At 58.9% G+C, this 230,686-nt stretch carries 193 protein-coding genes and 2 pseudogenes; 116 read left to right on the forward strand and 79 right to left on the reverse strand.

Features of this window, described 5'->3' with window-relative positions:
• The 4 genes and pseudogenes from ACR0IP_RS12300 to pedF form a co-directional block, all read right to left on the reverse strand.
• Nucleotides 1-97: pseudogene (locus ACR0IP_RS12300) on the reverse strand ((2Fe-2S)-binding protein); the annotation flags it as partial.
• Nucleotides 98-124: 27 nt separating this feature from the next.
• On the reverse strand, nucleotides 125-664 hold the full coding sequence (locus tag ACR0IP_RS12305; RefSeq protein WP_480525817.1) for an SRPBCC family protein: 540 nt from the start codon (nucleotides 662-664) through the stop codon (nucleotides 125-127).
• 69 nt (nucleotides 665-733) lie between these two features.
• Nucleotides 734-1,630: a substrate-binding periplasmic protein gene (locus tag ACR0IP_RS12310; protein ID WP_480525819.1), complete on the reverse strand. Its 897-nt coding sequence runs from the start codon at nucleotides 1,628-1,630 to the stop codon at nucleotides 734-736.
• Nucleotides 1,631-1,648: 18 nt separating this feature from the next.
• Nucleotides 1,649-2,329 carry a cytochrome c-550 PedF gene (gene pedF, locus ACR0IP_RS12315; protein WP_170675949.1) on the reverse strand — a complete coding sequence of 227 codons (681 nt, stop codon included), beginning with the start codon at nucleotides 2,327-2,329 and terminating at the stop codon, nucleotides 1,649-1,651.
• A 156-nt stretch (nucleotides 2,330-2,485) separates the two neighbouring features.
• On the opposite strand from pedF, the gene ACR0IP_RS12320 reads away from it, so the two are divergent.
• The 6 genes from ACR0IP_RS12320 (at nucleotide 2,486) to ACR0IP_RS12345 (ending at nucleotide 7,211) form a co-directional block, all read left to right on the forward strand.
• Nucleotides 2,486-3,652, forward strand: a complete 1,167-nt coding sequence (locus ACR0IP_RS12320) for an ABC transporter substrate-binding protein (RefSeq protein ID WP_480525821.1) — start codon at nucleotides 2,486-2,488, stop codon at nucleotides 3,650-3,652.
• A 5-nt stretch (nucleotides 3,653-3,657) separates the two neighbouring features.
• A complete protein-coding gene (locus ACR0IP_RS12325; RefSeq protein WP_480525823.1) occupies nucleotides 3,658-4,620 on the forward strand; it encodes a YVTN family beta-propeller repeat protein in 963 nt (320 codons plus the stop codon).
• A gap of 22 nt (nucleotides 4,621-4,642) precedes the next feature.
• A complete protein-coding gene (locus ACR0IP_RS12330; protein ID WP_480525825.1) occupies nucleotides 4,643-5,092 on the forward strand; it encodes a hypothetical protein in 450 nt (149 codons plus the stop codon).
• On the forward strand, nucleotides 5,089-5,808 hold the full coding sequence (locus tag ACR0IP_RS12335) for an ABC transporter ATP-binding protein (RefSeq protein WP_170378665.1): 720 nt from the start codon (nucleotides 5,089-5,091) through the stop codon (nucleotides 5,806-5,808). The genes ACR0IP_RS12330 and ACR0IP_RS12335 overlap by 4 nt, the downstream gene beginning before the upstream one ends.
• Nucleotides 5,805-6,596, forward strand: a complete 792-nt coding sequence (locus tag ACR0IP_RS12340) for an ABC transporter permease (RefSeq protein ID WP_170378663.1) — start codon at nucleotides 5,805-5,807, stop codon at nucleotides 6,594-6,596. The genes ACR0IP_RS12335 and ACR0IP_RS12340 overlap by 4 nt, the downstream gene beginning before the upstream one ends.
• 75 nt (nucleotides 6,597-6,671) lie before the next feature.
• On the forward strand, nucleotides 6,672-7,211 hold the full coding sequence (locus tag ACR0IP_RS12345) for a sel1 repeat family protein (protein WP_170378662.1): 540 nt from the start codon (nucleotides 6,672-6,674) through the stop codon (nucleotides 7,209-7,211).
• 85 nt (nucleotides 7,212-7,296) lie between these two features.
• Here ACR0IP_RS12345 and ACR0IP_RS12350 read toward each other — a convergent pair whose 3' ends face one another.
• Nucleotides 7,297-7,851 (reverse strand): hypothetical protein, encoded by a 555-nt coding sequence (locus ACR0IP_RS12350; RefSeq protein WP_480525828.1) that lies wholly within the window; start codon nucleotides 7,849-7,851, stop codon nucleotides 7,297-7,299.
• 176 nt (nucleotides 7,852-8,027) lie between these two features.
• Here ACR0IP_RS12350 and ACR0IP_RS12355 point away from each other — a divergent pair, with 176 nt between their 5' ends.
• The 6 genes from ACR0IP_RS12355 to ACR0IP_RS12380 all read left to right on the forward strand — a co-directional run bounded on the left by ACR0IP_RS12355 (nucleotide 8,028) and on the right by ACR0IP_RS12380 (nucleotide 16,867).
• A complete protein-coding gene (locus ACR0IP_RS12355) occupies nucleotides 8,028-9,794 on the forward strand; it encodes a PQQ-dependent methanol/ethanol family dehydrogenase (RefSeq protein WP_170378658.1) in 1,767 nt (588 codons plus the stop codon).
• Between the two features lie 140 nt (nucleotides 9,795-9,934).
• A complete protein-coding gene (locus ACR0IP_RS12360) occupies nucleotides 9,935-10,612 on the forward strand; it encodes a response regulator (RefSeq protein WP_170378656.1) in 678 nt (225 codons plus the stop codon).
• A 52-nt stretch (nucleotides 10,613-10,664) separates the two neighbouring features.
• The gene (locus tag ACR0IP_RS12365) at nucleotides 10,665-11,834 is read left to right on the forward strand and encodes an FIST N-terminal domain-containing protein (protein WP_480525830.1); all 1,170 of its coding nucleotides are present in this window, start codon (nucleotides 10,665-10,667) and stop codon (nucleotides 11,832-11,834) included.
• A gap of 3 nt (nucleotides 11,835-11,837) precedes the next feature.
• Complete coding sequence (locus ACR0IP_RS12370; protein ID WP_480525832.1) at nucleotides 11,838-14,045, forward strand: hybrid sensor histidine kinase/response regulator; 2,208 nt, start codon at nucleotides 11,838-11,840, stop codon at nucleotides 14,043-14,045.
• A gap of 266 nt (nucleotides 14,046-14,311) precedes the next feature.
• A complete protein-coding gene (locus ACR0IP_RS12375; RefSeq protein WP_480525834.1) occupies nucleotides 14,312-15,907 on the forward strand; it encodes a FumA C-terminus/TtdB family hydratase beta subunit in 1,596 nt (531 codons plus the stop codon).
• 15 nt (nucleotides 15,908-15,922) lie between these two features.
• Nucleotides 15,923-16,867: a LysR family transcriptional regulator gene (locus ACR0IP_RS12380; protein WP_170689012.1), complete on the forward strand. Its 945-nt coding sequence runs from the start codon at nucleotides 15,923-15,925 to the stop codon at nucleotides 16,865-16,867.
• Here ACR0IP_RS12380 and ACR0IP_RS12385 read toward each other — a convergent pair.
• The 5 genes from ACR0IP_RS12385 to glmS are packed head-to-tail and all read right to left on the reverse strand — an operon-like array spanning nucleotide 16,842 to nucleotide 22,082.
• Nucleotides 16,842-17,693: an HpcH/HpaI aldolase/citrate lyase family protein gene (locus ACR0IP_RS12385; RefSeq protein WP_480525837.1), complete on the reverse strand. Its 852-nt coding sequence runs from the start codon at nucleotides 17,691-17,693 to the stop codon at nucleotides 16,842-16,844. The genes ACR0IP_RS12380 and ACR0IP_RS12385 overlap by 26 nt on opposite strands.
• Nucleotides 17,690-18,847, reverse strand: a complete 1,158-nt coding sequence (locus tag ACR0IP_RS12390) for a CaiB/BaiF CoA transferase family protein (protein WP_480525838.1) — start codon at nucleotides 18,845-18,847, stop codon at nucleotides 17,690-17,692. Before ACR0IP_RS12390 ends, ACR0IP_RS12385 begins: the two co-directional genes overlap by 4 nt.
• The gene (locus ACR0IP_RS12395) at nucleotides 18,844-20,091 is read right to left on the reverse strand and encodes a methylaspartate ammonia-lyase (RefSeq protein WP_480525840.1); all 1,248 of its coding nucleotides are present in this window, start codon (nucleotides 20,089-20,091) and stop codon (nucleotides 18,844-18,846) included. The genes ACR0IP_RS12390 and ACR0IP_RS12395 overlap by 4 nt, the downstream gene beginning before the upstream one ends.
• Nucleotides 20,092-20,106: 15 nt before the next feature.
• Nucleotides 20,107-21,573 carry a methylaspartate mutase subunit E gene (locus ACR0IP_RS12400; protein WP_170378703.1) on the reverse strand — a complete coding sequence of 489 codons (1,467 nt, stop codon included), beginning with the start codon at nucleotides 21,571-21,573 and terminating at the stop codon, nucleotides 20,107-20,109.
• Between the two features lie 17 nt (nucleotides 21,574-21,590).
• The gene (glmS, locus tag ACR0IP_RS12405; RefSeq protein ID WP_170378640.1) at nucleotides 21,591-22,082 is read right to left on the reverse strand and encodes a methylaspartate mutase subunit S; all 492 of its coding nucleotides are present in this window, start codon (nucleotides 22,080-22,082) and stop codon (nucleotides 21,591-21,593) included.
• Between the two features lie 255 nt (nucleotides 22,083-22,337).
• Here glmS and ACR0IP_RS12410 point away from each other — a divergent pair, with 255 nt between their 5' ends.
• From ACR0IP_RS12410 to ACR0IP_RS12430, 5 genes are read left to right on the forward strand one after another with little or no spacing between them, the layout of a single operon-like run.
• Nucleotides 22,338-23,588: a sarcosine oxidase subunit beta family protein gene (locus tag ACR0IP_RS12410; protein ID WP_170378638.1), complete on the forward strand. Its 1,251-nt coding sequence runs from the start codon at nucleotides 22,338-22,340 to the stop codon at nucleotides 23,586-23,588.
• Nucleotides 23,589-23,599: 11 nt separating this feature from the next.
• A complete protein-coding gene (locus ACR0IP_RS12415; protein WP_170378636.1) occupies nucleotides 23,600-24,085 on the forward strand; it encodes a pyridoxamine 5'-phosphate oxidase family protein in 486 nt (161 codons plus the stop codon).
• On the forward strand, nucleotides 24,079-24,369 hold the full coding sequence (locus tag ACR0IP_RS12420) for a sarcosine oxidase subunit delta (protein WP_170378634.1): 291 nt from the start codon (nucleotides 24,079-24,081) through the stop codon (nucleotides 24,367-24,369). Before ACR0IP_RS12415 ends, ACR0IP_RS12420 begins: the two co-directional genes overlap by 7 nt.
• Nucleotides 24,366-27,320 (forward strand): sarcosine oxidase subunit alpha family protein, encoded by a 2,955-nt coding sequence (locus ACR0IP_RS12425; protein ID WP_480525843.1) that lies wholly within the window; start codon nucleotides 24,366-24,368, stop codon nucleotides 27,318-27,320. Before ACR0IP_RS12420 ends, ACR0IP_RS12425 begins: the two co-directional genes overlap by 4 nt.
• Nucleotides 27,313-27,876, forward strand: coding sequence for a sarcosine oxidase subunit gamma (locus ACR0IP_RS12430; RefSeq protein WP_480525845.1), 564 nt, complete (start codon nucleotides 27,313-27,315; stop codon nucleotides 27,874-27,876). The genes ACR0IP_RS12425 and ACR0IP_RS12430 overlap by 8 nt, the downstream gene beginning before the upstream one ends.
• 3 nt (nucleotides 27,877-27,879) lie before the next feature.
• Here the strand turns inward: ACR0IP_RS12430 and ACR0IP_RS12435 are convergent, their stop codons facing one another.
• Both ACR0IP_RS12435 and ACR0IP_RS12440 read right to left on the reverse strand, forming a co-directional pair.
• Nucleotides 27,880-28,887, reverse strand: a complete 1,008-nt coding sequence (locus tag ACR0IP_RS12435; RefSeq protein ID WP_480525847.1) for a GlxA family transcriptional regulator — start codon at nucleotides 28,885-28,887, stop codon at nucleotides 27,880-27,882.
• Nucleotides 28,884-29,780, reverse strand: coding sequence for a LysR family transcriptional regulator (locus ACR0IP_RS12440; RefSeq protein ID WP_480525849.1), 897 nt, complete (start codon nucleotides 29,778-29,780; stop codon nucleotides 28,884-28,886). The genes ACR0IP_RS12435 and ACR0IP_RS12440 overlap by 4 nt, the downstream gene beginning before the upstream one ends.
• A gap of 107 nt (nucleotides 29,781-29,887) precedes the next feature.
• Between ACR0IP_RS12440 and ACR0IP_RS12445 the strand changes: the two genes are divergently transcribed.
• The 6 genes from ACR0IP_RS12445 to ACR0IP_RS12470 all read left to right on the forward strand — a co-directional run bounded on the left by ACR0IP_RS12445 (nucleotide 29,888) and on the right by ACR0IP_RS12470 (nucleotide 37,423).
• Nucleotides 29,888-31,336 carry an aldehyde dehydrogenase family protein gene (locus ACR0IP_RS12445; protein WP_480525851.1) on the forward strand — a complete coding sequence of 483 codons (1,449 nt, stop codon included), beginning with the start codon at nucleotides 29,888-29,890 and terminating at the stop codon, nucleotides 31,334-31,336.
• The gene (locus ACR0IP_RS12450; protein WP_480525853.1) at nucleotides 31,336-32,310 is read left to right on the forward strand and encodes a membrane dipeptidase; all 975 of its coding nucleotides are present in this window, start codon (nucleotides 31,336-31,338) and stop codon (nucleotides 32,308-32,310) included. Before ACR0IP_RS12445 ends, ACR0IP_RS12450 begins: the two co-directional genes overlap by 1 nt.
• A 75-nt stretch (nucleotides 32,311-32,385) precedes the next feature.
• A complete protein-coding gene (locus ACR0IP_RS12455) occupies nucleotides 32,386-33,933 on the forward strand; it encodes a BCCT family transporter (protein WP_480525855.1) in 1,548 nt (515 codons plus the stop codon).
• Nucleotides 33,934-34,026: 93 nt separating this feature from the next.
• Nucleotides 34,027-35,718 carry a hypothetical protein gene (locus tag ACR0IP_RS12460; protein ID WP_480525857.1) on the forward strand — a complete coding sequence of 564 codons (1,692 nt, stop codon included), beginning with the start codon at nucleotides 34,027-34,029 and terminating at the stop codon, nucleotides 35,716-35,718.
• Nucleotides 35,715-36,365, forward strand: coding sequence for a DUF3726 domain-containing protein (locus ACR0IP_RS12465; RefSeq protein WP_480525859.1), 651 nt, complete (start codon nucleotides 35,715-35,717; stop codon nucleotides 36,363-36,365). Before ACR0IP_RS12460 ends, ACR0IP_RS12465 begins: the two co-directional genes overlap by 4 nt.
• 50 nt (nucleotides 36,366-36,415) lie before the next feature.
• Complete coding sequence (locus tag ACR0IP_RS12470) at nucleotides 36,416-37,423, forward strand: Ldh family oxidoreductase (RefSeq protein ID WP_480525861.1); 1,008 nt, start codon at nucleotides 36,416-36,418, stop codon at nucleotides 37,421-37,423.
• A gap of 155 nt (nucleotides 37,424-37,578) precedes the next feature.
• Here the strand turns inward: ACR0IP_RS12470 and ACR0IP_RS12475 are convergent, their stop codons facing one another.
• From ACR0IP_RS12475 to ACR0IP_RS12510, 8 genes are all read right to left on the reverse strand, one after another.
• A complete protein-coding gene (locus ACR0IP_RS12475) occupies nucleotides 37,579-39,621 on the reverse strand; it encodes an oxidoreductase (RefSeq protein ID WP_480525862.1) in 2,043 nt (680 codons plus the stop codon).
• 91 nt (nucleotides 39,622-39,712) lie between these two features.
• Nucleotides 39,713-40,552: an NAD-dependent epimerase/dehydratase family protein gene (locus ACR0IP_RS12480; RefSeq protein ID WP_480525864.1), complete on the reverse strand. Its 840-nt coding sequence runs from the start codon at nucleotides 40,550-40,552 to the stop codon at nucleotides 39,713-39,715.
• Nucleotides 40,549-41,763: a pyridoxal phosphate-dependent aminotransferase gene (locus tag ACR0IP_RS12485; protein ID WP_480525866.1), complete on the reverse strand. Its 1,215-nt coding sequence runs from the start codon at nucleotides 41,761-41,763 to the stop codon at nucleotides 40,549-40,551. Before ACR0IP_RS12485 ends, ACR0IP_RS12480 begins: the two co-directional genes overlap by 4 nt.
• Nucleotides 41,760-42,533 carry an HpcH/HpaI aldolase family protein gene (locus ACR0IP_RS12490; RefSeq protein WP_480525868.1) on the reverse strand — a complete coding sequence of 258 codons (774 nt, stop codon included), beginning with the start codon at nucleotides 42,531-42,533 and terminating at the stop codon, nucleotides 41,760-41,762. Before ACR0IP_RS12490 ends, ACR0IP_RS12485 begins: the two co-directional genes overlap by 4 nt.
• The gene (locus tag ACR0IP_RS12495; RefSeq protein WP_480525870.1) at nucleotides 42,533-43,744 is read right to left on the reverse strand and encodes an NAD(P)/FAD-dependent oxidoreductase; all 1,212 of its coding nucleotides are present in this window, start codon (nucleotides 43,742-43,744) and stop codon (nucleotides 42,533-42,535) included. The genes ACR0IP_RS12490 and ACR0IP_RS12495 overlap by 1 nt, the downstream gene beginning before the upstream one ends.
• A complete protein-coding gene (locus ACR0IP_RS12500) occupies nucleotides 43,741-45,450 on the reverse strand; it encodes a hydantoinase B/oxoprolinase family protein (RefSeq protein ID WP_480525872.1) in 1,710 nt (569 codons plus the stop codon). The genes ACR0IP_RS12495 and ACR0IP_RS12500 overlap by 4 nt, the downstream gene beginning before the upstream one ends.
• The gene (locus ACR0IP_RS12505; protein WP_480525873.1) at nucleotides 45,450-47,534 is read right to left on the reverse strand and encodes a hydantoinase/oxoprolinase family protein; all 2,085 of its coding nucleotides are present in this window, start codon (nucleotides 47,532-47,534) and stop codon (nucleotides 45,450-45,452) included. The genes ACR0IP_RS12500 and ACR0IP_RS12505 overlap by 1 nt, the downstream gene beginning before the upstream one ends.
• Nucleotides 47,535-47,633: 99 nt before the next feature.
• On the reverse strand, nucleotides 47,634-48,536 hold the full coding sequence (locus ACR0IP_RS12510; protein WP_480525875.1) for a LysR family transcriptional regulator: 903 nt from the start codon (nucleotides 48,534-48,536) through the stop codon (nucleotides 47,634-47,636).
• Nucleotides 48,537-48,692: 156 nt separating this feature from the next.
• Here ACR0IP_RS12510 and ACR0IP_RS12515 point away from each other — a divergent pair, with 156 nt between their 5' ends.
• The 12 genes from ACR0IP_RS12515 (at nucleotide 48,693) to glnT (ending at nucleotide 61,361) form a co-directional block, all read left to right on the forward strand.
• Nucleotides 48,693-49,451 (forward strand): NAD(P)-binding domain-containing protein, encoded by a 759-nt coding sequence (locus ACR0IP_RS12515; RefSeq protein WP_480525877.1) that lies wholly within the window; start codon nucleotides 48,693-48,695, stop codon nucleotides 49,449-49,451.
• Between the two features lie 182 nt (nucleotides 49,452-49,633).
• Nucleotides 49,634-50,668, forward strand: coding sequence for a hydroxymethylglutaryl-CoA reductase (locus ACR0IP_RS12520; RefSeq protein ID WP_480525879.1), 1,035 nt, complete (start codon nucleotides 49,634-49,636; stop codon nucleotides 50,666-50,668).
• Nucleotides 50,665-51,735 carry a type 2 isopentenyl-diphosphate Delta-isomerase gene (gene fni, locus ACR0IP_RS12525; RefSeq protein WP_480525881.1) on the forward strand — a complete coding sequence of 357 codons (1,071 nt, stop codon included), beginning with the start codon at nucleotides 50,665-50,667 and terminating at the stop codon, nucleotides 51,733-51,735. Before ACR0IP_RS12520 ends, fni begins: the two co-directional genes overlap by 4 nt.
• A complete protein-coding gene (locus ACR0IP_RS12530) occupies nucleotides 51,729-52,895 on the forward strand; it encodes a hydroxymethylglutaryl-CoA synthase (RefSeq protein WP_480525883.1) in 1,167 nt (388 codons plus the stop codon). Before fni ends, ACR0IP_RS12530 begins: the two co-directional genes overlap by 7 nt.
• Complete coding sequence (locus tag ACR0IP_RS12535; RefSeq protein ID WP_480525885.1) at nucleotides 52,879-54,009, forward strand: mevalonate kinase family protein; 1,131 nt, start codon at nucleotides 52,879-52,881, stop codon at nucleotides 54,007-54,009. The genes ACR0IP_RS12530 and ACR0IP_RS12535 overlap by 17 nt, the downstream gene beginning before the upstream one ends.
• The gene (locus tag ACR0IP_RS12540) at nucleotides 54,006-54,908 is read left to right on the forward strand and encodes a mevalonate kinase family protein (protein ID WP_480525887.1); all 903 of its coding nucleotides are present in this window, start codon (nucleotides 54,006-54,008) and stop codon (nucleotides 54,906-54,908) included. The genes ACR0IP_RS12535 and ACR0IP_RS12540 overlap by 4 nt, the downstream gene beginning before the upstream one ends.
• The gene (mvaD, locus tag ACR0IP_RS12545; RefSeq protein ID WP_480525889.1) at nucleotides 54,901-55,905 is read left to right on the forward strand and encodes a diphosphomevalonate decarboxylase; all 1,005 of its coding nucleotides are present in this window, start codon (nucleotides 54,901-54,903) and stop codon (nucleotides 55,903-55,905) included. The genes ACR0IP_RS12540 and mvaD overlap by 8 nt, the downstream gene beginning before the upstream one ends.
• Nucleotides 55,906-56,164: 259 nt before the next feature.
• The gene (locus ACR0IP_RS12550) at nucleotides 56,165-56,788 is read left to right on the forward strand and encodes a helix-turn-helix domain-containing protein (protein WP_170658999.1); all 624 of its coding nucleotides are present in this window, start codon (nucleotides 56,165-56,167) and stop codon (nucleotides 56,786-56,788) included.
• A 205-nt stretch (nucleotides 56,789-56,993) separates the two neighbouring features.
• Complete coding sequence (locus ACR0IP_RS12555) at nucleotides 56,994-57,917, forward strand: class II glutamine amidotransferase (protein WP_480525891.1); 924 nt, start codon at nucleotides 56,994-56,996, stop codon at nucleotides 57,915-57,917.
• Nucleotide 57,918: 1 nt separating this feature from the next.
• Entirely contained in the window at nucleotides 57,919-58,602 is a 684-nt protein-coding gene (locus ACR0IP_RS12560; RefSeq protein WP_480525893.1) for a protein GlxC, read from the forward strand.
• A 20-nt stretch (nucleotides 58,603-58,622) separates the two neighbouring features.
• On the forward strand, nucleotides 58,623-59,951 hold the full coding sequence (locus ACR0IP_RS12565) for an FMN-binding glutamate synthase family protein (RefSeq protein WP_480526115.1): 1,329 nt from the start codon (nucleotides 58,623-58,625) through the stop codon (nucleotides 59,949-59,951).
• An 81-nt stretch (nucleotides 59,952-60,032) separates the two neighbouring features.
• On the forward strand, nucleotides 60,033-61,361 hold the full coding sequence (gene glnT, locus ACR0IP_RS12570) for a type III glutamate--ammonia ligase (protein WP_480525895.1): 1,329 nt from the start codon (nucleotides 60,033-60,035) through the stop codon (nucleotides 61,359-61,361).
• A 140-nt stretch (nucleotides 61,362-61,501) separates the two neighbouring features.
• Here glnT and ACR0IP_RS12575 read toward each other — a convergent pair whose 3' ends face one another.
• From ACR0IP_RS12575 to ACR0IP_RS12640, 14 genes are all read right to left on the reverse strand, one after another.
• Entirely contained in the window at nucleotides 61,502-64,141 is a 2,640-nt protein-coding gene (locus ACR0IP_RS12575) for a nitrate reductase (protein ID WP_170378580.1), read from the reverse strand.
• Entirely contained in the window at nucleotides 64,141-64,473 is a 333-nt protein-coding gene (gene nirD / locus ACR0IP_RS12580; RefSeq protein WP_170689045.1) for a nitrite reductase small subunit NirD, read from the reverse strand. The genes ACR0IP_RS12575 and nirD overlap by 1 nt, the downstream gene beginning before the upstream one ends.
• Complete coding sequence (nirB, locus tag ACR0IP_RS12585; RefSeq protein WP_480525897.1) at nucleotides 64,470-66,905, reverse strand: nitrite reductase large subunit NirB; 2,436 nt, start codon at nucleotides 66,903-66,905, stop codon at nucleotides 64,470-64,472. Before nirB ends, nirD begins: the two co-directional genes overlap by 4 nt.
• Nucleotides 66,906-66,909: 4 nt before the next feature.
• Nucleotides 66,910-68,589, reverse strand: coding sequence for an ABC transporter ATP-binding protein (locus ACR0IP_RS12590; protein WP_480525898.1), 1,680 nt, complete (start codon nucleotides 68,587-68,589; stop codon nucleotides 66,910-66,912).
• 5 nt (nucleotides 68,590-68,594) lie between these two features.
• Nucleotides 68,595-69,677: an ABC transporter permease gene (locus ACR0IP_RS12595; protein WP_170378572.1), complete on the reverse strand. Its 1,083-nt coding sequence runs from the start codon at nucleotides 69,675-69,677 to the stop codon at nucleotides 68,595-68,597.
• Nucleotides 69,678-69,748: 71 nt separating this feature from the next.
• Entirely contained in the window at nucleotides 69,749-71,113 is a 1,365-nt protein-coding gene (locus ACR0IP_RS12600; RefSeq protein WP_480525900.1) for a CmpA/NrtA family ABC transporter substrate-binding protein, read from the reverse strand.
• Between the two features lie 270 nt (nucleotides 71,114-71,383).
• Nucleotides 71,384-72,553 (reverse strand): ABC transporter substrate-binding protein, encoded by a 1,170-nt coding sequence (locus ACR0IP_RS12605; RefSeq protein WP_170378570.1) that lies wholly within the window; start codon nucleotides 72,551-72,553, stop codon nucleotides 71,384-71,386.
• Nucleotides 72,550-73,134, reverse strand: a complete 585-nt coding sequence (locus tag ACR0IP_RS12610) for an ANTAR domain-containing protein (protein ID WP_170378569.1) — start codon at nucleotides 73,132-73,134, stop codon at nucleotides 72,550-72,552. The genes ACR0IP_RS12605 and ACR0IP_RS12610 overlap by 4 nt, the downstream gene beginning before the upstream one ends.
• Before the next feature lie 148 nt (nucleotides 73,135-73,282).
• Nucleotides 73,283-74,215, reverse strand: coding sequence for a hypothetical protein (locus ACR0IP_RS12615; protein WP_480525902.1), 933 nt, complete (start codon nucleotides 74,213-74,215; stop codon nucleotides 73,283-73,285).
• Nucleotides 74,216-74,221: 6 nt separating this feature from the next.
• Nucleotides 74,222-75,535, reverse strand: coding sequence for a TRAP transporter large permease subunit (locus ACR0IP_RS12620; RefSeq protein ID WP_170549260.1), 1,314 nt, complete (start codon nucleotides 75,533-75,535; stop codon nucleotides 74,222-74,224).
• 4 nt (nucleotides 75,536-75,539) lie between these two features.
• On the reverse strand, nucleotides 75,540-76,064 hold the full coding sequence (locus ACR0IP_RS12625) for a TRAP transporter small permease (protein WP_419738744.1): 525 nt from the start codon (nucleotides 76,062-76,064) through the stop codon (nucleotides 75,540-75,542).
• Nucleotides 76,065-76,142: 78 nt separating this feature from the next.
• On the reverse strand, nucleotides 76,143-77,123 hold the full coding sequence (locus ACR0IP_RS12630; protein ID WP_170378565.1) for a TRAP transporter substrate-binding protein: 981 nt from the start codon (nucleotides 77,121-77,123) through the stop codon (nucleotides 76,143-76,145).
• A 50-nt stretch (nucleotides 77,124-77,173) separates the two neighbouring features.
• Entirely contained in the window at nucleotides 77,174-78,424 is a 1,251-nt protein-coding gene (locus ACR0IP_RS12635) for an NAD(P)/FAD-dependent oxidoreductase (RefSeq protein WP_480525904.1), read from the reverse strand.
• Nucleotides 78,421-79,554, reverse strand: coding sequence for an enolase C-terminal domain-like protein (locus ACR0IP_RS12640; RefSeq protein ID WP_480525906.1), 1,134 nt, complete (start codon nucleotides 79,552-79,554; stop codon nucleotides 78,421-78,423). The genes ACR0IP_RS12635 and ACR0IP_RS12640 overlap by 4 nt, the downstream gene beginning before the upstream one ends.
• A gap of 91 nt (nucleotides 79,555-79,645) precedes the next feature.
• Between ACR0IP_RS12640 and ACR0IP_RS12645 the strand changes: the two genes are divergently transcribed.
• The 10 genes from ACR0IP_RS12645 (at nucleotide 79,646) to ACR0IP_RS12690 (ending at nucleotide 89,092) form a co-directional block, all read left to right on the forward strand.
• Nucleotides 79,646-80,572, forward strand: a complete 927-nt coding sequence (locus ACR0IP_RS12645) for a LysR family transcriptional regulator (RefSeq protein ID WP_170378560.1) — start codon at nucleotides 79,646-79,648, stop codon at nucleotides 80,570-80,572.
• A 74-nt stretch (nucleotides 80,573-80,646) separates the two neighbouring features.
• Nucleotides 80,647-81,357, forward strand: a complete 711-nt coding sequence (locus tag ACR0IP_RS12650) for an aspartate/glutamate racemase family protein (protein ID WP_170689055.1) — start codon at nucleotides 80,647-80,649, stop codon at nucleotides 81,355-81,357.
• Between the two features lie 172 nt (nucleotides 81,358-81,529).
• Complete coding sequence (locus tag ACR0IP_RS12655; RefSeq protein ID WP_170378557.1) at nucleotides 81,530-83,269, forward strand: ABC transporter substrate-binding protein; 1,740 nt, start codon at nucleotides 81,530-81,532, stop codon at nucleotides 83,267-83,269.
• A gap of 86 nt (nucleotides 83,270-83,355) precedes the next feature.
• Entirely contained in the window at nucleotides 83,356-84,405 is a 1,050-nt protein-coding gene (locus ACR0IP_RS12660; RefSeq protein ID WP_170461603.1) for an ABC transporter ATP-binding protein, read from the forward strand.
• Between the two features lies 1 nt (nucleotide 84,406).
• Complete coding sequence (locus tag ACR0IP_RS12665) at nucleotides 84,407-85,480, forward strand: ABC transporter ATP-binding protein (RefSeq protein ID WP_480525909.1); 1,074 nt, start codon at nucleotides 84,407-84,409, stop codon at nucleotides 85,478-85,480.
• Nucleotides 85,480-86,343, forward strand: coding sequence for a carbohydrate ABC transporter permease (locus ACR0IP_RS12670; protein WP_085807799.1), 864 nt, complete (start codon nucleotides 85,480-85,482; stop codon nucleotides 86,341-86,343). The genes ACR0IP_RS12665 and ACR0IP_RS12670 overlap by 1 nt, the downstream gene beginning before the upstream one ends.
• A complete protein-coding gene (locus ACR0IP_RS12675; protein WP_170378551.1) occupies nucleotides 86,340-87,137 on the forward strand; it encodes a carbohydrate ABC transporter permease in 798 nt (265 codons plus the stop codon). The genes ACR0IP_RS12670 and ACR0IP_RS12675 overlap by 4 nt, the downstream gene beginning before the upstream one ends.
• Nucleotides 87,138-87,145: 8 nt before the next feature.
• Nucleotides 87,146-87,547 (forward strand): DUF2160 domain-containing protein, encoded by a 402-nt coding sequence (locus tag ACR0IP_RS12680; protein ID WP_170378549.1) that lies wholly within the window; start codon nucleotides 87,146-87,148, stop codon nucleotides 87,545-87,547.
• Between the two features lie 65 nt (nucleotides 87,548-87,612).
• Nucleotides 87,613-88,008, forward strand: a complete 396-nt coding sequence (locus tag ACR0IP_RS12685) for a BlaI/MecI/CopY family transcriptional regulator (RefSeq protein ID WP_170378547.1) — start codon at nucleotides 87,613-87,615, stop codon at nucleotides 88,006-88,008.
• Nucleotides 87,995-89,092 carry a M56 family metallopeptidase gene (locus ACR0IP_RS12690; protein ID WP_480525911.1) on the forward strand — a complete coding sequence of 366 codons (1,098 nt, stop codon included), beginning with the start codon at nucleotides 87,995-87,997 and terminating at the stop codon, nucleotides 89,090-89,092. Before ACR0IP_RS12685 ends, ACR0IP_RS12690 begins: the two co-directional genes overlap by 14 nt.
• Before the next feature lie 15 nt (nucleotides 89,093-89,107).
• Here the strand turns inward: ACR0IP_RS12690 and urtE are convergent, their stop codons facing one another.
• From urtE to urtA, 5 genes are all read right to left on the reverse strand, one after another.
• On the reverse strand, nucleotides 89,108-89,803 hold the full coding sequence (gene urtE, locus ACR0IP_RS12695; protein WP_170378543.1) for an urea ABC transporter ATP-binding subunit UrtE: 696 nt from the start codon (nucleotides 89,801-89,803) through the stop codon (nucleotides 89,108-89,110).
• Nucleotides 89,804-89,806: 3 nt separating this feature from the next.
• The gene (gene urtD, locus ACR0IP_RS12700) at nucleotides 89,807-90,547 is read right to left on the reverse strand and encodes an urea ABC transporter ATP-binding protein UrtD (RefSeq protein WP_170378541.1); all 741 of its coding nucleotides are present in this window, start codon (nucleotides 90,545-90,547) and stop codon (nucleotides 89,807-89,809) included.
• Nucleotides 90,544-91,773 (reverse strand): urea ABC transporter permease subunit UrtC, encoded by a 1,230-nt coding sequence (urtC, locus tag ACR0IP_RS12705; RefSeq protein WP_170378539.1) that lies wholly within the window; start codon nucleotides 91,771-91,773, stop codon nucleotides 90,544-90,546. The genes urtD and urtC overlap by 4 nt, the downstream gene beginning before the upstream one ends.
• Nucleotides 91,774-91,776: 3 nt before the next feature.
• The gene (urtB, locus tag ACR0IP_RS12710; RefSeq protein ID WP_170378537.1) at nucleotides 91,777-93,729 is read right to left on the reverse strand and encodes an urea ABC transporter permease subunit UrtB; all 1,953 of its coding nucleotides are present in this window, start codon (nucleotides 93,727-93,729) and stop codon (nucleotides 91,777-91,779) included.
• A gap of 61 nt (nucleotides 93,730-93,790) precedes the next feature.
• Nucleotides 93,791-95,071 carry an urea ABC transporter substrate-binding protein gene (gene urtA / locus ACR0IP_RS12715; RefSeq protein WP_480525914.1) on the reverse strand — a complete coding sequence of 427 codons (1,281 nt, stop codon included), beginning with the start codon at nucleotides 95,069-95,071 and terminating at the stop codon, nucleotides 93,791-93,793.
• Between the two features lie 443 nt (nucleotides 95,072-95,514).
• On the opposite strand from urtA, the gene ACR0IP_RS12720 reads away from it, so the two are divergent.
• From ACR0IP_RS12720 to ureG, 8 genes are read left to right on the forward strand one after another with little or no spacing between them, the layout of a single operon-like run.
• Nucleotides 95,515-96,288, forward strand: coding sequence for an urease accessory protein UreD (locus ACR0IP_RS12720; RefSeq protein WP_480525916.1), 774 nt, complete (start codon nucleotides 95,515-95,517; stop codon nucleotides 96,286-96,288).
• A gap of 1 nt (nucleotide 96,289) precedes the next feature.
• Nucleotides 96,290-96,592: an urease subunit gamma gene (locus tag ACR0IP_RS12725; protein ID WP_170378531.1), complete on the forward strand. Its 303-nt coding sequence runs from the start codon at nucleotides 96,290-96,292 to the stop codon at nucleotides 96,590-96,592.
• Between the two features lie 15 nt (nucleotides 96,593-96,607).
• Nucleotides 96,608-96,769, forward strand: a complete 162-nt coding sequence (locus ACR0IP_RS12730) for a hypothetical protein (protein ID WP_170666682.1) — start codon at nucleotides 96,608-96,610, stop codon at nucleotides 96,767-96,769.
• Nucleotides 96,766-97,071, forward strand: a complete 306-nt coding sequence (locus tag ACR0IP_RS12735; RefSeq protein ID WP_170643278.1) for an urease subunit beta — start codon at nucleotides 96,766-96,768, stop codon at nucleotides 97,069-97,071. The genes ACR0IP_RS12730 and ACR0IP_RS12735 overlap by 4 nt, the downstream gene beginning before the upstream one ends.
• Nucleotides 97,071-98,831, forward strand: a complete 1,761-nt coding sequence (ureC, locus tag ACR0IP_RS12740; protein ID WP_480525919.1) for an urease subunit alpha — start codon at nucleotides 97,071-97,073, stop codon at nucleotides 98,829-98,831. The genes ACR0IP_RS12735 and ureC overlap by 1 nt, the downstream gene beginning before the upstream one ends.
• Nucleotides 98,832-98,849: 18 nt before the next feature.
• Nucleotides 98,850-99,302, forward strand: a complete 453-nt coding sequence (ureE, locus tag ACR0IP_RS12745) for an urease accessory protein UreE (protein ID WP_170378524.1) — start codon at nucleotides 98,850-98,852, stop codon at nucleotides 99,300-99,302.
• The gene (locus ACR0IP_RS12750) at nucleotides 99,286-99,939 is read left to right on the forward strand and encodes an urease accessory UreF family protein (protein WP_170378522.1); all 654 of its coding nucleotides are present in this window, start codon (nucleotides 99,286-99,288) and stop codon (nucleotides 99,937-99,939) included. The genes ureE and ACR0IP_RS12750 overlap by 17 nt, the downstream gene beginning before the upstream one ends.
• Nucleotides 99,936-100,556, forward strand: coding sequence for an urease accessory protein UreG (ureG, locus tag ACR0IP_RS12755; protein WP_170378520.1), 621 nt, complete (start codon nucleotides 99,936-99,938; stop codon nucleotides 100,554-100,556). The genes ACR0IP_RS12750 and ureG overlap by 4 nt, the downstream gene beginning before the upstream one ends.
• Nucleotides 100,557-100,639: 83 nt before the next feature.
• Here the strand turns inward: ureG and ACR0IP_RS12760 are convergent, their stop codons facing one another.
• Nucleotides 100,640-101,674 carry an MDR family NADP-dependent oxidoreductase gene (locus ACR0IP_RS12760; protein WP_170378518.1) on the reverse strand — a complete coding sequence of 345 codons (1,035 nt, stop codon included), beginning with the start codon at nucleotides 101,672-101,674 and terminating at the stop codon, nucleotides 100,640-100,642.
• A 395-nt stretch (nucleotides 101,675-102,069) separates the two neighbouring features.
• On the opposite strand from ACR0IP_RS12760, the gene ACR0IP_RS12765 reads away from it, so the two are divergent.
• On the forward strand, nucleotides 102,070-103,197 hold the full coding sequence (locus tag ACR0IP_RS12765) for a TauD/TfdA family dioxygenase (RefSeq protein ID WP_480525921.1): 1,128 nt from the start codon (nucleotides 102,070-102,072) through the stop codon (nucleotides 103,195-103,197).
• Between the two features lie 45 nt (nucleotides 103,198-103,242).
• On the opposite strand, the gene ACR0IP_RS12770 is transcribed toward ACR0IP_RS12765, so the two are convergent.
• Nucleotides 103,243-104,160, reverse strand: a complete 918-nt coding sequence (locus tag ACR0IP_RS12770) for a GlxA family transcriptional regulator (RefSeq protein WP_480525923.1) — start codon at nucleotides 104,158-104,160, stop codon at nucleotides 103,243-103,245.
• 99 nt (nucleotides 104,161-104,259) lie between these two features.
• Here ACR0IP_RS12770 and ACR0IP_RS12775 point away from each other — a divergent pair, with 99 nt between their 5' ends.
• From ACR0IP_RS12775 to ACR0IP_RS12805, 7 genes are all read left to right on the forward strand, one after another.
• Entirely contained in the window at nucleotides 104,260-105,420 is a 1,161-nt protein-coding gene (locus ACR0IP_RS12775; RefSeq protein ID WP_170659030.1) for an acyl-CoA dehydrogenase family protein, read from the forward strand.
• A 2-nt stretch (nucleotides 105,421-105,422) separates the two neighbouring features.
• Entirely contained in the window at nucleotides 105,423-107,438 is a 2,016-nt protein-coding gene (locus ACR0IP_RS12780) for an acetate--CoA ligase family protein (RefSeq protein ID WP_170659031.1), read from the forward strand.
• A gap of 3 nt (nucleotides 107,439-107,441) precedes the next feature.
• Nucleotides 107,442-108,221, forward strand: a complete 780-nt coding sequence (locus ACR0IP_RS12785) for a carnitinyl-CoA dehydratase (RefSeq protein ID WP_170378506.1) — start codon at nucleotides 107,442-107,444, stop codon at nucleotides 108,219-108,221.
• Nucleotides 108,222-108,561: 340 nt separating this feature from the next.
• Nucleotides 108,562-109,488 (forward strand): choline ABC transporter substrate-binding protein, encoded by a 927-nt coding sequence (gene choX, locus ACR0IP_RS12790; protein WP_170675872.1) that lies wholly within the window; start codon nucleotides 108,562-108,564, stop codon nucleotides 109,486-109,488.
• An 86-nt stretch (nucleotides 109,489-109,574) separates the two neighbouring features.
• Nucleotides 109,575-110,405 carry a choline ABC transporter permease subunit gene (gene choW / locus ACR0IP_RS12795; protein WP_170378502.1) on the forward strand — a complete coding sequence of 277 codons (831 nt, stop codon included), beginning with the start codon at nucleotides 109,575-109,577 and terminating at the stop codon, nucleotides 110,403-110,405.
• A gap of 3 nt (nucleotides 110,406-110,408) precedes the next feature.
• Entirely contained in the window at nucleotides 110,409-111,434 is a 1,026-nt protein-coding gene (gene choV, locus ACR0IP_RS12800; RefSeq protein WP_170549346.1) for a choline ABC transporter ATP-binding protein, read from the forward strand.
• 127 nt (nucleotides 111,435-111,561) lie between these two features.
• Complete coding sequence (locus ACR0IP_RS12805; protein ID WP_480525927.1) at nucleotides 111,562-112,917, forward strand: MmgE/PrpD family protein; 1,356 nt, start codon at nucleotides 111,562-111,564, stop codon at nucleotides 112,915-112,917.
• Nucleotides 112,918-112,921: 4 nt separating this feature from the next.
• Here the strand turns inward: ACR0IP_RS12805 and ACR0IP_RS12810 are convergent, their stop codons facing one another.
• The 9 genes from ACR0IP_RS12810 to ACR0IP_RS12850 form a co-directional block, all read right to left on the reverse strand.
• Entirely contained in the window at nucleotides 112,922-113,659 is a 738-nt protein-coding gene (locus tag ACR0IP_RS12810) for an aspartate racemase/maleate isomerase family protein (RefSeq protein WP_170689071.1), read from the reverse strand.
• Nucleotides 113,656-114,723: a pyridoxal phosphate-dependent aminotransferase gene (locus tag ACR0IP_RS12815; RefSeq protein WP_480525929.1), complete on the reverse strand. Its 1,068-nt coding sequence runs from the start codon at nucleotides 114,721-114,723 to the stop codon at nucleotides 113,656-113,658. Before ACR0IP_RS12815 ends, ACR0IP_RS12810 begins: the two co-directional genes overlap by 4 nt.
• Nucleotides 114,720-116,360, reverse strand: a complete 1,641-nt coding sequence (locus ACR0IP_RS12820) for a hydantoinase B/oxoprolinase family protein (protein ID WP_480525930.1) — start codon at nucleotides 116,358-116,360, stop codon at nucleotides 114,720-114,722. The genes ACR0IP_RS12815 and ACR0IP_RS12820 overlap by 4 nt, the downstream gene beginning before the upstream one ends.
• Nucleotides 116,357-118,453: a hydantoinase/oxoprolinase family protein gene (locus ACR0IP_RS12825; protein ID WP_480525932.1), complete on the reverse strand. Its 2,097-nt coding sequence runs from the start codon at nucleotides 118,451-118,453 to the stop codon at nucleotides 116,357-116,359. The genes ACR0IP_RS12820 and ACR0IP_RS12825 overlap by 4 nt, the downstream gene beginning before the upstream one ends.
• A gap of 222 nt (nucleotides 118,454-118,675) precedes the next feature.
• Nucleotides 118,676-119,080, reverse strand: a complete 405-nt coding sequence (locus ACR0IP_RS12830) for a hypothetical protein (RefSeq protein ID WP_170643292.1) — start codon at nucleotides 119,078-119,080, stop codon at nucleotides 118,676-118,678.
• 11 nt (nucleotides 119,081-119,091) lie between these two features.
• Nucleotides 119,092-119,793 (reverse strand): hypothetical protein, encoded by a 702-nt coding sequence (locus ACR0IP_RS12835; RefSeq protein WP_480525934.1) that lies wholly within the window; start codon nucleotides 119,791-119,793, stop codon nucleotides 119,092-119,094.
• On the reverse strand, nucleotides 119,763-121,316 hold the full coding sequence (locus ACR0IP_RS12840; protein WP_170378484.1) for a caspase family protein: 1,554 nt from the start codon (nucleotides 121,314-121,316) through the stop codon (nucleotides 119,763-119,765). Before ACR0IP_RS12840 ends, ACR0IP_RS12835 begins: the two co-directional genes overlap by 31 nt.
• Before the next feature lie 49 nt (nucleotides 121,317-121,365).
• The gene (locus ACR0IP_RS12845; RefSeq protein WP_480525937.1) at nucleotides 121,366-121,878 is read right to left on the reverse strand and encodes an RES family NAD+ phosphorylase; all 513 of its coding nucleotides are present in this window, start codon (nucleotides 121,876-121,878) and stop codon (nucleotides 121,366-121,368) included.
• Nucleotides 121,878-122,228 (reverse strand): MbcA/ParS/Xre antitoxin family protein, encoded by a 351-nt coding sequence (locus ACR0IP_RS12850; protein ID WP_170378480.1) that lies wholly within the window; start codon nucleotides 122,226-122,228, stop codon nucleotides 121,878-121,880. The genes ACR0IP_RS12845 and ACR0IP_RS12850 overlap by 1 nt, the downstream gene beginning before the upstream one ends.
• Nucleotides 122,229-122,459: 231 nt before the next feature.
• On the opposite strand from ACR0IP_RS12850, the gene ACR0IP_RS12855 reads away from it, so the two are divergent.
• Genes ACR0IP_RS12855 through ACR0IP_RS12875 form a run of 5 tightly spaced genes read left to right on the forward strand, consistent with a single transcriptional unit; the run spans nucleotide 122,460 to nucleotide 125,405 of the window.
• Nucleotides 122,460-122,894: a hypothetical protein gene (locus ACR0IP_RS12855; protein WP_170689076.1), complete on the forward strand. Its 435-nt coding sequence runs from the start codon at nucleotides 122,460-122,462 to the stop codon at nucleotides 122,892-122,894.
• Complete coding sequence (locus tag ACR0IP_RS12860; protein ID WP_170689077.1) at nucleotides 122,891-123,556, forward strand: MotA/TolQ/ExbB proton channel family protein; 666 nt, start codon at nucleotides 122,891-122,893, stop codon at nucleotides 123,554-123,556. The genes ACR0IP_RS12855 and ACR0IP_RS12860 overlap by 4 nt, the downstream gene beginning before the upstream one ends.
• Nucleotides 123,557-123,587: 31 nt before the next feature.
• Entirely contained in the window at nucleotides 123,588-123,914 is a 327-nt protein-coding gene (locus ACR0IP_RS12865) for a biopolymer transporter ExbD (RefSeq protein WP_170689078.1), read from the forward strand.
• A gap of 4 nt (nucleotides 123,915-123,918) precedes the next feature.
• Nucleotides 123,919-124,296 carry an ExbD/TolR family protein gene (locus tag ACR0IP_RS12870; protein ID WP_170378474.1) on the forward strand — a complete coding sequence of 126 codons (378 nt, stop codon included), beginning with the start codon at nucleotides 123,919-123,921 and terminating at the stop codon, nucleotides 124,294-124,296.
• A complete protein-coding gene (locus ACR0IP_RS12875) occupies nucleotides 124,293-125,405 on the forward strand; it encodes an energy transducer TonB (RefSeq protein ID WP_480525940.1) in 1,113 nt (370 codons plus the stop codon). The genes ACR0IP_RS12870 and ACR0IP_RS12875 overlap by 4 nt, the downstream gene beginning before the upstream one ends.
• 2 nt (nucleotides 125,406-125,407) lie before the next feature.
• On the opposite strand, the gene ACR0IP_RS12880 is transcribed toward ACR0IP_RS12875, so the two are convergent.
• Both ACR0IP_RS12880 and ACR0IP_RS12885 read right to left on the reverse strand, forming a co-directional pair.
• Nucleotides 125,408-127,591, reverse strand: a complete 2,184-nt coding sequence (locus tag ACR0IP_RS12880; protein ID WP_480525942.1) for a Tex family protein — start codon at nucleotides 127,589-127,591, stop codon at nucleotides 125,408-125,410.
• A 155-nt stretch (nucleotides 127,592-127,746) separates the two neighbouring features.
• Nucleotides 127,747-128,883: a zinc ABC transporter substrate-binding protein gene (locus ACR0IP_RS12885; RefSeq protein ID WP_480525944.1), complete on the reverse strand. Its 1,137-nt coding sequence runs from the start codon at nucleotides 128,881-128,883 to the stop codon at nucleotides 127,747-127,749.
• A 57-nt stretch (nucleotides 128,884-128,940) separates the two neighbouring features.
• Here ACR0IP_RS12885 and ACR0IP_RS12890 point away from each other — a divergent pair, with 57 nt between their 5' ends.
• From ACR0IP_RS12890 to ACR0IP_RS12900, 3 genes are read left to right on the forward strand one after another with little or no spacing between them, the layout of a single operon-like run.
• A complete protein-coding gene (locus ACR0IP_RS12890; protein ID WP_480525946.1) occupies nucleotides 128,941-129,453 on the forward strand; it encodes a transcriptional repressor in 513 nt (170 codons plus the stop codon).
• Between the two features lie 2 nt (nucleotides 129,454-129,455).
• Nucleotides 129,456-130,196 carry a metal ABC transporter ATP-binding protein gene (locus tag ACR0IP_RS12895; protein WP_480525948.1) on the forward strand — a complete coding sequence of 247 codons (741 nt, stop codon included), beginning with the start codon at nucleotides 129,456-129,458 and terminating at the stop codon, nucleotides 130,194-130,196.
• Nucleotides 130,196-130,990 carry an iron chelate uptake ABC transporter family permease subunit gene (locus ACR0IP_RS12900; protein WP_170378462.1) on the forward strand — a complete coding sequence of 265 codons (795 nt, stop codon included), beginning with the start codon at nucleotides 130,196-130,198 and terminating at the stop codon, nucleotides 130,988-130,990. The genes ACR0IP_RS12895 and ACR0IP_RS12900 overlap by 1 nt, the downstream gene beginning before the upstream one ends.
• Before the next feature lie 6 nt (nucleotides 130,991-130,996).
• Here ACR0IP_RS12900 and ACR0IP_RS12905 read toward each other — a convergent pair whose 3' ends face one another.
• The 3 genes from ACR0IP_RS12905 to ACR0IP_RS12915 all read right to left on the reverse strand — a co-directional run bounded on the left by ACR0IP_RS12905 (nucleotide 130,997) and on the right by ACR0IP_RS12915 (nucleotide 136,121).
• Nucleotides 130,997-132,325 carry an HlyD family type I secretion periplasmic adaptor subunit gene (locus tag ACR0IP_RS12905; protein ID WP_480525950.1) on the reverse strand — a complete coding sequence of 443 codons (1,329 nt, stop codon included), beginning with the start codon at nucleotides 132,323-132,325 and terminating at the stop codon, nucleotides 130,997-130,999.
• A gap of 2 nt (nucleotides 132,326-132,327) precedes the next feature.
• A complete protein-coding gene (locus tag ACR0IP_RS12910; protein ID WP_480525952.1) occupies nucleotides 132,328-134,232 on the reverse strand; it encodes an ABC transporter transmembrane domain-containing protein in 1,905 nt (634 codons plus the stop codon).
• Between the two features lie 182 nt (nucleotides 134,233-134,414).
• A complete protein-coding gene (locus tag ACR0IP_RS12915) occupies nucleotides 134,415-136,121 on the reverse strand; it encodes an ABC transporter transmembrane domain-containing protein (RefSeq protein ID WP_480525954.1) in 1,707 nt (568 codons plus the stop codon).
• Nucleotides 136,122-136,364: 243 nt separating this feature from the next.
• Between ACR0IP_RS12915 and ACR0IP_RS12920 the strand changes: the two genes are divergently transcribed.
• Nucleotides 136,365-139,853, forward strand: a complete 3,489-nt coding sequence (locus ACR0IP_RS12920; protein WP_480525956.1) for a PA14 domain-containing protein — start codon at nucleotides 136,365-136,367, stop codon at nucleotides 139,851-139,853.
• 12 nt (nucleotides 139,854-139,865) lie between these two features.
• On the opposite strand, the gene ACR0IP_RS12925 is transcribed toward ACR0IP_RS12920, so the two are convergent.
• The 5 genes from ACR0IP_RS12925 to ACR0IP_RS12945 are packed head-to-tail and all read right to left on the reverse strand — an operon-like array spanning nucleotide 139,866 to nucleotide 143,101.
• Nucleotides 139,866-141,218 carry a DUF4384 domain-containing protein gene (locus ACR0IP_RS12925; protein ID WP_170689087.1) on the reverse strand — a complete coding sequence of 451 codons (1,353 nt, stop codon included), beginning with the start codon at nucleotides 141,216-141,218 and terminating at the stop codon, nucleotides 139,866-139,868.
• Complete coding sequence (locus tag ACR0IP_RS12930) at nucleotides 141,215-141,625, reverse strand: ExbD/TolR family protein (RefSeq protein WP_480525958.1); 411 nt, start codon at nucleotides 141,623-141,625, stop codon at nucleotides 141,215-141,217. The genes ACR0IP_RS12925 and ACR0IP_RS12930 overlap by 4 nt, the downstream gene beginning before the upstream one ends.
• Nucleotides 141,622-142,050, reverse strand: a complete 429-nt coding sequence (locus ACR0IP_RS12935; protein ID WP_480525959.1) for an ExbD/TolR family protein — start codon at nucleotides 142,048-142,050, stop codon at nucleotides 141,622-141,624. Before ACR0IP_RS12935 ends, ACR0IP_RS12930 begins: the two co-directional genes overlap by 4 nt.
• Nucleotides 142,051-142,060: 10 nt before the next feature.
• A complete protein-coding gene (locus tag ACR0IP_RS12940) occupies nucleotides 142,061-142,681 on the reverse strand; it encodes a MotA/TolQ/ExbB proton channel family protein (protein ID WP_480525961.1) in 621 nt (206 codons plus the stop codon).
• A 3-nt stretch (nucleotides 142,682-142,684) separates the two neighbouring features.
• Nucleotides 142,685-143,101, reverse strand: coding sequence for a hypothetical protein (locus ACR0IP_RS12945; RefSeq protein ID WP_480525963.1), 417 nt, complete (start codon nucleotides 143,099-143,101; stop codon nucleotides 142,685-142,687).
• A 367-nt stretch (nucleotides 143,102-143,468) separates the two neighbouring features.
• Between ACR0IP_RS12945 and tssA the strand changes: the two genes are divergently transcribed.
• The 23 genes and pseudogenes from tssA (at nucleotide 143,469) to ACR0IP_RS13060 (ending at nucleotide 174,834) form a co-directional block, all read left to right on the forward strand.
• Nucleotides 143,469-144,515, forward strand: coding sequence for a type VI secretion system protein TssA (gene tssA / locus ACR0IP_RS12950; protein ID WP_480525965.1), 1,047 nt, complete (start codon nucleotides 143,469-143,471; stop codon nucleotides 144,513-144,515).
• Between the two features lie 67 nt (nucleotides 144,516-144,582).
• Complete coding sequence (gene tssB, locus ACR0IP_RS12955; protein WP_170378441.1) at nucleotides 144,583-145,098, forward strand: type VI secretion system contractile sheath small subunit; 516 nt, start codon at nucleotides 144,583-144,585, stop codon at nucleotides 145,096-145,098.
• A gap of 3 nt (nucleotides 145,099-145,101) precedes the next feature.
• Nucleotides 145,102-146,598 (forward strand): type VI secretion system contractile sheath large subunit, encoded by a 1,497-nt coding sequence (gene tssC, locus ACR0IP_RS12960; RefSeq protein ID WP_170378432.1) that lies wholly within the window; start codon nucleotides 145,102-145,104, stop codon nucleotides 146,596-146,598.
• A gap of 96 nt (nucleotides 146,599-146,694) precedes the next feature.
• Complete coding sequence (locus tag ACR0IP_RS12965; protein ID WP_170378430.1) at nucleotides 146,695-147,189, forward strand: Hcp family type VI secretion system effector; 495 nt, start codon at nucleotides 146,695-146,697, stop codon at nucleotides 147,187-147,189.
• A gap of 81 nt (nucleotides 147,190-147,270) precedes the next feature.
• On the forward strand, nucleotides 147,271-148,092 hold the full coding sequence (locus tag ACR0IP_RS12970) for a type VI secretion system accessory protein TagJ (RefSeq protein WP_170378429.1): 822 nt from the start codon (nucleotides 147,271-147,273) through the stop codon (nucleotides 148,090-148,092).
• Nucleotides 148,085-148,579 (forward strand): type VI secretion system baseplate subunit TssE, encoded by a 495-nt coding sequence (gene tssE / locus ACR0IP_RS12975; RefSeq protein ID WP_170378426.1) that lies wholly within the window; start codon nucleotides 148,085-148,087, stop codon nucleotides 148,577-148,579. The genes ACR0IP_RS12970 and tssE overlap by 8 nt, the downstream gene beginning before the upstream one ends.
• Before the next feature lie 5 nt (nucleotides 148,580-148,584).
• Nucleotides 148,585-150,462: a type VI secretion system baseplate subunit TssF gene (gene tssF / locus ACR0IP_RS12980; protein ID WP_170461487.1), complete on the forward strand. Its 1,878-nt coding sequence runs from the start codon at nucleotides 148,585-148,587 to the stop codon at nucleotides 150,460-150,462.
• Complete coding sequence (gene tssG / locus ACR0IP_RS12985) at nucleotides 150,426-151,496, forward strand: type VI secretion system baseplate subunit TssG (RefSeq protein WP_480525968.1); 1,071 nt, start codon at nucleotides 150,426-150,428, stop codon at nucleotides 151,494-151,496. Before tssF ends, tssG begins: the two co-directional genes overlap by 37 nt.
• A gap of 2 nt (nucleotides 151,497-151,498) precedes the next feature.
• Entirely contained in the window at nucleotides 151,499-154,216 is a 2,718-nt protein-coding gene (tssH, locus tag ACR0IP_RS12990) for a type VI secretion system ATPase TssH (RefSeq protein ID WP_480525970.1), read from the forward strand.
• A 41-nt stretch (nucleotides 154,217-154,257) separates the two neighbouring features.
• Nucleotides 154,258-155,814 (forward strand): hypothetical protein, encoded by a 1,557-nt coding sequence (locus ACR0IP_RS12995; protein ID WP_480525971.1) that lies wholly within the window; start codon nucleotides 154,258-154,260, stop codon nucleotides 155,812-155,814.
• Nucleotides 155,815-155,897: 83 nt separating this feature from the next.
• Nucleotides 155,898-157,115 carry a hypothetical protein gene (locus ACR0IP_RS13000; protein WP_170549437.1) on the forward strand — a complete coding sequence of 406 codons (1,218 nt, stop codon included), beginning with the start codon at nucleotides 155,898-155,900 and terminating at the stop codon, nucleotides 157,113-157,115.
• A gap of 57 nt (nucleotides 157,116-157,172) precedes the next feature.
• Entirely contained in the window at nucleotides 157,173-158,030 is an 858-nt protein-coding gene (locus tag ACR0IP_RS13005; protein WP_480526118.1) for an ion transporter, read from the forward strand.
• Nucleotides 158,023-158,523: pseudogene (gene tssB, locus ACR0IP_RS13010) on the forward strand (type VI secretion system contractile sheath small subunit); the annotation flags it as partial. The gene ACR0IP_RS13005 and the pseudogene tssB (ACR0IP_RS13010), both read left to right, overlap by 8 nt.
• Before the next feature lie 642 nt (nucleotides 158,524-159,165).
• On the forward strand, nucleotides 159,166-162,438 hold the full coding sequence (locus tag ACR0IP_RS13015; protein ID WP_480526120.1) for a type VI secretion system contractile sheath domain-containing protein: 3,273 nt from the start codon (nucleotides 159,166-159,168) through the stop codon (nucleotides 162,436-162,438).
• A 34-nt stretch (nucleotides 162,439-162,472) separates the two neighbouring features.
• A complete protein-coding gene (locus ACR0IP_RS13020; protein WP_480525974.1) occupies nucleotides 162,473-164,575 on the forward strand; it encodes a type VI secretion system Vgr family protein in 2,103 nt (700 codons plus the stop codon).
• Between the two features lie 12 nt (nucleotides 164,576-164,587).
• On the forward strand, nucleotides 164,588-165,199 hold the full coding sequence (locus ACR0IP_RS13025) for a DUF6931 family protein (protein WP_170378403.1): 612 nt from the start codon (nucleotides 164,588-164,590) through the stop codon (nucleotides 165,197-165,199).
• A gap of 2 nt (nucleotides 165,200-165,201) precedes the next feature.
• Nucleotides 165,202-165,507 (forward strand): PAAR domain-containing protein, encoded by a 306-nt coding sequence (locus ACR0IP_RS13030; protein WP_170467447.1) that lies wholly within the window; start codon nucleotides 165,202-165,204, stop codon nucleotides 165,505-165,507.
• Between the two features lie 10 nt (nucleotides 165,508-165,517).
• Nucleotides 165,518-166,945 carry a type VI secretion system-associated FHA domain protein TagH gene (gene tagH, locus ACR0IP_RS13035; RefSeq protein WP_170643324.1) on the forward strand — a complete coding sequence of 476 codons (1,428 nt, stop codon included), beginning with the start codon at nucleotides 165,518-165,520 and terminating at the stop codon, nucleotides 166,943-166,945.
• A 39-nt stretch (nucleotides 166,946-166,984) separates the two neighbouring features.
• Complete coding sequence (tssK, locus tag ACR0IP_RS13040; protein ID WP_480525976.1) at nucleotides 166,985-168,325, forward strand: type VI secretion system baseplate subunit TssK; 1,341 nt, start codon at nucleotides 166,985-166,987, stop codon at nucleotides 168,323-168,325.
• A gap of 98 nt (nucleotides 168,326-168,423) precedes the next feature.
• Nucleotides 168,424-169,860: a type IVB secretion system protein IcmH/DotU gene (gene icmH / locus ACR0IP_RS13045; RefSeq protein WP_170767548.1), complete on the forward strand. Its 1,437-nt coding sequence runs from the start codon at nucleotides 168,424-168,426 to the stop codon at nucleotides 169,858-169,860.
• Nucleotides 169,860-173,429: a type VI secretion system membrane subunit TssM gene (gene tssM / locus ACR0IP_RS13050; RefSeq protein WP_170467453.1), complete on the forward strand. Its 3,570-nt coding sequence runs from the start codon at nucleotides 169,860-169,862 to the stop codon at nucleotides 173,427-173,429. The genes icmH and tssM overlap by 1 nt, the downstream gene beginning before the upstream one ends.
• Nucleotides 173,429-174,115, forward strand: coding sequence for a type VI secretion system-associated protein TagF (tagF, locus tag ACR0IP_RS13055; protein WP_480525978.1), 687 nt, complete (start codon nucleotides 173,429-173,431; stop codon nucleotides 174,113-174,115). The genes tssM and tagF overlap by 1 nt, the downstream gene beginning before the upstream one ends.
• Nucleotides 174,112-174,834, forward strand: coding sequence for a protein phosphatase 2C domain-containing protein (locus tag ACR0IP_RS13060; RefSeq protein ID WP_170639703.1), 723 nt, complete (start codon nucleotides 174,112-174,114; stop codon nucleotides 174,832-174,834). Before tagF ends, ACR0IP_RS13060 begins: the two co-directional genes overlap by 4 nt.
• 33 nt (nucleotides 174,835-174,867) lie before the next feature.
• Here ACR0IP_RS13060 and ACR0IP_RS13065 read toward each other — a convergent pair whose 3' ends face one another.
• Both ACR0IP_RS13065 and ACR0IP_RS13070 read right to left on the reverse strand, forming a co-directional pair.
• Complete coding sequence (locus ACR0IP_RS13065; RefSeq protein WP_170689102.1) at nucleotides 174,868-177,060, reverse strand: serine/threonine protein kinase; 2,193 nt, start codon at nucleotides 177,058-177,060, stop codon at nucleotides 174,868-174,870.
• A gap of 33 nt (nucleotides 177,061-177,093) precedes the next feature.
• Complete coding sequence (locus ACR0IP_RS13070; RefSeq protein ID WP_170549474.1) at nucleotides 177,094-177,666, reverse strand: OmpA family protein; 573 nt, start codon at nucleotides 177,664-177,666, stop codon at nucleotides 177,094-177,096.
• Nucleotides 177,667-177,834: 168 nt separating this feature from the next.
• Here ACR0IP_RS13070 and ACR0IP_RS13075 point away from each other — a divergent pair, with 168 nt between their 5' ends.
• The 4 genes from ACR0IP_RS13075 to ACR0IP_RS13090 all read left to right on the forward strand — a co-directional run bounded on the left by ACR0IP_RS13075 (nucleotide 177,835) and on the right by ACR0IP_RS13090 (nucleotide 186,121).
• A complete protein-coding gene (locus tag ACR0IP_RS13075) occupies nucleotides 177,835-178,674 on the forward strand; it encodes a M15 family metallopeptidase (RefSeq protein ID WP_170675837.1) in 840 nt (279 codons plus the stop codon).
• Between the two features lie 192 nt (nucleotides 178,675-178,866).
• The gene (locus ACR0IP_RS13080) at nucleotides 178,867-180,582 is read left to right on the forward strand and encodes a ShlB/FhaC/HecB family hemolysin secretion/activation protein (RefSeq protein WP_480525980.1); all 1,716 of its coding nucleotides are present in this window, start codon (nucleotides 178,867-178,869) and stop codon (nucleotides 180,580-180,582) included.
• A complete protein-coding gene (locus ACR0IP_RS13085; protein WP_480525981.1) occupies nucleotides 180,527-184,168 on the forward strand; it encodes a two-partner secretion domain-containing protein in 3,642 nt (1,213 codons plus the stop codon). The genes ACR0IP_RS13080 and ACR0IP_RS13085 overlap by 56 nt, the downstream gene beginning before the upstream one ends.
• A 21-nt stretch (nucleotides 184,169-184,189) precedes the next feature.
• Nucleotides 184,190-186,121, forward strand: coding sequence for a caspase family protein (locus tag ACR0IP_RS13090; protein WP_480525983.1), 1,932 nt, complete (start codon nucleotides 184,190-184,192; stop codon nucleotides 186,119-186,121).
• 2 nt (nucleotides 186,122-186,123) lie between these two features.
• Here ACR0IP_RS13090 and ACR0IP_RS13095 read toward each other — a convergent pair whose 3' ends face one another.
• Nucleotides 186,124-187,179: an OmpA family protein gene (locus ACR0IP_RS13095; RefSeq protein WP_170378365.1), complete on the reverse strand. Its 1,056-nt coding sequence runs from the start codon at nucleotides 187,177-187,179 to the stop codon at nucleotides 186,124-186,126.
• A 151-nt stretch (nucleotides 187,180-187,330) separates the two neighbouring features.
• On the opposite strand from ACR0IP_RS13095, the gene ACR0IP_RS13100 reads away from it, so the two are divergent.
• Together ACR0IP_RS13100 and ACR0IP_RS13105 are read left to right on the forward strand one after the other, a co-directional pair.
• Nucleotides 187,331-188,806 carry a caspase family protein gene (locus ACR0IP_RS13100; RefSeq protein WP_480525985.1) on the forward strand — a complete coding sequence of 492 codons (1,476 nt, stop codon included), beginning with the start codon at nucleotides 187,331-187,333 and terminating at the stop codon, nucleotides 188,804-188,806.
• A gap of 139 nt (nucleotides 188,807-188,945) precedes the next feature.
• Entirely contained in the window at nucleotides 188,946-190,025 is a 1,080-nt protein-coding gene (locus ACR0IP_RS13105; RefSeq protein ID WP_480525987.1) for a helix-turn-helix domain-containing protein, read from the forward strand.
• Here the strand turns inward: ACR0IP_RS13105 and ACR0IP_RS13110 are convergent.
• Nucleotides 189,998-190,888 (reverse strand): LysR family transcriptional regulator, encoded by an 891-nt coding sequence (locus tag ACR0IP_RS13110; protein ID WP_480525988.1) that lies wholly within the window; start codon nucleotides 190,886-190,888, stop codon nucleotides 189,998-190,000. The two genes, ACR0IP_RS13105 and ACR0IP_RS13110, sit on opposite strands and share 28 nt — an antisense overlap.
• 103 nt (nucleotides 190,889-190,991) lie before the next feature.
• Between ACR0IP_RS13110 and ACR0IP_RS13115 the strand changes: the two genes are divergently transcribed.
• Nucleotides 190,992-191,852: a phytanoyl-CoA dioxygenase family protein gene (locus tag ACR0IP_RS13115; protein WP_480525990.1), complete on the forward strand. Its 861-nt coding sequence runs from the start codon at nucleotides 190,992-190,994 to the stop codon at nucleotides 191,850-191,852.
• A 9-nt stretch (nucleotides 191,853-191,861) separates the two neighbouring features.
• Here ACR0IP_RS13115 and ACR0IP_RS13120 read toward each other — a convergent pair whose 3' ends face one another.
• On the reverse strand, nucleotides 191,862-193,166 hold the full coding sequence (locus tag ACR0IP_RS13120; protein WP_170378353.1) for a UDP-glucose dehydrogenase family protein: 1,305 nt from the start codon (nucleotides 193,164-193,166) through the stop codon (nucleotides 191,862-191,864).
• Nucleotides 193,167-193,323: 157 nt separating this feature from the next.
• On the opposite strand from ACR0IP_RS13120, the gene gmd reads away from it, so the two are divergent.
• Complete coding sequence (gene gmd, locus ACR0IP_RS13125) at nucleotides 193,324-194,448, forward strand: GDP-mannose 4,6-dehydratase (RefSeq protein ID WP_480525992.1); 1,125 nt, start codon at nucleotides 193,324-193,326, stop codon at nucleotides 194,446-194,448.
• Between the two features lie 10 nt (nucleotides 194,449-194,458).
• The gene (gene fcl / locus ACR0IP_RS13130; protein WP_480525994.1) at nucleotides 194,459-195,436 is read left to right on the forward strand and encodes a GDP-L-fucose synthase; all 978 of its coding nucleotides are present in this window, start codon (nucleotides 194,459-194,461) and stop codon (nucleotides 195,434-195,436) included.
• Between the two features lie 32 nt (nucleotides 195,437-195,468).
• Here the strand turns inward: fcl and ACR0IP_RS13135 are convergent, their stop codons facing one another.
• The 4 genes from ACR0IP_RS13135 to ACR0IP_RS13150 form a co-directional block, all read right to left on the reverse strand.
• Nucleotides 195,469-196,539 (reverse strand): DUF2793 domain-containing protein, encoded by a 1,071-nt coding sequence (locus ACR0IP_RS13135; protein WP_480525996.1) that lies wholly within the window; start codon nucleotides 196,537-196,539, stop codon nucleotides 195,469-195,471.
• A 151-nt stretch (nucleotides 196,540-196,690) separates the two neighbouring features.
• Nucleotides 196,691-198,121: a mannose-1-phosphate guanylyltransferase/mannose-6-phosphate isomerase gene (locus ACR0IP_RS13140; protein WP_480525998.1), complete on the reverse strand. Its 1,431-nt coding sequence runs from the start codon at nucleotides 198,119-198,121 to the stop codon at nucleotides 196,691-196,693.
• Between the two features lie 40 nt (nucleotides 198,122-198,161).
• Nucleotides 198,162-199,055: a UTP--glucose-1-phosphate uridylyltransferase GalU gene (galU, locus tag ACR0IP_RS13145; protein WP_170643338.1), complete on the reverse strand. Its 894-nt coding sequence runs from the start codon at nucleotides 199,053-199,055 to the stop codon at nucleotides 198,162-198,164.
• 404 nt (nucleotides 199,056-199,459) lie between these two features.
• The gene (locus ACR0IP_RS13150) at nucleotides 199,460-200,695 is read right to left on the reverse strand and encodes a lytic murein transglycosylase (protein ID WP_170643339.1); all 1,236 of its coding nucleotides are present in this window, start codon (nucleotides 200,693-200,695) and stop codon (nucleotides 199,460-199,462) included.
• A gap of 152 nt (nucleotides 200,696-200,847) precedes the next feature.
• Between ACR0IP_RS13150 and ACR0IP_RS13155 the strand changes: the two genes are divergently transcribed.
• The 4 genes from ACR0IP_RS13155 to ACR0IP_RS13170 are packed head-to-tail and all read left to right on the forward strand — an operon-like array spanning nucleotide 200,848 to nucleotide 204,842.
• A complete protein-coding gene (locus ACR0IP_RS13155; protein ID WP_480526001.1) occupies nucleotides 200,848-201,810 on the forward strand; it encodes a cytochrome ubiquinol oxidase subunit II family protein in 963 nt (320 codons plus the stop codon).
• Nucleotides 201,807-203,894, forward strand: a complete 2,088-nt coding sequence (locus ACR0IP_RS13160) for a cbb3-type cytochrome c oxidase subunit I (RefSeq protein ID WP_480526003.1) — start codon at nucleotides 201,807-201,809, stop codon at nucleotides 203,892-203,894. The genes ACR0IP_RS13155 and ACR0IP_RS13160 overlap by 4 nt, the downstream gene beginning before the upstream one ends.
• Nucleotides 203,891-204,523, forward strand: coding sequence for a cytochrome c oxidase subunit 3 (locus ACR0IP_RS13165; protein WP_170378336.1), 633 nt, complete (start codon nucleotides 203,891-203,893; stop codon nucleotides 204,521-204,523). The genes ACR0IP_RS13160 and ACR0IP_RS13165 overlap by 4 nt, the downstream gene beginning before the upstream one ends.
• The gene (locus ACR0IP_RS13170) at nucleotides 204,516-204,842 is read left to right on the forward strand and encodes a cytochrome o ubiquinol oxidase subunit IV (RefSeq protein ID WP_480526005.1); all 327 of its coding nucleotides are present in this window, start codon (nucleotides 204,516-204,518) and stop codon (nucleotides 204,840-204,842) included. The genes ACR0IP_RS13165 and ACR0IP_RS13170 overlap by 8 nt, the downstream gene beginning before the upstream one ends.
• A gap of 8 nt (nucleotides 204,843-204,850) precedes the next feature.
• On the opposite strand, the gene crcB is transcribed toward ACR0IP_RS13170, so the two are convergent.
• Both crcB and ACR0IP_RS13180 read right to left on the reverse strand, forming a co-directional pair.
• Nucleotides 204,851-205,213, reverse strand: coding sequence for a fluoride efflux transporter CrcB (crcB, locus tag ACR0IP_RS13175; RefSeq protein WP_170378334.1), 363 nt, complete (start codon nucleotides 205,211-205,213; stop codon nucleotides 204,851-204,853).
• Nucleotides 205,210-205,578 carry a FluC/FEX family fluoride channel gene (locus ACR0IP_RS13180; RefSeq protein WP_170378332.1) on the reverse strand — a complete coding sequence of 123 codons (369 nt, stop codon included), beginning with the start codon at nucleotides 205,576-205,578 and terminating at the stop codon, nucleotides 205,210-205,212. Before ACR0IP_RS13180 ends, crcB begins: the two co-directional genes overlap by 4 nt.
• A gap of 266 nt (nucleotides 205,579-205,844) precedes the next feature.
• Here ACR0IP_RS13180 and ACR0IP_RS13185 point away from each other — a divergent pair, with 266 nt between their 5' ends.
• Nucleotides 205,845-207,425, forward strand: coding sequence for an FMN-binding glutamate synthase family protein (locus ACR0IP_RS13185; protein ID WP_480526007.1), 1,581 nt, complete (start codon nucleotides 205,845-205,847; stop codon nucleotides 207,423-207,425).
• Nucleotides 207,426-207,428: 3 nt separating this feature from the next.
• Here the strand turns inward: ACR0IP_RS13185 and ACR0IP_RS13190 are convergent, their stop codons facing one another.
• Genes ACR0IP_RS13190 through ACR0IP_RS13205 form a run of 4 tightly spaced genes read right to left on the reverse strand, consistent with a single transcriptional unit; the run spans nucleotide 207,429 to nucleotide 211,344 of the window.
• The gene (locus ACR0IP_RS13190) at nucleotides 207,429-208,085 is read right to left on the reverse strand and encodes an ABC-type transport auxiliary lipoprotein family protein (protein ID WP_170378328.1); all 657 of its coding nucleotides are present in this window, start codon (nucleotides 208,083-208,085) and stop codon (nucleotides 207,429-207,431) included.
• The gene (locus ACR0IP_RS13195) at nucleotides 208,082-209,398 is read right to left on the reverse strand and encodes an MlaD family protein (protein ID WP_170378326.1); all 1,317 of its coding nucleotides are present in this window, start codon (nucleotides 209,396-209,398) and stop codon (nucleotides 208,082-208,084) included. Before ACR0IP_RS13195 ends, ACR0IP_RS13190 begins: the two co-directional genes overlap by 4 nt.
• 13 nt (nucleotides 209,399-209,411) lie before the next feature.
• On the reverse strand, nucleotides 209,412-210,218 hold the full coding sequence (locus ACR0IP_RS13200) for an ABC transporter ATP-binding protein (protein ID WP_170639677.1): 807 nt from the start codon (nucleotides 210,216-210,218) through the stop codon (nucleotides 209,412-209,414).
• 1 nt (nucleotide 210,219) lies between these two features.
• Nucleotides 210,220-211,344, reverse strand: a complete 1,125-nt coding sequence (locus ACR0IP_RS13205) for an MlaE family lipid ABC transporter permease subunit (protein WP_480526010.1) — start codon at nucleotides 211,342-211,344, stop codon at nucleotides 210,220-210,222.
• A gap of 252 nt (nucleotides 211,345-211,596) precedes the next feature.
• Here ACR0IP_RS13205 and ACR0IP_RS13210 point away from each other — a divergent pair, with 252 nt between their 5' ends.
• The 3 genes from ACR0IP_RS13210 to ACR0IP_RS13220 all read left to right on the forward strand — a co-directional run bounded on the left by ACR0IP_RS13210 (nucleotide 211,597) and on the right by ACR0IP_RS13220 (nucleotide 216,114).
• Nucleotides 211,597-213,462, forward strand: a complete 1,866-nt coding sequence (locus tag ACR0IP_RS13210) for a PAS-domain containing protein (RefSeq protein ID WP_480526122.1) — start codon at nucleotides 211,597-211,599, stop codon at nucleotides 213,460-213,462.
• Entirely contained in the window at nucleotides 213,462-214,163 is a 702-nt protein-coding gene (locus ACR0IP_RS13215; RefSeq protein WP_170378320.1) for a response regulator transcription factor, read from the forward strand. The genes ACR0IP_RS13210 and ACR0IP_RS13215 overlap by 1 nt, the downstream gene beginning before the upstream one ends.
• 133 nt (nucleotides 214,164-214,296) lie before the next feature.
• Nucleotides 214,297-216,114 carry an ABC transporter ATP-binding protein gene (locus tag ACR0IP_RS13220; protein ID WP_480526012.1) on the forward strand — a complete coding sequence of 606 codons (1,818 nt, stop codon included), beginning with the start codon at nucleotides 214,297-214,299 and terminating at the stop codon, nucleotides 216,112-216,114.
• Nucleotides 216,115-216,171: 57 nt separating this feature from the next.
• On the opposite strand, the gene ACR0IP_RS13225 is transcribed toward ACR0IP_RS13220, so the two are convergent.
• The 4 genes from ACR0IP_RS13225 to ACR0IP_RS13240 form a co-directional block, all read right to left on the reverse strand.
• On the reverse strand, nucleotides 216,172-217,482 hold the full coding sequence (locus ACR0IP_RS13225; RefSeq protein ID WP_170378318.1) for an HlyD family type I secretion periplasmic adaptor subunit: 1,311 nt from the start codon (nucleotides 217,480-217,482) through the stop codon (nucleotides 216,172-216,174).
• Complete coding sequence (locus ACR0IP_RS13230) at nucleotides 217,466-219,613, reverse strand: type I secretion system permease/ATPase (protein ID WP_480526014.1); 2,148 nt, start codon at nucleotides 219,611-219,613, stop codon at nucleotides 217,466-217,468. Before ACR0IP_RS13230 ends, ACR0IP_RS13225 begins: the two co-directional genes overlap by 17 nt.
• A gap of 100 nt (nucleotides 219,614-219,713) precedes the next feature.
• The gene (locus ACR0IP_RS13235; RefSeq protein WP_170689119.1) at nucleotides 219,714-220,553 is read right to left on the reverse strand and encodes a SapC family protein; all 840 of its coding nucleotides are present in this window, start codon (nucleotides 220,551-220,553) and stop codon (nucleotides 219,714-219,716) included.
• Between the two features lie 38 nt (nucleotides 220,554-220,591).
• A complete protein-coding gene (locus ACR0IP_RS13240) occupies nucleotides 220,592-224,401 on the reverse strand; it encodes an Ig-like domain-containing protein (protein ID WP_480526016.1) in 3,810 nt (1,269 codons plus the stop codon).
• Nucleotides 224,402-224,629: 228 nt separating this feature from the next.
• Here ACR0IP_RS13240 and ACR0IP_RS13245 point away from each other — a divergent pair, with 228 nt between their 5' ends.
• From ACR0IP_RS13245 to ACR0IP_RS13270, 6 genes are all read left to right on the forward strand, one after another.
• Nucleotides 224,630-226,678 (forward strand): dockerin type I domain-containing protein, encoded by a 2,049-nt coding sequence (locus ACR0IP_RS13245; protein WP_480526018.1) that lies wholly within the window; start codon nucleotides 224,630-224,632, stop codon nucleotides 226,676-226,678.
• A 240-nt stretch (nucleotides 226,679-226,918) separates the two neighbouring features.
• Complete coding sequence (locus ACR0IP_RS13250; protein ID WP_480526020.1) at nucleotides 226,919-227,509, forward strand: TetR/AcrR family transcriptional regulator; 591 nt, start codon at nucleotides 226,919-226,921, stop codon at nucleotides 227,507-227,509.
• Nucleotides 227,506-227,769 carry a hypothetical protein gene (locus tag ACR0IP_RS13255; protein ID WP_480526022.1) on the forward strand — a complete coding sequence of 88 codons (264 nt, stop codon included), beginning with the start codon at nucleotides 227,506-227,508 and terminating at the stop codon, nucleotides 227,767-227,769. Before ACR0IP_RS13250 ends, ACR0IP_RS13255 begins: the two co-directional genes overlap by 4 nt.
• 9 nt (nucleotides 227,770-227,778) lie before the next feature.
• Complete coding sequence (locus ACR0IP_RS13260) at nucleotides 227,779-228,930, forward strand: SRPBCC family protein (RefSeq protein ID WP_170689124.1); 1,152 nt, start codon at nucleotides 227,779-227,781, stop codon at nucleotides 228,928-228,930.
• 18 nt (nucleotides 228,931-228,948) lie between these two features.
• Nucleotides 228,949-229,422, forward strand: a complete 474-nt coding sequence (locus ACR0IP_RS13265) for a hypothetical protein (RefSeq protein ID WP_425084433.1) — start codon at nucleotides 228,949-228,951, stop codon at nucleotides 229,420-229,422.
• A gap of 11 nt (nucleotides 229,423-229,433) precedes the next feature.
• The gene (locus ACR0IP_RS13270) at nucleotides 229,434-230,492 is read left to right on the forward strand and encodes a 2Fe-2S iron-sulfur cluster-binding protein (RefSeq protein WP_480526024.1); all 1,059 of its coding nucleotides are present in this window, start codon (nucleotides 229,434-229,436) and stop codon (nucleotides 230,490-230,492) included.
• The last annotated feature ends 194 nt before the right edge of the window (nucleotides 230,493-230,686 follow it).

A 230,686-nucleotide genomic window follows, 5' to 3' on the forward strand; every position in this document is an offset into this window, starting at 1 on the left:
TCAAAGACAAATGATCCCGCAAAAAACCAGACAATAACGTCCGACCCTCAACTTCACCGCTCACAGACATGCCATTCACAGTCAGCGATATTTTCATCACATTTTCCTCCCTTAAATCTGTAGCTCAACCGCCCAAAACGCGCTTGAGCCAGCCTTTCTTTTCGGTTGCCTCTTCCGCTTGTTGTTCGGGTTCAGCTGCCGCTTCGTCGGCGGGGGCCTCAGGCTCGACCTCGACCGCACTTTGGAAATTCTGAAAGAACTGATCCGCCATTTTTTTGGCGAAACCGTCCACGACACGCCCGCCCAGTTGGGCCAGCTTGCCGCCCACGCGTGCATCAACATTGTAGGTCAGCAAGGTGCCTTCGGGGACGTCGGACAGCGTGACATCTGCTGCGCCCTTGGCAAAACCGGCGGCGCCGCCCTTGCCTTCGCCCGACAATTTCAGGCTTTCCCCGGACACCATGTCGGACAGTGTCACTTTCCCTTTGAACGTGGCTTTGACGGGGCCGACTTTCTGCACCACTGTGGCGTCGAACCCGTCCTCGGCGGTGCCGGTCATCTCCTGGCAGCCAGGGACGCATTCACGCAAAACATCTGCCGACAGCAGGGCATTCCAAACCTCGGACCGTGGCGCGGCTATTGTGCGGCTGTCATGTAACTCCATGTCACTCCTCCAGAGTTTTTTCCAACCTAGGGCGTCAGGGCCGCAATGCATATGCGACCTTGGGCGTAGTCAGCGCAGTTCGGGAGGGGTGTGCGTCAGCCCGTAATCCTCGAAGATTTTGGCGATGCGGCCATCCTGAAGTGCTGCATAGATCGCATCATCGACCGCATAGCTGAGGCCGCGATAGGCAAAATGAACGGCCACGCCGCTGGTCCAGGTGCTGACGGCAAAGCCGGGCAGCGGAGGGGTGTGGATATCCAGATCCGGGGTCAACCCGGCCTCTAGCTGGGCGCGGGGACCCATTGCGGCCATCGTTTCTCCTGCGGCCAGAGCCGCCATCGCTTGATCTGCGGTTGGGAACCGGCTGACATTCTGCGACAGTTGTCCGCCGGGAAAAGACGACAGGTAGAAATCGGCAATCGAATCGTTTTCGACCGCGACGGTGTCAAAACGGAAATAGGCCGGAACCGGGGGGTCTTCGGGATAAGCATCGCGGCGAAAGGCGATGGCGATTTCCTCGTCGTGATACTGACCGGTGAACACCACCTGTTCAACGCGGCAGGCAAATTCGCTGTCATAGGGAATGTGCAGCATGACATTGGCCACGCGCCCGTTGATCAGAGGACCTTTCCAGATCCAGTTGCGCAGATCGGCCTCTAGGTTTTCTCCTGCCGCGACCAGATTGAACCGGGGCTCGACCCCCAGATCCTGTGCGATCAGCTTGCCGATTTCGATGTCCACGCCCTGTATCTTGCCATCCTCCTCAAAGGACCAGGGCGCGAAGTCTTCGTAGGCAGCGAATTCGATATAGCCGCGCTCGACAATGGTATCGAGATCCGCGCCCACGATATCACGGCTGGCATTCTGGGGTTTGGGTTGGGGCACATGGTCTTCACACCTGGCCAGAGCCGACCCGGCGGACAGGGCGGCGACCAACAGGGAGAGAATGAAATGGCGTCCGATCATGTGCCCCAGTCTGCCGTTCTATTGCGCGGCAGACAATCCGATAGTCAGCTGTTCCGCCGCTTGTGCGAAATCCGGGGCCTCGCCCGAGATCAGCACCGCAGCGCGCAGGGCCACCGAGTCGGCCACAGGCGCGCCTGAGCCGGTTTCGATTGTACCCGCGATCTCGGTCAGTTCGGTTTGCAAGGCGGCTGTGTCCCCTTCCGCACCTTCTGCCATAGCAGCCAGCTCGTCGCGGATTTCCTTCAACCGGTCCGAATGATCGTCCAACGCGCCGTCATCGGGGCGGGTTTCGATATAGGTGCGGATGGCCCAGGCGGCTTTTTGGCCCAACAGATCACCAAAGGCGGGCATCTTGGTGATGCCGTTCTGGGTATAGCCTTCACGGAAGCGTTCGATGTACCATTCATCGCCGTATTCTTCGGCCTCGAGGTAGCGCAGGTCGGGGGCCAGGCCGCCCGATACGACGCCCAGACCGTGGCAGCGTGCGCAGTTCTGGTTGTAGCCGGAATCGCCGATTTCGATTGCAGCCTGCCAGACCTCTTCGCCCTGATCGCGATAGGGGTTCTCGATCAGCCATTCCTCGCTCACGTCGGGCAGGGCATCCGTATTTACCGGCTGGGGCGCGACATCTCCATGTGCCAGCGCCATTCCCGCTGTCACCGTAGCCGCAAGCGCCGCGCTGTAAAAACCAAGACGCATCTCATCCTCCTATTGAAGCTTTCCCCGGTCATAGCGCAGGCAAATTCATCGCGACATTCGACCTTGGTTGCAGATGGGCAAAATCTGCGACTAAGGTCGAATGGTTTTCCCATTTTCGACCGGCTTTTACTTTTAGGGCCGGGGAGGAGGCGCAGAATGTTCAGATTTTCTTTTGTTCTTGCAGCCTTGGCGCTGAAGGCTGGCGCTGCGCAGGCCGAGGTCGCGATTTCAGTGACCTATCTGCAGCAAGAGGTCGAGCGTCCTCCGGTGCTGTCCAACCTCGACCCGATTCCTGAAGACCTGGGCATGGCAGGGGCTGAGCTGGGTCTGGCCGACAATCTGACGACGGCGAAGTTCCTGGGTCACAAATATGATCTGACAGTGACCACGGTGCCCGAAGGTGGGGACTGGGTGCAAGCCGCGCGGCAGGCCTTGGCCAATGGTCCCTTTGTCATTCTGGACGCGCCTGCGCAAGCGCAGCTTGAGGTCGCCGATCTGCCCGAAGCGGCGGGTGCAGTGCTGTTTAACGCCTCGGCCCCCGATGTATCGCTGCGCGAGGCCGAGTGCCGCGCCAACCTGCTGCACACCTTGCCATCGGACGTGATGCGCACAGACGCTCTGGCGCAATTCCTCGTCAAACGCCGGTGGGACGAAATCGTGCTGATCGCGGGCGAGCATCCAGGGGATCAGGCCTTTGCCGAGGCGCTGAAACGGTCTCTGCAAAAGTTCCGTTTGGAGCTGCAAGCAGAAAAGACATGGGTGTTCGATGCCGATCTGCGGCGCAACGCAGCGCAGGAAGTGCCACTGTTTACGCAGGATTTCGGCGATTATGACGTGCTGCTTGTCGCCGATGAGTTGGACGATTTCGGCCGCTACATCCCTTACAACACATGGGAACCGCGCCCCGTTGCCGGGTCCGAAGGCTTGCAGCCCGTCACTTGGTCGCGCGTGGTTGAACAATGGGGCGCTGTGCAGATGCAAAACCGTTTTGCCGATCAGGCAGGGCGGGCTATGCGCCCCAAGGATTACGCCGCATGGGCGGCCTACCGGGCCTTGGGCGAGGCGGTGACGCGCACCCAATCCGACGATCCGGCGGTTCTGCGCGACTATATCCTGTCGGATGATTTCGAACTGGCCGGATTCAAAGGCCGCGCGATGAATTTCCGGGCTTGGAATGGCCAGTTGCGGCAGCCCATCCCTCTAGTCACGGATCGCGCCGTGGTGGCGATGGCCCCGCTCGAGGGTTTTCTGCATCAACGCACCGAACTGGACACGCTGGGTATTGATGAAGCCGAAAGCCAGTGTCAGGCATTTAAGGAGTAGTAGCGATGAGACTAGCAGCATTTCTGGCAGCAACCGCGCTCTGCGCTCCGGCCACTGCGGATGAGATCTGGATCAGCAATGAAAAGGACGACACGCTCAGCGTGATCGACATCGAAACGCTTGAGGTGATCCGCATGATTGAGACCGGCGAACGCCCGCGTGGGATAACGTTTTCCAAGGACTACTCGGTTTTGTATATCTGCGCGTCCGACAGTGACTCAGTTCAGGTGATGGACCCCGAGACCGGCGAGATTCTGCATGACCTACCTTCGGGCGAGGACCCCGAGCAGTTTGTGCTGCACCCCAATGACAAGCACCTTTATATCGCCAACGAGGATGACGCGATCACCACAGTGGTGGATACGGAATCGCGCACGGTGATTGCGCAGATCGACGTGGGGATCGAACCCGAAGGGATGGCCGTGTCGCCCGATGGCAAGATCGCCATTACCACGTCCGAGACCACCAACATGGCCCATTGGATCGACACCGAGACACAAGAGTTGTTCGCCAACACTCTCGTCGATTCCCGCCCGCGCCATGCCGAATTCCTGAAGGATGGGACCGAGCTGTGGGTCAGCTCGGAAATCGGCGGCACCATCACCGTGTTCGATGTGGAAACCCAGACCGAAAAGGCCAAGATCGAGTTCGAGGTCGAAGGCGTCCACCCTGACCGGGTGCAGCCCGTGGGGTTTGAGCTGTCCAACGGCGATGAGACAGCCTTTGTCGCGCTGGGACCGTCGAACCATGTGGCGGCCGTGAATGCCGAAACCTATGAGGTTGAAGACTACATCCTCGTGGGCCGCCGCGTCTGGCATATGGATTTCAACGCCGACAAGTCGCTGCTGTTCACTACCAACGGCGTGTCTGGCGATGTGACCGTGATCGATGTGGCCAAGCGCGAACCGATCAAGACGATCAAGGTTGGGCGTTTCCCCTGGGGCGCGGCCTTCCGTCCGACCAACTGACGAGATTGAGGAGACTATAGAGATGAAGCGACTGATATGCGTGGCCGCGATGTTGGCTATGGCTTTGCCTGCTGCGGCTTTGGCTGACGATGATGATGACGACGGCTTTGGTCTGGCCGGAATTCTGTCGGCCAAGAACAAGGAAGACCTGCCTCCGATTACTCTCTCCGCCGGTGTGCCCTTGGCCGAGGCCCCGTGGGTGCTGAAATCCGGCACCTATTATGAGTTCGAAATTCAGGGCGACGGCAGTCAGGAACTGGCTCTGGTCGGGCCAGAGTTCTTCCGCGCGATCTGGGTGGATGAGATCGTTGTCGAAGGGTTGGAAATCAGACCTCTGGGCGTCGATTCCGTTGAGTTTGACGAGGCGGGCGAGATGGAAATAGGCTTTGTCGCGATCAAGCCGGGCAGCTACTATCTGAAAGTGCCGGGCAGCACCGGCGAAACGCAGCGGCTGGAGATTACCATTAAGTGACAGGGCTTTCGGTCCGCAATGTCAGCTACGCCTATGGCGACAAACGCGCCCTTGATGACGTGAGCTTTCACGTCCCGCAGGGCGCGTTTTGCGCGTTGCTGGGGCCCAATGGAGCAGGGAAATCGACGCTGTTTTCCCTGCTGACTCGCCTGTTCACCACCGCGCAGGGGGTGATTGAGGTGGCGGGGTTCGATATCTCGAAACAGCCCCGTCAGGCTTTGGCGCAGATCGGGGTGGTGTTCCAGCAGCCGACGCTGGATCTGGACCTGACGGTTTATCGCAACCTCAGCTATTTCGCCGCTTTGCATGGCCTGTCAGGCCGCACAGCCGAGACCCGCATCGCCGCCGCTTTGGAACGTCTGGAAATGGCCGAACGCGCAAGCGAACGCACCCGCGATCTGAATGGCGGCCACCGCAGACGGCTGGAGATTGCGCGTTGCCTGATCCACGCGCCCTCGGTCCTGTTGCTGGACGAACCGACGGTGGGGCTGGATGCCGCCGCGCGAAGTGCCATCACCCAACATGTGCATGATCTGTCAGCACAGGATGGGCTGACCGTGTTATGGGCCACCCATCTGACCGATGAGATCACCCCCGACGATCAGCTTGCAATCCTGCATCGGGGGAAGATGCTGACACAAGGCACCTGCCGCGACATCACCGGCGACAAACCCCTGCAACAGGTGTTCCTGTCGATGACCGGGGCCTCCGCATGACCGGCGCGCTGATCGCCCTGCGCGCGATCTTGATCCGCGAGGCGCTGCGCTTTATCCGCCAGCGCAGCCGGTTCATCGCCGCGTTGGTACGCCCACTGGTCTGGCTGGTTGTCTTTGCCGCCGGGTTCCGCGCGGCATTGGGCCTGTCGATCACGCCGCCCTATCAGACCTACATAACCTATGAGATCTACATCGTGCCGGGCCTATGCGGCATGATCATGCTGTTCAACGGCATGCAAAGCTCCCTCAGCCTTGTTTATGACCGCGAGATGGGGTCGATGCGGTTGCTACTGACCAGCCCTCTGCCGCGATGGTGGCTGTTGTTCTGCCGCCTGCTGGCCAGCACCACGATCTCGATCCTGCAGGTCTATACGTTTCTGGCGGTGGCCGCGATCTACGGGATTGATATGCCGTGGTACGGATATCTGTGCGTCTTTCCTGCGCTGATCATTGCCGGGCTGATGCTCGGCGCTCTCGGTCTAGCGCTGTCCTCGGCCATCAAACAGCTTGAGAATTTTGCGGGGGTGATGAATTTTGTCATCTTCCCGATGTTCTTCTTGTCCTCGGCGCTCTATCCGCTGTGGAAGATGGCCGAAAGCTCGGCCCTGCTGCGTGATATCTGCGCGCTCAACCCTTTTACCCATGCGGTCGAACTGATCCGATTTGCGCTCTATGGTCAGTTCAACGGCCCGGCCCTTGGCTGGACCATCCTTGCCGGTCTGGCCTTCCTGGGCCTTGCGCTTTGGGGTTATGACCCGGCCCGCGGGATCAAACGCCGCGGTCGCTGAGCCGTCTACGACTATGGCAGAGGTGAAATGCGCCCCCCGATACGCTAGGATGCCTTTCAAACGGAGGGTTCTTTCATGATCCGTATCGCAATTGCATTACTGTTTCTGGGCACAGCCGCCTCGGCTCAGACGGTCGAGGATGAGTTCGGCACGCTTAACCCGCAGGACACGGGCTTTGGCCGCGTCATGAGCAATATTGACAATGGCGTCACCGATATGACGACCTGCGCAACCGGTTACTACATCACCAAGTCCGGCCGTCACGAGATGGCGCGCAAGCTGTTCGAAAGTTGCGCCAATGCCGGGTATACCGGCGCGATGACATGGATGGGGCAGCTAGACAATAACGGGTTGGGCGGAGACTACGATCCTGATGCCGCCGCCGCCTGGGACAAACGCGCCGCTGATCTGGGCGATCCGGTGGGCAAGTTCAACTACGGCCTCAACCTGCTACGCGGCCACGGGGTGGCGCAAGACCCCGAGCTAGGCCGCGCCTATGTGGATGAAGCCGCAAGCGACGGCCTGAAGATCGCCAAACGTCTGCAAGAGTCTGGCTATGATCCGAACGAGGTCACGCCGGACGCAGATGAGTGGAAATACGCGCCACTATTCTGAGCTGGGTGCGCTGGAGTAGCCGAACACTGGAAAAGGCACGGGCGCCCGATGGTGCAAGGTTGCCCAAATCGCAACCAACCTCTGATCAGTCTATCACGACCTTAGGCAGCCAGTGACTATCGGGATCGGCCTCGTGGATGTCTGCCTCGGATACGGGCCTCATATCTCCGTCTTCGGGTGGGGCCGATAGGATGCCCATATCCATTTCGTGCAACTGTCCGATCAGGCGGTCGCCATCGCGTTGCAGGCGGTAGTAGACCCCGTTCCACATATCAATGCCGTATTCGGTGGCGCCCTTGTGGATAAACAGCAGGTCGTATTCCAGATCGGTCAGATTGCCGTCCGAGACCTCGCGCCTTAGAGCATAAGGGTAGGGGACATGGCACCAGTGTTTGTCCGCCCCCTCAAGACAGCGAAACGGGCGCATGGACAGGAAATGGTCTGCGAAGGGGCCCGCGCTCAGGTCGATTTGATAGGCTTTGGCGTCGCCCTTGGGTTCGAAAGTCACGTTTCCGATCAACAGCTTGTTGCCTTCTCCATCGACCAGAGAAATGGCCTTCTGCCCCGACAGAGGATCGGCCAGCGCAGGCTGCGCGTAGATCAAAACCGCAGGGATAAACCAAGTGAAAAGCCGCCGCATCATCGCCTCGCGCATCAAAAAAGATGGCTCAACCTAGTTGAAATCGGGTGATAGCGCCCTACGACCAATGTGCAATTCCAACACCGGTGCCTGCCTGCGAATAATACTCTCGCCAACAATCCCGACGCGTCGGAGATTCGGCGTGGAGGAAAGACATAAGTCTAGGGAGGATACCGATGAACCGGTTTATCATGGCCGCAGCTGCGAGCATTGTCGCAACCGGCGCAGCCTATGCAGAAGTTACCGAAGACGATCTGGCCAATGACCAAACGATCACAACTCAGGTTGTGACCAATGGTATGGGGCGGCATTTGCAGCGCTACAGCCCGCTGGACATGCTGAACAAGGACAACGTCAAGAACCTGCTTCCGGCCTGGGCCTTCAGTCTTGGCGGAGAAAAGCAGCGCGGGCAGGAAACCCAGCCGCTGATCTATGACGGGATGATGTATATCACCGGGTCGTATTCACGCCTCTATGCAATTGATCTGGAGACCGGCAAAGAGGTCTGGCAATACGATGCCCGCCTGCCCGAAGGCATTCTGCCCTGCTGTGACGTGGTCAACCGAGGAGCCGCCATCTATGGCGACAAGGTCATTTTCGGCACGCTGGACGCACGGATCGTGGCGCTGAACAAGGACACGGGCGATGTGGTCTGGCGTGACAAGATTGCTGACTACAAGGCGGGATATTCCTATACGGCTGCCCCGCTGATCGTTGATGGCCTTGTCATTACCGGCAACTCGGGCGGTGAGTTTGGCATCGTTGGCGCGGTTCAGGCCCGGGACGTCAATACCGGCGATCTGGTCTGGGAACGCCCCGTGATCGAAGGGCACATGGGCACGCTGAATGGCGAAGAAAGCACCATGACCGGAGAGCTGAACGCAACCTGGCCCGGTGACATGTGGAAAACCGGCGGCGGCGCGACCTGGTTGGGCGGCTCTTACGACGCTGACACCGATACGCTGGTCTTCGGCGCAGGCAATCCGGCCCCGTGGAACAGCTGGCTGCGCAATGCGGGCACCCCCACCGAAGGCAACAAGGGCGACAACCTCTATGCCGCCAGCCGCATCGGGATCGATCCCAAAACCGGCGAGATCAAGTGGCATTTTCAAACCACCCCGCGTGAAGGCTGGGACTATGACGGTGTGAACGAAGTGGTTGCCTATACCGACCGCGAGGGCAACCAGCGCTACGCCACTGCCGACCGGAACGGGTACTTCTATGTTCTGAACCGTGAGGATGGTGGGTTCGTCTCGGCGACACCTTTCGTCAAGGACATCACATGGGCCGACGGAATTGATGAGACCGGACGTCCGATCTTTGTCGAAAATAATCGCCCCGGTGATCCAGCCGCTGCGGCTGATGGCAACAAGGGTGAGGTCATCTTTGCCTCGCCGTCGTTCCTAGGTGGCAAGAACTGGATGCCAATGTCGTTCTCGCAGAATACCGGTAATTTCTACGTGCCTTCGAACGAATGGGGCATGGATATCTGGAATGAGCCGATCACCTACAAAAAAGGTGCCGCCTATCTGGGCGCGGGCTTTACCATCAAGCCGAACTACGAAGATCACATCGGCTCGCTCAAGGCCATCGACCCCGATACCGGCGAGTGGAAGTGGGAATTTAAGAACGACGCTCCGCTGTGGTCGGGTGTGATGACCACGGCTGGTGGCCTGGTGTTCTTCGGCACCCCCGAGGGCGAATTCATCGCGCTCGATGACGAAACCGGTGAGAAACTGTGGTCGTTCCAGACCGGTTCCGGCATCGTCGGTCAACCTGTGACCTGGGAACAGGATGGCGAGCAATATGTCTCGATCATCTCCGGCTGGGGCGGTGCGGTTCCGCTGTGGGGCGGCGAAGTGGCCAAGAAGGTCAACTACCTGAACCAGGGCGGTACCTTGTGGACCTTCCGCCTGCCGAAAGAGCTGGCCTCGGCGAACTGAGGCGGGTTCTGAACCTAAAGAGCGCGCGCTCGGTATCCGGGCGCGCGTTTTCTTTGGTCTACGACCTTCCGCCAGTAGGCGTATGCTGACGGTGTTGCTAGACTCAGAGCAAAGAGAGTTTCAATGCAAAGGCGACCTTGATGCTTGCAGAACCCGCCAGACAGACCGACTTTGAGAATGTTCTGATTGTCGACGATCACCCGCTGTTCTGCGACGCCTTGTCGATGACCCTGCGCAGCGTGGCCGAGATCGGCGAAATTCACACCGCAGACCGTTTGGAAAACGCTATGGAGCTGGTGGCCAAAGGGCTGAAACCGGATGCGGTGATGCTGGACCTGAACCTGCCGGATGTGGATGGCCTGGATGGTCTGGTGCGCTTGAAATCCGCGGCGGATGCGCCGGTGATTGTTGTGTCCTCGTTGACCGACAACCGTGTGATCAGTCAAGTGATCAAGGCAGGAGCATCGGGATACGTGCCCAAGCATAGCCAGCGCGATGTGTTCCGCACCGCGTTCGAGACGGTGCATGCGGGGGGGATTTTTGTCCCCGATGGCTGCGTTCTGATCGAAGATGAGGAAGAGGATGAACATAGCGATGCGGTTAACCGGCTTGCCGCGCTGACCAATCAACAGGGCCGCATTCTGCAACTGATCTGCGAGGGCAAGTTGAACAAGCAGATCGCCTATGACCTGTCGATTGCCGAAACAACGGTTAAGGCGCATGTCACTGCAATCATGCGGAAACTTGGCGTTCAAAGCCGCACTCAGGCGGTTCTGATTGCCAAGAAAGCATCGTTTGCCAGCGTATTGCAAGAATAGGGTCAGATACTCTAACCTCTCAGCAATCGTCGGGCTTTAGGGAGGAGTCGCGATGAACCAAGCATTCGGATGGGCCAGCGCCCAGTCCGTCAGGCCAGGCATCGTAAAGACGGCATTTGCGGAATGCAGCGCCGATAACGCAGTCAGGGAACTGTCCAAGTCGTTGGGGGATGATCCCATGGCGCTGATCATTCTGTTTGTCAGCCCCAATGCCGATGCCGCGGCGGTGATCGCCGAGGCTGAACAGGAATTTGCGCCCACGATGGTGGTCGGATGCACCACCGCCGGAGAGCTTGCCGAAGGTGGCTATAACGAGGATCAGATCGTCGCACTTGCCTTGCCGCGCTCACATTTTGAAACGCGCACCATTCTGTTGCCGGACCTGAATGATTTCTGTGCGCAAGACATCATTGCCGAAATGATCCATAACCGAACCGCAATGACGCGCAGCTTTCCCGCTTGGGAAAACGAATTCACCTTCTTGATGATCGACGGCTTGTCCACCAAAGAAGACGAGCTGACATCCGAGCTGGCGATGGGGTTGGGGCCGGTGCCTCTGTTCGGTGGGTCTGCCGGCGACGGGACCGAGTTCGGCCATACCTATGTTCTGCATGGATCACAGGCGTTGGAGAACGCGGCCATTTTGGTGCAGGTGCGAACCTCGTGCCCGATCAAGGTGTTCAAGACAGATCATCTTGTTCCCGCCGCGCAGCGTATGGTCGTGACCAAAGCCGACCCCGCCAACCGCATCGTTCAGGAAATCAACGCAGAACCCGCAGCGCGGGAATATGCGCGCATCCTTGGCAAAGACCCCGAACAGCTGACCCCCTTTACCTTCGCGGCTCATCCGGTCGTCGTCCAGATCGGAGGTCAACATCATGTACGGGCCATTCAACAGGTTGCGGGTAATGGCGATCTGGTGTTCTTTTCGGCCATTGATGAGGGGCTGGTTCTGACCCTAGCCGAACCGCGCGACATGACGGTGCATCTGCAGGAAGAGATCGCGGCGCTGAACGAAAAGCAAAAGCCCGACACGATCCTGGCCTGCGACTGTATCCTGCGGAGGCTCGAGGCGCAGGAGAAACAGAAAACGCACGAAATCTCGCGCATTCTGTCGGACAATCATGTGGTCGGATTCTCGACCTATGGTGAGCAGTTCAACTCGATCCACGTCAATCAGACGATGACCGGGGTGGCGATCTACCCGCCCAGGGACGACTAGCGGATGATCGAGCATCTGACCGACCCGCTGGATCCGATCGAACGCCAGAATGAAAAACTGCTGAAGATCGTCGAGGCGCTGATGCGTCGGGTCGAGGAATCTACCGATGCCTCGGGTGCTGCTTATGCGCAATTCCAGCGCGCCGCCGTGTTGGAACAAGAGATCCGCACCCGCACGGATGATCTGGAGCGCGCTCTGGACCTTCTGAACGCGTCCAACGCGCAATTGGCCAAGGCCAATGAGGAAACCGAAGCTGCTCGGTCCGATTTGGCGAACGCGATCGAGGCGGTGCAGGATGGCTTTGCCTTGTTTGGGCGCGATGAAAAACTGGTGCTTTGCAACAGTCGCTTTGGGTTGCATATGCCCGATATCCAAGGTCGGCTGAAGCCAGGTCTGCGCTTTACAGAATATGTCGATCTCGTGAGCCGGTCGAGCTCTCTGCTGCTGCCGGAAGGGGTTGCACCTGTGGACTGGGCCGAGCTTCGATTGACGCGTCATGCGGATGACCATGTGGTGTTCAATGTGGGCCTGAGCGGCAATCGCTGGATGCAGGTCTCGGAGCATCGCACGAAGGACGCAGGCACAGTTATCCTGCAGACGGATGTGACCGATATCATGCGGGTCGAGCGGCTAGAACGCGACCGCATTCTGGATGACAAATCTCGCCTGATCCGCGCCACACTGGAACATATCGATCAGGGCGTTTGTATCTTCGACAACAAGCACCGTTTAATTGGTTGGAACAACCGGGCCAGTGAGCTGCTGGCGATCCCGGTTGGGCAATTCCAAATGGGCACGCAATTTGAAACGCTCTATGATCGGCTAGGTTGGAACATGAGTTTCCAACCGGGGATGAGCTGGGGTGATTTGTCCGACTGGACCAAGCGGGCCACCTCTCGGCGGCCCTTGCGGTTTCAGTTACATCGGGGGCGGTCGAAAATCCTGTCTGTCTTTGCGCAGGAAATGCCCGACAAGGGCTATGTGATTTCTTTTACCGATGTAACGGCGGAACGAAAATCGGCGCAAGCGCTTCAGGACGCCAAGGAATTGCTGGAAAAGCGGGTTGAAGCGCGCACCGTTGAACTGGCCGACGCGCTGGGCGAGGCGGAACGGGCCAATGCGTCAAAGTCCCGCTTTGTTGCCGCTGCAAGTCATGATCTGTTGCAACCTTTGTCCGCCGCCAAGCTTTATGTGGCTTCGCTGAAAAACGGGTTGGATCAGTCGGAAACGCATGATGTGGCCACAAAGGCGGAAAGTGCGCTAAACAGCGTGGAACATATCCTTGAAGCGCTACTGGATATTTCGAAGCTGGATTCCGGTAGCGCGACGGTCCACCTCTCGACCGTGTCGGTTGGTGATATGTTCAAGCAGATGGAGGACGCTTTCCGCCCGGTTGCACAGGCCAAAGGATTGGAATTACGGGTGGTGCCGACCAGCGCGCTTGTGGCCAGTGATGCCAGCTACTTGCGGCGCATCCTTCAGAACCTCTTGTCCAACGCAATCCGCTATACCGACACCGGCAAGGTTCTGGTTGGGGTGAAGCGTCGCAAAACCCGCGTGTCGATTGAGGTGCTGGATACCGGAATAGGCATCGCCGCCGATCAACGCGACATGGTTTTTCAGGAATTCAAGCGGGTGCAATCCGACGCGAGCGCCGCCGAAGGCATGGGCCTTGGTCTCGCCATCGTCGAGCGCGCCTGCGGGTTGCTCAACCACCCGATTCATCTGCGCTCCGAGTTGGGAAAAGGCACGGTGTTCTCCGTCGAAATCCCTGTGGTACTGGACCAAGGGCAGTTCAGCGAAGGCCGCCCCGCGGCTGCCGACAGGAAAACGGGTCAACTGGCCGACATGATCGTTTTGCTGATTGAAAATGACGTAAATCTCAGAAATGCACTGACTCTGACGCTCGAGTCCTGGGGCGTTCACGTGCTGGAATGTGGTAGTGAGGATCAGGCCGTGGACCTGCTGCGCGAGATCGGTATCACACCCGATGCGATAGTAGCGGACTACCAGCTGGATAACGGAAAAACCGGGACTGAGGCAGTGCGTCGGATCAGAGCGGAATTCAGCGATGTGCCCGCCTGCATCATCTCGGCCAACCGCTCTCCTGAAACGGCGGAAGAGTGCCAGTCGAACGGGCTAGAGTTAATCCACAAGCCAATTGACGCCAAGGAGCTTAGACATCAGTTGGTCAGTTTGATTTCGAGTTGATCTTTGTGCAGGTCCGCGCGAACCGTGGCTGCTGGATCTTGACTTTGATGTTGTTGAAGACTGACCCGCGCGGAACGAAGGACAAATGGGTCGACGAATGCTGAGCCGGTTTGATCATGGGGTGTGATGCCTTGCGTAGTGCGAATTGTCGTTCCCTAAGATCGGGTATTCTGGCGCGGTTTTCTTTTGGTAATTACCATTTAATAAAATATCGAGTAAGGTAAGATCTATTGATTGTTTCTACGTGTCTCACTAGGGTGCGCGCCATGACCCAGACAACGAAAACAATCGGCACGACCTGCTATCGCCATCTCAGCAATGAAGGGCTGGAAACCGCCCGGTTCGATGATGAAACCTTCCTGCGGGTGTCGTCCGAGGCTGTCAGCAATTTGACCTCAGCCGCCTTTACGGATGTCTCGCATCTGTTGCGCCCCAGCCATCTTGCCCAGCTACGCGAGATTCTCGATGACACGGATGCCTCGGCCAACGATCACTACGTGGCACTGGAGTTGCTGAAGAACGCTGTGATCTCGGCCGAGCGAGAATTCCCGAGCTGTCAGGACACCGGAACGGCGATCATTCACGGTAAGAAGGGCCAGAACGTTCTGGTCCAGGGCGATCTGCACGCGGCGGTCGAGCAGGGGGTCAAGGACACTTGGGAAACGCGCAACTTGCGCTTTTCGCAAATGGCCCCTCTCAGTATGTACCGCGAACAGAACACCGGCACCAACCTGCCTGCGCAGATCGACATCGAGGCGCTCAGCGGGGATGCTCTGGAGTTCCTGTTCATGGCCAAAGGGGGTGGCTCGGCCAACAAGACGTTTTTGTTCCAGGAAACAAGGCGATTGCTGGAACCCGAGCGGATACTTGCATTCTTTGATGAGAAGATACGGACCTTGGGTACAACGGCCTGCCCGCCATACCATCTAGCCATTGTCATTGGGGGGCTGTCGGCCGAACACTGTCTGAAAATGGTCAAAAAAGCCTCGGCCAAGGAATTGGATGACCTTCCTACGACTGGCAGCCCCGATGGGCGTGCCTTTCGCGATCTGGAGCTTGAGGCGCAGATATTGGAGTTGACCCGCAACATGTCGCTGGGCGCTCAGTTTGGCGGGAAATACTTCTGTCATGACGTGCGCGTCATTCGCCTGCCGCGTCACGGAGGAAGCCTGCCGGTTGGCATGGGTGTCAGCTGTTCGGCGGATCGCCAGATCAAGGGGCGGATCGACCGGGATGGGATCTGGGTCGAGCAGTTGGAACATGACCCGGCTCGGTTCCTGCCTGCGCAGGATGTCGCGGCGCAATCCGCAACCCGGATCAACCTGGACCAGCCGATGGATGATATCTGTGCTGAATTGTCCAAGCTGTCCGTCTCCAGCCCGGTTTTGCTGTCCGGCACCATGATTGTCGCGCGCGATCTGGTGCATGCCGAATTGGCCCGGATGATCCGAAAGGGTCAGGAGCTGCCGGACTACATCCGCGATCACCCGGTCTACTACGCGGGCCCGGCCAAGACGCCCGAAGGGTATACCTCAGGCTCGTTCGGGCCAACCACAGCCGCGCGGATGGACCCCTATGTGCCGGAACTGCAGGCGCTGGGCGCGTCCCGCGTGATGATCGCCAAGGGCAATCGTGCGCCCTCGGTCGTGCGAAGCTGCAAGGAGCATGGTGGGTTCTTCCTGGGCTCGGTCGGTGGGGCGGCGGCAGTTTTGGGCAAGGACGTCATCAAGAACATCGAAACGCTGGATTTTCCCAACTTCGGGATGGAGGCCGTCTTTCGCATAAAAGTCGTGGATTTCCCGGCGTTTGTGATTATTGACGACAAGGGAGGAGACTTCTTTACCCGCAAACCCGCCTTCTAGCGCACAGGAGCCGCAATGCCGCCGACCTCGGACAAGATTACCCTGCGCCAGTTGCAGATATTTCTGGTGGCGATCGAGACGCGCAGCTTTGTGCGCGCGGCTGAGCGCCTGTCGCTGTCCCCGCCTGCGGTGTCGATGCAGATGAGCCGGTTGAGCGAGGAATTCGGCGCGCCGCTGTTCGAGAAATCCGGCCGTTCGGTGATCCCGACTGAGGTTGCCACCGCTTTGGTGCCGTACGCTGAGCGCATGACCGAAACGCTGGCCGAGGCGGTAGATGTTGTGCAGATCATGCAGGGCAAGCTGGACCACCGGGTTCGGGTGGCCATGGTGACCACTGCGCGAAATTTCGGCCCACATCTGCTAGCGCAATTTCAGCAGGAACACCCGGAATGCGATCTGCATTTCAAAATCGCCAACCGGCGCAGTGTGATCGAGATGCTGGATACAGATCAAATCGACCTTGCGCTCATGGGACGCCCGCCGCGCCGGATAGAGACAACGGCACATCAATTCGCCAAACACCCCTATGTGTTGATCGGCCATCCGGATCATCCGCTGGTGCGCTCCAGCCGCATCCGACGTTCGGACTTACCGCACCATCAGTTCATCGTCCGCGAGCGGGGGTCGGGCACGCGAATGGTGCACGAGTTCTTTTTCTCGGACTCGGGCCTGCCGCAGCCCAAGGCGCAGGAAATGGACAGCAATGCCAACATCAAACAGGCGGTCATGGCGAATATGGGGCTGGCCTTCATCTCGGCGCACACGATCGCGCTGGAGGCGATGGCCGGAAAACTGAAGATCCTAAACGTCGAAGGCATGCCCGAATATCGTGATTGGTTCGTTCTGCATATGCGCAACAAACCGCTGCGTCCGGCGGCGCGGTCCTTTCGGGATTTCGTGGATCAGAAAGGCCCGGCCTTCATGGAGGATTTCTTCAAAGACGCCGGGATTGCAACATAGATTGCGCCCGCGCAACGATGGGCGGGTCGATCATTTTGCCATCCAGCATGACGGCGCCCAGCCCCTGCTGAGTGGCCCGATCAAACGCCTCGACCACGCGGGTTGCCTGTTCGATCTCGGAGGCGCTGGGCGTGAAAAAAGCGTTGACGATTTCGACCTGACGCGGATGGATGCACAGGACAGCGTCAAAACCAATTTTGCGCCCAAGGTCGACGCAGCTGCGGAAACTGTCCATATCGTGGATCTCGGCAATGCTGCCCGGTAGGCCGATGGCCTTCAGGCCACCCGCTTTGGCCGCATGGATCAAAGACTGCGCCGGGCCTTTCAACGCCTCGACTGAGGGCGCATGGCCGCAATCGGTCGAGAAGTCCTCAGTCCCGAATGCAAGTGCGGTCAGCCGGGGGGTCGCTTTCACGATACGCGCGGCGTTCATCAGCCCTTGGGCTGTTTCGATCAAGGCAATCAGTTTGATATGACCCTCGGGAAGTTTGGCCTGTCGCTCCAGCATCGACAGATAGTCAGCCACCAGACGCAGGTGATCCGCCCCGATGACCTTGGGCAGCATGATTGCGTCAACGCTAGGCAGGATGGCAGCCTCAAGATCGCGGACGCATTCGCCCAGATCGGCATTGACCCGTATCACAACCGACACATCACGGGCGGTCAGCACAGAGACCGCCTCTGCCAACCCATCCCGCGCGGCCTGTTTGCGGTCGCGCGGGACGCTGTCCTCAAGGTCCAGCAGGATCGCATCCGCGCCCCGTTCATGCGCGCGGGCAATCAGCTCCGGTCGATGTGCCGGAGTGAACAGGTAGGACCGGATCATGCGGCAGCGGTCTCGGCGAATTCGGACCGAATGGTATCGGTATGTTCGCCAAGCGCGGGCACACGGCCAAAGCGCGGTGTTTCCGGATCAAAGCTGTGGCGCACGGGGGCTGCAACCAGATGCGCCTCATCCCCGTTTTCCAGCGTGACCGGCGTGCGGCGCAGCTGCGGGTGTTCGACAAAGGTGCTGACCGAGTTCACAGCCCCATAAGCGATGGCTGCCGCGAACAACTTGCCTTCCAACTCGGCCCGGCTGTGGCGGGCAAAGAACCCGGCCACGATGGCATCCAGTTCGGCGCGGTTAGCAACCCGCTGGGCCGCATCGCAGAACCGTGGGTCGGTGGCCAATTCGGGCTGCCCGATGACATCGGCGCAGAGGCGTTTCCACTCGCGTTCGTTCTGGATCGAGATCGCCAGAACCTCATCATCTTTGGTGGCAAACCCACCATAAGGCGCGATGGACGGGTGATGCAGGCCAACTGGCTGCGGCGCTTTACCCGCATAAACCGTATGCATCAAAGGCACGGTCATCCAATCGGCGGCCGTGTCGAACAGGGACAGCTTCACCGCGCTGCCCTTGCCGCTGATGCTGCGCGCGATCAGTGCCTTCTGGATGCCTATGATCGCATTCATGCTGGCGCCGATATCGCAGACCGAAACGCCAATCCGACCGGGATGGCCGGGCGCTCCGTTGACCGAGACCAGCCCGCTTTCGCATTGCACCAGAAAGTCATAGGCCTTCATGTCGCTGTACCGTCCATCCTCGCCATATCCGCTGATATCGCAGGTGATCAGGCGCGGGGTCCGTTTGCGCAGGACATCCTCGCCAAACCCGGCGCGGGCAATGGCGCCGGGGGCGAGGTTCTGGATGAACACATCCGCCTCGTCCAGAATACGGTGCAGCAGAGCGGCATCCTCGGGGTGTTTTATATCTAGACACAGGCTTTCCTTGCCGTGATTAGCCCAGACGAAATAGGACGCCGAGCCTTTCACCGCACCGTCGTATTTGCGGGCGAAGTCTCCGGTGTCACGCTCGATCTTGATGACGCGAGCGCCGCCCTGGGCAAAGTGGCACGACGCGAGGGGGGCAGCGACGGCCTGTTCCAGAGATACGACCAGCAGGCCTTCATAGGGTTTGAGTTGGGTATCGGTCATGCGGCAGCTCGTGTGTTCAAAAGCGCAAGGGTGCGGTGCATTTCGTTGGCGACGATGGTCATGCCTTCGTCAAAGCCCATGCCGGGTTTGACCAGCACGCGGTCGGGGCGGGTGGCCATGGCGGCGTGCAGACAGGCGCGGGCCGAGATGTCGGTCTCGTTGCAGGTGCCGCCCTGATACGCCGCGACACCGTTGGCCTTACAATAAAGGACCGCGTCGACCGTATTGTGCAGCGATCCCAGATCGGGGGTCTTGATCTGGACCATGTCACAGCAATCGGCGTCGACGAAATCGACTACGTCCTGATAGGTGTTGCACCATTCGTCAGCCACGATTTTCACTTTGCTGCCAAGCGCCTGCAGAGACGCCCGGATGTCGCGCAGCAGGGTGATCTGCCCATCTTTTGAACCCGCATCGGCCGGCCCTTCGATATAAAGATCAAAAGGGGCGGCGCGCTGTTCCAGCGTTGCCAGATAGTTGGCAATCTTCACCGCGTCATTGTCAAAGATCATGCCCACCGTACCGTAGACGTCGATATGCAGAACCGGATGATAGCTCTCATCCGTGCGCAAAGCTTGAATGCGGCGCGACAGCCATGTGACGTATTCGGCCAGTTTCCCGCCTGTCTGGCCCAGTTTCTGCGGAATGTTGTTGATCAGGCCGTGGGGCAGGGCGTCGACTCGTTTCAGCACCATCTTGTCCACGGCCTCATAGCGGTTGTCGCCGCTCTGCCCGAACAGACGCAGAGGGGCCGCGATAGGTTCAAGCCCCCATTCGTCGCAGATGACCTCGAATTTCATCTTGCCCGAGGCGATCGACGCTGCCGACAGAAGCGCCTGCGACAGACCATAGCGCACGGCGGTGTGCAGAGGCTGGCCGTCAACGACAAGCTTGTCGAAGAACTCCGCGCTATCGTGAAAGCTGCGCACGTCATGCCCGATCAGCTGCGGCGTCAGATGTTCCTGTAGGAACGGAATGACGGAGGAGGCCAGAAACAGCGGATCGCGCCCGGCCGCACCGGAATATTGCACGGCCGCGCAGTCGCCCTCGGCGATCTGGCCGTTTTCCAGCTCCAGCAGGATCGAGACACTTTCCCCATATTGCCGGACGCGGGCGAAGCCGTCGGTCAGGGCCCGCCCGCAATAGACAAACCCGTCCTGCTTGGCCCCCTGTTTGATCGCTGCCTGATCGTCGAAATAGTACGAGGCCAGCCCCGGCGCGAAAACAACGTTCTTGATCTTCATGACACTCTCTGTGTGCTAAGCGGCAACCGAAGGCCGCCCGATGAGTTTGCTGGCCGAGATGGCGCGGACGTCGTCGACCACCATGTCAAAGGACACCTCGCGCCCCTCGGACCGGGCACGTTCCGCGATGCGGTCCTGGTGAAAGGCCATGACGTCCTTGGGCAGCGGTACATTTCCGGTCTCGAAGATCCGCAGCGCGCCATGGTTGTCTCGGACCGGTGTCAGCTTGCCCGCGTTCCCGATGGCGGGGGCGAAGGGGATATCCATGACGCCGGATTCAAAGGCCAGAACGGCACCGCGCGCGATGTCGCCTTTGCCCAGTTTCATGACGGCGCGCATGACGGCGTGAACCTCGGCCTCGATTACCTCGACCTCGGTCAGGATTTCGTTGCCGTCATTGCGGTTCTGATCCGCGATCATGTTGACCATCTGACGGGTCGCCTTGAGCCCGGCCTGGTTCGCCTCAAGCGAGGGGATGCCGCTGGCCTCATGCGGGGTCTTCACGATGATCTTGGTGGCCCGCGCCTGTTTCGCGGCCAGCGCACCCAGACAGATCACGGCCGTTGCCTTGGCCTCATCCTCGGGGAAGCCGCCCATCCACTGATGGAACACAGTGGTCAGTTGGTAATCGTCATAGCCCGCGTTCTGGAAATAGTGATGCCCCAGCCGCCGAAGCGAGCGCAGCGCGGCGACGTCCTGCACCAGATTGCCCGCCTGACCGTAGCCCAGCGTGATACAGCGCACGCCTTGTTCTAGTGCCAGAAGGCCTTCGATGATCGCAACCACATGCGACACGAATGGCGGCACCAGCGTCCCGGTCAAGGGGCCGAAGGGTTCTCGGTTTATACGGATGCCATGTTCTTCGAACCGGCCCACCAGACGGTCGCAATATTGCCAATGGCGGATCGACTGTTCCAGCGGAATGTTCTTTGCGTATGGGATGTTATAGGAAATCCCGCCGCCCTCGTAGGACGAAAAACCTGAACTGAGTGTCACTTCAGCCAGCAGGCGTGCATCCGGTGTGCCGTGCCGGACCTGAATGGGTTTTGAGACGGCCTCGACCAACCGCGTGCAGCCTTCAACACCATGGTTGACCGCCGGGAACCCGTTCAGCAGCGAGGTGCCCGCCGCGCGGGAGCGGTCGATGCCATCCTGCGCCTCGTCATATCGGTTGTGACGGGTATAGGCGTCGATGGTGGTGGGCAGCACATCGCAATAGGGGGCCAGCCCCTCCATCAGCGCGGTGTGTTCGCGCAACAGCGCAACGCCCGCACGGGGTTGCAGCAGAGTCTTGCCGGTTTCATCCGCATCCGCCAAGGCCGCCGAGAACCGCTTTTCCGAGGGCAGCGCGTGCTGACGAGCAAGGCCTGCGTCAAAATCCACCTCGGCACCGGTGTGCCAGGATTGCAGAACGCCCTCACGCTCGGCGTCAAAAACGGAGTCAGGCAGCTTGGAATTCGTGATTTCTGGCGCGCCGGTCATGTCACCATCTGCCTTTGCTAGATTGCGGCCCAATCGGCAAACCTAGGTGCGAAAGCGCCGGAGTTGTGGCCGATGTTCGGAAGACGGCTCATGTCGATGTCGTCTTTCAACAGAGCCACGACCTCGTCGATGTTAGCTGAGGCTGGGAAGACGCGGTCATAGCCCATGTCTTTGAAGCGGGTGACGACGGTCGCGAAATCCTGTTTGCCAATCACGAGGTTCCCGCCGACATAGAGCAAGATGTTCCCGATCCCTGCAGCCTCGCACCGGTCGCGCAGGCCCTGGCAATCGATCTCACCGTGCCCGTAGATGGATGAGACAAGGATCGCATCAGCTTTTTGAGCAACGGCTGCGGCGACGAATTCGCTCTGGCTGACCATGACGCCGAGGTTAACGACCTCGATCCCGGCCCGTGTCAGCAGGCTATCGAGGATCTTGTTGCCTACAGCGTGGCAATCTGCACCGATCACTCCCAAAACGACTTTATGCGTGGTGCTGGCGTCGAACATGTCTCGCTCCTCCTGTGTCGCGCTTTGGGGTGTCGTAGCCGTGATTCTCAAAACGGTAAAGAATGATGATGAAAAATAAAAAACAGATAAGGGTAAGTTACTAATGTGCATCCGGCCGCTATTGGAGCTTGAAACGTCAAAACGGCGACACTCTGATGGCATCTGTCGCATCTGAGATAGCTTCTGTCCGAAATCGACACTGAAAACGTGGGCGACCTGGGTGCATATAGTAAGCTGCAACGAATAGGAGCCTACATGCGATTCTCGGCGCTGCGACTTTTCAAAGAGGCCGTGACCGGCCACAAGGGCTGGGGCCCGCAATGGCGCGACCCAGAGCCTGCGGATGCTTATGACTATGTGATCGTGGGCGGTGGCGGCCACGGACTGGCCACAGCCTACTACCTTGCCAAGGAATTCGGTGCCGCGCGTATTGCAGTATTGGAAAAAGGCTGGATCGGCGGCGGTAATGTGGGTCGGAACACGACGATCATCCGCTCGAACTACCTACTGGACGGGAATGAGCCGTTCTACGAGTTCTCGCTGAAGCTGTGGGAAAACCTCGAACAAGACTTTAACTATAACGCCATGGTCAGCCAGCGCGGTATTTTGAACCTGGTCCACACGGATGCACAGCGGGATGCGGCGCGGCGGCGGGGCAATGCGATGATCCTGAACGGATCAGATGCCGAGTTGCTGGATACCGCAGGCGTCCGTGCCATGTACCCGTTCCTGAATTTCGATGACGCCCGGTTCCCGATCAAGGGTGGTCTGCTACACCGTCGCGGCGGCACGGTGCGCCACGACGCGGTGGCGTGGGGATACGCACGCGGCGCGGATATGCGCGGTGTGGATATCATTCAGAATTGTGAAGTGACGGGTTTCCGCATTGATAACGGTAAGGTTCTGGGGGTCGATACCACCCGCGGCTTCATTGGGGCGAAAAAGGTCGGTGTCTCTGTTGCGGGCAGTTCCAGCCGCGTGATGGAGAAGGCGGGGATGCGCCTGCCGATCGAAAGCCACGTGTTGCAGGCTTTCGTCTCCGAGGGACTGAAGCCATTCATCGACGGCGTCATCACCTATGGTGCGGGGCACTTCTACTGCAGCCAGTCCGACAAGGGTGGTCTGGTCTTTGGTGGTGACATCGACATGTACAACACTTACGCCCAACGCGGGAACCTGCCGGTGGTCGAGGACGTGATCGAAAGCGGCATGGCGCTGATCCCGGCACTTGGGCGTGCGCGCCTGCTACGCAGTTGGGGCGGGATCATGGATATGTCGATGGACGGCTCACCGTTTATCGACAAGACGCATATAGACGGGCTCTATTTCAATGGCGGATGGTGTTACGGGGGGTTCAAGGCAACGCCGGCCTCTGGCTATTGCTTTGCGCATCTTCTGAAAACCGACCGTCCGCATGAAACCGCTACGGCCTACCGGCTGGATCGGTTCATGACCGGTCACATGATCGACGAAAAAGGGCAGGGCGCCCAGCCGAACCTGCACTGAGGACCATCGCTATGATCAACAAGTTTGCACGCGATCTGATCGAAAACTGGCATCTTGGCTTTGTCGCCACAGCGGATGCCGAAGGGAACCCGAATGTCTCGCCCAAGGGTGCGTTTGTGACCCATGATGATACCAAGATCAGCTTTGCAGAAATGCGGTCTCCGGACACTCTGGCCAATATTGCGGTGCGTCCGCAGGTTGAGGTTAACTTCATCGACATCCTGACCCGTCGGGGCGTCCTGATCCAGGGTGAGGCCAGCTATGTACCGCGCGACGATACGCGCTACCCGTCGTTGCGCCCAGCCTATACCAACCGCTGGCCCGAGCTTGAGCCGATGTTTTCGGGTTTCGTGGTCATCAAGGTAACGGCGTGCAAGCCTCTGGCCACGCCCGCTTATGACATGGGCGTGACCAGCGAAGAGCTGCGCGCCAAGTGGATGCAGCGCGTTCGCGACATCAATATCATTCACAAAGGGTCGGAGGTCGAAGCATGCTGATCAATCACCCCCTGCTTGGACCGCGCGACGCGCAGGAGTTCACTTATCTGGGCGATGCCTCGCTGATCAATCGCCCTGATTGGCAGGCCGAGGACGCGGCGCAAGCGTTTCACGACTACCTCTACCTGCGTGACAACCCGGCGGGCGAGCATCGCGAGCTTTGGTATCACGAACAGGGCGACCGGTCGTGGCTGGTGGTCACGCGCAACACGCTGACCCATGAAATCCTGAAGGTCGAACTGGCCCGTGACGTGGCCAAAGCGGCAGGGAAGGCTTCACAATGACTCAGAGCAATCGACTGAATGGCGGGCTGATCAACCGGGACGCCAGCCTCAGCTTCACCTTCGACGGCAAATCCTATCAGGGGTATGAGGGCGACACGCTGGCCTCGGCCCTGTTGGCCAATGGCGTGCGCCTGATGGGCCGGTCGTTCAAATATCACCGCCCACGCGGCCCGCTAACTGCGGGCAGCGAAGAGCCGAACGCCCTGGTCGAGCTGCGTTCGGGCGGACGGCAGGAGCCGAACACCCGCGCCACCGTGGCCGAGCTGTACGACGGCCTGAGCGCCAATTCCCAGAACCGCTGGCCGTCGCTGGAACGCGATTTCATGGCGATCAATGACCGGTTCTCGAACTTCTTGACCGCAGGGTTTTACTACAAGACTTTCATGTGGCCCAAGGCGTTCTGGGAAAAGCTATATGAGCCGATCATCCGCAAGGCCGCCGGTCTGGGTAGCCTGACGGGTGAGGATGATCCCGATCTCTATGACAAGGGCTTCCTGCATTGCGATCTGCTGATCATCGGCGCAGGCCCGACCGGTCTGGCGGCGGCGCTGACCGCAGTACGTGCGGGTGCTCAGGTCATTCTGGCCGATGAAGACTTCCGCATGGGCGGGCGCCTGATTGCTGAGACTGGCGCTTTGGCCGATATCTCCGGCGCGGACTGGGTCGCGCAGGCTCTGGCCGAGCTGGCGTCGATGAATAACGTGCGGGTCATGCCGCGTACAAGCGTCTTCGGGGCCTATGACCATGGGATCTATGGCGCGGTCGAACGCAACGCGGATCACCTGATCGCGCCCGCGGCTGACAAACCCCGCCAAACCCTGTGGCGCATCTACTCCAAGCGCGCGCTGATCGCGACCGGGGCCATAGAACGCCCCATCGCGTTTGAAAACAACGACCGTCCCGGCATCCTGCTGGCTGGCGCGGTTCGGTCCTACGCCAACCGCTGGGCGGCGACGCCGGCGCAATCGGTTGTGGTTTTTGCCAACAATGACGACGCGCACCAGACAGCACGCGATCTGATGGCGCAGGGTATTAAGGTCCCGGCCATTGTGGACACGCGCCCGGATGCTGCGGATGTCGAGGGCACCGAGGTTCTGAAAGGGGCCGAGATCATCAACACCTCGGGCCGCCTGGGTCTGACTTCGGTGCAGGTGCGGACCGCGAAGGGCCACACGACGGATCTCTATTGTGAGGCGCTGGCGATGTCCGGCGGCTGGAACCCCAACCTGGGCCTGACCTGCCATCAGCGCGGTCGCCCGGTCTGGAACGCGGATATCCACGCCTTTGTTCCGGGCGACGGCCTGCCCGTCGGTCAGATCGTGGCAGGCGCGGCCAAGGGTGAGATGGCCACCGACGCGGCGCTGCAAGGTGGTGCGGCGGCGGCTGTGGCCGCTTTGGCTGATCTGGGGATCACGGCATCCCCCGCTGATCTGCCCGCTGCAGCCGATGCGCCGGTCTCGATCAGCCCCTTCTGGCACGTCAAAGGCGCAAAACGCGCATGGCTGGATTATCAGAACGACGTGACCGTCAAAGATGTCAAGCTGGCACACCAAGAGAACTTCACCTCGGTCGAGCATCTCAAGCGCTATACCACGCTGGGCATGGCAACCGATCAGGGCAAGACCTCGAACGTGGGTGCCTTGGCGGTGATGGCCGAGCTGACCGGCAAGTCCATTCAGGACACTGGCACAACCATCTTCCGCCCGCCTTATACTCCGGTGGCGATGGGGGCCTTTGGTGGCCGTGCAGTGGGTAAGGATTTCCACCCGACCCGCCTGACACCTAGCCACAAATGGGTCGAGGAGCAGGGCGCCGTGTTTGTCGAGGTCGGCAATTGGCTGCGTGCCCAATGGTTCCCGCGCAAGGGCGAAACCCATTGGCGCCAATCGGTGGATCGCGAGGTGCTGCAGACAAGAAACTCGGTCGGTGTGTGCGATGTGACGACACTGGGCAAGATCGACGTGCAGGGCGCGGATGCTGCGGCGTTCCTGAACATGGTCTATTCGAACGCCTTCGCCAAACTGCCCGTGGGCAAGGTGCGCTATGGCCTGATGCTGCGCGAGGATGGCATCGCCTATGACGACGGCACCGCCGCGCGCTTTGCCGAGGACCATTTCGTCGTGACCACCACCACCGCCAACGCGGTTCTGGTCTATCGCAACATGGAATTCGTCCGCCAATGCCTGTGCCCGGATATGGACGTGCAGCTGATCTCGACCACCGAGGCCTGGGCGCAATATGCCGTGGCCGGCCCCAACAGCCGTAAACTGCTGCAAAAGATCGTGGACCCCGAGTTTGACATCTCGAACGAGGCGTTTCCCTTCATGGGTTGTGGTGAGATCACCGTCTGCGGTGGCCTGCGGGCACGACTGTTCCGGATCTCGTTCTCGGGCGAGCTGGCCTATGAAATCGCAGTGCCTACGCGCTATGGCGACGGGCTGATGCGCGCGCTGATGGAGGCGGGTGAAGAGTTCGACGTGATGCCTTACGGCACCGAGGCCCTGGGCGTCATGCGGATCGAAAAGGGGCATGCGACAGGCAATGAGCTGAACGGGACGACTACGGCTCTGAACCTTGGCATGGCGCGTATGGTCAGCACCAAGAAGGACTGTATCGGCAACACGCTCAGCCGTCGGGAAGGGCTGAATGCCCCGGACGCGCTGGCTCTGGTCGGTCTCAAACCGGTGGACGCTAAGGACAGCGTACCTGCGGGCGGGCATCTGATGAACGCCACTGGCCCGGTCGATGCGGCCCATGATCAGGGCTATGTCACGTCGGCCGCCTATTCGCCGATCCTGGAAAGCTCGATCGGGCTCGGATTTGTCAAAGGTGGCTCTGACCGGATGGGTGAAAAACTGCGTCTGGTGAACCCGCTGGAAGGCCAGGAAGTCATGGTCGAGATTGTCAGCGCTCATTTCGTGGACCCGGAAGGGGAGAAGCTTCGTGCATAAACTGAAACCCATCACCCCGCTGGGCGGCGACACGCCGCGTGTCGATACGGTCGGTTCGATCACGATCACCGAGGTCGTGGATCAGGCGCTGGCGTCGGTCGCGGCCCGCAACGATCAGGCCGGTGCCGTGCAAAAGGCGCTGGCCGACAAGATCGGTCTGAGCGTGCCCGAGGTGGGCCAATCCGCTCAGGCCGCACCCTATGCTGCGCTCTGGATGGGGCCGGAGCAATGGATGGTCATGGCCCCGCATGACAGTCACGAATTGCTGGCCGCCGAGTTGAAGCAGATCGTCGGTGACACCGCATCGGTTTCCGAGCAAACGGATGGCTGGTGCCGGTTCGACGTGCAGGGCGCGGCTCTGTGCGATCTGTTCGAACGGCTCAGCAACGCGCCGGTCCGCATGATGGGGTCGGGCGCGGCGATCCGAACCACGGCGGAGCATCTGGGCGTCTTCCTATGGCGTCTGGCCGAGGACCACATGGCCGTTCTTGGCCCGCGCTCTTCGGCGGCGTCGCTGCATCACGGCCTGTTGGCCGCCGCAAAATCCATCGCCTGAAGCTTAGCCCGAGGGCAGCACATCGTCGCTGCCCACCCGCATCGAGTTCTTGGCACGCCGGTCGCTGATCGGCGTGACCCCAAACGTCTCACGATAGTGCCGCATGAAGGCGCTGGGTGTGGCGTAGCCGACCATATAGGCGACCTCGGCGATCGGGTCGTTCGTATACAGCACCAATTGCCGCGCCTGGTTCATCCGCATCCGCCGATAATATGTCAAAGGGCTGTGCCCTGTGGCCTTTTTGAAGCTTCGCTCCAGTGACCGTGCCGAAAGGCCCACCGCATCAGCGACTTCGCTGATCTGGATGGGATTTTCGATATGTTCGGCAAAATGCTGAATGGCCTTTGCAACCTGTTTGGGCAAAAGATCCTGACTTTGCGCGGTTGAGATTGCGGGCACCTTTTGCGTAACGGTCCCGCTGCGAATGAAGGGATGCTGGAACCAACAGGCGACCTCGGCCATGACATCACCGCCCAGGCGTTTTTCGATCAGGGCAAGCATGTGATCGAACACGGCAGAAGCGCCCGAGATCGTGCTAAAGGCGCCTTCTTCGCAGATCACCGTGCCGTGGATCGGGATTTCGGGAAATTCAGCCTGAAACGCGGCCTCGTAACACCAATGCACCGACAGAGGGTTGTCACCGGTCAGCCGGGTGCGGGCAAGGGGGAAGACGCCGCCGCTGATTGCGCCGATACGGGTTTTGTTGCGCATCAGGCGCTGGAGCGCCGCGTTCGCCTTGGAGGGGGTGTCGAACACACTGTTCGGGCTTGAGGCAAACAGCAGATGCGTCAGGGATTGGGCGTCGGCCAAGGTGCTGTCGGGATAAAATGTAACGCCTGCCGAGGATTGGATCGGTTGGTCTTGCTCGGCAATGACATGCCAGCTGAACGCCTCCTGCCCCGAGATCTCATTCGCGGCGCGCAGCGGCTCGATGCAGGAAGTCAGGCAGGCCATCGGGAACCCGGGAAAGATCAGGATGCCCAGCGAAATTTTCTCGACCTGATCTTTCATGAGCGTTGCTCTTTCATTAAGCCCTCGACGGTTCCGAGGATGTCATTTTCCAGTCTGCGGGCAGCGGGCGACAGCGCAGAATCAGCCTTGCGTATCAGGTGAATTTGCCGCTTGGCGGTCTTGTCCGCCAGTGGGCGGAACACCAGATCGGATTGCCCGGCCGAAATTGCCGCCATCTCGGGCAGGAGTGTGACCCCGATCCCGGCTCGGACCATGCCCAGAATAGAGGTGATGTTATGTGCCGAAAACCGAGAGCCTGCGTGCAGTTTTTCCGCCTCGGGCCCGGGGATGCTTTCGGACAGGCTGTTGGCGATCAGCTGCTCATTCTCAAGCGCGTGCCAATCGATGGGGCCGGTGTCACTGGCCAGCGGGTGGTCCGGTTTCAGCAGCACGCCGAACCAGTCGGTCAGCAAAAGCTGACTGTGCAGGCCCGACCCGTTCCCGCGCAGTGTCGCGATGCCGATATCAATGCGCCCCCGCGACAGCTCGTGCAGGACGGACTTGGAATCCATGTCGCGCAGTTCCACCCTCACTTTCTCGTAAGCCTTGGTATTTCTGGAAAAAACGCGTGGTATGATCGTGCCTGCCACCGATGGAACCGTCGCAATTCTGACATGTCCCATACTGGCATTGGCAAAGTTTTCGATGGCCCGAACCGTATTGTCGAAATGCTGTAATTCCAGTTGCGATTGCTCGAAAACGAACTCACCCAACGCGGTCAGTTTGTTTTTGCGGTCCGTCTCAAACAGCGGCTCGCCCAGATGCGTCTCAAACTGCTTGAGCATCATCGACACCGCCGAAGGGGTGCGTTTCAGGACAACGGCCGCGTCCGTCAGGTTGCCGGTACGGGCCACCGCGACAAAGCCGCGAAGCATTTCGATCTTGAGTGTCATATTGGAGGCTTCAATCTTGCTGAAGTAAATTTCAATAATTTTAGTTTGATTGATTGTTAAAAAAGAGTCCATACCCGCTCAGCAAATTCTCTATGGGGCAAACGGCTATGGCTGACATTCAAAAGAACCTGATTGCTGGTGAGTGGGTCACCGGTGAAGGTGAGATCGAAAATCGCAACCCATCGGACCTGAGCGATCTGGTCGGTATGTTTGCACAGGCCAGCGCGGATCAGCTTGAGGCAACATTGGATCAGGCGCGTGCTGCTCAGCGGGAATGGGCCGCCTATGGGCTGGAGCGCAAGCAGGCCGTTCTGAACGCGATCGGCAATGAGCTGATGGCCCGCGCCGAGGAACTGGGCACGCTGCTGAGCCGCGAAGAAGGCAAGCCGCTGGCCGAAGGCAAAGGCGAAGTGTTCCGCGCCGGTCAATTCTTTACCTACTACGCCGCCGAATGCCTGCGTCAAATCGGTGAGAACGCGGATTCCGTGCGCCCCGATATCGAGGTGGACGTTCGCCGCGAAGCCGTTGGCGTTGTTGCCATCATCAGCCCGTGGAACTTCCCCACCGCGACGGCCTCGTGGAAGATCGCTCCGGCGCTGTGCTATGGCAACGCGGTTGTCTGGAAGCCCGCCAACATCACCCCGGCCTCGGCAGTGGCACTGACGGAGATCATCAACCGCCAGGACATCCCCAAGGGTCTGTTCAGCTTGGTCATGGGTTCGGGCCGCTCCATCGGTCAACGTCTGGTGGAAAGCCCCAAGGTCAACGCGATTTCCTTCACCGGGTCGGTTCCGGTCGGTAAAGGTATCGCCGCTGCCGCCATCCAAAACCTGACCAAAGTTCAGATGGAAATGGGATCGAAGAACGCTCTGGCCGTTATGGACGATGCTGATCTGGATCTGGCGGTGACGCTGGCGTTGGGCGGTGCGTTCGGTGGCACCGGTCAGAAATGCACGGCGTCGTCGCGCCTCGTGGTCCACTCTGCCATTCATGACGCCTTTGTCGAAAAGCTCGTTGCGGGTGCGCAGGCGATGAAAGTGGGCCACGCGCTGGAAGAGGGCGTTCAGATGGGTCCCGTCGTCAGCCAGCAGCAATTGAGCGAAAACCTGGCCTATGTCGATCTGGGCAAATCCGAGGGCGCAGAACTGGCCTGTGGCGGCGCGCGTCTCGAGATGCCGCATGATGGGTACTACATGTCGCCCGGCGTGTTTCTGAACACCACCAACGACATGGCGGTAAACCGCGAGGAAATGTTTGCACCGCTTACCAGCGTCATCAAAGTGGGTAGCTATGACGAAGCGCTGAGCGTCGTCAACGACACCAGTTTTGGCCTGACCTCGGGCATCGTGACCAAGTCGCTGGCCCGCGCCACCCATTTCCGCCGCAATGCGCGCACCGGTGTTGTCACCGTGAACCTGCCCACCGCAGGCACCGACTATCACGTGCCCTTCGGTGGTCGTGGCGACAGCTCCTACGGTCCGCGTGAGCAGGGCAAAGCAGCGGCCGAATTCTACACCACGGTCAAAACCGCATATATCAGCGCAGGTCCCGTCTGATGCTGATCGATTGCCTGCAATATGTGAACTGGTCGGAAAAGGTCTTCCGCCAGTTGCGCGAGGGGGGCGTAGACGCGATCCACGTCACCATCGCCTATCATGAGAACTTTCGTGAAACGGTTCTGAACTTCGAACAGTGGAACCGCTGGTTCGAACAATACCCGGACCTGATCATGAAAGGGCAGTGGGCCAGCGACATCGATACGGCGCGGGAAACCGGCCGGACAGCGGTGTTCTTCGGGTTCCAGAACCCAAGCCCGATGGAAGACGATATCGGCCTGATCGAGATCCTGCACACTTTGGGTGCGCGGTTCATGCAGCTGACCTATAACAACCAGTCGCTGCTGGCGACTGGCTGCTATGAGGCCGAGGATTCAGGCATCACCCGCATGGGTAAACAGGTCATCAAAGAGATGAACCGTGTGGGCCTTGTTGTCGACATGAGCCACTCGGCCGACCGCTCGACCATCGAGGCAGCTGAGATCTCGGAACGTCCCATCGCCATCACCCACGCGAACCCCTATGACTGGTCGCCCGCCCTGCGCAACAAGCGCGATGCGGTGATCCGTGCGGTGACGGAAAACGGCGGCATGCTGGGTTTCTCGGTTTACCCGCACCATCTGAAAGACAAGTCCGACTGCACGCTGGAAAGCTTTTGCGAGATGATCGCACGCACGGCGGACAAATACGGTGCGCAGCATCTGGGGATCGGCACCGACCTGTGTCAGGACCAGCCCGACAGCATCGTGGAATGGATGCGAGTAGGTCGCTGGACTAAGGAAATCGACTATGGCGAGGGCTCTGCCTCGGCCCCCGGTTTCCCGCCCATGCCGGGTTGGTTCAATGACAACCGTGACTTCGGCAACATCCGGGCAGGCCTACGTGCCACCGGCATGAATGACGATGAGGTTGACGGGATCATGGGAGGCAACTGGTACCGTTTCTTTGACGAGAACTTCAAACCGCTCGCCTGACGCAGGCCAGCAAAACGACGAAGCTATGGCCGCATTCCAGATAGAAACGGCCTGACTAATATTAACGGAGGAGAGATGTCTGAGGCATCTTTGAACACTGCCCCTGTGCAGGAAAACCGCGTGAACAAGCCGCTGTTCCTGATCTCTGGCGGTTTTATCGCGCTGTTCTGCGTCGCGGCCCTTGTCGATCTGGAGGCCCTTTCGGGTGCTGTGGATTGGGGTTTCAATGTTGCGGCTACCTATTTTGGCCTCTACTGGCAGGTGCTGCTGCTGGCCACCTTCCTGATCGGCCTGCTGCTGTGCGTTTTGCCCGGCGGTCGTGCCATCATGGGCGGCTTAGCCGCGCCCGAGTTCACCACCTTCCAGTGGGGCTCGATGGTCATGTGTACACTGCTGGCCGGTGGCGGCGTGTTCTGGGCGGCGGGTGAGCCGATTGCCCATTTCCTGTACCCCGCGCCGCTTTACGGTGGTGAAGGGGTAACGGCCGAGGCCGTGAACCCGGCCATCGCCCAGAGCTTCATGCACTGGGGTTTCCTCGCATGGGCCATTCTCGGTTCGCTGACCACGGTTATGCTGATGCACTACCATTATGAAAAGGGTCTGCCGCTGGCGCCGCGCACGCTGCTCTACCCGGTGTTCGGCGACAAGGCGATCAACGGGCCGATTGGCCTGATTGCGGATGCGTCCTCGATCATCGCTGTGGTTGCGGGTACGGTTGGTCCGATCGGCTTCCTGGGTCTGCAGGTGAGCTATGGTCTGGCCGATCTGTTCGGCTTTTCGGATACGTTTGCCCTGCAGGCGACCGTGATTGCCGGGCTGGCTGCGATCTACACGATCTCGGCCATGACGGGTCTGTCGCGTGGTATTCAGGTTCTGTCCAAGGTCAACGTGATACTGGCGGCTTTCCTGTTGTTGTTCGTGCTGATCGCAGGACCAACCGGGTTCATCTTTGGCTCGTTCTTCTCGGGCTTTGGCACTTACGTGGGCAACTTCTTCCAGATGGCACTCTATCGGGGTGAGGCCGGTCTGTTCGGCGAACCCGGCTGGCTGGGCTGGTGGACCGTGTTCTTCTGGGGTTGGTTCATGGGCTATGGCCCGCTGATGGCAATGTTCATTGCGCGAGTGTCGCGCGGTCGTTCGATCCGCTCGATCATCATCATGCTGTCGATCATCGCGCCGATCGTGACCAACTTTTGGTTCACCATCATCGGTGGCACCGGCATCGCCATGGAGCTTGAGAACCCCGGCACGATCGCCACCGCATTCGAAGGCTTCAACCTGCCTGCCGCCCTGCTGGCGATCACCAACAACCTTCCGATGGGCTTCGTGATCTCGATCCTGTTCCTGATCCTGACGACCATTTTTGTTGCTACCACCGGCGACTCGATGAGCTATGTCATCTCTGCGACCATGAGCAACGAGAACAACCCACCCGCAGCGCTGCGCGTGTTCTGGGGCATCGCGATGGGCCTCATGGCCATCATCCTGATCTCGGTTGGATCAGGCGGTGTGTCCAAGCTGCAGAGCTTTATCGTGGTGACCGCTGTTCCGGTGTCTCTGATCTTGCTACCGTCGCTTTGGGATGCGCTGCGCATCACGCTGGCGAAGGGCAAAGAGAGCTAAGCGATCCAGGCTGGGCCGGACCCTCCGGCCCGCCAAAATGCCTGAAGGTTTCAGGAGAAGACCAGATATTAGCACTTGAGGAGGCACAACCGAATGACAGACGTTTCCCGTCGTGATCCGAATATGGTGATGCGCCTTGCCCGCCTTGGCTCCATGCACCAATCGCGCCTTTCGTTCATGCGTATCCTGACGCGACGACTGGCTCGGGAAAACTGGCGGTTTGAAAAAACTGCGTTCGAGATTGACAGCACCGGCGTTGGCCATGCCGTCTATACCGCGCATGGGCCCGAGCGGTCCTATTCACTGATCGCCTATGCCCATGATCTGCCGCCCGAAAAACGCTCGGACCGAGTGATCGCCGAGGCCTGGGATGCCACCTTCACCCTGTTTGACGGTGTGCCCACCGACGCCGATATCGAGCGTCTTTCGCGCAATATTCCCGTTCAGGAAGCTGGGCGCGTGACCGGGTCTGAACTGTCGGTGTCCCGCGCCAACCGCTCGGTGCGTTTGTGGGAGCATGTGGTGAGCGAATTGGCCGAAGGCCGTCAGCCCTCGACCGAGAAGATTGATGCGGTTGGTTACCTGATGCGGACCACTGCGGTTTACGGGTCCGGCAAGCTGGGCGCTGCGGATCGCGAAATGATCGCCGACCGTCCGGAATTTCGCGCGCCGTTCCAGGTTGAGATGCTGTCCGTCTACCTAACCCGCTGGTTCGTGACCGATCTCGTGCAATACATGGCTGATACCCGCGCTGCGGCTAACGGCGCGCAGGCCGCGAAGCTGGATGCTGGGATTGCCCGCTCGATGGGGATTGGGAACTCGACCGGTCTAGGAATGGCGCCGTTTTTGCTGAACCATCCGGTGCTGTTCAACAACTGGATGGCGGCACGGGAAGGCGCAATTCAGGTCGTGCGCGGGGTTGAGAAGGCCAGCGATGCGGAAATCGCGATGTTCCGTGATGTGCTGTTGCGCAATATGCAGATCGTTGAGACCTGGCAGTCCGAACACCCGATTCAAATCGAGAAACTCGCTGCCCTGCGGGCCGATATCGCCAAGTTGCAGGAGTATCTCTACAGTGCGGATCTTGGCGCGGATCATCCCTGGGACGCGCTTTATTCCTGGGCTGAGCAGTCACTGACGCTTGAGGGTCAAGAATGGATCGCCTCGCTGATGCTGGAACCCTACGGAGCATTGGTTGATGCCTTTGCAGAAGGCATGGCTGCAGATAACACCGCCACGTTCCGCATCGCCGGGGCCATGAAGATCGGTGATCTGCGGGCGCTGCTCAAGGATATCTACGGCTGGGCTATTGAGACCGATTGGGCCACCCCCGCCAGCAAGGCGCGCGCCTGGTACGTCTCGGAAGAAAAGCTAGAGCCGCGTCTGGGCGAACGCTTCGAAGAGCCGATCGAAGAATACGAGCAGCCGTTGGCTCCCGGTCGTGATGCCGCGCAGCTGTTTCAGGCGCTGGCCCATTGGTCGGATGATGCGCAAGTTGCTGATTTCCTGTTGCGCCACCCCGAACACCGCCACGTGCTGCGCCGCGTTCAGATCGTAGGGCGCGCGCCCTATGCCGAGATCCGCGATAACACGATCTCGGACCGGGTGCTGCCCATCGACATGTTACGCTGCAAGCTGTCCTTCTTCGGGGCGACCAAGTTCGACCCCCGCTCGGATCGGTGGGTGCGGATCTGTATGTATGGAAATGCGCCCCTGCCGCATGAACTGACATCTGAAAACGCCGATTTCTGGGTCTTCCCGGAACTTGAAGGGGCCGCTGCATGAGCCACTCTCTGAACGAAATCGAGGCTATGAGCAAACGCGCTGCGCGCGGTGCAGGCTTGTCCTGGGGCTTGGCGGAAGAGGCCGCCAAGGGAACGCGCTGGCTGTCGGCCTTCGGGTTTTCGGGCGCCGAATTGCTGGCCGACCTGTTGGAGATGAACGATCGTATCCCGTCGATCGACGTCTCACCTGTCTCGCTGAGCGCTGAGATCTGGCATGCGCCCACGCGCCGGATGAGCCCGCTGATCGCCGGGGCCTCGCTCAGCGACTGCGCTGTTCGTCTGATGAATCGCGGCTCGATCACCATGGAGAACGTCAGCCTGCCCTTGCTGGCCGTTCCTTTCATGGGAGGGGCTGCGCTGCGTTTGGGTGTACCGGTCGCGGCTGAATGGCAGGGCGCGCGTCTGGCAACGGATGGGCGGCAGATATGCGTACAGGCCACGCCTGAGGCGCTTGAGGCCCGCCACGCGGACAAGATGGTCTTTAGCGCACCGGCCGAGATGACAGGCCGCCGCGAGCCGGTCCTGCGCGCCGAGGTGTCCGACGCAGACTGGAACAGGCTTGGTGCCTTTGCCCACCGCACATTCGCTCCTGCGACCGAAGAAAGCCGCCTGCGCGGTGCTGGCGCGGGCCTCAGCGACAACGACTGAAACTTCGCCCCTTGCGACGAGGGGCACATACTTACGAACGGAAAAGAAGAATGACCGCCACCGAAACCCTGACTCTGGCCGAGATCGAAGATCTGGCCTTCCGCGCCCTTGTCAAAGCCGGAACATCCGAGGAAAACGCCCGCCCACTGGCCGCTGCGACCGCAATGACCGAAGCGGACGGCGTCGCCTCGCACGGGTTGGCCTATATCCCGATCTATGCGCAACATGTGGAATGCGGCAAGGTTGACGGGGCCGCCAAGCCTTTGGTTGCCCACCCGCGTCCGGCAGTTGTCACCGTGGATGCGGCCACCGGCTTCGCCCACAGCGCGATCGATTTGGGGTTCGAAAAGCTGATCCCGCTGGCACGCGAGCAGGGTGTTGCGGTACTGGCCATTAACAACTCGTATAACTGCGGCGTTCTGGGTGTGCATACCCAGCGTCTGGCGCAGGCAGGCCTGATGGGGATCGGGTTCACCAACGCGCCGGCCTCGATCGCGCCATCGGGTGGTTCAAAGCCGGTTGTCGGCACCAACCCTTTCTCGATCTCGGCCCCCGATACGGATGGAAACGCGGCGCTTCTGATCGACCAGTCTGCCAGCACTATCGCTAAAAGCGAAGTCATGAAACATGCCCGCGAAGGTAAGCCCGTGCCCGAAGGCTGGGTATTGGACGCTGACGGCCAGCCCACCACCGACCCCGAGGCTGGCCTCAAGGGCTCCATGGTCCCATCGGGCGGCTACAAAGGCGTGGGTATTGCCCTGACGGTCGAGCTTGTGGCCGCTGCGATGACCGGCGCAACGCTGGGTTCCGTCGCCAGCCCGTTCTCGGGCACTGCGGGTGGCCCACCGAAAACCGGTCAGTTCTTCATCGCAATTGACCCGCAGGCGACCTCGGGCGGGGCGTTCCAAGAGAAGCTGGGTGAGCTGATTGCCTCGTTCCGTGATCAGGATGGCGCACGACTGCCGGGCGATGGCCGCCGCACCTGCCGCGAACGGGCAGCAACCGAAGGTGTTGCGGTGAACGCTGCACTGCTGGAAAAAGTGCGCGCGCTTCTGTGAGGTGACATCGCATCAGAAGTAGGCTTAAGGTGCCAATCCTTGAGGGACTGGAAGACGTCATCGCTCACCGAGAAATGGAATTCGATCCGAGCGTGCTGTGAAAGAAGCATGCTCGAAGATCAACTGTTTACGTCATTGGTCCAGAAAGCCCCCTGTCAAAGGTCTTTCAACAGACGAAGGGCATCGTAAATCGCCGCGTGCGTGTTACGCGCGGCGACGGCGTCTCCGATACGGAACAGCTGGAAACGGCCCGCTGGGTTCGCAACAAGGTTTTGCGGCTGGCCGTTGATCAACGCGTCATGATCGACCTGTCCCAGATTTGAAGACAGGGGCTTGAGGTCGAAATACAGGTCGGCATTCGGCAATGTGCCATAGTTCAGAATGATCTGATCATAGGGCCTGTCTTGCAATTTTGCGCTGTAGTCTGATCCGATCTCGGCGATCAGTCGGTTCCCGTCCCGTCGGACGCCCTTGAGGCGGCGCGCCACGGTCAGAGTCACGTCCTTGTCTAGCAGGTTGGTCAGATACGGCGTGAGGTTCAGCCCCATCACATCGGGGGCAAAGCTGCGGTCAGGGGTCATGATTTCGACCTGCGCTGTGTCTGCGGCAATCTCGGCGGCTTGCAGCCCGGCGTGATCGCCAGCCTCATCAAAGATCAACACATCGCCACAGGCTTTTACGTCACCCGACAGAATGTCCCACGAGGTGATGACATGTGGCAGATCCTCCATCCGTTCATACAGCCGCATCTGAGGCAGCCCGCCAGTGGCCACGATGACCAGGTCCGGGTTCAGGGCGGTGACGTCCTCGGCCTCGGCCCAGGTGTTGAAATGAAAACGCACATCCCGTGCGGCGCATTGGGCCATGCGCCAGTCGATGATCCCGATCATCTCGCGCCGCCTTTGGGATTGCGCGGTCAGGCGTATCTGCCCACCGGGGTCCGAGGCGGCCTCGAACACCGCCACGTCATGACCGCGGACGGCAGCAACCCGCGCGGCTTCGAGCCCGCCGGGGCCAGTGCCAATGACCACAACCTTGCGCGGGGTCTCGGCCACCGGGATCAGATGCGGCATCGTCAGCTCGCGCCCGGTTGCGGCATTGTGGATACACAGTGCCTCGCCGCCTTCGTAAATACGGTCGAGGCAGTATGTAGCGCCGACGCAGGGCCGAATATCATCCTCGCGCCCCTCGACGATCTTCTGCACCAGATGCGGGTCGGCCATATGGGCGCGTGTCATGCCCACCATGTCCAGATGCCCTTCGGCCACGGCATGGCGGGCGGTGGCGACATCCGGAATACGGGCGGCGTGGAAGGTGGGCAGGCCGATCTCGGCCCGCATCCGGCCCGCGAAATCCAAATGCGGTGCAGCGGGAGACCCTTGCAACGGGATCACTTTTGACAGCGCGGCATCGCTATCGATCCGCCCGCGTGTCACGTTGAGGAAATCGACCAGCCCCTCATCCCTGAGAAGACGTGCGATGCGGAACCCTTCCTCCTCGCTCACACCGCCGGGGGTGGTTTCGTCCATCGAGAAGCGAACGCCCAGAAGGAACTCATCCCCCACCTTTTCGCGCATGCTGGCCAGAACCTCACGCGCAAAACGCGTGCGGCTTTCCAGCGTTTGCGGGCCGTATGGCCCCTCAAGTTCGTTCGTCAGTGGGGACCAGAACTGATCGGGCAGGTGGCCGTAGCACTCGATTTCCAGCCCGTCCATGCCACCCGCCTTCATGCGTTCGGCCGCATCGGCATAGTCCTGAATGACCCGCGCTATGTCCCAATCCTCCATGAGTTTGGGATTGTAGCGATGCGCGGTTTCGTGATGATGCGTCGGCGCGACCGAGGGCAGCCAGTCGCCCTTGCTCCACCCGGTACGGCGGCCCAGATGGGTCAGCTGGATCATCACCGCGCAGTCGTGATCATGCAGCTCATCCGTGAGGTTTTTGATCCAAGGCACCACCTCATCTCGATAGGCCAAGACGTTGTTGAACGCCGGAGGGCTGTCTTTGGACACACAGGCCGACCCGGCCGTCATCGCCAGCGCAACACCAGCCTTGGCGCGCTCCGCATGATAGGCGCGGTAGCGGTCCTTGGGCATGCCGTCTTCGGGATAGGCGGGTTCATGACTGGTGGTCATGATCCGATTGCGCAGGGTGAGGTGCTTCAACTGGTATGGCTGCAGAAGTGGATCGTTGCTCATTGCTTTGCTCTCACGGAAAAGCTGGTGTATGCAGAGAAATAGGCTCGGTATGATCCTGAACAGGTCGCGACTGCGAAGAAAGGGCTGTAGGCTACTCCTTCGCCGTATCGTCCGCGTTCAGGTTCAGATGCGCCATACCGCTGCTGCCCAGATCGACGGCTGCAAATGGGCCGCCGTGATGGATATTGGCGGGATCAAGGGGGTCAAGCGGGCCGTCCTTGGCAAAGATATCATCGGCGAATTGCTCGGCATTGTCCTTGGGCTGGAAACCCAGATGCCGCGCCTTAGCGTTGTCAACGGGCGCGCGGTCATTGTCGGACACGCCATAGACGATGCTGAATCCGGTGACCGGGGTCTTGATCGCCTGTTCCACCATATGGACCAGATCATCATAGCTGAGCCACGTCCCAACCGCGCGGCTGTTCGTGACCTGCGCGCAAGACAGGATGCGCAGGCAGACGGCCTCGAGCCCGCGTTTATCCCAGTACAGCGAAGCGAGGTCTTCGGCGAAGCACTTGGCAAGCCCATAGAACGTGTCTGGTCTGTGTGGAGCGTCGATGCCAATGAAATCGGTCTTTTTGTGCATGCCGACCGCGTGGATCGACGAGGCATAGATCACCCGCCGCAGATTGTTGCGATGGGCGGCCTCCCACACGGTATAGGCGCCGTAGAAGTTCGGGCCCCAAAGCACATCCATCGGGGCCTCATCCGCGATGGCGCCGAAATGAACCACCATATCCGCGCCTTCCAGCAGCTCTGTCATGGCTTCAAGATCGGCAAGGTCGGCCTTCACGTAGCTTTCGTTCGGCGCGAGGTTGGGCACGCCGTCGGCAATGTCCGAGGAGACCAGCTCGTCGCACAGTTTCGAAAGCGGCCCGCGCAAATATGATCCAAGCCGTCCCGCTGCGCCGGTGAGGACTAGTTTCTTCATGGGCGAACTCCTTTCAGATTGGCAACGGCATCTGCGATGCGGTTCAGGGCCGTGTTGAGAACGTCTTCGGACGCGGCGGTCGAAATGCGAAAAAAGGGCGATAGTTCATAGGCGCTGCCGGGAACTGCCGCCACGCCGGCTGCGCTGAGAAGATAGGCGGTCACATCTGCGTCCGAGTTCAGAGTTGCGCCATCGGGAGTCATAGCCCCGATCAGCCCCTCACAGCCGATCAGACCGTAGAACGCTCCGCCCGGCGGGTCGAGCGTCAGGCCGGGAATGTCGCGGATGCGCTCGACCACAAGGTCGCGGCGGGCCTCGAACGCGGTGCAAAACCGGCGCACCTCATCCTGCGGTCCGTTCAAAGCAGCCGCCGCAGCGGCCTGCGCGATCGAGCAAGCGCCCGAAGAAATCTGGCTTTGCACCTTGGTCATCGCGGCGATCAGCTCTTTCGGGCCTGCGCCATAGCCGATGCGCCACCCGGTCATCGCATAGGCCTTGGAGACCCCGTTTACTGTCAACGTCCTATCTTTCAGGGTCGGGCACAGGGCTGCGAAAGACCGGAAGACGCGATTGTCGAACAGGATGTGTTCGTAGATCTCATCGGACAGGATCAGGATGCGGTCGTGTTGTTCCAGAACCGCGCCGAGGGCCGCAATCTCAGCGTCCGAATAGACTGCGCCCGAGGGGTTCGAGGGTTGGTTCAGCAGCAGCCAGCGTGTTTTGGGTGTGATCGCGTCGGCCAGCCTGTCAGGTGTCAGGCGAAATCCGTCCTCAGCCGGGCATTCGATAGTCACTGGCGTACCGCCAAGGATGAGCACTATGTCCTTGTACTGCCCAAAGTAAGGCGCGCAGAGCAGAACTTCGTCGCCCGGCTCGAGCGTGGCCATGAAAGCGTTGAACAGCACCTGCTTGGCCCCGTTCGACACGATGACTTCATCGGGGGCGTAGGTCAGATCGTTCTCGCGCTGCAGTTTGTCGACAACAGCCTGCCGCATGGTCAGGGTGCCGTTGGTGGGTGGGTATTTGGTCTCGCCCGCCAGAGCCGCCTGATGCGCGGCTTCCTTGATGTGGTCGGGTGTGTCGAAATCGGGCTCTCCGAGACCCAGATCTATGACATCCTCACCCCGTGCGCTGGCCTCTTTGGCGGCCTGACTGACCCAAGCCGAGGCCGAGGGCTTCACGGATGCAAGGCGCGAGGCGGCAAAGCTCATTTAAGGTGATCTTTCGTCTGGGCCAGAGCCGTGTCAGCTGCGCGCGCCAGAAGGCCCGTATCAATGGCATTGGCAACGAAGGTGAACCCTTCGTTCAAAAGCTCGGCCGCAAAGGCCGGGTCGGTGACCAGGGTGCCAACGGGAACCCCGCGCGCGATCAGTTTCTGCGCGGCTTTTCTGATCTCGGACCAGACCTCGGGGTGCATGGTATTGCCGACATGACCCAGATCGGCTGCAATATCCGCCGGGCCGAAGAAGATGCCGCTGACACCATCGACAGTGCCGATGGCCTCGGCCTGCTCCAAGGCGGTGCGGGATTCCACTTGCAGCAGAACCGTCAGTTCGTCTTCGCAGCGCGTCACATAGTCCTTGATCCGCCCAAAACCCGTTGCGCGGCTTGCGCCTGCCATCCCGCGAACCCCGCGCGGGGGGTAGCGCGTGGCCGCGACCGCGCGTTCGGCTTCTTCCACCGATTGGATCATCGGAAACAGAAGCCCCGGCGCGCCGAGGTCAAGCAGACGCTTGACCACAACCGCATCATTCCACTCGACGCGAACAAGTGCTGTGGTCTGATACGCCTCGAAGGCTTGCAGCTGAGACAACACGCTGTGATAGTCGTTCGCGCTGTGCTCCATGTCGATCAGCGCCCAGTCGTAGCCTGCAGTGGCTATGACTTCGGCTGCATTGTTACTGCACAGGCTGACCCACACACCAACTTGTTTGTCGCCATTTGCGATCGCATGGGTGAAGCGGTTGGGTATTAGCTCCATTAGATCACTGCCTTTTCGATGATTGGTTGTCCGGCCGGGATACGTTCGTAGTTGAAGGGCGTCATGTCGAGCGCGCGGTATTCGCCATAGGTCAGCCACTCGGCCGTGCCACGCCCCATCGCAGGAGACTGCTGCAGACCGTGGCCCGAGAACCCGTTTAGGAAGATGAAGTTCGACAGCTCGGTATGCGGGCCCATGATTGCGTTGTGATCGAAGGTGTTCATCGCATAATGCCCGGCCCATTCGCTTTGCAGCTTGATCGCTTCGAATTGCGGGATACGGGTGGCGAGGACGGGCCAGACGTGGTTTTCCCAGAAGGCGTGATCCATGTTGAAATCATCGAAATCCACAGCCGGGTCGATGTCGGAATGTCCGCCGCATTGATACGTGCCGCCTCCGACCTCGCGCACATGAACGCCTGATGGATCAATGGTCAACGGCAAGTCGCGGTCCAGCGGCTGTTCGGCCTTGAAAATCCAGGAATAGCGTTTGCGCGGTTCGACCGGCACGTCAATCCCAGCCATCTGCGCGGTTCTGGCGGCCCGAGGGCCGGACGCATTGACCACCTGTCCGCACGCAATAACGTCGCCCGAGGCGAGCGTGACGCTTTCGACCTTGGTGCCTGCGGCGTTTCGGGTGATCTCGACGACTTCGTTCTGGATCCATTCGACGCCACGCTCGCGGCTTTGTCGCCGCCACCAGTGATCGAGGGCTGCGCCGTCGAAATAGCCTTCGTCAACCAGATTGATCGAGCCCAGAACGATGTCATCGACATTGTAGAACGGGTAGGCGGCCTTGATCTCATCTGCGCTCATCAGTTGCGTTGCCGCCCCTGCCGCCAACTGCACCTTCTGGTTCTCGCGCAGCACGTTGGCAAAGCCTTCGGTGTCGGCCAGATACATGTAGCCAAAGGAATGGATCGAAAGCTCGGGCACGCGGTCGTCTCCACCCATATAGCCGCGTAGGTTCTTGACGAAGTCGGCGGCAAACTGGCTGATCCGCACGTTCAGCTCGGCCGAGAATTGCTGCCGGATACAGGAATTCGTATGCCCGGTCGAACATGAGGCAAAGGTCATGTCGCGTTCGATCACCAGAACCGAGCCATTGAAATCGGCATTGTCCGACAGGAACCAAGCGGTCGAGGCCCCCATGATCGCACCGCCTATGATCACCACATCATAGCTTTGCCGGGCCGGGCTTTGGTTGCTCATTCGTATTCTCCTTTTGCGACGGCACGATGGATCTGAGAGATCTCGGATGCCGTCAAGCCATAGTCGCGTGATGCTGTTTCGTCTGAAATATAGCCGAGCGCCAGATCACGCTTCACCATCTGTTTTGACCGTTCCGACGGGTCACCGTAGCCAGCACCGCCGGGGAACGCCATCACGACTTTGCGCCCGTGTGGTACAAACTGTTTACCTTTGACCCGCATGTCGGACCCGTCGTCCTGGGCAATGGTGGTGGGCGCGCCATTTCCCCCGCCACGGCGACCGCGCGCGGGGTATTGGCTGCGGTCGAACATGGCCTGAATGTCGAACTCGTACCCCTCTTGCGCGCCGACCTCCATATACTGTCCCAGCCCGCCGCGCGTTTTCCCAGCACCGCCGCTGTCGGGCCGCAGTTCCTTGCGCCAGATGATGACCGGACCGGCGTGTTCGGTGGCCTCAATCGGCATGGTCATGACGCCCGAGGGGAAGGCGGTGGCGTTCATCCCGTCGTGTTCCGGCCTTGCGCCCGACCCGCCCGAGTTGAAGGTCAGCACCTCGGATCGGCGGGCCCCTTCAGGGGCCGGAGCATCGGTGCGGGGGCGAAGACTGACCTGAAAGTTGCACAAACATCCCGCGCCTTCGGCGGGGACAAGGCCGGGAACGATCTTGTCGAACGCGTCATAGACCGCATCGGGCACGAAATGGCCCACGATATGGCGCAGTGCGACCGGAGCCGGATGAAGCGCATTCACAATGGTGTTCTCGGGCGCGGTGACTTCAAACGGTGCCAATGATGCCGCGTTATTGGGGATCTCGGGCGCAATTGCGACCTTGAGCGCGTAACAGGCATAGGCTTTGGTATAGACCAGCGGGCAGTTGATCCCTTTCTTGTCCACCCCCGAGGTTCCGGAGAAATCGGTCACGATCCTGTCGCCTTCGACGCTAATCCTGACCTTTAACGTGATCGGAGTATCAAAACCGTCCATCGTCATTTCACCCTCAGCGGTTTTCTGAGGCAGGGCGGCGATACGCTCCAGTGTCGCTCGGCGGGAATTGTCGAGGATGAATGCGGCGATCCCATCGAGGGTTTCGAGGTCGAACTCCTCCATCATGTCGATCAGGCGGCGATGGCCGATTTCGTTGCAGGTGGTCAGAGCATAGATGTCTCCGATCAGCTGATCCGGCTCGCGCACATTGCCGCGAATGAGGCGCACCAGCGTTTCATCCACATTGCCGCGGTCAGCGAATTTCATGATAGGGATATACAGCCCTTCCTCATAGACGCTTTGCGCATCGGCCCCAAAGCCGCGCCCGCCGATATCCACGATATGCGCGGTACAGGCGAAGAAGCCGACCAGCGCGCCCTTGTGAAAGGACGGGGTGACCATGGTGATGTCATGTAGGTGGCCTGTGCCCTCCCACGGGTCATTGGTGATGTAGACGTCGCCGTCATGCATGTTCTGTCGGCCAATTCGGCGAATGAAATGCGCGACCGCATCTGCCATCGCGTTCACATGACCCGGCGTACCGGTCACGGCTTGTGCCAGCATGTTCCCATGTGTGTCGTAGACCCCCGCCGACAGATCCCCGGCCTCGCGGACCGAGGTTGAGAACGCCGTCCGAACCAACGCGTGCGCCTGTTCCTCGACAACCGAGATCAGACGGTTCCACATGACCTGATAGGTGACTTTGGACTGCTCTTTGCTCATCACGCGGCTCCTTTTGTCACAACGTCGATACAGCCATCGGGCTGGCGGATCGCGTCCCGGCTGGCGGGGATGACGATGGTCGTTTCATCCTCGGTCACGATTGCAGGTCCCTGCGCGCGCTGCCCGGTCTGCATGCTAGCGCGGTCGATGGTATCGGCGTCCAGGTAACGGCCGGATGCAGCGTCAAAGACCTGTCGTGCGCCTTCGGATATGGCCGGGCCAGTTGCGTCCGAGACGGCAATCGGCGCGACATCTTCGGGTGGGGTGCTGGCGTTGACGGACCAGACGGTGATTTCGATATCCATGCCCGCGACCGGGCGGCCAAAAAGCTTGGTATAGCCTTCCTCGAACCGGGTCTGATAGGTGGCGGCGTCGGGGTTCATCGCCTGTTCTTCGGTCAGCTCGATCGGGATTTCCCAGCCCTGACCGGAATAGCGCATATAGGCTTTGAAATCGGTCCGGATCGGGCTGGTCGCATCGCAGGTTCGCACAAAGCCCGTTGTTTCGTCCCTCAGATCGGACAAAAGCTGACTGATCCGGTTCGCGTCGAAATCGCTGAGCTTCATATAGACCGAGCGGTTGGCCTCGAAACTGAAGGGCGCGCGCAGGAACCCGATGGCCGAGCCGACTCCGGCCCCAGGCGGAACCAGCAGGCGTTCGACCCCAAGCTTTTCACACAGACGCCCGGCGTGCAGAGGGGCCGCGCCGCCAAAAGCAATCATGGTGTATTCGCTCAGGTCTTCACCATTCTCAACGGCGTGAACGCGTGCGGCGTTGGCCATGTTCTCGTCCACCACCTCGGCCACACCAAAGGCGGCCTCGACTGGGTCCATGTCCAGCGTACTGCCAATGTGGTCGGTCAGCGCGGATTTGGAGTCGTCAGGGTGCAAAACGATAGAGCCACCGGCGAAATTGTTCGGGTCCAGCTTGCCGAGAACCAGATCAGCGTCCGTTACACCGGGGCGCGTGCCACCGCGCCCGTAACAGGCCGGGCCGGGCTCGGACCCCGCGCTTTCCGGACCCACGCGGATCTGGCGCATCCCGTCCACATGGGCCAGGCTGCCGCCGCCCGCGCCGATTTCGACCATGTCGATCACCGGGATCGAAATCGGCATGCCCGAGCCTTTCTTGAACCGATAGGTCCGCGCGACCTCAAACACGCGGCTGGTTTTGGGGGTCTGGTTCTTGATCATGCAGATCTTGGCCGTGGTGCCGCCCATGTCAAAGCTCAGCACTTTGTCCAACCCGTAGCGCGCAGCGATATGGGCCGCGAAAACCGCGCCACCTGCGGGGCCGCTTTCGACCAGCCGCACCGGGAAATCGGCCGCATTCTGGATTGAGATGATGCCGCCACCCGAATGCATCAGGAAGATCCGGCATTTAACGCCTTGCGTGCGCAATTGATCCTCGAGCCGGCCTAGGTATGAGGCCATCAACGGCTTGATATAGGCATTTGCGACGACCGTGTTGAACCGCTCATACTCACGCATCTGAGGCGAAACCTCGGACGAGATTGAGACCGAAACGTCCGGCAGTTTCTCGGCCAGAACCTCGCGCACCAAATGCTCATGCGTTGGGTTGAGGTAGGAGTGGATTAACCCCACCGCCACCGATTCAAACCCGGCTTGCGCAATCCGATCCACAACGGCTTCGACATCGGCGCGGGTCAGATCAACCAGAACTTCGCCACGGGCATCGACGCGGCCGGGAACGGTAAAGCGCATGTGGCGTGGCAGCAGCGGGTCAGGCAGTTTGAGGTTCAGATCATACTGCTCGAACCGGCTTTCGGTGCGCATTTCGATCACGTCGCGGAACCCTTCCGTCGTAATCAGCGCCGTTTTCGCCCCACGGCGTTCGATCAGCGCGTTGGTCGCCAGCGTGGTGCCGTGGATGATCTGGTCAATCTGGCCCGGAGTGACCCCGGCCTTGGCACAGACCTGCTGCATCCCGTCGATGATCGCGTCTTCCGGCGCGGCATAGGTTGTCAGCACTTTTGTTGAAAATGTCTGTCCATCCTTTTCCAGAACGACATCGGTAAAGGTGCCGCCGATATCAACGCCCAGTCGGATAGAGTGTGAAGCCATGCCCGTGCCCGCTTGAAAGAGTACCTGTCAAACGCGACTAAAACGCAGCTCGGGACGAAAAATCAAATTGCTTAAATTTCTACTCCTGATCAGTTTTCTTTATCCTGCTTGGGGCCTGAGCTGTGCTGCGATTTCCGCCGCATGTTCCACAAAACGGGCGGCCCGTGTTGGATCGTAGCGGGCGAAAAACCGCAGCGGCTCGGCCGTCCAATCGGATTGAAGTTCCAACAGGGCGCCAGCGTCGATCTCGCGCTGGACCAGAGGGCGCGGCAGCAACGCGATCCCGAGACCCTCTGAGACCATCGGAACGCAGGCTGACAAAGCGTTCGAATGCACGATTTTCTGCGCGTCTAGCCCGCGTTCCTGCGCCATGGCGTGCAGGCTGTGCCCTGCAATTGTGTGGCGAGCATGGGTCAGAACGGAGAATGCGAAAAACCGGTCGACGCTGCGCCCGTCGGGTAAGCCTGAGGCGAGTGTCGTGTTGGCCACCCACACATAGTCTTCACCGGTCAGTTCCCTTGTCCCGTCCAGTTCCGTTTTGAATGGCCCGTTCTGCACCGCAAGATCAAGCTGCCCCTCCAGCAGCTTTTCATCAATCGTTCTGGACAGGTCTACCACAAGCTCAACGCTCAGATTGGGATAGTGTTGCTTGAGGCTCCGCAGAAAGTCCTGCAGCCATGTGCAGGCGACCAGTTCGGTGACGCCAAGACGCAACCGCTCCTGAATCAGATCCTGTCGGTCGGCTTCCTCCAACAGGGCTTCGGTCGCGCGGAGAACCGTTCTGGTTTTCTCCAATAGCGCCTCTCCTTTCGCTGTCAGACGCACAGAGCCTGCATCGCGATACAGCAGCTTTGTGCCCAACGCCTCTTCCAGCATGGCGATGCGTGACGAGATGTTGGGCTGCGTCGTCGCAAGCGCGATTGCCGCGGCGCGGAAGGTTCCCATGTCGACCACGAAGGTAAAGGCTTCGAGCTGTTTGAGCGTGACTTGGTTCTTTATCATTCCAACTTTTGAGCATCAGAGAAACTGATCGTCAATCGTTCAGGGCAAGAGCCCGTCCGTTTGATGTCTGGTCGGTAGAGAATTGGTTTGCGTGCGGCGGCGAATAGGGCGATCAACGGGGCGACTCGACCACGTGCCGGATAACAGGAGGCAAACATGAGGCTTGGCTATCTTGGGTTTGGAACCATTGCGCTGGCCTGCGCCGAAGGTCTGGTCAGCGATGGGCATGACATTGTTGTCAGCGAAAGAAGCCGGGCCAACTCATCCGAGCTATCGGCCCGCTTCGACAATGTGACCGTGGCTGACAATCAGGGTGTTTTGGATGCCAGCGACGTGGTCTTTGTCGGATCGACCGCCGAACAGGCCGAGACGATGCTGTCCGCGCTGCGGTTTCGCGAAGGCCAGCGGGTGATCTCGTTCATGGTTGGTATATCGCCGGAACAGGTTCAAGCCCTCGTTGCACCGGCCACGTTCGAAACGCTGATGATCCCGTTCCCGTCCATTGCCTCGGGCGGATCTCCGGTTCTTATCTATCCTGCGTCACCAACGGTTGTGGCTCTTTATGGCGGTTCAAACACCGTTATCACCATGAAGTCCGAGAGTGATTTCAACGAGTTTCTGGCCGCTCAGGCCCTATTGTCTGTGGTGGCGAAATCGCTGGCCGTCGGGATTGACTGGCTGGGCCGCAAAACCGGCAGCGCCCATGAGGCTGAGAAATTCCTGCGTCTTTTGATCGGAGGGTCGATCATGGCCGCGCCGATGGAGACCGAGAACGCGATGGCCGATCTGGTCGAATCCCTAAACACGCCGGGCGGGCTGAACCAGCAATTGCGAGAGTACATGGCCGATCGCAACACCTATGACGATTTGGTCCAAGGGATCGAGGTCTTGTCGGCCCGCCTATCCGAGGGCTGATTGACCGTACTGTAGGCGTGCACGACGACATCATGTCGCTGATGCGGGATGAGTTTACCCGTTGGGATCGCCGCAACAGTCGCTATGTTTGGCTTTCGCGGTTTGACATTGGCCCTTTGGTCTGGTGATACCCCTCATCGGATCAGACGCTTTTGTCGACCGAAGCTGAAAAGGGTAATCAGGTGCGCGCCAAATCTACGTTCGTGACCCCGCTTCCAACCCAATGGGTTGGGCCGATTCTGTTCAGGGGGGATCTGGTGTCCGGTGAGGTCAGCGTCCCACTGGCAACTTTCGAAACGCCCCTATGGCCCTCCACCGCGCGCGGTGCGGGCGTTTCACGGCATGCAGGCGGCATTCAGGTCACCCTGGTTGATGAGCGGATGACACGTTCCATCGCCGTGCGGGCGAAGGACGCGGCCTCGGCGTATCAAGCCTGGCAACGGATCGAGGCGCAGACCGACAAAGTGGCCGAGATCATCTCCTCGACCAGCCGCTTTGCCCGCCTGATCAAGCTGAATCGCCAGATCGCTGGGAACTTGCTGTTTATTCGAATTGAGTGTTCCACCGGGGATGCCTCGGGTCACAATATGGTGACCAAGGCGGCCGAGGCGGTGTTGAACTGGGTCTTGGATGACCAGCCGCAATTGGCCTACGCGTCGATCTCGGGCAACCTGTGTACTGACAAAAAGGCATCTGCTGCGAACGGGCTTTTGGGGCGGGGGAAATACGTCATTGCCGAAGTGGAAATCCCGGGTCGGCTTCTGCGGCGCATGCTGCGCACCACGCCCGAGCAGATGGTTGCGCTTAATCTCGAAAAGAACCTGATTGGCGGAAATCTTGCGGGATCTCTGCGCAGTGCCAATGCGCATTTCGCAAACATTCTGCTGGCCTTCTATCTGGCCACCGGTCAGGACGCCGCGAATATCATTGAGGGTAGCCAAGGCATCGTTCATTGCGAAGCGCGCGGTGAAGATCTGTATTTCTCATGCACCTTGCCGAACCTGATCGTTGGTTCGGTCGGGGCAGGAAAAGGCAATGATCAGGTCGAAGAAAGCCTGCGCCTTATGGGGTGCAAAGAGGAACGCGAGGCGGGTGAAAACGCCCGTCGCTTGGCTGGCATCTGTGCCGGGGCGGTGCTGTGCGGTGAGCTGTCTTTGATGGCTGCGCAAACCAATCCCGGAGAGCTGGTGCGCACCCATATGGAACTGGAACGATGACCAAGCCCAAACCCGCCGACCGCAGCGTGGCCGGGCGCAAGCTGGACCATCTGCGCGCCGTTTTGGAAGACCCCGATGTCGAACGCGGGCGCAGCGGGTTTGATGCGATCTCTCTGACCCATCGCGCCTTGCCTGAATTGGATCTGGATGCGGTCGACACAAGAACAAGTTTTCTGGGCAAGCCGCTCAGCTTTCCGCTGCTGATTTCGTCGATGACGGGCGGAACCGGGGACGAGATCGCCAGGATCAATCGCAACCTTGCTGAGGCGGCCGAGGCGACCAGGGTGGCGATGTCGGTCGGCTCACAACGCGTGTTATTCGCCGATCCTGCTTCGAAGGGTAGTTTTCAACTGCGCGATGCCGCGCCGAGCATACCGTTGATCGGCAATATCGGCGCAGTGCAGCTGAACGCGGGGCTAGATGCAGACCACTGCTTGCAGGCCGTTCAGGCGCTTGAGGCAGACGGGCTATACCTGCACCTCAACCCGCTGCAAGAGGCCGTGCAGGTCGAAGGGGACCGCGACTTTTCCAACCTGTCTGGCAAGATCTCTGATCTGGTGTCGAACATGCCGGTGCCTGTGCTGATCAAAGAGGTTGGTGCCGGGCTGTCCGGCCCTGATGTCGAGCTGGCCTATGACGCCGGTATACGCCATTTCGACGTGGCCGGTCGCGGGGGTACTTCCTGGAGCAGGATCGAATATCACCGCCGCGCCGACGATCACGACGATCTGGGGTTGGTTTTTCAGGATTGGGGCCTGACGACGGTCGAAAGTCTGCTTGAAACTCGGGACGTCTTGGTCAAAAAGACCGATCCAACAACACTCATCGCCAGCGGCGGTTTACGAGACGGTGTGGACATGGCCAAATCTATCATTCTGGGCGCAGATCTGTGCGGAATGGCTGCTCCGTTTTTGGCCGCAGCGCAGGAGTCAAGCGCGCAGGTCATCCGCCAAATTGAAAAGTTGCGTCGCGAATTTCAGACCGCGATGTTTCTTTTGGGCTGCGCAGATGTATCTCAGCTGAAGGCAAATGTCTCACTGATCCGATCAAGGTCAAAGTTTTGGTAATCTCTACTGGTATCAGCGCGATGAGCTTTTTCACGCCTCATCGCTTTGTTTCGCTGGACACTCTGGCCCAGCATCACGGCATTGACCCTGCCAAGTTCTCACGCGGGATCGGGCAGGAAAAGATCGCCATGCCGGGGCATGACGAAGACGTTGTGACCATGGCCGCCGAGGCCGCAAAGCCGATCATTGATCAACACGGAGCAGACGGGATCGACACCATCCTGTTCGCGACGGAAACTGGGATCGACCAATCCAAATCTGCAGGCATCTATGTGCAGCGGCTTCTGGGGCTGCCTTCGAACCTGCGCAATGTGGAACTGAAGCAGGCCTGCTATTCTGCCACCGCCGCATTGCAAATGGCCTGCGCTCATGTAGCGCGCAAACCGGATCGCAAAGTTCTTGTGATCGCCTCGGATATCGCGCGCTATGATCTGGACAGCTCGGGTGAAGCGACGCAAGGGGCGTCAGCCGTCGCGATGCTGGTCACGGCTGATCCGACACTGTTAGAGATCGGGCCTGTCTCGGGCCTGTTTACCGAAGACATCATGGATTTTTGGCGCCCCAACCACCGGCGCACACCCTTGGTTGACGGTAAGTACTCGGCGCTGCGTTATCTCGGGGCGCTGGTGGAGTCCTGGCGCGACTATCAGGCAAACGGCGGCTTGCCCTACGATGGGTTTGCGCAGTTCTGCTATCACCTGCCATTCTCGCGTATGGGCGAGAAGGCGCATCTGCGTCTGGCGAAAGAGGCAAAAGCCGATGCCGATATGCAGGCCGCTTTACCGGGGATGATCTACAATCGTCAGGTCGGGAACAGTTATACCGCGTCGATGTACCTTGCGATCCTGTCCACGCTGGAGAACAGTGAAAGTGATCTGACGGGCAAATCCCTAGGACTGTTTTCCTACGGCTCCGGCGCGACCGGTGAGTTCTTTGATGCCAAGGTGGTCGAAGGCTACCGCGATCATCTGTTTGCATCCCGCCACCGGGAAATCCTGGAGGACCGGACCGCCGTCTCATATGATGAATATGTTGCCCTATGGCACGCGAGGAATGGCGAGGACGGGACAGATACGCCCATGCCCGATGAGGCAAAAGGACGCTACAGATTGGCAAGCATTGACGATAACAAGCGCATCTACGTTGACCGGACCGCATGATAAAGTCTGGGCCCACGCGCCCGGTAAGCTGATCCTGTCCGGAGAGCATTCGGTTCTGTACGGCATGCCCGCGCTGGCAATGGCCGTGGCCCGCTATACCGAGGTGTCGTTTCAGCCGCTGGGCTTGGGCGAAGGCCTGAAGACCGCGTTCGAGAACCTGTCTTCGGGCGAATACTACCCTCTGAAATTGTTGTCTCAGTTCAAAGCGTCACTGGATCAGCGCTTTGATCAATTCACGCGCGGCGAGTTGGATGTCCACAAGATCCTCACGCGTCCCGATGATCTGGCGGTCTATACGCTTGCCTCGCTGTTGCATGAAAACCTCGCGACGCCCGGATCTGCGATTCCCGGCATTGGTGCGATGAACAGCAAACTGGCCCCCGGACAACTGTCAAGCCGTTCAGAGCTGCCGATCGGCGCGGGTATGGGGTCGTCTGCCGCAATCGTCGCGGCAACAACGGTGTTGTTTGAAAACCTGCTGGAGCGGCCCAAAACGCTTGAAGAAAGGTATGAGCGCGTCCGGTTTTGCGAGCGCCTCAAGCATGGGCGCGCGGGGCCGATAGATGCCGCCGCAGTTGTCCGAGGCGGCCTTGTGCGTGCAGGCGAAACGGGTATCGCGGCACCGGAGTTACCGCCGGATCATGGTTTGCTGACGGGTAAGGGGTGGTATTGGGTCCTGCACGGCCGGCCCGAAAGCACCACAGGCGAATGCGTCAGTGCGGTCACGGCCGAACACGCGCAGAACGACGCCCTTTGGCAACGTTTCGGCGACTGTACGACCGCGTTTTTGACCGCGATCGCCTCGGGGCATGACCCGGACGATGCGATTTCCGAAAACCAGCGATTTCTGGAAATGATCGGTGTCGTGCCGGACCTGTGCCAAACGTTTATCAGAGAGATCGAAGGCATTGGCGGCGCGGCCAAAATCTGCGGCGCGGGGTCTGTGCGCGGTGATTTTGGCGGGGTGGTTCTGGTACACATGGAGGACCACGAAAAAATGGCCCATTTCATGTCGGGCTATCCTGAGATGCAATGGTCCGCGTTGCGTCTGGCCTTGACAGGTGCAGCGATGATCAGGGCCCCTAAAAACAGCTCAGACGGGGCCTATTCATGATACGGGCCAGCGCACCAGGATCGGTCATGATTTCCGGAGAACATGCAGTCGTCTACGGCTCCAGATCCATCGTGGCCGCCATTGAACAAAGACTAACGGTGACGCTGCGACCACGCACCGATCAATTGGTGCGTATCTCCTCCGAGATTGCCGAAACAGAGACGGTCGATTTGGATCAGGTGCAAGCAGTGGGGCCTTACAAGTTTGTCCTCGCTGCTATCGCCATGCACAGGGATGCGATTGACGCCGGGATGGATATCTCGATCTCGTCGGAGATTGACCCGACGCTTGGGCTGGGGTCATCTGCGGCCGTGACCATTGCCGCTCTGGGGACCGTTCTGACTGCGACGGGTCAGCCGCTGAATGGTATTCACTCCAAGGCCTACCAGATCATTCAGGACACTCAGGGCCGCGGCAGTGGCGCCGATTTGGCCGCCAGCTTGCAGGGCGGTATGCTGGCCTATCGCGCCCCGCCAAATCCAGAGATGGTGGCACTGCCTCACCCTCCGACGATCAGCCTGCGATACTGTGGATACAAGACCCCCACCTCGGTTGTGTTGCAAAAGGTTGCGGAACGGATGATCGGAAGAGAGGCCGAGTTCAAAGCGTTTTATGCCGATATGGGTGACTTGGCCGATCATGCCATCAATGCAGCAAAGGACCGCGATTGGGTGGCCTTCGCGGACGCCCTGACAAACTATCAAACCCGGATGGAGGATTTGGGCGTGAGCGACGAAACCTTGAACCGGATCATCACATCGGCCCGACAGGCCGAAAATGTCATGGCGGCCAAGATCTCGGGCTCCGGCTTGGGCGATTGCGTTCTGGCCCTGGGAGCGCCGCCAAATGGGTTCACTCCGGTGACACTGGCCAGCGAAGGACTGATCATACATGACTGACGCCGTTCAAACCCTCATTGACCAAGCGATGCGAGGCGCGGGCGAGGCTCAAAACTTCAGCGCCTATGCCCCAAGCAACATCGCGTTGTCGAAATACTGGGGCAAGCGGGACAGAGCCTTGAATCTGCCGCTCAACAACTCCTTGTCGATCTCGTTGGCAGAGTGGGGGTCTCACACAACTGTCGAGCCATCCCAGAGCGGGTCGGATCAGGTCTTGCTGGACGGTCAGCCTCTGCCACCGACCTCGGGGTTCGCGCGCAAGGCGCTTGCGTTTGCGGATTTGTTTCGCGATGGCCGCGATGTGCCACTGCTGATCTCGACCAGAAACACGATCCCGACGGCGGCCGGTTTGGCATCGTCCGCCTCGGGGTTTGCGGCGCTGACCCGTGCGCTCTGCGGCAGCTTCGGCTTGGACCTGCAAGCACAGGACATGAGCCTGATCGCCCGATTGGGCAGCGGCAGCGCAACCCGATCCCTCTGGCACGGCTTTGTGCGCTGGGACAAGGGCGCGCGCGATGACGGTGGCGACAGCCACGGCGTGCCGCTTGAGCTAGTATGGCCGGAATTCCGCATTGCCATTGTCGAGGTGGACACAGGCCCGAAACTGCACTCGTCCCGCGATGGAATGAACCACACGGTCGATACCAGCCCTCTGTTTTCCAGCTGGCCCGAGATGGCTGAGCGGGATTGCAAAACCATCGAGCAAGCGATCAATGAGAGAGACTTTGAAACCCTAGGCCAAACGGCCGAGGCAAATGCGTTGGCCATGCATGCGACTATGCAAGCTGCACGCCCCGCGCTGACTTACCTTACAAATCAAAGCTGGGTGATCCTGCAGCGACTGTGGCAGGCCCGCACAGAAGGACTTGCAGCCTATGCCACGATGGATGCGGGGGCGAATATCAAGCTGGTTTTCCTGAAAGAAGCCGAGGCAGATGTCTTTCAAGCGTTTCCTGGTGCCCGCGTGATATGTCCGTTCGAATGGTCAAAGGCATAGAAGCCACAGCACAAGATTGAGCGGTCGCCGCTGCCTAGGTGTCGCGCTTTGGAAGGTGACCGCGCGCGATCTAATGCATAATCACCAAGCGTTTGAGTTTGGAAATGCCCTCAGCTCTTCCTGCCGTTTTGCGGGCGATAGACTTTAACCAAAGGCTTCGCTATCCAACTTGCAGGCTCATCGCCTTGCCGAACAGGCTCAAACACTTGTAGCAAGGGCAGTGGATATGACGGCCAACCCAAACGACAGAGCCTCTATTATGAAACTCACGCAGGATCCTCATTCGATCCGGTCCGGTGACCGGGAAAAGGTTCTGGAAGTGGCCATCGGTCGCGAGGTTCGGGCCTTTCGCAAGCAACAGAACACTACTGTTGCCGAGTTGGCGCAGATTACTGGCCTGTCGATCGGGATGCTGTCCAAGATCGAAAACGGCAACACGTCGCCTTCGCTAACCACGCTGCAACTGCTGGCCGATGCGTTGTCGGTTCCGCTGACCAGCTTTTTTCGCCGTTTTGAAGAACGTCGCGACGCTGTCCACACCAAGGCCGGTGAAGGCGTCGAGTTAGAGCGTGAAGGTACGCGGGCGCATCACCAATACAACCTTCTTGGCCATTTAGGCGCTAATGGTTCGGGTGTAATTGTTGAGCCTTATCTGATCACTCTGACAGCGGAATCGGATGTTTTCCCAACCTTCCAGCATGGCGGGATTGAAACGATCTACATGCTAGAGGGTGAGGTGGACTATCGCCATGGGGAGCAGGTTTATCCGTTGAAACCCGGTGATACTCTGTTCTTCGACGCGGATGCGCCGCATGGACCGGAGCGACTGGTCAGCCTGCCAGCGCGGTACCTGTCGGTGATCAGCTACCCTTTGACAAGCTGATCCGCTTTTTATCAGAGTGCTGAAAATCAATTCGCTAGGCCTACAGCTATGTTGGCCGGGCTATTTTGCCGTGCGTAAACGTGAGCGCCCAGAAATTGGGCAAAATTTGCCTGTTAGGAAAAAACATTTCCTCTAGTTATTGATGATCCCGAGTTTTGTTGCTAGCGTACACGCGCAACGAAACACGCAAGGAGAGCTGTCTGCCATGTGCGGAATTGTCGGACTATTCCTTAAGGATCAGTCACTGTCGCCCAAGCTGGGTGAGATGCTGACGGATATGCTGATCACTATGACCGATCGTGGCCCTGACAGCGCTGGTATCGCGATTTATGGCGATCCAACTCAGGGCACTACGAAAGTCACCGTTCAGTCTGCAAACCCCGAACAGGACTTTGCCAGTCTGGCGGATGAGCTGGGTCAACGGCTGAACACGTCCGTGACCCAGACGATCAACGACACCCATGCAGTACTGGATATCCCAGGCGATCAGTTCGAGGCCGCGCGTGCTGCGCTGGCCGAAATCCGCCCCTCCGTCCGGATCATGAGCCGCGGAGAAAGCCTTGAGATCTACAAGGAGGTCGGTCTGCCCAAAGATGTTGCCGCTCGTTTTGAGCTGAGCGGCATGACCGGAACGCATGGGATCGGCCACACGCGAATGGCCACTGAATCAGCGGTGACCACGATGGGTGCGCACCCGTTCAACACTGGGGATGACCAGTGTTTGGTGCATAACGGATCGCTGTCCAATCATAACTCGCTGCGGCGCAAGCTGCGCCGTGAAGGAGTACATATCCAGACTGAGAACGACACCGAGGTGGGCGCCGCTTACCTGACGTGGAAAATGATGAACGGCGCGTCTCTGGGTGAGGCGCTGGAAAGCAGTCTTGAGGATCTGGACGGGTTCTTCACCTTTGTCGTCGGCACCAAGGACGGGTTCGGCGTGGTCCGTGACCCGATTGCCTGCAAACCGGCGGTCATGGCGGAAACCGATCAATATGTGGCCTTCGGCAGCGAATACCGCGCCTTGGTGAACCTGCCCGGCATCGAAGATGCCCGCGTGTGGGAGCCGGAGCCGGCGACGGTCTACTTCTGGTCCCACACAGACTTTCCCAACAAAAAGGCCGCGTAAAATGCAGACCTACGATCTTGAGGCCGACGGCCTGCGCGGGTTGAACGCCGCCCTGCAAGACCAGAGCAAAGAGACCAACCAGACCAACTGGCAGGTGGTGAACCCCAAGGGCAGCCACGCCATCGCGGTCGGGTTGGACGCACTGATCGAGGTGACGGTGAAGGGCTCGACCGGGTACTACTGTGCGGGCATGAACCAGCAGGCCACTATTCGGGTCGAAGGCTCGGTCGGGCCGGGCGTGGCCGAGAACATGATGTCGGGTCAGGTCATCGTCGATGGCGATGCCAGCCAGTACGCTGGGGCCACGGGCCACGGTGGATTGCTGGTGATCAAGGGCAATGCCAGCTCGCGCTGCGGGATCTCGATGAAGGGGATCGACATCGTGGTGCATGGCAATATCGGCCATATGTCGGCCTTCATGGCGCAGGCGGGCAATCTGGTGGTCTGCGGCGATGCAGGCGACGCGCTGGGGGATTCCCTATACGAGGCGCGGCTGTTTGTGCGCGGCTCGGTCAAGAGCCTGGGCGCGGACTGTATCGAGAAAGAGATGCGCCCCGAACATCTTGAGATCCTGAAGGACCTGCTGGACCGCGCAGGCAGCGATGCCAGGCCGGAAGAGTTCAAACGCTATGGCTCGGCCCGTCAGCTGTATAACTTCGACGTCGACAACTCGGCCGCTTACTAAGGATGAAGGGTATGAAAGATATGGACGATCAGACCCCCCGCACCGTGCCGATCCAGTCGGCGACCTTTTCCAACCCGATCAACGCCGAAATCCGCCGCGCGGCGGCCACTGGTATCTATGATATCCGGGGCGGTGGGGCCAAACGCAAGGTGCCGCATTTCGACGACCTGCTGTTTCTGGGGGCCTCCGTCTCACGCTATCCGCTGGAGGGCTACCGCGAACGCTGTGATACCTCGGTGACGTTGGGCACGCGTTTTGCCAAGAACCCCATCCAGCTGGATATTCCGATCACCATCGCAGGTATGAGCTTCGGCGCGCTGTCCGGCCCCGCGAAAGAGGCCCTTGGACGCGGCGCTTCGGCGGCTGGCACTTCGACCACAACCGGCGATGGCGGCATGACGCCCGAGGAACGCGGCCACTCGAGCAAGCTGGTCTATCAGTATCTGCCCTCGCGCTATGGCATGAACCCCAACGACCTGCGCAAGGCTGACGCGATCGAGATCGTGGTGGGGCAGGGGGCCAAACCCGGCGGAGGCGGCATGCTTCTGGGTCAGAAGATCAGCGACCGCGTGGCCGAAATGCGGACCTTGCCCAAAGGGATCGACCAGCGCTCGGCCTGCCGACACCCGGACTGGACCGGGCCGGATGATCTTGAGATCAAGATTCTCGAACTGCGTGAGATCACCAACTGGCAGGTGCCAATCTACGTCAAGGTCGGCGCGACGCGGCCCTATTACGACACGGCTTTGGCGGTGAAGGCCGGGGCCGATGTGGTTGTCATGGACGGGATGCAGGGCGGTACGGCGGCCACGCAGGATGTGTTCATCGAACATGTGGGCATTCCGACGCTGGCCTGTATCCGACCCGCAGTGCAGGCGCTGCAGGATTTGGGGGTGCATCGCGAGGTTCAGCTTGTGATCTCGGGCGGTATCCGTACCGGGGCGGATGTGGCCAAAGCGATGGCGCTAGGCGCGGATGCGGTGGCGATTGGCACGGCGGCTCTGGTTGCCCTTGGCGATAACGACCCGAAATGGGAAGCCGAGTATGAAAAGCTGGGCACCACAACGGGGGCCTATGACGACTGGCATGAAGGGAAGGACCCCGCGGGCATCACCACTCAGGACCCCGAGCTTGCCGCGCGTCTTGACCCGGTTGATGCCGGGCGACGGCTGCGCAACTACCTGAAGGTCATGACGCTTGAGGCGCAGACCATCGCGCGGGCCTGCGGTCACAATCACTTGCACAATCTGGAACCCGAGGACTTGTGTGCCCTGACTATGGAGGCGGCTGCGATGGCAAAAGTGCCCCTTGCAGGCACCGACTGGTATCCGGGCAAGGCCGGGTTCTGATCTGACATTCGAAAGGCGCGGTCCCACGGGGCTGCGCCTTTCTTCTATTGGGATTGATAAACAGGGAAAGGAAGGCCGACCATGACGATAGATCTGGCAGCTTTCGCCAAGGAAAAAGGCGTTAAATACTTCATGATATCTTTCACCGATCTATTCGGTGGACAGCGGGCCAAACTGGTTCCCGCACAAGCCATTGCCGACATGCAGGAAGAGGGCGCCGGTTTTGCCGGGTTCGCCACGTGGCTGGATATGACCCCCGCGCATCCCGACATGCTGGCGGTGCCAGACCCGTCCTCGGTGATCCAACTGCCATGGAAGCCCGAGGTCGCTTGGGTCGCAGGCAATTGCGTGATGGAGGGGCAGGATGTGGCCCAGGCCCCACGCAACGTGCTACGCCGCCTGATCGACGAGGCCGCCGAGATGGGCCTGCATGTAAAAACCGGCATCGAAGCTGAGTTCTTCCTGCTGACCCCCGATGGCGAACAGATCAGCGACCCGTTCGATACTGCGGAAAAGCCCTGTTATGACCAGCAGGCTGTAATGCGCCGCTATGACGTGGTGCGCGAGATCTGCGACTACATGTTGGACCTTGGCTGGGGCCCGTATCAGAACGACCACGAGGACGCCAATGGCCAGTTCGAGATGAATTGGGAATTCGATGATGTTCTGAGAACCGCCGACAAGCATTCCTTCTTCAAGTTCATGACCAAATCCGTGGCCGAGAAGCATGGGCTGCGTGCCACCTTCATGCCCAAACCGGTCGAGGGGCTGACGGGCAATGGCTGCCACGCCCATATCTCGGTCTGGGACGCGCCGGGTGCGGATGCGAAGACCAACGTTTTTGCTGGCGAAGGCGACGGCCCGACCGGAGAGGTTGGGCTGGGCGAGCAGGGCAAGTACTTCCTCGGTGGCATCATGAAGCATGCCAGCGCGCTTGCGGCGATCACCAACCCGACGGTGAACAGCTACAAGCGCATCAACGCGCCGCGCACCATGTCGGGGGCCACATGGGCGCCCAACACGGTGACATGGACAGGAAACAACCGAACTCATATGGTGCGCGTCCCCGGCCCGGGCCGGTTCGAACTGCGCCTGCCCGATGGGGCGGCGAACCCGTATCTGCTGCAGGCAGTGATCATTGCCGCTGGTCTGTCGGGCATCCGCACCAAGGCTGATCCGGGACCGCGTTATGACATCGACATGTATGCCGAAGGCCACACTGTCACCGACGCGCCCAAATTGCCGCTGAACATGCTCGACGGCCTGCGCGAATTCGACAAGGACGCCGAATTGAAAGAGATGATGGGGCAGGAGTTCTCCAGCGCTTTCCTGAAGATGAAGCATCAGGAATGGAACTCGTTTGTGTCTCATTTCTCGAACTGGGAAAAACAGCACACGCTCGATATCTGAGAGCAAAAAAGAGGCCGCAGCGAGTGCTGCGGCCTCGGTCTTTTTGACCATGGCGTAAGCGCGCAGGACCATGCGCCAAACATGCCGATCTGCGTGCCCGGAATTTGGCGGTATCTGAGGACCCAGAATAGATCCCGCGCCTAAAGTTCGACGTCCTGCAAAACCGGGACCGAATGCTTGTCGAGCAATCCTGACAGTTCCGGGCGGCATGAGCCACAGTTTGTACCCGCCTGCAATAGCCTGCCGATTTCATCGACATCACCGATGTTCTGGGTGCCGATGGCCCGGACGATCGTATTGAGTCCGACCCCGAAACAGGAGCAGACGATCGGCCCGCCATCTTCGACACCATTGGCAGACCGCCCGGACAGGAGCTGATGAGGCTCGGCATCGGGCAGGGTTGCAAGATACTCCCTCATTAAGGTCACAGGTTCTCGAGATACATAGAGAACGGCAAGAACGCACGGACCGTCTGACAGTGCTATCCTGAACAACCCTCGTTTGGGATCTTCGACCGATGTGGACAGGGCGTCCGGTAGTTGGAACCAGTCTCGGGCCGTCTTCTCCCAGTCGGAGGGCATCTCATAGCCCGCCAGCTCTGTTCTGTAGCCGCTTTCGGTTTTCGCCGTTGCCCGATACTCTGCCGACGGTGACGGAGGTGTCGCGGAGACTGCAAAACCGTACCAACCCGCCTTCATGGGGTGCAGGGACACTGCGGCGGCTTTGCTTTCGGGTTGGCCTGATACCGGGTCAGTAACGCCGGGTATCAATGCATCGACACGGGCCGAGGGGGCTGTTTCACCCGTCCAGTGGATCGGCGCGAACACCTGCCCGGGCGCGACGGCATCGGATGTCTTTAACCGGAAGATACATGCCCCGACCGCGCTCTTGACCTCGACCAAGCTGTCGGGGTCTAGCCCGAGACGATCCGCATCATCCGGGTGAACCTCAATGAAAGGCTCAGCAAGGTGCGACGACAGGCGCGGTGACAGGCCAGTGCGGGTCATGGTGTGCCATTGGTCCCGTGTACGCCCGGTGTTCAGAAGGAACGGGTAGCGGTCCGAGGCCTTCGCCTCGGGCGGTCTGTGGCTGACCGGGATCAGGCGGGCTTTGCCGTCAGGGTGGAAGAACTGCCCGTCGCCAAAGAACCTCCCTCCAGTGCCGTCAGGCGTCACCGGCCAGCGGGTTGGTTGCAGCTCGGCATAGTCGTCGTCCGACAAGTCAGCATATCCAGAGATGTCGAAATCGCGCCCAAAGGGTTTGGCCACCAATGACAGGGCAGCGTATTCGCGGAAAACCTGCGCAGGCGAGGTATAATTGAACGCCTCTTGCCACCCCATACGGCGGCCCACCTCCGCGAGGATGTCCCAATCGGCCCGCGCATTGCCCGGAGGAGTCAGGACGGCGCGCTGGCGGCTGATCGTGCGGTCCGAGTTGGTAACGGTGCCGCTTTTCTCGGCCCATCCAGCTGCGGGCAACACCACATCTGCGACGCGGGCGGTGTCTGTGTATTCGGTCAGGTCGCTGACAACCGTGAAGGGGCAGGCTTTGATGGCGGCCTGCACCCGGTCGGCCTCGGGCATGGTGACGGCGGGGTTGGTATGGATCACCCAAAGGGCTTTGATCTGCCCCTTCTCAATCTCTCGAAACAGGTCGACGGCTTTCAGCCCCGGTTTCTTGGGCATATTTGGTGCGGCCCAGAACTTCTGAACCGCCGTGCGGTGGCTTTCGTTTTCGATGTCCAGATGACAGGCTAGCATATTGGCTAGGCCACCGACTTCTCTCCCACCCATGGCGTTCGGCTGCCCAGTGACGGAAAACGGCCCCATGCCGGGTCGACCGATTCGGCCCGCGGCCAGATGGCAATTCAGGATCGCGTTGACCTTATCCGTCCCGCTCGAGGATTGATTGACACCCTGGCTGAAGATCGTGACCACGCGCTCGGTCCCGATCCACATGTCACAGAAGGCGTCGAGGTCTTTTTGATCCAGACCTGTCGCCCTTGGGTCGTCCTTTTGCGCAGCGGCCAGTGCGTCCGTGAACCCTGTCGTATGGCTCAGAAAACCCGCGTCGACCTGTCCGGTTTCGTGAATGCGGCCAAGCAGATGGTTGAACACGGCCACGTCGCCGCCCGGTGCCAGCGGTAGATGCAGATCGGCCTGATCGCAACTTGCCGTTCTGCGCGGGTCGATCACAATGATCCGGGTCCCACGCGCTTGACGTGCCGCCATGAGCCGTTGATAGAGAACCGGATGGCACCAAGCGAGGTTCGATCCGACAAGAACAACCAGATCGGCCTGATCCAGATCCTCATAGGTTCCGGGCACGGTATCGGTGCCAAAAGCGCGTTTGTGCCCGGCGACGGTGGACGCCATGCAGAGCCGCGAATTGGTGTCGATATTCGCTGAACCGATGAATCCCTTCATCAGCTTGTTGGCGACATAGTAGTCCTCGGTCAGCAATTGCCCCGAGACGTAGAAGGCAACACTGTCCGGCCCGTGCGCCTTGATCGCCGCTGAGAACCGATCCGCGACCAGTTGAAGGGCGTAGTCCCAGCCGACATCCTGACCAAACGCGCGCGGGTTTCGCAGCCGGTGGTCCAAGCCAACGGTCTCACCCAAAGCCAAACCCTTGGAACAGAGCCGACCATGATTGGCCGGGTGGTCCGGGTCACCACGTACAGCCAGCCCTCCGGCCCCGTCGGGGCGCAGCAGGACGCCACAGCCGACCCCGCAATAAGCGCAGGTCGAGCGGACCTCGGGCAGGCCAGTGCCGTCCATCAGGCGGCGCTCCGGTGAGAGACTGTGCTGGCATCCAACAAGATACGCCCGCCTTCGAGACGCACTGGATAGGTGGCGATCTGCCCCTCGTCAGCGCCCTGTGCCTGGCCGGTGTTCAGGTCGAAAACCCAGTTGTGCAGGGGGCAGGTGACCGATTGCCCATGCACGATCCCTTCGGACAGCGGCCCGCCTTTGTGGGGGCAGCTGTTGGTGGCGGCGAAGACTTCGGCCTCGGCGGTGCGGAAGACCGCGATACAGCCGATATGCGTTTTCACCAAACGCGCGCCACGCAGGGGAATGTCGTCGATATGTCCGATGTCGATCCAGCTCATTCCGCGGCCTCCAGTGTGAAATCTGCGATCGGCGCATAGGTCTGCGCCTTGTCCTTTACGTGTTCCGCCCACGGGTCCTTGCGGTAGATGCTTTGGGACAGTTCGAACCGTTCGACCAGAGCGGCACGGTTCTCCCGGTCCTCCACGACCTGAGCCTTGACCCAGTCCATGCCGACCTTGTCCAACCATTTATACAAACGGTCCAAATACTTGCCGCCTTCGCGATAGGCCTGTGTGACGGCCATCACGACCTGGATCGCTTCGTCTTCGGTGGAGACCTGACAGAGTAATTCGGTCTCTTTGACGTCCATACCAGCGGCTCCGCCGATGCTGATCTGGTACCCTGAGTCCACGCAGACTACACCGATATCCTTGCAGGTCGCCTCGGCGCAGTTGCGCGGGCAACCCGACACCGCCAGTTTCAACTTGTGCGGTGTCCACGACCCCCAAAGGATTTTCTCAAGCTTGATGCCGAGACCTGTACTGTCTTGCGTGCCAAAGCGGCAATGATCGGTGCCGACACAGGTTTTGACGGTACGCAGGCCTTTGGAATAGGCGTGGCCTGAGACCAGTCCAGCCTGGTTCAGATCCGACCAGATGGCGGGCAGATCCTCGCCCTTCACGCCGAGAAGGTCGATGCGTTGACCGCCGGTAACCTTGACCGTCGGCACATCGTATTTGTCCGCTGCATCCGCGATGGCACGCAATTCTTCGGGGGTGGTGATGCCTCCCCACATACGCGGGACAACGCTAAAAGTGCCGTCCTTTTGGATGTTGGCGTGCTTGCGTTCGTTGACGAAGCGGCTTTGCGGGTCGTCTTGGTATTCCAGCGGCCAGTCGGCCAGAAGGTAATAGTTGATTGCAGGGCGGCAGACATGGCAGCCATTCGGCGTTGTCCAGCCCAGCTCCTGCCAGACAGCGGCCTGGCTTTTCAGCTCCTGCCCTTTGATCAGACGTCGTACATCCTCATGCGTCAGATCGGTGCAGCCGCAAATCGGTTGCGCCGTTGGCATTTGGAACTCATCACCCAGAGTGACCTGCAAAACTTGCTCAACCAGCCCCGTGCATGTCCCGCACGAGGCGCTGGCTTTGGTGCTTGCTCGCACGGCGCCCAGATCGCTGGCACCTGCGTTGATCGCCTCGACAATGTCACCTTTGCATACGCCGTTGCAGCCGCAAATTTCCGCCTCAGGCGGCAATGCTGCAACGGCTGAAAGAGGGTCCGCAGTGTCGCCCCCCTGGTAGGCAGGCCCGAAGATCAGCGTCTCGCGCATGTCTTCGATCCTGGTGCCGTCCTTGATCAGGCCGAAGAACCAACTGCCATCGGCAGTGTCGCCATACATGACCGCGCCGACCAGACAATTTTCTTCGATGACCAGCCGCTTGTAGACCCCGCGCGAGGGGTCGCGGAATACGATATCCTCGCGTCCAGGCCCATCCGCGAAATCGCCCGCGCTGAACAAATCGCAGCCGGTGACCTTCAACTTGGTCGAGAGGGTTTTTTGAACAAACGCAGCCTCTTCGCCCAACAGCGCCTGCGCCGCCACTTTCGCCTGATCATAGAGCGGCGCGACTAGGCCAAAGACCGCCCCGTCATGTTCGACGCATTCGCCCACCGCGTAGATATCCGGGTCCGAGGTCAGCATCTGGTCATCCACATGGATACCGCGCCCGATGGCCAGACCGGCCTCTTGCGCCAGCGCCGTGTTCGGGCGGATCCCCACGGCCATGACCAACAGGTCACAGGGCAATTCGGTCCCGTCGTCCAGAAGCAGCGCGCGGACTTTGCCATCTTGCCCGAGGATTTCTTTCGAGTTCGCCTGCAGGCAAATCTTGATGCCTTTGTCTTCCAGCGACTTCTTCAGCAGATAGCCTGCGGCTTCGTCCAGCTGACGCTCCATCAGGTGACCCATGATGTGCACGACGGTCACGTCGACTCCGTGCGCGGCCATGCCAGCAGCGGCCTCAAGCCCCAGTAGGCCGCCGCCGATGACGACGACCTTGTTGCCCGAACCCATACCCATCATCCGCTGGGTGTCTTCCAGATCGCGATAGGCAATCACACCCTCCAGATCATACCCCGGCAAAGGGATCATGAACGGGTTCGACCCGGTGGCAATCACCAGCTTGTCGTAAGGAACGTGGCCGTTCTGACCCTCGACCACCTTCATCTCACGGTCGATCTTGGCAACCTGCTCGCCAAAGCGGCAGGAGATGCCGCGTTGGGCATACCAAGCGTTGTCATGGGTGACGATCTCTTCATAGGTTTTCTCGCCCGAAAGAACCGGGCTGAGCATGATGCGGTTGTAGTTCCCGCGCGGCTCGGCGTTGAACAGGGTGATGTCGAACGCATCCGGCGCGGCGTCGGTCAGGTGCTCCAGCACCCGGCCCGAGGCCATCCCAGCGCCAATGACAACAAGTCTTTGCTTCATGATTTCACTCCGCTGCAATCGCCTTGGGGGCGGGTGTTTTAGGCTTGGCGCCGTGTTCGTATTCTTCGAGGAAATCGAGGACCTCCTGCCGGTAGGCGTAGTAATCCGGGTGCTCGAGCAGCGCTTTGCGCGTCCGCGGACGCGGCAGTTCGACCTTGGTGATCTTGCCGATTGTGGCCTGCGGGCCGTTGGTCATCATAACCACGCGGTCGGCCAGCAGGATCGCCTCATCCACGTCATGGGTCACACAGATTGCTGTGACCTTGGTGCGGGACCAGACCTCCATCAGGACTTCCTGCAATTCCCAGCGCGTAAGGCTGTCGAGCATGCCGAAGGGCTCGTCCAGCAGCAGAAGTTTGGGCGACAGTGCGAAGGCGCGGGCAATACCGACGCGTTGCTTCATACCGTTCGAGAGATCCGAGGCAGATTTGTCCATCGCGTCAGCCAGTCCGACGCGTTCCAGATAGTACTCCACCACGTCCTGCCGCTCGGCCATGCTGGCTTTGGGATAGACCTTGTCGACGCCAATCGCGACATTTTCCTTGGCGCTGAGCCAAGGGAACAGGTTGGGCGATTGGAACACCACCGCGCGTTCCGGGTCGGCCCCTTCGACGTGGCGGCCATCCAACTTGATCGCGCCTTTTGAGATGTCGTTTAGCCCTGCCGCCATGGTCAAAACCGTGGACTTGCCACAACCCGAATGGCCGATCAGAGAGATGAACTCACCCTTGTCGATCTTCAGGTCGAAATCCTCGACCACGGTCAGAGGGCCTTTGGGCGTCGGATACACCTTGTGCAATTGCGAGAAGTCGAGGAAACGGTTCTCGATCATCCCCTTTTGCGCCTCGGCCACTGCCGTTGGAACGCCGTGGATTGGGGTGACATCCGGCAGGATACGAGAGCCTTCGACCTTGGCCTCGATCCCAACATCCATCAGGTACTTGGTGACGTCGGCGCGGAGGCGTTTGAAGGTCTCATCGTTGTTCATCGCACCCCGATCGCGTGGGCGCGGGATCGACACGCGGAATTCCTGCCCCAGTGTGCCATCAGGGTTCAAAGCGATAATCCGGTCGGCCAGAATGATCGCCTCATCCACGTCATTGGTGATAAGGACACAGGTCTTCTTGTCGGTTTCCCAGATGTGTTCGATCTCATCCGCCAGATTGGCGCGGGTGAGCGCGTCAAGCGCCGACAAAGGCTCATCCAGCAGCAGAACTTCGGGGTTCATCGACAAAGCGCGCGCCACGTTGACCCGTTGGCGCATCCCGCCCGACAACTCCGCCGGGCGACGCGTCGCGGCATGGCTGAGACCCACCATCTTGACGTAATGCGCCACTTTCTCGGCTTTCTCGGCCCTGCTGAGGCCGGGAAAGACCGTATCCACGGCCAGCCCCACATTGCCGCTGACCGTCAGCCATGGCATCAGCGAGTAGTTCTGGAAGATCACGCCACGCTCAGGGCCCGGCCCCTTGATCGGAGTACCTTTGAACGTGACCTCGCCCTTGGTTGGCGTATCCAGACCGGCCATCAGGTTGATCAGGGTCGTCTTGCCAGTGCCCGAGAAGCCGAGGATCACCAGAAACTCACCCTCTTGCAAGTTAAGGTCGATGCCTTTCAGCACATCGGTGCGTGCGGTGCCTTCACCGAAGGATTTCGAGGCGTTCTTGAAGCTCAGAATGCTCATCTCGATCACCGGTTGTTTGTGAAGGTAAACAAGGATTGAAGCGCGTACATCACGCGATCCAGCAGGAAGCCGATGATGCCGATGGTGAATACTGCGACCATGATCTTGGCGAGCGAGCTGGACGAGCCATTCTGGAACTCATCCCAGACAAACTTGCCCAGACCGGGGTTCTGCGCCAGCATTTCCGCGGCGATCAGAACCATCCAGCCGACGCCCAGCGACAGGCGCAGGCCTGTGAAGATCAGCGGCAGGGCAGAGGGCAGCACCAGTTTGGTGATCTTGGTATAGGTGTTCATTTTCAACACCTTGGAGACATTCACTAGGTCCTTGTCGATGGAGGCTACACCCAGCGATGTATTGATCAGCGTGGGCCACAGCGAACACAGGGTGACGGTTATCGCAGAGATCAGGAAAGACTTGGCGAACCAGCCGTCATTTGTGACGTAAACGGCTGAGACGATCATGGTGACGATCGGCAACCAGGCCAGCGGAGACACCGGTTTGAAGATCTGGATCAGCGGGTTCAGCGCAGCATTGGCGGTCGGAGACAGACCGGCGGCAATGCCAAGCGGCACGGCGACCACTGTGGCGATGAGAAAGCCGAAAAACACCGTTTTGATCGAGGTCCAGATTTGCTGGTAGTAGGAGGGCGCCCCGGTAAAGGCGACTTCCTTCACCTTTTCGGGCTGACCGGCATCAATGAACTTTTGGTTGCGCTTTTCGACCATCGCTTCGAATTTGGCGCGCTTGGCGGCCTTGGCCTGTGCGTCTTCGTTCAGGCTGACCATTTCGCTCCAAACCTGCGCGGGTCCGGGGACCGCACCAAGCGAAGTCTGTACTTTCGGGGCCAGCGTGGCCCAGAGCAGCAGAAAGGCACAGATCGACAGCAGGGGAACGATCAACAATCGCCAAATCTCGGTCATCTGGGCGCGTGGGTTGTCTCCTGCGGCGGCCTTTAGGACGGGCGTAGCCCAGCTGAGGCCCAACACCTGGAACCACTTGTCGGCTGCGTTGATGCGGGTGAAAAGGCGGGCGCGACGTTCCTCGCGGGCGGCGTCTGCGTTGAATTCGGGATCGACCGTTGTCATCTGATGTGTCCTTGCGATGGCGGGGCACTTTGGGGTCCGCGCCCGACGAGGCCGGGCGCAGGTTTTCGGGATTAGCCTTGCACGTCCGAGCCGACGATCGTCTGACCGTCTTTCAAACCGATGGAGAGGCTTTCGAGATAGGCGTTGGGAGTGCGGCCGTCATAAGCGATGCCGTCGATGATATCTTCGGCCGGAGTCGGTGCTTTGTAGCCGTCGCTGTCCCACGGGAAATCAGCCTCGTTCGCCAGCCCTTCGTCGACCAGCAAGCGCGCGGCCTCAAGGTAGATCTCGGGCTTGTAGACCGACTTGGCGACTTCGTCATACCAGCTGTCGGGCTTGGCCTCGGCGATCTGACCCCAGCGGCGCATCTGGGTCAGGTACCAAACCGCGTCCGAGTAGAACGGGTAGGTCGCATTGTAGCGGAAGAACACGTTGAAATCGGGAACCTCGCGTTTGTCGCCTTTTTCATATTCGAACGTGCCGGTCATCGAGTTGGCGATGACGTCATAATCCGCGCCCACATATTCCGGGCGGCTGAGGATCTCGACCGCCTCGGGGCGGTTGGCGTTGTCGTTTTCATCCAGCCACTGTGCCGCGCGGATCAGCGCCTTGGTCACGGCCAGAGTGGTGTTTGGGTACTCTTCGGCGAACTCGGCTGTGATGCCGAAGACCTTTTCAGGGTTGTTCTTCCACAGCTCATAGTCGGTGATGACGGGAACACCGATGCCTTTGAAAACGGCCTGTTGGTTCCACGGCTCGCCCACGCAATAGCCATAGATCGTACCGGCCTCCAAAGTGGCGGGCATTTGCGGCGGAGGCGTCACAGATAGAAAGACGTCCGCGCCGATCTGACCGGTCACGTTTTCGGGGCTGTAATACCCCGGATGCAGACCACCAGCGGCTAGCCAGTAGCGCAGCTCGTAGTTATGGGTCGAAACTGGGAAGACCATGCCCATGTTGAACGGCTTGCCTTCGGACTTGTATTTCTCAACGACCGGTGCCAAGGCCTCAGCACTAATCGGGTGCTGCGGGCGACCGTCATCCATCTTTGGGATATTGGGCTTCATTTCTTCCCAAATCTCGTTCGAGACGGTGATGCCATTGCCGTTCAGGTCCATCGAGAAAGGCGTGATGATATGGGCTTCGGTCCCGTATCCGATGGTCGCCGCCAAAGGCTGACCCGCCAGCATATGCGCGCCGTCCAGCTGCCCGCCGATCACGCCGTCTAGCAGCACTTTCCAGTTGGCTTGCGCTTCCAACGTCACGAACAGACCCTCTTCGAGGAAGTAGCCCTGTTCGTAGGCGACGGCCAACGGGGCCATATCCGTCAGTTTGATAAAGCCAAAGGTCAGCTCGTCTTTTTCCAGTTCCAGCTCGGCCAATGCCGGAGAGGCAAGCGCGGTAGACGCAATAAGGCCCAGAAGTAGCTTTTTCATCTCGATCCCTTTCGGTTCAGCCCAATCGCGTTGGGCAAACAAAAAAGCCGCCGACACACACCGCCGGGAGGATTGGCGGGTGGTCGAGCGGCTCTGCTCTTTGTGGATGCCCATTTCGGCGGGCGAATTCTTACGGTGGGCGTCGTTGCCTGCCGTTGACCCGATTAAGCCTTGTCGGGTTTGGGTCGTCATCCTTTTTTGGCATTTCAGAGGTACTTTTTCTGCAATGCAGCGTTGTCGAATGCTGCACTGCAAAAAAATTAGGCAATCTTAGGCGGTCGGCTCGAAAATGCGCCGGTCGAAAAAGACATTCGGGGGTAGAATCAGGCTGCCATGGGTTGAGGCCACAGCGGTAGAAGTGGGTAGTGCGCCCTCCAGCTTTTCCGAGGCGCCTGGTGATTCCACGCCCAGCCCTTGCAGTTCACGACGATAAAGATCGCTGCGAAAGACCTTGGCGGCCTGACGCTCGGCGGTTGTGACATCCAGCCCGTTTCGCAGGGCCAATTGATGCGCAATCCATTTCGCCTGGCTGCGCCATGGGAAGGTGGCGGCCCCATCAAAGAACTCGACGAACCCCTCAAGATGGCGCTGTTCGCCGCGGGCAGAGATCGTGAACTCTCCCATCAGGGCGCGGTCGATCAGTTCGGGCGAGACGTTGAGATAGGATTTGCGGGACAGCATCTCGGACGCGGTTGTGCGGCTGTCTTCACTTGATAGCCAACGCCCGGCGCGCCAGACGGCCCGCATCAGACTGCCGAGCAGATGCGGCTCGGTCTCGGCCCAGTCGTTGCGCACGGCCAGCACCTTTTCCGGCGCGCAGGTCCAGATCGCCTGGCCCGGTAGAAGTAGGGTAGCGACATTGTCGTCGACCGCGAAGGATCCCCAGGGCTCACCCACGCAGAAGGCGTCGATTTCTCCTCCTGCGAGCGCCTGCGCCATCAATGGCGGCGGTACGGTTCGGATTTCCACCTTTTTCGAGGCCAGCGGGGTTCCCGCCACCCAGTAGCGCAGCAGTTCGACATGCATCGAGAAAGGGAAGGGCACACCAAAGACCAGAACGTCTCCGGCGGCTTTTGCCAATGCGGCGCCGGCTTTGGCGGCATCGGCGAAATCAAAACCATATCCCTGATGTGCTAGCCGCCCGGCCAATTGCGTGCCAATTCCAATCACGGTTCCATTCATCGAAAGCACCGACACGGCCGAAAGCGGCGTTGCGATGCCGCCCAGTCCCAAGGCCATGGCAACCGGCACCGGAGAAAGCAGATGCGCTGCATCGACATGTCCAAAGGCCAGCATGTCGCGCAGGGACGACCAGGATGGGGCAGGGCGCAGATCCAGCGAAACGCCCTCGGCATGGTCGAACCCCATTTCGCGCGCGACAATTAATGGGGCGGCATCGACCAGCGGCATGTAGGCCACGGGAAGGGTGACGGTCCTCATGACAACAACCCCGAGGCCGTAACCAGCGCCTCGGCAACCTCGGCCACCCTGCGGTTCTGGTTCATCGCGGTTTTGCGGAGCAGGGCATAGGCCTCATCCTCGGGCACGCCTTTGGCTTTCATCAACAAGCCTTTGGCGCGGTCGATCACCTTGCGTTCGTCCAATGCGCGGCGAGTTTCAGCCAGTTCCGTCCGCATCTGGCGCAGGACCTGAAACCGAGCGATGGCCGTGTCGATCACCGGCTTGATCCGCTCGGCCTGAAGGCCGTCGACCACATAGGCCGAGACACCCGCCTCAACAGCGGCTTTCGCCAACCCTCCGGCTGCTCCGGACACAAACATGGCGACGGGACGCTCCAGTGGGCCGGACGCGACCGTTAATTCCTCGAGCATGTCGCGCGACGGGTTGTCGATATCAATCAGGACGATATCGGGGCTGTGAGTGGCAATTTTACGTGCCAGTCCCGAGGCGTTTCCGATCACGAATACATCGACATCGCCGGACTCCTTCAGCGCATCCACGATGGCAAAGGCCCGGTCTTGGTTTTGTTCTACGACAACAACTGTCAGGTTCTGGCTCATACGGAGTCAGTTGGGCGCGCTGCATGGGGTTGGCAACAGATCGATTGCTACGCTTGCAAAGGGACCACAAGTGTAGATCAATTTTTGGGCGAACAACGTCTGAGTGCGTATTCTTCAGGCAATCACAGGGCGCAGCTATTGGGATTGCCTAGGGGTCAAACGCGTTCGTTCGATACAGTCGCCGCATCAGAGTCGGGGTCAGGTACATCGGAATCTGGTAGGCCCCTATAAAGACCATGATCGGCGCAATGACCTCGGGCGGCAAAGCGACAAAGAACAGGGCAATATTGCGATTGCCTGAGATCAAAGAAATAGCCGTCGCTTGTGCTGGTGGGCCGCGCCTGCGCAATAGGATGAACATCACGGCCTGAGCGCCAAAGTTGATTACGCAGGCAAATGCGACCCAGAACAGCGCCGTGCCGGGGGCCTCCAACGCCGTCGCGCTGAGTGATGGCATCAGGCCGATGACAAAGACCGCCAGGGTGATCGCGCCCAACCCTTCAAGACTGCTGAGCGTGGACGCGGACGGGTTTCTGAGGACAGTCAGGCGCAAGACGATCGCGGCGGAGGCCGCAACGGCGATGGTCAGGAACAAGCGGGCCGAGGCGCCGGTGACGGCGCGAACATCCTCCAGCTCTGGCATGAGCCAGAAGACGGGCAGCGCCGTCAGAGGCAAAAGCGCGGTTCCCACCACCACAAGGCGCACCGCGTGTTCTGCCGGGTGTCCCATCATCAGGCACATGTTCGGGCTGCCGGAAATCGAGGGCGCTGCGGCGACGATGAGCAGCGACAGGAAGATCGGCGAACTCATCCATCCAGCCGTGTATCCAATGGCCAGAAGCGTCAGCGGCACCGCAAGTTGCAGTGCTGCAATCGTGCGGATCACGCTGTGCAGGTCTGACAGCGAGCCTATGAGTGTTTTTGGCTCCATTCGCAGGACTGTCACGAACAGCAGTAACATCACCAGCGGCGGCAACAGCGGGCGCATCGGCTCGGCGAGGCTAGGCAAGAGCAGACCGGCAACCAGCCCCGCGACCAGTACAATGGGGCCATTGCGGGCCGCCAGATGCAGCGGGTTCAAGTGGCGCTACCCGCCGGGGCTCTGACGCAGGTTATCAGGCAACCAGGTGGCTAGCTCAGGGAACCAGATCAGAACAAAAACCATCAGCACCATGATCAGGAACATCGGAATTGCAGCGCGGGCGATATAGCTCATCTCGTGGTTGGTCATGCCCTGCATCACGAACAGGTTGAACCCGATGGGCGGTGTGATCTGGGCCATCTCGACGACGACAACTATGAAGATGCCGAACCAGATCAGATCAATCCCTGCATCTCGGATCATCGGCTCGACCACGGCCATGGTCAGCACGACCGACGAGATGCCGTCCAGAAAACACCCCAGAATGATGTAGAAAACCAGCAGCACCATAAGAAGCTCGAACCGCGTCAGCTCCCACCCGGCAATGAGGTCGGCGAGGCCTCGGGGCAGGCCAGTGAAGCCCATCGACAACGACAGGAAGGCCGCGCCTGCAAGGATCAGGGCAATCATCGCGCTGGTGCGCGTTGCGCCCATCAAGCTTTCGGTGAAGGTCTTCCAGTTGAGCGAGCCTTGACCGGCGGCCAGCAATAGCCCTCCGATCACGCCAAAGGCGGCGGCTTCGGTTGCAGTGGCATAGCCCAGATACATCGAGCCAATCACCACCGTGATCAACAGGATCACAGGCAACAGGAAGCGAGAGTTGTGGATTTTCTCGCGGAAGCTAAGCTTGGCTTCGACGTTGGGCTGCCAGTCCTTGCCAAGTTTCGAATAGATCGCAACATAGCCCATGAACATCGCGGCCAGAACGAGGCCGGGCAAGATGCCGGCAAAGAACAGTTTGGTGATGGATTCATTGATGGTGACGCCATAGACGATTAGTGTCAGTGAGGGCGGGATCATCAAGCCCAGCGTCGCCGCTCCGGTCAGGGTGCCGATGATCATACGTTCGGGGTAATTGCGCTTGCGCAATTCCGGGATCGACATTTTGCCCACGGTGGTCAGCGTGGCAGCGGATGAGCCGGACACTGCGGCAAACACCGTGCAGCCGACAATATTGGTGTGCACCAACCCGCCGGGCAGAGGGGCCATCCATGGCGAAAGCCCTTTGAACATATCCTCGGACAATCGCGTTCGATACAGGATTTCGCCCATCCAAATGAACATGGGCAGGGCGGTCAGGGTCCAGGACGAGGACGCGGACCAGATCGTTGTGATCATGACGTCGCCGACGGGGCGGGTCGTGAACAGCTCCATCCCGACCCAGGCGACGCCCATCAGGGCAAGACCGACCCAAACGCCGGTGCCGAGCAGGGTGAAGAGGACGAAGATGAACAGGATGATGATCGAAAGGTTTTCCATGCGCTCATTCCCCCTGGCTTTGGTCGGCCAGATCGGGGGTGATGCGGTGATCCCCCTTGAACAGCACGTGGAGCAGATGGTCGGTTAGTGCGATGGCGAGGATCACGGCGCCGATCAGCATGGCGGATTGAGGAATCCACAGGGCGGTTCTGTCCTGCCCCTGACTGACATCGTTGAACTTCCAGCTCCAATAGACAAAGCGGTAGGCGTACCAGCAGAAATACCACATCACCGCTGTGCCGATGGCGAAACACCAGATTTCCAGAACACGCCGAAAACCGTCCGGCACGGCGTTCAACAAAATGGACACGCGGATATGACTGCCTCGGTTCAGCGCATTGGCGAAAGCCAGAAAGGACGCGGCCGCCATGGCGTAACCGGCATAGTCGGGCGCGCCGGGAAAGACCTCTCCGGTCCAGCGGGCCAGCATCTGCACCACGATCAGCAGCAAAATGGCGATCAAGCTCAGTGCGGCCAGAACGCCTGCGGCTTGATAAATGAAATCCAGAACGGACCGAAGCCCACGCATAACCGCCATACTGTCCCCGCTTGGTTTGTTTTTTTGAGATGGTGCGGGCGGCAGAAGGACCTGCCGCCCGATTTGGCGTTATTGCTGCGCGGCGTTGAACGCATCGACGATGGCTTTGCCCTCGTCGCCTGCAGCCTCAAGCCATTCATTGGTCATTGTGACGCCGATTTCTTTCAGCTCACCCACCATCTGGTCAGAGGCCGGACCAACGGTCATGCCACCGTCGCGCAGACCCTGCAGTGTAAAGCCGGTATATTCTTTGGCGCGCCAGTTGCCGGCATATTCGGCCAGTTCCGCGCACGCTTTTATGACATTCTTGTTGGCGTCAGACACACCCGACCAGACGTCCGAGTTGACCATCACGTAGTTGCGCGGCAGCCAGGCGTCGACTTCGTAGAAGTAGTTCAGGCTTTCCCATACCTTGCGGTCATAGCCAGTCGACCCGGAAGACACCATCGAGTCCGCCACGCCCGTTGCGAAGGCCTGGCTGATCTCGGCGGCTTCAATCGTTACGGGCAGCATGCCCGTCAGCTCGGCCAGACGCGAGGTGGCGTTGTTGTAGGACCGGAACTTTATGCCCTTCATGTCGGCGACCGAGTTCACCTCATTTTTGAAGTACAGCCCCTGCGGCGGCCAAGGCACGGCATAAAGCAGCGTCAGGTTTTGCTCGGCCAGCAGGCTCTCGATCGAGGGCTTAGCCGCTTCCCACAGCTTGGCGCTGTCGTCAAAGGACGTGGCAAGGAAGGGGATCGAGTCGAAGCCGAACAGCGCATTTTCGTTCTGGTGTCCGGACAACAGGCGCTCGCCAATCGGGGCCTGCCCGGTCTGGATCGCGCGCTTGATATCGGCGCCTTTGAACAGAGAGCCCGAGGGGTGGGTCACGATCTCGATTTCGCCGCCGGTTCCGGTGGTTACACATTTGGCGAATTCAGCACCCGTAGCCGAATGGAAATTCGAGGCCGAATAGGCCATCGGCATGTCCCATTTCTCGGCCATGGCGGGGGCGGCCGCTGCGGCGGTCAATGCGGTTGCCGCGAGAAGGCTAGTGAGTTTCTTCATGATAGTCTCCCTATTGTTATACGTTGGACTGGCTTCTTGAGCCGAATTATTCATGTTGCGAACCGTGCTGGCGCATAGACGCTGGTATCTGTGTTTGGCGTGCGTCCTGCGATCATTTGGGCCAGCAAACGGCCGGTTTTGGGGCCGCCGGTCAGGCCGATATGGTGGTGGCCGAAGCCCATATAGGCCCCGGAAATACCGGGAACCTCACCGATGATCGGGATCGAGTCGGCAGGGGCCGGTCGGTGGCCCATCCATTCAATTTCCTCCTTCCATGTCACGCCGGGCAGGGCTGCGCGGGCGTTCTTGCGCAGCAATTCAAATGGCGCGCGTGAGGGCGGAGCGTCCAGCCCGCCAAATTCGACAATACCCGCCAACCGTATGCGCCCATCCATCGGTGTGGCAACAAATTTACCAGAGGCCACCATGACCGGGCTGCGGGGCATGGCCGATGGCGCGACCAGTTCCAGATGGTAGCCACGCTCGCTTTCCAGCGGGACCGAGATGCCCAGCCGTTTGGCCAGAGGTCCGGACCAGACGCCCGCGCTGACGATGGCCGTGTCGCAGGCGATGGTCTCGCCGCCCGCGCGCACGCCGGTTACCTTGCCCGCATCTCGGGTGACATCTTCGACCTCGGCGCGCAGAATGCGCCCACCATTGGCCTCGACATGGGCGGCAAGGTCTTTCACATAGCGGCCCGGATCGGTGATATGGCCGTGATCCGCCAACCTTGTGGCAAATGAGATGTCGCGGCTGAAGACCGGATCGTAGTCATGCAAGGCCTGCCCTTCGAGCTCATCCCAGTGAAACCCATGCTTGCGCCGGATGCCCCACCCAAAGGCGTCCCCTTCGAAATGGGCTCGATCGCGGTAAAGGAAAAGATAGTCCGAGGGGACCAGCCATTTCTCCGCCCCGGTCCCTTCAGCCACGGCCTTGTGGTCGTTCAAACTGTCGCCAATGATCGGAGTCAGGGCGGCGGCGATCCGGTCTACCTCGTGGGCTTTTGCATGGCTCAGGTAGCGGGTCAGCCAAGGCACAAGCTTAGGGAGGTAACCCCATTTCATGAACAGCGGCTCAGATGGGCTGAACAGCATGCGGGGGGCTTTGCGCAGCAGGCCCGGCACTGTCACCGGAACGATTGAGCAGGAGGCAAGTACCCCGCCATTGCCATGAGACGTCCCCTCGGCAGGTCCTGCCTTGTCAATCAGGACTACATTATGCCCATCCCGCTGCAGCCAGACCGCGGCCGAGACGCCGACAATTCCGGCACCGATGATGGCAATGGTTTTCTTGTCGCTCATGCTGCCCCCGATTTCGCAACCGCATAGTGGTTGAGCTTGGCCACGTCCGGCATTCCGCCCAGCCCGGGGGCGTCTGGTACGATGACTTGACCGTCCCGCACCTCGAAAGGGGTTTCGAGGATATCTTCGGTCAGAAAATAGCTGGCCTGATAGAATTCACAGCCCAATGTGATCTCGGGCGTTGCGGCGATCATGTGGGTTCCGGCGAGATGGGCCAAGCCTGCTTCAAACATGTCGCCGCCATAGGCGCTCAGCCCATGGGTGGCGGCGATGCGGGCGACCGTCTGGCCTCGTGTCAGACCACCGGATTTCATGATCTTGACCGAGACGCCGTCGCAAATCCCCTCACGTGCGGCGCGCTCCATGTCCTCGGGGCCAAAGACGCTTTCATCGGCCAGCAGAGGGACGTCGATCATCTGCTTCAGCTGGGCCATCATGCCAAAGTGCTGCGCCCGTACCGGTTGTTCGATGAAGTCGGGTTGAAACTGGGCCACGTCGCGCACCTGCGCCGGGGCGTCCTCGATGCTCAGCCCCTGATTATAGTCCACGCGGACGGCCATCTCGGGGTGGTTCTGGGCCAGATATTCAAGCCGCATGATGTCGAACGCATGATCCTTGAACCCTGTCTTGAGTTTCACGATCCGCACGCCATCATCGCGCAACCGCGCCAACAGGTCGATATCCTGCGCAAAGTCAGGATTGGCGATGGAGCAGCTTAGCGGGATCGCATCACGGCACTTGCCGCCCAACAAGGCCCAAACCGGTAGGGCGGAGATGCGGCCAGTCAGGTCCAGCAGCGCGGCCTCCAACGCGGCCTTGGCTTCGGTACAGTGGGCGACCGCGTGGGCGGCCTGGGCCATGATCGCGGCCCGGTCGGACAGGCGCGCGCCTAAAACCAGCGGGCGCAGATAGCGGTCCAGCGCGGCAAACGTGGCCTCGGGCGTGCCGGTAAACACCGACCAGGGCGAGGCCTCACCAAACCCTTGCGTGCCGTCCTCAGTGGTCAATCTGAGGATGACGACCTCGCACGCGCCTTCGACCGAGCCGATGCCGTGATCCCGACGCGATGTCACCGGCAGCGCAAGATGCCATACATCATAGCCCGTTATTTTCTGTTGTAGATCAGACATCCCACCTCCGGTCAGGACGCAGCCTGCCTTGACCGGAATATCATTTCAAATACTATATCTTGCTTATACTATCAGAAAAAGTGATGTGTGGATGTCCCTCAGATTTCGTCAGTTGCAGGCTTTTCATGCGATCATGGAGACAGGGACGGTCACCGGCGCCGCGTCAGTGCTTGGCATTTCACAGCCGGGCATCAGCAACCTTCTGTCTCAGCTAGAGCGCGAGGCGCGTTTGCCCTTGTTCGAACGCACCAAGGGACGCTTGCTGCCCACGCCCGAGGCCGAGCTTCTCTATCGTGAGGTCGACACCGTGGTGCGCGGGTTGGATCACGTGGCGCAGGCCGTAACGGATTTGCAGAACAAACACCCCGGCCAATTGCAAGTCGCCGCCCCGCATATGCTGTCCTTCGGCTTCATGCCGCGCGAGATTGCGCGGTTTTCGCAATCACGCCCCAATCTGTCTGTCAGCTTTCAATCGCAATATTCGTCGAAAATTCAGGAATGGGTGACGTCGGGCCTGTTCGAGATCGGCATCGTAGAGATGCCCATTCTGCACGACACCCTGAACGCCAAGGTTTTTCGGTTTGAAACGCTGGCGACGTTTCCCGAAAACAGCCCTCTGGCCGCGCATGAGGTCCTGACGCCGGAACTGCTTGAAAAGGAGCCCTTCATAGTGATGGGGCCGGAGCATCAAACCCACCGCCGGACGCGCGAGGTATTCCAGAAGGCCGGGTGCGATTGGCGGACCAAGATCCACACGCATTTGTCGGAAAACCTGCTCAGCTTCGTCAAGGAGGGCATGGGTGTAGCCCTAGTCGACCCGTTTACCGTGTCGTTCGATGGCGAGGACGGCTATCAAACCCGGCAGTTTCAGCCGCCCGTGATGCTGGATCTTGCGGTCATCACCGCCAAAGGCCGCCCGCTCTCCGCCATCGGGCAGGCGTTTCTAGCGCAGTTGACGACCTCGATTGAGACCTTTGCCGAGGGCGCGGTACCAGACGAACGGCAGACGAGTGGATAACGCGGTTGGCAAGTCGCATGAGGATGTGAAACTGTCGGGCGAATTCGACGCTCAGAACTCAGGAGGAGGGGCAGATGATCGCACAAGGGGGGAAATCCATCTACGGAGCGTCGGTGGGTATTTTGATGCTCGACGCGCGGTTTCCGCGCATTCCGGGCGACATGGGCAACGCGACGACCTGGCCGTTTCCGGTGCTGTATCGGATCGTGCGCGATGCCTCGCCTGACCTTGTTGTGAGGCGTGGGGCCGAGGGCATGTTGAGCGCGTTTGTCGATGCAGCCCGTGACCTTGTTCGCGATGGCGCGGACGGCATCACCACGAATTGCGGTTTTCTGTCCTTGTTCCAGCAAGAATTGTCCGAGGCCGTTCCGGTTCCAGTCGTGACCTCGTCGTTGATGCAGGTTGAGATGGTCAATCGCACCCTCCCAGCTGGAAAGCGTGCTGGGGTCCTGACCATCTCGGCCTCGACCCTGACCGAGGATCATTTGCGAAAAGCACAGGTGCCCGAAGGAACGCCGATCGGAACGACGGAAGGGGGGCAGGAATTCACGCGCGCAATTCTGGAGAATGAGGAGTCTCTGAATGTCGAAAAGGCGCGCGCTGACAATGTCGAGGCGGCTTTGCGGCTGCAAAAAAACCACCCTGAGCTTGGCGCAATCGTTCTGGAATGCACCAATATGTGCCCCTATGCGGCCGATATTCAAAGTGCGACGGGGTTGCCTGTTTTCTCGATTGTCAGCTTTGTGACGTGGTTCCATTCCGGTCTTTTGCCGCCAAGGTTCTGAAAACGCGGTACGGCACTCGGTTGGGAAAATTAAATAATAACAATGCATAAGACAGAAATTTTCTGCCCTCGCGTCAATTACTAAAAATTTAGTTTGACAGATGCGCGGTAAATCGCTGATGTTGGTTGCCATCCGGTTCGCGCCGGAATCCATAGTTTTTGGGAGGAAACAGATGCGGAGACATCTACTTTCCGCAGTGGCGGCGGCTGCCGTCATTGCGGGGCACGGTCCCGTTTGGGCCGACGAAGCCGCAGCACAACGTTGGATCGACGACGAATTCCAGCCATCGACTCTGTCGAAAGACGAACAGATGGGCGAGATGAAGTGGTTCATCGAAGCTGCACAGCCTTATGCGGGCATGGAAATCAACGTTCTGTCAGAAGGTATTCCAACGCACTCGTATGAATCCGAGGTGCTGACCAAGGCGTTCGAAGAGATCACCGGGATCAAGGTCAACCACCAGATCCTCGGCGAGGGCGAAGTGGTTCAGGCGGTTCAGACCCAGCTGCAGACGGGCCGGAACCTCTATGACGGTTACGTCAATGACAGTGACCTGATCGGGACGCACTCTCGCCTGCAACTGGCCTATCCGCTGACCGACATGATGGCAGGCGACTGGGCGGCGACAACCTCGCCGACGCTGGATCTGGATGACTTCATGGGCATTCAGTTCACCACCGGTCCGGATGGCAAGCTGTATCAGCTGCCCGACCAGCAGTTCGCGAACCTCTACTGGTTCCGCAAAGACTGGTTCGATGACGAGGCCAACAAGGCCGCCTTCAAAGAGAAGTATGGCTATGACCTTGGCGTTCCGGTCAATTGGTCCGCTTACGAAGACATTGCCGAATTTTTCACCAACGACGTGAAAGAGATCGACGGTGTGACAATCTACGGTCACATGGACTACGGCAAACGCGCGCCTGACCTTGGCTGGCGAATGACCGACGCGTGGCTGTCGATGGCCGGTGCCGGTGACGTGGGTGAGCCGAACGGTATCCCCGTTGACGAGTGGGGCATCCGCATGGAAGCGGGCACCTGTAACCCTGTCGGGGCCTCCGTCTCGCGCGGTGGTGCGGCCAACGGTCCGGCTGCGGTCTACGCGATCCGCAAGTGGGATGAGTGGCTGCGGGCATACGCTCCTCCGGGTGCGGCGTCTTATGACTTCTACCAGTCGCTGCCAGCGCTTAGCCAAGGCAACGTGGCCCAGCAGATCTTCTGGTACACCGCCTTTACCGCTGACATGGTGAAGCCGAAGTCCGAAGGCAACAACACCGTGGACGACGAAGGCACGCCGCTGTGGCGGATGGCGCCCAGCCCGCACGGCCCCTATTGGGAAGAAGGCCAGAAGGTCGGCTACCAAGACGTGGGCTCCTGGACGTTCCTTAAATCGACCCCCGAGGATCGTGCCCAGGCGGCTTGGCTCTATGCTCAGTTCGTGACGTCGAAGACTGTTGACGTGAAGAAGTCCCATGTGGGTCTGACCTTCATCCGCGACAGCTCGGTCAACCACGAGTCGTTCACCGAACGCGCACCCAAGCTGGGTGGTCTGGTCGAGTTCTACCGCTCACCTGACCGTGTGGCATGGTCGCCGACCGGCATCAACGTTCCGGATTATCCGAAGCTGGCCCAAATCTGGTGGCAGCAGATCGGTGACGTGAACTCGGGCGCCTTCACCCCGCAAGAGGCGATGGATCGTCTGGCTGAGGAAATGGACATCACCATGGCCCGTATGCAGGCCGCGGATGAAAGTGCCGGTGTCTACGGTGGCTGCGGCCCACGTCTGAACGAGCCGCAGGATCCTGCCTTCTGGCTGGAGAAAGAGGGCTCGCCCAAGGCCAAGCTTGAGAACGAAAAGCCGCAAGGCCAGACCGTCAACTATGACGAACTGGTTCAGCGCTGGCAGTCTCAGTAAGCGATTGAAACCGGGGGTGCCGATTGCGGCATCCCCATCCCAAGACCAAGACAGCGCATCGCGCTGCGGGATCGGAATTCACGGACATGATCGAACTTAAAGACGCGACCAAACGGGTCGGGAACGTCATTCACATCAAACCCACATCCCTGACGCTGCAGACCGGCCATTTCAATGTGCTGCTGGGGGCGACGGGATCGGGCAAGACCTCTCTGATCAAGATGATGGCCGGGCTGGACCCGATCGCTTCGGGCAAGGTCTTCATGGATGGGCAGGATGTGACGAAGCTGAACACGCAGAAGCGTCAGATCAGCCTGGTCCACCAGTTCTTCGTGAACTACCCGCATATGACCGTTTTCGACAACATTGCCTCACCCTTGCGCGTGGCTGGTATGGCGAAGTCCGAAATCGAGGGCCGCGTGGAAGAGGCTGCCGACCTGCTGCAACTGCGCCCGATGCTGCATCGCCGCCCGCACGAACTGTCTGGTGGCCAGCAACAACGCACCGCCTTGGCCCGTGCGATTGCGAAAGAAAGCCGCGCCGTATTCCTGGATGAGCCGCTGGCCAACCTCGACTACAAGCTGCGCGAAGAGCTGCGTGAGCAGTTGCCCGATCTGTTCGCCGGGCGTGGCGCCGTGGTGGTCTATGCGACCTCGGAACCCGAAGAGGCGCTCTTGCTGGGTGGACATACCGCATTGATGGAAGACGGGTATGTGACGCAGTTCGGCCCGACGGCTGATATCTACCGCAATCCCGAAAATCTGGCTGCGGCACGCGTATTCTCGGACCCGCCGATCAACGTGGCGCGTATCACGGTATCCGGCGCACAAGCGCAGCTTGCCGGAGGCGGCGGCTGGGCGGTTCAGAATATGGCCGATGGCGAATACATGGTAGCCGTGCGTCCGCATCGCGTCACTCCAATCCGGACATCTGAGGCTGACGTTGAACTGACAGGCCGCGTGATTGTGACCGAACTGTCGGGATCGGATTCCAGCGCGCATTTCCGGCATGGCTCGGACGACTGGGTGTCTTTGGCGGCAGGGGTTCACCCTTATCAAGTCGGTGAGGATCACAGTTTCTACATGAACCCGGCGCATTGCCGGTATTTCGGCCAAGACGGCCAAAGGGTGGCCTGACATGGCACAGATCAAGCTTTCCAATCTGCGACACAGCTATATGCCCGCGCCGAAAGGCCCCGAGGACTATGCGCTGAAAGAAATCGATGTCACATGGCGCGACGGCGGGGCCTATGCGCTGCTGGGGCCCTCGGGCTGCGGCAAGTCCACTCTGCTGAATATTATCTCAGGTCTGCTGACACCGTCTGAGGGGCAGATTCTGTTTGACGGTCAGGATGTTACGGCCCTTCCACCCGATCAGCGCAACATTGCGCAGGTCTTCCAGTTTCCGGTGATCTACGACACGATGACCGTGGGCGAAAACCTGGCCTTTCCCCTGAAAAACCGAGGCGTCGACCCCGCCAAAATCAAGCGGCGCGTCGATGAGATCGCCGAGATGCTGGACGTCACGGATATGCTGAACACCCGTGCCAGCGGCCTCAGCCCGGACAATAAGCAGAAAATCTCGATGGGGCGGGGACTGGTGCGCGACGATGTGAACGCGGTGATGTTTGATGAGCCGCTGACCGTGATTGACCCGCATCTGAAATGGAAGCTGCGCTCGAAGCTGAAGGAACTGCACCAGAAAGTGCAGGCAACCATGATCTATGTGACCCACGACCAGACCGAGGCGCTGACCTTCGCGGATGAGGTGGTCGTGATGCAAGACGGCGAGGTCGTTCAGATCGGCACCCCTGTTGAGCTGTTCGAGCGCCCGCAGCACACTTTTGTTGGCCACTTTATCGGCTCCCCCGGCATGAATGTTCTGCCCTGCGACGCCAAAGGCGACCGGGCTGTGTTTGAGGGCCATGAAGTGATGCTGGAGGGTCCCACCCATGGCGACGGAGGACGCACCGATCTGGGCATCCGCCCGGAATACGTGGGCTTTGGCGACACCGGCATTCCGGCGCATGTCACCAAAGTGTCCGATATCGGCCGCCACTATGTGGTCAGCGCGATGGTCGGCAATACGGCCCTCAAGGCTGTAACCGAACACTCCGTGCCTGAACCGGGCTCACAGGTCTTCCTGCAATTCAAACCAGAACAATCTCGCGTTTACCGCGACGGCTGGATCGCAACCGAGGAGCGCAGCTGATGAGAACAGAAAACCAAAAAGCCTGGTTCTTTGTCCTGCCGGTTCTCGCACTGGTCGCGTTCAACGCGCTGGTTCCGATGATGACGGTGGTCAACTACTCGGTGCAGGAAACCTTCGGCAATAACCAGTTCTTCTGGGAGGGGCTTGGCTGGTTCGAGCAAATCCTGCGTTCGGACCGCTTTCAGGCCGCGCTGGGACGGCAGTTCCTGTTCACCTTCCTGATCCTTCTGATCGAGGTGCCCTTGGGCATCATCGTCGCCCTGTCGATGCCGCGCAAAGGGTTCTGGGTGCCGGTCTGTCTGGTCCTGATGGCCCTGCCGATGCTGATCCCTTGGAACGTGGTTGGCTCGATGTGGAACATCTTCACGCTGCCCAAGATCGGCCTGCTGGGCTACTTCCTGAATGACGTCCTGGGCATCAACTATGATATGACGCAACAGCCTCTGTCGGCATGGATCACGGTTGTTGTTATGGATGTCTGGCACTGGACTTCGCTGGTCGTGCTGCTGTGCTATGCAGGCCTCGTGTCGATCCCAGACGCTTACTACCAAGCGGCCAAGATTGACGGGGCTAGCCCGTGGTCGGTGTTCCGCTATATCCAACTGCCCAAGATGAAAACCGTCCTGACCATCGCCGTTCTGCTGCGCTTTATGGACAGTTTCAACATCTATACCGAGCCCTTCGTTCTGACCGGCGGTGGCCCCGGCAACTCAACAACCTTGCTATCGATCGACCTTGTGAAGATCGCGTTGGGACAGTTCGACCTTGGCCCTGCAGCCGCGATGAGCCTGATCTACTTCGCCATCACGCTGCTGGTCAGCTGGGTCTTCTACACTCTGATGACAAAGGATGACGCGCAATGAAGAAGCGGTCTCTTATCCCGATCCTCTATATCGCGTTTCTTATGCTGCCGATCTATTGGCTGGTGGCGATGTCCTTCAAGACCACGAACGAGATTCTGTCGGGCTTTTCCCTGTTTCCCCAGACCTTCACGCTGGAGAACTACACCACCATCCTCACCGATCCGACGTGGTACTGGGGCTATATCAACTCGATCATCTATGTGACGATCAACACGGTGCTGTCGGTCTGTGTGGCCCTGCCTGCGGCCTATGCGTTTTCACGCTATCGGTTTCTGGGCGATAAGCAGCTGTTCTTCTGGCTGCTGACCAACCGGATGGCCCCTGCAGCGGTGTTCGCGCTGCCGTTCTTCCAGCTCTACTCCTCGATCGGTCTGTTTGACACTCACCTGGCCGTGGCTTTGGCGCATACGCTGTTCAATGTGCCGCTGGCGGTATGGATTTTGGAAGGGTTCATGCGGGGTATCCCGAAAGAGCTGGATGAAACCGCCTATGTCGACGGCTATTCCTTCCCGCGATTCTTTGTGACGATCTTCCTGCCCAACATCAAAGCGGGTGTGGGTGTAGCGGCGTTCTTCTGCTTCATGTTCTCGTGGGTCGAGATGCTTCTGGCCAAGACGCTTACAGCGGTTGAGGCCAAGCCCATCGCCGCCGTGATGACTCGTACTGCATCCAGCGCGGGGTATGAATTGGGCCTGCTGGCAGCCGCCGGAACACTGACCATCATTCCCGGCGCCATTGTCATCTGGTTTGTCCGCAACTACATCGCGCGTGGTTTCGCGATGGGACGTGTATGAGGTTCGATATGCGCAAACTCCTTATCATCCTTCCCTTCCTGCCCTCTGCGGCATTTGCCCAGCAGGCGGGTTGGGGCAGCGTCGGCCAGCAAGAGGAAAAAGGCTTTTCATGGACCGATCCGCTGTGGCCTGATTTCTGGATGGCTTGGACGCCAGCCACGCTGGCTTTGTTCGTCGGCATCTTCTCGGCCATTGCACTTATCGGCGTGCTGGAAGGGTTCAAATTCCGCGATGGCATTGAACGCAAAGGCGTGCTGGGTCTGACCACAACGCTGGGCGACCGCCTGTTCATCACGCTGCTTGGCTCGGCCTATATCTTTCTGGCCTGGCTCGGTTTCGTGGGTCAACCGGTCTGGACACCGCTGTTTCTGTCCATCGGTTGGGGTTTCTTCGTTTTCTGGAAAGTTTAGGCTTTGACAAAACACGAAAGGATGCTTGTCTGACAGGCACACCAATCATGACGACACCAAGAGCAATGCGAAAGAAAAAGACGACAAATCTGCTGACCGAGGTTGAACTGGAGTTCATGAACGAACTTTGGGCCCTAGGGGAAGGCTCGGTGCGTGATGTATTGGACCGCCTGCCACCGGAACGGAATCTGGCCTATACTTCAGGTGCAACGATCCTGCGTATTCTCGACGAAAAAGGTTTTGTCGAAAGCCGCAAGGACGGAAAGACCCTGATCTATAGCCCGCTTCTGGACAAGGATCGGTACCAGGCCCGCTCGCTTCAGAACCTCTCGCGGACGTTGTTTGACAACACACCAGCCTCGCTGGTGGCGCGCTTGGTCGATGATGCGGGTCTGAGCGAGGCGGATCTTGAGGATATTCGGGCATTGGTAGAAAGGAGACTGCAAAATGACAGCGGTTAAGCCGGTTCTCGATGCCTATCTCGAACTGAATTTTGTTCTGATCCTATCGGTCGTGTTGTGGTTCTCAGCCCGATTTGTCCTGTCTCGAACCTCGATGCGACTGTCCTTTTCCGATCAGTTTCGCCTGCTTAGGGTGCTGGTGCTTTGCCTTATGCTCAGCCCCGTGCTGGCCTTTGGGGTGGCGCATTTGTTCGAATTCATCTGGCCAGGTCAGCCGATGGCCATCGGCGACGTCGCCGTTGCGGCCTATCTGAGGGGTGAGATCGCGCTGCCTGCAACCCAGTTTGAGACGCTGCTGAACACGCGCCAGCGCTGGGTTGAAGCTGCTTTGGATGGTAGCTCCGTCTGGGCGATCGCCGCTCTTGCGGCTTTGGCATTGGTCTCGGCCATGCTGGTCATCCGCGTGATCTGGGCTGCGCTGCAAATTCGTCAGACGGTCCTGGACAGTTTCCTATGGAAACGCTCAGCCAAAGTGGATGTCCGTCTGTCGGATCACATCAAAGTTCCCTTTGCCGTGCGGGGTCTGCGCCGTCGTCACGTAATCCTGCCCAGCAACCTGCTGAATGATCGCCACGAATTGCGGTTCGCGATTGCCCATGAGTTCCAGCATGTTCGCGGCGGTGACGTCGAATGGGAGCTGGTGCTGGAGTTTCTGCGCCCGCTGTTTTTCTGGAATCCGGCCTATCACATCCTGCGCTATCAGTTTGAGCGGCTGCGCGAGCTTGGTTGCGATCAGGCCATTGTTGCCAGACGCAGACTGGATACGGTGGACTATGCCAAATGCCTGCTGGACTATTGCGCCCGCACTGTCACCCGCGAGCGTCCGCAGGTTCTGAATGTTGCGCTGGTCAATGGGAACAAGGCGAAGCGGGTGCTGAGACAACGCATAATCGCTTTGGCGGACGGACCCAAAGGAGGGCATCCGCTGCATGCGATGGTCCTGACTTTCAGCCTGATCTTTGCGATTGTCCTGGCCTGGGGCTCGGCCAGTTTGCGCGAGACCGACGGGTGGAGCCAAGACCGGCTTATGCTTTCGACCGTGGTCAACCTTGAGCGGCTGGAACGTCGCAACAGCGGTAACTGACAAGCGACGTCTCGGTCAGACCGAGACGCCTTGAAGGACTTGATCCCGAGACACATCCTGCTTGCGGCCTTCGAGCAGGATTTCACCCCGACGCAGGACGACAAACCGGTCGGCGAGGTCGTAGGCAAAGTCAAAATACTGCTCGACCAGAAGGATCGCCATCTGGCCCTGATCGCGCAGGTGGCGGATCACTTCGCCGATCTGCTGGATGATGTTGGGCTGAATGCCCTCGGTAGGTTCATCCAACAGCAAGAGCCGAGGCTTCGTGATCAGTGCCCGGGCAATCGCCAACTGTTGTTGCTGGCCACCAGACAGATCTCCGCCGCGCCGATGCTGCATCTGGGCCAGAACCGGGAACAGGTCAAAGATCTCATCCGGTACGAAGTGTTCAGCCGCGGGAAGGCAGGCGAACCCGGTTTCGAGGTTCTCACGCACCGTCAGAAGCGGAAAAATCTCACGCCCTTGCGGGACATAGGCGACACCTTTCCAGGCCATCTGATGCGCAGACAGCGGGCCAAGGGCTTCGCCGTCCAGTGTCAGCGACCCGCCAGAGCGGGGATGGGTGCCCGAGATCGCCTTGATCAGGCTGGTCTTGCCGACACCATTGGTGCCCATCACGCATGTCACCTCACCCCTCTCTGCCTCCATGGAGATACCGTTGAGGATTTGTGAATGGCCGTAGTGCAGGGTTAAATCGTTCAGTTTCAGCATCGGTCAGCGCCCTAGATAGACGTCGATGACGTCCTGATTTGATGTCACGTGGTCCAGGGACCCCTCGGCCAGAACCGATCCTTCATGCAGGACGGTGACCTTGCAGTTCAGGCGGCGGACGAATTCCATATCATGTTCTACGACCACAACGGCGCGGGTCTTGGCGGCTTGAACCAGCAGATCAGTTGTGTGCTCGCGCTCCTGCGGGGTCATCCCGGCGGCAGGCTCGTCAACCAGCAGAAGGCGCGGTTCCTGCGCCAGCAGCATCCCGATCTCGAGCCATTGTTTCTGCCCGTGGCTCAGCTCACCCGACTTGCGATCAAGTTCGTCCTTCAGGCCGATCTCATCGGCCAGTTCCTCGACCTCCTCCAGATCGTCCGCTGAGGGCCGATAGAATAGGACACCCAACCAACCGCGTTTGTTTTTGAGGGCCATCAGCAGGTTTTCTCTAACGCTTTGGTCCTCGAACACGGTGGGTTTCTGGAATTTCCGGCCAACCCCGGCCTGCGCAATTTTCGCTTCGCTCATCCGCAGCAGTGAGACGGATTTTTCCCCCCAGATCACACGGCCTTCGTCTGGCCGCGTCTTGCCGGTGACGATGTCCATGAAGGTCGTCTTTCCAGCCCCGTTCGGGCCGATCACGGCGCGCAGTTCGGCCTCGCCGATCTGGAAGGACAGGTTGTTGATTGCGCGGAACCCGTCGAAGGTAACCGAAACGCCGCTAACCTCTAGCAGAGTGCTCATTCCGTTGCCTCCTTTTCGCGTAGGGCGCTGTCGTCGGGGCCAAGCGGCGCACCGTGGCGCTGCGGCGCACGGCGGTTGGTCCAGAGGTCGAACAGGCCACCGATACCCTTTGGTGCGAACAGAGTTACCAGTACGAAGGAGATGCCCAGCAGCACCTGCCACCAGTCGACCCATTTGATCGTGTAGAACCCAAGTGGGATATCAGGGGCCTGTCCGCCGGTGAACCATGTGCTGAGCAGGCTGACGAAAGCCGCCCCGATCACCGCACCATACAGGCGACCACGCCCACCAATGGCGACCCAAACGGCCAGATAGATCGAAGCGATGGGGGCCATCTCTTCGGGGTTGATGATCCCAGCTTGAGGGTAGTAGAGCGCGCCCGCGATGGCGGCGATACAGGCGGTCAGGGTGAACACGGCCAGTTTGTAGACCTCGACAGAATAGCCAAGGAATCGCACCCGCGCCTCATTATCTCGGATGCCACGGATGACCGACCCGAACTTGCCCGACACAACCCACGCCGCGAGTATATAGCCCAAGCCAAGGGCCAGCGCCGAGGCCCAAAGGAACCAGATCGACACCACGTCCTGCGAGGCGGTCACACCCGGCAGGTTCTGCAAGCCAGACAGGCCGTTATTGCCGCGCAATCCGCTGTCGTTCTGGAACAGGTAGAGGGCCAACGCCAGCGTCATGGCTTGGGTCAGGATCGACAGGTACACGCCCGTCACCCGGCTGCGGAAGGCCAGCCAGCCGAAGATCAGCGCCAGAAGTCCGGGCACCAAAACGACCAGTATCAGTTGCAGGGTCAGACTATGGGAAAAGGCCCAGATCAGCGGAAAATCCGATGATCCGACCACGCCAAAAATCTGTGTACCGATGGCGTCCACAACCTCGGACGGGGTAGGGGGGATTTCGGCTTGTGACAGAGACTCGACCACGATCAGGCGCGTGCGTTCGTACATCAGCCACATGCCGATCATGTAGCCTCCTAGCCCGAAGAAGGCGAAATGGCCCAGCGAGAGGATGCCGGTAAAGCCCCAGACCAGATCCATCGCCACGGCAATCAGGCACAGGCACAGGGTCTTGCCCAACGTCTTGACGAAACTGGTTGAGATCACGCCGATCCCGAACCCTTCGGACAGGACGGTCACGCCCAATGTGAACAGGGACAGGATGGCCAGAAAGACAAGTACGGAGGGGTTCTTGGCGACAAAGCTGCGTTCCATGGCTCAATCCCCCGCCGCGCGGCCTTTGAGGGCGATGATGCCCCGTGGCCGGAACTGGATGAAAATGATGATGAAGATGATCATGTAGGTCTGCGCCGCGAGGGTGTTCGACGGGTTCATCCACTCGATGCCCTTTTGCAGGAAGCCAATCATGCCTGCGCCCGCCAGCGCGCCCCAGATGTTGCCGACCCCGCCGACAACCACGGTCATGAAGCTTTGCACGATATAGTCGCTGCCCAGATCAGACGTGACCTTGGCGAACAGACCAATCGCAACCCCGGCGATCCCTGCGATGCCGGAACCAAGCCCGAAGGTCAGCATATTCACCCGCCCCGGATTGATCCCCATCGACCCCGCCATGCGTGGGTTCTGAGTCACCGCGCGCATTTCTAGCCCCAGCCGGGTGCGCTTCATGATGTAAAGGAAAAGTCCCAGAAAGATCAGCGCCAGAACGAAGATCGCGATACGGATATAGCTGATCGAGACCACATCGTTCAGCACCCACGCCCCGTCCAGCCAGCCGGGCGCGGTCAGCGGTCGGGCCTGCGTACCAAAGATGTTCTTGGCCAGCTGTTGGAGGGCAATCGAGATGCCGAACGTCGCCAGCAGCGTCTCCAACGGGCGCGAATAGAGCCAGCGGATCACCAACCGCTCCATCGCGACGCCCATGGCGAAGGTGACCGCGAAGGCCATGGGGATGGCGACGATGATTGAGAGCGTATGGTCGGGGATGAACTGCTGCACGACGTAGCCGGTGTAGGCGCCCATCATGATGAACTCACCGTGGGCCATGTTGATCACACCCATCACGCCAAAGGTGATAGCCAGACCGATGGCAGCGAGGAAATAGATCGACGCCAATGAGATTGCGTCCAGTGTCAGGTCGAGGGTCTGGTTCAAACCGACCTTCAGCTCGATCTGTTCCAGCGCCTTTTCGGCTGCGGTTGTGATTTCGGGTGAGGGTTCGGCATAGGTCTCAAAGAAGACATGCGTTTCCAACGCAGAATCGATGTCGGCCTCGGTGATCAAAGCAGGCACGAGGCCGGCTTCGGCTAAAACAGCGTAAGCCTGAGCACGCGTGGTGTCAGAGTTCAGCTGCGCGACAGGAATGCCCCCCACGCGGCCTCCGTCGATATTGGCGGCCAGTGCGGCGCGTATGTCGTCGGGCGATGTGCGCGGTGCGGCAAGTTCATTGGCAACCAACAGATCATATGCCTCGCCCCTCGTCAGGGCTTCTGATCCGGGATCTAGAATGGCGGCGATATTCGCATCAGAGGGCAGATCTGTGCCCGTATGTCGATTCGTCACGACCAAAGGGTTCAGAGCCGCGCGGACGTCCACCCCCAGATCGTCGGACATGTCTTCAATCGCAGCCACACGTGCTGCGGTATCTTCGTCGTAGCCGATGGTCAGCAACCGCTCGAGACGTTGCTTCTGCGCTTTCAGATCGGCATCGGGCTCGTCCTCAATCGAGGCGCGCAGCGGCACCAGCAGAGCGCCTTCGGGATCGCGTTGAATAGAAGTCAAAGCTGCCAGACGTTTTGCCCGGTCCGGGTCGGTCAGTTGGAACTGGACCAAAGCTGTTCCAATCATCGCGCGGATGCCGCTATTGGGTTTCAACTGCTTCAGGTCGGATTTCTCGAACGTTCCAACGACCTCTCCGGTGTCGAAATCGGTCAGCTCATACGAGCGGCCCTCGGCCTTTTTACCTGCAAAGAACAGGCCGTCCGACTTGCGCATCCACACGTCTTTGGCGGCCCATGTCTCAAGCATCACCTGCGCTTGCGGTAGACCGCTGCTGGCAATCGCATCAATCGCCGGTTTGATCGTCTTGCGCGAGCTTTTGGTGATGATTTCCTGATGCTCTTGCAGGATCGGTTGCAAACCGCTCTCTTGCGCATTGGCCGTTAGGCAGGCGCATAGGATTGCGAGACCCGCAAGGAATAGTCGTAACATGTGGTGAAACCCGAGGTGTCTTTAGGGCAAGGCGGGCGATGATACCCGCCTTGCGAGAAGGTTAGTAGTTCGACAGGGTCTGAACGCAGGTTTTGGTCTCGGTGTTGTACATACCGCAACCCAGGTCTTTCCAATCCGAGATCAGAACCGCCGATTCTGGCAGGAAGTCGGTCCATGCATCACCTGGAACGACGTCTGTTTCGCTGATGATATCGAACTGGCCATCTTCCTGAATCTCACCGATCAGAACCGGCTTGGCCAGGTGGTGGTTCGGCAGCATTACGGCAGTGCCACCTGTCAGATTCGGGAATTCCTGCCCGTACATGGCCGAGCGGACAGCGTCGACCTCGGTCGAGCCCGCCTCGGTCGCGGCGTTCACCCACATGTTGAAGCCGATGTAATGCGCCTCCATCGGGTCGTTGGTCACGCGGTCTTCACCCATGGTGGCTTTCCACGTCTCAACGAATTCGGCGTTCACGTCGGTATCTGCCGACTGGAAGTAGTTCCACGCGGCCAGGTGGCCGACCAGGTTGGTGGTATCCAGACCCGAGAGTTCTTCCTCACCGACTGAGAAGGCTACGACCGGGATGTCATCCGCCGAAACGCCCGCGGCCGCCAGCTCCTTGTAGAAGCCAATGTTTGCATCGCCATTGATGGTCGAGATCACGCCGACCTTCTTACCATCCGCACCCAGCGCAACAACGTCCGCCACGATCTTGGACCAGTCAGAGTGACCAAAGGGGGTGTAGTTGACGAAGATATCCTCGTCCGCGATGCCTTTACCCTTCAGATAGCTTTCCAGAATATTGTTGGTGGTCCTGGGGTAGACATAGTCTGTGCCGAGCAGAGCGAATTTCTCGACCCCCAGTTCCTCCAGAAAATAGTCGGTCGCAGGGATTGCCTGCTGGTTTGGTGCGGCACCGGTGTAGAATACGTTTTTCGAGGATTCTTCGCCCTCATACTGAACCGGATAGAACAGCAGGCCGTTCAGTTCTTCGATCACGGGCAGAACCGATTTCCGGCTGACCGAGGTCCAGTTGCCAAAGATCACATCCACCTCATGTACGGTCAGCAGCTCGCGCGCTTTTTCAGCAAATAGCGGCCAGTCCGAGGCCGGGTCGACTACGACCGCTTCAAGCTGCTTGCCCAGCAGGCCGCCCTTGGCGTTTTGCTGGTCGATCAGCATCAGCATCGTGTCTTTCAGCGTGGTTTCCGAGATTGCCATCGTGCCGGACAGCGAATGCAGCACGCCAACCTTGATCGTGTCTTCAGCCGACAGTGCAGCGGTGGCCATGGCAGCAAATACCAGTGATCCGGCGAGCGTGGATTTGAGCGATTTCATGTAATCCTCCTGGGCGGGGCCGGGAGAGAGGGCTTGCACAAAGGCGCGTTTCTCTTCTACCTGATCCCCGCAACTGTTGTTGCGTTATCGTGTGGCGGTTGTTTTCGAGGTCCAATTCGCGCAGCCGTCACACACCCTTCGAGATGTTTCCCCCGACGAGCACCCATACGGTTTCTGCATCGCGGCAATCTTGGCAAGCTGTCGGTCAGGCAAATGCAAAAATCAGCCGCATCTGATTAATTTTTAATCCATTGTCTTGGTGTGTGCCAAAAATTTGGTCATCTGCATCGGTTTTGTGTTCGATTACGACACCCGAGAATGGTTTTCCGCCATCCGAGACCCGAAACACAGGGCATGAACTGACGCCTCGGGGGTGACCAATTACGCAACTTGCCCATATAACGCCCATCACGGACAAAACCCCTCCCCGTGCCAAGGGGGCCGTGTCGATCAGCACCAAGCCTTTGGGAAAGCGGTCTGTTCTGGACGTTTTCCGCCAATCTGGTTCCTTTAAGTGCCTGTTCCCACGTGCTGAATCGCGCGCGTTGGATGCGGTTCTGCTGAACACAGCCGGCGGCGTCACCGGTGGGGATGCGTTACGGTTCTCCGGAACAGCTGGTGAAGGTACTACGCTGACGATGACGACGCAGGCCTGTGAGCGCGCCTACAAGGCGCAGCCCGGCCCCTATGGTCAGGTCGTCAATCACCTGACCGTCGCGCCCGGTGCTCGCATGAACTGGATGCCGCAAGAGACAATCCTGTTCAACGGCAGTGCTCTGGATCGTCGACTATTGGTCGAAATGGAGCCGGACGCGACTCTGCTGATGGTCGAGCCTTTAGTCTTTGGGCGCGCGGCGATGGGCGAAACCCTGACGGATATCCGTTTGCGGGACCGGATCGAAATTCGGCGCGGTGGAGCCCCTCTGTTCTTGGATACAATGCGATTTTCCGGCGACCTGCACGCCCATCTCGCGAAGCCCCATATCGCAGACGGGGCGGGTGCAATGGCGCTGGTCGTCTTTGCCTGCAGTTCGGCCGAAGGCCAGTTGGACACGGTGCGCCAGATGTTGCCAGAAACGGCAGGTGCAACGCTGATACATGGTGATCTGCTGGTGATCCGGATGTTGGCCGAAAACAGCTTTGCCCTGCGCCGTGAGCTGATGCCGGTTCTGCGGCAACTCAACAACAACACTCTTCCCCGATGCTGGATGATCTGAGATGAACCTGACCCCCCGCGAAAAAGACAAACTGATGGTCGCCATGGCCGCCGAAGTTGCCCGCAAACGCCTTGCCCGAGGGGTCAGGCTGAACCATCCCGAGGCCATCGCCCTGATCACCGACGCTGTGGTCGAAGGTGCGCGCGACGGTCGTTCTGTGGCTGACATGATGCAGGCCGGAGCCGAAGTGATCACCCGGGATCAATGCATGGAGGGCGTGCCCGAGATGATCCACGAGGTTCAAGTCGAAGCCACCTTTCCCGACGGCACCAAGCTTGTGACCGTCCACAACCCCATTCGCTAACAAAGGAACCAAGATATGACCCGTATGCTTTTCCCCGCCCTGATCGTTGCAGGCCCTGCCGCCGCCCACACCGATACGCATATCCATGCGCACGGCATGGACTACGCGACCCTTGGCGTTGGCCTGGCGGTTGTCGCACTGGCCGCAATCGCGCTGATGATAAAGTTGAACAAATGATACCCGGAGAGCTGTTCCCGGCCGAGGGTGAGATCACCCTGAATGCAAGTGCAAAGGCAATCACCCTGATGGTCGCCAATACCGGCGACCGCCCGGTTCAGGTCGGCTCGCACTATCATTTCGCCGAAACCAACCCGGCGCTCGACTTTGACCGTGCAGCGGCACACGGGCTGCGCCTGGACATCGCGCCGGGCACCGCCGTTCGGTTCGAGCCCGGTCAGGCGCGCGAGGTCTCACTGATCCCAATCGGCGGCGCGCGCAAAGTCTATGGGTTCAATCAAAAGGTCATGGGGTCGCTCTGATGCCGGCAACAATCAAACGTTCTGACTATGCCGCCATGTTCGGCCCGACCACCGGCGACAAGCTGCGGCTGGCCGATACCGATCTGGTGATCGAGGTCGAACGCGACCTGACCGCTGAACGTGCGGGCGCTGCCGCTACCGGTGGGACGGGCGATAATGCGCGGCTCTACGGCGAAGAGGTCAAGTTCGGCGGCGGCAAGGTGATCCGCGATGGTATGGGGCAGTCTCAGGCCACGCGCGCCGAGGGGGCCGTGGATACGGTCATCACCAATGCTCTGATCGTCGACCACTCAGGTATCTACAAGGCGGATGTGGGTCTGAAAGACGGGCGCATCGCCAAAATCGGTAAGGCCGGGAACCCCGATACCCAGCCCGGCGTCGATATCATCATCGGCCCCGGCACCGAGGCCATTGCGGGCGAGGGGCGAATCCTGACTGCAGGGGGCTTCGACAGTCACATACACTTCATCTGCCCGCAACAGATTGAGGATGCGTTGCACTCCGGCCTGACCACTATGTTGGGAGGAGGGACGGGCCCTGCGCATGGCACTCTGGCCACCACCTGCACACCGGGCCCATGGCATATCGGGCGTATGTTGCAAGCCGCCGACGCGTTCCCGATGAACCTGGCCTTTGCGGGTAAAGGCAATGCCTCTCTGCCTGCGGCGCTGGAGGAGCAGGTCAACGCAGGCGCTTGCGCTCTGAAACTGCATGAGGATTGGGGCACGACCCCTGCCGCCATCGATTGCTGCCTTTCAGTGGCCGATGCGATGGACGTGCAGGTCATGATCCATACCGATACGCTGAACGAATCCGGCTTTGTCGAGAACACCGTGGGCGCCATGAAAGGCCGCACAATCCATGCCTTCCACACCGAAGGCGCTGGCGGCGGCCACGCCCCCGATATCATCAAGATCTGCGGCGAAAACCACGTTCTGCCATCCTCAACCAACCCCACGCGCCCCTTCACCGTGAACACGGTCGAAGAGCATCTTGATATGCTGATGGTGTGCCACCACCTCGACAAATCCATCCCCGAGGATGTGGCCTTTGCCGAAAGCCGCATCCGGCGTGAGACGATCGCGGCCGAGGACATTCTCCACGACATGGGCGCGTTCAGCATCATCGCTTCGGACAGTCAGGCTATGGGTCGAGTCGGAGAGGTCCTGATCCGTACATGGCAGACCGCTGACAAGATGAAGAAACAACGCGGCCGCCTGCCCGAGGAAACAGGTGACAACGACAACCTGCGGGTCCGTCGCTATATCGCGAAATACACCATCAACCCGGCGATTGCGCATGGCCTGAGTCATCAGATCGGCAGTATCGGGGAAGGCAAACGCGCCGATCTGGTCCTGTGGAACCCGGCTTTCTTCGGGGTGAAGCCCGAGATGGTCTTGTTGGGTGGCACCATTGCCTGTGCGCAGATGGGCGACCCGAATGCCTCGATCCCTACGCCGCAACCGGTCTATAGCCGCCCCATGTTCGGAGCATACGGCCGGTCGGTTGAAAACTCGGCGATCACATTTGTCTCGGAGGCCGCGCAAGCGGGCGGGATCGGTGATACACTGGGACTGGCGAAACAAACCGTCGCCGTGCGCAACACGCGCGATATCGGCAAGCAGGATTTGCTGCTGAATGATGCAACGCCCCAGATCGAGGTTGATCCGGAAACCTATGAGGTCCGAGCCGATGGGGAGTTGCTCACCTGTCAACCTGCCGAAGTGCTGCCGATGGCGCAGCGCTATTTCATGTTCTGATTTGAAAAGGAGGCCACGATGACCACTGCAATCAAAACCGCCCGAATCTATCACGATCACCACCACGATCCGGCGCATGCTCAGGTCTCGCTGGACTATGACGGGCGTTTCCTGCGCCGTAAAATGCTGGCCACAGATGATGGTGAGTCCTTTTTGGTCGATCTGGCGCACACGAAATCCCTCGACCATGGCGGCGTTCTGGTGCTGGAGGATGGGCGCGAGATTGAAATCATCGCTGCCCCGGAAGAGTTGCTGGAAATCAGCGGGGACAATCTGCTGCACCTTGCGTGGCATATTGGTAATCGCCACACCCCCTGTCAGATCGAAGCCGACCGGCTCCTGATACAACGCGATCATGTCATTCGAGATATGCTGCTGAAACTGGGGGCCGAAATCCAAGAGGTCGTTGAACCCTTCACCCCCGAAGGCGGCGCTTATGGTCATGGCAGGACACATGGCCACGCCCACTAACTCCGATATCCTGACCTTGGTGCAGTGGTTGTCCCCGGCCTATCCGGTCGGCGGCTTCGCCTATTCTCATGGGTTGGAGGCCGCGATTGAACTCGGTTCGGTTGCTGGCCCTGAGGACACGGGCGCCTGGGTGTCGGACGTGGTGGAACATGGCTCTGGCTGGAACGATGTGCTTTTTCTGGGGGCGGCTTACATGGCCGAAACCCCGGTCGACTTGACCGACATCGACGCCACAGCCCGCGCGTTCAGCGCCTCATCCGAGCGGTTGATGGAAACCAGTTTGCTCGGACAGGCGTTTGGAGCCGTGACCGGGGATGTCTGGGGCTTGGACTTGCAGCACCTGACCTATCCGGTGGCGGTAGGGCGTGCGGCACGATTGCAGAATTTGCCGTTGCCATTGGTTACTGAGATGTTCCTGCAGGCGTTCCTGAGCAATCTGGTCGCCTGCGCAACGCGCCTTGTGCCCTTGGGTCAAACCGATGCGCAGCGGCTGATACGGGATCTGACACCCCTCTGTGCAACGATTGCCGCAAAGGCGCAGGACGCGGGTCTGGAGGACCTCAGTTCGACGACCTTCCTCCCGGATATCGCGGCAATGAAGCATGAAACACAGTATTCAAGGATTTTCCGAACATGAGCAGTACGAACGGCCCCCTTCGTGTCGGCATCGGAGGCCCCGTCGGCGCGGGCAAAACCACCCTGACTGCCGCGCTTTCTGAGGCGCTACGCGATGTCTGTTCGGTGGGCGTGATCACTAACGACATCTACACGCAGGAGGACGCCGAGGCGCTGATGCGGATGCAGATCCTGCCTCAGGACAGGATCATCGGCGTTGAAACCGGCGGTTGCCCGCATACCGCGATCCGAGAGGACGCCTCGATCAACCTTGCGGCTGTGGCGGAAATGCAGTCGCGCCACCCGGAAATTGACATCGTGCTGATCGAAAGCGGCGGCGACAACCTGTCGGCGACGTTCAGCCCGGAATTGGCGGATGTGACGCTGTATGTGATTGATGTGGCTGCGGGCGAAGAAATCCCGCGCAAGGGTGGGCCCGCGATCACGAAATCGGATCTGTTGATCATCAATAAAACGGATCTCGCGCCACATGTAGGCGCGTCGCTAGAGGTGATGGAAGAAGACGCCACACGCATGCGCAAGGGTCGGCCGTTTTTGTTCGCCTCCTTGCGTCAACGGCAGGGCGTGCCCGAAATCGTCAGCGCACTGGCTGCGATTGGTGGGCTTGAAACGGCCTGAAGGAGAGCAGTCGCCGCAGATCGGTGTGGCGACTGTCATTTCTAATTCGGAGTGGGGCGCTAACTGGATGTTGGCCGGGGTAATCAGGCCCCGACATTTACCACCATCTTGCCGAAATTCTCACCGCGCAGCAGCTGGTTGAGTGCTTCGGGCGCGGCCTCTAGCCCCTCGACCATGTGCTCGCGATATTTGACCGATCCGTCCTGAATCCAACCGGTCATATCCCGGACGAACTCCTTGTAGAGCGACGCCGGGAAGCTGTCGAAGATGATGAAGCCCTGCGCCTTCACTTTCATCCGCAGCAGCGTACCCATGATCGCAGGCCCCATATCCGGACCGTCCGGCAAGCCAGGCAGGTTGTACCACGAGACCACGCCGCAGATCGGGATGCGCGCAAAAGCGTTCAGCAAAGGCAGGACACCGTAAAGCACCTTGCCGCCAACATTTTCGAAGTAGACGTTAATCCCATCCGGGCAGGCGGCCCGCAATTGATCAGCGAAATCGGCAGCTTTGTGGTCGATACAGGCGTCGAAGCCCAGATTTTCCACCACATGCGCACATTTTTCGGCTCCGCCCGCAACGCCCACGACCCTGCACCCTTTGATCTTAGCGATCTGCCCCACGGTTGCTCCGACCGGGCCGGATGCGGCGGCAACGACCACGGTTTCTCCGGGCTTGGGTTCGCCGATCTGTAGCAACCCGGCATAAGCGGTGTAGCCGGGCATACCCAGAATACCTAACGCCCAAGACGGGTTTTGCGGTGCTTTGCCCATGTTTATGACCTCGGTCCCGTCCGAGATCGCATAGTCCTGCCAACCGCTACCAGACAGCACATAGTCACCTGCTTCGAATCCGTCGAGGTTCGAGGTCACAACCTCTCCCACAACCTGTCCAGTCATGACCCCGCCAATCGCCACTGGCTCGGCGTAGGACTTCGCGTCATTCATCCGCCCGCGCATATACGGGTCCAGTGACAAGTAGCAGGTGCGGACCAGCATCTCTCCTGCACCCGCAGTAGGGATATCCCTTGTCTCAAGCCGCAGCGTATTGTCATCGGGTTCCCCTTTGGGGCGTTCGTTCAGAACGATGCGGCGGTTTGTGTCTGCGGTCTGGGGCATGGTCTTCTCTCTCTACTGAGGCTGGTTTGTCGCGCCGGCACGTCACAAGGATCGGGGCGTCGGATTTTGTGATACCGTTCTGTATTTCGGGCGGCGCGTCAATCTTTTCACACCTTTGTGCCGCAGGGTTTGCTCAGCAAAACAGCAGGGTTGAAGATTGCCGTAGGTTCTACATTTTCCGGCGCGTTTTCCGTTTGACTGCGACGCAAAACAATTTAAGCCTTCGCAAAGAGATAGCCCCCCAAAGCAGACCTTCGCATGCCATCCAGCTTAGAAATACCAGCGACGTTGGGCCGCCGACCCGGGCATCCCTACAGGAAGGCCTATGATTGGTGGCCGCCCCCATCCCCGCGCTGAGATTGAACCCGAATTTCAACTCAACGCGAAAGACTATCATGACAACTCAAACTCTCTCGAAACCGGTTCAGGTTGAACTGGCCGAAACACATGTGCGTATCACTTGGCCCGACCATATGACCGGGGATTTCCCATTCATCTGGCTACGCGAAAACGACCCCGCTGGGTTCCACCCACAGACGCAGGAGCGCCTGACCGACCTCACCGCCATTGCGCTCGATATCAAACCCGTGCAGGCCTTCCAGTCCGACAACAGCCTGCATGTTGTTTGGGCCAAAGATCAGGCGCCCACCGGTTTTGATCTGGACAGGCTGCGCGATCGCCGCCCGGGGCAACCTGCTTTCGATCCGGCCGATACCGGTTTTGTCACATGGCGGGCCGAACTTTCGCCCGCCGGTATTCCCCGCGCGAACGCCGATGGGGTGCTGACACAAGACAGTGCTTTGAAGGACTGGCTGATCGCCGCGCGTCAATACGGGCTGAGCATCGTGGACCATCTGGCCGACAGCACCGAGGCTGGCATGGATGTCGCGCGCCGGATCGGCTTTTTGCGCGAGACCAATTTTGGACTGACCTTCGAGGTCAAATCCAAACCCAACCCGAATAACCTAGCCTACACGCCAGTTGCGCTGCCGCTGCACACCGACCTGACCAATCAGGAACTGCCTCCGGGGTTCCAGTTCCTGCATTGTCTCGCCAATGAGGCTGAGGGCGGTGAGTCGCTGTTCTGTGATGGCTATGCGGTGGCAGAGGACCTGAAACTGGAAGATCCCGATGCCTTTGACGCCCTGTGCGACACCTCGATCCCGTTCCGGTTCCATGATGGAGAAACGGATATCCGCTCGCGCAAACGGGTCATCACCTGCGATGAAAACGGCGACGTGATAGAGATCTGCTTCAACGCGCATCTGGCGGATTTCCTTGATATCGAGCCCGCTCTGATGCCGCGCTACTACCGCGCCTATCAGAAGTTCATGGCGATGACGCGCGACCCCAAATACCTGCTTCAGCTCAAGCTGAAGGGGGGCGAAATGGTGGTCTTTGACAACCGTCGTGTACTGCATGGGCGGTCGTCCTTCGATCCCAATACAGGCCACCGTCACCTGCACGGCTGCTATGTGGACCGTGGTGAATTCGAAAGTCGCCTACGCGTTCTGTCGCGTTAAGCGACTGACATAAGAGCAGCGCCGTCTTGGGGCGGCGCTGTCCCTCTACACCCTGTTGCGGAAGGCCGTGGGGGTCTGCCCGAACTCGGCCTTGAAAGCACGGGTCATCGCGCTGGCGTTCTCGTAGCCCGACCGGCTGGCGATCTCGGCGATGGATTGCTCGGTCTCTTCAGTCAGCCTGCGCGCAAGGTTCAGACGCAACCGACGATAGAGCGATTGCGGTGTAGTTTTCAGGTCCGCCTGAACGCGCATTTCCAGCCGTTTCTGAGTGCAGCCCGCTTTGCGCGCGACCTGCGTGATCGACAGCGGTGTTTCAAGGTTTGCTTGCATGATGGCCAGGGCGCGATTCACCAGAGTGTCTTCGGTTTGCATCGGTAAGGCATAGTGGTCGCTCCGGCCACGGCTCATAAACAGATGGGCGACCTCCATCGACAACAGCGGGCCGTGATCCGTGCGGATAAGCGCCAGTGCAAGATCAAACGCCGCCATCGCCCCGGAACAGGTCAGACGAGCGCCATCAATGACATAACGCTCTTGTACGACGTCCACGGCTGGAAAGGCTTCTTCAAATCGGGAAAGCTCATCCCAGTGAATGGTCGCGCGCTGCCCATCCAACAACCCGGCCTGCGCCATCAACCAGCTGCCGGTATCCAGCCCGGCCACCTGTTCGTGCCTTTTTGCAGCCGCCAACAGGGCGCGTAGGGTACGGGGCGTGCCCAATTGCAAGAACCCGTAGGAGGGCATCACGACCAGAACATCCCCTTTGTGGTCGGTCAAGGCGACATCCGGCGTCACCGCAAGCCCGCTGGAGCTGTGGACGGGTTCTCCGTCAACGGAACAGAACCGCCACTCATACAAAGACTGCCGGGACAGAGTGTTGGCCGCCCGCAGAGGCTCGACCATGTTGGCGAGGCAGTGGTTCGAGAATCCATCGAACAGCAGAATGTTAAATCTGTGACTCAAAATTTTACCAACTTTGCATGATATATGGCGAAAACTGCATGCCGTGACCATGAGGAATCTCGTTTCCTGCGTCAATCACCTATCCAAGGATATCGCGCCATGCAGTTTGGTCTCACCGAAGAACAGGACATGATCGTCTCGACAGTCCGCAGCTTTGTCGAAAACGAAATCTACCCGCATGAAGCCGAGGTCGAACGCACCGGTCAGGTGCCCCATGAGCTGGGCCAAGAGATCAAACAGAAATGCATCGACCTAGGCTTTTATGCCTGCAACTTCCCCGAAGAGGTTGGCGGCGCAGGCCTTTCACATCTCGATTTTACGCTGGTCGAACGCGAGCTGGGTCGTGGATCGATGGCTCTGACTCATTTCTTTGGCCGCCCGCAAAACATCCTGATGGCTTGCAACGATGAACAGCGCGAACACTATCTACTGCCTGCAGTGCGCGGCGAAAGGATGGATGCGCTGGCGATGACCGAACCGGATGCGGGGTCGGACGTGCGCGGGATGAAGTGTCAGGCTGTGAAGGATGGGGGCGATTGGGTCATCAACGGCTCCAAACACTTCATTTCGGGCGCGGAACACGCGGATTTCTTCATCGTCTTCATTGCGACCGGCGTGGATGAAACACCAAAAGGGCCCAAAAAGCGGATCACAACCTTCCTGGTGGATCGCGGCACGCCCGGGTTTGAGGTGCGCGAGGGGTATAACTCGGTCAGTCACAAGGGCTACAAAAACTACATCCTCTACTTCGACAATTGTCGCCTGCCTGACGCGCAGGTTCTGGGCGAGGTCGATGGTGGTTTCGCTGTCATGAACGAGTGGCTCTACGCGACTCGTCTGACGGTTGCGGCCTTCTCGGTTGGTCGGGCGCGGCGCTGTTTCGACTATGCACTGAACTATGCTGCCGAGCGCAAGCAGTTCGGCCAGCCCATCGGTAAATTCCAGGGCATTGGGTTCCAGATCGCCGATATGATCACCGAGATTGATGCCGCAGACTGGCTGACGCTGTCGGCTGCCTGGCGCCTGGACAAAAACCTGCCTTCGAACCGCGAGATCGCCTCGGCCAAGCTTTATGCCTCGGAAATGCTGGCGCGTGTCACCGACGCGACGTTGCAAATCTATGGCGGTATGGGCCTGATGGACGACTTTCCGATCGAACGCTTCTGGCGTGACGCGCGGGTCGAGCGGATCTGGGATGGCACCAGCGAAATCCAGCGTCACATCATCAGCCGTGATCTTCTGCGTCCGTTGGGCGCCTGACGATGACCAAAGACCTCACCCGGCTTTTGCGCCCGAACTCCATCGCCGTGATCGGCGGTGGTGCTTGGTGTCAGCAGGTCATTCTGCAATCTGAACGAATGGGCTATGCGGGTCAGATCTGGCCTATTCATCCCAAAGCGACCGAGATCGCTGGCCATAGGGCCTATGCCAGTCTCGAAGACCTGCCAGCACCGCCAGATGCCGTTTTCATTGGCATCAACCGCCATGCCACGAATGAGGCGGTTCGCACCCTTTCTGCCACCGGCGCCGGCGGTGCTGTATGTTTTGCGTCAGGCTTTTCCGAGGCCGTGGCCGAGGATGACACAGGGGGCGATCTGCAAGCACAACTGGTCGCAGCTGCGGGCGACATGCCCATTCTGGGACCCAATTGCTATGGTTTCATCAACGCGTTGGATGCGGCTTTGCTGTGGCCCGACCAGCACGGGGCCAAGCCGGTCGAGTCCGGCGTTGCGATCCTAACGCAAAGCTCGAACATCTCGATCAACTTGACCATGCAGAAACGCGCGCTGCCCATCGCCTATATGGTGACCTGCGGGAACATGGCGCAGACCAGTCAGGCGCAGATTGCCTCGGCCTTGCTGGACGATCCGCGTGTGACTGCCGTTGGCCTGCACATCGAAGGCTTCAAGGATATCCGTGAATGGGAGGCGTTGGCAGCGAAGGCCTATTCTAAGAGTATCCCTCTGGTGGCGCTCAAGGTCGGTGCGTCCGAGCAGGCTCAGTCCGCAACCGTGTCGCATACCGCCTCTCTGGCCGGAAGCGACGCGGGTGCGCAGGCCCTTTTGGAGCGTCTCGGCATTCCACGCCTATCCGCCTTGCCCGATTTTCTGGAGACGCTGAAACTGCTGCATTGCTATGGCCCGCTTTCGGGCAGCAACATAGCCTCGATCAGCTGTTCCGGGGGGGAGGCGAGTCTGATCGCGGACATGGCTGTTGGAACCGGGCTATCCTTCCCGCGCCTAAGCGACGGTCAGAAAGCCCACCTGCGAGAGGCACTCGGACCGATGGTGGCGCTAAATAACCCACTGGACTACCACACTTATATTTGGCGGGATGAAGCGGCGATGGCGCGGGCCTGGACCGGGATGACGGGTGATGACATTGATCTGACGTTCTCGATCCTCGACTATCCAACCACGGATGCGAGCGACTGGGTCTATGCCTCGCGTGCGGCAATGAAAGTGCGTGCGGAGACCGGCGGGCGATTTGCCGTTGCCGCGACTTTGCCCGAGTTGATGCCCGAAGATGTAGCGCAAGAGCTTATGGACGGCGGCGTGGTGCCCTTCATGGGGCTGCGCGAAGCTCTTGCCGCAACCGAAGCGGCGGGCCAGATCACAGCTCCTTCAGACACACCGGTCACACTGCCCGGAACGGCCGAGGCCAATCGGACTCTCACCGAAGGCGAGTCCAAACGCGTTCTGGCCGAGCACGGATTGCGCATCCCGCAAAACCGCACAGTCGCAGGTGCCGACCAGGCTCGTGCTGCCGCTCAGGACATGGACGCACCCTTTGCGGTCAAGGGCGTGGGGCTGGCTCATAAGTCAGAACACGCGGCCGTGCGATTGGGTGTTCTTTCCGAAGATGTGCCCGATGTCGCCGCAGATATCGGAACCACTGAAATTCTGATCGAAGAGATGATCACCGGAACAGTGGTCGAGCTTCTTGTGGGCGTGGTGCGCGATCCGGCGCATGGGTTTGTCCTGACCCTGGGCGCAGGCGGTGTGCTGACCGAAGTGCTGCGCGATACCGCCTCCCTGCTGGTGCCCAGTTCTGCTGATGACATCCGCGGTGCTTTGGGCAAATTGAAGATTGCACCGCTTCTGGCAGGCTATCGCGGTCAACCGGCGGCTGATATGGATGCCATCGTGGCCGCTGTTGAGGCCGTTCAGGCCTATGTCATGCAAAACGCCGACACGCTTGGCGAGGTCGAAATCAACCCGCTCCTCTGCACGCCCGACAAGGCGGTGGCCGTGGATGCCCTCATCAGAAAGGCCTGAGATATGGACCCGATCAAAACCCGCCGTGATGGCGCGATTCTTGAGGTCACATTGGACCGGCCCAAAGCCAATGCCATTGATCTGGCGACCAGCCGCATCATGGGTGACGTCTTTGCCGAGTTCCGCGACGACCCGGACCTGCGCGTCGCGATCCTGACAGGTGCGGGAGAGAAGTTCTTTTGCCCCGGATGGGACCTGAAAGCCGCAGCCGATGGCGATGCGGTCGATGGGGACTATGGTGTTGGCGGTTTTGGCGGTCTGCAGGAATTGCGCGACATGAACAAACCCGTCATTGCAGCCGTGAACGGCATTGCCTGCGGCGGAGGTCTGGAGCTTGCGCTGTCCGCCGACATGATCTTGGCTGCGGACCATGCGAGTTTTGCGCTGCCGGAAATCCGCTCGGGTACCGTGGCGGATGCGGCCAGTGTCAAACTGCCTAAACGCATCCCGTATCACATCGCGATGGAGTTGCTGCTGACGGGCCGCTGGTTCGACGCGGAGGAAGCCAACCGCTGGGGTTTGGTGAATGAGATTGTGACCGCGGATCAGCTGATGGATCGTGCGTGGGAACTCGCCCGCCTGTTGGCCTCGGGCCCACCGCTGGTCTATGCCGCGATCAAAGAGGTCGTGCGCGATGCCGAAGACAGCAAATTCCAAGACGCCATGAACCGTATTACCAAACGGCAGCTGCGTACCGTCGATACTCTCTATGCCAGTGAGGACCAGCTGGAAGGCGCGCGCGCGTTTGCGGAAAAGCGTGATCCTGTGTGGAAAGGCAAGTAAGCAAATTTGGGGTCTGAACCCTCTCGGCGGCTCCTTCTTTCGATGGGGCCGTAACACTTTATCAGCTGTGCCCAAGGGTTCCTTGGGCGGCCTGCTAACGGATTGCATTCGCGTGTCATATTAAACTAGGACATGCCAGCCCAACGGGGCAACAGCACTTCAAACCTGCGCCACAACCCGAACGCAGCCAAACCGAAATCCATGCCACGCAATCCGTGAATTGTTCAGCGCGCGACAGAAACTGTTGCCTGAATCTGGCTGCATGTGAACAATTAGACTTGACTATGTGTCATTTATTTTTCCTAACTAATCAGTCAATCAAAAAAACAGGGAGGCTCCAGTGAAAGCCCTAACAACCATTTCAACCCTTGCCATTCTGGCATCTGCCGGGGCGGCATTGGCCAATTGCGACGAGGTCGTATTCTCGGATGTCGGCTGGACCGATATCACGGCGACCACTGCCGCAACGACAACGATTCTTGACGCTCTGGGGTATGATACCGAGATCAAGATCCTTTCCGTTCCAGTGACTTACACCTCCATGGCCGAAGGCGATATCGACGTGTTCCTGGGCAACTGGATGCCGACCATGGAAGGCGATATCGCACCGTATCGTGAGGCGGGAACGGTTGAAACCGTGCGCGCGAACCTTGAGGGTGCAAAGTACACGCTGGCCGTCAACGCTGCTGCTGCCGAGTTGGGCATCAAGGATTTCGCTGATATTTCAACACACTCCGATGCTCTGGATGGTAAGATCTTCGGAATCGAGCCGGGCAATGACGGCAACCGTCTGATTCAATCCATGATCGATGGCGATTCGTTTGGCCTCTCTGGTTTCGAAGTCGCTGAAAGCTCCGAGCAAGGCATGCTGGCGCAGGTGGACCGCGCCTCGCGCAAGGGCGATCCTATCGTGTTCCTGGGTTGGGAACCCCATCCAATGAACGCCAATTTCGAGATGTCCTACCTGACCGGTGGCGATGAGTTCTTTGGCCCCAACTTCGGCGGCGCGACCGTGTTCACCAACACCCGCAAAGGCTATGCAGAAGAATGCCCGAATGTTGGCGCGCTGCTGAACAACCTGGAATTCTCGCTGGCGATGGAAAACGAGATCATGGCCGCGATTCTGGATGGTGGCGAAGACCCGGCAGATGCAGCCAGCGCATGGCTGAAAGCCAACCCGGATGCCTATACACCATGGCTGGACGGTGTCACGACCCGTGACGGTGGTGACGCAGTCGCCGCAGTAAGCGCAGCACTGGGTCAATAACCTTAAACGCCCTTCGCCGCGTGTCTGTGGCGGAGGGCTTTTTTGTGGCCTGATCTCAGGCCCGGAATACTCTGAAAGGCAGACAGATGGATTGGCTGACCGACAACAAGATACCCGTCGGCAAGACGGCCCGAGCGGTTTTTGAATGGCTCCAAGAAATAGGGGAGCCATTTTTCGATTGGTTGTCCTGGGTTCTTGAGGCGCTGATTGATGGCATATTATGGGTGCTGCAAACCCCGCACCCTTTGATCGTTGTGGGCGTCTTCGTAGGCATCACGTGGCTGTTGCAGCGCAATTGGAAGGTTTGCCTGTTTGTGGCGCTGGGGTTCCTGTTCATTCTCAATCAAGGTTATTGGGAAGAAACGACGGAAAGCCTGACGCTGGTTCTATCTTCCTGTCTGGTCTGTATGGCGATTGGCGTGCCTATTGGCATCGCGGCGGCGCATAGGCCTAAGCTTTACGTGGCGATGCGGCCGGTGCTGGACCTGATGCAAACCCTGCCGACCTTCGTCTACCTGATCCCCGCGATCGTATTCTTTGGTATCGGCATGGTGCCGGGCCTGATCGCAACCGTGATCTTCGTGTTGCCCGCTCCGATCCGCCTGACCCATCTGGGTGTGTCCTCGACGCCGACCCCGCTGCTTGAGGCGGCAGAGGCCTTTGGCGCGACCAAATCCCAAACTCTGTGGAAGGTCGAGCTGCCTTACGCGCTGCCGCAGATTATGACCGGCCTGAACCAGACCATCATGCTGTCGCTGTCGATGGTTGTGATCGCCGCTCTGGTCGGTGCTGACGGCTTGGGTGTGCCGGTCGTGCGGGCGCTCAATCAGGTGAACACGGCCCTTGGTTTCGAATCCGGCTTTGTCATCGTTGTTGTTGCGATCATCCTCGATCGCGTCCTCAGAGTGGAGCATTGATCCATGACTGCAGTTGAATTTGACAATGTTTCAATCGCGTTCGGCAACGACCCCAAAAGCGCGTTGCCCTTCATGGACGAAGGCAAAGACCGAGCAACCGTGAAAGAAGCCTGTGGTCAGGTGCTGGGCGTCCACAATTGCTCGCTGACCGTGCATGAGGGCGAAACGCTGGTGCTGATGGGGCTGTCTGGTTCGGGCAAGTCCACGTTATTGCGGGCGGTGAACGGGTTGAACCCGGTGATCCGCGGCGCGGTTCGGGTCTCGGACGGATCGGAGATGGTAGATGTCACCAACGCCGACGCCCGTACCCTGCGCCGGATGCGCCAGAACCATATTGCGATGGTGTTCCAGCAATTCGGCCTATTGCCGTGGCGTACGGTTCGTGAAAACGTTTGGCTGGGGCTGGAGCTGTCGGGCATGTCCCGCACTGAGAGGTTGCAGCGCACCGATGAGCAACTTGCTCTGGTCGGTCTGTCCGACTGGGCGGATCGCAAGGTCGGAGAGCTGTCGGGCGGTATGCAACAACGCGTCGGTCTCGCCCGTGCCTTTTCCACTCAGGCGCCGATCCTGCTGATGGACGAGCCGTTCTCGGCCCTCGATCCGCTGATCCGGACCAAGCTGCAGGATGAACTGCTGCGCCTGCAGGAAAAGCTCAAACGTACGATCATCTTCGTGTCCCATGACCTTGATGAGGCCTTTAAGATCGGTAACCGTATCGCCATCATGGAGGGCGGTCGCATCGTACAATGCGGCACCCCGTCCGAGATCTACTCGAAGCCTGAGGACGAATACGTGGCCGACTTTGTTGCGCATATGAACCCTCTGGGCGTTTTGCGCGCGCGGGACGTGATGGAGCCTGCAACCGGTACGCCGGACCGCTCGATTGATGCGGATACGGATATTCGCGATGTCATTCAGGGCTTTGACCAGAACAACGCACCGGTTGGCGTGATCGAGAACGGGGCGATCATCGGTCAGGTCACAAAAGACCGTGTGTTGAACAAGCTGGTTGATCCGATGGGGCAGTAACCCTCTGACCTTAAACATGGGGCGGTCCGGCACTAGAACGCCGGACCGTTCGTTCTCAATTGTTTTCGTGCCATCCCATTCGAAACCTCCTAACCTGCCTCGAGAGGTGTTGAGCTAGGAGCAGGCCGTGACAGATACCTTCCAAAGAGTTGCTGATTTCACCCTTGGTATAACACCCGAGGATATCCCCGATGCGACGCTTGACGCCGCCGCGTTGATGCTGCTCGACACGCTGGGCATTACGATAGCGTCGGGTCCTATGGCGGCTGGGAGTATCGCCAGAGAAACGGCTTTTGCGCTCTACGGGGCAGGTGATCCGGCGCTCAGCGCGCGGATGCTGTTTGATGGCCGCCGGGTCAGCGCCGCAGGGTCTGCCTATGCTGCCGCAACGCAGACTGACAATCTGGATGGGCATGACGGCTACAACCCGACAAAAGGGCATATCGGTGTCGCTGTCGTACCGGCGCTTTGCGCGCTGGCGGAAACGGTTCCGGATTTCTCGGGCCCCGAAGCTCTGACCGCTGTCACCATCGGGTATGAGGTCGCTGGGCGCGCCGGGATTTCTCTGCATGATACAGTCAGCGACTATCACACGTCAGGGGCATGGAACGCCTTGGGCGTCGTGGCCGTCGCGGCTCGGTTGCGTGGGTTGGGAGTGGACCAATTGCGGCAGGCCATGGGCATCGCTGAATATCACGGCCCCCGCAGCCAGATGATGCGCGAGATCGCCAACCCCACAATGCTGCATGACGGATCGGGCTGGGGGGCTTTGGTCGGTGTGTCTGCGGCGGTTTTGGCCGAGAAAGGCTTTACCGGCGCGCCGGCGATCACAATCGAAGCCGAAGAGGTCACGATCCATTGGCAGGACCTTGGCCAGTTCTGGCAGATGCAGCATCAATATGTGAAACCTTACCCGATCTGCCGTTGGGCACACGCTGCGATCGACGCTGTCCGTCAGCTCATGCGCGACCATGACCTGAGCCATGAAGATATCGACTCGGTGCAGGTCAATACCTTCCGCGAGAGCGCCTGCTTGTTTCAGGGCATGCCCGACGACACCTCAAAGGCGCAGTATTCGCTGCCATTTGCGGTGGCAGTGATGATGGCCTATGGGCGGATCGGGGTTGAGCATATCTCGGGCGCGGGTCTGTCTGATCCTTTGGTGGCGTCTTTGTTGGAACGTATTTCCGTTGCCGAAGACGCGCGCCATTCGGCTCGGTTCCCCGAGTGTCGCATCGCCGATGTTACGATCCGCTTGCACGACGGGCGGGTGCTGGAAACTGGCGACGTCCATGCGCGCGGCGGCCCCGAGGCCCCGATGGATCAAGCCGAAGTGGTCGCAAAATTCATGGAGTTCGCGGTGCCGTCGCTCGGCGAAACAAGGGCCTCCGCCATACGTGACGCCGTCCTGGGATTGAAAGATTCGGTATCGGCTTTCTCGGATCTTGGCGCGGTGATCTATGACGCCCCGTCCGGGTCCTAGTCCCTCAAATACTGTTGAACAATCGCCCCGGGAGCCCCTTATGCTGTGGTAGCCCGAGCTCGCGCAGCAAGCAGAACATCATCGCCTGATTGGATGTGATAACGGGTTTGCCCAGCGCGGATTCAACCCGCTCGATGGCCTCGACGGACCGCATATCGGTGCAACTTAGAACGATCGCCTCGGCCTGCGGATCGTCGGCCTGGCAGGCGAGGTCAAAAACTTCGTTCGGGGTCAATTCTCCCTGACCGTAATTTCCCAGTTCCCGGCCCACATCGGCGCATTTAACCGTTTCAATCCCATTTTGGGCCATGAACGCGATGGCCTGCGTATTGATCTCGCCCAGATAGGGCGACGAAAAGCCGACTTTGCGGGCCCCAAACGCCTGAATGCCCGCGATCAGAGCACTAGCGGCTGTGACTGATTTGGCATTGGCACCGGATTTGATCTGCTCGGCCAGCTTGGCGTCAAAAGACGGTCCATGGGTCAGCGTTGCCGAGGTGCAGCCGTAAAGAACGATGTCGGGCCGCACGCCGGAGATCATCCGCAAATCATGGCTGATATCCGAAGCGCCCAAACCGGCCATCTGATCCGAGCCGGGGATTTCATCCACGTCATACCCGCCCATGCGCTGGAAATGCAGCGTGGTGTTGGGTGGACGCATCAATGCCAGATCCGGCTCCAGGTTTGTGTTGGTGAAAGGCACCAGAACGCCGATCTTGGCCGCGGTTCGGGTCTCAGTCATGTCAGCACTCCTTTCAGCACATCGCGGGCGCGGTTCATCACGTCTGGTGTGCAAATCGTGGCGCGGAGGCAATCGCCTAGGCAATAGCCGCGCATCCCCCGCATCAGCAGGTGTTCTGCACGCAATGCAACATCGGCCCGCTGCGCCTGATCGATTGACGAAAAACGCAACAAGACGAAATTTGTGTGGCTTTGCGGAACGGTTAACCCCATAGCGCGGCAGTTTTCGGTGAACGCGTCGCGGATGTGGGCAGTTTTTTCCACAACCTCTCGCATATGCGTCTGATCACGCATTGCAGCGGCGGCTGCTGCCTGCGAGGGGATCGAGACATTGTTTGGGTTCAAAAGCTTGCGCAGTTCTGCTCCAATCTCGGGCGGAGCATAGGCCCACCCAACCCGAGCGCCCGCCAGCCCATAGGCTTTGGAAAACGTTCGGGTGATGACCGTATCGCCGCGCTGAATCATAGCGAATACCTCTGCCGGATCATGTTCGGCATCCGAGAATTCGGCGTAGGCTTGATCGACGACCAGAAGAACTTTCTTGGGAAGGCTGGTCCGCAGGCGCACGATCTCAGCGTTTGGGATCACCGTTCCGGTCGGGTTGCCGGGATTGCAGACGAAGACGATGCGGGTTTCTGGAGTGACTGCGCTCAGAACATCATCCACCGAAACAGTCAGGTCGACCTCACGCGCCTTGACATAGTCCGCTTGCACCTGCGCAGTCGCCGAGGCGACAAAGGCGTAGCCGTAGTCTGTACCCAGCACGCGGTCCCCTTGCCCGGCATAGGCGCGGATCAGGCAACCGATCAGCTCCATCGATCCCGCGCCGCAAAGGATGTTGCTCGGGTCCAGCCCATGCACTTCGGCTATCGCTAAACGCAGGTCCGGCCATTCCGGATCAGGATAGAGTGGTATGTCGGCCATAGCGGCCTGTCCGGCGGCAATGGCGGTAGGGCTGGCGGCAAAGGCGCTTTCGTTCTGGGCCAGTGAAACTGTCTGAGGACCGCCAAGATCGGCCAGCGCATAGGCGGCCATGGCGCCAACATGAGGGACGGGCCGGATCATGCGGCACCTCCGTAGGATTTAGCACCCTCGGCGCTGATCAAACCGCGTTTGAGGTCCAGCGCAAGTGCGTCAGGGTCGCGATCCACGGGATCGCCGAAGCCTCCTCCTCCGGGGGTTTCAAAGATAAGGTAATCGCCGTCTTCAACCCTCAGCTCGCCCTTGCCGGGGATGTCAGCGTCGCTGTCGCGGAACCGAATACGCCCAGGTGCTCCGGGTTGGCCACCCATCCGACCAAGCGCGGGGAATTTCAGCCGTTCGACCGAAAGGAAGACGATGAAGGGCGCTCCGTTGGCCGAGGTCATCTCGATCCTTTGCCCCAACCCGCCGCGGTACTTGCCTGCACCGCCCGAGTCTGGCCGAAGCTCGCGCCGCCAGATCGTGACGGGGGCGACGCTTTCGGTGATCTCCACCTGGCTGCCGAACACGCCCGAAGGGTAGGCCGTTGCCGACAACCCGTCCGCATGAGGCCGCGCGCCCGTGCCGCCGTTATGCACGGGCTCAACCGCGAATTCGCGGCCTCCGTCACGGGCCACCTCAGGAGCGTGGCGCAAGGGCAGATCGAACATGCAGGATGCGCCCTCTGCCGGGACCTGATCGGGCAGGGCCTGATGCAGGCAGCCCAGAACCAAGTCAGGGGTGACCTGACCCAGCGTATGACGCATCGCGACGGGCACAGGGCGCTGCGCGTTCAAGATGCAGCCTTTGGGGCCATCGACGGTGAACGGCTCCAGGGAGCCTGCATTGTTGGGAATGTCCGACCCGACAATGCATCGCAGGGCAAAAACGGTATAGGCAGTGGCATAGTTCAGGGGCACGTTGATGCCCTTGCGGGAACAGCCGGATGTCCCGGTGAAATCCACATGCATCCCGTCAGTGCTGACGGTCAGGGTGGCGTGCAGTTCCAGTTCATTCTCATAGCCATCCATCTTGAGGACGTTCTTATAGACGCCAGCAGGCACCTCGGCGATGGCGGCCAGAGTGCCCCGGCGCGAAGTGTCGATGATGTAGGCCCCCAGTGCGTCCAGATCTTCGATGCCGAATTCCTCCATCATCGACACCAATCGGTTCACCCCCGCCTCGCAGCAGGCGATCAGGGCATAGATGTCGCCCTCATTGGCCACGGGTTCGCGGCTATTGGCGCGGATGATGTCCAGCAGCAGGGCGTTCGGCGTGCCTTCCTCAACCAGTTTGCAGGGCGGGATCAGCAGGCCCTCGTCGTATATGTCCGAACCCTCAGGTCCCATGCCAAGCCCGCCCAGGTCAACCAGATGCGAGGTGCAGGAGGTGAAGCCGACGACCTTGCCATCCTTGAACGCAGGCATCATCAGCAGGAAGTCGTTCAAGTGACCCGAGGCGAGCCATGGATCGTTCGTCATATAGATGTCGCCGGGTTTCATCGTTTGAACCGGGAAGGCGGCGCGCAGGTGCTGAACGGCTTCGGCCATGGTGTTGATGTGGCCCGGCGTCCCGGTCACGGCTTGCGCCAGCATCCGGCCGTTCACGTCGAAAATCCCGGCAGAAATGTCGCCGCATTCGCGTACAATCGGGCTAAAGGCGGCGCGGATCAGGGTTTGGCCCTGTTCTTCGACAACTGCCAGCAGCCGGTTCCACATTACTTGTAGTCGGGCAGGGGTCATTTCGCGCCTCCTTTCTGGTTCCGGATCAGGACGAGGTTTCCGATGGCGTCCACATGGGCCGAGAAATCGGCTGAGACGAGTGTCGTCGTCTGTGGTTCATGGATCAGCGCAGGGCCGCAGACGCGGTCGCCGGGGTTGAGATTGGCGCGAGCCACAAAACCAGCCTGTTTCCTCTGCCCGTCTACGTCACAAATGATGGGTCGGGTTTCTGAAGGCGTCATCGTGGTCACCGCCGGGCTGGCAAGCAGTTCGGGAACGACAGCGTCCGGAGTCGCGACTTGCACGGCCCAGTTCAGTATCTCGATCTGCATGCCCGGAACGGGGCGCGAGAATTGCTTGCGGTACTCGGTTTCAAACGTTTCGGTCAGTGGGGCGAGGTCTTCGGGGGTAAGTGTACGGTCGGGCAGCGAAATCTCAATCTCATGCCCCTGACCGCTGTAGCGCATGAAGGCTGAGCGTCGGATTTCGGTCGATGCATCTCCGGCACCTTGGGTAACAACGGCGCTGGCCTCGGCGATCATATCGTCAAAAAGGCCGTTGATCGCCGTGAAATCCAACGTACCCAGTAGAGAATAGTACGAGCGCACGATCTCAAACGACACGGGCGCGAATAGAAAGCCCACGGCTGAGCCAACACCGGGATTTGGAGGCACCACGATGCGGTTAACGCCCGCAGATCGAGCCACGCGGCTGGCATGTAGCGGGCCGTTGCCGCCAAAAGCGATCATGGTGCGTGGCCCGAGGTCTTTGCCCGACTCCACCGCGTGCATCCGCCCTGCGCTGGCCATGCTTTCATCTACGATGCGGCTGACCCCGTCAGCAGCCCCTGTCGCGTCGGTTTCAAGCGCCGTGCCGATCACGCGTTGCAGCGTGTCGTTTGACGCCTCAGGGTCAATCTTGATGAACCCTTCGGCAAATGTGTCGGGCACGATGTAGCCCAGAGTGATATCGCTGTCGGTCACAGTCGGGTCGGTCCCGCCGCGCCCAAAAGCCACCGGGCCGGGTTCCGAGCCTGCCGATTTTGGCCCGACGGTCAGACGGCCCAGCCGGTCCACCCCGGCGATGGAACCTCCGCCGGCGCCGATTTCGATCATCTCTATCACAGGGATGCGTACCGGCATACCAGAGCCCTTGATGAAACGCGCGGCCCGCGCGATCTCGAACTGGCGCGAGGTTTGGGGTCGGGCATTGTCGATGAGGCAGAGCTTGGCGGTCGTGCCACCCATGTCAAACGACAAAACCTGATCCAACCCGGCCCGAGCAGCGATACGCGCGGCTAGAATAGCCCCTCCGGCAGGGCCACTTTCGACCAGCCGGATCGGGAAACGCATGGCCGTCTGGACGGTGCACATGCCTCCACCTGCGGTCATCATCAGGATCGGGCAGGTGACCCCTTCGGCTTCGAATTTTTCGACGAAGCGGGTCAGATATGTCTCCATCAGGGGTTGGATATAAGCGTTGGCAACCGTGGTGCAGAGCCGGTCAAACTCGCGCGCCTCGGGGCTGACATCGGATGAGATCGACACGGTCAGATCGGGGCGTCGTTCGGCAAGAGCATCGCGCAGCCGACGTTCATGCGTGGGGTTCGCGTAGGAATGCATGAGGCAGATCGCAACCGCATCCGCTCCGCTAGCGTCGATTTCAGCCACAAGCGCTTCAATAGCGCCGTCTTCCAGTTTGATCAGAACCTCACCGGTCGCTGACATTCGCTCGCGAACGGTCAGAGAGCGTTCACGCGGGACAAGCAGATCGGGTTTTTCCAGATTGATATCATACTGCGAATAGCGCCGTTCGTAGGCGATTTCGAGGATATCGCGGAAGCCTTCAGTGGCGATGGTCGCCACGGTGGCCCCGCGCTGCTCGATCAGAGCGTTCGTTGCGAGTGTGGTGCCGTGGATGAAGCCGGTCACCTCGGCCAGGGACCGTCCCGCGCTTTGCATAACGCGCAGCGCCCCTTCCATTGCGCCTTCGGCCGGATTTTGGTGAGTGGTCAGGGTTTTGGTCGAAGCCAGTATCGTCTCATTGCCTGAAACGAGGACGGTATCGGTAAACGTGCCGCCAATATCTATGGCGAGGCGCAGAGCAGTTGTCATGGAGGGGTCCGTTGTCGTCTGTAAAAGTTTGGGCATAGCGCCCGTTCGGCCTGTTACCGACGCGGTGCCACCAAGTTGCAGCCGGTGGCCCGGCGATCCATACGAGTTGGGAAGCACTGACAAGTCATAAGGAATTCTCGGGCGGTTTTTACGTCACTGCTAGCGCATTTGCGACATCGCGGCTTTTCAGCGACGTAAAAACCTGACCTGGGCTAGCAGGGCTTATCCTGACAACCGCGCCAAATCCGCGCTTAGTGCGCGGGCCTCGGAAATGCTGCGCTGTAGGGCCTGCAATTGTGCCTCGGCAGTGGTGCCTTGGGGCTTTGCATTCAGCACCCTGTCGATTCTGGCGGCTGTGGCGGGGTCTCCGCCGCCAATTGCATCGCGCTGTTGCAGGATTTTCAATTTCAGCTGCGATAGTTCCGATTCCGAGGACCTGATCTGCGCGGCCAATGCGTCGTTGCGGGCCTGAGCTGTCGCCACATCGCCCTCGGCGGCTTCGATCCGGTCATCATAGGCCCCGGTCGCGATGCCGGATACACCGGCGAAGAACCCTCCGTCCGCCGGGTCCGTGGTGGTTTGGCAGGCGGCCAACAGAAGACAAGGCAGAGCAATGCGCGTGATCATATTCGGCCCTGTCACAGCGACGACGCCAGATCGCTGGCGATTCCGCGCATCTGCGAAATCTGGTTGGACAGAGCCTGCAGATCACCGTCAATGGGCGAGGTGGTTTGGCGGCGCTTGATCGTCAGGCTGCGCGCCTCAGCAAATTCCGCCTGCCGTTTGGTTGCCCCGTCAATGGCCAGCTCCATCTGTTTCAGATTGCCATTGGCCTCGGTCAGTTCTCGTTGCAACTCGGCCTGATCAACGGTTCCCGCTGCGGCGCGAGCGTTCAGTGCGTCCAACTCAGCCTTTTGAGCCACCAGAACTTCGTTCATCACGTTCAACGTGGTCTGCATTTCGGCGGCGTTCCGGTCCAGATCGGATTTGATCTGACGCAACCGTCTTTCGCGCCCGGCATAGCTGCGCTGCACATAGGCCACATAGGTGCCTGCCAGAGCGCCAGCACCCAGTCCGAGGGCGACGCCTGTGCCTACGTCGTCAGAACCGCCCAGCCCAAAGCCGATCGCGCCACCCGCTACACCACCTGCAATCGCCCCTTGCAGGATTGTCTTTTGCAGGGCTGCCGCTTGTTTTGCCAGATCGGCCTCGGCCTGGCTTGAGCCAGCGCCTACGGATCTCAGCGTTTCCGGCTCGCTGCTGCCACCGCAGGCGGACAGAGCCAACGATGCCCCTAACACGGCGGCGATCAGCCGGGTGGAATTAGATCTGCCAGCCATTGATAACTCCCTTTTTTACTGTCTTCTGCCTGCGCCACATGGCGCAGAAACAATGCGGCATCCTCGCTCAGGCGCGCGTGTGCTTGCCCGAGGTTACGCGAAGTCGCCGCAGCGTCAAAGAAATCTGCGCCTGGCTCGGATGGAAAGAACACCACGGCGCGTGTCAAAAGTTCATCGTAATAACTGCGGCTTTGATCCAACCGCCTTAGAATGACACCGCGTGAGCGATAGATGTCGTAGATATCATTGCGGGCCTGTTGCAGTACTGGCAGCGCGGCAGGGTCCGAGCGGGCGATCTCTTCGATCTGGCCCAAGGCATTTTCGGCAACGGCCAAAGTGCGTTCGACACTGCGCAGTGCAACGATATCGGTACGCAGGCTCTGCAATGTCGTGGCGGCCAGAAAGACCGAGACTTCGGCGGCGTCTTCAAACAGACGCTCTGGCGTTGCGGTTTCCTGCAGCGGCAAGCGACGGCGATACTGATCGAGGGCCGGTTCCAGGTTGCGGCTTGGCCCATCTGGCATCAGCCCAAGGGTGGAAAGGGCCGCAGCCAGCTTATCGGGTTCCGCGGCAGCCAGCGTTGCACTGATCGGCGCGGCTGGGGCGGTTTCGGTGTTCCTCAACAGCTCAATCCGGTCACGCGCGAAAGCGGCGAACAGGCCATCGGGATAGGTTTGCAGATAGTCTTTGAAGTCTGCTTGATCGCTGCTTGCGGAAATGCTCCGCCAATGGGCCATATCGGCCTCAAAAGCGTCCGTGGGACTGGCCGAGGGCAAACCCGGCGCAAAACTATGCTCATCCAGAACGGATTCTTCGACCCATGGGATCTGACGACCTTCAGTGTCCAGAACCACTTGTTGACGCACCCGACCGAGCATCAGCCGCACATCCAGATCTGGCGTTGCAATATGATCCAGCAGGCTCGAGGTGAAGACACTGTTGTCGCCCAGCCCGTCATACGCCACGTTGCCGGGGTCAGTGGCATAGGCGATCAGTAGACCTGCACCGCCCCGGATGCGGACAAGACCCTGTTCGACCATCCCTCTCTCCGAGAACGGGTTGTTGCGGCAGGCGTCCAGCAGAAGGATGCCGACATCCGGCCCAGCCTTGGCAAGCACATCGCGCACGCGGTCGATGGTGATCGAACTTCGGCTGAGAGCGGTCAGGTCATTCCCTGAAAACTCGGTGCCGATCAGGTGGTTCTGACCGCCGATCTGAACCCCGTGACCAGCATAGAAGAAGACAGCCATTTCAGCGCCCTGCGCCGCCTGCCCAAAGGCGTGTACCGCACGATCCATCGAAGCTGCGTTCTGATCGGTGGCCTCGGTCACGGCAAAGCCAAGCTCGCGTAGCGCTGCGCCGAGGGCCTCAACATCGTTGACCGGGTTGCGCAAGGCCATATCCGGGGCGCGGTAGTCGGAATTGCCGATCAGCAAGGCCACACGATCAGCCGCCCGGGCCGAGCCTGTCGCCAGAACCAGACAGGACATTATGCAAACCAGCAAAAATCGGAACCGAGTCATACCGTCACCTTAGCGCATGGGTTTTGGACTGCACAGACAGATTGGAGTTCTATAGCCTGCCCAGTCGATCCTCGTCGTCCACAACAGTCAGCCGCGTATCCGGCCCGTTCCACCGCCAGAGGACGAGGTTGAGGTTCGCCGGTGTCGTCCCAGGTGCGAAGCTGCGTACCAGCAAACCGGCAAAACCGTCCTTGATCAATTGCGCGGCCAGGTCTTGCGTCGGGACAGCGCGTCGGTCCAGCATGGCCGATCGCCAACCGGGATCGGCTAGTCCGGGCGCGGTCATTCCGTATTGGGCCAAGGCGGCCTCGTCTCGGGTGTCGAAGATCGGGCCTAAATCAGCGTGGTAGGACACCAGTATCGTCGGCTGCAAATCCCCGACCTGATTGGCCTCGCGCAGGGCCGTGGCCGGGTCCAGTGCCGTGTAGAGCGCAGGTGTTCCCTTCGCGTTGAACCGACCACCATATTTCTCTGCCCCGCGACCCGAGAGGGGATCGCGCGCGTAGACCGGGTTTAATGCGCGAAAAAGCGGCCCACGATACCAGCCCTCGTCAAGCGGCATCAGGCATAGACACCGGCATCGACGGCATCAATGTACTCCAACACCTGCTGCGCCTTGCCCTCCTGGACCAGCTGCATGGCTGTTCGCCCGTCAAAGCCGGGCAGGGGTTCCGAGCGATACCAGGCATAGGCGATCAGATCCGAGCCAAAACGCGGTTGCACTTTGTTGAGGACTTCGACCAGTTCGCGCAGGCGGCGTTGGGTCTTGTCGGATTGAATGCGCGTGCGGCGTTGCAGGGCATCCTTGCCCAACCCCACTGTCAAGGCGACCTCTTCGGCGGATGTACGCAGAGCCGCCGCGATTTTCCGAGGCTCAAACAGCCCGCCTTCGGCGAATTGAGCAATCTGCATACCACCCTCCAATCCTGTTACTTTCACGGTATATAGCGTCAATATTACTGATTTTCAAGGCTTCATACCGTGTCACTGCCTCTCAAACCTCACCAAACCCCTTGGCAAACGACATGATCCTCACCAACTTGGGACCACCCGTTGATTGACGACAGCCCGAGCGGCCCTTTTACCTGTTCGCAGCCTCGGGTATGAGGTCTCAAATGGCAAGAAAACAGCAGGAGCCCATCCATGTCGTTTCATCGCACCGCTTTTGCGGCATTGTTCGCGGCCGTGTTGCCAGCCGTCAGTTGGGCGCAATCAGAAAGCGCACCGTCTGAGGCGCTGTCCGTCGAATTGAACACGGCGCAGAATGTGGGCAACGCCTGCCGACTGACCTTTCTGGTGCAGAACAGAACTGGAGTCTCAATCGACAAGGCCGTGTTCGAGACCGTGATTTTCGACTCTGAAGGCGGTGTGGTTAGCCTGTCCCTGTTCGATTTCCGAGATCTTCCGGCGGATCGACCGCGCGTGCGGCAGTTTGATCTGCCTGGAAGGGATTGCGCGCAGGTGGGCCGAGCCTTGATCAACGGTGCAAATACCTGCGTGGTCGACGGTGCGGATAGCACTATCTGTCGCGATAAGCTCAGCCTCAGCAGCCGGGTCAAAGTGGAGCTTTTGGGATGAACTTCTTGGGCACTTTGCGTGAAATTCTGGCGCTTGGCGGGCCGGTGGTTGGAATCTTGATTGTGATGTCGGTTCTGACGCTTTCGGTCACGCTGTATAAACTGTGGCAGTTCGCGGCTTGTGGTGTTGGTCGGCACAAGGTTCTGTCCGAAGCTCTGGATGCCTGGGATGCAGGGGATCGCGCCGCAGCGCGTACTCGGCTGAACGACAGTAGCAGCTACCTTGCGCCGATCGTTGGCGCGGCGATGGATGGGGTCGACGTGCCTGGCGTGGATGACCGTTTGGATGCCGAGGCTGGTCTGGCCTTGGCCGGGTTGGAGCGCGGCTTTCGACTGCTGGACACGGTGGCGCAGCTTGCCCCGCTGCTTGGCTTGTTTGGAACAGTGCTTGGCATGATCAACGCGTTCCAGAGCCTGCAAACCGCCGGTTCCTCGGTGGACCCGTCGCTGTTGGCCGGTGGTATCTGGGTCGCCCTTGTGACAACGGCCGTAGGACTGGCGGTGGCGATGCCGACCTCGATGGTTCTGTCCTGGTTGGAAAGCCGCACATCGCGTGAGCGGGTGTTTGCGGACAAAGCGCTTCGGACCATTCTGGTGCCCGGTCACGCGCTGCAGGCAACGGCCGGGGCGCGGACCCCGAGCGCCGCCCCCGAACATGCGTAACACGGCGCCCTTTGTCAGACGCCCTTTGTCGATGACGCCGCTGATCGACGTCATATTTCTGCTGCTGCTGTTCTTCATGCTCTCATCCACATTTTCGCGATTTGCTGAGATCGAATTAACGCAGGCCGCTGCTGGCAGTGGCGCGGGCACTGCGCCAGCAGACAGAGTGTTTTTGCAGCTTGGTCCGGATCGGTTGGTTCTGAACGGGGCCTCGATCACGTTGGATGATCTGCTGGCACAAGTTGAGACCGGGCAGGTTCTGATCAGCCTCGACGCTGATACCTCGGCGCAGCGTCTTGTCGATGTATTGGTTCCTCTACGAGGTCGCGACGGGTTGACCGTCACGGTGTTGGAGTAGGCCGATGATCCGCCAGACATCCCAACGCCGCAGACGCGACTCTACAATCCCGCTGATCAATGTGGTGTTTTTGATGCTGGTCTTCTTCCTGATCGCCGGCACCGTGGCCCCCCCTTTGGACCCCGATCTAGAGCTGGTCGACACCGCAGAACTTGAGGGGCGTGAGCCGCCCGATGCGCTGGTCCTGCATGCGGACGGATCGCTCAGCTTTCGCGGGCAGGCCACTGATGCGGAAACCTACATGGTAGATCATGAGGGCGAAGAGGTCCGCATCGTGCCAGACCGCGCGGCCTCGGGCCCGCGTCTGATCGAGGTGACGGGTGCGCTGCGGCGTGCAGGGGCAAAATCGGTCTTTCTGGTCACCCAGCAGGCGATCGAATGATCCGAACTTCGGCCATCATCGCCGCAGTGGCCGTTCTGGTTTCGCTCTTGGTGCATATTCTGGGGCTGAGCATGACCACTGCCAGCTTGACCCATTCGCCGAGCATTGTGGGCGATGACGAAGATGCGGTGACTCTCGGCACGGCCTTTGAGGATTTGGCCGAACGGGTACCCGAGCCGATCGTGCCAGAAGAAGCGGAGGTGCCCGAACCTCCGGTCGAAACCTCGCCTGAGCCTGAAGAAGCGGAGATTCCGACAAGCGAAGCTCTGGTTGCTTCGCCCGATCCGCAAGAGCAGACTTTCGCGCCCGACACCGGCGTTTCCAACGGCGGTCAGGCCGAGGTGCCAGAGCCGGAGGTGACCGAATCCGTTGACCAGTCGGAGACGCAAACGGCAGCAAGTGATGAGGTCGACGCAACGCCCTTGGCCGAGCCATCTGATGTCGTCGAAATCCCGCAAGCCAGTGCCGCAGAGCCGATTGAGCCGGTCGAAACGCCAGAGGCTGAGCAACTGGCCGCGTTGCCGCCCGTCGAGGTTGCGCCTGTGCCGCAGGAACAAGAGGCTGTTGAGCCAGAAATCGCGGTGGAGCCTTTACCGGAAGAAGCCGAACCTGTGGAGGACAGCGAAGGCACCGAGCAGGCGGTGGCAACTTCTCTTCGACCGCGTTTGCCCAATCGGACGCCCTCGGACGAGGTTCAACCTGCGCTGCCCGGCACGCGGAATTTCGATAACCTGAAATTCCCAGAACAAACCATTGAATCCCCACTGGCGGCCTATCAGCGCGAAGGGGTTGACGCGTTCACCCGCAATGACCGGGGCAACCAGTCCGGCGGGCGAGGGCCGGGCAATTCCACCACGACCAACTATGCCGGACAAGTTCTGGTGCATCTGAACCGCGCGCCTCAGGTTTACGCACCGGTTCGCGGCTATGCGCAGGTGTTCTTTCAGATCGACCCGGATGGCTCATTGGCCTGGGTCGAGGTCATCACCAGCTCGGGCTCGGACCAGGTGGATCGAGCTGCGAAGGAGCAAGTCAGGGGGGCCGCACCGTTCCCGCCGCCGCCCGGTGGTGTCAGCCGTAAACTGTCTTTCTACTACCAGAACGGCTGAGCCTAGCGTGGTCCGCGCCGTTGCTGCGCCCCGCCATCTTTGCGCATGGTCAGGCCAATCCGTTTGCGGGGGACGTCAACCTCGACAACGCGTACCTTCACGACCTGACCGGTTTTAACCACCTCATGCGAGTCTTTGACAAACCGATCCGCCAATTGACTGACATGGACCAACCCGTCCTGGTGAACGCCGATATCCACGAAGGCTCCGAAGGCGGCCACATTGGTCACCGTCCCCTCCAGCAGCATGCCAGGTTTGAGGTCGGTGATCTCCTCAATGCCGTCCCGGAACGACGCTGTGACAAAACTGGGTCGCGGGTCACGACCCGGTTTTTCAAGCTCGGCAAAGATATCGCGCACGGTGGGCAGGCCGAAGGTCTCATTGGCGAATTGTTCAGCCCTCAAGCCCTTCAGCGCCCCGTCATGTCCCATGATCTGCCGGATGTCCCGACCACAGGCAGCGACGACGCGGCGGGCGACGTCATAGGCTTCGGGGTGGACCGATGAGGCATCCAGCGGCTCCTCTCCTTCCCGGATGCGTAGAAATCCTGCGCATTGCTCAAAGGCACGTGGGCCAAGGCGGTCCACCTTCAGCAAGTCTTTGCGAGACTGGAACGCGCCATTGTGATCGCGGTGCTGTACGATGGCCTCGGCCAAACCGGGGCCAAGGCCCGACACATGCGACAGCAGCGGGGCAGAGGCGGTGTTCAGGTCGACGCCGACCGCGTTCACCACATCCTCGATCACTGACGCCAGCGACTGGGACAGGCGATGCTGGTCCACGTCATGCTGGTATTGCCCGACGCCGATGGATTTCGGTTCGATCTTCACCAACTCAGCCAACGGGTCTTGCAAACGGCGCGCGATTGAGACCGCGCCGCGCAGGGATACGTCCAGTTCCGGGAACTCTCGCGCGGCCAGTTCCGACGCGGAATAGACCGAGGCCCCGGCCTCAGATACGACTGTTTTGGTGGGGGTTTTGACCGACTTGGGCAGCATGCTGAGTGTGTCGGCGACCATTCGTTCGGTTTCACGGCTAGCAGTTCCGTTGCCGATGGCGATCAGCTCGATCTGATGGGCCGAGATCAGGTTCAGGATCGCCGCCTGCGCCCCACCCAGATCGTTTTTCGGCTGAAACGGATAGAGCGTGTCTGTCGCAACGACTTTCCCGGTTGCATCCACCACGGCGGCCTTGACGCCGGTTCGAATGCCGGGATCCAGACCCAACGTGGGACGTGCGCCCGCCGGGGCCGCAAACAGAACATCCTTGAGGTTGCGCGAGAACACCTGAATCGCCTCATCCTGCGCCCGGCTGCGCAGGTCGGCCATCAGCTCAACCATCATCGACAGGGACAGCTTGACCCTCCAGGTCCAGCCCGCAACCTTGCGCAACCAATTGTCGCCAAGGCCATCGCCGCGAGTTTGTAGATGCGAGGCAACAATCGCCTCAGCCCGCGCCGCGCCCGCCTCGGGCTCAGGGGCGATATCCAGCGTGACGATCCCCTCTTTCGAAGCCCGCAGCATGGCCAGCGCCCGGTGTGAGGGGGCAGTCGCCCAAAGCTCGGAATGGTCAAAGTAGTCGCTGAACTTCGCGCCTTCCTTTTCTTTGCCCTCAACGAGTTTCGAAGACAAAAGCGCCTCTTGCTGCATGAAATTGCGAAGCTCACCCAGCAGAAGGGCGTTTTCCGTCAGCCGCTCGGTCACGATGTCACGGGCGCCGTTCAACGCGTCCTTGGTCGTTTGAACAGCCTCTGACAGGTAGCTCTGCGCAAGCGCTTCCGGGTCGGCATTGCGGTCGGCCAGAATGGCGTCGGCCAGCGGCTCCAGCCCGTTTTCGCGGGCGATCATCGCCTTGGTACGTCGCTTGGGTTTGTAGGGCAGGTAGATATCTTCCAGCTGCGCCTTGGTCTCGGCCCTGGCGATGGATTTCGCCAGATCGTCCGACAGTTTGCCCTGATCCTTGATCGACGTCAGGATCGTTTGCCGTCGCGCCTCCAGCTCTCGCAGATAAGTCAACCGGTCCGAGAGGGTTCGTAGCTGCGTATCGTCCAGGCCGCCCGTCGCCTCTTTGCGATAGCGGGCCACGAAGGGCACGGTCGCGCCTTCGTCCAGCAACCGAACGGCGGCCGAGACCTGATCCGCGCGCGCGTTGATTTCGATGGCGATTGTGCGGGCGATACGGTCCAAGGGGGCCTCCTGATACTGGGTCGGAAGGACTTCTTAGACAGCGTTTTGACAGAGGGGAAGAGGGTCAGCGCATTGGGGCAAGATTTCCTGAAACGGTCTGCCCCTTTGCCTGTGTTCGAGGCCCCGCCGCTGAGCCGGCCGGGCGTTGGCGTGCCTTAGAGGCACTCAGCCAATGTGTTTGCCATATTGCGCAGAAGTTGGGGATAGAGCGCCGCGCCGGGTTCAAGTTCGGCGCCAAGCGGGTCGATCACGGCGGTGTTGGCCTCGGACCCTTCCATCACAGTTGCGATCAGGCCGGGGTTGAATTGCGGCTCTGACAGAACGCAATCAATCCCTTCTTCTTTGATGCGACCCTGAATTTCCGCAATGCGCGCAGGGCTAGGATCGGACGCATCGCTGATCGAGATCGCACCGGAGGCCGGGAAGTCGAAGTCATTTTCAAAATACTGATAGGCGTCGTGGAACACGATGAAGCTACCACCTTTTACCGGGGACAGCGTTTCTGCGATCTCGGCTGACAGCGCCTCCATTTCGGCGCGCGCAGCGGCTGCGTTTTCAAAGTACTTGCCCGCGTTTTCCGGGTCAGCAGCCGAGAGTTGAGCGGCAATCACGTTCAACCATGTTCCGGCGTTTGCAGGCGACAACCAGGCATGCGGATCGTGTTCGCCATGCGCGTGACCTTCGTGGTCGTCATGATCATCATGGTCTGCATGCTCTTCATGGCCATGGTCGTCATGCGCGTGGTCATCTTCCTTGTCATGGTCGTGATCATCGTGACCATGTTCATCCTTGTGATCGTCGTGATCATCATGGGCGTGTTCGTCTTTGTGGTCGTCGTGATCGTCATGCGCATGTTCGTCTTTGTGATCATCGCCATGATCTTCATGACCGTGATCGTCATGATCCTCGTCATCGCCGTGATCATGCGCTTCGAACAACGCGTCCTCGCGGAAGTCCAGCAGAGTGGTTCCGTCCGCGTCCAACAGCGTTGTTACAGCCGCGCCGCCAGCGAGCGTTTCCACGGCGTTTTCCATCCACGGTGTCAGATCTTCGCCGATCCAGAAGACCAGATCCGCCTCTTGCAGAGCTGCCGCCTCGGACGGGCGCAGGTTGTATTCATGAGGCGAGGCGCCCGGCTGAACGATCAGGCTGGGTTCGCCCACGCCGTCCATCACACGGGCCACAAGCGAATGCACCGGGGCAATATCAACGGCCACATTCGGGACGTCAGCCATGGCGGTTCCGCCCAGCAATGTAGCGGTGATCGAAATGGAAAGGAGGTTTCTGGACATTGGACCCTCTGTGTGATTTTATAACATTTAATCGCGGCATATATGATATAAGATAACATGACAAGTGAGAGGCAACAGAACTCGACCAGCAAAGCTGTGCCGGTGGGGTTCCATGATCATGACCACGTGTCCTGCGTGGAAACCGGCCTTGCGAAGGCTGAGGCGAAGTGCAGCGCCGAAGGGCTGCGCCTAACGCCCGTGCGCCACAAGGTGCTGGAAATGCTGTTGCAGGAACACAGGGCGCTTGGTGCCTATGCCATCCTTGATCGCCTGCGGGATGAGGGTTTCGGCTCGCAGCCGCCCGTGGCCTATCGCGCCTTGGATTTTCTGGTCGAAAACGGGTTTGTCCATAAGATCGAACGGCTGAACGCTTTTGTGGCCTGCGCCCACCCGGGGGCGACGCATTCACCTGTTTTCATGATCTGCCGCGGGTGCGACGCGGTGGCCGAGGCATCGTCGGCCGTTGATAGCGGGGCCCTTGGCGATGTCGCCCGCGCCGTGGGTTTTGAAATCGAACGTACTGTAGTAGAAGCCGAAGGTCTCTGCTCTGACTGCACCGAAAAGGCCTAGCAATGTCCCTTGTCATCGTTGAAGACCTGAGCGTGAGCTACGGGGCCAATACCGTGTTGCGCCATGTCCATATGACCATCGAACCCGGTGAGATCGTGACAATTGTCGGCCCGAACGGATCCGGCAAAACAAGCCTTCTGCGTGCCATTATCGGGGCCACCAAACCGGCCAAAGGGCGCATTACACGCAAACAAGGGCTACGGATCGGTTACGTGCCGCAGAAACTGCATATCGACCCGACCCTGCCCATTTCAGTCGAGCGTTTCATGCGCCTGACCAATCACGTCAGCCGCGCCCGCTGTGCCGAGGCGCTTGAGGAAGCAGGCGTGCCCGATCTGTTAAAGCGGCAGATGACACAATTGTCCGGCGGGCAGTTTCAGCGCGTGTTGCTGGCGCGGGCCTTGATCAACCACCCGGACATCCTTTTGCTGGACGAAGCGACGCAGGGGCTGGATCAACCGGGTTCTGCGGCCTTTTACCGGCAGATTGAAACCGTGCGTCGCGAGACCGGCTGCGCCATTTTGATGATTAGCCACGAGTTGCATGTGGTCATGAGTGCCTCGGACAGGGTGATCTGCCTAAACGGTCATGTCTGCTGCGAAGGCTCGCCCGCTGTTGTGGCCTCAGCCCCTGAATATCGCGCCTTGTTTGGGACAGGGACCGGAGGAGCGCTGGCGCTGTACCGACATGACCACGATCATCATCACGACCACGATCATAGCTCTCAGGACGCTGCAGAATAATGCTGGATGATTTTATGACCCGCGCGACACTTGCCGGGATTGGTGTGGCTTTTGCGGCGGCTCCGCTTGGATGTTTCGTGGTCTGGCGCCGAATGGCATATTTTGGCGACGCGACCGCGCATGCGGCCATTCTGGGCGTTGCGCTGTCACTAACCTTCCAGATGTCTATCTTCGCGGGCGCATTGGCCGTAGCTCTGCTGATGGCGTTGACGGTTACCTTACTTTCTGGTCGAGGATACGCGATGGACACGCTTTTGGGCGTTCTCGCCCATTCTGCGCTGGCTTTTGGCCTCGTCGCAGTGTCGTTTCTTTCAGGCGTCCGCATTGACCTGATGGCCTATCTTTTCGGCGATATTCTGGCGGTTTCGCGCACGGATCTTGCTGTGATTTGGGGCGGGGCGGCACTGGTTGTTGCCCTGATCGGCTGGCGTTGGTCGCAGCTATTGACCGCGACCCTGAACGAAGAGCTGGCCTATGCCAGCGGCTATGATCCAAAGCGCGAGCAATTGATCCTGACCTTGTCTCTGGCGGTAACCGTTGCGGTGGCAATCAAGGTCGTGGGCGTTCTTCTGATCGCAGCTTTGCTGATCATTCCTGCCGCTGCTGCGCGTAGCCTCGCCCGATCGCCCGAATCCATGGCCTTAATCGCAGCCGCCATCGGAGCGGTTTCCGCCGTAGCCGGTTTGCGAGCTGCTTACGTGTTCGACACACCTGCAGGGCCGTCAATTGTGTGCGTCGCTGCAATCCTGTTTGCCTGTTTCAGCCTGATGGGATGGAAAGGTCACAAGCGATAGAACGCTCTACCTTTCATTGAAGGCCCGCTCCAAAGTCAGTTGGACCGGTTTCAACAGATAGCTGAGAAGTGTCTGCTCACCCGTTGTCATCTCGGCCACAACGGTCATACCCGCCTGCAGCGGACGGTTGAACGCGCCGTTGCCGATAGTTGAGTCCGCCAGAACGAAGGAGGCCCGGAAATAGGTCTCGCCAGTTTGTTCGTCGGTCATGGGCAGGGGATGCACCGACTGCAACCGTGCCTCGACCTTACCAAAGCGGCGGGCATCGAACGTATCGACGCTGATCGCCACCGGGTGTTCCGGGGCCACGTGCCCCACCTCGGAATTGGGAATGCGGGCCTCGACCATGAGGTTCTGCCGGGTCGGAAGCAGTTCAAAGAGCGTTTCGCCGGGGGCAATCACCTCACCGGGATTGGGTGAGGCCACCGACTGGATCACGCCACGCACCGGAGCGATCAGGCGCAGGTCGGCGAGTCTGGCCTCTACGAGTTTCTGCGAGGTCTGCAACTGGTGATGTTCGTGTTCCAGCGCGTTTATGCGGGTAAGCACGTCCTCTCTCAGCGTCAGCGCCTCTTCTGCGACGGCCGCCTTTGCAAGGGTCAAAGTGTTTCGTGCCTCGGCGGCGCGGACACGGGCGTCCTCGGCAGCGGCGCGCATGGCGTCGACTTCGTCTTCTTCTTCCAGAAAATCACTGAGAGATTTCAGTCCCTGTGTCTGCAGCTTCGCGTAGCGATCCAGAACCTGCTCTTTCTTTGTGACCCTTTGGCGCGCGAACTCTGCGGCGTCTTCAAGAATTTGCAAGGTCTTGGTTTGCTGCTCAATCGAAACGCGCTGAACCTTCTGGCTTTCCAGGAATAGCTCAATACGGGCCGCCGCCGTCGTCAGACCTGCATTTCTGAGCGTTTGTATCTGGGTAGACCTCTGCGGAGCTTCACCTTCAAGCATGGCCAGCACGGCCTGTGCATTTTCTAGATCCCGCGCGACAGAGGAGGCTTGCGCGGACAGGACCTCCATCTCTTGTGTTAGCTCGGGGTGGTGCAACTCGACCAGGACATCACCGATTTCCACAGTTTGACCGTCCTGAACATGGACTGAACGGACAATCCCGCCTTCCATGGTTTCGATCTGAACATAGTGGCCCATCGGAACGATAGTGCCCGACGCGCGTGTGATCTGTGGAACATCGGTCCGCCATGACAAAGCGATCAGACTGGCAAGAAAACCGGTGATAGCAAGCGCGAGAAACGCCGCGAACCGAGGCGCGCGGGCACGCTTTCGTCGTGCGCTGCGGTCCAGCGGTCCTTCTCGGTTTGCGGACTTTGTTCGGAAAACCATCGTCAAGCTCCAAGCGTTTTCAGGGCGGCCAACATCTTCTTTCGCCCGACATCTCCGGTGTCGTTCACAGCAATCTGACCTGCGTTGAGATAGATGAAGCGATCAGCGATGTTCAGAAACGATCGATCTGCTGCCGCGATGATCACCGTGCGATTTCCGGCCTGCTCTTTGACCCAGGTTTTGAATGCTTGACGGCGCGTGTCGCTCAATCCGTTTGTCGGTTCCGAGAACAGGTAGACCGAGGCTGGTCGCGCCATGCTGCGTGCAAGGGTAAGAGATTTCAAAATCTCATCTGGCATTTGTGAAAGGGCTTCGTCGGAAAGACGCGTCCGCACACCGTCTGGCAGAATGCTGTGCCCTTGTCGTAAGCCCATCCGATCCAGCGAGGCTTGAATTTCGATGTCGGAAAGAGACGGCGCGGCCAAACGGAAATTCTGTGCAACTGTGCCATAGAACAGTGATTTCTCGTAGGTGGCGTAGGTGACCGACTTGCGCAGCTCGTCCCGCGCTATCTGGCGGATGTCGATCTCATCATGTTCGATCGTTCCCCCAATCGGGGATGCCAGACCATCGATCAGATCCAGAACAGCAGTCCGAGCGGCCGTGTCGCTGCTGAGCATGACCACGAGTTCACCAGGATTAAACGCCATACTGATTTGCGACAGGATCGGTGGGCGAAGTGGGTCCGGGCGATATGTCACCGAGGAAAAAGAGATGGACCCGTTCAGCGCTTTTTGGTGGGACCGGCCGAGCCCAAGCTCCATCTCTTGCGGCAGGGACAGCACCCGGTCTGCCTGCTCGCGGCTGGCCTGGAAAGACAAAAGCTGCGGAAATCCGGAATACAGCGCCTGTAGTGGGCCAAAGATCTTTGACACCAACGCGATTGAGGCGATCAGAGCGCCAAAACTCAATGACCCGGACATGGCGGCATGGGCGCACAAAATAATTGCACCGGTTGTGGCCAAGGCCGCAAGCGTTTGCCCCAATGACTGCGCAAGTGCTTGGAATTGCCGAGCGCGCTTTGTGCTTTCCTCACCGGTTTCGATCAAGGGCATGCAGCGCTGGAGCCACCGCGTTTGCATTCCGAGGCTTGCGAAGGCGCCTTGATGGACGATTGCGTCTTGTACCGCCAGATGGCCGTGCGCGGCGTCCTGTGCCGCTTTCTTATCAAGTTGTTTCTGGCGCGGGATCGTGATCAATCCCAAGATGGCCAAAGCCACTGCCAGCGCAAGTGTCCAAAGCCCAACGCTTGGCGCAAGATGGAGCAGAATGGCAACGAACAGTAGGGCAAAGGGCAGGTCCAGAAGCGTGGTGATCATCTGCCCGGTAAACATCTCTCGCAGGGCCTCGAACTGGCGGAACCGGGACAGGTGTTGGTTCACGTCCGAGCTTTGCATTTGGCCCATCGGCAGAGCCATCAGTTTCCGGAATAAGGCTGTCATTAGCTTTTGCTCGCCGCGCCATCCAATATACGCCAGCGCACGCGTGCGCATGTGGCGAAAACCCATGTCTGTTGCCGCGATGACGGCGACCCCAACGGCCAGTGACAGCAGCATATCGACTGATCCCGACGGGATGATCCGATCGTATACGGCCATGATGAGCAGCGGGGCGAAAAGGCCCAAGATGTTGCTGAGCATGGAGACAAACAAAAGACCCGGCAGGATCGGGCGCAGGTCACGAAAGGCCTGTGTTACGGTGATCTGCGCTTTCGCGCTGCGGTCAAAGGCAAAACGGTCCATCCGAAACAGGGTGCACCGGTGACGGGGAAGCTTTTGAAATCGTGGATTTTCCGCCTTTGCGTCATCAACCAGCACATGCGCGCCTTTGCTGTCCAGCGCGAGAAAGGCTGGCCCATAATCGGGTACGACCAAAGCCGGGCAGTCCGAGGCCGCGATCTCGTGCATCCGACACCTGACTTGCGCGAACGGTATTTCGAGGTTTTCCAGGGTTTGTTTAATATCCCCCGGCTGCAAGCGCTGGGAAAAGTGTGGAAAGGCTTCGATCAGACTGTCTCGGTCATGTTTCCAACCACTTGCTTGTAGTAGCGACTGGAAAAGTTGAGTAGTGTTTTCAATCGTTATGGCGGTCATGCGGCACCTCTCTTGATGCGGCACGCCTCATCTGTTTCCCGATGGGCATACTCTTGCCATTGAAGCAGATCGGAGGTCTGGGGATTGCCCAGCTGGGCGGATTGATCTGTCAGCTGCCGCAACCGGGGGTCGGGGCTTGCGATCACCAGAGTGGGGCGCGGCGAAAGCGTTTTCAAACAGGTTGCCAAGGTCTGACGCTCAGGTGCGTCCAGAACAGACGACGGTTCATTTATCAGTAACATCCGAGGGCGCAAAGCAAGGGCTCGGGTCAGCGCGATCAGCTGTCGGTTGACCGGATCGCTTTCAAAACTGGACCCCTTGCCCAGCTGGGTATTGTAGCCTTCTGGCAGCCGGTGAACACGCTGCTCCAAGCCAAGCGTCGCAGCAATCTGTTTGGCATGCTCAGCCATTTCGGCGCCGCCAAAAGCGGTTAAATTATCCAGCAAGGTTGCTGACAGGATCGCAGGGTCGCGCTCCAGCGCTACTATCCCGCCATGCCCGACAAGGACAGGCCGATCCGTTGTTGCAGCCTCATCTATCAGGCATGAGCCAGCGTTGGGCTTTTGGTTGCCCAGAATGGTCGCAAAGAGGGCATCGACCATCCAGCTTTCTTCCGCCTCTATCAGTATTCCAGTGCCAGCTGGCACGTGAAAACTCAGGGGGCGACTGGCGATCTCTTTGGTTTTTGGGTGCGACAGGCATAGCCCTTCGACCCGCAGATCACCCTTGAGTCTCTTGTGCCCAATCCAGTTTGGCGGTTGCTGAGAGATACTGTCCATCTCGCGCAGTTTCCGCCGGGACAAAGCGACACTTTCTGACTGAACCCAGATCGCCATGATTTTGGTCAAAGGCTGAATGATACGACCATTCAGAAGCATACAGGCCGCCAATTCGGCGATTCCGATCATGTTCTGAATGACCAGATACGCACCCAGCAAGCCGATTGCAGCAACCATGATCTGCCCGAAAACAGCGCCAAAACTCTGCGCAAAACCCGAGAACAGGATCAACTTGCGGCTGACGTCTACGGTCTGGTCCTCCAGCAACTCAAACCTTCGGGCCATCTGAGGTTCCATTCGGTTGGCTTTGACCGTGGACAGGCTGGACAGCAGGGCCGATAGGAACGCATATCGACGGGTATCCAGCGCCTTGCGACGCTCAAACATGGACCATTGAAGGTGCTTCATCACCCCCGCAAAAACCAAAACGATGCAGAACGCAGCGGCCGGGACCAGAACCAACCACCCTCCGATCAAGCCGATCATGAGGGCAAACAGGATCGTAAAGGGCAGATCAATGGCGAGCGTCTGGCTCTGACCTGATTGGTGTCCTCGCAGTTGGTTGATCGCCACGTATCGGTCGAAATAGGTGCTGGCGGTGTCCTGAGCGAAATGGATCGGATTTGCGTTCAAAACCTGTTCAAGGAACCGGCGCTGGCGGGCGACGGCACTCTCCTCGGCTGCGGTTGTCAACAGAACAGAACGCGCCCAACGCAACGCAAACTCAAGTCCTGCACCGATCACCAGTGCCCAGGTCAGGATGCGTAACGTCTCGGTCGACTTAAAGGGGATGATGCGGTCGAAGATCAGCAGAATGGTGATTGGCATGAGAAGGGACAAGATGTTAAGCGACAGCGACGCCGCCAGCAGAGGAATACCCATCCGCAGCCTTGTTCTGCGCTTGACCGACCTGTTCGCTTTCATGTGTTAACGCCCGTTCATTTGTACCCTAGGTCTGGGGTCGCGGCGTTTAAGAACGAGTAAACATCAGGTCACAGGATGCGCTGAGTTTAGAAAAAATTGCATGTATTTCAGTAACTTTTGAGAAATCTCCACATGCTACTGGTTTTTGGGAATCGTCAGTAGGTAAATCGGGGTTTTGCGATGAATAAGCCGGACATCAATCTGAATTTTCAAGCGAATTCCGCGAAGTCTGAGCAAAGCGAAATGCAGGATATTGCAGAAAATCTTTCACGGGCACCTGCAATTTCGGCTGAGGACCCGACCAGGAGTACTCTGCATACCGGCGAACAGGCGCAAGGGGTGCTGGATGAAGCTCAGACCAGTGGCGGAGCACCTTCGGCGGGCGTCAATTTCGCTGAGAGAACGGTGGTTGAAGAAGGTGTTGAAACAGGCATAGCAAGCGTACCGCAAAGCGTTGTCGCACGGGCTGGGTCGCCCTTAAATACAAGCCCATCTGGCGAAAGTGGGCAATTGGATCACCAAGAGAGGGTCTCCTCTGCTGAAACAACTGTCGGACCGCTTCCTACTGCCGATATATCGGCTGAATTTCCGGACGTTACGCCTGAGGTCGAGCCGAACGCGCCCACCCTTCCGACAATTCCTGCGGTCTCGCCCCCTCAACAACAGGAAGAACAAAACCAAGCCCCCAAGGATGTCATGCTCGACGGCTCAAGCCTATCAGAGGACGATGAAGGCGCGGTGGTCGGGACCCTTACGGTGTTTGATCCGGATTCGGATGGGCCGCATCAGTTTGAGGTGTCTGATCCTCGGTTCGAAATCCTCGACGGTCAGTTGCGATTGAAACCCGGCGTTGCGCTCGACCATGAAGACGCAGGCAGTGTTGAGGTGGATGTCACCGTCACGGATGAGGGCGGTTTAAGCTCGACTGAACGTTTCACAATCGACGTTGCGGATGTGAACGAAGGCCCGGAAACAGTGTCGTTGGACGGTACGACAGTGGCTGAAAACGCGATAGGAGCAGCGGTGGGAAACATTTCCGTCGTGGATCCTGATCTGAATGACACCCACCGTTTTGACATCTCGGATGAACGCTTTGAAATCTCGGACGGGCAATTGCGCTTGCGGCCTGGGATCTGGTTGGACCACGAGGGTGAAAATCACATTGAAATCAGTATCAAAGCGACCGACGCCGGAGGCTTGAGCGTCACCGAAACATTCTCGATATCGGTTCAGGATATCAACGAAGCGCCGATTGATCTGACTGTTCAAAACGGAACAGAAAACCTGATCCGGAACGGCAGCTTTGAGGAATTCGACCTTGCACAGGGCCGGTGGAGGGGGTTTGACGATGATCAATCCGGTGCCTGGACCGATGCCAACGGGATCGAGATATGGGACCGACTAGGAAGGCTGCAGGCCTCGGACGGGGATCAGGTAATGGAGATGGACCATGGCTGGGGCATGGATAGCATCTCTCAGGTTGTGCAGACGCAGGAGGGGCAGCTCTATGATCTGGGCCTCGACCTGCGCGAACGCATTGCGAATGGGACCGATACGGTTGAGGTGTTTTGGAACGACACTCTGGTTGCAGAACTGGATCCAAAATCGTCGGATTGGGAGACGTTCCAACTGCAGGTTGTTGGTACTGGCCAGGACAAGCTGGAACTGCGTGAGGCCGAAGGCCAGAACGACTCCTATGGCGCTTTGGTCGACAACATCACTCTGACCGAAAGGCAGCTCGCCGTGGCTGAACATGTCGCAGGCGCCGTGGTTGGTCAGATTCGGTTCGATGATAAAGATGATGGTGATACGCACCGTATCGAAGTTTCGGATGAAAGGTTCGAAGTGATCGGCGGGCAGTTGCGTCTGAAACCAAATGTTGCGCTTGATCGCAGTGAGGCTGAGGCCTTGACCATTGACGTGACTGTCATCGACGAAGGCGGGTTAAGCACGACCGAGACACTTTCGATCTCTATTGCAGACAGGCCCGATATGTCGATTGGCACCGGGTTTCACGCCAAACATTTCGATGCCGACCACAGCGTGACGCGACTTGAGGATGTGAATTGGGACGCCCCTGCAACGCATCAGGAGGTCACGACGGAGGTTAACTACGAAATCAGCCGCGGGTCCTTTTGGGAAGGCGGGTCGCGAAACACGTTCGGCGTTGAGGTCACCGGAACGGTACAGGTTTCCGAGGGTGGGACGTTCGCTTTCCATCTCGGAGCAGACGAAGGCGTTATGCTGATTGTTGATGGAGTGCCGGTCATCCATAAGGACGATTCACATGGAAATCAAACACGTTCTGGCCAGATTGACCTCGAACCTGGAGCGCATGCTATCGAAGTTCGGTATTTTGAAGGTTCGGGCCAAGCAGGCCTGAAGCTGGAATGGGATGGCCCCGGCCTTGACGGTCGACAGCTTGTTTCGGCCCCGGATGTTGCACAGGCGCAGGTTGCAGCGGGGACTCCGCTGGCCTTCGATATCGACACAGCAGCTTTGGGAATTGGCCAAGATACCCTGTTTTCCTTGGATGGATTGCCGCCCGGAACGCAGGTCGAAGTGCACGGTCAGACCTATGTTGCCGAGCTTGACGGGACCGTGGAACTGGGCGGCTGGCAGGGGGACTTGCTGATCATACAGCCTCCATTCGATTTCTCGGGCCCTATTGATGTGGCGGTACGTTCCTCTACACCAACCGAATTCGGTGGTAGCCAAGACGCTGTCCAGACAGTGTCGTTCGAGGTTCATCCGGCGCAGGTTTTTGCCCCGACTGCCCAAGTGAGTGGTGGATTTCAGGCCAGCTTTTTCGATTTGGAACATAGGCTTTCGAAATTGGACGACATTGATTGGAACGCCGACCCGACACATCAGGAAATCGTGTCAGAAATTCACTACAAAAACAGCGCTGACTCGTTCTGGGAAGGGGGGTCAAAAGACACCTTCGGTGCCCGCTTGGAGGGGCGTATTTCGGTCGAAGAAGGCGGCACATACACCTTCTTTGCCGGAGGGGATGATGGAGTCGTATTGTTGGTCAATGGTGTCGAGGTGATCGAGAATGATGGGCTGCACGCCTACAAGACCCGAGCCGGTCAGATCGAACTCGACCCCGGCACCCACGATATTGAGGTCAGGTATTTCGAGAACTACGGGCATGCAGGGCTAAAACTGGAATGGGAAGGCCCTGATACCAAGGGTCGCGCTTTGGTGCAGGCGGACCCGGAACTGGCGATTGAAGAAAACGGGACGTTGGCGGTTGGAATTGACCTGATGGGTGCCAGCGATCAGGCGGATGTGGCAATTGCGGGGTTGCCAGCCAACAGCCTAATCGTCGGTGCTGAGGCGGCGGTGATGTCGGATGGAGGGCCGGTTGATGTGAGCGGCTGGGATATCGGCTATCTTGAAATCTCGCCGCCCCCGGGGTTTGAGGGCGCAATTGATGGCCAGATCGTGATCTCGGATACCGGCTTTAACGGCGCGCCGGTGACAACGACAACCGCGTTTTCGATGGATGTTGGTGATGTTGATGCGCTTACGAAACTCGATGCGCCGGATGAATTCGCGTTCTTCGCGAGTGCCTCGCACAACGGGGATGTAGTATCTTGGGATGCAGATTCTTCGGAAGCCGCGCATGACGAAGCTGACGATGTTCTAAATGAAGACGTGATCTCGCCATCACACTCCGAGATCACGAGCATTGAGACGGAGGCCTATGAAAGAGTCGATTGGTAGTCCGTGGCTGGCCTATTCGGACGTGGTTATGAAAAAATAGACCCACTCGCCCTTGAATTCCGGGTCGTTGGCGCGGGCGCCGGCGACTCGATCTTTGAGGAACTCAAGGTAAGGTCCTGCCGGTTCGATCAAGGGTCTTTCCTCGTCAAAGAGGGGGGTCGACGCCGCGAAGGCCACCGCGATTTCTTGTCCGTATGGAGGGCCGATGGTGATAAAAAGGCCGGGGTCGCCTTGTTTCTCAGCGCCAATTTTGAATGCAGATTTGGCGGGTGTTCTGGCAAGCGGGACCGATGCGTTTGGGCTGAGATGTATGACCTGACCGTCGGCGTCGAAATAGTCGACATAGATATAGGCGTCGTAGTCGGCTCCGGTCAGATCAAGGACCAGTTGCTGACCTGAAGCGTAGCGAAACTCCCGCGTGTGAATATCATCGCCTACTAGCAAGGGGTTGGTGATCTGGTCGGTGGATTGTGGCAAGCCCACATCGACAATCCCGCTGAGCGCGCCGCATTGGGGTCGGGGAAGGATGAGCAGATTGTCAGTGACCTGAATATTGGCCCCCATCTGCGCCTGAAGCTCCGACATGACAGGCCCGCGAAGGCCGTTTTCCGGGATATGACCGATCAGCTCGAGGGTGTTTGTTTCTGGGCGGAACTGCACCTGAAGGCGTGAACACGGTACCTGGGCCAGCAGGCCGTCTATGCCATCACGCAGGTCCTCAGCCGCTTGACCCGCATCTTCGGGGCGCGTGAAACTTTGAAAGGCGGTGAGGCTTACGGGATCAATCGGGGAATCGCCGGTTGCCGAAAACACATCGGCCGCCTTTGCCTTTGGGACGTCCGGTTGGGTTTGGGTCAAAGCGACGGGCCGCGCCTGCACGGCCTGAGCGGCATCAAAAGAAGGTTGGGTCAACGCCACCGAGTCCGTCGGGGCACGGTTAGAAGTCAACGTGGTTGCCGGCAACTCGGCCGAGGCCAGAGTCACCGGAACCGCCTGTTCGGCAACCACGGATTGCGGTTTGTCCTGAACGGCTGCCAGAGCCTGCGTTTGGTTGGCCACCTGATCGCTGGCCGCGAGGCTTAGAGCGTTCGCGGCAATCTCTGGGGCCGAGGATTGAGGTATAGCGCCCTGCGCCAATCGCGCGCCGCTTGTTTCTTCGGTTGAGGTCGCCTCTGCATCCGGTTGCGCTTGCGCGGCGGTGCTTTGTTTCACCTGATGGGCCGAAAGCTGCATCCGTGTTTCCGGTACGGGCTGCTCGATCACGGGTTCAGGCTCCGTAGACCAAAGCAGAACGACCGCAGCCATAGTGTGAATAGCGACAGAGCAGAATAGCGCAACACCCCATATCAACGGAGTGCGCGTCATCGGACCGGACCCGGAGGTGTAACGACCAACACCACATCCCGTGCGCCCATCGCCTCGAACGCGGCGATTAAGGGCAAGACCTCTCGTAGGGCGGCATCCTGATGGGCGTTGATGCGGAGCAGCAGGTCGGGCTGTTCGGACAGCGCCTCCTCGACCGATAGCGCGATCTGATCCGCCGAAAGTTCTGTTCCGTCCAGGGCCAATTGGCCATCAGCGCTGACCGACAGGGTCAATCCACCCGCTGGCATATCCTCTCCGGATTTCGACACCGGCGGGGTCACGTCGAATGGCGCGGTGGCGTCCATGCGTCCGATGAGCATGAAGAAGACCAGTAGGAAAAATACGACATCTATCAGGGCGATGATGGTTTCGGGGTGATGGCGCGGGGCAGGGCGGGTGATCTTCACGGGCGCGCCTCCAGCCGGACAACGCGCATGTTTGTTACGCCTGCGCGGGTGACGACGTCCATGACAGTAACCAGCGCCTGCATGCGGGCGCCGCCGGTGGGTAGAACGATCACCGGAGTTGCAGGTGCCTGGGCAATTCTGTCGGACAACAGTGCCTCAAGGTCTGCAGAGGTCAGTGATTGCCCGCGGAAATAGGGCGCTCCGTCGCTTCCGATACGGATCACCACGGCGCTGGCGGGTTCACCCGAGGTGCCGGAGGATGCTGGGCGGTCCGATTGAGACAAGGCCGGGATCATGTCGAGGTTCAGATAGGTCGAGGTCACCATGAAGAACACCAGCAGGATAAGCATCACGTCGATCATCGGCACCAGTGAGATCAGGGGCCGTGTCGGTCTGCGTCTGTTCAGGCTAAGCTCGGCGGACATGTGTGAACCCTTACTGCGTGCCGCGTTCCTCGATCACCATCAACTGCCCGACCGCGTTCTCAATCGCCTGAGCGCCCGCTTCTGCGCGGCCCGATAGCAGCGATGCCCCGACAGCGGCGGGGATGGCAACCAACAGGCCGGCGGCGGTGGTCAGCAATGCCTGCCAGATTCCGCCCGCAAGGACCGAGGCATTGGCCGCGCCTTGCGCCAGCTCCAGCTCCTGAAACGACTGGATCATACCGGTCACAGTTCCCAACAGGCCAAGCAGGGGCGAGATCATTGCGATCAGCTCCAGCACGCGAATCCATGTGTTCATGGCAGCGAATTCCTGATTGCCGCGACGTGTAAGTTCGGCCATCAAGGCGGGTCCCTTGAACCCGTCGTTCAGCGCCTGCATGGCATAGGCGCAGACGCGATCAGCCGGAGATTTCCCCGCAGCGATGGCGGCCTGTGCCGCCTGCTTGTCGCCCTTGGACCACTGCACTAGTGCTGTGTCCCTCGCGCCTCCGCCGGACCGAACCGGTGCCAGTTGCATCGCTTTGATGACGATCAAAGTGACAGAGAGCAGCGACAACGCGCCAAGAATTGCGATGATTGGGCCTCCTGCGCCCAGTGTCTCAAGCCCGAACATGATCTATTGCGCCAGATTGGCTGAGGTTTTGCTGCCTAGCGCCAGCAGTGGGAAGCAATCCAGAGGCTCGGCGTTCTGGGGCTTGCAGGCCGGCAGGTCATGCAGCAGCACCTCCGAGATATTGGAGCATTCAATCTCGGGGATTTCGAACAGTTTCAGAACGGTGCGTTGAACGGGCAGGGGGGCCGCGTCGATGGACAGCAGCCGGTCGATCACGCCATCGCTGTCGAGTATGGCCAGCGACATCTCGAATTCTTCGAAACTGTTGTCGGTCTGGTTGCGAAACAGGAAGAACGCGCGGCATCCGCCGTTTTCGGCGGGTTCGAATTTGTTCAGCTCGATTCCAAGGCGGCCCTCATCGGCCTGCGCGGTTGCGGCCATCAGTGTCAATGCAACTGCGCCGAAAAGCGATTTTCTCATCTTCCTACCTCTGCTGCCGGTCGTTGAACCCACATCCGATGTCTTGCGTCGCGGGTCTTAGCACTGAACATTGCAGAAACAGGGCGCATGCGGGAAGATATTTCTGCAATGGGTCACGTTCGCGATGGAATGATGAACTTGCCCTAGCGTAAACAAACGGTACGGAGGGTCGGGAAAATGTGTATATTGATCTCGACCTGGTCTGCGCATTGCGACCGATTAACCACACAAACCGCAGAGGAAACTGGAAGTGTTTGCGAGTTTCGCCATCATGTGAACTAATTCATACACAAGATTGCAGGCGCTGCTGTAAGCGATTCAACAAGAACAACAAGCTGCGATCGAACAGGACGGTATTGGGAACAAAATGGACCTTTCATCTTATCTGGAGCCCAGAGACGACGAACCCCCCAGCGGAGAAAATCTGGAATACGATCCGGCCTTTACGGACCTTGAGATCGCGGCCCAGCCGGGCGAAGAGCGTCAGATGGGCGATGAGGTCGTTGCGGCCGAAGAACAGGACTGGCGCGATGTCGAGGAAAAGGCCCTCGCCGTCATGGAAAAAAGCCATGACATTCGCGCCGCGATCTATCTGGCCGAGGCTGTTTTGCACACAAAGGGCCTTCCCGCCTTTGCCTCAGCCGTGGGCTATGTGAAATCTCTGCTGGAAGACAATTGGGATACCTGCCACCCCGAGCTGGATGAAGATGACGGCGATGCCACCATGCGTATCAATGCGGTGCGCGGTCTGGCCTCGTCAGATCGGATGGTACGCGCCTTGCGTCGGACCGCTTTGACGGACAGCCGCATGTTCGGTCGGATGACCCTGCGCCATCTGGATGTCGCCGAAGGTCGCATCAACATGCCCGCAGATCTGGACGACGCTCCGGATGCAACCGGGGTTGCCGCGGCGTTCAAGGACACCGATGACGAGGTGTTGGAGGCCAATGCCGATGCGGCGTCCACGGCTCTGGACGATGTCGAGGCAATCGATGCTGTTTTCAGTGACAAAACTCCCGGCGAAGGTCCGGATCTGACGCCTCTGTCTGATGCGCTGAAAAGCATTAAGCAGGCGTTGGCCAGCTATGCCGATGTCGGTGAGGCCGAAGAAGTCGACTCCGGCGACGATGACAGCCCAAGCAGCCCATCGGGTGCCCCGGCCGCGCCGATGGCGTCGGGTGGTGGCGGCGGTGGGGCGATCAACACGCCCGAGGATGTCACGCGGATGCTGGAACGCATCATGGACTACTATGCCCGGTGCGAGCCCTCCAGCCCGCTGCCAATTTTGCTTGAGCGTGCCAAGCGCCTTGTGAATGCCGATTTTCTGACAATTATCGAAGATATGGCAAAAGAAGGTCTGGATGAGGTGCGCCAGATTGGCGGCATAAAAGAAGACGACGATGACGATTATTGATCCGTTTGGGCGCAAGCCGAACAGCGGATTGAAAAGAAACACTGATGGATGAATCGAGGAGCATCAGATGGCTGACAGTTCACAAAAATTTATAGCCCGGAACAGGGCTCCGAGGGTTCAGATCGAATATGATGTTGAACTCTATGGGGCCGAGAAAAAGGTCCAGCTGCCCTTTGTCATGGGTGTCATGAGCGACCTTGCCGGGAAATCCGAGGTCGAGCAGCCCGCCGTGGCCGACCGCAAGTTCCTGGAAATTGACGTCGACAATTTCGACGACCGGATGAAGTCGATGGCGCCGCGCGCGGCCTTTACCGTGCCGAACACCCTGACGGGTGAGGGCAATCTGGCCGTCGATATCACGTTCGAGAGCATGGATGATTTCAGCCCCGCCGCGATTGCCGCGAAGGTTGAGCCTCTCAAGGAGCTGCTGGATGCGCGCACCCAGCTGTCTAACCTGATGACATATATGGATGGTAAAACCGGGGCCGAGGATCTGATTTCGAAGATCATGCAGGACCCGTCGCTGCTGAAGACACTGGCGGCCCAGCCCAAACCCGGCGCTGACGCCGCCGAGGAGGAGTAAAAGATGGCCGAAGAAGAAGCCAAGGTAGAAGCCGCCGAAGGCGCAACCGCGTTTGGATCCTCGGAATTCGAGGCTCTGCTGACGAAAGAGTTCCGCCCCAAGTCGGATCAGGCGAAAACCGCTGTTGAAAGCGCAGTCAAGACGCTGGCCGAACAGGCGCTGGCCAATACCGGCCTGATCTCGGACGACGCTTTGCGGTCGATCGAGGGTATCATCGCCGAGATCGACAAGAAGCTGACCGAACAGGTCAACCTGATCCTGCATCACGAAGATTTCCAGCAGATGGAAAGCGCGTGGCGTGGTCTGCATTATCTAGTGAACAACACCGAAACCGACGAGATGTTGAAAATCCGCGTGATGAACATCTCGAAGAAGGACATGCACAAGACCCTGCGCAAGTTCAAAGGAACTGCATGGGATCAGTCGCCCATTTTCAAAAAGCTCTATGAAGAAGAGTTCGGCCAGTTTGGTGGTGAACCCTATGGCTCGCTGGTAGCGGACTATCACTTCGACCACAGCCCGCAGGATATCGAGCTACTCGGCGAGATGTCCAAGATCGCCGCAGCCGCGCATGCGCCTTTGATCACCGGGGCCAAGCCCAGCCTGTTCCAGATGGACAGCTGGTCGGAACTGGCCAACCCGCGTGATCTGACCAAAATCTTCCAGACTCCGGAATATGCCGCATGGCGGTCGTTGCGCGACAGTGAAGATGCGAAATATGTCGGTCTGGCAATGCCCCGCTTCTTGGGTCGTCTGCCTTATGGCTCCAAAACCGAACCGGTTGAGGAATTCGCGTTCGAAGAAGACACCAGCGGTGCAACCAGTGACAAATATAACTGGGTCAACGCGGCCTATGGTATGGCGGTGAACATCAACCGGTCCTTCAAGGAATATGGCTGGTGCTCGCGTATTCGCGGCGTGGAAAGCGGTGGCACGGTCGAGGGCCTGCCCGCGCATACCTTCCCAACCGACGATGGCGGCGTGGACATGAAGTGCCCGACCGAGATCGCGATTTCGGACCGTCGCGAGGCGGAACTGGCCAAGAACGGCATGATGCCTCTGATCCACCGCAAGAATAGCGATTCGGCGACCTTCATCGGCGCGCAATCGCTGCACAAGCCGGCGGAATATGATGATGCGGATGCAACCGCGAACGCCAACCTGGCTGCGCGCTTGCCCTATCTGTTCGCGACCTGCCGATTCGCGCATTACCTGAAATGCATGGTGCGTGACAAAGTTGGCTCGTTCAAAAGCCGTCAGGATATGGAGTCTTGGCTGCAGGGCTGGATCAACCAATACGTGGACTTCAACGCCGATATCTCGGCCGAAGCGGAAAAAGCACGTAAGCCTTTGGCCTCGGCCGAGGTGGTTGTGGAAGATGTCGAAGGCAATCCAGGCTACTACACGTCCAAATTCTTCCTGCGCCCGCACTATCAGCTGGAAGGCCTGTCGGTCTCTCTGCGTCTCGTATCGAAACTTCCGTCCGAAAAAGCTGGATAAAGGTCAAAAAAATTGGCGGCATGTGATGTGTTTCACTGCCGCCGTCACGACCCTCCGGTAAACCGGGTTTAGAAACTAGAAAAGAGGAAGGCTAAAATGGAAAACGTATTTGTACAGATGGACTTCCCGGGCGAAGCACGGGAAAAGCAGCACAAAGATTGGATCGCGGTTAAGTCGATCTCGTGGGAGGTTGAGCGGACGCTGGACATGTCCGACATGGGTACCACACAGCGCGGCTATGCCAACGCGAATTTCGGCAAAGTGACCCTGAACACCGAGCTCAGCAAAGCGTCTGCCAAGATTATGACCTATGTTGCATCGGGCAAATCGAACTCGGAAATGCTCATCCACATGTGCCGGTCCGGCGATGACGAAAAGAAAGGCATGGAGCCTTATCTGATCATCAAGCTGCGTGACGCAATCGTGGACAGCTACTCGGTAGATGGCGGCGAAGATTCGATCCCGTCGGAAACCTGGACCGTCGCGTATCGTGGCATCTCGGTTAAGTACAAGATCGCCGACTTCAAAACCGGCAAGCTCAGCGACTGCAACGAGTTCCTGTGGAACCTGGAAACCGGCGACGTCAGCTAAGGTTTCAAACGACTACAGGTCCCGGTGGCATTTGCCGCCGGGGCTTTTGCACTTTTTCCATCCTGACTGCGCGAGGGTTACATGACGCCGGAAGAGCATCTTAAATCAGGCGATCTGGCGGCCACATTGGCCACTCTGCAAGATAAAGTCCGTGCCAATCCCGCAGACGCCAAGCTGCGGATTTTTCTGTTTCAGCTGCTCTGTGTAATGGGCGACTGGAAACGCGCCATCACCCAGTTAAAACTGAGCGCGGAGATGGATGAATCGGCCACGATGATGGCCAAAACCTATCGCGAGGCCATCATTTGTGAGGTCTATCGCGAAAAGGTCTTTGCCGGGGAAAAGACCCCGATGATTTTTGGTGAGCCAGAAGAGTGGCTGGCCCATCTGATCGAAGCGCAGAAGCTAACAGCTGGCGGTCATTTCGGCCAGGCCGCCGAGCTACGCTCAAAAGCGTTCGATGCTGCACCGACCACATCCGGCACGGTTAATGGCGAAGCGTTCGAATGGATCGCAGATGCCGATATGCGGCTGGGGCCAGTCCTCGAAGTGATCGTGAACGGCCGCTATTTCTGGCTGCCGTTTTCTCAGATCGTTCGGATCGATATCGAACCGCCCAGCGACCTGCGTGACGCGGTCTGGACGGCCTGCACGCTGACGGTTGCCAGCGGAGGGGAACTCGCTGCCCTGATCCCAACACGCTATGCCGGATCAACCGAACAGGGTGATGATGCTGCGCGTCTGGCGCGGGCGACCAATTGGGTCGATGCCGGCGGTGAAACCTATGTCGGGCTGGGCCAGCGTTTGCTGACAACGGACAAGTCCGACATCGCGCTGCTGGACATTCGCGAACTGGTTCTGGACGTGGCGACCGGTGCCGGGGAAACGGCGGGAGATGGCTGAGAAGACCCTTGCCGAACGCCTGCAACCCTCGCTTCTTGATCGGTTGACGGATGACGCGCCGGATCAGTTGAAAGAGGGACGGGATTCCCGCGTGATCGACGTTGGGCGCCTGCGCGAGATCATTCAGCGCGATCTGTCCATGTTGCTCAACACCACCGATCAATCCGATTTGATTGACGAGGATGTCTATCCTTATGCCTCCAAGTCCGTCCTGAACTATGGTATCCGCCAGACTTCGGGCTCGTTCTCAACCTTGCGTCAGGCCCAGCGCATTCAAAAGTCCATTGCCGATTCCATTGAGGTGTTTGAACCTCGGATCGTGAAAGGCTCGGTCGCGGTCGAATTGCGCTCGGAAAAGCAATCGGGCGAGATGCATGTGGATTACGACATCCGCGCCGTGATGTGGGCACAACCCATGCCTTTGGAATTGTATCTGCGCAGCCGGGTCGACGTGACCACCGGCGAAGTCTCGATCGAGCGGAGCTAGGCGCGATGGATACACGTCTGCTGAAACACTACGAAACCGAACTGGCCTTCCTGCGTGAAATGGGGGCAGAGTTTGCCAATGCCTACCCCAAGATCGCCTCGCGCCTAGGGATGGAGGGGATCGAGGTTGTCGATCCCTATGTCGAACGCCTGCTGGAAGGTAGCGCGTTTCTGGCGGCTCGGGTTCAGCTGGAACTGGACATGCAGTTCCCGACCTTCACCTCGAACCTGCTCGAGATTGTCTATCCGCATTACCTGGCCCCGACACCGTCGATGATGGTGGCGCAGATGGAGCCCGACATCGGCAACGCGGCGCTGAAAGAAGGCTACCCAATCCCGCGCGGCACCACTTTGCGTGCGCGCCTGGCCGAGGGCGAACAAACTGCGTGTGAGTTCACCACCTCTTCTGACCTGACCCTCTGGCCGATTGAAATCACCGAAGCCGAGTACATTGACGGCCGGGGAGAGCTGGTGGCTGCCGGGGTGGCGCGCGACACCGACGCGCGCGCCGGTATTCGCCTGCGTTTAAACCGCACCGACGGTGAGCCCATGGCCGAGCTGGGAATGGACAGCCTTGTGATGCATCTGGACACCCAGAGCGGCAAGGCCTGGGCCCTGCATGAGTTGCTGGCCACCCAATGTGTTGGGCTGACGGGGCGTTCGACTGACCGCCGCGCGGACTGGACCACCCGGCTGACGACTGCGGATGTCGTGCCCAAAGGGTTTGACGCGGATGAGGCCCTGTTGCCAACCCCGCGCCAGTCGTTCGACGGTTATCGCCTACTGCAGGAATATTTTGCGATGCCGGAACGGTTCCTCTTTGTGGAACTGACAGGCTTGCGGCCCGCGCTTGAGAAATCGGCGGGCACGGATGTGGATATCTACATCCTGTTGCAGGATGGGATGCGCGATGTCGCCCCCGCCGTGACACCTGCGGCCTTTGCCCTGAACGCGGTGCCTGCGGTGAACCTGTTCCACCGCCGTTGCGACCGGGTGCATATCACCCAGATGGACACGCAGCATCACGTGGTGCCGAACCGCACTGCGGGTCTCGACTATGAAATATTTGGGATTGAACGCGTCACCGGTATTCAATCGGATGAAGAGGGGGATATTCCTTTCCGCCCTTTCTATAGCGACACTGACCTGACGGCTGCGGGTGACAATCACTCGGCTTATTACACGATCAAACGCCGGATGCGGCAGCGCAACGAAAAGGAACGGCTGCGGGGCGTGCGGACCTCGTATCTGGGGTCTGAGGTTTACCTGACTTTGGTTGACCGGGCGCAGGCGCCTTATCCCGGATCGTTGGAGCAATTGGCGGTTGAGGCGCTGTGCTCCAACCGCGATTTGCCCCTCTTGCTGGCCGCAGGCGGAGATGACGTCTTTCATCTTCCGGACGGTGGTCCGGTCAAGACAATCCGGACGCCGGTGACACCCACGCGCCCACATGCGACCTTGGCTCAGGGTGATGCTGCGTGGAAGCTGATCAGCCATCTCAGCCTCAATTATCTGTCCATTGCGGGCGACGGGAAAGAAGGCGGGGCGGGCGCTTTACGCGAACTGCTCGGTATCTATGCCCCGCTCGGCAACCGCGTGACCGAGAAACAGCTTGAGGGCGTCGTCTCGGTCTCCAGCCGCCCCATCGTGCGCCGGATGAGCGACGAGGTCCTCAGCACGGCGGTGCGCGGGTTAGAGATCACGCTGGGCTTCGACGAAAGTTTCTACGAAGGCACCAGCGTCTATGTGCTGGGCGCGGTGCTCGAGCGGTTCTTCCGCAAATACACCACGATCAACAGCTTCACGGAAACCGTGCTGAAAACTGAACGACGAGGAGAGATTGCCAGATGGCGACCAGCGGCCGGACTGGGCAGGATCATCTGAGCCTGCTTGCCGCGCTGGCGGCTGATCCTGAAAGGCATCATGTCTTTCAGGCGTTACGGGTGATCGAAGCGCACTATGCGGATGCGCCGCGCCTGGGTGAATCGCGTCGCCCGCGCGAGGATCGCGTGCGTTTGGGGCAGGATGTCTCACTGGCCTTTCCGCCCAACACGCTGACGCGGTTTGAACCGGCGACCGACGGCGCGCCGGGCAAGCTCAACAATCTGTTCTTTGGCTTTTTTGGTCCGCAAGGCCCTCTGCCTCTTCACCTGACTGAGTTCGCCCGCGACCGACAGCGCAACCACCGTGACCCGACCTTTGTGGCCTTTGCCGATATGCTGACTCACCGGATGATGAGCCTGCTCTATCGCGCCTGGGCCGCGGCAGAGCCTGCCCCCAGTTTTGACCGGGGCGATGATCCGTTTGAACAGCGCGTGGCGGCGCTGGCTGGATTCAAGGGTGCGGACTATAGCGACCGCGATGCGATGCCAGACATGCTGCGCCGTTTCTTTGCGGGGCATCTCGGGTCAGGGACGAAAACAGTCGAAGGCCTGATCGCGATCCTGTCAGACTATTTCGGGGTCGAATCTCATGTGCAGCAATTCGTCGGCTCGTGGTTGGAGTTGGAGCCGGACGACACTTGGCAGCTCGGCTCTCCAGCGCGATTGGGGCAATCCACTAGCATCGGCAACCGCGTCTGGTCGCGCGCGGCCAAGTTCCGCATTCGCATCGGGCCACTGTCGCTTGAAGACTACAAACGCCTGCTGCCCGGCGGCGTTTCTCAGGAACGAATGGAGGCGATCATCCGCACCTATGCCGGTGACACCTTGGATTGGGAGGTCAATCTGGTGCTGGCCGGTGATGAGGTGCCGCGCGCCTCGCTGGGTGGAACGACGCAGCTGGGTCATACCAGCTGGATAAGAACCCGCGATGATCCTGACCAGAACCGCCCGGATGCGGACGATCTGATCCTGTATCCCGGATATGTATCACAAGAATTCGAGGCCGAAGAACTGGCCCATAACGAGAGGTATTGAAGATGACGGAAATCAGCCGTGTGTCGCTGTTCGGCAAGCTGAACAAGCTGGGCTATCAGGCCATCGAAGGGGCCACCGTGTTCTGCAAGATGCGGGGCAATCCGTATGTCGAAATCCAACACTGGCTGCATCAGATCCTGAACGGCCAGGACAGCGACATTCACCGCATCATCCAGCATTACGATCTGGATCCGGGCAAGATTGCATCGGAACTGACGCGCAGCCTGGACATGCTGCCGCGCGGTGCGTCCTCGATCTCGGATCTATCCGATCACTTGATGGACGCGATGGAGCGCGGTTGGGTCTGGGGCTCGTTGCTGTATTCCGACAGCAAGGTGCGGACTGGGTATCTTATCCTCGGCATGCTCAAGACGCCTGCGCTGCGAAACATTCTGGCCAGCATGTCGCCGGAGCTGGCACAGATTGGCGCGGATGATCTGGCCGACAGTTTTTCTGAGGCCACCGACGGCTCACCCGAGGACACGCTCGGCGCGCAGGATGGCTCGAACGTGGGTGGTGGCGCCGAGCCGGGCGAGGCCAGCGGCGCAATGGCCCCCGGCGCGATGGGCAAGGGCGAAGCGTTGGAGCAGTTTTGCACCGACCTGACCGAACAGGCCCGCAATGGTGAGATTGACCCAATCGTGGGTCGTGACGAAGAAATCCGCCAGATCGTCGACGTATTGATGCGCCGTCGTCAGAACAACCCGATCCTGACGGGTGAGGCTGGCGTTGGTAAAACAGCAGTGGTCGAAGGGTTTGCTTTGCGGATCGCGCGAGGGGACGTGCCGCCCGCGCTGAAAGATGTGCGTTTGCTGGTTTTGGATGTGGGCCTGCTGCAAGCGGGTGCGTCCATGAAGGGCGAGTTCGAAAACCGTCTGCGTCAGGTGATTGATGAGGTTCAGGCGAGCCCGACTCCAATTGTGATGTTTGTCGATGAGACTCATACGTTGGTCGGGGCTGGGGGCGCTGCCGGAACGGGCGACGCGGCCAACCTGCTGAAACCGGCGCTGGCGCGTGGCACGCTGCGCACCATCGGCGCGACCACATGGGCGGAGTACAAGAAATACATCGAGAAGGACCCGGCTCTGACCCGTCGTTTCCAAGTTGTGCACGTGGAAGAGCCCGATATTCCAAAAGCGGTTCTGATGATGCGCGGCATCGCCTCGATGCTGGAAAAACACCACCGCGTGCAGGTGCTGGACGAAGGGATCGAGGCGGCAGTGACGCTGTCCGCGCGCTATATCCCAGCGCGGCAACTGCCGGACAAATCGGTCAGCCTGCTGGATACGGCCTGTGCGCGGGTCGCGGTGTCTCAGCACGCGGTTCCGGCTGAGGTGGATGACAGCCAGCGCCGGATTGAGGCTCTGACCACCGAGCTGGAAATCATCGAACGCGATGAGACTGCAGGCTATGACGTTGCCGACCGGCGCGAGGCGGTGAATGCCGCGAAAGAGGCTGAAGAGGCGCGGCTGGCCGAACTCAACGGGCGTTGGGAGGCCGAGAAGAAGGTGGTCGAAGAAATCCTCGACCTGCGGGCCAAGCTGCGCGCTGGCGGGCAGGAGGTCGAAGGCACTGGCACCGCCGAAGGCGAAGCCGCGACCGAAGAGGCTCCGGACGCACAGCCCATCGACCGTGAGGCACTATTGGCCGAACTAAAAGCCAAGAACGCTGAGTTGGAAGAAGTGCAGGGCGATAGCCCGCTGATCCTGCCCATCGTGGATCATCAGGCGGTGGCCAGCGTGGTTGGTGACTGGACCGGTATCCCCGTGGGCCGCATGGTCAAGGATGAGATCGAAACGATCCTAAATCTGGAAACCCGTCTGGCCCAACGTGTGATCGGTCAGGACCACGCGATGAAGATGATCGCCAAGCGCGTTCAGACCAGCCGCGCGGGGTTGGACAACCCGAACAAACCCATCGGTGTCTTCATGTTGGCAGGCACCAGCGGCGTCGGCAAAACCGAAACCGCTCTGGCGCTGGCCGAAGTTCTCTATGGCGGCGAACAGAACGTCATCACCATCAACATGTCCGAATACCAGGAGGCGCATACCGTCAGCAGCCTGAAAGGTGCGCCTCCGGGCTATGTCGGCTATGGCGAAGGTGGCGTTTTGACCGAAGCGGTGCGGCGCAAGCCATACTCGGTCGTGCTGCTGGACGAGGTCGAAAAGGCCCACCCGGATGTGCATGAGATCTTTTTCCAGGTCTTCGATAAAGGCGTCATGGAGGATGGCGAGGGCCGCGTGATCGACTTTAAGAACACGCTGATTCTGCTGACTTCGAATGTCGGCACCGAGATGATCATGGACATGTGTGCGGACCCGGACCTGATGCCTGATCCCGAAGGCATGGCCAAGGCGCTGCGCGATCCGCTTTTGAAGGTGTTCCCGCCAGCGCTGTTGGGACGTCTGGTGACGATTCCCTACTATCCGCTCAGCCCCGAAATGCTGGGCGAGATTACAAAGCTACAACTTGGCCGAATCAAAAAGCGCGTCGAATCTGCTCATGGTGTACCATTCGAATACACCGACGCCGTGGTGGACGAGATCGTCAATCGTTGTCAGGAGCTGGACAGCGGTGGTCGTATGATCGACGCGATCGTGACCAATACAATGCTGCCGGATATCTCGGCAGAATTCCTAAAAAGAATGATGGAGGGTGAAGAAGTTTCCAAAGTCGTGATCGACGTCACAGACGGGGACTTCACTTACGGGTTTGATTGAGCGCAACGCATGATGCGTCTGACCGAGAAAGGGGACACTTTATGAAGGCGACTATGACACCGGAACTGGATCAGAAATGGTGGTCCAAGAACAAACCGAAGCTGATGAAGAAGACCGGCCTGGGCGATGCTTTGAAAGCATACCAGGTCGCCGAAGATCAGATGGATTGGGACAAGACTTTGAAAGCCTTGTCCAACGTCAAGCGCAAGGTGGCCGAGGCTGTGAAGCTCGCGGGCAGCAAGCACTCGGATACTGTGACGGTCCTGAAAAAGTACCCCAAGATCATCGACAAGAAAGAAAAGGAAATCGAGGAAAAGAAAAAGGACGCAGCGGCTCGGGCCAAGTCGGCCTCGACCGATGCGCCCAAGCAGAAACTGGGTAAGTCGGTTGTTATCTGGAAAAAGGACCTGGGCACCGAGATTACCAAGAAATACAAGCCCGACTGGCTGAAAGAGCTGAAGGGCTATGCGTTCCAGTTGAAGCTGAACGATGATCTTCTGGATGTCCTGGAAGATGAAGGCGACTATGTCACGCCGCAGCAAATGGTCGATGACGCCAATGCGGTGACCGACAAACTGGTTGCCTTAATCGCCAAAGAGCTGATGGCGACGGATGCGGCGATCAAGAAGGCCAGCGACGCAAAGAAACGCGCGGCGTTGATCAAGGGGTTCGACGACAAGCTGGCGACCATCATGAACGGCGCCAAAAAGCACTATGAGTCGATCCCGGCCAAGCGCTGGCAGGCCTTTGTGAAGCGCAAGCAGCAGTACAAGGACTATAAGGTCAAAACCGGCTTTGACATCACGCTTGGCGTGTTGGGTGTCGTCGGTGGGGCCGCAGGTGTGGCAGGTGCGGCCGCAACAGGCGGCGCGTCGCTGGCCTTGGGGATCGTCTCGCTGGTGCGGGGCGTTGCGCAACTGGCTGATAAGATCAAGGACGCTGCGCAAGAGGCCGAGAAGGTCGAAAAGAACCTCAAAAGCGATCTGGACACGCTCCTCAAGCGGTATCGCACCGCGGAAGGCGAGGCCAAAAAGCAGGTTCAGGGCGGTGCCGAGGTTGGTGCCTCAGTCCTAAAGGGTATTTTGGGCACCGATACGCCGTTCCTGGCCACTCTGCCGAAATGCGACAAGAACTATGGTCTGTGGCAAAACAAAGTCGCCGGGCTTGAAGTTGGTGGGCGCAAACTGTCTCAGGCGATCATGAAGGGCCTGCAGGAATGCGACAAGCTTGAGAAAGCCATGAAACAGGCTGACGCGAAGAAGGCCGGCAAGTATCTGGACAAGCTCAAGAAAGCCCGTACCTCGTTGCAGAAGGGTTTGGATGGGTGTTCGGATATGATGAAGCGGGTCTCGGACGCGGATAAGAACGCGCCGAACCTCAAGAAGATGCTGGATGCGCTGAACTCGAGCAATCCGAAATACGCGCAGATCTTCGACAAGGTATTCCCGGTTGTCGTCAACCTGACGCTTGCGGGTGCAAATGCTGGGGTTGGCTTCAAGGAAGCGTCGAGCACGCTCGACACAGTCAACACGGCGCTTGGGCTGTTCAACGACATTGCCTCGGAAGGCAAGGATCAGCTGGAAGAAGCGATCGGCTAAGCGACGGGGCGGCGCCCGTGGCCCAAAGCCACGTGGCGCCGACCTCATCCGGCAGGAACGAAACGGAATATAGGCGCGAAAAAATGGCAAAGCAGACAGTTACACCTCACAAGTTTTACGTGGTCGATCTCATCCGGTCGAAGCCCAAGCTTCAGTATATCGAGATCCCCAGCTACCGCGTTGACGTCAAATTCGAAGTCACGGCCAAGGGTCCGGTGCCGTCGACTACGCTGAAACGTCTTGAAGCGGCCGGCATGAAGGAGCTGGAGCGCTATGAGACGGTGATCAGCCAAGAGGCGGTCAAGCTCGACAAGAAAGTCGCCGAGCTGATGAAGACGCCGGGTCAGAAATCTCAGGCTGAAGCTGAGAAGATGATCCAGGCCACCAACCAGATGATCAAGAACGCCCTGCGGTCCGCGGAAGGGGCGGCCCAGGTGGCGATCGAAAAGCAGATCAAGGTTGAAGCGAACAAGGACAAGCTGCTGAAAGAAGCGCGGGTCAAGACCACGCTGAAGGTGACAGCTGGTGTGATCAAGATCGGCACGGCTGTCACGCGGCTGGTTGCGACCTCGGGCGCGGATGTTATGGCCTACAAGACCATTGTCAAACAGGTCTACGATCTGGGCAAAGAGGTGCAGCAGCAGTTGAAGGGCGAAGAAAAGCTGCGCAAGGATTTGGAAGGCGCCATCCAGAAATACATCAAGCTACGCGGCACCTCGATCATGCAGGCGGCTGAACGGCAGGGGATTACCGATACATCCGGTATCTCAGTCAAGAAACCGATGGAAGCAATCAAGAAATTGACCGCCAAGGCCCTCGCCATGGGGGATGAGGTCACCAAGGGCCGCGATGCAAAGAAGATCGCAAAGGAAATCGCGGATTTCGCGATCAAGGGCTATCAAGTCTACCAGAAGGATTCAAACAAGAAGCGCGCGCTCTATCGCGAGCATACGACGAAGACGCGCCACAAGGTCGATGATCTGGGCAAGGCCGCTGACAAGCTGATGAAGGCTGCGAAGTCGCAGAAAACCCTGAAAGAGGGAGTCAAGCTGGGGGCCGAATGCATGGCCGTCAAGCGAGAAGCCAGCGCCATGGCCGCCAAGCTCGAGGAACGTCAGAAGTTCCTGGCCGAGATGGAGGCTCTGATGGAAGGCAACGGTCTGAAAGTGGATGACACCACGATCATGGACAAGCTGAAGAAGCTGGACAAGATGACGGTTCTGAAAGAGACCAAGACAATGTTTACCTCGGTCAAAGGGGTCTACAAACTGGTGGACGGAATCAGCGACGTCGTTGGTTAAACACGTAAATCTTCGGGTGCGGTTCGCCGTGCCCGACACCCAAAGCAACAGGAGGTGTTGGTGGAACCCGGTATCGAGAAGAGCGAAACGCTCCGCGACACCGTGCGCGAGTTTGTCGAGCGTAAGGCTGTAACCAACACCATTCTTGGTGTGATCATTTTCAACGCGATCACGCTGGGGCTATCAACCTCTCCTTCGGTTCAATCGAGTATTGGCCCGACCCTGGTTGTGATCGACAAGATCGTGCTGGGCGTTTTCGTGGCCGAGCTGTTGATGAAATTCTATGCTTACCGGTTCAGCTTCTTCAACAACGCCTGGAACATCTTTGACCTTGTTGTTGTTACGCTGGGATTGCTGCCCAACCGCGACGGGCTGTCCGCGCTGCGTGGGTTGCGCGTCATCCGGGCGATGCGTTTGCTATCGGTCATCCCGCAGATGCGGGCTGTGGTCCAGGCCTTACTGGACGCGCTGCCGGGGATGGGCGCGGTGATCATCATGATCTCGATCGTGTTCTACGTTTTCGCCGTCATGGCGACGCTGATGTACGGCCCGGATTTCCCGGAATGGTTCGGTTCTTTGGGTAAATCGCTCTATTCGCTGTTCCAGATCATGACGCTGGAAAGCTGGTCAATGGGCATCGTCCGTCCAGTGATGGAGGTTCATCCCACCGCCTGGATTTTCTTCGTACCGTTCATCGTCATCACTGCCTTTTCAGTTCTGAACCTGTTCATCGGTCTGCTGGTCAACACTATGCAATCCGCTGTGGAGGACGAGTCGGTTGAGGAGTTCTCGCATCTGCGAGAACTGGTGCGCAGCGAGACTGATATCGTAGACGATCGCGTCAAGGAACTGCTGGTCGAAGTTCGCGCCCTGCGGCGTGAAGTGTCCGAGTTGAAAGGTCAAACCGATGGCTGACAGCTCTCAGAAATTCATTGCCCGCAATCGTGCTCCGCGCGTTCAGATTGAATATGATGTTGAGCTTTACGGGGCCGAGAAAAAGGTTCAACTGCCCTTTGTCATGGGCGTGATGAGTGATCTCTCCGGCAAGTCCTCGGTTGAAACGCCCGCAGTTTCGGATCGTAAATTCCTTGAAATTGATGTCGACAATTTCGACGACCGTATGAAGGCCATGGCCCCGCGCGTTGAATTTGCCGTGCCCAATACACTGACGGGTGAGGGCAATCTGTCCGTCGATTTGACATTCGAGAAGATGGCTGATTTCACCCCGGCCCAGATCGCGTCAAAAATCGAGCCTCTGCGTAAACTGCTTGAGGCCCGCACGCAATTGTCGACCTTGATGGCCTATATGGATGGGAAGACCGGGGCCGAGACGCTGATCGAAAAAGTGCTGGCCGATCCGGCCCTTCTGGGCGCGCTTGCGGGCAGTACGCTCCCCGAGCAGGACAATGAGGCCACGTTGGACGCCTTGCGGGATATGATGCCCGAGGATGCCCCAGCCGACAATTCGGTGGAGGATGCGCTTGCGACTTTACCCGAGGTTGAGACCGCCGAGGCGCAGGATCAATCGGCTGACGTCTTTTCCGAGCTGGCGGCTGACGCTCCGGAGGATGCGCCGGAAGATACAACCGTTGCAGATGCTTTGTCCTATCTGCCTGACTCGATTGAACCCGAAGAACCTGTAGATGACAGCGCGGATGTCCTGTCCAATCTGGAAGCTTCCGCGCCCGAGGAAACGGCTCAGGACACCTCTCTCTCGGACGCTTTGTCTTCGCTGCCGGAAACCGAGGTTGTCGAAGAGGCCGACACATCAGGTGATATTCTGGCGGAATTGGCCGAAGCTGCGCCGGCGGATGAGGTTGAAGACACCGCCGCAGATGACATCCTATCCAGCCTGCCAGATGTCGAGACTACGGCGGAAGAGGACGCGTCGGATGATATCTTGTCCGATCTGGCCAGTTCTGAGCCTGATGATGAGCCCGAGGATACGTCGGTCGCGGATGCTCTATCTTCTGTTCCAGAGGTTGAGCTGCCTGATGTTTCGGATGCCTCGGCGGATGTTCTTGCCGACCTGGCCGATGCTGCGCCCGACATGGCCGAGGTTGAGGATGTGACCTCCGATATTCTATCTGACCTCAGCGATCTGGACACGGAAGAGGTCGAAGACAGCTCTGTGTCCGATGCCCTCGCGTCTTTGCCGGAAACTGATGTCGCGGATGATGTTGATGGGTCCGATGACATCCTGTCAGACCTTGCAGATTCTGCGTTGGATATTGAGGTCGAAGAGGACACGCTCGGCGATGTTCTCGCCTCAGTGCCCGAGGTTGAAGCCGCATCTGAGACGGATCAGAGCGATGATATCCTGTCGGAACTGGCCGAACTGGAACTGGAGGAGGCGGAAGAGGACGGCGCACTGGATGCGGCGCTTTCATCGCTTCCGGATGCCGCTGAAGAGGCCGAAGAAGATCATTCGGACATTTTGTCCGACCTCGCCGAAACTGCCCCAGATGAGGTGGCGTACGACGTTGATCTGGACGGCCTGTTGGATGATCTGGCGGAGAAGGCTCCCGATGAGGCTGATGAGCCTGCTGCGGGTGATATACTTGCCTCGGTGCCCGAACTGGACCGCACGGATGAGGCGGATCCGTTGGAGGACATCCTTGGTGATCTGGCCAGTGACGATCAACCTGATCCAGAGGCAGATACGTCCGACCTAGATGATTTGCTTGCCGATCTGGCGGATTCAGCTGATGAGGCACAGCCGGAGGAGGATGTTCTGGATGACATCCTCGGGGATTTGGTGGAAGCCGAAGCTGATGAGGTTGACGAAGCCGACGTAGAAAATGTTCTTGCGGATTTGGCCGAAGAGCCTGACAGCGATCTGGATGATCTTTTGAATGACCTTGGGTCGGATGAGGATCCATTTGCATCAGGTGATGAAGCGAGCGATGATCTGGACGATCTGCTGGGCGATCTCGAAGAGACGTCAGATGATGCGTCTGACGATCTGGATGCGCTTCTGGGTGATTTGGAATCCGAGCCGGACAGCGACGCTGCTGCAGACGATTTGGACTCCTTGCTGGGTGATCTTGAAGGCGATGATGAGACAGAAGATGCGGATACAGATGATCTGGATGCGCTGCTGGCGGACCTTGGCGATGATTTAGAGGATGAAGATACTGGCGCGGACGATCTTGACGCCTTTCTGGGCGATCTTGACGGCGGTGATGAGACCGAAGACGTGGATACAGATGATGTCGATGCGCTTCTGGCAGACCTTGGCGACGATGTTGAGGATGAAGATGCAGGCGGGGATGATCTGGATACCTTGCTGAACGACCTGGGGTCGGATGAGGACAGTTCGTCTGAGGAGGGTTCAGAAGATGATCTGGACGCTCTGTTGGCGGATCTTGGCGACGATGAAATTGGTTCAGACGACCTTGATGATCTGTTGAACGATTTGGGCGCAGATGAGGATAGCGAGGCATCCTCTGACGAAGCGACAGATGACTTGGATGCTTTGCTGGGCGATCTAGATCTGGACGACGAGGGCGAATCTGATGATCTGGATGCTCTGCTGGGTGACCTCGACGCCGATGACACCTTAGGCGACACAGCGGAATTGGAGGACGAGCCGCAATTGGCATTCGGCCGCATGAGCGCGGATCGACCTGACCCAGAACGGCTGAAGCGCACCCGATTCCGGATCGCGATCTTCGGCGATTTCTCTGGCCGAGCGGCGCGTGGGCAAATCGAGACCGGCGACGCCTTGGCCGCACGTAAGCCGATCATTCTGGACCCCGATACGGTCGAAGAGGTGATCGAGGGGTTCGCAACCGATCTCGTGCTGCCGATTGGCAAGGACGGGGCCGGGATAGAAGTGAAGCTGAAAGAGCTGGACGATCTGCATCCCGACGAGCTTTATGAAAAGGTTGAACTGTTCGATGGCCTCTCGGGTCTGAAAAGCCAGCTGAGCGCGGGTGGGACTGCAGATCACGCCGCCAAACAGCTGATTGGTTGGGGGGAAGAGTTCGGGCAGGCGGTTGTGCCGCCACGCAAATCCTCGGGCGGTAACACTGTTCGTGCTGACCTGAAGCTCAGCGATTTTCAGAAGCTGATTGGTGATACGTCGGGAGAGCTGGCGCAGGCCTCACCAGTTGATGACTTGCTGAAACGCGTGGTCGGCCCGCATATTCGCAAACTGCCCAGCCCCGATGTGCAGGCGATGCAAAAGGCCGTGGATGAGGCGCTGAGCGCGGCCATGCGGATGGTCCTGCATCACCCGGAGTTCCAATCCGTCGAAGCGCAGTGGCGAAGCCTCGATCTGATTGCACGCAGTGTTGAGGATGACGATACGCTCGACGTGGTTCTGTATGACGTCTCGGCCGAAGAGATCGCGGCAGATTTGGCCGCCGAGGAAGATTTGGCAAAAACCGGTCTGGTTCGGTTGCTGACCGAAGAGCCGTTGGACGAAGAAAACGGGCGCGGCGGGTATTCGGCGTTGATCGGACTTTATACTTTTGAGGAAACACCGCCTCATGCGGAATTGCTGGGCCGTATTGGCCGCGTCGCGGCCCATGTGGATGCGCCGTTCATCAGCGCAATCACCCCGGCCTATCTGGATGTGAAGCCCGAGGATCGCCACCCGCTGGTAGTCGAAGCCTGGGATACCCTGCGGGCGATGCCCGAAGCCGGGCATGTCGGCCTGGCCTCTCCCCGGTTCCTGCTGCGGCGGCCTTACGGCGCCAAGTCCGAGCCGATCTATGAGTTCGATTTTGAGGAATTCACCGAGTCTGAAGGCCTGCGCGGCATGCTTTGGGCCAATCCGGCGGTTCTGGTGACGATCTTGTTGGCGCGGTCCTTCAAGCAAAATGGCAAGGCGATGAATTTGGGCTCGGTCATGAGCTTGGGTGGCATACCTTACCATTTCGTTAATGACCGCTATGGCGATCAGGTGGCGCTGCCCTGTACGGAACGCAATATCACGTTGGCCAAGCACGAACACTCGGTCCAGCGCGGCTATATGCCGGTACTGTCTGTCAAAGGCCGCGATGAAATCCGGCTGGGCTCGTTCAACTCGGTTGCTGGGCAAGAGATTCTGGGCCCGTGGGCCGGTATGCCCGCTCCTGCGCCATCACCGGATGTACCAGCTGCGCCCGAGGCCGATGAGGATGACGATCTGGACTTGGATCTGGATCTCGATACAGGCGACGACGATGATTTCGACCTCGATCTGGATCTTGGAGATGACGACAGCGGCGATCTTGACGATCTGCTGGCGTCATTCGGGGACGATGATGACGGTGACGATAGTGATGAAGAAGATATGGACCCCGAACTTGCTGCACTGCTGAAAGATTTGTGACGGCGCGGTGAACGAGAATTGGAAGGAACGGTAAATGGCTGAGAGTCTGCAAAGTAAAGAGTGGCCGCTTCGGATAACGGGGTCGTATAGCTATGGTGAGGATGATCTTGTCATCAGGCGGGCCGTCGTCTCGGAAGAGCTGGGAAAACTGACCGAAATTCAGGTCGAATTCCTGTCGGAAAAGACGACGATTGCGTTGGACAAGCTACTGGGCAAGGTGATGACCATCCATTTGGCTGCTGACGGGGCCGAGCGTAAATTCACTGGCACGATCGTGAGGGTGGAGCGGCTGGCGCTGCGCGATGGCTATGTGCAGTTTCTGGCCGAATTGCGCCCGTGGTTTTGGTTGCTGACGCAGACCACTGACAGTCGCATCTTTCAGGAGATGACTGCCGTGCAGATTATCGAAAAGATTTTCGGTGAATACGGGCTCACGGATTTCAGAAAAAGCCTCCGCGCCACTTACCAGCAGCGCGAATATTGCGTGCAATATCGCGAAACAGATTTCGACTTTATCTCGCGCCTGATGCAGGAAGAGGGCATTTACTACTATTTCGATTACACGAATGCCAAAGACAAGAATGAGACGCTGGTCATGTGCGACGGACCAAACGCGCATACGCCGATTGCCGGGGACGCAAAGGTCGAATTCCGGGGCGGGGATGATTACAGCCAACGTCTTGGTGACTCGGTCACCGAATGGGCCGCGTCCGAGTCGATCCGGCCCGGAGTTGTCTCGCTAGGCGATTTTGATTTCGAAAAACCCAAGGCATCGCTGGATGCGCGGGCCAAAACACCGACCGGGGCAAAGCACGGGTTCAAGGACAAGCTAGAGCTTTACGATATTCCAGGTCACTACAAGGAAACCGGGCCGGGCAATACGTTGGCCAAGGTGCGGATGACGGCGGAGGATGCTCTGTTCGACCGGCGGCGCGGGCGGGCTTCGGTCCGGGCGCTGGAAACCGGGCGCAAGTTCACGCTGAAGGATCATCCCGACAAGGCGGAGAACGCGGAATACCTGATCACCAAGGCGCGGTATTTTCTTCAGACCACCGAAGGTTATGGATTTGCCAAGAACGACAAGGATCTGGACACCGGTGCGCTGGAGTTTCCAGAGGACAGCAATGAGATGTTCATGGTCGAGTTTGAGGCCCAGCCCGGCAAAACCGAATTCAAATCGCTGCGCACGATCCCATGGCCAGAAATCTCGGGTCTGCATACGGCCATCGTGACCGGCAAGGCTGGTGAGGAAATCTGGACTGACAAATACGGTCGCATCAAGGTTCAGTTCCATTGGGACCGCGAAGGCAAGAAGGACGAAAAGACTACCTGCTGGGTGCGGGTTGTCACCCCTTGGTCGGGTAAGAACTGGGGTATGGTCAGCATCCCTCGGATTGGGCAGGAAGTTGTCATCCAGTTTGAAGAGGGTGATCCGGATCGGCCGATCTGCACGGGCATGCTCTACAATGCCGACACCATGCCACCCTATGCCTTGCCTGCAAACCAGACGCAAACTGGGATCAAGACGCGGTCCTCGAAACAGGGCAGCGCCGAGACGTTCAACGAGCTGATGTTCGAGGACAAGAAAGACGCCGAACTCGTGCGCTTTCAGGCGCAGAAGGATCACGAGAAGCTGGTCAAGAATATGTCCACGATTACCATTGGCTATGACAAGCTGGACAAGGGTGGCAATGGCGGTGACGGCTGCCTCAGCCAAGTGGTCAAGAAGAACGTGGATGAGACGATCAAGGAAGGTGACCATACCTTCACCATCGAGAAGGGTAACCAGACGGTCAGCATCAAGACTGACCAGACCGAGACTATCGAGGGCAAGTCCACCCGCACCGTCACCGGCAATCACGCCGAAACGATCAAGGAAGGCGACAAATCCACGACGGTAAAGATGGGTGACATTCAGGTCGATGCCAAAATGGGCAAGATCACAATGACCGCAATGAAGTCGATCGAATTGAAGGTTGGTGGCTCATCGATCAAACTGGACCCGACAAGCATTACGATCAAGAGCACGATGATCAAAGTCCAGGCCAATGCCAAGCTGGATGCAAAAAGCCCGATGACGACGGTCAACGGTGACGCCATGCTGACCCTCAAGGGCGGCCTGACAATGATCAACTAAGGGGGCAACGCGATGACAGACCGTTTTTCCGGAATGACCAAAACGCCCCAGATGCCCGCTGCGCGCATGCTGGCCGATGCCAATGCCCGCCTGAGCGTCAAGCTAGAGGCCCCGGCCAGTGCGCCTTTGGATGTGGTGTTGACTGAATTGGAAGAGAAAGGCGCAGTGATCGATATCCTACGCCTTCTGGGGGTGGCCTTGCCTGCCCGAGAGCGCGTGTGGTGGTCTTGTCTGGCCGCGCGCGACTATATCGGTGAGGCCCCGGACAACAACACGCCCGCACTGGCGGCGTCTGAGGAATGGGTGTTTCGCCCTACGCCTGAAAACCGCGACAAGGCGGGCGCGACGATTGATCTCGCCGAACCAGACGATGAGACGGTAAATTGCGCCATGGGCGTGTTATACTCGGACGGAACCTTGGGTTCGGGTGATCTGGCCAACGTTCCGGCCCCTCTCGGTGCGGCCGAAGTTGTGGCCTTTGCGATGAATGTTGTTGCAATGGACAAACATGAAGAGGATTTTGACTCCTACGTGCAGTTGCTGATTGACCGTGGGGTCGATATTGCTCGGGGTGGAAATGGTAAGCTGGACCGCGAGAACGCCAGCGCTGAGAAAGAGGAGTAAGCATGGGATTCCCGCAAGCACGAATCTTGGATTTGCATGCGTGTACGCTGCCTGCTCCTCCGCCAGCCCCGCCACCGCCAGCTCCGGTGCCGATGCCGATCATGCCGCCCTGCTGTACGACGGTTCTGGTGGGTAAACTGCCCGCGGCGCGTCTGTCAGATATGGCGACACCGGCATTTCCGCACCCGATCATCAAGGGTTCGGCCACCGTCCTGATCGGCAAGCTGCCTGCCGCCCGTGTAACGGATACCTGCGCTTGTGGTGGTCCGATCATCAAGGGCGAGTTTACCGTACTGGTCGGAGGATGAAGACAAACGAATGACGGTCACTTTGAAATTCCAATCCACCGGCGTGGTGCCGGGCGACGGGCGCCCGGTCTCGATGCAGGGGGGCTCTTTGACCGTGGGGCGTGGGCCGGCCAATGACTTGGTTCTGCCTGACCCTGAAAAGACGCTTAGCAAAAGCCATTTCGTGATTGAAGATCACAATGGAAACGTGGTGATTGTTGATCTGTCGACGAACGGAACTTTTCTGAACTACTCGAAAATACCTCTAGGCCGGACACCGACGCCGCTCAACAATGGCGACGTGCTGGTTGCGGGTGGGTACGAGATGGTTGTCGAAATTGGGGCGGACCTGCCCAGTTTCGAAGAATCGATCCCCCAGCCTGCGCAACAGGCGGGGGTGTCTCCGGGTATGTCCCAGAACGCGCCGGATCCGATGGCGTTGCTGGACGATGCCGCTCCAGGCGGGGATTTTCTTGATGATCTTTTGGGCGGTGAAGCCAAAGGGCCCGGGCAGATTTCCACGCCCGACCCGATGGATGAACTGCTGCCGCCCTTGGAGGATGACGATCCGTTCTTTGCAAAGCCCAAGGATGTGCATGCGGATATGGGCGCAAGCGATGCGATGCATAACCCCTCGGCCAGCGACGCGTTTACCGCACCCTCCGCAGGCGGAGCGAACCTGATCCCTGATGACTGGGACGATGATCTGCTTTCGCCCTCGGGCGGCTCTGCCTCGGACCCATTTGCCGCGCCTGAACCGGCGCGTCCGGAACCCACCGCGCCGCCTCCGATCAAGCCAAAGCCGGGCGGGCAGGCCGAGGTAGCTCCGCCCCCCGAACCGGTTGAGGCAGAGAATCCCGTTCCGACCAGCGGTGGCGATCAATCCGCTGCCCGTGCCTTGCTGGAGGCGTTGGAGGTCGACGATCTGCGCATCGACGACGCTGATCTGCCTGCCACAATGGGCCGTATGGGCCGTGTGTTGCGGGTGATGATCACTGGTTTGCGGGAAATCCTGATGACCCGCACATCGATCAAGTCCGAGTTCCGTATCGAACAGACCATGATCAATGCTGGCGGCAACAACCCGTTGAAGTTCTCGATCAGCCCCGAACAGGCGATTGAGGCATTGGTCAAGCCGCGTGTTAAAGGCTACCTAGCCTCGGAAGAGGCGACCGAACAGGCGCTGAACGACATCAAGGCGCATGAGGTCGCGATGGTCACGGGCATGGAGGCCGCTCTCAAGGGCGTTCTGGCCCGGCTTGACCCCGAGGTGCTGGCAGGAAAAATTGAAGGTTCCGGCAAACTTGGGTCACTTTTTAAAGGTAAAAAAGCCCAATACTGGGAAGTTTACGAGAAGATGTATGCCGATATCTCGGATCAGGCAGAGAATGACTTTCACGATCTCTTCAGCCGGGAATTCGCGCGCGCGTATAAAGAACAGCTGGAAAAGCTGAAGTAACGCCCCGTCGCGGGCGGCAAGAACAAGGGAGGGCAGCCATTGTCCTGGGACAGCAAGGTGCTTTGGACCGAAGGGTTGTTTCTGCAGCCCCATCACTTCCAGCAGGCGGATCGGTATACCGAGGCGCTGGTGGCCGGTCTCGCACGCAGGGTTACGCCTTATGGTTGGGGTGTCAGTGCCTTAGAGATCGATGATGAAGTGCTCAAGGTCGGTCAGTTTGCCTTGAAATCCTGCTCGGGGCTGACACCTGACGGGCAGGTGTTTCGCGTGCCGCAGGCTGAAGATCACCCTCCTGCGCTGGAAGTGCCCGAGACGATCAAGGATTGCGTTGTTTACCTGACGGTTCCTCAACGGCGGCAGGGCGCATCCGAGGTGGATCTGAGCGGGGCCGAGCAATCGGTCAGCCGACTGCGTCCGGCCGAGCAGGAAATCACCGATGTGATGAGCCAGCAGAAAAAGCCCGTTACTTTGGGTGTGGGCAAACTTCGCTTGCAGTTCGCGCTGGAAGTGGATGATTTGGCGGATAAATTAGCGATCCCGATTGCCAAGATCATCGAAGTGCGCCCGGACAAAGAGATCATTCTGGATCGGGGCTTCATCCCATCGGTGCTGGACGTGCGCGCCGCCGCTGCACTGGCCGGTTTCATGAATGAACTTGAGGGGATGCTTTCGCACCGCATGCAGGCCTTAGCAGGGCGTCTTTCGGATGGCGGGCCAGCCAAAGGGGCGGCCGAGATTTCGGACTTCCTGCTGCTGATGACCATCAACCGCAACCTGCCCTTGGTGCGCCATTTCGCCAATATCGAAAACGTGCATCCCGAACATGTCTACCGTGTCTGCGCCGCGCTCGCCGGTGAGCTGGCGACCTTCATGAGCACTGAGAAAGAGGCCGTGCAATTCCCGGCCTACCAGCATGACGACCTGACCGCCTCGTTCGCGCCGGTCATTCGGACCCTGCGGCAATATTTGAGTTCCGTGTTGGAGCAGACAGCGGTCTCGATTCCGCTGGAGGCGAGGAAATACGGCATCAGTGTGGGCGTGATTGCCGACCGCAAGCTTATCGGCAACGCCGGTTTCGTGCTGGCCGTGAACGCAGATATCCCGGCCGAGGACGTGCGCCGCCATTTCGCCGGGCAAGCCAAAACCGGACCAGTTGAGGAGATCCGTCAGTTGGTGAACTCGGCGCTTCCCGGTATCACGCTGCGCCCGTTGCCGGTCGCTCCGCGGCAGATTCCATATCACTCCGGCGTCGTCTATTTCGAACTGGATGCCGCCAGCCCATACTGGGGCAAGATGACCACCTCGGGTGGGATCGCGGTTCATGTATCGGGGCAATATCCGGGACTTGAGATGGAGCTGTGGGCGATCCGCAACCAATAAGAGTGAACGTGATCACTGGCGGTGCCAAAACAATTTGATAGGGCTTGATATGTGGGTCACACTCGTGACGCGGAAGCCTTAGGGGAACAGGTCAAAGAATGTCCGACAAAGATCCATTTGCCGAACCGGACGACACCGACAAGACGGTCATTCGCCCCAATCCCGGTGGGCGACGTCAGGCGGGTGGAATGCCGCAACAACCGGCTCCGCAGCAACCGGCCGGATACCCGGATCCGATGCAAGCGCCACAGCCCGAGCCCGTGGGGCAACCTGCGCCGGGCGGCGCCGGCTATGGTGTGCCTCAATCCCAGACGCCCCAATCCCGGCCTGCGTCGGGCGGAGAAGAGGTTGCGACCACAGGTATGAACCGGCTGAATGCCTGCGCCGCGTCGCTGTTTTCGTTGATCAGCCGTATTCGCAACCGTGCGCAGCATATGGATCCGGACAAGCTGCGCCAAAGCGTTGTGGCCGAGGTGCGCGCGTTTGAAAATGCCGCTTTGCAGGCAGGCATTGCGGCGCAGACCGTTAAGATCGCACGCTATGCTTTGTGCGCGACTTTGGACGACGTTGTTTTGAATACACCGTGGGGTGGCCAATCCAGTTGGGCGACCCAGTCGCTGGTGGGCACCTTCCACCGAGAGACCGTCGGTGGTGATCGCTTCTATGACCTGCTGGCGCGTCTTGAACAGGACCCGGCCAACAATATTGAGCTGCTGGAATTCGTCTACATGTGCCTTTCGCTCGGGTTCGAGGGGCGTTTGCGCGTCGAACAGGGCGGCGCGGACAAGCATATGCAGATCCGTCAGGGTCTGGCGCGGATCATTCGCGCACAGCGTGGTGACGTGGAGCGGGATCTCGCCCCGCATTGGGAAGGGGTCGACAAGCCATACCGCGCTCTCAGCCTGTGGAAGCCGGTCTGGATTGCTGTTGGCGTGACCGCTCTGCTGCTGCTGATCGAATTTGGTGGCCTGTCTTATCTGCTGTCCAACAAGACGGAAAACCTTGTAGGACAGATGTCGGTGATTGATGCTGGTCGAGTGACAGAGCTGCAGCGCCGCGCCCCGCCGCCTCCTCCGCCACCGCCGCAAGTGCAGCCGCAGGTCGAAAAGGTCGTTGCTTTCCTGCAGCCTGAGATCGACGAAGGGTTGGTTGAGGTCTTTGAGAAGGGCAACACGCTGATTATCCGGATCAAGGGATCGGGCATGTTCGGGTCGGGTTCGGATCACCTGCAGGACAAATTCAAGGAGCCGGTGCGCCGCGTGGCTGTTGCGTTGGACGGCGAACCCGGAGGGGTCATCGTGACCGGGCACTCAGACAATGTGCCGATCCGCTCATCGCGCTTTCCGTCCAACCTCGCTCTGTCTCTGGCACGGGCCAAATCGGTGATGAACCAGATGGCGGGTGAGATTTCCGATCCAGACCGCCTCAGCGCTGAAGGCCGCGCCGATAGCGAACCGATTGCCGACAACTCGACCCGCGAAGGCCGGGCCACGAACCGCAGGATCGAAGTCCTGCTGGTTCAGGAGGAGAACTGATGATCCGCCGCGTTTTAAGATATGTTTTCATGTCGATCTACACCGTGCTGTTCTTCACGGCGACGGTACTGGCTGGGTGTCTGTACTATTTCGGCCCGTGGATCGGCTCGGATGAGTGGCGGCCACTGGACGGGGTCGGAACTCGCCTAATCTGGTGCGGGGTGATCTATCTGGTCTTCTTCCTGATCGGTCTAACCATTTTCTTGCTGCGTCGACGTCGCGAAAAGAAACTGACGGAAGAGATCACTGAATCCGTCGCCGATGGCGGCGATATGATCGACAGCGAGATTTCCGAGCTGCGTGGCAAACTGAAAACCGCGATGGCGGCTTTGCGCAAGTCCAAGAACGGGCGGCGCCATCTGAATGAGCTGCCCTGGTACGTCATGATCGGCCCTCCGGGGGCTGGTAAAACGACAGCGATTGTGAACTCGGGCCTGAACTTCCCGCTGGCCGATGAGCTAGGCAAGACTGCGATTGGCGGTGTCGGCGGTACGCGGAACTGTGACTGGTGGTTCACCGAGAACGCCGTTTTGATAGACACAGCCGGGCGCTACACCACGCAGGAAAGCGACGCCGAGGTCGACAATGCGGCCTGGATCGGGTTCCTGAACCTGCTCAAGAAATACCGCAAAAGGCAGCCGATCAATGGTGCGATGATTGCGATTTCGCTGTCTGACCTGTCTTTGCAGGATGAGGTCACGCAAAAGGAACACGCCAAAGCCGTCCGTCGCAGGCTGGAAGAGTTGCGCGAAAAATTGGGCGTGCGGTTCCCGGTTTATATTCTGTTCACCAAGGCCGACCTAATCGCAGGTTTTGCCGAATTCCACGACAATCTGGGCAAAGAAGACCGCGAGCAGGTCTGGGGCTTTACTCTGCCACTGGACAAATCGCGCAGCGAGCAATCTCCGGTTGCGGCTTTTGATGAGGAGTTCGCCCTACTTCTGGGTCGTCTGAATTCGCAGTCCTTGGAGCGGATGCAGACCGAGACAGACCCGCAGCGTCGGGCGCTAATTGCGGGTTTCCCGATGCAGGTCGCCTCGGTACGCAAAGTCGCACACGAGTTTCTGACCGAGGTGTTTCAGGACAGCCGCTATCAGCATCGCCACATGCTGCGCGGGGTGTATTTCACCTCCGGCACGCAGGAAGGCACGCCGATTGACCGTTTGATGCTGGGCATGGCGCGGACCTTTGGGATCGGTCGTCAGGCGATCGGCTCAGGGCAGGGGTCGGGTCGCTCCTATTTCCTGACGCGCCTGTTCGATCAGGTGATCTTCCGCGAGGCTGGTCTGGTCAGCGCCGATGACAAGGTGGAAAAGCGCTACAAGATCACCAAATGGGCCTCGATTGCCGCGACTGTCATTGCCGCCGTCACGGTCGGGGCTTTGCTGGTGCGCAGCTTCATGGGCAATACCGACCTGATAGCCGAGGCGCAGGAGGGTGTCTCGGCCTATCAGGCCGCCGCCGCCACCTTGCCGCCCAGCCCCGTTGGCGACACCGATCTGGTTCCGGTCGTGCAAGCGTTGAACACGCTGCGCGACCTGCCGGCCAACCCGACGCTGTCGGATCCTGAACCTGAAACACGTCTTACCTACGGTCTCTATCAGGGCGACGTTATCGGCACACAGGCGGCGCAAACCTATCGCGCGGCGTTGAACCAGCGCCTGTTGCCGCGTCTTCTGCTGCGTCTGGAAGAGCAGATGAGCGCCAACATCAATAACCCTGATGTGCTCTATGAGGCGCTGAAGGTCTATCTGATGCTGGGTCTGCAGGGGCCGATGAACCAGGATTTGGTCAAGGAATGGATGAACATTGATTGGAGCGTGTCCTTCCCCGGCCCATCGCGTGAGGAATTCCGTGCGGATCTGAACGATCACCTCGACGCCATGCTGAGCCAACCGATGCAAGAGATCGCCCTGAATGGTCCGATGGTGGATCAGATTCAGGGTATCCTGTCGGAACTCCCACTGGCGCAGCGTGTCTATAACGGCATCGTCTCCAGCCCCGCGGCCACAGCGCTGCCGGAGTGGCGCATCACCGAAGTGGGCGGCCCCGCTGTTGGTCGCGTTCTGGTGCGGTCCTCCGGGAAACCTCTGAACGACGGGATTGAAGGTATTTTCACCTATAATGGCTTCAATAACGTCTTCCTTGGTGAGGCGATTGGCGTCGCCAAACGCGTGCAGAAGGAAAGCTGGGTTCTGGGACCCCGAGGTGAGGCTGAACAGACCGAGCAGGCTCTTGCTGCCCTCAGCCGTGATGTTCTTGACCTCTACTACAACGACTACATCGCCCGCTATGATGCGATGCTGGGCGATATCGACATCGTGCCGATGGAAAGCCTCAGCCACGCGGTTGAGGTCACCAATGTGCTGTCAGGTCCGACTTCGCCTATCGTGAATGTCCTGAATTCGATCTCGGATGAGACGAAATTGACCGAAAACCGGTCAATTCTCTCGGGCAACGATGCGATCAGCGAAGGCGTTTCCGGGGCCGCCGCGATTGAGTTGCAGTCGGCCACCTCAGCGCAGACACAGATCCTGTTGGAAGCCTTGGCCAAAACCAGTGGTGTCAATGCCGGCGAACCCGTGCAAGCGCCGGGGCAGTATGTCGAGGACCGCTTCGATTGGTTGCATCAATTGGTTGAGCGGCAAGAGGGGCAACCTTCGCAACTGGACATGCTGATGGGGTCGCTGACAAGCGTATATCAGGAGCTGAACAAAATGTCGTTCAGCGGAGTCTCGGGTGGCGAAACCGGGCAGGCTCTGCAGCAGTTCCAGCAAGAGGCCGCCCGTATTCCCGGCCCGATGGAACGCTGGGCCCTGCAGATCATCGACGGCTCGTCCGGGATCACCTCGGATAGCACCCGCTCGTCCATCAACGCGCGGTGGCAATCGACGGTTCTGCCGTTCTGCGAGCAGGTCGTCGGGGATCGCTATCCGTTCAACCGCCGCTCGGGCGCGGATGTCGCGATGGGTGACTTTGGCAAGTTGTTCGGCCCGCAAGGTCTGATCGACTCGTTCTTCAATGAAAACCTCGCCAAACATGTTGATATGCGCACGCGTCCATGGTCGTGGAAGTCCGGGGTCAATGCGACCGATCTGGGCATCAGTCAGGCGGTTCTGACCCAGTTCCAGAACGCAGCCGAGATCAAGGAGGCTTTCTTTGCTGCAGGTCCGCAGCCGCAAATCCAGTTCCAGATCATGCCCGAGGCGCTGGATCCCAAGGCCAAAGGCGTCAAGCTTGAGATTGATGGCCAAGTGCTGGAGTTCAAACATCGCGGCGGTTTGCCCTCACCCCTTGCGGTGACATGGCCGGGATCGGTTGGGCTGGCGCGCGTCAGTTTTGAGCCGGAAAAGCGCAATATCGAAAGCGTTCTGTCCAAGGACGGCCCCTGGGCCTGGTTCCGTCTACTGGACGCGGCCGAGGTACGGCGCACCAATGTGTCTGACCGCAAGAAGGTGATCTTCAATGTCGGTGGTCGCATCGCAATCTTCCAGTTGCAGTCAGGGTCGGTCATCAACCCCTTCGCCCTGCCAGCGCTGCAGAAATTCAGCTGCCCCAAGTCGTTCTGATGCAAACAGGCGGGTTTGGTGCATTCGGCAAGATGCCCTCGGTCGGAGATTTCTTCCGCCTCGGGGTGTCTCAGGCGTTTGTGCAGCCGTGGGATGAGTGGATACAGCGCTGCATGTTGGCTGCGTCAGAAACCTTGGCTAAGGCATGGGATTCCCATTACATGTCCGCTCCGATTTGGCGGTTTTGCCTGTCTCCCGGGCTGGCCGGGCCGCAAAAGATGCTGGGGGTTTTGATGCCTTCGGTGGATCGGGTCGGACGTCGGTTTCCTTTGACCTTGGTCGCTGGCGTGTCGAACGAAGGGTCTGCCGCGCTGGCGCATTTCCGGGCGGCTGAGGTTTACCGACAGCTTGAAGATCTGGCGCTTGCCGCGCTCGAAGATGACATGACCCGCGACAAGCTGGCCGAAGGTCTGGCCGCTTTGCCAGCCCCAACGCAGCAACCGACGGCTCCTGTGCGCGCGCATGGGAACACGATGGTGCTGACCCGCGGGGAAGTCTCCGACAGCTTGTTGCCTGATCTGGCGGCGGGCTTGATGTCGCAAAGATATCGCACCCCAAGCGTTTGGAGCACTGAAATCGGCGGCGTCCCCCGAATGATGATCTGCGAAGGTTTACCGGATGGGGCAAACATGCAAGGCTTGTTCAACTTACACGCCGCATTGTGGACCGAGGCACGACCAATATGAATTCAAGTCACCGCGTTCGGTACAGTGCACGCAGCCATGTGGGCCTAAGGCGTAAGGTCAACGAAGACGCGGTGCTAGCGCTGCCCGAGGAAAGCCTCTGGTTGGTGGCTGACGGGATGGGCGGGCATGACGCGGGGGACTATGCCAGCCGATTGGTCGCAGACATGGTTGCCGCAATCCCGCCCGGTTTGGCCCCAGCAGATAGGTTGACCGCATTGAGGGACGCGATCCAGCGCGCACATGCCGTGATCCGACAAGAGGCAGATGCCCGAGGTGGCGGCACGATTGGCACGACGGTTGCGTGCATGATGCTGGCCAATGGGCATTTCGTCGGGCTTTGGGCTGGGGACAGCCGTATTTATCTGCTGCGTGAGGGCAAGATCCAGATGCTTAGCACCGATCACTCGGTCGTGGCAGATCTGGTACTGGCAGGACAGATGAGCTGGGACGAGGCCGAGCAACACCCTCAGTCCAACGCGATCACACGGGCTGTGGGCGTTGGGGATGTTCTTGAACTGGACAAGGTCCGTGGTGAGGTTCAATCAGGCGACCGTTTTCTGATCTGCTCAGACGGTCTTAGTAAATACGCGACGTTCCCGATGTTGGAGAAAGCGCTATCGGATATGCCGATCGAGACCGTCTCGGATCAGTTGATACAGGTCGCGCTGGATGGAGGCGGGGCCGACAACATTACCGTGATTGTCGTCGACATCCTTTAACTTCACATTTGGACGCAGGAACGCCGCCGGAACCTATTGCTCCAGCGTTGTCAGAATGCGGCTGTCCAGAGACAGAATTTGCGTTTCAACATTGCGGTCCTGCTCGCGCAGAGCCTCGGCATAACCTGCAGCGGATTCCGCCGTTGGGCGTATGGTGCTGAACAGCTGGTTGTCAGTGTGCAGAACGATCACCTTGCTTTTCCCCAGCGCGGTGTCATCGACCTGAAAGGCGATGCCGCCATTGTCTTGGCTTTCATCAATCGAATAGGCCACGCGGACGGAAATCGGTCCGGACTCTCCGTCGCGTAGAGAGGCGATATCGTTGTCTTGGCGGGTGACGTTGGGCAGCAAGTGGAACACATTGCCTGACACATCCAAGACTGAGACGGACAGGTACCCGTCCTGAACATCATCGGGCAGGTCGACATCAATGACCGGGTTTTGCCCGACAATGAAGTCGCCGGTCGGATTGGGGGCGTTGCCTTGTTCTCCGTTGAAGAACGCGATGGAGATATCGCTGGTAGGTGCCGAGGGCAGGAAGTTCTCGATCAAACACAAGGTCGGGTTCAGCAGCGTGACCTGTTCAAGATCGATAGGGCGTGAACCAGCGAGGGCTGTCAGCGCGGTGTCCAACCCAACCAAACTGTCCCTTGAGGCCAACGTTCCGCCAACCTTGATCGGTGTTTCGGGGCCGTAGCCCGTGCTCGGTGCGTCGATCAGTTTCAACGCGCCGCAATCGGCCAGACCGGACAGGATGGGTCGGACCTCATCTGCGGACAGGAACAGCGACTCCAACTCGATATCTGCGGTGCCTTGTAGCCCGGCGGGCAGACCGGCGGAGTAGAGCTGCTCTAGCTCGGCATGCAGGGCCTGATCGGTGGTTTGTCCGGTCAACCGAGCCTCATTGCCTTCGACCACGAAACGCCACTCGTCCAGATCCATGGCGGCGTCGATGACGCCAGTCACCGCTGTTCCCCAGGTGTCGGAAATGTCGCCCGAGGCCAATGTGAGATCAACATCTCCCCCTTCGGATGTGATCTCGCCGGTCATGGCGTCCCGCACGGTCTCGGACGGAACAAAGCCTACAGCACGAGGGGCCTGACCGGGTCGTTTATCAGCCACCAGAGTATAGGGTGAGACGGTCGGATATTGCGGTGCAAGGAAGCTGTCAAACAGTCCGGCGAAATAGCCACCGGCACCAATGCCAACAACCGCAAGCGCGCCGACTGCAGCCACCACGCCTCCACGCGAGGACTTGGCAGGCTCAGCCTTGGCAGGAGTTGCTTTGGGTTTCGGGTCCGGCTGCGTAACCGGGGCGACGGATGGCGCAGCAGTAGGGGCCGCGCGCGGGGCGATCACGGTCGCATCGTCCAGATCGTCTTGAGGCGCGGCCGATCCGTTCCGGGCCGCCGCAAGTGCGCGCAGGACATCTCCGGCGCTCTGGTACCGATCATCCGGGTTCGGGGCCGTCATTTTGTCGAGGATCGACTTCAGCGGTTCCGGTACGTCCTGAGTATTCAGCGGCTCTTTCTTGTTTTCGACGACTTCCAGCAAGTTGCGACCGGCGTCGGCTTTTTGCCCCCGGAAATTGGCCAGCAACAAGGCGCCCAGAGAATAGATATCGGTGCGCTGGTCGGTTTTGCCGGAAAGCTGCTCGGGCGCGGCGTAGGCGTATTTCCCGGCAAACTCACCGCCCACAATAGTTTCGGCCCCGGGGTTTGTGTCCTTGGCGATGCCGAAATCAATGATCACGGCCTGCGCCGGATCGCCATCGCGCAGAATGATATTGTCGGGGCTCAGATCGCGGTGCACGATATTGCGGGCATGGGCGGCCTCAAGCCCCTCGCAGACCCGTTTACAAACGGTCAGCACATCGCTTGCCGACATGGGGCCAGCCTTGAGTTTCTGGTCCAGACCCGGCCCGTCGACATAGTCCATCACCAGATAGACATGCCCGTCGGCGGTTCGGTTGTTTTCAGAATAGCGGACAACCGCGTCGTGGCGGATGTCGCGGATTTCTTCCTCGCGGGTCAGCAGGACCAGATAGTCATCATTGCTGGAAAACTCCGCTTTCAGAACCTTCAAAGCGGCAAGCCGCCCCGAAATCTCGGAGCGGGCTCGATAGACGTCAGAAGTACCGCCCCGCCCAAGTATCGCTTCGATCCGATAAGTATTGTTCACCAGATCGCCCGGCTGAAACAGGTCGCCTGCGCGGGAGTCCGTCATGCTGTCCTCGGTTTAGTTAGAGTGGTGGTGTAGTCAGCCGAGGGCCTGGAATTCAACGCGACGGTTTTCGTCGGCGCGCGGATTGTCCTTGTTCAGAGGTTCAGCCTCGCCCACGCCCAGCACCTCAAGCCGCTGTTCCGAGATGCCGCAATCGCCGACGAGGAAGCGCTTGACCTCTTTGGCGCGCAGCAGCGACAGGTTCTGGTTGTATTCGGCAGAACCTGCACTGTCGGTATGGCCGATGATCTGGAAAACGTTCACATCCACGTTCTTCATCGCCTGACACAGCGACGAAAGCTTGGGCTTTTCATCCTCACGCAGCGCGGCAGAGGCGAAATCGAAACGGATCTGGATATTGACCTGATCCTCGCTTGCGACCGGCTGGTATTCCGTCGGTGCAGCGGCGACGGTGGTTTCAGCTTCGGCCTCAGCCGTTTCGCCGGAATTCGACGGCACGATGACAAGGCCGCGCGTCTTTTGCTTGTTGAACGCGTCGGTGATTTCGTCTGCCGTCAACTCGCCTGACTGCGCCAAAGCGAACTGAGCGGTACACAGGACGGCAAATGCCGAGGCCCCGATGAACTTCCATGATGCAAATGCGGACATAACCCTAACCTTTCCGTGTTTGAGGGGAAGACTAGCCCCCCACCCGACGACCGACAATGAAGAATGTCACACAAGCGCTGGACATTTTTAGGTCAATAGCGTGACATCATGCGCCCAGCCTTTTAAGTTTATCTTATAAGGTGGCAGAATACAGGAAACATCAGGCAAATGCGCATCGTTCCGGCGATCATTCTGGGAGTGGCCATCATACTGGCTCCGATCATCTGGTACGTCTTTCCTTTGGTCGTCCCACTTGACGAGAATTTCGAAGGTCCCGCCATCGATTCAGGCGCCCGGATCGAGATCGAGATGCTCAGCCAACAGCTGGATGATATGCGCGAACAGGTTGAACGACTTTCGCTTGAGGTGTCGCGCACCCAAAATGGTGCCGGGATCGTGCCGCAAGACAACTCGGCGGCGGATGACTATGGGTTTGACCGCTCGTCGCCTAATGAGATCATTGACGCTTATGCGCAGGTCGTCCTGATCGCCAACCGCAACAAGGTGAACCGAGAGCTGGACTTGGCCGGCTCGTCCTTCTTGCGCGAAACTTTCGGCCTGCCGCGCGAGGATCTGACGGATGAATGCCAGTCGATGACCAACCCACGCCTTGAGGAGCTTCTGGTGTTGGAAGAGGTCGGGCCGGTTCGGGTGCGGATGTTGAAACCTGCGGTTGATTCCTTGCGGGCTGTATTCGAGAATATCCAACGCACCGATCCCGATCTTTATGCGCGTATCAACACGGCCGGTTCTTTGTGTGTGCGCCGTATTCGCGGGGCGACGTCTTCGGCTTCGGCCCATGCTTACGGTCTTGCGGTCGATCTGAATATCGACGGTGTTCTGGATACGCTGGGCGACGGAAAAACTCAGTTGGGTCTGACCATTCTGGCCGATTTCTTCCGCGAGGAAGGCTGGGTCTGGGGTGCTGCCTGGGGCCGTGAGGACTCGATGCATTTCGAGGTCAGCCGTAACAAGATCGAAGAGTGGCTTGAGGCCGGGATGCTCTGACTGCGCTTCTCTTGCGGTTTGTGAAGTCTGTCACAGACGCTTTGGGGTGCAAAGTAAATAAAGCGTTATCTATTCCAAAGGGGGCTGCGGAATGTTGAGAACGACCTTGCCATGGTCCCTTCGATGGGATTTCGTTGATACGTTTCTGGCTCATTGGTTCGGGCCGGTACGGGTAAGGGGTGTTCATCTGACATGACGCGGATCTGTCGTTTTCTGGTTTTGGCTTCCTGCGTCGTGATCGCGTCGACTGTATTTTCCACGGTGGCGCAGGCGCAAAGCGCGTCGAACCTTGCTCCGTCCACCTTTCAGCCTCAGAACCAACGCAGCACCGGACCTGTGACCGTAGCGCGCGATCCGGGCTCGCCGGTGCCCGAAGGCGCAGACAGGCTGTTTGTGACTGTTGGTCAGGTGCGGATCGAAGATGGTCTGCCCCAGATGGAAGCGGCCAATGCGGCCTTCATTGAGCGACTGACCGGTAAGCGCGTGGCTGTTTCCGAGATTTTTGCGGCCACCAATAGATTGGAAAGCGCCTATACCAACGCTGGTTTTGTTCTTAGCCGGGTGGTCCTGCCGCAGCAGACCCTGCGCGATGGGGGCACGTTACGCATCGTCGTGATCGATGGGTTCATCGAACGCATTGATGCCGAGAAAGTGCCTCAGCAGGCGCGTGAGCGGGTGGTGATGATCACCAAACCTCTGATCGGCAAACGGGGCGTCAAGCTCCAACAGATCGAGCGCGCGCTTTTGCTGGCCGGGGATACGTTTGGCGTGCGATTGGCCTCGACCCTGTCGGCGGGCGATGCGCGGGGCGGTACCATTCTGACGCTGGATGGAGAGTTCAAAGAGATCACCGGCTCTTACGGTTTCGACAATACACTTTCGGATGAGCTTGGCCCGGGCAACCTGAACCTGGGCCTTGAGGTCAACGGCGCGCTGGAGATGGGCGAGACCTTCTATTTCCGCGTCGGCGGTTCACCCAAACGGTTCTTCTCAAGCGATGCGCAGTACCGGATTGCGGCAGCGGGGACTGTTTTTCCGATCGGTTACGATGGGATGACGTTCAACGCCGAATACACCCTGAGTGAGGCCCAGCCGGATGCAGAGCTGGTGCCAAATACCAGCAAATTCGAACGCTTTTCGCTGCGGCTTTACTATCCTTGGGTGCGCACGCGGCGTTACAATCTGTCGTCGCAACTGATCCTGGACCGGATCAGCGACTCGCAGGATCTGATTGCTAGCTCAGGGTCGCTTCCGATCTACGACGATGATCTCAGTGTCTTGCGGGCAACGCTGGATGCAAGCTGGACCTATGACAACGGCTCGTTTCTTTCTGCCGGGGCTGTTCTGTCGCGCGGGCTGGATGCATTCGGTGCCAGCGCCTCGGTCGGGGCGGGGGATACACCCTTGTCACGGCAAGGCGCCAGCGCGCAATTCACCAAGCTTGTACTGTCGGCGCAGTACCAGCGCCCGTTGAATGCCAATTGGTCCGTGAACTTGAATGGCCGGATTCAATCCAGCTTCGGCGATCCGCTGGTCACGTCGGAACAGTTCAGTGTTGCCAGCTCCAGCGAGCTATCGACCTTTGACGCGGGCGACTTGCGCGGAGATGACGGCTGGGTCGCCCGGGCCGAGCTTGGCCGGTCACAGCAGACGCAAGTTGCCGGCTTTCCGATCCTGTTCAAACCCTATGTTTTTGGGGCTTATGGCGTGTTAGGTTTGGAACAACCCACTGTTCTGGAACAAGGCACAACCCGGGCATATGCCTACGGTCTGGGCTTTGATGTGTTTACGATTGAGGACTCGACCTATCGGTCCGGGTCAGTACGAGTGGAATATGGGAGGGGGGAACGTGATGACCTCGGTGAAGATGGAAACCGGTTTAGCATCACTGCCAGCCGCCGCTTCTGACGGTAGCGCAGCCATGACAGTCTCACGCCGCATTTTGCTGTCGGCCTCGGCCGTGCTATGGGGCACGACCGCACTAGCGCAATCCCTGCCGACCGGAGGAACGGTGGCTGCGGGTGATGTTGCGATCAGCCAACCCAGCGCCAATCAGTTGAACATCACGCAGGGGTCGAATGCGGCCATCGTGAATTGGAACGGATTTTCGATTGGCTCCGGCTCGACCGTGAATATCAATCAACCAGGCGCGCAAAGCGTGATCCTGAACCGGGTTACCGGGAATACAACCAGTCAGATCCACGGTCAGCTGAACGCCAACGGGCAGGTGCATCTGGTCAACCCGAACGGCATTTTCATCGGCCCGAATGGCCATGTGAACACTGGGGGCTTTGTGGCCTCGACCCTGAACATCTCGGACGATGATTTTCTGAACGGCCGCTATCACTACAACGGCAACGGGGCCTCAGCCGGGGTCGAGAATGCGGGTAGGATTCAGGTTGTTCCAGGCGGTTACGCAGCCTTGATCGGCGGCAAAGTGTCGAACTCGGGTGTGATCCGGGTGCCAATGGGCAAGGTGGGACTTGGCGCGGGTGAGCAAGTGACGCTGGACGTATCCGGCGACGGTTTTCTGCAGGTCGCCGTGCCTTCAAACAGTGATGACGCCGCGATGGAGGCTTTGGTCACCAATTCGGGCCGCATCGAGGCGGATGGCGGTGTCGTTCACCTCAAGGCCGCCAGCGCCCGCGATGCAGCGCGCCGGGTCGTGAACATGTCTGGCGTGATCGAGGCGCGCTCGGTCGGTGGCGTGTCCGGAGCAGTTGTTCTGGGCGGCAGCGGCGGGGCCGTACAGGTGACGGGCCGCATCGATACCTCGGCACGGGTGACACTGGTCGAGGCCTCTCCGCGCCCGGTGGCCCGCGATCAGAACGGTGGGTCGATCACGATTACCGGTGAAGCAATCGAACTGGCCGGTGCGGCCCTGAGCGCAGACGGCGCGGGCACAGGACAGGGCGGAGAGATCCGCGTTGGCGGTGACCTGCAAGGGGGCGGCGATCTGCAACGGGCCAGCACCACGCTGGTCGACAGCGCAACGGTAATCAGCGCCAATGGCGGAGATCAGGGTAATGGCGGCCTGATCATCGTCTGGTCGGACGACTATACATCTTTCTCGGGCTTCAACTCGGCCCGTGGGGGCGATCTGGCCGGTGATGGTGGTTTCGTCGAAGTATCGGGCAAACTGGCGCTCAACTATGAGGGTCTGACCGATACGCGGGCACCGTTTGGTGCATATGGCACGCTGCTGCTGGACCCCACGAATATTACGGTTTCTGACACGGCAACGGGTCCTGGTTCAGTCACGCCTGGTACAATTGAAACGAACCTTGGCTTCGGCAACGTCACTCTGACGACTGCGGGAAGTGGCACTCTTCAGCCGGATGGAGACCCTATCGACCTTGGTGGTGATGACTCACAGGTTGGCACGATCACTGTCGACGATCCGATCACGTGGGGCAACGACTCTCGGCTAACGCTGCTTGCCAATGATTCGATCACAATCAACGCTGCGATCACCGCGACAAGCGGCGAGTTGGAACTGAACGCCGCCACAACGATTGGTACCGGCGCAGGTGGTACAATAAACGTCGATACCTTTACGCTTACGAATGGTGCCTGGTCACAGGTAAGTTCCACGCTCCCGAGTTTCTCGGCTGGAACGCTTGATATTGCGTCCGGCGCAACATTCACCCGTGCGCTCGGTGGCACTGGCGCCGCCGGGTCGCCATACCTCCTGACGGATGTGTTTGGCCTTCAAGGTATTTCGGACGGCAACAACTACGCCCTGGCTAATTCTATCAGTGCCGCGCCACTCAGTTCGTTCGATCCAATCGACTTTGCGGGTGGTACACTTGAAGGCAACGGCTTTTCGATCAACGGCCTCACCATTTCGACCAGTTCGTTCGGTGGCCTGTTCAACAATCTTGATGGCAACGTTCAAAACCTGCGCATCAATGGGGCCAGCGTTTCCTCTGGAGGCGGTGGTATCTTAGCGGGCACAAACGGCGGCACAATTTCCGGCGTTTCGGTATCCGGTAGCTTTAGCAGTAGTGACGAACAGGCTGGAGGTCTTGTTGGTTTCAACGATGGCACAATCATCGACAGTTTCTCGACAGCCAGTGTGACCGTCGCCACGACCGAGGCCAACCTAGTAGTCGCGGGCGGTTTGGTCGGCGAAAACAACGGAACCATCACTCGGTCTCACGCTACAGGAACCGTCAGTGGTTCTACGGCGGGTGATTTTTCCGTTGGTGGCCTGGTGGGTGACAACAACGGCCTTGTTCAGGATTCTTATGCAACTGGAAGTGTTTCAGGCACCAACCAGAGTTCAGCGCCCGGAGACTCGGCAAGTCTGGGTGGGCTCGTAGGCTTCAACAATGGCGGCACAGTTGCCCGCAGCTATTCAACTGGCGGAGCGAGTTTTTCCGGCCCCAACACACCCACAATCGGTGGGTTAGTTGGTTCAAACTCTGGATCTGTTTCTGGTTCCTTCTGGAATACCGATACCTCCGGTCTGGCCACTAGCGCCGGGGGAACAGCACTCACCACAGCACAGCTTCAGGATACGGTTGGGTTCTTTAACCTTGCGTCTGCTCAAGGGTGGGACTTTACCAATACGTGGGCGCCCGGAGCGAGCGGGTCAGAAGGCGGAACAAACCCGTTGCACTACACGACCTCACCGGTCCTGTTCGTGGTGCCTGACACGCTTCTCATCCCCGAAGGAGAGGCTGAAACGACGACAGGAACGGGTACAATTTCTGGTGGCCCGTCTGTCTTTCGGTTCGGGCCGTCGGGTGACTCGCTGGATACGTCGCCGATCTTTGAGACTTTGACGTTTGCCAGCACCGAAAATGGGACCACGACTTATACCGTGGATACAAGTTCCCTCCTGAGTATCTCGGAGGTGTTCTATACCGTTTCCGCGCTGCCTGGCACGGCAATCATCGGGAACACTGTCATTCCGACCCCGCCGACCCCAACCATTGAAATCACCCCGACCGTGGATACAACCATCACCGGCGGCGGAGGTGGCGGCGGTGGCACTACGACCACAACGACAACCGAAGCAGAAGCGGCGCTAGGCACGGTCGAGAATGCGTCGCAGGACTTTGACGAGGTAATCTCTTCCTGTGCGGAACAGGGCAACAATGTCAGCGCCTATCTGGCCTGTATTGCCGATGCGATGGACGAATACGCCTCGGACCTCGATGCGATCGTTCAGGGTTTGCCGCCGGGTCTGGAATCCGTTGGCGATATCATCCGAGGTGCTAGTGCTGGTATTCGCGCAGCGGGCGAGGATGCGAACCGTCGTCTGGCACTTGCCACCACCGCTGAGGAGCGGGAGACGATCCGCCGCGAGGCAGTGCAGGAAGCCCGCCGTCAAATCCGTCAGGCGCAGCGCGAAATCCGCAAGGCGATCACATTGATACGAGCAACCGACCCCGAGCTTGTCAGTATCCAGAACCAGCAGGTAGATACAATCGTGGCAGCGGTTGGTCAGGCCGAGATTGGCCTGTCGCGCGCCATCGGTCTTTAACCCCATGGAGGCTCTGCGCCCATGTTCCTGATCCGTCTTTGCGCGGCCATGCTTTTGACCCTGTTCAGCGCTGTTGCGGCGCTAGCAGACAAACGTGTGGCGCTAATCATCGGGAACTCGGATTACCAGACCGTCGGGGCGCTCGACAATCCGATCAACGATGCCTCGGATCTGGCCATCGCGCTTGAGGGGCTGGGGTTCGACGTGTTCCTGGGTACAGATCTGACTCGGGATGAGATGCTGTCTTTGGCCGAATCCTATGGCGCGACGGCTGCGGATTCCGATGTCTCTTTGCTGTTTTACGCCGGGCACGGCTTTCAGGTAGACGGGCGTAACTATCTGGTTCCGGTCGATGCCAACCTGACCAGTGCCGCGGATATCCCGGAGCAGACCGTGGCGATGGAGGAGTTCGTTTCTCGGATGGAACGTTCCGACGGTATTCGTCTGGTGTTTCTGGACGCCTGCCGCGACAACCCTTTCGAAGACGGGGTGCTGAGCGTTGACGAAGGGTTGGCCCGCGTCGGCAGCGCGGCGGATTTTCTGTTCGCCTACGCCACGCAGCCGGACAACGTGGCCTTCGATGGCACCGGGCGGAACAGTTTTTTCACCGAAGCGCTGCTGAGCCATATTTACACGCCCGGTCAGGATATCTCGGACCTGCTGATCTCGGTCCGCAAGGATGTTCTGGCGTCGACCGGGGGGCGGCAGATCCCGTGGGACAACTCTTCGCTGACGCGGCAGTTCCGGTTTGACAACAGCCCGGTGACAGCTTCTGAGGAGACCTTACTGTGGCAGGTTGCGGCCAATGCGCAGGATGCCTCACTGATGCAGCTCTATATCGACCGCTACCCACAGGGCGCGCATGCCACTGAGGTTTTTGCGTTTCTGGATGAGGCCGGGCAGGGCGGCACCCAGACCCGCGCGCTGAGCGTCGAAGACCAGGACGAACAGGCCGAACGTCTTTGGAAACTGGCTCAACGCAGCCGGATGCGGCCTCTGCTGGAATTCTATCTTGAACAATACCCCGATGGCAGCCACGCCGCGCAAGCGCAGCGGCTGATCGCCTCGATCCCACGACCCGAGGACAGCACACCTGGCGGCATTTGCGAACGCCTCGCGACCCATCCCCGCGACCGCACGGCCAGCATCACGGGCGTTCCTTTCAGCCGGTTGCAGGAAAATGCGCTGACGGCCATTCAGGCGTGCAGCGCGGCGGCAGCCCAGTCACCGGATCTGTCGCACTACGTGGCGCTGCTGGCACGGGCGACGATTGCTGCGGGGGATGTGGAGCGTGCCGTGACCCTCTACAAACAGGCTGCTGCCGAAGGGGATTTGCGGGCGATGGTGTCCTTGGCGCAACTGCATGAAAGCGGCACTGGCGTCCCTCAGGATATGGGAACAGCGCTGGACCTCTACGAGCGCGCGGCGGCAGGGGGCAGCGCAGATGCCATGATCAACCTCGCCGTTACCCTGTTTGAAGGTCAGATCGTTCCCAAAGACGACGCGCGCGCCGTCGCGCTTCTGCAGCAGGCCGCCGAGGGTGGGTCGGCCAAGGCGACGTTCAATCTTGGGGTGCTGGCACAAGATGGTGCCGCTGGCGAGCCCGAGCAAGCATTGGGCTACTTCCAGAAAGCTGCGCGTGATGGTGAGTATCAGGGCTATCTGGCAGCAGCGATCCTTCTGGACGAAGGGCGCGGCGTGCCTCGTGATCCGTTGGAGGCCGCGCGGATGCTTCTGCGCGGAGCCGCTGAGGATAACGGAGCGATCCTGGATCAGCTATCCCTCGCCTCAGACCAATGGTCGCGCGACACCCTGATGGAGGTTCAACGGCTGCTGCAAAAGGCGGGCTATTACAACAGCGCGATCGACGGCGTGCCGGGGCCGAATTTCATATCGGCCCTGCGGCAATGGCGTAGTGGTGGGTTCGATCCGATTATTCTGGCTGAGAACTGAGCCTAGTTTACGGGCACAAACTCAATCCTCCGATTGCGGCGTTTGCCGTCTGCGGTGTCATTCGACACAACCGGGCGGCTTTCGCCATAACCAACCGTCAGCAGACGTTCCGGCGCGATCCCCTGATCGACTAGATAGGTATTGACCGCCTGCGCTCGACGTTCGCTGAGAACACGGTTAGCCTCATCCGAGCCATCGCTATCCGTGTGCCCGCCGATCTCGATCTTCAGGTCCGGGCAACGGTCGACAATGTCATGCAGATTGCTCAGCAGCGGAATCGAGTCATTGGTCAGCCGCGCACTGCCCGAGTTAAAGTAGATATTGCCGGTGCGCGACAGGATCTCCATCCGCCCTTCACAGGCCTCGCGATCCAGATCACCCTTGGTCTCCAGCGCGGTAGCCCCCGGCGTGGCCGAGGCAACCTCGAGCTGAGGTGGCGTGCCGGGTTGAGCGCGGTCGAATACGAACCCGAAGCTGACAAAGCCGAAGGGCAGAATATCAACACCGGCGGCTTCTTCGAGCTTGCCTCGTCCTTCCTCAAGGTTGAAGTCGGGCAGGGCAATCGCAATCGGCGTCGTATTGGCCACAGCCACGCGGTCATTGTCGACCAGAGTGATGGCCACCTGCGCCACGCTGTCTTTTTTCACCCCATGCAGGGATAGGCTATAGGGCAGGTCGATGATCTTGTGCCGGGTCTGGTGCAGATCCACCAGTTGTTCGGGCGGCAATTGGGCGGTGATCACAGCCTCGGGGAAGTTGAAGGTTTCAAAAAACAGGAACCGCATGCGCACATTGCGCAGGTCAATCTTGGTATCAACGCTGTCCATCTGAACCCGAATATCGGCACCGCCTTCAGGGCTGATCACGCCCGTGAGGGTTGCAAAGCCGCTGTTTTCGGCAATCGAGTTCTTTTTGACCGACAAAAATTGCAACTCCGAGGCATCGGCGTCCAATTTCCACCCATGTTCGAACGGATCGGCGCTTTGACCCCACGCCGTGTTTGCAAATACCAGTGCCGTCATCGCAAAAGCATTTCGCACCAAGTTTAAACGCGGCATGTGTGAACCTCTTCCTAGTCTTGATACTATAATTGGGATATTTCAGGCCACGGCCATAAGAAAGCCAAAAAACAATATCAGAGTACTTCCGGGCTGAGTGGTGCCCAAGGGGTCACGGACCATGAGACCAGAAAAAGGCAAAGAACCAAAGGTGCAACGCGTACTTAGAACCCTGTTTGCGATGATCGCTATGCTCTGGACCGGTTCGGCTTGGGCCGAGCCGCGAATCGCGCTGGTGGTTGGAAATTCCGACTATGGTTCGGTCTCGGCCCTAGACAATCCAATCAACGATGCGCGGCTGATGGCGGAAAAGCTCACTGCGCTCGGGTTCGAGGTGCGTCACCTGTCCGACAGCACCCAGATCGAAATGAAGCGCGCCATTGCCCAGTTCGGACGCGATCTGCGCAAGGGCGGCGAAACCGCCGTGGGCCTGTTTTACTACGCGGGTCACGGGGTTCAGTCTTTCGGTTCGAACTACTTGCTGCCCGTGGACGTGTCGCTGTCTGATCCGGCCGATCTGGATCTGATGGCGGTTGAGGCACGTTCGGTCCTGCATCAGATGGCCTCGGCCAACAACAAGACGAATATCGTCATTCTGGACGCTTGCCGGAACAATCCGTTCGAGGATCTGGCAGATATGGATGACAACGGTCTGGCCGAGATGAAAGCCCCGACCGGCACTTTTCTCGCCTATGCCACCGATCCCGGCGGCGTTGCGCTGGATGGCGAAACCGGCAACAGCCCATTCACGCTGAGCCTTGCGCAGCATATCGACACGCCCGGCATGGCGATCGAGCAATTGTTCAAGAAGGTGCGCGTTGATGTTCTCAGCGAAACGCGTGGGTTGCAAACGCCTTGGGATACCTCGTCCCTGACGCAGGATTTCGCCTTTGCGCGCGCGAACGAAACCCTGATCGCGAAACCGGAACAAACCGAAGAAGAACAGTGGCAGGAGGCTGTGAACAGCCGCGACCCGGTGAAGATCATGCTGTTTCAGCGGGCCTATCCAGACAGTGTTCATGCATCGCAGGCCAATGATCTGCTGCAGACGATTTTGGCCGAGTCCTTTGGAACTCTGCCCACGCCAACGCCATCGCAAGAGGCCCCGGAAGCGACCGAGACGGACCGTCTGATGTATGAACTGGCGCAGGTCGACGATTCGATCCATTCTTATGAGGTTTACCTGCACAGCTTTCCCAGTGGCGCATTCGCCGATCAGGCGGTCGAGCGTCTGGCGGCCCTGCAGTTGGAAAGCGAGACCGTGACTCGCAAAGCCGAAGCCAATGTCGAGACACCCGAGGCGCAGAATTCGGGCAGCATCGACGCCGGAGCAGCGGTTACCATGAAATCCATCCTGACGTTCGGCAACACTCATGTCCGGGGCAAGTCGATCGAGGAACTGGTCGCAGGCTCGCCTCAGTTCCCGCCGATTGATGGGCTGCCGGATGAGTTATGGAAAGATCAGAACTGTTCGAGTTGCCACCAGTGGACGCATGAGGCTCTGTGCGATCAGGCTCAGACCTATGTCAAACGTCCAGCGGCAGGCAACGTGGCCAAGCAGCACCCGTTCGGCGGTGGTTTGAAGGTCAACCTACGCCGTTGGGCGATGGGCGGCTGTCAGGGATAAGTCTGCCCTAACGTTTAGATCAGCGATCGGGCTTGGATGCCCGGTCTTTTGAGCAGAATTTCCAATGCAAGTTGGGAAAGCTGGTGATCCAAATGGAAAACCCCTTGTGAGTGGTCGGAAATAGCCGAAGAATGCGGGTATGAAGCCCAAACCTGTCACATCCGACCCTGATGATGAGGCCGAGGATCTCGGGCCGCGCAGCATCTATGATGGCGACCCGGAGGATGAGGATGATCTGTGGTTTCTCCCGCCAGAGGAAGACGCGCCACAGGATGATTTCCTGACCCCTGGCCCTCGGGCAGATCAACGGCAGCTGTTCGATCCAAGAGAGTGGCAGGCCACGCAATCCGGGTTGTCGTCTGAGCTTGCCGATCTGGCCGTCACCTTTGGCGCGCTGGATGAGCGACTGCGGGCGGGGCCCGAAGGGTGGACCCACCGTCTGGCCTTGATGGATGTATCCGATCTGGGTTGGTGGACGGGTGACCGGATCAGTGTCGAACGCTTGGCGCTTTGGACAAGTCTGCGGATCGGCGCGACCGGTGATGATGTGCAGTCCCTCTATCGGGCAGGGTGGGCGGTGCGTCGCCTATCATCCGGCGCGGCCCCTTCACATGGCGGGTGGGAGGCCGGGTTGACCGCCTTTCTGGACCGGATGGCACAAGGGATCGAAGAGGTGCCGGAGGCCATTGCAGACCTCTCGGACGTGATGCGCAGTGTCGAGGAGCTGCACCCCGTCACGCAAGCCGCGATTGCCTTTCATGCATGGCGTGCTGTCTCTCAAGGCCCCGGTCAGGATACGGAAGCGGCTGTCATTGCCGCGCGGCATGCGGCTTCGATGGGGCGGGGCGGGGCGCTTTTCATGCCGTTAGCCCTGTCCGGGCCGGGCGCGCTGCGTGGTGTTGGGACACCCCAGGAAAAACTGTCTGCCTGGATTCGGGGGGCCGGACAGGCTGCGCTCGCGGCTTTATTGCATCTGGACCGGATCAATGCGTGGGAGGCGCGGGCGAAGGAGGCAACAACCGACCTCAGCGGTCGAACGCCGCCTTTGCTGATTGACGCTCTGCGGGCCTGGCCCATGGTATCCGCCCCGCTTGCCGAAGAACTGACCCAGGCCTCGCGCGCTGCAGTACAGCGCAACATCGATCGCTTTACCCGCCGCGGTTTGGTCCGCGAAGTCACCGGTCAGGGGCGTTACCGCGTTTGGACGGCGGCGCTGTAGTCCAGCAGCCAGTCGCGAAACAGGCGGGCCGGCCGGCGCAAATCTGTACGAGAGGGATAGATCAGGTGATAGGCCTCTTGCCCGCTGACCTGCAGGTCGGGTAGGCAAGGCACCAGTCCTGAGCCCTCCATAATACGGTCGGATGCGGGCGCGCGGGCCAGTGCGACCCCAAGCCCGCTGGCGGACAGCTCGGCCGCCATGATCGAGTTGTCAGCAAAGAAGAACCGGGCCTGCCCTGCCGGCAGACGCAGCGCTTCGAACCAATAGAGCCAGCTGGCACGGTGGGTTGATACTTCGATCAGGGTGAATTGCAGTAGGTCCTGCGGGGTACGGATCCGTGCAGCAACCTCAGGCGGAGCGACGGGAAACAGAACCTCGTGCAACAGTTCATCTCCTTCAGTGCCAAACAGCGCGGGATTGCCAAACACGATCTGTAGATCTGTGAACTGATTGATGAAATCCGAATTCGCATTGCCGGTGGTCAGCGAAAGACTGATCTGAGGCTGCGCGGTCTGAAACGCGGGGAGGCCTTTAGCTAAAACACCATGGGCAAACAACAAAACCGACTGAACGTATAGCCTCTGTTCCCGCGTCTCACCGAACAACCCGGTGGTGGCTGTTTCCAGCATCAGCAGCGATTGCTGGACTGAGGGCAGATAGGCACGTCCTGCTTCCGTCAGCGTGACTGCATGGGCATGGCGGTGAAACAGAGGCGTGCCCAGCCGGGTCTCAAGCGCCTTTACCTGTTGGCTGACGGCGGCTGGCGACATGTTCAGCTGCGATGCTGCGCGGGAAAAGCTTTCCGTGCGTGCGGCTGCTTCGAACACGCGTAGCCAGTTGAGGGATGGGATGCGAGGCAACATGTAGCGCAGGCTAAGCTAGACTTATCCTGACAGGCAAGAGGTTTGGTTTTGACCCGTGTCCGCTCGCGGATACCCTTTGCGCACACGGCAAATAGGTGACCCAATGGCGACGACGTTAACGCAGCAACAATCCGACCAGTATTGGGAGGATGGCTATCTTTTTCCCCTCTCCGTCTTTTCTGAATCCGAGGCCGCCGGTTTCCGGGCCGAGCTGGAACAGATTGAGAGCAACTGGCTGGATGCGGATCTGCCCTTGCCTTTGAACACCTATAAGCGGGTCAATGCACATCTGGTCATGCCACTGGCGGCGCGGATCGCGCAGGATCCTCGCGTTCTGGATGTGGTCGAGGGCGTTCTGGGTCCTGATATCATGATCTGGTCGGCCGAGTTTTTCATCAAGGAGGCCAACACAGTGCAAACGGTTGGTATGCATCAGGACCTCACCTATTGGGGCATGGGGGAAACACCGGATCAGGTCACGGCCTGGATTGCTCTGTCCCCCGCGACAGAGCGCAGCGGGTGTATGGATTTCGTGCGCGCCAGCCACAAGAACCCGATCTTGCCGCATAACGATACATATTCTGAAACGAACCTGTTGTCCCGCGGGCAAGAGGTGGCCGTCGAAGTTGCCGAGACGGACAAGACCCATATAGAACTCGCGCCAGGTCAGATGTCGCTGCATCACGGGCTGACGATCCACGGTTCGGGGCCGAACCAGTCCGAGGACCGGCGGATCGGGTTGGCTATCCGCTATCTCAGTCCCGGAGCAGAACAGCTGGTGGCGGACCGGGACTATGCGCTGCTGGCGAGAGGCTCGGACAAACACAGCAATTTCGTGCCGGTTCAAGCACCTACAGAATTGTTTTCATCCGATGCATTAGCAACGTATGAGCAAGTGCGGCGGGATCAGAGCAAAGCACTGGCCGAAGGGGCAGACGCGTCGGTTCCGCTCTATGCAGGTTGAGGTGGGCGGTTAACGCCCGACCCCCACATAGGTTTCAAAACCCGCTTTTTCGACACTGTCCTGAGAATAGACGTTGCGCAGATCCACCATGCGCGGCGTCTTCATCGCTCCACCAAGTTCGCTTAGGTTCAAGGCACGGAACTCGTTCCATTCGGTCAGAAGAACAACGACGTCCGCATCCTTGGCCGCCGCGTATGGGTCGTCACACCAATCCACGCCGGGCAGCAGCGCCTCGCCCTCAGCACGGCCTTGCGGGTCGACCACGCGTACTTTGGCCCCACCGCCGATCAGGGCCGGAATGATGGTCAGGGACGGGGCGTCGCGCATATCGTCGGTGTTGGGTTTGAAAGTCACCCCCAGCACCGTCACGGTCTTGCGGTTGAAACTGTCGTCGCAAGCGTCGCGGATCTTGTCGATCATTCGCTTTTTTACACCGTCATTAACGCGGATCACGGTCTCGGTGATCTGCATTGGATGCGCGTGTTCCTGCCCGATCCGGGCCAGCGCTGCTGTGTCCTTCGGAAAGCACGAACCGCCATAGCCGGGGCCGGCATGCAGGAATTTGTTTCCGATCCGACCATCCAACCCGATCCCGCGCGAAACCTCCTTGACGTCGGCGCCCACTTTCTCGCAGAGGCCGGCAATCTCGTTGATGAAGGTGATCTTGGTCGCGAGGAACGCGTTGGCGGCGTATTTGATCATCTCGGCGCTTTCCAGATCGGTGGTCAGGATCGGAAAGTCTCGCAGATAAAGCGGGCGGTAGATCTCGGCCATCACCTCGGCAGCGCGGTCGTTTTCCACGCCGACCACAACCCGGTCAGGGCGCATGAAATCGTCGATCGCGGCCCCTTCACGCAGGAATTCCGGGTTCGAGGCCACATCGAACTGCGCATTCGGATTCGCGGCAGTGACGACCTGCTGCACCTTGCGGTTGGTGCCGACGGGCACCGTAGATTTTGTCACGATCACCGCATAGTCGGTCAGCGCATTGGCGATCTCTTCGGCTGCAGCCATCACATAGGTCAGATCCGCGTGCCCGTCCCCGCGTCGCGTCGGTGTGCCGACGGCGATGAAAACCGCATCCGCTCCGTCTACGGCGTCTTGCAAGTTCGTCGTAAAGCTCAGCCGCCCGGCGGCCACATTCTTGGCCATGAGGGTATCCAGCCCCGGCTCATAAATTGGAACTTCACCGGTTTGCAGTAACTGGATTTTATGCTCGGACTTGTCGACGCAGATCACATCATGGCCGAAATCCGAAAAACACACTCCTGACACCAAACCCACATAGCCGGTGCCGATCATCGCAATACGCAAGCTCGAATTCCTTTTTTGTCTCGGCCGAAATGCGCCTGCACAATCAAAGAAATCGTGGTCAGGTGCAATGCCAGATTGTCGCCTTGGGTTGCATTCCATACGCTCTTGCTGTTTTTGAGACGTCAAACAGACGCATTTGTGGAAACGAGACACAGTTATGACCAAAACGGCATTGATCACCGGCATTACCGGTCAGGACGGATCGTATCTGGCCGAGTTTCTGTTGGAAAAAGGCTATGAGGTGCATGGAATCAAGCGGCGTGCCTCGTCGTTCAACACGCAGCGGATCGACCATATCTATCAAGACCCGCACGAGCCGAACCCCAAGCTGCATCTGCACTATGGCGATCTGAGCGACACGTCCAACCTGACGCGTATTGTCCAGCAGGTTCAGCCTGATGAGGTCTATAACCTCGGGGCCCAATCGCATGTGGCGGTCAGCTTCGAATCCCCCGAATACACGGCGGATGTGGATGCGATTGGGACGCTGCGCCTGCTCGAGGCGATCCGGTTTCTGGGGCTGGAGGAGAAGTGCCGCTTCTATCAGGCCTCCACGTCCGAGCTTTATGGGCTGGTGCAGGAAACGCCCCAGCGTGAGACCACGCCGTTCCACCCGCGCTCGCCCTATGCTGTGGCCAAGCTCTATTCCTATTGGATCACCGTCAACTATCGTGAGGCCTATGGGATGTATGCCTGCAACGGCATCCTGTTCAACCACGAAAGCCCGCGCCGGGGTGAGACCTTCGTGACCCGTAAGATCACACGCGGTCTGGCGAATATCGCTCAGGGCCTCGAAGACTGCCTGCATATGGGCAATATCGACAGCCTGCGGGACTGGGGACATGCAAAGGATTATGTCCGCATGCAGTGGCTGATGCTGCAGCAGGACGCGCCCGAGGACTTCGTGATTGCGACTGGGGTGCAATACTCCGTGCGCCAGTTCATCGAATGGTCCGCCGCCGAACTGGGCGTGACGCTGGAATTCACCGGCGAAGGCGTAGATGAGATTGCAACCGTCAAGGCGGTCGAAGGCGACAGTGCTCCGGCGCTGAAGCCCGGGGATGTGGTGATGCGGATCAACCCCCGCTACTTCCGTCCGGCTGAGGTGGAAACCCTGCTGGGTGATCCGTCCAAAGCCAAGCAGAAACTGGACTGGGTGCCCGAGTTGACGGTACAGGACATGTGCGCTGAGATGGTGCGCGAGGATCTCAAAACAGCGCAGCGCCATGCATTGCTCAAGCAACACGGCTATGAGATGCCCGTGAGCTTGGAAAACGGCTGAGGAACCAATCATGCGTAAAATCTACGTAGCAGGGCATAGCGGTATGGTTGGCGGCGGTATTCTGCGCAAATTGCAGGACCGGAAGGCGGCTGGAGAAGCCCTGAACCTGATTACCCGCACGCATTCCGAACTGGACTTGACCGATCAAGCTGCGGTGCGCGCCTTCATGCAGGCCGAGAAGCCCGATATGGTTGTACTGGCTGCGGCCAAGGTCGGTGGCATCAATGCCAACAATACCTACCCTGCTGATTTCATTTACAAAAACCTGATGATCGAATGCAACGTGATCCATCAGGCGTTTGAGGCCGGAGTCAAACACCTGCTCCAGCTTGGCAGCTCGTGTATCTACCCGCGCGCGGCGCAACAACCGATGCGTGAAGACGCCCTGCTGACGGGCATTCTGGAACCCACCAACGAACCTTACGCGGTGGCCAAGATCGCCGGGATCAAGCTGTGCGAAAGCTACAACCGACAGCATGGGGTGGACTATCGCTCGGTCATGCCGACCAATCTCTATGGGCCGGGCGACAATTTCCACCCCGAAAACAGCCATGTGCTGCCCGCCCTGATCCGCCGTTTCCACGAAGCGCAGAGGGACGGAGTAGATGAGGTTGTGATCTGGGGTACCGGCAAACCCCGCCGTGAATTCCTGCACGTGGATGACATGGCCGAGGCGTCTCTATTCGTGCTGGACCTTCCGCGTGACGTCTACGAGGCGAACACGCAGCCGATGCTCAGCCATATCAACGTCGGGTGCGGGTCTGACATCTCGATTGCCGAGCTTGCGGCACTGGTTGCGCAGGTCACGGGCTTCAAGGGGCGGATCACGCAGGATACCTCAAAACCCGACGGGACCCTGCGCAAGTTGATGGATGTGTCACGTCTGGCGGATATGGGATGGACGGCTTCGATCGAGCTTGAGGACGGTATTCGCGAAACCTACGCCTGGTTTCTTGAACAGTCTGAGGGCGATCTTCGCGCGAAATAGAGGCCCGAACCCCAAGGTCCGGGCCAATTACCTCAGAACCAACGCCCAATCGCGGTCAGAGACGGAGCGCGGGCTGTTGCATCTGATGTCGTAGAAAGAACCTTGCAAACGACCTGGCTGGTCGAAGGTTCATCGGCCCCGACGAACCGTCCCGCGCTGCCTCCGCTGCCGCTGACAGATGGGGGCGCTGCAAAAGCGACCGGGAAAGTCCACGTCTCGGTATTGCTGGCAAACAGCGCGCCGTCACCGTTGGTGCAACCTGTGGCGGTCAGGGTTGCGGTACAAATCTGAGTGCCATCGGCGAAACGGACATAGTCGCCCGTTGCGGTGCTGCCGCGCTCGATCACTGCACCTGTCGGAGCGCCTGCGTTTTCAGTCACCGACCCCAGCAGATTGCCGGGCCCGTACCCATAGTCAACCCGCATCAAGCGCCCGACCGTGGTATCCGTAGGGCTGTTCTGAACGGCGCCGCCGCTGGCAATCCCCGTGGCGGGATCAAGGCGCAGAGCATCTGTCCAACTGCCACCGTCCGGTGACACTTTGATCGAGAACCCGGTGCTACCCGACAGCCCCATCTCGGCATGACCCGTCCAGTTGGATTGAAACAGCAAGGATGCTGTCTCGCCAGAGCCGGATTTGTTGATCTTTAGCTGGTGGCCTCCGCCCTCATGGCTCAGCAGCGTTGCGGGGCCACGAACGGATAGGCGGTTGGTGCTGTCATAGCCTGTCGCCACACCCACACCGGGCAAGTTAGACGTCTCGACCGGAGGGTTAACCCACCCGCTGCCATCCCACAGTTTCATATGTCCGTCGGCTTGATCCCAGGCGCGCCAGCCTGTCTGCGGGGTCAGGAAATGCCAAGCAGTATCAATCCAGGCAGCCAATTCACCCGCATGACCGTCCCAATCTCCGGTCGGGTTCGCGCCCAGCCCATGAATCTCACCCTGTTCCGGGGCGGCGGGTGGATTTGTGCTGCTGGTCGACACAACGCTCAGCTGAACCACGAGGTCCAACTGGCGCAGGGCCTCGTTATGGGTGACATGTTTCTGAGCCTGAGACGGCTGCAGAAACGGCAGGTTCAATCGGGGTGAGGTTTGAGACACGGGCGTCCTCCTGTGGCTGTCGGTCCGACATTTCATTGCGCGCCACCCTGCCGTATGACGCGTGAATTTTGTCTGACCGAAGCGAACGCACGGAGGTGTTTCTGTTTACCTTTTCACCTGAATCTCGTGCAAGAAACTGAATTCAAACAGTTTAACTGCGTGAATATATGTCCTCATAGCGGATGATGTCATCCTCACCCAGATACGTGCCTGTCTGGACCTCGATCAGCACCATGGGCACCTTGCCGGGGTTTTCCATCCGATGGACCGCACCCAAAGGAATGTAGACAGACTGATTTTCAGAAACCAGACGCTCTTCCTCGTCGATTGTGACCTTGGCAGTGCCTTCCACCACGATCCAGTGCTCCGACCGGTGGTGATGCGACTGCAGGCTAAGCGCCGCGCCGGGGTGGACGTGGATGCGCTTGACCTGAAACCGGTCGCCGATCACGAGGCTTTCGAACCAGCCCCAAGGGCGATGGTCCACGGGCAGGGATTCGGCTTGTTTCGCACCTTTGGCCTTCAGCGCGGTCACGGCCTTTTTGACATCCTGCGCCTTGTCCATGCTTGCGACCAGAACTGCGTCGGGCATGGCGACGGCGATCACGTCTTGCAGACCCAGCGCAACAACTTCCTGCGCCGGAGATTCCGAGCGGACCAGCACGTTTTGACAGTCAATCGCCGTGACCTCACCCGAGGTAGCGACGCCATCTGCGTCGGGATGGGTCAACTCTTGCACCGCGGACCAACTGCCAACATCCGACCACCCGGCCGCATAGGGCACGACGCTCAGGTTGTCCGCTTTCTCCATCACGGCATAGTCGATCGAGATATCTTCGACCTGAGACCATGCCTCGGCATCCAGTCTGAGGAAACCAAGGTCACTTTTGGCGTTTTCGACAGCGTTTTTGACAGGGCTCATCAGGGCAGGAGCGTGCTGTTCGAATGCTGCGATGATGTCGCGAACGGCAAACAGAAAGATGCCCGAGTTCCACAGATAGCTGCCATCGGCCAGCATGGATTGGGCAGTTTCGAGATCGGGCTTTTCAACGAACCGATCCAGAGGGACCGCGCGGGTTTCGGGCGTTTGGCTCAGTTTCAGGTAGCCATAGCCGGTTTCCGGCTGATCCGGAGTGATGCCGAAGGTCAGCAGATCACCACGCTCGGCAATCGCGCGTAAACCTTCGATGACTGCGTCGTGAAAGGCGCTGGAATCGGGGACGACGTGGTCAGAGGGGGCCACCAACATAACCGCATCCGGGTCGATTTCATTCAGGAACAAGGCTGCGGCCAGAACGGCGGGCGCGGTGTTGCGTCCTTCGGGTTCGATCAGAACCGGGCCAGGGTCTATGCCGATCTCGGTCAATTGCTCTGGCACAACGAAGCGAAACGCCTCATTCGTGAGGATGACAGGTTTGGCGTAAGGCGCAGCTTCAGGCCCACGCATTCTGAGGGCGCAATCCTGCAATAGGCTGTTTTCGCCCAGTAAGGGTACAAACTGCTTGGGATAGCTTTTCCGGGAGAGCGGCCACAAACGGGTTCCAGACCCCCCGCATAGAATTACTGGATATACGGTTGTCATGATCGCGCAGCGTCTTTCATTTGTGTGTCTTATCGCCCGTTTACTGGGCGGCTTTCTCAGCCGAGACAAGGTCGTGCAGATACGCGCTCAGGTCATCGCGCAGATCATCGCGGGCCAAGGCAAATGCGACGGTTGCTTGCAGGAACCCAGCTTTAGATCCGCAATCAAAGCGTTGACCGTCAAATTTGTACCCAAAGACAGGAACACCGTTGCGGATATCTTCGGCGATGGCGTCGGTCAGCTGTATCTCTCCGCCGCTGCCCTTCTTCTTTTGGTTCAAATTATACAGAACTGACGGCCCAAGCACATAGCGTCCGATTACGGCGAGGTTTGAGGGCGCATCCTCGGGCTTGGGTTTTTCGACCATGCCGCGCGTACGCACGACCGTGCCCACATTGTCGCCCACATCCAACACCCCGTAGGAGCTGGTCTGTTCGGGCGGAACCTCCATCGCGGCAACCATATTGCCGCCGGTTTCTTCATACGCTTCGATCATCTGCTGCAAACAGGGCTTGTCGGCGGCGATAACGTCATCGGGCAGCATGACGGCGAAAGGCTCATCCCCGATCAGGCGGCGCGCGCACCAGACAGCGTGGCCAAGCCCAAGCGCCTTGTGCTGGCGGATATAGGCGATGGCGCCGCTTTCCATGTTTGTCGCATTGAGCGTATCCAGCAGCTTGTCCTTGCCTTTGGCTTTAAGCTCTTGTTCCAGAACAAGGTTATGGTCGAAATAATCCTCAAGCGCGGATTTTCCGCGCGACGTGACAAATATGAACTCGGTGATCCCAGCAGCGCGGGCCTCGTCGATGGCGTACTGGACCAGAGGGCGGTCAACCAGCGTCATGATCTCTTTCGGGACGGATTTCGTCGCGGGCAAAAAGCGTGTTCCAAGTCCTGCTACGGGGAAAATCGCCTTGGTGACCTTGCGTGTCATAGTGCCTCTCAATCTAGTTGCCCCTCGTGGTCGAAACCAATCGGGTTATTCCTCTTAGGCTTTGGGGCCAGATCATTCAATATTACCCGAAGGGCCTGAGCTTAAATCGGTCAGATCGTGCCATGGCGGGAACCGCAAGTCAAAAGACAGTTATGTTGCCAGTTTCTGGTTGCTTGGGCTGGCATCTCAAGCCGCGAGGTCGCTTCGTTGAAGCGCTCCAGTATCGCGTTCTTGGCGATGTATCCATAACGGGTTGATTCTAAACAGCCGCGCCAAGCCTGTGCGATACGTCCGGACAATGGAAAGACCGTGCATCAAGCCAATTTGGGCAAGCCTGTCAATTGACCTTAAAAAAGCAACGATAGTGATGAACAATAAACATTGTTGACTTAGACTGAGGATGGTTACTGCCCAAGTTCAGAGACAAGCGCATTGTTAGGGAAACACGTCTCGGCCCGACCTTGCGTTTTCTGCCAGCGCCCGATTGAGCGCCGCGTTTTGAAACCTGGCAGCCCATCTGCACCGCCGACATCATGGCCAAGGTGTTCCAACCCTCTTTGCATCGCTGCAATTTCTGATCGGTATAGTGTGTCAACCCGACCCCAGCGCGCCGTGAAGTCTCCGACACCGAATGCAATCCGATCCCCGACATGACCCACGAACAGGGCGTATAGATCGCTCTTGTTGTATTCTTTCAGGACATAGAAATTCTCGGTCACCAAAAACGCCGGTCCGGTTCGACCTGCGGGCATCATTAGGAACCCTTGGGCAGGCAGTTCATGCGCTGGAAATGGACGGCCCGAAGCGCGCGTGATCCCCATCGAGGTCCATTCCTCGATCTTGCGACCCTGATCAGGACCCTCCAATGCACAGCTGACTGTATCAGGCACAAAAACCTCAAATCCCCAATCACGGCCCGAAATCCAGCCATGCTTCGACAAGTAGTTGGCGATCGAGGCGATCGTGTCCTCTTCGGATTGCCAGATATCTGCGCTGGAATCGCCATCTCCGTCCACGGCGTAGGTCAGAAAACTCGAGGGCATGAACTGCGGCTGCCCCAGCGCTCCGGCCCAGCTGCTTTTCATCTCACGACCGTTCAAATGCCCTGCTTCTGCGATTTGCAAGGCGGCCAGCAACTCGGCTGTGAAATATTGCGAGCGGGAGCTCATGAATCCCTTTGTCGCGAGGACCTGAAACGCGTTGTGAGGGATCGCCACTTGACCATAGCCGCTTTCACGTCCCCAGATGCCGAGGATGATGCGGGCTGGAACGCCGGTTTCGGCCTCGACACGGGCAAGCACCGCGGCGTGCCGTTTGGCCATTTTGCGCCCCTGAGCAGTCGCGCCCTGCAAAGAGCCTGCTTTGAAATAGCGCGCCGGTGCTCCGAATTCGGCCTGGGATTGTGGCTTTGATGACTGCGGCGGGCTGCCCGGCGGCACCAGATCGGGAAGGTCCCATTTCAATGTCACGCCGGACAGAGCCTGTGTCATGGTCTGGCGCGAAACGCCTTTGGCACGGGCTTGCGGCCACACCGTTTCCTGCAACCAGTTTTGAAACTGGCGCTCAACCTTGGCGCGATCTTGCGCGTTGGCCGCCAGGGGTTGGACGGCAAGGCAAAAAATCAAAATGAGAATACGCATCTTAGCCAAGCTGTGTCCCGACGATGCCTGCAAGTCAACCGAAACCAGAGCACCATTGGCGCCAGCTTGAAGGCTGCGATCAAAAGCCTTGAGAAATCTCTTGCCTTTGTCGATAGTTGCACTGAAACGGATGCGAAAGAGGACAGTCGCCTATGACCAAGGTCAGAACGGCCCTCATATCGGCGGCGATGCTGATGGCCCTTGTGGTGGTGGTGTCATCGGCCCGGACCGCAGGCGCCAGTGACAGCTTCATGGACCCTCAGGGGCCGATCGCGGCGGTGCAGAAGGCACATCTTTTGCGGGCAACTTGGTTGATTTTGATCGCTGTTGTGCCTGTTCTTGTTCTGGTTCCGCTTATTGCGCTGCGATATCGTCGTCGGAAGGGCGGTACAGCTGCCTATAGGCCAGATTGGGACTTCTCGCCCCGGCTCGAGATGGTGATGTGGGGCGTTCCTGTGGTGATCGTCACGATTTTGTCGATCTACTTATGGAAAGCAACCCATCGCCTGGACCCTTACGCGGCACCCTTTGGGGATGAACCTGCCGTTCAGGTTCAGGTCGTTGGTCTCGATTGGAAGTGGTTGTTTATCTATCCCGATCTGGGGATCGCGACCGTGGGTGAGATGGGAATTCCCGTCAAACAGCAAATCGCTCTGACTCTGACGACGGACACGGTAATGCAGTCTTTTATGATCCCTGCCTTGGCCGGGCAGATTTACGCGATGCCGGGCATGACCACTCAGCTGCATTTAGTCGCAGATCAACCCGAACAGATGCAGGGCGAGAATACGCAATACAATGGGCGCGGTTTCACGAAACAGAAGTTCGAAACGCTTGCCCTGTCGGCAGAGGATTTTGACACATGGGTCGAAACTGTGCGCCGGAACGGCATCGTGTTGGATGACGCGACGTATAAGACTGTCGCCATGCGCTCGGACCGGGATGAGGTGCAGCAGGCCCTCGGAACCTCAGATATGCCTGAAAACGCCTTGTATTTCCGCTTGGATGACGTCGATTTGTTTCAGTCGATCTTGCATCGCTATCACTCTGGCCAAGCCCTGCCGCACGATCAGCAACCGGGCACGACATCATATGGGCAGGGGGTCGGCCAATGACATCAGACACCGGTTTCTTCGGCCGCCTCAGTTGGGACGCGTTTCCCATTGCCGGACTGATCCAGAACCCCAACGCAAATGAGATCGTCGCCAATGCCGCCGCCGCCGTAGTCATAGTCGGAGCGGCTGCCGTTGTCTTTCTGCTGTCCTGGTTTCGGCTGTGGGGGCCGCTGTGGCGCGACTGGCTGACCAGTGCCGATCACAAGAAAATCGGCATCATGTACATCGTCTTTGCCATCGTCATGCTGGCCCGCGGTGTGCTGGAAGGCGTTGTCATGCGCGCCCAGCAGGCGGCCGGGCCGGGCGACGGTTTCCTTGAGGCCGAGCATTTTGCCGAACTCTTCAGCACCCACGGCACGATCATGATTTTCTTTGTCGCTGTGCCCTTTGTCTTTGGCATCGCGAACTACGTCATTCCACTGATGATCGGCGCGCGGGACGTCGCCTTTCCAGTGATGAACCAGATCAGCCTAGGGCTGATGGTTTCGGCGGGCATGATGCTGATGGTTTCTCTGGTGGTCGGAGAGTTCTCGACCGGGGGATGGACCGCTTATCCGCCCTATACCGGGGCTGCGTTCAACCCTGGTGTGGGGCCCGATTACTGGATCTGGGCAATAGTCGTTTCGGGAATCGGAACGACACTGACCGGGATCAACTTTGCCGTCACGATCTACAAGCTGCGCGCACCGGGTATGACGTTCATGCGGCTGCCGATGTATTGCTGGACGATCATCTGCAGCTCAATCCTCATCGTCTTTGCGATGCCGCCGCTCGGGGTCGCGGCCTTATTGCTAGCCGCTGATCGCTATCTGGATTTTCATTTCTTCACCAACGACCTCGGCGGCAACATGATGAACTACGCCAACCTGTTCTGGCTGTTCGGCCACCCCGAGGTCTACCTGCTCGTACTGCCCGCCTATGGCATCTATTCCGAGGTCTTTGCGACCTTCTCGGCAAAGCGTATTTATGGTTATACCTCGCTGGTGATTGCCACGATGTCCATCGCGGTCCTGTCCTTCACCGTCTGGCTACACCACTTCTTCACAATGGGCCAAAGCGCGCTGATCAACGCCGTGTTCGGCATCGCGACTATGCTGATTGCCATTCCCACCGGCGTGAAAGTCTATGACTGGATGGCAACTCTCTGGCGGGGCCGTATCCGGTTTTCGGTCCCAATGCTCTATGGGCTGGCTTTTCTAATGCTGTTTGTCATTGGCGGCCTTAGCGGAGTGATCCTGGCCAATCCAACCGTTGACTATCAGGTCCACAACACCCTGTTTTTGGTAGCGCATTTCCACAATGTACTGTTGCCAGGCGTGCTGTTTGGCTTGCTGGCGGCCTACAACTACTGGTTCCCGAAGGCGATTGGGTTTCGCCTAAATGAAGGGTGGGGCAGGGTGACGGTTGCGCTCTGGACTATTGGGTTCATGCTGACCTTCCTGCCGCTCTACTTTGTCGGCCTAATGGGCATGCCACGCCGATCGTTCAGTTGGGAAGACCCGAGCTTTCACCCTTATATGATCGTCGCGGTGGTCGGAGCGTTGGTCATCACAGCCGCGCTGCTATCGGTTCTGGTCCAGCTTTGGGTCAGCATCCGCGACCGCGAAAAAACCCGCGTTCCTGTGGGCGACCCTTGGGATGGCCGCTCGTTGGAGTGGTCGATCCCTTCACCGCCACCGCCCTACAACTTTGCCATCATCCCGCAAGTAACCGCGCGGGATGACTTCGCCAACGCCAAAGAACGCGGCGCGGCCTATCCCACCCCTGACGCCTATGAGGATATCGATATGCCGCGCAATACCGGGATCGGGTTCATCCTCTGCGTGACCAGCGGTATCTGGATGTTTGCGCTGGTCTGGTGGATCTGGTGGCTAGCAGCGCTGATGACGGTTGCGATGATCCTGGCCTTCATCATCTGGACCTTCGACACCAGCACCGAAATCACCATCCCCGCCGAGGAGGTCCGCAAGGAACACGAAGCCTGGCTTGCATTGGTTCACAGCGAAACCGCCGTGGATCGGGACCACGAGACGGCGACGGAAAACCGAGGTCTTGCCCGACCCGACATGGAGGTGGTGACATGAAACGCGCCCCAACTCATAGCTATCCCGGCATCAACCTCGGTGAACGCCACGCCAGTGCCCACAAAGCGTCCGAAGTCGTCACCTTCGGTTTCTGGGTCTTCCTGATGAGCGATCTGGTCTATTTCGGCCTGATGTTCGCGATCTACATCACGATGATCGACGCGCAGGCGGGTGGTCCCGGTCCGCACGAGCTGTTCGACCTCAAAAGTATCTTCGCGCAAACCATGATCCTGTTGACCAGCAGCTTGACAGTCGGGTTGGCCATGCTGGCTCTGAAATACAACCTGCCAAGGTCAAAGATCATTCTGTGGTTCGGAGTAACGCTGTTCTTGGGCATCAGCTTCCTTGTTCTTGAGATACGAGACTTCATGGCAATGGTCGAGAAGGGCGGTATCCCGCAGCGCAGCGGCTTTTTATCGGCCTTCTACGGGCTTGTACCGTTGCACGGGCTGCACGTGGCGGCAGGCTGTGTTTGGTTGATTGTTTTAGGTATTCAACTGCGCTTCATGGGAATGACCGATCTGGTCATCTCACGCGTCGTGCGCCTTGCATTGTTCTGGCACTTTCTCGACCTGATCTGGATTGGCATCATCACAATCGTCTATTTCGGAGGTCTGACCTATGGATAAACGCTCCGAGATGCACCGGCGCGAGCGACGGCGCTATGTCATCGGCTACGGAGGCTCACTGCTTTTGACGCTTGCGATGTTTGGCGTTGCGCAAGTGTTTGGTATTGAAACGACTGGAGTGTATTTGACCATCGGTCTGTTGGGTTTGGCGCAGCTGATCTTTCAACTGGTCTATTTCCTGCACATAGATCGTCGTCGCAGCAGCCGCGAGGATCTGGATCTGATCCTGTTTTCGACCCTTGTTCTGTTGATCATCATTCTCGGAACGGTCTGGATTTTGGGCAACCTTGCGGTTCGAATGCACTTGCACGCAATGTAGCCGGTACGTCAGCGTGTTATAACGAGACCCAACCACAACGCGCCCCAACACATCACAAGGCTGACGACGATATTGCCTGCCGCCAGAGCCAGAGTTTGCTTGCGTCGCAGCTCTAGCGATTGATAGGCGAAGCTGGAAAAAGTGGTAAACCCGCCGCAAAAGCCGAATACCAATCGCTTTTCCTCCTCGCCCATGTCGACTGGGCCTCCCAGATAGCCCAGCCACAGCCCAAGCAACAGGCTGCCAAGCACATTCACTATCAAGGTTGAGAGAGGGAGGTCATGCGTGATCCGCAGCGCCACCCAATGTCGAAGCACAGCACCCAAACCACCGCCTAGGCCAAACAGAGCATGCAGGTACAGATTCGTCATGCGGACCCCCGACCTGCATGAAAACGCCGCCCGAGGGCCTCACCGGCGATTGCGGCACCCAGGCCAACGGCGATTTCCAACCCGGCCGCCGTCATTGCCGCCCCAAGCGTGTTTGCAGCCAACCGTTCAAGCTCGGCCACGAATGAAGAGAACGTGGACAGGCCACCACAAAACCCGACAGCTCCGAGGTGCAAAACGTGCGCGTGAACCCGATGGCGAATGGAATACAGCCAGCCAAGGGCGAAACAGGCGAAAACGTTGATCCCGAACGTTGCAGTCAGGACCGAAGCGCTCGGGATTTCTACTGAAAAAAACTCCCGCACTAGAGAACCCAGTGCGCCGCCGACAAAAACGGCAAGAAACATCAGGGCGCGACCTTGTTTGCCTGATTGAGAGTTGTGCGTGTTCACTCTGCCTGCCCTTAATGCCAGCCTGTCAGGCGTCGCGCCTTAAAACATCAGATCGATCAAACTCGTAACGCGATTTCACAAACGCGTCTCCTTTGATTGCAAACTGTCTGAGGGCTTGCAATCAAAAGCCAAGCTGTTTCACTTTGATTTAGCATTTTCGGTTTTTGATCTGAATGGATTTTACGCCGCACTCCAAAACGACCCACCCAAGGAGATCAGGAATGGTTGTACGCAGGCTTTATTATTTCCTCAGCTTCGTCTGTTTGCCTCTGGTTCTGCTTTTGGGCTTTGTCTGGCACCCGGTGCATTGGCTCCTGATCATTCTGATCCCCTACGCGGTGATCGGAATGTACGACATTCTGACCACCAAACATAACGTGCTTAACAACTACCCCGTGCTGGGCCATTTCCGGTATATGTTGGAGTTCGTCAGTCCCGAAATCCGTCAGTATTTCGTGGAAACAAACGAAAGCGGTCGTCCCTACAACCGGATCGTGCGCAGCCTGATCTATTCCCGAGCCAAGGGTCAGGTCGATACGCAGGCCTTTGGCACGCAATACGACATCACGACCGTGGGCTATCACCGTGCCAATCATTCGCTGGCCCCCAAGCACGTGGATGAAAGCGAAGAACGTATCATGCTGGGCGGGCCGCAATGTGAAAAACCCTACAGCGCGTCGCGCCTGAATGTCTCGGCTATGAGTTTCGGGGCGCTTAGCGCCAACGCCATTCGGGCTTTGAATGGTGGGGCAAAAGATGGCGGTTTCGCCCACAACACCGGTGAGGGCGGGTTGTCTCCGCACCATCTGGCCGAAGGCGGTGACATTGTCTGGCAGATTGGCACCGGCTACTTCGGGTGTCGGACCCCCGACGGCGGGTTCGACAAGGATAAATTTGCAGAAAAGGCCACGAAGGACGTGGTCAAAGCGATCGAGATCAAGCTGTCTCAGGGGGCTAAACCCTCGCATGGCGGGGTACTGCCCGCGGCCAAGGTCGACAAAGAGATTGCTGAGATCCGAGGCGTGCCAGAGCATCAGGACGTCATTTCTCCGCCGGTTCATTCGGCTTTTGACGGCCCGACCGAGCTGCTCGAATTCGTCCAGCATCTGCGCGAGATGTCTGGCGGAAAACCGGTCGGCTTCAAGCTGTGCATCGGCAACCCGTCCGAATTCATGGCAATCTGCAAGGCAATGTTGGAGACCGGAATCCTGCCCGATTTCATCACCATTGACGGCTCCGAAGGGGGCACGGGGGCTGCTCCGGTCGAGTTCACGAACCGCCTTGGCATGCCACTGAACGAGGCGTTGATTTTCGTGAACAACTGCCTGAAGGGTGTGGGCCTGCGCGACAAAATCCGCATCATCTGTTCAGGCAAAGTGGCCACGGGCTATGATCTGGTCGAAAAATTTGCTCTGGGGGCCGATATCTGCAACGCCGCGCGTGCCATGATGTTTGCGGTCGGTTGCATTCAGGCGCTGCATTGCAACACCAACCGCTGCCCATCCGGCGTGGCGACCCAAGACCCGGTTAGGGGAAGGGCGGTAAACGTGCCGCAAAAGCGCAAGCGAGTACATCGCTACCACGATGCCACCTTGGAGAGCTTTCGCGAGTTGTTAGGCGCGATGGGGAAATCAACGGTGGCCGAGCTTCACCCACGTGACATCCTGCGCCGGACCGCCGACGAGCGGGAGCATTCCTACGCGCAAATGCACACAATCCTTGAAGAAGGCGCACTGCTGTCGGACGCTATTCCCGCCGAATTTGCCGACGATTGGAACCGTGCGTCAGCCCAGCATTTCTAGGGTCTATTGCAACGACGGTCGGGGATTGTTGGCCGCATGCGAGTGGATTTTACGCACGCTCCACTCCACGGCATCGCGCATGGTCTTGCCGAGCGCGATGTCGAAAGCCTCTACCAGATCAGGGGTTTGATCGCTGGCCGAGACGACATATTCGCGGAATGAGCTTGAGGCGATGATTTTGTCTTCGAACTCGTCGATGATCTTGATGTTCATCCGCACCTCGACCCTTACAGACGTGGAATCCTCAGTTTCCGATACGACAAGACCCTGAAATTCACGCAAGTCCGGTTGAATAACATAGTCCGCGCGCAGTCCGACCGTAGATCGACCCACCGCAGCAACCTTGCCTGAGTTCTCAAAGCTCTCGACCATCAGCGCCTGCACGATCAGCGGCGCGCGATCGACCCAGCGCGCTTGCGGCAGGTATTGCACTTGAAGCGCAGTGGGCTGAATGGCGATCTGGTCGGTGTTGACAGCGGCCGTCGCCGTCGGCTCTTGCACAACGATCTGCTTTTGGACCCGGGGCAGCGAAGAAGAAAACGTGCTTTTGGGCGTAAGCAGATAAAGGTTGTTTGGTTTTGAGGCCTGTCGCAGCGTACCAAGACCGGCGCAGGCCCCCAGCAACGTCAAAGACAGGGTCAGAAACAGGGTCCTAATCATTGACGGAACTCCGATGCTTGGGTGCCCAGCAGGAACCGTGCCGGGTCGCGTTCTATTCTGTCAGCCAAGCGGTCGAGGGAAATGACCAGCCGCTGCGCCTCTTCGACAAAACGGACGAATTGAGGCAGGCCAACGCGTAGGAAGTTCGACACTTGCCGGCTGTTGTCTTGTACGATCTTGTCGACCGTTCCCAGCAGCTCCTTCGCTGAGTTCGAGGCGCTGAGGACATCGTCCGAGATCTCGTCGATTTTATTGGTGATGTTTGAGACGGTCTCGGTCACCTGATTGGCTGCTTTGCGGATGTCTTCAGCCACAGGAGCCACGTCTTCGTCTATCACCCGGTTTGCTGTGTCAAAGGCACGCTCGGCCGAGGCCAATACGCCCTTGGTCGAGTCCATCGCGGTGGTGATTGACGCCAGCGTGGTGTTGGCATTCGCCACAGTTTCGGTGATCACTCCTAGCGAGACACTGGCCTCATTCGACAACCGCGTCAGGTTCTCGGCCAGTTCCGAGCCGCGCTGAATAAAGGGCTTGATGTCTTCGGCCATGACGCTGTTTGCCGTTGTCAGGGTTGTTTTGGCTTCATCCAACGCGCCTGTCGCCGAGTCCGCTGCTGTTTTGACCGATTGCAGCGTCTCGTTTCCGGTCTGAAGCGTGGTTTCAGCCGCAGCGATCAGCGGGTCGAGACGTTTGGTGAACTCACCGATATCCTTGGCCGCATCGCCGATATTGCCGGAAACGGTTTCAAAATCCGACATGGTCTTGTCCAAACGCCCGGTGGCGGAGGCTAGGTTTTCGAGAATATCCGAGACGGCCTTGCGGTTCTTTTCATCGACGACCGAGTTCAGCTCCTGCAATAAAGTGATCGCTTCATCGAGCACCTTAGGCGCGCCTTCGAACAGAGATTGAATCGTACTGCGTTTGCTTTTAATCACGCTGTTTTGCGGCAGGCGGGCGGCGGTGGTTGATCCTCCGGTCAGTTCGACATAGCCAACGCCGGTTACACCAAGCGATTGCAATTGGGCGATCGTGTCTTCTGTGACGGGGATATCCGCATCGACCTCAATCCTCACCCGCACTTTCGAGGGGTCGTCATCATCCAGATTTAATGAGATCACCTGACCGACAGGAAGGCCGTTAAAACTCACCCCGCCAGCGGCCGACAGGCCAGAAACGTTGTCGAACAACACGTCGTAGTAGGCGTATTGGCGGGTCACCTCGAACTTGGCGAGCCATAGGAAAAAGCCAAAAGCCCCTAATAGTGCTGCAAGGGTAAATGCGCCGATTAGAATATAGTTCGCTCGGGTTTCCATCGCCTTACCTGCCTTACCCCTTCTGCTGCGCCGCGCGGGCGCGGGGGCCTGTGAAGTATTCCTGAACCCAAGGATGGTCGACCTTGGTCATCTCTTCTATCGGACCTTCAACCAGTACGCGTTTTTCTGCAAGTACCGCGATGCGGTCGCAGATCGCATACAGACTGTCCAAATCATGGGTGACCATGAAAACCGTCAGGCCCAATGCCTGCTGCAACTCTCGGATCAACTCATCATAGGCGGCGGCACCGATTGGGTCCAAACCAGCGGTGGGCTCATCTAGAAACACGATCTCGGGGTCCATGGCCAAGGCGCGAGCCAGCGCGGCCCGTTTGCGCATCCCGCCCGAAAGTTCGGATGGAAACTTGCCGCAACTCAGCTGTGGCAGACCCACTAGGCTGATCTTCAATGCGCCCAGAGATTCCATCAGTTTTTCGCTCAGGCCAGTATGTTCGCGCAGCGGTGCCATAACGTTCTGCAAAACGGTGAGCGAGGAAAACAGCGCACCATCCTGAAACGCCACGCCCCAGTGGCGTTCTATACGGCGGCGATCTTCCTCGGGTCCATTCAGGACATCTACGCCTAGTACCTCGATGCTGCCTGCCGCTGGCGTGTTCAGCCCCACAATCGTGCGCAATAGTACCGATTTACCGGTACCCGAGCCGCCAACGATGCCCAAGACCTCACCCCGCCAGACATCGAGATCCAGATTGTCATGGACAACCTGCGGCCCGAACTGATTGCGAAGCCCGCGCACGCGGATCACCGCCTCGCGTTGCGCGTCTGCCTGAGTGGTCTGATGTTGCACCGTGCCGTCCATGTCAGATCCCAATCTCAGAGAAGAAAATCGAAAACAGGGCGTCGATGGCGATCACCATGAAGATTGACTGCACGACCGAGGCCGTGGTGCGCTGACCTACGCTCTGGGCCGAGCCTTTGACTTGCATGGCCTGCCAGCAGGCGATCACGCCGATGACCAGTGCGAAAAAGGGCGCTTTGATCAGCCCAACCGCCAATTGCCAGACATCGGTGCTTTCGTTCAAACGGGTAACGAACATGCCTGGGCTGATGCCGAGGTCGATCCAACTCATCAATCCGCCGCCGAAAAGGCCCGCCAGATCAGCAACAAAGCCCAGGATCGGGAGCATGATCAACAGGGCCAGAACACGCGGCACCACCAGCACCTCGATTGGGTCCAAGCCCAGAGTGCGCATGGCGTCTATTTCCTCCTGCACCTTCATCGACCCGATTGACGCGGTAAACGCCGACCCCGACCGACCGGCAACAATAATAGCGGTCAGAAGGATCCCAAGCTCTCGCAGTACCGAGATCGAGATCAGCTCGACCACAAAAATCTCGGCACCGAATTGTTTCAGTTGCGTGGCCCCCTGAAAGGCCAGAACAACGCCGATCAGAAACCCCATCAATGCCACGATGGGCAGAGCCTTGAACCCGGTTTCCTCCATATGTGTAAACAGGGCAGCTCTGCGCAAACGCCAGGGCATGACCAGTGTGCGCCCAAGCCGATGCAGCGTTAGACCCAGGAACCCAAGGATCGAGAGCGTGTCCTTCCACGCGCCAACTGTTTTTTGACCCACGCTGGCGACCCAATCCACGGCATTGCGAGGCGGGGCCAGTTTTCCGGGATGGTCTGGGATGTTCTGCGAAACGGTCTCGATCAGTGCGGCATGGGCCGGTTGAACACCTCGGAATTCCAGTTGCGCGCCAGCCGTCGTGAACCGCTTGGCAAGATCCGCAACCAGCCACGCGCCGCTTGTATCCAATGCTTCCACATCCGATAGATCCAGCGTAACATGCCCGCCCTCTGGCTGAATGCCTGCAAAAGGCCCCTCGACCGGAGCAAGCAATTGCGTCAGCATTTCGCCTGCAATACGGATCTGAGTGCCATCGCTTTCGCGTTCGGCAGAAATGGTTGGGCTGCTCATATCTGTATGTGATGCAAAAAAGCCTGAATCTGCAATGGTTGTATACCTTTGTCGGCGGATTTACAAATCTGGGATTGCGAGGCTGCGACACGTGCAGCTTGCACGCCACGATTGTTTGGTGCGGAACTGCTTGCCGATTGTGAGACAAATCAACCAGCTGGGCGTTCGCCTCTACACCAAGTCCAAATCTGATGCTACGGATGGGCCGCAGGGAGGGCGATCTTGACCGTTAGCGAAAAGCGCATCAAAGCGATGACGACTGCCGGGCTGAATTTGATCGGTCAGGCACTGTCGATCTATGACAACAAGCTGCGTCTTGTTCTAAGCAATCGACGCTTTCAAGAGATGTTCGGTCTTCCCGACGACCTTGTGCAACCCGGCGCGTTGTTTCGTGACACGATTCACTTCTTGGTCACCCGCGGAGAATACGGGGCCGAGGGCGATGTGGATGAAATGGTGCAGCAGCGCGTCGAACAAGCCATGGCGTTTGAGCCGCACTATATGGAGCGTGTCCGCCCAAACGGGCAGGTTGTCGCTGTTGAGGGATCGCCTCTGCCGCAAGGTGGTTGGGTTGCTGTGTACACCGATATCACAGGCACGAAACGCGCTGAAAACCTGCTACGCGCCCGATCCGAGGAGCTTTCGGACCAACTGCTCAGCCATACCGAGGAACTTTCGGCCACCAACCGTAAGCTTGCCGCCACCATCGCCGCGTTGGAGGAGGCCAAGCGCGAACTGACCGAGATCGAAGCCCGCACGCGCATGACGACCGAGATGATGCCCGCCCATATCGCGCATCTCGATGTCGATGGGCGCTACGATTACTCAAACCGGCGGCTCAGCTCGGTGTTGCCGGGTCGCCCATCTGATATTCTGGGGCTGCATATCTCCGACGCGCTTGGCCGACACGCCTTTTCGAGGGTCGAGCCGCATCTGTCAAAAGCCTATGGCGGCGAAACCTCCGTTTTTGAGTTCACGGAAGAGCAGGATTCCCGCCGCATTCGCGTGTCCTTTACCCCTGATGGGGAAGGTGGCGTTTACATTATGTCCGTAGACATCACCGAGGAAACCCAAACCCGCGTTGCGTTGCAACAAACGCGCCGCCGCGAGATGGCCGCGCAGATGACCAGCGGGCTGGCGCATGATTTTTCGAACTTGCTGACCATCATCCTAGGGATGCAGGGGCGGTTGGATAAGATGAATCTGCCCGATGAAGCGCATGAACTGATCGCGGCGACCCGCCAGACCGCGCAGCGCGGTGGGCAGCTTTTGAACCGGATCGCGGATATGACGGGGAACCGGATGCCTCAGCCCAAAGCGACGGATATGCTTCAATTGCTTGAGGATTTGCGCATTCTCGCCTCACCTTCTCTACCGCGTGGGGTGGGGCTTTCGGTGGTCAACACGCTGCCCGATCAGGCCCTTATGCTGGACCCGGGGATGGTGCAGGATGCCTTGCTGAATTTGGTCCTGAATGCCCGCGATGCTTGCGGCAACAACGGTCAGATCACCATCAGCGCCCATGCGATTGGCGCGATTTGGGTTGAGATTACGGTCTCTGATACCGGGCCGGGGTTCTCGCCCGAAGCGCTGGACAAAGCCCTCAATCCATTTTTTACCACCAAGGGCAGCGACGGGTCCGGTCTTGGCTTGCCAATGGTCTATGACACGGTGAAACTAGCCGGAGGGGACCTGAGCCTGAAGAACACGCCCTCGGGGGCGTCGGTTGTATTGCGGCTTCCGTACCGCCCTGCGCCCCCCATGCGCGGCGGAATGGTTCTTCTGGTCGAAGACAATCAGGACTTGCGCCTCCAGTTCCGCGACATGCTGATCGACTTTGGGTTTTCGGTCATCGAGGCAACCTCGGTCGACGAGGCATTGACGCTGGTGAGCGAACTGGATGACATTGTTCTGGTCCTGTCCGATATCCGGTTGGAAGGGGAGGCAACCGGGCTGGACCTGATGGAGCGTCTCAAACCCCGGCTGCCATGTATCTTGATGACGTCGTTGCCATCGACTGATCCTGTGTTGAAGCGCGCAATCGGTCGGGTGCCCGTCTTGCACAAACCGTTCACTCCCAAACAACTTTCGGCTTTGATCCGAACCGAGGCTGCGTGATGACTCAACCGTTGGTGACCATTCTCGATGATGAACCCGAGATTCGCCATATTCTGACGGAGACCCTGCAAGACGCAGGTTTTCGAACCCAGAGCTTTTCACGTGCCCGAGAATTCGAGGCCGCGTTGAACCGTGTTACGCCCGATGTATGTCTGGTTGATCTGTCCCTGCCGGATACGGATGGATTGGCGCTGGTGCATCGCCTTGCCTTGGAACAGGGCGCTGCCGTCATCATCATTTCAGGCCGCGCGCAGGTGCAGGATCGGGTCACCGGGCTAGAGCTCGGGGCCGACGACTATATCACCAAACCGTTCGACCCCGCCGAGGTCGTTGCCCGTGTGCGGGCGCGTTTGCGGGCGCCGAAGGGGCAGGTGGCGCACTCGGAGACGGCCAGTTTCAACGGTTGGGTCGCGCATTTTGACCGCTATGTTCTTGAGGATCAAAAAGGCACAGAAACCGCGTTCAGCCATGCAGAAGGTGAAGTATTGCGTCTGTTTCTCGAAAGTCCCAAACGTCTGATTAGCCGCGCCCAGATGCAGGAAACGCTGGGAGGCGCGGCTGGTGAGAGCTTTGATCGTGCAATGGATGTGCGTATTTCCCGTCTCAGAACCAAGTTGGGTGAAGACCCCAAAAACCCTCGATTGATCAAAACGATCTATGGCGCAGGTTATATTTTCCTGGGCGATGTGGTCTGGCACTGAAGGTCCCGGTGCGCGCATTTGACCCTGCTTCAAGGATATCTGCACGGGTGGGCTGGAAACTCGGGCTTGTCCTGATTAACTAAAGCGACCTCGACGACCGAGGGGCAGAGGTATAAGACACCGCTGTTTAACCGTGCGGTTGCCCGATAAGGGCGGCGACACCGACGATCTGGAGTGTGAAATGATCGGCAAGGCCTGGGCAAAATGGCGATCGGGCTATATCGGTAGGCTTGTCGTGGAAAGCCTGCGCAAACAAGGGTGGATGTACGGCATCGCGATGGGTGCGATGGTAGTCGTTGCCGCCACGACCGCCGGTACGGCTTGGATGATGGAAAACATCGTCGATGCCATGACCACCCCCGAAATGAGGTCGCAGGCACATTGGATCGCGCTTGTTGTCGTCGGGCTGTTCGGCGCTAAGGCATTCGCTTCCTATATTCAGTCGATTTTTTTGGCGCGCGCGGGGAACCGAATTATCGCGGTCCAACAAGAGCGGCTGTACAATCGACTACTGCAGCGCGGTATTGGGTATTTTGCCGAGATTGAATCGTCCAACCTGTTGATGAGGGTCACCGCAGGGGCGGGGGCCGCCCGGAACCTGGTAAATATCATCGTAACCAGTTTCGTGCGCGACGCGCTAACGCTTGTGGGTCTTATTATTGTCATGATCTATCAGCAACCGCTACTTTCCGTGCTGTTTTTTGTCGTTGGTCCGGTTGCTTTGATAAGCGTGCGCTATCTGTTGAAGAACGTACGGCGAATAATGCAGGCCGAGTTGAAATACCTTTCCGAGATCATCCAGGTCCTGCAGGAAACATCGAACGGGATCAAAGTCATTAAGGTGTTCAGCCTTGAAGGCCGCATGACCGATCGGATGAACATTGCGATCAAACGCGTCGAGAAACGTTCGAACGACATCGCCTCTTTGCAGGCCATCGCCAGCCCGTTGATGGAGTTTCTGGCAGGTCTGGCCGTTGCCGGTGTTCTGGTTATCAGCACTTTGGGGATCGGAGGATCTGAGCCTCCGACGGCGGGTCAACTGATGTCGTTCATCACGGCCCTACTGATGGCATATGAACCCGCCAAACGCTTGTCGAAAATGCGGGTTTCGATCGAGACCTGCATGGTGCCAATTGGTATGATGTTCGAGCTTCTGGATGAACAGGATTCGATGCAGGAACATTCAGAACCCAAAGAGATGGTTAAAGGTCCAGGCGAAATCCGCTTGCGTGATGTGACCTTCGGGTATCAGGGGACACTGCCCGTTATCAAAGACATGGATGTCACTTTCGAAGCAGGAAAAACCACGGCGCTCGTGGGCCAATCCGGCGGAGGAAAATCCACGATTTTCGGCCTGATAATGCGGTTTTATGATCCCAATCAGGGCTATGTAGAGATTGACGGTCAGGATCTCACCGAAGTCAGTTTTGCATCGCTGCGCCGGAAGATATCCTATGTCGGGCAGGACACGTTCCTGTTTTCGACCACCGTGATGGACAATTTGCGCTATGTCGCGCCGGACGCGACCGATGAAGAAATTTTTGCAGCTGCACGCGCTGCGCATGCGCATGACTTCATCTCTCAGTTGCCAGAGGGCTATGACACTCAGGTTGGGGAAAACGGAGCTTTCCTGTCCGGAGGTCAGAAACAGCGGATCGCAATTGCCCGCGCAATTTTGCGCAAAGCGGAAATCCTTCTGCTGGATGAAGCCACAAGTGCGCTTGACGCAGAATCCGAAACTCTGGTTAAAGAGGCATTGGACAAGCTGACGGAAGGGGTCACGACAATCGTAATCGCTCACCGACTATCGACCGTTCTGGAAGCGGACAACATCATGGTCGTTCAGGATGGTCAAATCGTCGAGCAAGGGACCTTGAATGTGTTGTTGGAAGAAAACGGCGCGTTCCGCCGGCTGTTTGACCAGCAATTCAAGAAGCCTAGCTCGTTATAACAACAGGATTTCACGCTACGTCAATAAGTTGAGTGTGGTGCTGTGATTGAGGCTGCGCTATTCCCGCAGCGCTTGGTCCTTAATTTTCACGACCGGTTGGATCAAATAGTCCAGAACGGTTTTGCGCCCAGCCAAAATATCGACCTCGGCAATCATGCCAGGAATGATTTCAACAGCGGCCCCCGAGGCGTCGAGCATTGTGCCATTGGTCCGGATCTCGATGACAAAGACCTCTTCGTCGTTGTGCTCGGACCGGGTGATGGTATCTGCGCCAATTCGAACAATTTCCCCATCCAGTCCGCCGTAGCGGGCGAAATCATAGGCGGTGATTTTGACTTTCACGGGCTGTCCAGCATGAAGAAACGCGATATCTTGCGGGCGAACATAGGCTTCGACCAGTAAACTGTCATCCAGTGGAACGATCTCGACCAACTCCTCTCCGGTGCGCGCAAGACCGCCGATCGTGGTACGGTGGATGCGGTTTACGATGCCGCGCGCCGGAGATTGAACGTTTGCGCGGGACGCTCGATCCTGCAAAGCTGGCAGCATTGGTTCTAGGGCGGACAGTTCAGCGGTTGCGACGGCGAGGTCGGTCAGAGCATTGCTCCGAAATCTGCTGCGCGCCGCTCGGATTCGGTCATCAATCTCTTCCAGACCGGTTTTTAGTCGACTGGTCGCAGCTTCGGCTCTGACCCGGCGACCTTTCCATTCTGCCTCACTGCGCCTAAGCGCCAAAAGCGTGGTCGCGGGTTCCATTTTGCTGGCGACCAGAGGTGCCATTATTGCTCGTTCCTCAGCCAGAACATTCAGTGTCTCTTTCGCGGTGACCTGATCTACCAATCCTTCTTCGTATTCCCTATGGCGTTGTTGTTGTTGTCGCAGCAAGATATCAACTTCAGCCTGCAATTCGACTTGCCTGCCTTGGTACAAAGCCGTTTCTGATTGAACGACATCCGGGGCGCCTGTGACGAGCGCAGCGTCAAACTGAAGCTCCCGGCCCTCGATCTCGGAGTGAAGCCGCTGGATCCGAGCCATCAGGCCAAAAGCACGTTGTTGTTCCTGATTCAACTGACTGTCGATTTGGGTCGTGTCGAATTCCATCAACAAGGTCCCGGCTTGAACCACTTGGCCTTCCCGCACGTGCAATACCTTCAAAACGCCTGGCTCTGTTGCTTCGATGATCTGGATGTCTCCAGATGGCACGATCCGGCCATCCACGCGGGTTACGTCGTCCAACTCGGTCAGATACGCCCAAAGCCCGGCCGTGAGGAGGCATGCGAGAATTGCCACAAGCAGAAGAGAGTTTCGCAAAGGTGAAGTTCCGCGAGTCGCGCGTGCCAATGAGGCAAGATCATGATGCTGCGACATTCAGGTGCCTCCTGTTTTGGCGTGCATGTTGTGACAGAAGGCTTTTTGGCCCGTCTTTCGCGATTTGGCCGTCGTCAATGACAATAACGCGGTCCACCAGCTCCAAGAGGCTAGGACGGTGCGTGACGATCACCATCGTCGTGTCCGGAGTCGCCTGCTTGAGGCGGGACAGAACGCGCGCTTCGGTTTGAACATCCATGGCGCTTGTCGGCTCATCCAGCAGCAGAACCGATGGCTTGCCGATCAAGGCCCGCGCCAAGGCAATCGCTTGTCTTTGTCCACCTGAAAGCCCTTCTCCCCTTTCCGCAAGCTGTTGATCATAACCTGCTGGATGACGCGCTACAAAATCCTCAACTCCGGCAATTTGCCCGGCTTCAATCACTTCTTCGTCATTCGGCCTCATGGTGCCACTGGCGATGTTTTCGCGGATCGAGCCGGAAAACAGCCAAACATCCTGCAGAACAGAGCCGACACCTCGTCGTAGATCTCCTGGGTCAATTTGCCGAATGTCCAACCCATCCAGCATGATCGACCCGACCCGAGGCGCATAGAGGCCCAGCAACAGTCGCGCGATTGTGCTTTTGCCCGAGCCAATTTGGCCAAGAATTGCGACTTTCTCACCAGGGTTGATAGTAAAGGAGACACCTTTCAACGTGTCTTCGGATTGATCCGGGTATGCGAAATGGACGTTGCTAAACGAAATCGCGCCCTTGAAGTGTGAACGGCCGATCCAGGTTCTGCCTTCCGGTCGCTCACTGTCTGCCCGCATAATCTGGTTGAGGTTTCGAAAAGCGCTGCGTGCTTGATTGTATCGCGTTAAAGTTTGCGCCAATTGCCCCAAGGGTGCCAAGGCGCGACCCGTCAACATGACGGCGGCGATCAGGGCGCCCATGCTGGTTTGTCCTTCCGTGACCAAGAAAACGCCATAGAAAACGATCAGCACCTGCGCCGCCTGTTGCGTGAGGCCGGTCAGGTTCAGGGCGAATTGTGTTATCGCGCGACTGCGAAGTCCGTGGTTCGATTGTCGTTCTATCGCGCTTTCCCAACGGGTACGCATCTGACGATCCGCAGAGGTGGTTTTTATGGTTTCGAGGCCAGAGACGGCCTCAACAAGAACAGATTGTTTGGATTGACCATCCTTGAATTGCCGCTCGGCCAACCGCGATAGTATAGGTTGGGCGAGCAAGCCGGTCAGCAGAACAATGGGTACTGCCATCGCAGGAACGATGGCCAATGATCCACCAACCAAGTAGATCACGAAGACAAACAGAGCGATGAATGGTAGATCGACGATCGCAACCAATGTTGCGGACGTGAAAAATTCGCGCAGAGTTTCGAACTCGCGAACTGTATTTGCCATCGCGCCAGTTGATCCGATACGAGATTTCATTTGGATATCGAGTAACTTGTCAAAGATGCGCCGTCCCATCAGCCGATCAGCCTTTTGGCCGGCATGATCAATGAATCCAGCTCTTAGAATCTTAAGTAGGAAATCGAAGCCAAGGGCGAGGCCCACGCCTATGGTCAGTGCAATCAGAGACTCCGTTGCTTCGTTGGGAAGAACTCGGTCATAGACGACCATGATGAAGATAGAAGTTGAGAGCCCTAGAAGATTGGCGAGCGCTGCCGCGAGAATGACCTGGAAATAGGACCATCGACTGGCCGCCAAAGCTGACCAGAACCAATGTCCAGACCTTTGGGCCTCGCTATTCTTCAAGATATCTTGATGGTCTCGGCGAAATAGAATTGCGTAGCCGGTATACGCTTTTTCCAACTGTTTCTGTGGAATTGTTCCGGTTCCCGGCCCAATGCAAGGGTCGTATACCAAAAGCATGCCGTCGTCGCTGCGCCCATGATAGACAACGGATCGTCCCCCCTCCAACAACAGTATGGCTGGTGACAAGTCGTCATCCAATTTGCTCAGCAAGCGCGTGCCATACCCTGCCTGAAGACCGCTTTGGCGTGCAAGCGCCAGTGCATCACTTATCGAGAGGCCATTTTCCAAATTTGACTGCGCGGCAAAGAGAGATGCTTTTGTTATTGGACGTTCAAGTGTCTCACCCACATGCAGCATACACTTTTCTAGTTCTGTTAAACGAGATGTGTCCGGTTGGGATTCGTGCCGCGTCATGTCTAAGTTCCTCTTCGGCAAGTTAGGGCAGCGAAGGAATGGAGTGCGTCCGCTGATCGAACCTGTTTTCGGTTTTGGCCCGCTGCATGGCAACCAGGGGTCATTGGGCATAAGCGTTTAGCTCCGAATTCGGGCCCCAAGAGGTTTCGTTCGTTTGCGCATCGGCCAATGCAGACAAGAAGCCGTCGACATTCGTCTTCCGCGAAAGATCCACCGAGCTCGGATTTTGTGTCATTCGTGATTGTGCTTGGGCCAACCAAGCTATGTGAGACAGTGAGACCTGATGCGCGTGGACTAGCTGCAGAGCGCCACAAGTTGTCAGTGTGGCCAGTTGCCTATTGGTCAAACTGTTCAACCCATCGGGCGAGATACCCCAACAGCCCTTTGGTAAAGAGCAACCCTCATGTTGGGTGAGTGGGGCCAACAAGTTCATATCCGCAAGCACATCACAAATGGCCTTTGTGGTTTGTGCTGACGACATTCGACCTTGGAAGAACCTCTTTACGGCTTCAAGATTGGAAGAAAGCGCTCCTGTTTCACGGTAGAACGCCTCATCTCTGGGGTCATCACTGATCAAGCCAAGGGATTCGTCGATGAGCAATTGGAATTGAGCGTCCTTGACCTGCCCACCTCTTGGCATTGGTTCGGCATCGAAAGGCGGGCACCTCATCGCAGAGGGCAAGTAGGGCGCCAACCATATGCCTGTTTCAGACACAAATGAGTTTTCAGCCTCTTCTGTCAGGGAAAACACTGCGACCGGCTCTACCCCGCTCTCCGTTTTGCGGAACACAAGCGGGAAAGCAGCCGCTACGGGGAAAACTTCTGCCGCAACAACTGAACATTCGGTCACGTACCTTGTATGATCGAATGAGGTGAAGCGTTTCCAGAACTTGTGACCATACCTCTGGAATGAGAGGGGTTTGAGGTGGGTTTTTGACATGGCTGCCTTCCAAGCTCTCGGCCAATCCTAGAAAAGGACTAGGCGGTGGCACCTGTGGGATCGGTATGCAGGATATTGTCTGCACTCAGGTTGTTCAGATCATTCAGACCATCGAACACGGCGAGCGTATCAACAGTGACGTCGTCTGATGCAGAGAAGCTGGCTTTGACGAGCTTGGCGTCGGTTCCATCGGTTGTCAGGGCATAGATCTCGTCTCCGGCCTGCGCTCCGACCAGGCTCTCCAATGACAATTCAATGGTGCTGACCGTGAGGTCGCTGAGGATGGTCGTAAAGCCGACGAAGCCTGTATCTATTCCCAGATTGCCGCCTTGACTCAGGAACTCCACGTCCGTTCCCGTGCCTCGCAACGTGGCGACGTCGAGGCCCCTGAACGTCAGGGTATCTGCGACTTCCGTTGCAGTTCCGGTGCTGAACCCCGTAATAATATCCGTGCCATTGATTGCAGGGTCTGCTTCGAACACAACGATGTCTCGGCCTGCCTCTGTCAGGTCAATCGTATCGTCGCCATCACCCCCCCTGATGATCGTGTCCACATTGCTTGCACCTATGACATCGTCAGTGGTCGTCCCTGATTGGTAGACAGAGTCGCCTCCGTTTGGCGTGACGATCTTCAGCTCAAAGGGTTGATTGATGTCCTGAATGTCGACGGAAAACTGCACGAGAGGGGCCGAAATGTCGGAGAAACTGAGTGTGGCTCCGGCGAAATTGACGAAACTGGGGTTGGCTGCGTTCACGGCAAGAGGCAATTGCCCGTTGAATATGATGGAGCCGCTGTCAAAGGTGACCTGAGCGGAGTCGAACTCTAAACGCATGTCTACAAATAACCCGCTCGACAGATCACGGTCGGCTTCCGAATAAACCGCGAACTGGACGGTTGAGCCGCTTCTGCCGACTTCCGAGATGACATAGGCTGCGGGCGTATGAGCTGTGGCGTCAGCACTCACCGGAAGGGGATCAGGCCCTCCGGATACTGTTGCTTCTGCCGAGAAACTCAGATCCGTCCCGGCCGTCGTGCCGGCAAAAGCGGAGGCTGCGATAGGCGCAGACCATGTTCCATTTGCTGCGACGGTTGCGGTGCCAACGGATGTACTGCCCAACAGGATATCCACCGCCTGCCCAGCGGCGAGACCGACCGAAGAACCGCTGACTGTAATCCCGGAACTTTGCGCATTAGCAAGAGAGATCGCCCCATTGGTTCCAATCGAATCGAGGTTCAAGGTTGGTCGGAAATCGGTTGAGAAGTAACCTGTTGCCGCGTTGGAGGTATTGCCTGCAGCGTCTTCAACCGATGCCGAGATCTGGAAGCTAGTGCTGTCTGCCAAGGCCGCGAGATCGCCGGTTGGAATATCCGCACTCCAACTTCCGTTCATTGCGGTGGCTGTATAGGTCTCGCCGTCCAAGTTGATGGTTACAGTGTCTCCGTTGTCGGCCGTTGTTGTGCCTGAAACCGTCAGGTCCTGCCCACGTTCCACGACATCCAGGACTGATCCGATGGACAGTGGATCGAGGGTAATGCTGGGTGCCGCAAAATCAGTTATGAAGCCCATTGTGGTCTGGGACGTATTTCCAGCTGCATCAGCCACGGTCGCGGTGATGGTATAGCTTTCCTGATCCTGAAGCCCCAAAAGATCGGACGCATTTGTCACCAATGTCCAATTGCCAACAGTGACGGTTGTCGTCTCGCTGATGTCAACCGTGCCGTCGGCGCGGGCGATCGTGATAGACACGACAGCCCCAACGCCTGCATCGCTTGTGCCCGAAATGGTCAGATCTGTTGCCCGCTCGGTGGCGTTCATGATCGAGCCGTCCGAAACACCCGTGATCGCGATGGTAGGATCAGTGAAATCAGTATCGAAGCTGCCTGTCGCCTGAACGGCCGGGTTTTCGGCGATGTCCGAGACATCTGCTGTTACCGCAATTGTTGTTCCGTCTGCCAAGAGTGCCAGATCAGCGGCTGGCACGGTAACGGTCCACGACCCGCCCGCGGCCTCCGCGGTGTAGGTTAGCCCATTCATGCCAACGGTCACGGTTTGATCGTCTTCAGCTGTGGTGGAACCCGAAATGGTCAGATCGGTTCCGCGCTCTGCCGCATTCATGACGGCCCCGTCCGAGAAACTGTCGATGGTGACTGTCGGAGCGCTAACATCCTTGGCCAATTGCGCCGTTGCTTGAGGCGCTGCCAGCCCGTCCGCGTCAGACACATTGGCTGTTATCGTAAAATCGCCGCCATCGGACAGAGATGCTAGATCGGCGGTCGGGACGGTAACGCTCCAAGAGCCACCCGAGACGAGGTCCGTATAGGTCTGGCCGTTCAGCGTGACGGAAACCTGTTGGTTGTCGCCAACATTTCCGGTTGTGCCTGAAATGGTCAAATCTGAACCGGTCTCGGCGGCGTTCAGGATATCACCTACGGACAAGGGCGAAATGGCAATGGATGGACCAGAGAGGTCGACGGGCACCGTGGCCGTCACGGTGGTCGCCGGGTTGCCAGCTGCATCTGCGAGCGAAACACTGATCTCTGCCGGGGTGCCCGTCGTCAACCCGGCAAGATCCGCGTTGGGAATAGTCACCGACCAACTGCCGCCCAGTGTCGTGCCGGTAAAGGACTGCCCGTCCAATACAAGCGTTACAGTTTGGTTGTCCTCAGCCGAGGTCGCCCCGGTCACGGTCAGATCGCCGGTTACATCAATAAGGTCGATAGACCCTCCGCCAACCGGATCGAGCGTGAGGGTTGGAGCCGTGAAGTCGGTATCAAAACTGTTACTGGCTTGAACGGCCGGGTTGCCAGCGCGATCCGAAACATCCGCTGTCACGCTGATGGTTGCCCCATCCGACAGGGCTGCCAGATCGGCGGCTGGAACGGTTGCCGACCATTGGCCGTTGGACACCGTGCCGGTATAAGTCTGGCCATTTAGAGTAACGCTCACCGACTGCCCGTTTTCCGCGCCCGTTGTGCCACTTACGACAAGATCAGTTCCCTGCTCGGCGGCGTTCATGACGGCCCCATCCGAGAAACTGTCAATGCTGAGTGTTGGTGGGATGGTGTCTACGACCACGGTTGCCGTCGAAACGGAGATCTCGTCCCCCAAGGTATCAAGCATACGAACGGTCACCGTGGACTGGCCTTGGGCCAGGGCGCTCGCCTCGGGCGCTGTGAGGGTGACGGTCCAGTTCCCTTCGGAATCCGGTGTCACGGTCTTGGTCACGGAGCCGATCGTAACCTCGACCGAGGTCGCATCATCCGGCGCAGTTGCGTTGGTCAGAGTGTTGTTGAGGGAGGTGGCCTGCAGCTCTGCCAAATTCAGCGTCTGAAAGTTTGGCGCAGGGGCTGGATCGTCCCCGCCGCCTCCGCCACCACCACCTGCTGCCGCAGCACCGGCGAGACCAAGACCCGCCGCCGCAGCACCCATGCCGCCCAGACCACCTGCCGCTGAGGCGGCTCCGGCCTCGGCAACAGCGCTGAATTCGACGATCTGCGAAACCATCGCCTCGGCGATCATGATCGAACCGCTCTCAAGGACCTGAACATGTTCAGCCGCAACAACCATGGTGCGCCCATCGAGCATTTTCAGAAGGACATCCCTATTGTCCATCAGCTTGGCTGATTTCACACCCGGGATCGTTTCCGCGAATTGGAAAGCATAGAGTTCCTCAACCGTCGCCTGCGCAAAAGCCGGAAGGGCCAGCAAGGTCGACACCAATCCGCCCGCAATGCCGCGCCCGGACAGTTTGCGCAGGTTGCGTTCGATCCACGAGCGCTTGTGGCGATCGCGATCTGCCCCTGAAAGATCGGCTGGCGTATCAGTATGGCGCTCAGGTGTCTTCATCGTCTTGCCCCTCAGAATTGGTGTCCGCGATCCTGGGAAGGCCGTCCCCGACATGACGCTTTGTTCATCTGTCTTGCCTTCCGGTTACCACCGCGGGCGAACCTGGAAAAATTGAGTTAAACTGAAGCCGAACTCCTCGTTTTCACCACATTCCCGCTTTTGTTTCGGTCTGGGCATCAGATCATCCTCAGGTCATTGCCAGGGGTGGCATTGGGGGTGATCAAGGTGATGCTTCAATTCGAAACTGTGGTTGCAACGGGAAGCCCGGCGCTCGATTCAGGTATCGGCGATACGGCTTTAAAAACGTTTAACGGGGATACGTATCTCTATTCCATCACCGGGCCGTTCGGTGGCGTTGCCGCCTGGCGGCTCATTGAAGGGGCCGGGCCGCAGCTGGTGGATACGGTCTATCATAGCGGCCCGATCCTGTATCAGGTGGGGCGGACAGGTGTGCCAATCACCTTGGGCGCTGAGGACCAACTGGCCCTTGATATCAACAATGCAACGGGTTTGGTGGGATATACGCTCAACTCGGACGGCACTTTTGGCGATCTGCAGGAAACCGGGACGCTCGTCGGTGGCGGAGACATCTCGGCGATGGCGCAACTGGACGTCGGGGGGCAGAACTATCTGACCCTTGCGCATGAAGACACCGATCAGATCGGCAGCTATGAGATCAACCCAGACGGCACGCTTTCGGTTGTATCGCTGCTCTCTGGCCAAGCCGATTCGATGCATGCTGCGACGGTCGGGACCGAACAATTCGTGATCACCGCGAACGCTGCAAATAGTGAAATCGCCGTATTTGACGTTTCCGCAAGCGATGGCAGCCTCAGCGCTCTGGACAACAGTGCCGCTGTTTCAACGATGGGAATCTCTACGCCCACGGCGATTGAGGTGGTCGAGGCCTATGGGCAATCCTGGGTCATCGTGGCGGGGTCGGGTAGCAATTCCCTCAGCGTGATGGGATTGCGCAGCGATGGTCGGTTGATCCCCAAGGATCACGTTCTCGATACGTTGAATACCCGATTTGAATCCGTGCAGGACCTGTCGGTGATCGAGGTGAAGGGCCGTGCCTTCATCGTGGCCGGCGGCTCCGACGATGGCGTCAGCCTGTTCACGTTGACCCCGAATGGAAAGCTGATCTATCTGGATAGCTTTGCCGACACGTTGGTTAGTGGGTTGGGGAACGTCCAGACCCTCAGCCTCGCCCATATCGGTGATGAGCTTCAGGTGCTTGCAACCTCGCAGCAGGATCCCGGACTGACGCAGCTGAGCGTTTCTTTGGCAAATCTCGGTGTCGTCCTGGACGGTAGCGGACCGGTTATGGGCACGGCGCAGGACGACATGCTCAGCGCGGGGGTTCTGGATGCCCAATTGTCTGGCGGGGAGGGAGATGACATCCTCATTGCAGGTAGCGGTGAGACGACACTGACAGGCGGGGCAGGGGCCGATATCTTTGTCATGCAATATGGCAGCGATCCCACGACAATAACGGATTTCGAAGCCGGCACCGATCGATTGGACATGTTCGACTATCTTCTTCTGCGCACCCCCGATCAACTAACATTTACCGCCACATCCCAAGGCGCTGACATCCAGTATCTGAATGAGGTCGTCCACGTGATGTCCTCGAACGGCGCGTCGTTGACGAAAGAAGAGGTCTTTGGCTCCGGGTTTGGCGGGCCGGATCACATTCCGGTGGATTTCGGCACCTTCGGCGGGCTGGAGCCTGCAAGCTCGGACGGCATTCAGGGCCGCGTGAGCATCGATTCCGAGACCGCCAATCCGGCTTTTGCAAATGCCGAGATCAAGTTCACTCCGACCGGAGGCGGCACCGTAACCGCAACCACGGATGAGACCGGACGCTTCGATCTGAACGTTCCGAACGGGACATTGGTCGGAGAGCTGGAGGTCGTCAAAACCTATTCAACAGCGAGCGGACGGGTCAACGCTCTGGATGCGTTGCAGGTTCTGCGCATCTCGGTTGGTTTGGATCCGACATGGGGTCCGGCGTCTCCAGAAAACCTGATTGCCGCTGATATCACCCAGGATGGAGCCGTCAACGCACTGGACGCGCTGTCCATCCTGCAGGCGGCGGTCGGACAAACTTCTCCATATCCGGCGAAATGGGTTTTTCTGGACGCGGATGCCGACCTCTCAGGGATAACGCGAAATGCGGTGAACTATGACACTCAGATGGATGTCACTGTCCAAGACGGTTCGTTTGCGGTGGATATGACCTCTATTCTTTTGGGAAACATCGAGTCGTTGTGACGGTGTTTTGCGGCCATTTTGCCCGGGGTGAACACTCTTTCCCGAACCGGTTTGCGGTCCTGCTAAAAAACTGAGGGGCGGGCTGTCACATTCGAGACCGCAGAGGATGATGGCTGGTCATTCGCTCTAACACCCCCCAAATACAATTTCTTTTCACGCGTTGGTCGCAAAGTAAATTGTCATGGTTGACAAACAATCTTCAATCATTATTTGTCATCAATGACAATTTAAGGGGCCGCAATGCCAAGACCATCTTTGAAAGACCAACGATCCCAGGAGATCCTAGATGCGTATCTCACATGCGTGGCGCGGTTCGGCCTTGACGGCGCAACCCAGGAACGGATTGCAGAGGAAGCTGGCGTCAAGCGCCCCCTGCTGCGCCACTATCTTGGCAACAAGGACGAAATGATTGCCGCACTTGCCGAGTACACGCTTGAAGGCTTTGCGATGTCACTGGACGGTCTGCGACAAGCTCTGCCAGACAGAGCAACGCCAACCGATCTTGTGGACGCTCTTTTTGCCGAAGGCAGCGGAACTGATCCGCGGTTGATGCTGGCCTATCAGGCACTGGTAACTGTTGTTCCGGATCGTCCCGAACTGCGGCAAGATCTTTCGGACAGCCTAAGTGCCTTCTTTGACGTGGTTGAGGATGTCCTGAGGCGCGCTGCCCCTGACGCGCCGGATACAAGCATTCGTGCCGTAACTCAGGGTATTTCCGCAATCTTTGTCAGCATGGATGCCCTGTCGCCACTCGAGCCGCCCAAAGTCTGGCGCGCGGAATTGAAGCTGGCGGCGTCTTTGCTGGCCTCTACGCTGGAGGCCGAGCTATGAGCCACGCCAGAACCGCGAACTATATAGCTCTGCCTGTACTGTTGGCTGCAGCTGTCCTGGGATACTACTGGGTCTGGGGGCTGCTCTTCCTGTGGTGGACCATTCCGACCATCCTGAATGGTCAGGCTTTTCTGGTGTTCGAGATCAACCGACACGACGATCCAATTCTTTTCTGGGCCATAGTCTGCCTTTGGGCTTTTTCGGGATTGATGATGCTCGCCGCCAGCCTTTTTCCGCAATACGCCCATCTGATGACCTGAGGGATAAAGATGACCAAAATGTATCATCACCTGCCAGTCGAAGCCTATACTTCGCAGGATTGGTTCGACCGAGAACAACAACAGATCTTCTCACGCACCTGGCGTTTTGCGGGACTGGTTGAAGATATCGAAGGCCCCGGGAACTATCTGTCGGTGCAGGCAGGTTTGAACAACCTGTTTGTCGTCATGGGGCGCGATCACCGGCTGCGGGCCTTTCACAATATTTGCCGCCATCGCGGTACACAACTGATCCGCGCGGTTGGCAAGACGCAAAAAGCGCTTACATGTCCTTACCACGATTGGACCTATGATCTGGAAGGCAATCTGATCTCCGTCCCCGATGAGGCGTCGGAATTTCCCGGTGGTATCGATAAATCCTGCCTTGGCCTCAAACCGGCGAGCGTAGACGTCTGGCGCGGTATGTTGTTCGTCCATCCTGATCCGAACGCGCCCACGCTTGCGGAGTGGTTTGGCGAGGTCGATCCTTTCCTTGGCCCGCACAAGCCCGAGGAACTGGTAGAGTACGCTGAAGGTCGGAACACCTATGAGATCAAGGCAAATTGGAAGATCGTTGTCGAGAATTACATCGACGTCTATCACCTGAGCCACCTGCATTCCAACACCCTGCATATGTATGACCATGCCAAGGCGGAATACGGGTGGAAGGGGCCGCACTATCACTTTTGGGAGCCTCCGTCCGCGGAGTACGCCAAGGATCATGAGGCGAACCTGCCGATGCCGCGCGCGATCCCAAAACCCCATGTCGGCGCGTGGGTTCCAATGCTCTTTCCCGGCATTGGTATCGGGGCCAGTGAGGAAAGCTGGAACCTGTTTATCATCACGCCACTGGCGCCGGACCTTACGCGCATCGAAAATCGCACGAAACTGGCCAATGAATCTGATTGGGCGTTTCAGAAACAACAGTGGAAAAGCTGGGGTTTTTGGAAGGACTTTGGCGGTGCGAAGTATCAAGGGGCCGATGTCGCAGGCGAAGATGATCCGATGGCATCCGGAGACTTCACGACCGAGGATATCTATGCCTGCGAACAACAGCAGAAGTCTCTGAAAAGCCCGTATCTGGAAATCGGCCCGGCCGGGATTGGTGAAAGCCCGATTACCCAGCACCAAAAAGCCGTTTTGGAGTTCATGAAGGCTGATTGAACAATGCGGAGATGGATTATGACACCCGTTCAAGCCACCCTAATTGGCGTGGCTATCGCGTCGGCTTTGGCGCTGACAGCGCAAGCAGAAACGCCTGAGGAGATCTCTGCCCGTGTCCTGGCGGCTCAAGACGAAGATAGTCTTCTGGCTACGTGGGAAATCTGGCATCCCAAAGCTACTCATCGGATCGTTCTCAAATACGGTGCCGGGCAGGAAGATGATGTCTTCACTTACCGTGTGGGGGACGTTGCCGCCGCTACCGATGCTGAACTCCCCAAGGAATTGGCGGACTACAAGGAAACTAAGCGATCCACGCCCAGAATGACCACCCGCACCGAAGATGAGGTCCACCACGTAACCGCGGTTACGGATGTTGAATATGATTGGCAGGGATATGCCGGCAAAATGCGTCAAACAGATGAGTTTGCCTTTGAACCTTACCTTGGCGGGATGGTGGTCCGGTCATTGACGACAACTTATGACTACCGGTGATTGGTGATTTAATGCAGCGCGACTTCTATCCATTGACCTTATCTGACATCCGCACAGAGATCGGCGGTGCAGCCACAAGTGTCACTTTAGATGTCCCTGCCAGACTGGCTGATCTGTTTCAATGGATAGCAGGGCAACATTTGACGATCAGGTTTTTGATCGAAGGGCAGGAACATAGGCGCAGCTACACCATCTCAAACCCTCCTGGATCCGCACTGCGCATCACTGTGAAACGAGTGAAAGGCGGGATCGTGTCGAACCATATCGGTGATGCTCTGTCGGTAGGGGATACCATCGAAGTCATGCCCCCCTTTGGACAGTTCACCTTAACGCCCGGACTCCTTAAACGCCGCACACACTATTTCTTTGGCGCGGGCAGTGGCATCACGCCTCTATACGCGATGATCAATGCCGTTTTGACGGACGAGCCGCATTCCGTCGCGCATTTGGTTTTCGGCAACACCAACGCGAACAGCATCATTTTTCGGGACGAGTTGGAGCAGATCCAAGCGCGATACCCAAAACGCTTTTCTGTGCGCCATGTTCTGTCACACCCCTCCTTGTTCAGTTGGTTCAGCCCTTGGCGCACGGGTTGGTTGGATGCAAACGCCGTTCAGGCCGCTATTGCCGAGACCCCACCTGTGGCGCAGGACACGCAATACTGGATCTGCGGTCCGGGCAGCATGAACACGGACCTACGGGCGGCGCTCAAAAATTTGGACGTGCCTGACGATCGCATTCACACGGAAAGCTTTGGAGGGAATGTCGAGCCCGACCTCAGCACGTCAGGGGTCGCAGCGACAGCCCGCATAAATCTGCATGGTGCATGGCATGACGTACCGGTGGCTGCGGGTCAAACCATACTGGAAGCTGCCCAATTGAAAGGCTTAAATCCACCATACAGTTGCCAGTCCGGTGTCTGTGGTGCCTGTGTTGCCCGGCTTACCGAAGGGGCCGTCCATATGCGGAACCGAGTTGCACTTGAAGACGGAGATATCTCGAAAGGGCTCATCCTCTGCTGTCAAAGCGTTGCGACGCAAGAAAGCATCGCCTTGAAGTTTGAGGGGTAGACTCGGGATCACGAAAAACGCAGGCAGAAGCCAAGCAAACAAGTCGGAACCCCACATCGCAAGTTGAAGGATTGGAAGTGGTGGCTGCGAGAAGATCAAATCTCTTTGCAGACCCGCCTCCTAACCTAACACACTGGTATTCGCCGCCAAGTCGCAGCAGATGATACCGTCACCTGCCTTATTACCCAATTTGT

It is taken from the genome of Ruegeria sp. AL11 (assembly GCF_056540865.1).

Excerpts from the sequence above, each read along its gene's own strand:
- ACR0IP_RS12305 (WP_480525817.1), bottom strand. The coding sequence starts at position 664 with ATGGAGTTACATGACAGCCGCACAATAGCCGCGCCACGGTCCGAGGTT.
- ACR0IP_RS12310 (WP_480525819.1), bottom strand. The coding sequence starts at position 1,630 with ATGATCGGACGCCATTTCATTCTCTCCCTGTTGGTCGCCGCCCTGTCC.
- pedF (WP_170675949.1), bottom strand. The coding sequence starts at position 2,329 with ATGCGTCTTGGTTTTTACAGCGCGGCGCTTGCGGCTACGGTGACAGCG.
- ACR0IP_RS12320 (WP_480525821.1), top strand. The coding sequence starts at position 2,486 with ATGTTCAGATTTTCTTTTGTTCTTGCAGCCTTGGCGCTGAAGGCTGGC.
- ACR0IP_RS12325 (WP_480525823.1), top strand. The coding sequence starts at position 3,658 with ATGAGACTAGCAGCATTTCTGGCAGCAACCGCGCTCTGCGCTCCGGCC.
- ACR0IP_RS12330 (WP_480525825.1), top strand. The coding sequence starts at position 4,643 with ATGAAGCGACTGATATGCGTGGCCGCGATGTTGGCTATGGCTTTGCCT.
- ACR0IP_RS12340 (WP_170378663.1), top strand. The coding sequence starts at position 5,805 with ATGACCGGCGCGCTGATCGCCCTGCGCGCGATCTTGATCCGCGAGGCG.
- ACR0IP_RS12345 (WP_170378662.1), top strand. The coding sequence starts at position 6,672 with ATGATCCGTATCGCAATTGCATTACTGTTTCTGGGCACAGCCGCCTCG.
- ACR0IP_RS12350 (WP_480525828.1), bottom strand. The coding sequence starts at position 7,851 with ATGCGGCGGCTTTTCACTTGGTTTATCCCTGCGGTTTTGATCTACGCG.
- ACR0IP_RS12355 (WP_170378658.1), top strand. The coding sequence starts at position 8,028 with ATGAACCGGTTTATCATGGCCGCAGCTGCGAGCATTGTCGCAACCGGC.
- ACR0IP_RS12360 (WP_170378656.1), top strand. The coding sequence starts at position 9,935 with ATGCTTGCAGAACCCGCCAGACAGACCGACTTTGAGAATGTTCTGATT.
- ACR0IP_RS12365 (WP_480525830.1), top strand. The coding sequence starts at position 10,665 with ATGAACCAAGCATTCGGATGGGCCAGCGCCCAGTCCGTCAGGCCAGGC.
- ACR0IP_RS12370 (WP_480525832.1), top strand. The coding sequence starts at position 11,838 with ATGATCGAGCATCTGACCGACCCGCTGGATCCGATCGAACGCCAGAAT.
- ACR0IP_RS12375 (WP_480525834.1), top strand. The coding sequence starts at position 14,312 with ATGACCCAGACAACGAAAACAATCGGCACGACCTGCTATCGCCATCTC.
- ACR0IP_RS12380 (WP_170689012.1), top strand. The coding sequence starts at position 15,923 with ATGCCGCCGACCTCGGACAAGATTACCCTGCGCCAGTTGCAGATATTT.
- ACR0IP_RS12385 (WP_480525837.1), bottom strand. The coding sequence starts at position 17,693 with ATGATCCGGTCCTACCTGTTCACTCCGGCACATCGACCGGAGCTGATT.
- ACR0IP_RS12390 (WP_480525838.1), bottom strand. The coding sequence starts at position 18,847 with ATGACCGATACCCAACTCAAACCCTATGAAGGCCTGCTGGTCGTATCT.
- ACR0IP_RS12395 (WP_480525840.1), bottom strand. The coding sequence starts at position 20,091 with ATGAAGATCAAGAACGTTGTTTTCGCGCCGGGGCTGGCCTCGTACTAT.
- ACR0IP_RS12400 (WP_170378703.1), bottom strand. The coding sequence starts at position 21,573 with ATGACCGGCGCGCCAGAAATCACGAATTCCAAGCTGCCTGACTCCGTT.
- glmS (WP_170378640.1), bottom strand. The coding sequence starts at position 22,082 with ATGTTCGACGCCAGCACCACGCATAAAGTCGTTTTGGGAGTGATCGGT.
- ACR0IP_RS12410 (WP_170378638.1), top strand. The coding sequence starts at position 22,338 with ATGCGATTCTCGGCGCTGCGACTTTTCAAAGAGGCCGTGACCGGCCAC.
- ACR0IP_RS12415 (WP_170378636.1), top strand. The coding sequence starts at position 23,600 with ATGATCAACAAGTTTGCACGCGATCTGATCGAAAACTGGCATCTTGGC.
- ACR0IP_RS12420 (WP_170378634.1), top strand. The coding sequence starts at position 24,079 with ATGCTGATCAATCACCCCCTGCTTGGACCGCGCGACGCGCAGGAGTTC.
- ACR0IP_RS12425 (WP_480525843.1), top strand. The coding sequence starts at position 24,366 with ATGACTCAGAGCAATCGACTGAATGGCGGGCTGATCAACCGGGACGCC.
- ACR0IP_RS12435 (WP_480525847.1), bottom strand. The coding sequence starts at position 28,887 with ATGAAAGATCAGGTCGAGAAAATTTCGCTGGGCATCCTGATCTTTCCC.
- ACR0IP_RS12440 (WP_480525849.1), bottom strand. The coding sequence starts at position 29,780 with ATGACACTCAAGATCGAAATGCTTCGCGGCTTTGTCGCGGTGGCCCGT.
- ACR0IP_RS12445 (WP_480525851.1), top strand. The coding sequence starts at position 29,888 with ATGGCTGACATTCAAAAGAACCTGATTGCTGGTGAGTGGGTCACCGGT.
- ACR0IP_RS12450 (WP_480525853.1), top strand. The coding sequence starts at position 31,336 with ATGCTGATCGATTGCCTGCAATATGTGAACTGGTCGGAAAAGGTCTTC.
- ACR0IP_RS12455 (WP_480525855.1), top strand. The coding sequence starts at position 32,386 with ATGTCTGAGGCATCTTTGAACACTGCCCCTGTGCAGGAAAACCGCGTG.
- ACR0IP_RS12460 (WP_480525857.1), top strand. The coding sequence starts at position 34,027 with ATGACAGACGTTTCCCGTCGTGATCCGAATATGGTGATGCGCCTTGCC.
- ACR0IP_RS12465 (WP_480525859.1), top strand. The coding sequence starts at position 35,715 with ATGAGCCACTCTCTGAACGAAATCGAGGCTATGAGCAAACGCGCTGCG.
- ACR0IP_RS12470 (WP_480525861.1), top strand. The coding sequence starts at position 36,416 with ATGACCGCCACCGAAACCCTGACTCTGGCCGAGATCGAAGATCTGGCC.
- ACR0IP_RS12475 (WP_480525862.1), bottom strand. The coding sequence starts at position 39,621 with ATGAGCAACGATCCACTTCTGCAGCCATACCAGTTGAAGCACCTCACC.
- ACR0IP_RS12480 (WP_480525864.1), bottom strand. The coding sequence starts at position 40,552 with ATGAAGAAACTAGTCCTCACCGGCGCAGCGGGACGGCTTGGATCATAT.
- ACR0IP_RS12485 (WP_480525866.1), bottom strand. The coding sequence starts at position 41,763 with ATGAGCTTTGCCGCCTCGCGCCTTGCATCCGTGAAGCCCTCGGCCTCG.
- ACR0IP_RS12490 (WP_480525868.1), bottom strand. The coding sequence starts at position 42,533 with ATGGAGCTAATACCCAACCGCTTCACCCATGCGATCGCAAATGGCGAC.
- ACR0IP_RS12495 (WP_480525870.1), bottom strand. The coding sequence starts at position 43,744 with ATGAGCAACCAAAGCCCGGCCCGGCAAAGCTATGATGTGGTGATCATA.
- ACR0IP_RS12500 (WP_480525872.1), bottom strand. The coding sequence starts at position 45,450 with ATGAGCAAAGAGCAGTCCAAAGTCACCTATCAGGTCATGTGGAACCGT.
- ACR0IP_RS12505 (WP_480525873.1), bottom strand. The coding sequence starts at position 47,534 with ATGGCTTCACACTCTATCCGACTGGGCGTTGATATCGGCGGCACCTTT.
- ACR0IP_RS12510 (WP_480525875.1), bottom strand. The coding sequence starts at position 48,536 with ATGATAAAGAACCAAGTCACGCTCAAACAGCTCGAAGCCTTTACCTTC.
- ACR0IP_RS12515 (WP_480525877.1), top strand. The coding sequence starts at position 48,693 with ATGAGGCTTGGCTATCTTGGGTTTGGAACCATTGCGCTGGCCTGCGCC.
- fni (WP_480525881.1), top strand. The coding sequence starts at position 50,665 with ATGACCAAGCCCAAACCCGCCGACCGCAGCGTGGCCGGGCGCAAGCTG.
- ACR0IP_RS12540 (WP_480525887.1), top strand. The coding sequence starts at position 54,006 with ATGATACGGGCCAGCGCACCAGGATCGGTCATGATTTCCGGAGAACAT.
- mvaD (WP_480525889.1), top strand. The coding sequence starts at position 54,901 with ATGACTGACGCCGTTCAAACCCTCATTGACCAAGCGATGCGAGGCGCG.
- ACR0IP_RS12550 (WP_170658999.1), top strand. The coding sequence starts at position 56,165 with ATGAAACTCACGCAGGATCCTCATTCGATCCGGTCCGGTGACCGGGAA.
- ACR0IP_RS12555 (WP_480525891.1), top strand. The coding sequence starts at position 56,994 with ATGTGCGGAATTGTCGGACTATTCCTTAAGGATCAGTCACTGTCGCCC.
- ACR0IP_RS12560 (WP_480525893.1), top strand. The coding sequence starts at position 57,919 with ATGCAGACCTACGATCTTGAGGCCGACGGCCTGCGCGGGTTGAACGCC.
- ACR0IP_RS12565 (WP_480526115.1), top strand. The coding sequence starts at position 58,623 with ATGGACGATCAGACCCCCCGCACCGTGCCGATCCAGTCGGCGACCTTT.
- glnT (WP_480525895.1), top strand. The coding sequence starts at position 60,033 with ATGACGATAGATCTGGCAGCTTTCGCCAAGGAAAAAGGCGTTAAATAC.
- ACR0IP_RS12575 (WP_170378580.1), bottom strand. The coding sequence starts at position 64,141 with ATGGACGGCACTGGCCTGCCCGAGGTCCGCTCGACCTGCGCTTATTGC.
- nirD (WP_170689045.1), bottom strand. The coding sequence starts at position 64,473 with ATGAGCTGGATCGACATCGGACATATCGACGACATTCCCCTGCGTGGC.
- nirB (WP_480525897.1), bottom strand. The coding sequence starts at position 66,905 with ATGAAGCAAAGACTTGTTGTCATTGGCGCTGGGATGGCCTCGGGCCGG.
- ACR0IP_RS12590 (WP_480525898.1), bottom strand. The coding sequence starts at position 68,589 with ATGAGCATTCTGAGCTTCAAGAACGCCTCGAAATCCTTCGGTGAAGGC.
- ACR0IP_RS12595 (WP_170378572.1), bottom strand. The coding sequence starts at position 69,677 with ATGACAACGGTCGATCCCGAATTCAACGCAGACGCCGCCCGCGAGGAA.
- ACR0IP_RS12600 (WP_480525900.1), bottom strand. The coding sequence starts at position 71,113 with ATGAAAAAGCTACTTCTGGGCCTTATTGCGTCTACCGCGCTTGCCTCT.
- ACR0IP_RS12605 (WP_170378570.1), bottom strand. The coding sequence starts at position 72,553 with ATGAGGACCGTCACCCTTCCCGTGGCCTACATGCCGCTGGTCGATGCC.
- ACR0IP_RS12610 (WP_170378569.1), bottom strand. The coding sequence starts at position 73,134 with ATGAGCCAGAACCTGACAGTTGTTGTCGTAGAACAAAACCAAGACCGG.
- ACR0IP_RS12620 (WP_170549260.1), bottom strand. The coding sequence starts at position 75,535 with ATGGAAAACCTTTCGATCATCATCCTGTTCATCTTCGTCCTCTTCACC.
- ACR0IP_RS12625 (WP_419738744.1), bottom strand. The coding sequence starts at position 76,064 with ATGCGTGGGCTTCGGTCCGTTCTGGATTTCATTTATCAAGCCGCAGGC.
- ACR0IP_RS12630 (WP_170378565.1), bottom strand. The coding sequence starts at position 77,123 with ATGAAGAAACTCACTAGCCTTCTCGCGGCAACCGCATTGACCGCCGCA.
- ACR0IP_RS12635 (WP_480525904.1), bottom strand. The coding sequence starts at position 78,424 with ATGAGCGACAAGAAAACCATTGCCATCATCGGTGCCGGAATTGTCGGC.
- ACR0IP_RS12640 (WP_480525906.1), bottom strand. The coding sequence starts at position 79,554 with ATGTCTGATCTACAACAGAAAATAACGGGCTATGATGTATGGCATCTT.
- ACR0IP_RS12645 (WP_170378560.1), top strand. The coding sequence starts at position 79,646 with ATGTCCCTCAGATTTCGTCAGTTGCAGGCTTTTCATGCGATCATGGAG.
- ACR0IP_RS12650 (WP_170689055.1), top strand. The coding sequence starts at position 80,647 with ATGATCGCACAAGGGGGGAAATCCATCTACGGAGCGTCGGTGGGTATT.
- ACR0IP_RS12655 (WP_170378557.1), top strand. The coding sequence starts at position 81,530 with ATGCGGAGACATCTACTTTCCGCAGTGGCGGCGGCTGCCGTCATTGCG.
- ACR0IP_RS12660 (WP_170461603.1), top strand. The coding sequence starts at position 83,356 with ATGATCGAACTTAAAGACGCGACCAAACGGGTCGGGAACGTCATTCAC.
- ACR0IP_RS12665 (WP_480525909.1), top strand. The coding sequence starts at position 84,407 with ATGGCACAGATCAAGCTTTCCAATCTGCGACACAGCTATATGCCCGCG.
- ACR0IP_RS12670 (WP_085807799.1), top strand. The coding sequence starts at position 85,480 with ATGAGAACAGAAAACCAAAAAGCCTGGTTCTTTGTCCTGCCGGTTCTC.
- ACR0IP_RS12675 (WP_170378551.1), top strand. The coding sequence starts at position 86,340 with ATGAAGAAGCGGTCTCTTATCCCGATCCTCTATATCGCGTTTCTTATG.
- ACR0IP_RS12680 (WP_170378549.1), top strand. The coding sequence starts at position 87,146 with ATGCGCAAACTCCTTATCATCCTTCCCTTCCTGCCCTCTGCGGCATTT.
- ACR0IP_RS12685 (WP_170378547.1), top strand. The coding sequence starts at position 87,613 with ATGCGAAAGAAAAAGACGACAAATCTGCTGACCGAGGTTGAACTGGAG.
- ACR0IP_RS12690 (WP_480525911.1), top strand. The coding sequence starts at position 87,995 with ATGACAGCGGTTAAGCCGGTTCTCGATGCCTATCTCGAACTGAATTTT.
- urtE (WP_170378543.1), bottom strand. The coding sequence starts at position 89,803 with ATGCTGAAACTGAACGATTTAACCCTGCACTACGGCCATTCACAAATC.
- urtD (WP_170378541.1), bottom strand. The coding sequence starts at position 90,547 with ATGAGCACTCTGCTAGAGGTTAGCGGCGTTTCGGTTACCTTCGACGGG.
- urtC (WP_170378539.1), bottom strand. The coding sequence starts at position 91,773 with ATGGAACGCAGCTTTGTCGCCAAGAACCCCTCCGTACTTGTCTTTCTG.
- urtB (WP_170378537.1), bottom strand. The coding sequence starts at position 93,729 with ATGTTACGACTATTCCTTGCGGGTCTCGCAATCCTATGCGCCTGCCTA.
- urtA (WP_480525914.1), bottom strand. The coding sequence starts at position 95,071 with ATGAAATCGCTCAAATCCACGCTCGCCGGATCACTGGTATTTGCTGCC.
- ACR0IP_RS12725 (WP_170378531.1), top strand. The coding sequence starts at position 96,290 with ATGAACCTGACCCCCCGCGAAAAAGACAAACTGATGGTCGCCATGGCC.
- ACR0IP_RS12730 (WP_170666682.1), top strand. The coding sequence starts at position 96,608 with ATGACCCGTATGCTTTTCCCCGCCCTGATCGTTGCAGGCCCTGCCGCC.
- ACR0IP_RS12735 (WP_170643278.1), top strand. The coding sequence starts at position 96,766 with ATGATACCCGGAGAGCTGTTCCCGGCCGAGGGTGAGATCACCCTGAAT.
- ureC (WP_480525919.1), top strand. The coding sequence starts at position 97,071 with ATGCCGGCAACAATCAAACGTTCTGACTATGCCGCCATGTTCGGCCCG.
- ureE (WP_170378524.1), top strand. The coding sequence starts at position 98,850 with ATGACCACTGCAATCAAAACCGCCCGAATCTATCACGATCACCACCAC.
- ACR0IP_RS12750 (WP_170378522.1), top strand. The coding sequence starts at position 99,286 with ATGGCCACGCCCACTAACTCCGATATCCTGACCTTGGTGCAGTGGTTG.
- ureG (WP_170378520.1), top strand. The coding sequence starts at position 99,936 with ATGAGCAGTACGAACGGCCCCCTTCGTGTCGGCATCGGAGGCCCCGTC.
- ACR0IP_RS12760 (WP_170378518.1), bottom strand. The coding sequence starts at position 101,674 with ATGCCCCAGACCGCAGACACAAACCGCCGCATCGTTCTGAACGAACGC.
- ACR0IP_RS12765 (WP_480525921.1), top strand. The coding sequence starts at position 102,070 with ATGACAACTCAAACTCTCTCGAAACCGGTTCAGGTTGAACTGGCCGAA.
- ACR0IP_RS12775 (WP_170659030.1), top strand. The coding sequence starts at position 104,260 with ATGCAGTTTGGTCTCACCGAAGAACAGGACATGATCGTCTCGACAGTC.
- ACR0IP_RS12780 (WP_170659031.1), top strand. The coding sequence starts at position 105,423 with ATGACCAAAGACCTCACCCGGCTTTTGCGCCCGAACTCCATCGCCGTG.
- ACR0IP_RS12785 (WP_170378506.1), top strand. The coding sequence starts at position 107,442 with ATGGACCCGATCAAAACCCGCCGTGATGGCGCGATTCTTGAGGTCACA.
- choW (WP_170378502.1), top strand. The coding sequence starts at position 109,575 with ATGGATTGGCTGACCGACAACAAGATACCCGTCGGCAAGACGGCCCGA.
- choV (WP_170549346.1), top strand. The coding sequence starts at position 110,409 with ATGACTGCAGTTGAATTTGACAATGTTTCAATCGCGTTCGGCAACGAC.
- ACR0IP_RS12810 (WP_170689071.1), bottom strand. The coding sequence starts at position 113,659 with ATGACTGAGACCCGAACCGCGGCCAAGATCGGCGTTCTGGTGCCTTTC.
- ACR0IP_RS12815 (WP_480525929.1), bottom strand. The coding sequence starts at position 114,723 with ATGATCCGGCCCGTCCCTCATGTTGGCGCCATGGCCGCCTATGCGCTG.
- ACR0IP_RS12820 (WP_480525930.1), bottom strand. The coding sequence starts at position 116,360 with ATGACCCCTGCCCGACTACAAGTAATGTGGAACCGGCTGCTGGCAGTT.
- ACR0IP_RS12825 (WP_480525932.1), bottom strand. The coding sequence starts at position 118,453 with ATGACAACTGCTCTGCGCCTCGCCATAGATATTGGCGGCACGTTTACC.
- ACR0IP_RS12830 (WP_170643292.1), bottom strand. The coding sequence starts at position 119,080 with ATGATCACGCGCATTGCTCTGCCTTGTCTTCTGTTGGCCGCCTGCCAA.
- ACR0IP_RS12835 (WP_480525934.1), bottom strand. The coding sequence starts at position 119,793 with ATGGCTGGCAGATCTAATTCCACCCGGCTGATCGCCGCCGTGTTAGGG.
- ACR0IP_RS12840 (WP_170378484.1), bottom strand. The coding sequence starts at position 121,316 with ATGACTCGGTTCCGATTTTTGCTGGTTTGCATAATGTCCTGTCTGGTT.
- ACR0IP_RS12845 (WP_480525937.1), bottom strand. The coding sequence starts at position 121,878 with ATGCCGCTTGACGAGGGCTGGTATCGTGGGCCGCTTTTTCGCGCATTA.
- ACR0IP_RS12850 (WP_170378480.1), bottom strand. The coding sequence starts at position 122,228 with ATGCAGATTGCTCAATTCGCCGAAGGCGGGCTGTTTGAGCCTCGGAAA.
- ACR0IP_RS12855 (WP_170689076.1), top strand. The coding sequence starts at position 122,460 with ATGTCGTTTCATCGCACCGCTTTTGCGGCATTGTTCGCGGCCGTGTTG.
- ACR0IP_RS12860 (WP_170689077.1), top strand. The coding sequence starts at position 122,891 with ATGAACTTCTTGGGCACTTTGCGTGAAATTCTGGCGCTTGGCGGGCCG.
- ACR0IP_RS12865 (WP_170689078.1), top strand. The coding sequence starts at position 123,588 with ATGACGCCGCTGATCGACGTCATATTTCTGCTGCTGCTGTTCTTCATG.
- ACR0IP_RS12870 (WP_170378474.1), top strand. The coding sequence starts at position 123,919 with ATGATCCGCCAGACATCCCAACGCCGCAGACGCGACTCTACAATCCCG.
- ACR0IP_RS12875 (WP_480525940.1), top strand. The coding sequence starts at position 124,293 with ATGATCCGAACTTCGGCCATCATCGCCGCAGTGGCCGTTCTGGTTTCG.
- ACR0IP_RS12885 (WP_480525944.1), bottom strand. The coding sequence starts at position 128,883 with ATGTCCAGAAACCTCCTTTCCATTTCGATCACCGCTACATTGCTGGGC.
- ACR0IP_RS12890 (WP_480525946.1), top strand. The coding sequence starts at position 128,941 with ATGACAAGTGAGAGGCAACAGAACTCGACCAGCAAAGCTGTGCCGGTG.
- ACR0IP_RS12895 (WP_480525948.1), top strand. The coding sequence starts at position 129,456 with ATGTCCCTTGTCATCGTTGAAGACCTGAGCGTGAGCTACGGGGCCAAT.
- ACR0IP_RS12900 (WP_170378462.1), top strand. The coding sequence starts at position 130,196 with ATGCTGGATGATTTTATGACCCGCGCGACACTTGCCGGGATTGGTGTG.
- ACR0IP_RS12905 (WP_480525950.1), bottom strand. The coding sequence starts at position 132,325 with ATGGTTTTCCGAACAAAGTCCGCAAACCGAGAAGGACCGCTGGACCGC.
- ACR0IP_RS12910 (WP_480525952.1), bottom strand. The coding sequence starts at position 134,232 with ATGCACGAGATCGCGGCCTCGGACTGCCCGGCTTTGGTCGTACCCGAT.
- ACR0IP_RS12915 (WP_480525954.1), bottom strand. The coding sequence starts at position 136,121 with ATGAAAGCGAACAGGTCGGTCAAGCGCAGAACAAGGCTGCGGATGGGT.
- ACR0IP_RS12920 (WP_480525956.1), top strand. The coding sequence starts at position 136,365 with ATGCAGGATATTGCAGAAAATCTTTCACGGGCACCTGCAATTTCGGCT.
- ACR0IP_RS12925 (WP_170689087.1), bottom strand. The coding sequence starts at position 141,218 with ATGACGCGCACTCCGTTGATATGGGGTGTTGCGCTATTCTGCTCTGTC.
- ACR0IP_RS12935 (WP_480525959.1), bottom strand. The coding sequence starts at position 142,050 with ATGTCCGCCGAGCTTAGCCTGAACAGACGCAGACCGACACGGCCCCTG.
- ACR0IP_RS12940 (WP_480525961.1), bottom strand. The coding sequence starts at position 142,681 with ATGTTCGGGCTTGAGACACTGGGCGCAGGAGGCCCAATCATCGCAATT.
- ACR0IP_RS12945 (WP_480525963.1), bottom strand. The coding sequence starts at position 143,101 with ATGAGAAAATCGCTTTTCGGCGCAGTTGCATTGACACTGATGGCCGCA.
- tssA (WP_480525965.1), top strand. The coding sequence starts at position 143,469 with ATGGACCTTTCATCTTATCTGGAGCCCAGAGACGACGAACCCCCCAGC.
- tssB (WP_170378441.1), top strand. The coding sequence starts at position 144,583 with ATGGCTGACAGTTCACAAAAATTTATAGCCCGGAACAGGGCTCCGAGG.
- tssC (WP_170378432.1), top strand. The coding sequence starts at position 145,102 with ATGGCCGAAGAAGAAGCCAAGGTAGAAGCCGCCGAAGGCGCAACCGCG.
- ACR0IP_RS12965 (WP_170378430.1), top strand. The coding sequence starts at position 146,695 with ATGGAAAACGTATTTGTACAGATGGACTTCCCGGGCGAAGCACGGGAA.
- ACR0IP_RS12970 (WP_170378429.1), top strand. The coding sequence starts at position 147,271 with ATGACGCCGGAAGAGCATCTTAAATCAGGCGATCTGGCGGCCACATTG.
- tssE (WP_170378426.1), top strand. The coding sequence starts at position 148,085 with ATGGCTGAGAAGACCCTTGCCGAACGCCTGCAACCCTCGCTTCTTGAT.
- tssF (WP_170461487.1), top strand. The coding sequence starts at position 148,585 with ATGGATACACGTCTGCTGAAACACTACGAAACCGAACTGGCCTTCCTG.
- tssG (WP_480525968.1), top strand. The coding sequence starts at position 150,426 with ATGGCGACCAGCGGCCGGACTGGGCAGGATCATCTGAGCCTGCTTGCC.
- tssH (WP_480525970.1), top strand. The coding sequence starts at position 151,499 with ATGACGGAAATCAGCCGTGTGTCGCTGTTCGGCAAGCTGAACAAGCTG.
- ACR0IP_RS12995 (WP_480525971.1), top strand. The coding sequence starts at position 154,258 with ATGAAGGCGACTATGACACCGGAACTGGATCAGAAATGGTGGTCCAAG.
- ACR0IP_RS13000 (WP_170549437.1), top strand. The coding sequence starts at position 155,898 with ATGGCAAAGCAGACAGTTACACCTCACAAGTTTTACGTGGTCGATCTC.
- ACR0IP_RS13015 (WP_480526120.1), top strand. The coding sequence starts at position 159,166 with ATGGCCGAGGTTGAGGATGTGACCTCCGATATTCTATCTGACCTCAGC.
- ACR0IP_RS13020 (WP_480525974.1), top strand. The coding sequence starts at position 162,473 with ATGGCTGAGAGTCTGCAAAGTAAAGAGTGGCCGCTTCGGATAACGGGG.
- ACR0IP_RS13025 (WP_170378403.1), top strand. The coding sequence starts at position 164,588 with ATGACAGACCGTTTTTCCGGAATGACCAAAACGCCCCAGATGCCCGCT.
- ACR0IP_RS13030 (WP_170467447.1), top strand. The coding sequence starts at position 165,202 with ATGGGATTCCCGCAAGCACGAATCTTGGATTTGCATGCGTGTACGCTG.
- tagH (WP_170643324.1), top strand. The coding sequence starts at position 165,518 with ATGACGGTCACTTTGAAATTCCAATCCACCGGCGTGGTGCCGGGCGAC.
- icmH (WP_170767548.1), top strand. The coding sequence starts at position 168,424 with ATGTCCGACAAAGATCCATTTGCCGAACCGGACGACACCGACAAGACG.
- tssM (WP_170467453.1), top strand. The coding sequence starts at position 169,860 with ATGATCCGCCGCGTTTTAAGATATGTTTTCATGTCGATCTACACCGTG.
- tagF (WP_480525978.1), top strand. The coding sequence starts at position 173,429 with ATGCAAACAGGCGGGTTTGGTGCATTCGGCAAGATGCCCTCGGTCGGA.
- ACR0IP_RS13060 (WP_170639703.1), top strand. The coding sequence starts at position 174,112 with ATGAATTCAAGTCACCGCGTTCGGTACAGTGCACGCAGCCATGTGGGC.
- ACR0IP_RS13065 (WP_170689102.1), bottom strand. The coding sequence starts at position 177,060 with ATGACGGACTCCCGCGCAGGCGACCTGTTTCAGCCGGGCGATCTGGTG.
- ACR0IP_RS13070 (WP_170549474.1), bottom strand. The coding sequence starts at position 177,666 with ATGTCCGCATTTGCATCATGGAAGTTCATCGGGGCCTCGGCATTTGCC.
- ACR0IP_RS13075 (WP_170675837.1), top strand. The coding sequence starts at position 177,835 with ATGCGCATCGTTCCGGCGATCATTCTGGGAGTGGCCATCATACTGGCT.
- ACR0IP_RS13080 (WP_480525980.1), top strand. The coding sequence starts at position 178,867 with ATGACGCGGATCTGTCGTTTTCTGGTTTTGGCTTCCTGCGTCGTGATC.
- ACR0IP_RS13085 (WP_480525981.1), top strand. The coding sequence starts at position 180,527 with ATGACCTCGGTGAAGATGGAAACCGGTTTAGCATCACTGCCAGCCGCC.
- ACR0IP_RS13090 (WP_480525983.1), top strand. The coding sequence starts at position 184,190 with ATGTTCCTGATCCGTCTTTGCGCGGCCATGCTTTTGACCCTGTTCAGC.
- ACR0IP_RS13095 (WP_170378365.1), bottom strand. The coding sequence starts at position 187,179 with ATGCCGCGTTTAAACTTGGTGCGAAATGCTTTTGCGATGACGGCACTG.
- ACR0IP_RS13105 (WP_480525987.1), top strand. The coding sequence starts at position 188,946 with ATGAAGCCCAAACCTGTCACATCCGACCCTGATGATGAGGCCGAGGAT.
- ACR0IP_RS13110 (WP_480525988.1), bottom strand. The coding sequence starts at position 190,888 with ATGTTGCCTCGCATCCCATCCCTCAACTGGCTACGCGTGTTCGAAGCA.
- ACR0IP_RS13115 (WP_480525990.1), top strand. The coding sequence starts at position 190,992 with ATGGCGACGACGTTAACGCAGCAACAATCCGACCAGTATTGGGAGGAT.
- gmd (WP_480525992.1), top strand. The coding sequence starts at position 193,324 with ATGACCAAAACGGCATTGATCACCGGCATTACCGGTCAGGACGGATCG.
- fcl (WP_480525994.1), top strand. The coding sequence starts at position 194,459 with ATGCGTAAAATCTACGTAGCAGGGCATAGCGGTATGGTTGGCGGCGGT.
- ACR0IP_RS13140 (WP_480525998.1), bottom strand. The coding sequence starts at position 198,121 with ATGACAACCGTATATCCAGTAATTCTATGCGGGGGGTCTGGAACCCGT.
- galU (WP_170643338.1), bottom strand. The coding sequence starts at position 199,055 with ATGACACGCAAGGTCACCAAGGCGATTTTCCCCGTAGCAGGACTTGGA.
- ACR0IP_RS13150 (WP_170643339.1), bottom strand. The coding sequence starts at position 200,695 with ATGCGTATTCTCATTTTGATTTTTTGCCTTGCCGTCCAACCCCTGGCG.
- ACR0IP_RS13155 (WP_480526001.1), top strand. The coding sequence starts at position 200,848 with ATGACCAAGGTCAGAACGGCCCTCATATCGGCGGCGATGCTGATGGCC.
- ACR0IP_RS13160 (WP_480526003.1), top strand. The coding sequence starts at position 201,807 with ATGACATCAGACACCGGTTTCTTCGGCCGCCTCAGTTGGGACGCGTTT.
- ACR0IP_RS13165 (WP_170378336.1), top strand. The coding sequence starts at position 203,891 with ATGAAACGCGCCCCAACTCATAGCTATCCCGGCATCAACCTCGGTGAA.
- ACR0IP_RS13170 (WP_480526005.1), top strand. The coding sequence starts at position 204,516 with ATGGATAAACGCTCCGAGATGCACCGGCGCGAGCGACGGCGCTATGTC.
- crcB (WP_170378334.1), bottom strand. The coding sequence starts at position 205,213 with ATGACGAATCTGTACCTGCATGCTCTGTTTGGCCTAGGCGGTGGTTTG.
- ACR0IP_RS13180 (WP_170378332.1), bottom strand. The coding sequence starts at position 205,578 with ATGTTTCTTGCCGTTTTTGTCGGCGGCGCACTGGGTTCTCTAGTGCGG.
- ACR0IP_RS13185 (WP_480526007.1), top strand. The coding sequence starts at position 205,845 with ATGGTTGTACGCAGGCTTTATTATTTCCTCAGCTTCGTCTGTTTGCCT.
- ACR0IP_RS13190 (WP_170378328.1), bottom strand. The coding sequence starts at position 208,085 with ATGATTAGGACCCTGTTTCTGACCCTGTCTTTGACGTTGCTGGGGGCC.
- ACR0IP_RS13195 (WP_170378326.1), bottom strand. The coding sequence starts at position 209,398 with ATGGAAACCCGAGCGAACTATATTCTAATCGGCGCATTTACCCTTGCA.
- ACR0IP_RS13200 (WP_170639677.1), bottom strand. The coding sequence starts at position 210,218 with ATGGACGGCACGGTGCAACATCAGACCACTCAGGCAGACGCGCAACGC.
- ACR0IP_RS13205 (WP_480526010.1), bottom strand. The coding sequence starts at position 211,344 with ATGAGCAGCCCAACCATTTCTGCCGAACGCGAAAGCGATGGCACTCAG.
- ACR0IP_RS13210 (WP_480526122.1), top strand. The coding sequence starts at position 211,597 with ATGACGACTGCCGGGCTGAATTTGATCGGTCAGGCACTGTCGATCTAT.
- ACR0IP_RS13215 (WP_170378320.1), top strand. The coding sequence starts at position 213,462 with ATGACTCAACCGTTGGTGACCATTCTCGATGATGAACCCGAGATTCGC.
- ACR0IP_RS13225 (WP_170378318.1), bottom strand. The coding sequence starts at position 217,482 with ATGTCGCAGCATCATGATCTTGCCTCATTGGCACGCGCGACTCGCGGA.
- ACR0IP_RS13230 (WP_480526014.1), bottom strand. The coding sequence starts at position 219,613 with ATGACGCGGCACGAATCCCAACCGGACACATCTCGTTTAACAGAACTA.
- ACR0IP_RS13235 (WP_170689119.1), bottom strand. The coding sequence starts at position 220,553 with ATGTCAAAAACCCACCTCAAACCCCTCTCATTCCAGAGGTATGGTCAC.
- ACR0IP_RS13240 (WP_480526016.1), bottom strand. The coding sequence starts at position 224,401 with ATGAAGACACCTGAGCGCCATACTGATACGCCAGCCGATCTTTCAGGG.
- ACR0IP_RS13245 (WP_480526018.1), top strand. The coding sequence starts at position 224,630 with ATGCTTCAATTCGAAACTGTGGTTGCAACGGGAAGCCCGGCGCTCGAT.
- ACR0IP_RS13250 (WP_480526020.1), top strand. The coding sequence starts at position 226,919 with ATGCCAAGACCATCTTTGAAAGACCAACGATCCCAGGAGATCCTAGAT.
- ACR0IP_RS13255 (WP_480526022.1), top strand. The coding sequence starts at position 227,506 with ATGAGCCACGCCAGAACCGCGAACTATATAGCTCTGCCTGTACTGTTG.
- ACR0IP_RS13260 (WP_170689124.1), top strand. The coding sequence starts at position 227,779 with ATGACCAAAATGTATCATCACCTGCCAGTCGAAGCCTATACTTCGCAG.
- ACR0IP_RS13265 (WP_425084433.1), top strand. The coding sequence starts at position 228,949 with ATGACACCCGTTCAAGCCACCCTAATTGGCGTGGCTATCGCGTCGGCT.
- ACR0IP_RS13270 (WP_480526024.1), top strand. The coding sequence starts at position 229,434 with ATGCAGCGCGACTTCTATCCATTGACCTTATCTGACATCCGCACAGAG.